The sequence below is a fragment of the Rhodanobacter sp. OR87 genome (genome assembly GCF_000473345.1).
GTDB lineage: Bacteria > Pseudomonadota > Gammaproteobacteria > Xanthomonadales > Rhodanobacteraceae > Rhodanobacter > Rhodanobacter denitrificans.
On record NZ_AXBJ01000001.1, the window covers coordinates 1 to 230,686 of the forward strand.

Annotated in this window: 195 protein-coding genes, 5 tRNA genes, 5 pseudogenes and 1 riboswitch (1 of these 206 cut by a window edge); of the genes and pseudogenes, 102 read left to right on the forward strand and 103 right to left on the reverse strand. The window is 64.4% G+C overall.

Features of this window, described 5'->3' with window-relative positions; genetic code table 11:
- The 3 genes from RHOOR87_RS18830 to radC all read left to right on the forward strand — a co-directional run.
- On the forward strand, positions 1-243 hold a 243-nt coding region (locus RHOOR87_RS18830; RefSeq protein ID WP_043795141.1), incomplete at its 5' end, for a transposase.
- Positions 244-383: 140 nt separating this feature from the next.
- Positions 384-1,202, forward strand: a complete 819-nt coding sequence (locus RHOOR87_RS0100010) for a DUF2971 domain-containing protein (RefSeq protein ID WP_027483871.1) — start codon at positions 384-386, stop codon at positions 1,200-1,202.
- Between the two features lie 335 nt (positions 1,203-1,537).
- A complete protein-coding gene (radC, locus tag RHOOR87_RS0100015) occupies positions 1,538-2,044 on the forward strand; it encodes a DNA repair protein RadC (RefSeq protein WP_027483872.1) in 507 nt (168 codons plus the stop codon).
- Between the two features lie 42 nt (positions 2,045-2,086).
- Here the strand turns inward: radC and RHOOR87_RS0100020 are convergent, their stop codons facing one another.
- Entirely contained in the window at positions 2,087-2,905 is an 819-nt protein-coding gene (locus RHOOR87_RS0100020; protein WP_027483873.1) for a hypothetical protein, read from the reverse strand.
- A 592-nt stretch (positions 2,906-3,497) separates the two neighbouring features.
- Here RHOOR87_RS0100020 and RHOOR87_RS0100025 point away from each other — a divergent pair.
- The 3 genes from RHOOR87_RS0100025 (at position 3,498) to RHOOR87_RS0100035 (ending at position 7,529) form a co-directional block, all read left to right on the forward strand.
- Positions 3,498-4,322 carry a DUF932 domain-containing protein gene (locus RHOOR87_RS0100025; RefSeq protein WP_027483874.1) on the forward strand — a complete coding sequence of 275 codons (825 nt, stop codon included), beginning with the start codon at positions 3,498-3,500 and terminating at the stop codon, positions 4,320-4,322.
- 78 nt (positions 4,323-4,400) lie between these two features.
- Positions 4,401-6,449, forward strand: coding sequence for a ParB/RepB/Spo0J family partition protein (locus RHOOR87_RS0100030; protein ID WP_027483875.1), 2,049 nt, complete (start codon positions 4,401-4,403; stop codon positions 6,447-6,449).
- A gap of 765 nt (positions 6,450-7,214) precedes the next feature.
- Complete coding sequence (locus RHOOR87_RS0100035; RefSeq protein WP_027483876.1) at positions 7,215-7,529, forward strand: DUF736 domain-containing protein; 315 nt, start codon at positions 7,215-7,217, stop codon at positions 7,527-7,529.
- 66 nt (positions 7,530-7,595) lie between these two features.
- Here the strand turns inward: RHOOR87_RS0100035 and RHOOR87_RS0100040 are convergent, their stop codons facing one another.
- On the reverse strand, positions 7,596-7,886 hold the full coding sequence (locus RHOOR87_RS0100040; protein WP_027483877.1) for a helix-turn-helix transcriptional regulator: 291 nt from the start codon (positions 7,884-7,886) through the stop codon (positions 7,596-7,598).
- Between the two features lie 296 nt (positions 7,887-8,182).
- Here RHOOR87_RS0100040 and RHOOR87_RS0100045 point away from each other — a divergent pair, with 296 nt between their 5' ends.
- From RHOOR87_RS0100045 to RHOOR87_RS0100085, 9 genes are all read left to right on the forward strand, one after another.
- Positions 8,183-8,533, forward strand: a complete 351-nt coding sequence (locus RHOOR87_RS0100045; protein ID WP_027483878.1) for a DUF2958 domain-containing protein — start codon at positions 8,183-8,185, stop codon at positions 8,531-8,533.
- Between the two features lie 343 nt (positions 8,534-8,876).
- A complete protein-coding gene (locus tag RHOOR87_RS0100050; RefSeq protein WP_027483879.1) occupies positions 8,877-9,632 on the forward strand; it encodes a DUF2285 domain-containing protein in 756 nt (251 codons plus the stop codon).
- A 125-nt stretch (positions 9,633-9,757) separates the two neighbouring features.
- Complete coding sequence (locus RHOOR87_RS0100055; protein WP_027483880.1) at positions 9,758-10,039, forward strand: helix-turn-helix domain-containing protein; 282 nt, start codon at positions 9,758-9,760, stop codon at positions 10,037-10,039.
- Complete coding sequence (locus RHOOR87_RS0100060; protein ID WP_196806964.1) at positions 10,039-10,902, forward strand: replication initiator protein A; 864 nt, start codon at positions 10,039-10,041, stop codon at positions 10,900-10,902. Before RHOOR87_RS0100055 ends, RHOOR87_RS0100060 begins: the two co-directional genes overlap by 1 nt.
- 253 nt (positions 10,903-11,155) lie before the next feature.
- On the forward strand, positions 11,156-11,794 hold the full coding sequence (gene parA / locus RHOOR87_RS0100065; protein WP_027483882.1) for a ParA family partition ATPase: 639 nt from the start codon (positions 11,156-11,158) through the stop codon (positions 11,792-11,794).
- Positions 11,791-12,042 carry a chromosome partitioning protein ParB gene (locus RHOOR87_RS0100070; RefSeq protein WP_196806961.1) on the forward strand — a complete coding sequence of 84 codons (252 nt, stop codon included), beginning with the start codon at positions 11,791-11,793 and terminating at the stop codon, positions 12,040-12,042. Before parA ends, RHOOR87_RS0100070 begins: the two co-directional genes overlap by 4 nt.
- Entirely contained in the window at positions 12,039-12,560 is a 522-nt protein-coding gene (locus RHOOR87_RS0100075) for a DUF2840 domain-containing protein (RefSeq protein WP_027483884.1), read from the forward strand. Before RHOOR87_RS0100070 ends, RHOOR87_RS0100075 begins: the two co-directional genes overlap by 4 nt.
- A complete protein-coding gene (locus tag RHOOR87_RS0100080) occupies positions 12,557-13,144 on the forward strand; it encodes a S26 family signal peptidase (protein ID WP_027483885.1) in 588 nt (195 codons plus the stop codon). Before RHOOR87_RS0100075 ends, RHOOR87_RS0100080 begins: the two co-directional genes overlap by 4 nt.
- 448 nt (positions 13,145-13,592) lie before the next feature.
- Positions 13,593-15,551 carry a relaxase/mobilization nuclease and DUF3363 domain-containing protein gene (locus tag RHOOR87_RS0100085; protein ID WP_027483886.1) on the forward strand — a complete coding sequence of 653 codons (1,959 nt, stop codon included), beginning with the start codon at positions 13,593-13,595 and terminating at the stop codon, positions 15,549-15,551.
- Between the two features lie 13 nt (positions 15,552-15,564).
- Here the strand turns inward: RHOOR87_RS0100085 and RHOOR87_RS0100090 are convergent, their stop codons facing one another.
- Complete coding sequence (locus RHOOR87_RS0100090) at positions 15,565-16,440, reverse strand: LysR family transcriptional regulator (RefSeq protein WP_027483887.1); 876 nt, start codon at positions 16,438-16,440, stop codon at positions 15,565-15,567.
- Positions 16,441-16,542: 102 nt separating this feature from the next.
- Here RHOOR87_RS0100090 and RHOOR87_RS0100095 point away from each other — a divergent pair, with 102 nt between their 5' ends.
- From RHOOR87_RS0100095 to RHOOR87_RS0100185, 19 genes are all read left to right on the forward strand, one after another.
- Positions 16,543-17,439 carry an SDR family NAD(P)-dependent oxidoreductase gene (locus RHOOR87_RS0100095; protein WP_027483888.1) on the forward strand — a complete coding sequence of 299 codons (897 nt, stop codon included), beginning with the start codon at positions 16,543-16,545 and terminating at the stop codon, positions 17,437-17,439.
- Positions 17,440-17,482: 43 nt separating this feature from the next.
- A complete protein-coding gene (locus RHOOR87_RS0100100) occupies positions 17,483-18,556 on the forward strand; it encodes an alkene reductase (protein WP_027483889.1) in 1,074 nt (357 codons plus the stop codon).
- Positions 18,557-18,566: 10 nt separating this feature from the next.
- A complete protein-coding gene (locus RHOOR87_RS0100105; protein WP_027483890.1) occupies positions 18,567-19,304 on the forward strand; it encodes a pirin family protein in 738 nt (245 codons plus the stop codon).
- A gap of 18 nt (positions 19,305-19,322) precedes the next feature.
- Positions 19,323-19,910 (forward strand): isochorismatase family protein, encoded by a 588-nt coding sequence (locus RHOOR87_RS0100110; protein WP_027483891.1) that lies wholly within the window; start codon positions 19,323-19,325, stop codon positions 19,908-19,910.
- 52 nt (positions 19,911-19,962) lie between these two features.
- Entirely contained in the window at positions 19,963-20,907 is a 945-nt protein-coding gene (locus tag RHOOR87_RS19650; RefSeq protein ID WP_081699970.1) for a LysR family transcriptional regulator, read from the forward strand.
- Positions 20,904-21,176, forward strand: coding sequence for an EexN family lipoprotein (locus RHOOR87_RS0100120; RefSeq protein WP_027483893.1), 273 nt, complete (start codon positions 20,904-20,906; stop codon positions 21,174-21,176). The genes RHOOR87_RS19650 and RHOOR87_RS0100120 overlap by 4 nt, the downstream gene beginning before the upstream one ends.
- Before the next feature lie 221 nt (positions 21,177-21,397).
- Entirely contained in the window at positions 21,398-23,398 is a 2,001-nt protein-coding gene (locus RHOOR87_RS0100125) for a conjugal transfer protein TraG (protein ID WP_027483894.1), read from the forward strand.
- A complete protein-coding gene (locus RHOOR87_RS0100130; RefSeq protein WP_027483895.1) occupies positions 23,395-23,859 on the forward strand; it encodes a ribbon-helix-helix protein, CopG family in 465 nt (154 codons plus the stop codon). Before RHOOR87_RS0100125 ends, RHOOR87_RS0100130 begins: the two co-directional genes overlap by 4 nt.
- A complete protein-coding gene (trbB, locus tag RHOOR87_RS0100135) occupies positions 23,856-24,884 on the forward strand; it encodes a P-type conjugative transfer ATPase TrbB (protein WP_027483896.1) in 1,029 nt (342 codons plus the stop codon). Before RHOOR87_RS0100130 ends, trbB begins: the two co-directional genes overlap by 4 nt.
- Complete coding sequence (locus tag RHOOR87_RS0100140; protein ID WP_027483897.1) at positions 24,881-25,261, forward strand: TrbC/VirB2 family protein; 381 nt, start codon at positions 24,881-24,883, stop codon at positions 25,259-25,261. Before trbB ends, RHOOR87_RS0100140 begins: the two co-directional genes overlap by 4 nt.
- Positions 25,258-25,527, forward strand: a complete 270-nt coding sequence (locus RHOOR87_RS0100145) for a VirB3 family type IV secretion system protein (RefSeq protein ID WP_027483898.1) — start codon at positions 25,258-25,260, stop codon at positions 25,525-25,527. Before RHOOR87_RS0100140 ends, RHOOR87_RS0100145 begins: the two co-directional genes overlap by 4 nt.
- A 22-nt stretch (positions 25,528-25,549) precedes the next feature.
- Positions 25,550-28,012: a conjugal transfer protein TrbE gene (gene trbE / locus RHOOR87_RS0100150; RefSeq protein ID WP_027483899.1), complete on the forward strand. Its 2,463-nt coding sequence runs from the start codon at positions 25,550-25,552 to the stop codon at positions 28,010-28,012.
- On the forward strand, positions 28,009-28,749 hold the full coding sequence (gene trbJ, locus RHOOR87_RS0100155; RefSeq protein WP_027483900.1) for a P-type conjugative transfer protein TrbJ: 741 nt from the start codon (positions 28,009-28,011) through the stop codon (positions 28,747-28,749). The genes trbE and trbJ overlap by 4 nt, the downstream gene beginning before the upstream one ends.
- An 11-nt stretch (positions 28,750-28,760) precedes the next feature.
- Positions 28,761-29,087, forward strand: a complete 327-nt coding sequence (locus tag RHOOR87_RS0100160; protein WP_027483901.1) for a hypothetical protein — start codon at positions 28,761-28,763, stop codon at positions 29,085-29,087.
- Positions 29,084-30,436, forward strand: coding sequence for a P-type conjugative transfer protein TrbL (gene trbL / locus RHOOR87_RS0100165; protein WP_027483902.1), 1,353 nt, complete (start codon positions 29,084-29,086; stop codon positions 30,434-30,436). The genes RHOOR87_RS0100160 and trbL overlap by 4 nt, the downstream gene beginning before the upstream one ends.
- Before the next feature lie 12 nt (positions 30,437-30,448).
- Complete coding sequence (trbF, locus tag RHOOR87_RS0100170; protein WP_027483903.1) at positions 30,449-31,153, forward strand: conjugal transfer protein TrbF; 705 nt, start codon at positions 30,449-30,451, stop codon at positions 31,151-31,153.
- Positions 31,150-32,154, forward strand: coding sequence for a P-type conjugative transfer protein TrbG (gene trbG / locus RHOOR87_RS0100175; RefSeq protein ID WP_027483904.1), 1,005 nt, complete (start codon positions 31,150-31,152; stop codon positions 32,152-32,154). The genes trbF and trbG overlap by 4 nt, the downstream gene beginning before the upstream one ends.
- Positions 32,155-32,156: 2 nt before the next feature.
- Positions 32,157-33,467, forward strand: a complete 1,311-nt coding sequence (locus RHOOR87_RS0100180) for a TrbI/VirB10 family protein (RefSeq protein ID WP_027483905.1) — start codon at positions 32,157-32,159, stop codon at positions 33,465-33,467.
- On the forward strand, positions 33,464-33,700 hold the full coding sequence (locus tag RHOOR87_RS0100185) for a DUF2274 domain-containing protein (protein ID WP_027483906.1): 237 nt from the start codon (positions 33,464-33,466) through the stop codon (positions 33,698-33,700). Before RHOOR87_RS0100180 ends, RHOOR87_RS0100185 begins: the two co-directional genes overlap by 4 nt.
- 139 nt (positions 33,701-33,839) lie before the next feature.
- Here RHOOR87_RS0100185 and RHOOR87_RS0100190 read toward each other — a convergent pair whose 3' ends face one another.
- From RHOOR87_RS0100190 to RHOOR87_RS0100200, 3 genes are read right to left on the reverse strand one after another with little or no spacing between them, the layout of a single operon-like run.
- The gene (locus RHOOR87_RS0100190) at positions 33,840-34,661 is read right to left on the reverse strand and encodes an abortive infection family protein (protein ID WP_027483907.1); all 822 of its coding nucleotides are present in this window, start codon (positions 34,659-34,661) and stop codon (positions 33,840-33,842) included.
- A 51-nt stretch (positions 34,662-34,712) separates the two neighbouring features.
- Positions 34,713-35,723 (reverse strand): nucleotidyl transferase AbiEii/AbiGii toxin family protein, encoded by a 1,011-nt coding sequence (locus RHOOR87_RS0100195; protein WP_027483908.1) that lies wholly within the window; start codon positions 35,721-35,723, stop codon positions 34,713-34,715.
- Positions 35,716-36,312: a DUF6088 family protein gene (locus RHOOR87_RS0100200; protein WP_027483909.1), complete on the reverse strand. Its 597-nt coding sequence runs from the start codon at positions 36,310-36,312 to the stop codon at positions 35,716-35,718. The genes RHOOR87_RS0100195 and RHOOR87_RS0100200 overlap by 8 nt, the downstream gene beginning before the upstream one ends.
- Before the next feature lie 167 nt (positions 36,313-36,479).
- On the opposite strand from RHOOR87_RS0100200, the gene RHOOR87_RS0100205 reads away from it, so the two are divergent.
- The 7 genes from RHOOR87_RS0100205 to tadA all read left to right on the forward strand — a co-directional run bounded on the left by RHOOR87_RS0100205 (position 36,480) and on the right by tadA (position 43,804).
- Complete coding sequence (locus RHOOR87_RS0100205; RefSeq protein WP_027483910.1) at positions 36,480-37,127, forward strand: hypothetical protein; 648 nt, start codon at positions 36,480-36,482, stop codon at positions 37,125-37,127.
- On the forward strand, positions 37,124-38,335 hold the full coding sequence (locus tag RHOOR87_RS0100210) for an XRE family transcriptional regulator (RefSeq protein WP_027483911.1): 1,212 nt from the start codon (positions 37,124-37,126) through the stop codon (positions 38,333-38,335). Before RHOOR87_RS0100205 ends, RHOOR87_RS0100210 begins: the two co-directional genes overlap by 4 nt.
- Positions 38,336-38,340: 5 nt before the next feature.
- The gene (locus tag RHOOR87_RS0100215; protein WP_027483912.1) at positions 38,341-39,642 is read left to right on the forward strand and encodes a DUF2130 domain-containing protein; all 1,302 of its coding nucleotides are present in this window, start codon (positions 38,341-38,343) and stop codon (positions 39,640-39,642) included.
- Entirely contained in the window at positions 39,639-40,886 is a 1,248-nt protein-coding gene (locus RHOOR87_RS0100220) for an SIR2 family protein (protein ID WP_027483913.1), read from the forward strand. Before RHOOR87_RS0100215 ends, RHOOR87_RS0100220 begins: the two co-directional genes overlap by 4 nt.
- A 43-nt stretch (positions 40,887-40,929) precedes the next feature.
- Positions 40,930-42,789, forward strand: coding sequence for an ATP-binding protein (locus RHOOR87_RS19655; RefSeq protein WP_196806962.1), 1,860 nt, complete (start codon positions 40,930-40,932; stop codon positions 42,787-42,789).
- 3 nt (positions 42,790-42,792) lie between these two features.
- Positions 42,793-43,005: a KTSC domain-containing protein gene (locus tag RHOOR87_RS19660; protein WP_081699971.1), complete on the forward strand. Its 213-nt coding sequence runs from the start codon at positions 42,793-42,795 to the stop codon at positions 43,003-43,005.
- A 310-nt stretch (positions 43,006-43,315) separates the two neighbouring features.
- Positions 43,316-43,804, forward strand: a complete 489-nt coding sequence (gene tadA / locus RHOOR87_RS0100225) for a tRNA adenosine(34) deaminase TadA (RefSeq protein ID WP_027483914.1) — start codon at positions 43,316-43,318, stop codon at positions 43,802-43,804.
- Between the two features lie 3 nt (positions 43,805-43,807).
- On the opposite strand, the gene RHOOR87_RS0100230 is transcribed toward tadA, so the two are convergent.
- The 11 genes and pseudogenes from RHOOR87_RS0100230 to RHOOR87_RS0100280 form a co-directional block, all read right to left on the reverse strand.
- Positions 43,808-44,347, reverse strand: a complete 540-nt coding sequence (locus RHOOR87_RS0100230) for a VOC family protein (protein ID WP_027483915.1) — start codon at positions 44,345-44,347, stop codon at positions 43,808-43,810.
- A gap of 469 nt (positions 44,348-44,816) precedes the next feature.
- On the reverse strand, positions 44,817-45,479 hold the full coding sequence (locus RHOOR87_RS0100235; protein ID WP_231381684.1) for a hypothetical protein: 663 nt from the start codon (positions 45,477-45,479) through the stop codon (positions 44,817-44,819).
- Between the two features lie 125 nt (positions 45,480-45,604).
- Complete coding sequence (locus RHOOR87_RS0100240) at positions 45,605-46,129, reverse strand: hypothetical protein (protein ID WP_027483917.1); 525 nt, start codon at positions 46,127-46,129, stop codon at positions 45,605-45,607.
- 127 nt (positions 46,130-46,256) lie between these two features.
- On the reverse strand, positions 46,257-49,217 hold the full coding sequence (locus tag RHOOR87_RS0100245; RefSeq protein WP_027483918.1) for a Tn3 family transposase: 2,961 nt from the start codon (positions 49,215-49,217) through the stop codon (positions 46,257-46,259).
- Between the two features lie 151 nt (positions 49,218-49,368).
- A complete protein-coding gene (locus tag RHOOR87_RS0100250) occupies positions 49,369-49,722 on the reverse strand; it encodes a copper-binding protein (protein WP_027483919.1) in 354 nt (117 codons plus the stop codon).
- Positions 49,719-51,785 (reverse strand): annotated as a pseudogene (locus RHOOR87_RS18835) (CusA/CzcA family heavy metal efflux RND transporter); the annotation flags it as partial. The pseudogene RHOOR87_RS18835 and the gene RHOOR87_RS0100250, both read right to left, overlap by 4 nt.
- A 122-nt stretch (positions 51,786-51,907) precedes the next feature.
- Positions 51,908-52,984 (reverse strand): IS5 family transposase, encoded by a 1,077-nt coding sequence (locus RHOOR87_RS0100260; RefSeq protein WP_027483920.1) that lies wholly within the window; start codon positions 52,982-52,984, stop codon positions 51,908-51,910.
- A 144-nt stretch (positions 52,985-53,128) separates the two neighbouring features.
- A complete protein-coding gene (locus tag RHOOR87_RS18840) occupies positions 53,129-53,326 on the reverse strand; it encodes a hypothetical protein (protein ID WP_043795149.1) in 198 nt (65 codons plus the stop codon).
- Entirely contained in the window at positions 53,323-54,699 is a 1,377-nt protein-coding gene (locus RHOOR87_RS0100270; RefSeq protein WP_027483921.1) for a divalent metal cation transporter, read from the reverse strand. Before RHOOR87_RS0100270 ends, RHOOR87_RS18840 begins: the two co-directional genes overlap by 4 nt.
- A gap of 31 nt (positions 54,700-54,730) precedes the next feature.
- The gene (locus RHOOR87_RS0100275) at positions 54,731-56,086 is read right to left on the reverse strand and encodes a carbohydrate porin (RefSeq protein ID WP_231381685.1); all 1,356 of its coding nucleotides are present in this window, start codon (positions 56,084-56,086) and stop codon (positions 54,731-54,733) included.
- Positions 56,087-56,710: 624 nt separating this feature from the next.
- A complete protein-coding gene (locus RHOOR87_RS0100280) occupies positions 56,711-57,832 on the reverse strand; it encodes a site-specific integrase (RefSeq protein WP_231381686.1) in 1,122 nt (373 codons plus the stop codon).
- A gap of 209 nt (positions 57,833-58,041) precedes the next feature.
- On the opposite strand from RHOOR87_RS0100280, the gene RHOOR87_RS0100285 reads away from it, so the two are divergent.
- Positions 58,042-59,025: a DNA-binding protein gene (locus tag RHOOR87_RS0100285; RefSeq protein WP_027483924.1), complete on the forward strand. Its 984-nt coding sequence runs from the start codon at positions 58,042-58,044 to the stop codon at positions 59,023-59,025.
- Between the two features lie 279 nt (positions 59,026-59,304).
- Here RHOOR87_RS0100285 and RHOOR87_RS0100290 read toward each other — a convergent pair whose 3' ends face one another.
- The 5 genes from RHOOR87_RS0100290 to RHOOR87_RS0100310 all read right to left on the reverse strand — a co-directional run bounded on the left by RHOOR87_RS0100290 (position 59,305) and on the right by RHOOR87_RS0100310 (position 62,896).
- Complete coding sequence (locus RHOOR87_RS0100290; RefSeq protein ID WP_027483925.1) at positions 59,305-59,637, reverse strand: cupredoxin domain-containing protein; 333 nt, start codon at positions 59,635-59,637, stop codon at positions 59,305-59,307.
- A 1,346-nt stretch (positions 59,638-60,983) separates the two neighbouring features.
- A complete protein-coding gene (locus RHOOR87_RS0100295; protein ID WP_027483926.1) occupies positions 60,984-61,799 on the reverse strand; it encodes a ThiF family adenylyltransferase in 816 nt (271 codons plus the stop codon).
- Positions 61,792-62,301, reverse strand: a complete 510-nt coding sequence (locus tag RHOOR87_RS20150) for a hypothetical protein (RefSeq protein ID WP_155950885.1) — start codon at positions 62,299-62,301, stop codon at positions 61,792-61,794. The genes RHOOR87_RS0100295 and RHOOR87_RS20150 overlap by 8 nt, the downstream gene beginning before the upstream one ends.
- A complete protein-coding gene (locus RHOOR87_RS0100305; RefSeq protein ID WP_043795151.1) occupies positions 62,298-62,630 on the reverse strand; it encodes a hypothetical protein in 333 nt (110 codons plus the stop codon). Before RHOOR87_RS0100305 ends, RHOOR87_RS20150 begins: the two co-directional genes overlap by 4 nt.
- Positions 62,627-62,896 (reverse strand): hypothetical protein, encoded by a 270-nt coding sequence (locus RHOOR87_RS0100310; protein ID WP_027483928.1) that lies wholly within the window; start codon positions 62,894-62,896, stop codon positions 62,627-62,629. The genes RHOOR87_RS0100305 and RHOOR87_RS0100310 overlap by 4 nt, the downstream gene beginning before the upstream one ends.
- Before the next feature lie 109 nt (positions 62,897-63,005).
- Here RHOOR87_RS0100310 and RHOOR87_RS0100315 point away from each other — a divergent pair, with 109 nt between their 5' ends.
- The 3 genes from RHOOR87_RS0100315 (at position 63,006) to RHOOR87_RS0100325 (ending at position 65,675) form a co-directional block, all read left to right on the forward strand.
- Positions 63,006-63,398, forward strand: a complete 393-nt coding sequence (locus tag RHOOR87_RS0100315; RefSeq protein ID WP_231381687.1) for a helix-turn-helix transcriptional regulator — start codon at positions 63,006-63,008, stop codon at positions 63,396-63,398.
- Positions 63,398-64,276, forward strand: a complete 879-nt coding sequence (locus RHOOR87_RS0100320; RefSeq protein ID WP_027483930.1) for an ImmA/IrrE family metallo-endopeptidase — start codon at positions 63,398-63,400, stop codon at positions 64,274-64,276. Before RHOOR87_RS0100315 ends, RHOOR87_RS0100320 begins: the two co-directional genes overlap by 1 nt.
- A 91-nt stretch (positions 64,277-64,367) precedes the next feature.
- A complete protein-coding gene (locus RHOOR87_RS0100325; RefSeq protein WP_155950886.1) occupies positions 64,368-65,675 on the forward strand; it encodes a hypothetical protein in 1,308 nt (435 codons plus the stop codon).
- A gap of 449 nt (positions 65,676-66,124) precedes the next feature.
- Here RHOOR87_RS0100325 and RHOOR87_RS20155 read toward each other — a convergent pair whose 3' ends face one another.
- Entirely contained in the window at positions 66,125-66,403 is a 279-nt protein-coding gene (locus RHOOR87_RS20155) for a hypothetical protein (protein WP_155950887.1), read from the reverse strand.
- Between the two features lie 45 nt (positions 66,404-66,448).
- Positions 66,449-67,195, reverse strand: coding sequence for a hypothetical protein (locus RHOOR87_RS20160; RefSeq protein WP_155950888.1), 747 nt, complete (start codon positions 67,193-67,195; stop codon positions 66,449-66,451).
- Positions 67,196-67,658: 463 nt separating this feature from the next.
- On the opposite strand from RHOOR87_RS20160, the gene RHOOR87_RS0100330 reads away from it, so the two are divergent.
- Entirely contained in the window at positions 67,659-69,023 is a 1,365-nt protein-coding gene (locus tag RHOOR87_RS0100330; protein ID WP_051357916.1) for a glycoside hydrolase family 27 protein, read from the forward strand.
- Positions 69,024-69,216: 193 nt separating this feature from the next.
- On the forward strand, positions 69,217-70,044 hold the full coding sequence (locus RHOOR87_RS18845) for a polysaccharide deacetylase family protein (RefSeq protein WP_051357909.1): 828 nt from the start codon (positions 69,217-69,219) through the stop codon (positions 70,042-70,044).
- Positions 70,045-70,145: 101 nt separating this feature from the next.
- On the opposite strand, the gene RHOOR87_RS0100340 is transcribed toward RHOOR87_RS18845, so the two are convergent.
- From RHOOR87_RS0100340 to xylB, 4 genes are all read right to left on the reverse strand, one after another.
- A complete protein-coding gene (locus RHOOR87_RS0100340) occupies positions 70,146-72,569 on the reverse strand; it encodes a TIM-barrel domain-containing protein (RefSeq protein ID WP_027483933.1) in 2,424 nt (807 codons plus the stop codon).
- Between the two features lie 240 nt (positions 72,570-72,809).
- On the reverse strand, positions 72,810-74,237 hold the full coding sequence (locus tag RHOOR87_RS0100345) for a sugar porter family MFS transporter (protein ID WP_043795155.1): 1,428 nt from the start codon (positions 74,235-74,237) through the stop codon (positions 72,810-72,812).
- A 49-nt stretch (positions 74,238-74,286) separates the two neighbouring features.
- Positions 74,287-75,627, reverse strand: a complete 1,341-nt coding sequence (xylA, locus tag RHOOR87_RS0100350; RefSeq protein ID WP_007508394.1) for a xylose isomerase — start codon at positions 75,625-75,627, stop codon at positions 74,287-74,289.
- A gap of 39 nt (positions 75,628-75,666) precedes the next feature.
- Entirely contained in the window at positions 75,667-77,166 is a 1,500-nt protein-coding gene (xylB, locus tag RHOOR87_RS0100355) for a xylulokinase (protein ID WP_027483935.1), read from the reverse strand.
- 305 nt (positions 77,167-77,471) lie between these two features.
- Here xylB and RHOOR87_RS18850 point away from each other — a divergent pair, with 305 nt between their 5' ends.
- The 3 genes from RHOOR87_RS18850 (at position 77,472) to RHOOR87_RS0100370 (ending at position 82,294) form a co-directional block, all read left to right on the forward strand.
- Complete coding sequence (locus RHOOR87_RS18850; protein WP_043795161.1) at positions 77,472-78,698, forward strand: XylR family transcriptional regulator; 1,227 nt, start codon at positions 77,472-77,474, stop codon at positions 78,696-78,698.
- A 285-nt stretch (positions 78,699-78,983) separates the two neighbouring features.
- The gene (locus RHOOR87_RS0100365; RefSeq protein WP_231381688.1) at positions 78,984-80,603 is read left to right on the forward strand and encodes an alpha-L-fucosidase; all 1,620 of its coding nucleotides are present in this window, start codon (positions 78,984-78,986) and stop codon (positions 80,601-80,603) included.
- 131 nt (positions 80,604-80,734) lie between these two features.
- Positions 80,735-82,294 (forward strand): family 43 glycosylhydrolase, encoded by a 1,560-nt coding sequence (locus RHOOR87_RS0100370; RefSeq protein ID WP_231381696.1) that lies wholly within the window; start codon positions 80,735-80,737, stop codon positions 82,292-82,294.
- A gap of 198 nt (positions 82,295-82,492) precedes the next feature.
- Here RHOOR87_RS0100370 and RHOOR87_RS0100375 read toward each other — a convergent pair whose 3' ends face one another.
- From RHOOR87_RS0100375 to lexA, 14 genes are all read right to left on the reverse strand, one after another.
- Complete coding sequence (locus RHOOR87_RS0100375; protein WP_007508404.1) at positions 82,493-83,704, reverse strand: SGNH/GDSL hydrolase family protein; 1,212 nt, start codon at positions 83,702-83,704, stop codon at positions 82,493-82,495.
- A gap of 62 nt (positions 83,705-83,766) precedes the next feature.
- A complete protein-coding gene (locus RHOOR87_RS0100380; RefSeq protein ID WP_231381689.1) occupies positions 83,767-86,205 on the reverse strand; it encodes a glycoside hydrolase family 31 protein in 2,439 nt (812 codons plus the stop codon).
- Positions 86,202-88,727: a glycoside hydrolase family 3 C-terminal domain-containing protein gene (locus tag RHOOR87_RS0100385; RefSeq protein WP_007508407.1), complete on the reverse strand. Its 2,526-nt coding sequence runs from the start codon at positions 88,725-88,727 to the stop codon at positions 86,202-86,204. The genes RHOOR87_RS0100380 and RHOOR87_RS0100385 overlap by 4 nt, the downstream gene beginning before the upstream one ends.
- Positions 88,728-88,738: 11 nt before the next feature.
- Positions 88,739-90,343, reverse strand: coding sequence for a DUF5597 domain-containing protein (locus RHOOR87_RS18855; RefSeq protein WP_007508409.1), 1,605 nt, complete (start codon positions 90,341-90,343; stop codon positions 88,739-88,741).
- Positions 90,340-92,574, reverse strand: coding sequence for a sialidase family protein (locus tag RHOOR87_RS0100395; RefSeq protein WP_007508411.1), 2,235 nt, complete (start codon positions 92,572-92,574; stop codon positions 90,340-90,342). Before RHOOR87_RS0100395 ends, RHOOR87_RS18855 begins: the two co-directional genes overlap by 4 nt.
- Positions 92,575-92,714: 140 nt before the next feature.
- Entirely contained in the window at positions 92,715-95,654 is a 2,940-nt protein-coding gene (locus tag RHOOR87_RS0100400; protein WP_231381690.1) for a TonB-dependent receptor, read from the reverse strand.
- Positions 95,655-96,354: 700 nt separating this feature from the next.
- Complete coding sequence (locus RHOOR87_RS0100405; RefSeq protein WP_027483939.1) at positions 96,355-97,941, reverse strand: hypothetical protein; 1,587 nt, start codon at positions 97,939-97,941, stop codon at positions 96,355-96,357.
- Positions 97,941-98,726 (reverse strand): hypothetical protein, encoded by a 786-nt coding sequence (locus RHOOR87_RS0100410; protein ID WP_155950889.1) that lies wholly within the window; start codon positions 98,724-98,726, stop codon positions 97,941-97,943. Before RHOOR87_RS0100410 ends, RHOOR87_RS0100405 begins: the two co-directional genes overlap by 1 nt.
- Before the next feature lie 127 nt (positions 98,727-98,853).
- A complete protein-coding gene (locus RHOOR87_RS0100415) occupies positions 98,854-100,077 on the reverse strand; it encodes a hypothetical protein (protein WP_157781443.1) in 1,224 nt (407 codons plus the stop codon).
- Between the two features lie 208 nt (positions 100,078-100,285).
- A complete protein-coding gene (locus tag RHOOR87_RS20580) occupies positions 100,286-101,749 on the reverse strand; it encodes a tetratricopeptide repeat protein (RefSeq protein ID WP_196806963.1) in 1,464 nt (487 codons plus the stop codon).
- A gap of 1,721 nt (positions 101,750-103,470) precedes the next feature.
- Positions 103,471-106,551, reverse strand: coding sequence for an error-prone DNA polymerase (locus tag RHOOR87_RS0100425; RefSeq protein WP_007508425.1), 3,081 nt, complete (start codon positions 106,549-106,551; stop codon positions 103,471-103,473).
- Positions 106,548-107,951, reverse strand: coding sequence for a DNA polymerase Y family protein (locus RHOOR87_RS0100430; RefSeq protein ID WP_027483940.1), 1,404 nt, complete (start codon positions 107,949-107,951; stop codon positions 106,548-106,550). Before RHOOR87_RS0100430 ends, RHOOR87_RS0100425 begins: the two co-directional genes overlap by 4 nt.
- A gap of 12 nt (positions 107,952-107,963) precedes the next feature.
- Positions 107,964-108,587, reverse strand: coding sequence for a translesion DNA synthesis-associated protein ImuA (gene imuA, locus RHOOR87_RS0100435; protein ID WP_007508429.1), 624 nt, complete (start codon positions 108,585-108,587; stop codon positions 107,964-107,966).
- Positions 108,587-109,207, reverse strand: a complete 621-nt coding sequence (gene lexA, locus RHOOR87_RS0100440) for a transcriptional repressor LexA (RefSeq protein WP_007508431.1) — start codon at positions 109,205-109,207, stop codon at positions 108,587-108,589. The genes imuA and lexA overlap by 1 nt, the downstream gene beginning before the upstream one ends.
- Positions 109,208-109,563: 356 nt before the next feature.
- Here lexA and msrB point away from each other — a divergent pair, with 356 nt between their 5' ends.
- Entirely contained in the window at positions 109,564-110,013 is a 450-nt protein-coding gene (gene msrB / locus RHOOR87_RS0100445; protein ID WP_007508433.1) for a peptide-methionine (R)-S-oxide reductase MsrB, read from the forward strand.
- The gene (gene msrA / locus RHOOR87_RS0100450) at positions 110,010-110,519 is read left to right on the forward strand and encodes a peptide-methionine (S)-S-oxide reductase MsrA (RefSeq protein WP_007508436.1); all 510 of its coding nucleotides are present in this window, start codon (positions 110,010-110,012) and stop codon (positions 110,517-110,519) included. Before msrB ends, msrA begins: the two co-directional genes overlap by 4 nt.
- Positions 110,520-110,527: 8 nt before the next feature.
- Here the strand turns inward: msrA and zipA are convergent, their stop codons facing one another.
- The 12 genes and pseudogenes from zipA to RHOOR87_RS0100510 form a co-directional block, all read right to left on the reverse strand.
- Positions 110,528-111,508, reverse strand: coding sequence for a cell division protein ZipA (gene zipA, locus RHOOR87_RS0100455; protein WP_007508438.1), 981 nt, complete (start codon positions 111,506-111,508; stop codon positions 110,528-110,530).
- Between the two features lie 11 nt (positions 111,509-111,519).
- Entirely contained in the window at positions 111,520-115,029 is a 3,510-nt protein-coding gene (smc, locus tag RHOOR87_RS0100460) for a chromosome segregation protein SMC (protein ID WP_027483941.1), read from the reverse strand.
- Positions 115,030-115,165: 136 nt separating this feature from the next.
- Positions 115,166-115,411 (reverse strand): BolA family protein, encoded by a 246-nt coding sequence (locus RHOOR87_RS0100465; protein WP_015447559.1) that lies wholly within the window; start codon positions 115,409-115,411, stop codon positions 115,166-115,168.
- Positions 115,412-115,419: 8 nt separating this feature from the next.
- A complete protein-coding gene (locus RHOOR87_RS0100470; protein WP_007508445.1) occupies positions 115,420-115,722 on the reverse strand; it encodes a YciI family protein in 303 nt (100 codons plus the stop codon).
- Between the two features lie 51 nt (positions 115,723-115,773).
- Positions 115,774-116,268 carry a hotdog domain-containing protein gene (locus RHOOR87_RS0100475; RefSeq protein ID WP_007508447.1) on the reverse strand — a complete coding sequence of 165 codons (495 nt, stop codon included), beginning with the start codon at positions 116,266-116,268 and terminating at the stop codon, positions 115,774-115,776.
- Entirely contained in the window at positions 116,265-117,797 is a 1,533-nt protein-coding gene (lysS, locus tag RHOOR87_RS0100480) for a lysine--tRNA ligase (RefSeq protein WP_027483942.1), read from the reverse strand. The genes RHOOR87_RS0100475 and lysS overlap by 4 nt, the downstream gene beginning before the upstream one ends.
- A 95-nt stretch (positions 117,798-117,892) precedes the next feature.
- A complete protein-coding gene (locus tag RHOOR87_RS0100485; RefSeq protein ID WP_015447556.1) occupies positions 117,893-118,219 on the reverse strand; it encodes a hypothetical protein in 327 nt (108 codons plus the stop codon).
- 41 nt (positions 118,220-118,260) lie between these two features.
- A protein-coding gene (prfB, locus tag RHOOR87_RS0100490; protein ID WP_099047132.1) for a peptide chain release factor 2 occupies positions 118,261-119,386 on the reverse strand; the annotation gives its coding sequence in 2 pieces (ribosomal slippage) (positions 118,261-119,310 and positions 119,312-119,386; 1,125 coding nt in all).
- A 100-nt stretch (positions 119,387-119,486) separates the two neighbouring features.
- Positions 119,487-121,154 (reverse strand): asparagine synthase B, encoded by a 1,668-nt coding sequence (asnB, locus tag RHOOR87_RS0100495; protein ID WP_027483944.1) that lies wholly within the window; start codon positions 121,152-121,154, stop codon positions 119,487-119,489.
- A 446-nt stretch (positions 121,155-121,600) separates the two neighbouring features.
- Complete coding sequence (locus RHOOR87_RS0100500; protein WP_007508457.1) at positions 121,601-121,966, reverse strand: STAS/SEC14 domain-containing protein; 366 nt, start codon at positions 121,964-121,966, stop codon at positions 121,601-121,603.
- Between the two features lie 67 nt (positions 121,967-122,033).
- Positions 122,034-122,891 (reverse strand): annotated as a pseudogene (locus RHOOR87_RS18865) (DHHA1 domain-containing protein); the annotation flags it as partial.
- Between the two features lie 107 nt (positions 122,892-122,998).
- Positions 122,999-124,870, reverse strand: coding sequence for a DUF262 domain-containing protein (locus RHOOR87_RS0100510; protein WP_007508461.1), 1,872 nt, complete (start codon positions 124,868-124,870; stop codon positions 122,999-123,001).
- 336 nt (positions 124,871-125,206) lie between these two features.
- Here RHOOR87_RS0100510 and RHOOR87_RS20670 point away from each other — a divergent pair, with 336 nt between their 5' ends.
- The 7 genes from RHOOR87_RS20670 to RHOOR87_RS0100545 all read left to right on the forward strand — a co-directional run bounded on the left by RHOOR87_RS20670 (position 125,207) and on the right by RHOOR87_RS0100545 (position 135,868).
- Positions 125,207-125,839, forward strand: a complete 633-nt coding sequence (locus tag RHOOR87_RS20670) for a CopG family transcriptional regulator (RefSeq protein WP_231381691.1) — start codon at positions 125,207-125,209, stop codon at positions 125,837-125,839.
- 74 nt (positions 125,840-125,913) lie between these two features.
- A complete protein-coding gene (locus RHOOR87_RS0100525) occupies positions 125,914-127,419 on the forward strand; it encodes a DNA cytosine methyltransferase (RefSeq protein ID WP_007508465.1) in 1,506 nt (501 codons plus the stop codon).
- Positions 127,385-129,052 (forward strand): hypothetical protein, encoded by a 1,668-nt coding sequence (locus tag RHOOR87_RS0100530; RefSeq protein ID WP_007508467.1) that lies wholly within the window; start codon positions 127,385-127,387, stop codon positions 129,050-129,052. Before RHOOR87_RS0100525 ends, RHOOR87_RS0100530 begins: the two co-directional genes overlap by 35 nt.
- 3 nt (positions 129,053-129,055) lie before the next feature.
- Positions 129,056-130,717, forward strand: coding sequence for a DUF2357 domain-containing protein (locus RHOOR87_RS0100535; RefSeq protein WP_027483945.1), 1,662 nt, complete (start codon positions 129,056-129,058; stop codon positions 130,715-130,717).
- On the forward strand, positions 130,718-131,224 hold the full coding sequence (locus tag RHOOR87_RS19665) for a very short patch repair endonuclease (protein ID WP_007508471.1): 507 nt from the start codon (positions 130,718-130,720) through the stop codon (positions 131,222-131,224). It abuts the gene before it with no gap.
- Complete coding sequence (locus tag RHOOR87_RS0100540; protein WP_007508473.1) at positions 131,221-133,386, forward strand: hypothetical protein; 2,166 nt, start codon at positions 131,221-131,223, stop codon at positions 133,384-133,386. The genes RHOOR87_RS19665 and RHOOR87_RS0100540 overlap by 4 nt, the downstream gene beginning before the upstream one ends.
- 283 nt (positions 133,387-133,669) lie before the next feature.
- Positions 133,670-135,868, forward strand: coding sequence for a Z1 domain-containing protein (locus RHOOR87_RS0100545; protein ID WP_043292126.1), 2,199 nt, complete (start codon positions 133,670-133,672; stop codon positions 135,866-135,868).
- 330 nt (positions 135,869-136,198) lie between these two features.
- Here RHOOR87_RS0100545 and umuD read toward each other — a convergent pair whose 3' ends face one another.
- Positions 136,199-136,774 carry a translesion error-prone DNA polymerase V autoproteolytic subunit gene (gene umuD, locus RHOOR87_RS0100550; RefSeq protein WP_007508477.1) on the reverse strand — a complete coding sequence of 192 codons (576 nt, stop codon included), beginning with the start codon at positions 136,772-136,774 and terminating at the stop codon, positions 136,199-136,201.
- 183 nt (positions 136,775-136,957) lie between these two features.
- Here umuD and RHOOR87_RS0100555 point away from each other — a divergent pair, with 183 nt between their 5' ends.
- Complete coding sequence (locus RHOOR87_RS0100555) at positions 136,958-137,173, forward strand: hypothetical protein (protein ID WP_007508478.1); 216 nt, start codon at positions 136,958-136,960, stop codon at positions 137,171-137,173.
- A 66-nt stretch (positions 137,174-137,239) separates the two neighbouring features.
- The gene (locus RHOOR87_RS0100560; protein ID WP_007508480.1) at positions 137,240-138,001 is read left to right on the forward strand and encodes a S1/P1 nuclease; all 762 of its coding nucleotides are present in this window, start codon (positions 137,240-137,242) and stop codon (positions 137,999-138,001) included.
- Positions 138,002-138,037: 36 nt separating this feature from the next.
- Here the strand turns inward: RHOOR87_RS0100560 and RHOOR87_RS0100565 are convergent, their stop codons facing one another.
- From RHOOR87_RS0100565 to RHOOR87_RS0100580, 4 genes are all read right to left on the reverse strand, one after another.
- A complete protein-coding gene (locus RHOOR87_RS0100565; RefSeq protein WP_157781445.1) occupies positions 138,038-138,286 on the reverse strand; it encodes a hypothetical protein in 249 nt (82 codons plus the stop codon).
- A 261-nt stretch (positions 138,287-138,547) separates the two neighbouring features.
- A complete protein-coding gene (locus RHOOR87_RS19555) occupies positions 138,548-139,081 on the reverse strand; it encodes a 2'-5' RNA ligase family protein (protein WP_007508484.1) in 534 nt (177 codons plus the stop codon).
- Positions 139,050-139,343: a hypothetical protein gene (locus tag RHOOR87_RS0100575; RefSeq protein ID WP_007508486.1), complete on the reverse strand. Its 294-nt coding sequence runs from the start codon at positions 139,341-139,343 to the stop codon at positions 139,050-139,052. The genes RHOOR87_RS19555 and RHOOR87_RS0100575 overlap by 32 nt, the downstream gene beginning before the upstream one ends.
- Before the next feature lie 37 nt (positions 139,344-139,380).
- A complete protein-coding gene (locus RHOOR87_RS0100580) occupies positions 139,381-140,349 on the reverse strand; it encodes an SOS response-associated peptidase family protein (RefSeq protein ID WP_007508488.1) in 969 nt (322 codons plus the stop codon).
- 163 nt (positions 140,350-140,512) lie between these two features.
- On the opposite strand from RHOOR87_RS0100580, the pseudogene RHOOR87_RS18875 reads away from it, so the two are divergent.
- Together RHOOR87_RS18875 and RHOOR87_RS18880 are read left to right on the forward strand one after the other, a co-directional pair.
- Positions 140,513-141,376, forward strand: a pseudogene (locus RHOOR87_RS18875) (DEAD/DEAH box helicase); the annotation flags it as partial.
- Positions 141,377-141,611: 235 nt separating this feature from the next.
- Positions 141,612-141,965, forward strand: coding sequence for a DNA-binding protein (locus RHOOR87_RS18880; protein ID WP_155950892.1), 354 nt, complete (start codon positions 141,612-141,614; stop codon positions 141,963-141,965).
- Between the two features lie 374 nt (positions 141,966-142,339).
- Here RHOOR87_RS18880 and RHOOR87_RS0100595 read toward each other — a convergent pair whose 3' ends face one another.
- Genes RHOOR87_RS0100595 through RHOOR87_RS0100605 form a run of 3 tightly spaced genes read right to left on the reverse strand, consistent with a single transcriptional unit; the run spans position 142,340 to position 147,827 of the window.
- A complete protein-coding gene (locus RHOOR87_RS0100595) occupies positions 142,340-145,387 on the reverse strand; it encodes an efflux RND transporter permease subunit (RefSeq protein WP_007508495.1) in 3,048 nt (1,015 codons plus the stop codon).
- Positions 145,384-146,460: an efflux RND transporter periplasmic adaptor subunit gene (locus RHOOR87_RS0100600; protein ID WP_027483948.1), complete on the reverse strand. Its 1,077-nt coding sequence runs from the start codon at positions 146,458-146,460 to the stop codon at positions 145,384-145,386. The genes RHOOR87_RS0100595 and RHOOR87_RS0100600 overlap by 4 nt, the downstream gene beginning before the upstream one ends.
- Positions 146,457-147,827, reverse strand: coding sequence for a TolC family protein (locus RHOOR87_RS0100605; RefSeq protein ID WP_007508499.1), 1,371 nt, complete (start codon positions 147,825-147,827; stop codon positions 146,457-146,459). Before RHOOR87_RS0100605 ends, RHOOR87_RS0100600 begins: the two co-directional genes overlap by 4 nt.
- Positions 147,828-148,014: 187 nt before the next feature.
- Here RHOOR87_RS0100605 and RHOOR87_RS0100610 point away from each other — a divergent pair, with 187 nt between their 5' ends.
- The 3 genes from RHOOR87_RS0100610 (at position 148,015) to RHOOR87_RS0100620 (ending at position 152,505) form a co-directional block, all read left to right on the forward strand.
- The gene (locus RHOOR87_RS0100610; RefSeq protein ID WP_007508500.1) at positions 148,015-148,680 is read left to right on the forward strand and encodes a response regulator transcription factor; all 666 of its coding nucleotides are present in this window, start codon (positions 148,015-148,017) and stop codon (positions 148,678-148,680) included.
- A gap of 10 nt (positions 148,681-148,690) precedes the next feature.
- On the forward strand, positions 148,691-150,142 hold the full coding sequence (locus RHOOR87_RS0100615) for an ATP-binding protein (RefSeq protein WP_027483949.1): 1,452 nt from the start codon (positions 148,691-148,693) through the stop codon (positions 150,140-150,142).
- A 212-nt stretch (positions 150,143-150,354) separates the two neighbouring features.
- Positions 150,355-152,505, forward strand: coding sequence for an LTA synthase family protein (locus tag RHOOR87_RS0100620; protein ID WP_007508505.1), 2,151 nt, complete (start codon positions 150,355-150,357; stop codon positions 152,503-152,505).
- On the opposite strand, the gene RHOOR87_RS0100625 is transcribed toward RHOOR87_RS0100620, so the two are convergent.
- Together RHOOR87_RS0100625 and RHOOR87_RS0100630 are read right to left on the reverse strand one after the other, a co-directional pair.
- Complete coding sequence (locus RHOOR87_RS0100625; RefSeq protein WP_007508508.1) at positions 152,493-153,116, reverse strand: phosphatase PAP2 family protein; 624 nt, start codon at positions 153,114-153,116, stop codon at positions 152,493-152,495. The genes RHOOR87_RS0100620 and RHOOR87_RS0100625 overlap by 13 nt on opposite strands.
- Positions 153,117-153,250: 134 nt before the next feature.
- Entirely contained in the window at positions 153,251-154,291 is a 1,041-nt protein-coding gene (locus tag RHOOR87_RS0100630) for a YncE family protein (protein WP_007508510.1), read from the reverse strand.
- 283 nt (positions 154,292-154,574) lie between these two features.
- On the opposite strand from RHOOR87_RS0100630, the gene RHOOR87_RS0100635 reads away from it, so the two are divergent.
- The 11 genes from RHOOR87_RS0100635 (at position 154,575) to RHOOR87_RS0100685 (ending at position 164,192) form a co-directional block, all read left to right on the forward strand.
- Positions 154,575-155,252 carry a response regulator gene (locus tag RHOOR87_RS0100635; protein ID WP_007508512.1) on the forward strand — a complete coding sequence of 226 codons (678 nt, stop codon included), beginning with the start codon at positions 154,575-154,577 and terminating at the stop codon, positions 155,250-155,252.
- Entirely contained in the window at positions 155,245-156,651 is a 1,407-nt protein-coding gene (locus RHOOR87_RS0100640; RefSeq protein ID WP_007508515.1) for a sensor histidine kinase, read from the forward strand. Before RHOOR87_RS0100635 ends, RHOOR87_RS0100640 begins: the two co-directional genes overlap by 8 nt.
- Positions 156,652-156,906: 255 nt before the next feature.
- Positions 156,907-158,124 carry a TolC family protein gene (locus tag RHOOR87_RS0100645; protein ID WP_007508517.1) on the forward strand — a complete coding sequence of 406 codons (1,218 nt, stop codon included), beginning with the start codon at positions 156,907-156,909 and terminating at the stop codon, positions 158,122-158,124.
- A complete protein-coding gene (locus RHOOR87_RS0100650) occupies positions 158,124-159,257 on the forward strand; it encodes an ABC transporter permease (RefSeq protein WP_007508519.1) in 1,134 nt (377 codons plus the stop codon). Before RHOOR87_RS0100645 ends, RHOOR87_RS0100650 begins: the two co-directional genes overlap by 1 nt.
- Positions 159,254-159,997: an ABC transporter ATP-binding protein gene (locus RHOOR87_RS0100655; protein WP_007508521.1), complete on the forward strand. Its 744-nt coding sequence runs from the start codon at positions 159,254-159,256 to the stop codon at positions 159,995-159,997. The genes RHOOR87_RS0100650 and RHOOR87_RS0100655 overlap by 4 nt, the downstream gene beginning before the upstream one ends.
- Positions 159,994-160,965, forward strand: coding sequence for an HlyD family efflux transporter periplasmic adaptor subunit (locus RHOOR87_RS0100660; protein WP_007508523.1), 972 nt, complete (start codon positions 159,994-159,996; stop codon positions 160,963-160,965). The genes RHOOR87_RS0100655 and RHOOR87_RS0100660 overlap by 4 nt, the downstream gene beginning before the upstream one ends.
- 4 nt (positions 160,966-160,969) lie before the next feature.
- Positions 160,970-161,803 (forward strand): alpha/beta fold hydrolase, encoded by an 834-nt coding sequence (locus tag RHOOR87_RS0100665; protein WP_007508524.1) that lies wholly within the window; start codon positions 160,970-160,972, stop codon positions 161,801-161,803.
- Between the two features lies 1 nt (position 161,804).
- Complete coding sequence (locus RHOOR87_RS0100670; protein WP_007508526.1) at positions 161,805-162,164, forward strand: EamA family transporter; 360 nt, start codon at positions 161,805-161,807, stop codon at positions 162,162-162,164.
- Complete coding sequence (locus RHOOR87_RS0100675) at positions 162,161-162,574, forward strand: EamA family transporter (RefSeq protein ID WP_007508527.1); 414 nt, start codon at positions 162,161-162,163, stop codon at positions 162,572-162,574. The genes RHOOR87_RS0100670 and RHOOR87_RS0100675 overlap by 4 nt, the downstream gene beginning before the upstream one ends.
- Positions 162,575-162,579: 5 nt before the next feature.
- On the forward strand, positions 162,580-163,788 hold the full coding sequence (locus RHOOR87_RS0100680; RefSeq protein WP_043292096.1) for a DegT/DnrJ/EryC1/StrS family aminotransferase: 1,209 nt from the start codon (positions 162,580-162,582) through the stop codon (positions 163,786-163,788).
- A gap of 107 nt (positions 163,789-163,895) precedes the next feature.
- Positions 163,896-164,192 carry a PepSY domain-containing protein gene (locus RHOOR87_RS0100685; RefSeq protein ID WP_007508529.1) on the forward strand — a complete coding sequence of 99 codons (297 nt, stop codon included), beginning with the start codon at positions 163,896-163,898 and terminating at the stop codon, positions 164,190-164,192.
- Positions 164,193-164,278: 86 nt separating this feature from the next.
- Here the strand turns inward: RHOOR87_RS0100685 and RHOOR87_RS0100690 are convergent, their stop codons facing one another.
- The 7 genes from RHOOR87_RS0100690 to RHOOR87_RS0100720 form a co-directional block, all read right to left on the reverse strand.
- A complete protein-coding gene (locus tag RHOOR87_RS0100690; RefSeq protein WP_007508530.1) occupies positions 164,279-165,172 on the reverse strand; it encodes an arginase family protein in 894 nt (297 codons plus the stop codon).
- Complete coding sequence (locus RHOOR87_RS0100695; protein ID WP_007508531.1) at positions 165,169-166,230, reverse strand: GNAT family N-acetyltransferase; 1,062 nt, start codon at positions 166,228-166,230, stop codon at positions 165,169-165,171. The genes RHOOR87_RS0100690 and RHOOR87_RS0100695 overlap by 4 nt, the downstream gene beginning before the upstream one ends.
- Before the next feature lie 16 nt (positions 166,231-166,246).
- A complete protein-coding gene (locus tag RHOOR87_RS0100700) occupies positions 166,247-167,464 on the reverse strand; it encodes a beta-ketoacyl-[acyl-carrier-protein] synthase family protein (RefSeq protein ID WP_100224874.1) in 1,218 nt (405 codons plus the stop codon).
- Positions 167,465-167,472: 8 nt separating this feature from the next.
- Positions 167,473-167,772: a phosphopantetheine-binding protein gene (locus RHOOR87_RS0100705; protein ID WP_050980801.1), complete on the reverse strand. Its 300-nt coding sequence runs from the start codon at positions 167,770-167,772 to the stop codon at positions 167,473-167,475.
- A gap of 89 nt (positions 167,773-167,861) precedes the next feature.
- Positions 167,862-169,265 (reverse strand): aminotransferase class III-fold pyridoxal phosphate-dependent enzyme, encoded by a 1,404-nt coding sequence (locus RHOOR87_RS0100710; protein WP_007508534.1) that lies wholly within the window; start codon positions 169,263-169,265, stop codon positions 167,862-167,864.
- Positions 169,266-169,281: 16 nt separating this feature from the next.
- Complete coding sequence (locus tag RHOOR87_RS0100715) at positions 169,282-169,989, reverse strand: MtnX-like HAD-IB family phosphatase (RefSeq protein ID WP_027483954.1); 708 nt, start codon at positions 169,987-169,989, stop codon at positions 169,282-169,284.
- Between the two features lie 95 nt (positions 169,990-170,084).
- On the reverse strand, positions 170,085-171,254 hold the full coding sequence (locus tag RHOOR87_RS0100720; RefSeq protein ID WP_007508536.1) for a glycosyltransferase family 9 protein: 1,170 nt from the start codon (positions 171,252-171,254) through the stop codon (positions 170,085-170,087).
- Between the two features lie 174 nt (positions 171,255-171,428).
- On the opposite strand from RHOOR87_RS0100720, the pseudogene RHOOR87_RS18885 reads away from it, so the two are divergent.
- The 3 genes and pseudogenes from RHOOR87_RS18885 (at position 171,429) to RHOOR87_RS0100745 (ending at position 174,290) form a co-directional block, all read left to right on the forward strand.
- A pseudogene (locus tag RHOOR87_RS18885) lies at positions 171,429-172,584 on the forward strand (IS3 family transposase).
- 111 nt (positions 172,585-172,695) lie between these two features.
- Entirely contained in the window at positions 172,696-173,106 is a 411-nt protein-coding gene (locus tag RHOOR87_RS0100735; protein ID WP_155950893.1) for a hypothetical protein, read from the forward strand.
- A 27-nt stretch (positions 173,107-173,133) separates the two neighbouring features.
- A protein-coding gene (locus tag RHOOR87_RS0100745) for an IS3 family transposase (protein ID WP_100224864.1) occupies positions 173,134-174,290 on the forward strand; the annotation gives its coding sequence in 2 pieces (ribosomal slippage) (positions 173,134-173,383 and positions 173,383-174,290; 1,158 coding nt in all).
- On the opposite strand, the gene RHOOR87_RS19670 is transcribed toward RHOOR87_RS0100745, so the two are convergent.
- On the reverse strand, positions 174,265-174,738 hold the full coding sequence (locus tag RHOOR87_RS19670) for an SseB family protein (protein ID WP_231381697.1): 474 nt from the start codon (positions 174,736-174,738) through the stop codon (positions 174,265-174,267). The two genes, RHOOR87_RS0100745 and RHOOR87_RS19670, sit on opposite strands and share 26 nt — an antisense overlap.
- Before the next feature lie 580 nt (positions 174,739-175,318).
- On the opposite strand from RHOOR87_RS19670, the gene RHOOR87_RS0100755 reads away from it, so the two are divergent.
- Positions 175,319-175,663, forward strand: coding sequence for a helix-turn-helix transcriptional regulator (locus RHOOR87_RS0100755; protein ID WP_007508544.1), 345 nt, complete (start codon positions 175,319-175,321; stop codon positions 175,661-175,663).
- A gap of 265 nt (positions 175,664-175,928) precedes the next feature.
- Entirely contained in the window at positions 175,929-179,747 is a 3,819-nt protein-coding gene (locus tag RHOOR87_RS20165; RefSeq protein ID WP_007508546.1) for a hypothetical protein, read from the forward strand.
- Positions 179,748-179,819: 72 nt separating this feature from the next.
- Here RHOOR87_RS20165 and RHOOR87_RS0100765 read toward each other — a convergent pair whose 3' ends face one another.
- The 7 genes and pseudogenes from RHOOR87_RS0100765 to RHOOR87_RS0100785 all read right to left on the reverse strand — a co-directional run bounded on the left by RHOOR87_RS0100765 (position 179,820) and on the right by RHOOR87_RS0100785 (position 191,527).
- Positions 179,820-181,448: a DHH family phosphoesterase gene (locus tag RHOOR87_RS0100765; protein ID WP_051357911.1), complete on the reverse strand. Its 1,629-nt coding sequence runs from the start codon at positions 181,446-181,448 to the stop codon at positions 179,820-179,822.
- A 730-nt stretch (positions 181,449-182,178) separates the two neighbouring features.
- Positions 182,179-184,311 carry a hypothetical protein gene (locus tag RHOOR87_RS20170; RefSeq protein WP_155950894.1) on the reverse strand — a complete coding sequence of 711 codons (2,133 nt, stop codon included), beginning with the start codon at positions 184,309-184,311 and terminating at the stop codon, positions 182,179-182,181.
- A 68-nt stretch (positions 184,312-184,379) separates the two neighbouring features.
- A complete protein-coding gene (locus RHOOR87_RS20175) occupies positions 184,380-186,218 on the reverse strand; it encodes a hypothetical protein (RefSeq protein WP_155950895.1) in 1,839 nt (612 codons plus the stop codon).
- Between the two features lie 13 nt (positions 186,219-186,231).
- The gene (locus RHOOR87_RS19675) at positions 186,232-187,542 is read right to left on the reverse strand and encodes a tyrosine-type recombinase/integrase (protein ID WP_155950896.1); all 1,311 of its coding nucleotides are present in this window, start codon (positions 187,540-187,542) and stop codon (positions 186,232-186,234) included.
- Between the two features lie 185 nt (positions 187,543-187,727).
- Positions 187,728-188,585 (reverse strand): annotated as a pseudogene (locus tag RHOOR87_RS0100775) (DHH family phosphoesterase); the annotation flags it as partial.
- Positions 188,582-189,502 carry a hypothetical protein gene (locus RHOOR87_RS0100780; RefSeq protein ID WP_007508552.1) on the reverse strand — a complete coding sequence of 307 codons (921 nt, stop codon included), beginning with the start codon at positions 189,500-189,502 and terminating at the stop codon, positions 188,582-188,584. The pseudogene RHOOR87_RS0100775 and the gene RHOOR87_RS0100780, both read right to left, overlap by 4 nt.
- A 3-nt stretch (positions 189,503-189,505) precedes the next feature.
- On the reverse strand, positions 189,506-191,527 hold the full coding sequence (locus RHOOR87_RS0100785; RefSeq protein WP_007508554.1) for an ATP-binding cassette domain-containing protein: 2,022 nt from the start codon (positions 191,525-191,527) through the stop codon (positions 189,506-189,508).
- A gap of 203 nt (positions 191,528-191,730) precedes the next feature.
- On the opposite strand from RHOOR87_RS0100785, the gene RHOOR87_RS0100790 reads away from it, so the two are divergent.
- From RHOOR87_RS0100790 to RHOOR87_RS0100810, 5 genes are all read left to right on the forward strand, one after another.
- Positions 191,731-192,096 (forward strand): hypothetical protein, encoded by a 366-nt coding sequence (locus RHOOR87_RS0100790; RefSeq protein WP_007508556.1) that lies wholly within the window; start codon positions 191,731-191,733, stop codon positions 192,094-192,096.
- Between the two features lie 106 nt (positions 192,097-192,202).
- Positions 192,203-193,237 (forward strand): agmatine deiminase family protein, encoded by a 1,035-nt coding sequence (locus RHOOR87_RS0100795; protein ID WP_007508558.1) that lies wholly within the window; start codon positions 192,203-192,205, stop codon positions 193,235-193,237.
- 59 nt (positions 193,238-193,296) lie between these two features.
- The gene (locus RHOOR87_RS0100800) at positions 193,297-194,187 is read left to right on the forward strand and encodes a carbon-nitrogen hydrolase (RefSeq protein WP_007508560.1); all 891 of its coding nucleotides are present in this window, start codon (positions 193,297-193,299) and stop codon (positions 194,185-194,187) included.
- Positions 194,188-194,308: 121 nt separating this feature from the next.
- A complete protein-coding gene (locus RHOOR87_RS0100805; RefSeq protein WP_007508562.1) occupies positions 194,309-195,544 on the forward strand; it encodes a TraB/GumN family protein in 1,236 nt (411 codons plus the stop codon).
- Between the two features lie 61 nt (positions 195,545-195,605).
- Positions 195,606-195,692: transfer RNA gene (locus RHOOR87_RS0100810), tRNA-Leu, on the forward strand.
- Positions 195,693-195,872: 180 nt separating this feature from the next.
- On the opposite strand, the gene RHOOR87_RS18890 is transcribed toward RHOOR87_RS0100810, so the two are convergent.
- From RHOOR87_RS18890 to RHOOR87_RS18895, 3 genes are all read right to left on the reverse strand, one after another.
- Entirely contained in the window at positions 195,873-196,508 is a 636-nt protein-coding gene (locus tag RHOOR87_RS18890) for a BRCT domain-containing protein (RefSeq protein WP_155950897.1), read from the reverse strand.
- 301 nt (positions 196,509-196,809) lie between these two features.
- Positions 196,810-197,238 carry a hypothetical protein gene (locus RHOOR87_RS20180; protein ID WP_155950898.1) on the reverse strand — a complete coding sequence of 143 codons (429 nt, stop codon included), beginning with the start codon at positions 197,236-197,238 and terminating at the stop codon, positions 196,810-196,812.
- A gap of 97 nt (positions 197,239-197,335) precedes the next feature.
- A complete protein-coding gene (locus tag RHOOR87_RS18895) occupies positions 197,336-197,551 on the reverse strand; it encodes a hypothetical protein (protein WP_051357913.1) in 216 nt (71 codons plus the stop codon).
- Between RHOOR87_RS18895 and RHOOR87_RS0100825 the strand changes: the two genes are divergently transcribed.
- Positions 197,550-198,182 (forward strand): PH domain-containing protein, encoded by a 633-nt coding sequence (locus RHOOR87_RS0100825; protein ID WP_231381692.1) that lies wholly within the window; start codon positions 197,550-197,552, stop codon positions 198,180-198,182. The two genes, RHOOR87_RS18895 and RHOOR87_RS0100825, sit on opposite strands and share 2 nt — an antisense overlap.
- A gap of 647 nt (positions 198,183-198,829) precedes the next feature.
- On the opposite strand, the gene RHOOR87_RS0100840 is transcribed toward RHOOR87_RS0100825, so the two are convergent.
- The 11 genes from RHOOR87_RS0100840 to RHOOR87_RS0100890 all read right to left on the reverse strand — a co-directional run bounded on the left by RHOOR87_RS0100840 (position 198,830) and on the right by RHOOR87_RS0100890 (position 207,752).
- Positions 198,830-199,210 carry an HU family DNA-binding protein gene (locus tag RHOOR87_RS0100840; protein ID WP_027483962.1) on the reverse strand — a complete coding sequence of 127 codons (381 nt, stop codon included), beginning with the start codon at positions 199,208-199,210 and terminating at the stop codon, positions 198,830-198,832.
- A 303-nt stretch (positions 199,211-199,513) separates the two neighbouring features.
- Positions 199,514-199,587 (reverse strand) — tRNA-Cys (locus RHOOR87_RS0100845).
- An 83-nt stretch (positions 199,588-199,670) separates the two neighbouring features.
- Positions 199,671-199,746, reverse strand: a tRNA-Gly gene (locus RHOOR87_RS0100850).
- A 129-nt stretch (positions 199,747-199,875) separates the two neighbouring features.
- Positions 199,876-199,951: transfer RNA gene (locus tag RHOOR87_RS0100855), tRNA-Gly, on the reverse strand.
- 66 nt (positions 199,952-200,017) lie between these two features.
- Complete coding sequence (gene pgsA / locus RHOOR87_RS0100860) at positions 200,018-200,620, reverse strand: CDP-diacylglycerol--glycerol-3-phosphate 3-phosphatidyltransferase (RefSeq protein ID WP_007508567.1); 603 nt, start codon at positions 200,618-200,620, stop codon at positions 200,018-200,020.
- Between the two features lie 72 nt (positions 200,621-200,692).
- Positions 200,693-202,519 (reverse strand): excinuclease ABC subunit UvrC, encoded by a 1,827-nt coding sequence (gene uvrC, locus RHOOR87_RS0100865; protein WP_027483963.1) that lies wholly within the window; start codon positions 202,517-202,519, stop codon positions 200,693-200,695.
- A 39-nt stretch (positions 202,520-202,558) separates the two neighbouring features.
- Positions 202,559-203,338, reverse strand: coding sequence for a 3-deoxy-manno-octulosonate cytidylyltransferase (gene kdsB / locus RHOOR87_RS0100870; protein WP_007508571.1), 780 nt, complete (start codon positions 203,336-203,338; stop codon positions 202,559-202,561).
- A gap of 25 nt (positions 203,339-203,363) precedes the next feature.
- Positions 203,364-204,674 (reverse strand): 3-phosphoshikimate 1-carboxyvinyltransferase, encoded by a 1,311-nt coding sequence (aroA, locus tag RHOOR87_RS0100875; RefSeq protein ID WP_027483964.1) that lies wholly within the window; start codon positions 204,672-204,674, stop codon positions 203,364-203,366.
- A complete protein-coding gene (pheA, locus tag RHOOR87_RS0100880; RefSeq protein WP_027483965.1) occupies positions 204,671-205,759 on the reverse strand; it encodes a prephenate dehydratase in 1,089 nt (362 codons plus the stop codon). Before pheA ends, aroA begins: the two co-directional genes overlap by 4 nt.
- A gap of 75 nt (positions 205,760-205,834) precedes the next feature.
- Entirely contained in the window at positions 205,835-206,923 is a 1,089-nt protein-coding gene (gene serC / locus RHOOR87_RS0100885) for a 3-phosphoserine/phosphohydroxythreonine transaminase (RefSeq protein ID WP_027483966.1), read from the reverse strand.
- A 67-nt stretch (positions 206,924-206,990) separates the two neighbouring features.
- Complete coding sequence (locus RHOOR87_RS0100890; RefSeq protein ID WP_015447511.1) at positions 206,991-207,752, reverse strand: FHA domain-containing protein; 762 nt, start codon at positions 207,750-207,752, stop codon at positions 206,991-206,993.
- Between the two features lie 156 nt (positions 207,753-207,908).
- On the opposite strand from RHOOR87_RS0100890, the gene RHOOR87_RS0100895 reads away from it, so the two are divergent.
- Both RHOOR87_RS0100895 and infA read left to right on the forward strand, forming a co-directional pair.
- Entirely contained in the window at positions 207,909-208,184 is a 276-nt protein-coding gene (locus RHOOR87_RS0100895) for a polyhydroxyalkanoic acid system family protein (RefSeq protein WP_007508581.1), read from the forward strand.
- 107 nt (positions 208,185-208,291) lie between these two features.
- The gene (infA, locus tag RHOOR87_RS0100900; protein WP_007508585.1) at positions 208,292-208,510 is read left to right on the forward strand and encodes a translation initiation factor IF-1; all 219 of its coding nucleotides are present in this window, start codon (positions 208,292-208,294) and stop codon (positions 208,508-208,510) included.
- 113 nt (positions 208,511-208,623) lie between these two features.
- Here infA and clpA read toward each other — a convergent pair whose 3' ends face one another.
- The gene (gene clpA / locus RHOOR87_RS0100905) at positions 208,624-210,894 is read right to left on the reverse strand and encodes an ATP-dependent Clp protease ATP-binding subunit ClpA (RefSeq protein WP_027483967.1); all 2,271 of its coding nucleotides are present in this window, start codon (positions 210,892-210,894) and stop codon (positions 208,624-208,626) included.
- A 66-nt stretch (positions 210,895-210,960) separates the two neighbouring features.
- Positions 210,961-211,287, reverse strand: coding sequence for an ATP-dependent Clp protease adapter ClpS (gene clpS, locus RHOOR87_RS0100910; RefSeq protein WP_027483968.1), 327 nt, complete (start codon positions 211,285-211,287; stop codon positions 210,961-210,963).
- A 117-nt stretch (positions 211,288-211,404) separates the two neighbouring features.
- Between clpS and RHOOR87_RS0100915 the strand changes: the two genes are divergently transcribed.
- Genes RHOOR87_RS0100915 through hflD form a run of 3 tightly spaced genes read left to right on the forward strand, consistent with a single transcriptional unit; the run spans position 211,405 to position 213,669 of the window.
- Positions 211,405-211,890 (forward strand): NUDIX hydrolase, encoded by a 486-nt coding sequence (locus RHOOR87_RS0100915; RefSeq protein ID WP_037115253.1) that lies wholly within the window; start codon positions 211,405-211,407, stop codon positions 211,888-211,890.
- Positions 211,887-213,035: a tRNA 2-thiouridine(34) synthase MnmA gene (mnmA, locus tag RHOOR87_RS0100920; protein WP_027483970.1), complete on the forward strand. Its 1,149-nt coding sequence runs from the start codon at positions 211,887-211,889 to the stop codon at positions 213,033-213,035. The genes RHOOR87_RS0100915 and mnmA overlap by 4 nt, the downstream gene beginning before the upstream one ends.
- Before the next feature lie 10 nt (positions 213,036-213,045).
- Entirely contained in the window at positions 213,046-213,669 is a 624-nt protein-coding gene (gene hflD / locus RHOOR87_RS0100925; RefSeq protein ID WP_007508597.1) for a high frequency lysogenization protein HflD, read from the forward strand.
- 145 nt (positions 213,670-213,814) lie between these two features.
- On the opposite strand, the gene RHOOR87_RS0100930 is transcribed toward hflD, so the two are convergent.
- On the reverse strand, positions 213,815-215,071 hold the full coding sequence (locus RHOOR87_RS0100930; RefSeq protein WP_007508599.1) for a porin: 1,257 nt from the start codon (positions 215,069-215,071) through the stop codon (positions 213,815-213,817).
- A 195-nt stretch (positions 215,072-215,266) separates the two neighbouring features.
- Here RHOOR87_RS0100930 and rnt point away from each other — a divergent pair, with 195 nt between their 5' ends.
- The 6 genes from rnt (at position 215,267) to phoU (ending at position 220,667) form a co-directional block, all read left to right on the forward strand.
- Positions 215,267-215,935, forward strand: coding sequence for a ribonuclease T (gene rnt, locus RHOOR87_RS0100935; protein ID WP_007508602.1), 669 nt, complete (start codon positions 215,267-215,269; stop codon positions 215,933-215,935).
- Positions 215,936-216,127: 192 nt separating this feature from the next.
- Positions 216,128-217,159, forward strand: a complete 1,032-nt coding sequence (gene pstS, locus RHOOR87_RS0100940) for a phosphate ABC transporter substrate-binding protein PstS (RefSeq protein WP_007508603.1) — start codon at positions 216,128-216,130, stop codon at positions 217,157-217,159.
- Between the two features lie 74 nt (positions 217,160-217,233).
- Positions 217,234-218,253, forward strand: coding sequence for a phosphate ABC transporter permease subunit PstC (gene pstC, locus RHOOR87_RS0100945; protein ID WP_007508604.1), 1,020 nt, complete (start codon positions 217,234-217,236; stop codon positions 218,251-218,253).
- Complete coding sequence (gene pstA, locus RHOOR87_RS0100950; RefSeq protein WP_007508606.1) at positions 218,253-219,119, forward strand: phosphate ABC transporter permease PstA; 867 nt, start codon at positions 218,253-218,255, stop codon at positions 219,117-219,119. Before pstC ends, pstA begins: the two co-directional genes overlap by 1 nt.
- On the forward strand, positions 219,112-219,927 hold the full coding sequence (gene pstB / locus RHOOR87_RS0100955) for a phosphate ABC transporter ATP-binding protein PstB (protein WP_007508609.1): 816 nt from the start codon (positions 219,112-219,114) through the stop codon (positions 219,925-219,927). Before pstA ends, pstB begins: the two co-directional genes overlap by 8 nt.
- Positions 219,928-219,944: 17 nt before the next feature.
- A complete protein-coding gene (gene phoU, locus RHOOR87_RS0100960; protein ID WP_007508611.1) occupies positions 219,945-220,667 on the forward strand; it encodes a phosphate signaling complex protein PhoU in 723 nt (240 codons plus the stop codon).
- 43 nt (positions 220,668-220,710) lie between these two features.
- Here phoU and sugE read toward each other — a convergent pair whose 3' ends face one another.
- The 4 genes from sugE to rnr all read right to left on the reverse strand — a co-directional run bounded on the left by sugE (position 220,711) and on the right by rnr (position 224,683).
- Entirely contained in the window at positions 220,711-221,028 is a 318-nt protein-coding gene (sugE, locus tag RHOOR87_RS0100965; RefSeq protein ID WP_007508613.1) for a quaternary ammonium compound efflux SMR transporter SugE, read from the reverse strand.
- A 78-nt stretch (positions 221,029-221,106) separates the two neighbouring features.
- Positions 221,107-221,376, reverse strand: a complete 270-nt coding sequence (locus RHOOR87_RS0100970) for a hypothetical protein (RefSeq protein ID WP_027483971.1) — start codon at positions 221,374-221,376, stop codon at positions 221,107-221,109.
- Positions 221,373-222,119 (reverse strand): 23S rRNA (guanosine(2251)-2'-O)-methyltransferase RlmB, encoded by a 747-nt coding sequence (gene rlmB, locus RHOOR87_RS0100975; protein ID WP_027483972.1) that lies wholly within the window; start codon positions 222,117-222,119, stop codon positions 221,373-221,375. Before rlmB ends, RHOOR87_RS0100970 begins: the two co-directional genes overlap by 4 nt.
- A complete protein-coding gene (gene rnr / locus RHOOR87_RS0100980; RefSeq protein WP_043795187.1) occupies positions 222,116-224,683 on the reverse strand; it encodes a ribonuclease R in 2,568 nt (855 codons plus the stop codon). Before rnr ends, rlmB begins: the two co-directional genes overlap by 4 nt.
- A gap of 258 nt (positions 224,684-224,941) precedes the next feature.
- Between rnr and RHOOR87_RS0100985 the strand changes: the two genes are divergently transcribed.
- Positions 224,942-225,028 (forward strand) — tRNA-Leu (locus RHOOR87_RS0100985).
- 128 nt (positions 225,029-225,156) lie between these two features.
- Here the strand turns inward: RHOOR87_RS0100985 and RHOOR87_RS0100990 are convergent.
- Positions 225,157-226,023, reverse strand: a complete 867-nt coding sequence (locus RHOOR87_RS0100990) for a LysR family transcriptional regulator (RefSeq protein ID WP_007508622.1) — start codon at positions 226,021-226,023, stop codon at positions 225,157-225,159.
- Positions 226,024-226,124: 101 nt separating this feature from the next.
- On the opposite strand from RHOOR87_RS0100990, the gene RHOOR87_RS0100995 reads away from it, so the two are divergent.
- Complete coding sequence (locus RHOOR87_RS0100995; RefSeq protein ID WP_007508624.1) at positions 226,125-226,913, forward strand: nuclear transport factor 2 family protein; 789 nt, start codon at positions 226,125-226,127, stop codon at positions 226,911-226,913.
- Positions 226,914-226,945: 32 nt separating this feature from the next.
- On the opposite strand, the gene RHOOR87_RS0101000 is transcribed toward RHOOR87_RS0100995, so the two are convergent.
- Positions 226,946-227,362: a VOC family protein gene (locus RHOOR87_RS0101000; protein WP_007508625.1), complete on the reverse strand. Its 417-nt coding sequence runs from the start codon at positions 227,360-227,362 to the stop codon at positions 226,946-226,948.
- Positions 227,363-227,578: 216 nt separating this feature from the next.
- A riboswitch (glycine riboswitch) is annotated at positions 227,579-227,679 on the forward strand.
- A 38-nt stretch (positions 227,680-227,717) separates the two neighbouring features.
- On the opposite strand from RHOOR87_RS0101000, the gene gcvP reads away from it, so the two are divergent.
- On the forward strand, positions 227,718-230,585 hold the full coding sequence (gene gcvP, locus RHOOR87_RS0101005) for an aminomethyl-transferring glycine dehydrogenase (protein ID WP_007508627.1): 2,868 nt from the start codon (positions 227,718-227,720) through the stop codon (positions 230,583-230,585).
- A gap of 72 nt (positions 230,586-230,657) precedes the next feature.
- Here gcvP and RHOOR87_RS0101010 read toward each other — a convergent pair whose 3' ends face one another.
- Positions 230,658-230,686 carry the end of a hypothetical protein gene (locus RHOOR87_RS0101010; protein ID WP_007508628.1) on the reverse strand. The gene runs 373 nt beyond the window's last position, so only the last 29 of its 402 coding nucleotides appear in the window; its start codon lies beyond the right edge, outside the window; it ends in the stop codon at positions 230,658-230,660.

Consider the following 230,686-nt stretch of genomic DNA (forward strand, 5'->3'; position numbering starts at 1 on the left):
ACCGAGGTCAAGGGAGCGCGCTGGGTGAACGTGGTGCTCGGCAACGTCAAACGAGCGATCAGCGGTTGCTACCACGCCATGCGCCAGGCCAAGTACGCGCGGCGCTATCTGGCCGAAGCCGCCTACCGCTTCAACCGCCGTTTCCGACTTGCCGAGCTGCTGCCGCGACTGGCGCGCGCCATGACCCTGTGCAAGCCTTGGCCAGAGACGAAATTGCGCGCCGTCGACAATTTTCATGGCTGAGCGTCGTCGCTAATCAGGTGGAGGCATGGTGAGGTTCAATACCTATCGGAACAACTTGTTGTAGCGTAGGAAAGCGAGCCACGGGCAAGTCATTGCTTGGGGAGCGTGTGGGACTACGCCCTGTCTCTGCAAAGGTAAATATGATTCTCTACAAGTACATGCCGAGTGATCGCTTCTTTCAAAACCTGAAATTGAGGTTTACTCCTGCTGAGGATTTGAATGATCCGCGTGAGCTGATCCCGGACATAAGGTTGAAGAATCCGAGCGAGTACGCCACAAACATCGTTCAAAGAAACTTGTCTTCAACGTATTTCAGGTTCTTGTTCGAGCATCCTGAAATAAGCACGGAGGAAGCGTGGCGGCGAATATCGACTGCTGCTCAACAATTCACAGATTCGTTTGACTACGCAGAAAAAACGCAAGAAATATTCAACTCGTTTATGCGAGTGACGAACCGCAATGTCGGTGTTCTTTCTCTGACTGAATCACCGGACAACGAGCTAATGTGGGCGCACTACGCCAATAGCTATGATGGCTTTGTTGTCGGGTTTGACAGCGAGGACGAGTTCTTCAGGCCCAAGCGGGGGGAGCCAAAGCTATGCGGCGAGCTGATGAATGTTATTTACAGCGACACTCGGCCGGTTGTCTATGTAGAGCCAGGGAAGATGGATATTCCGAAGGAAGTGTTTTTCACCAAGACGACCAAGTGGAGCTATGAACGAGAATGGAGAATGATTAAATACTTGGATATGGCGAATGAAATAAAAGATGTGCGCGGGAAAAAGATTCATCTGTTCGACGTGTCCCCGAGTGCGGTCAAGGAAGTGATCTTCGGTGAGAAGGTGTCGCAAGGCTCGCGGGATGCCGTGGAAGGGGTTTTGCGCGCCAAGGTTCCGCACGTGATTTTCAAGAAGGTGAGGTTCGATCAAGTACAGGGATTGCTTGTCGAAAATGTCTGATTGAAAGGAGACGTAAGTCAGCGTCCCGGCGTTCCGCCGTCGGGCTCGCGGGCTGCGCCCCGCGCTTCGTACCGAATCACGGCCATCCGGCTTTGGTCCCTGACGCCTCCGGCCCATACGGGCCTGCGCGCTCCGCTTGCCAAAAGGCGGTTGTGGGCAGCGGGCGGGGTGTGGGCGGTCTTGCTGTTCCCTTCACCGTATCACGGCGTTCTCGCGCTCAAGGACTGCGCGCCGTGCGCTTGCGGCCGATGGCCGTCTGGCGATCCCTGACCGCTTGCGCTGCGCCGTGCTCAGCACGGTTCCGGGCAATTCCGCCCGTCAACCGGAGCACAATCATGACGCACGTTTCTTTCTATTCCGAATCCTCGCTGCTGGTGCGCGATGCGCGCGGCCGTTATCTGCCGGCGACAGCCGAGCAGATTTTTGAGGCGGCGCGCCAGGCCATCGACAAGAAGATGCAGCGCGGTGCGGACTTCAGTTCACCGGCGGACGTCAAGGCGTATCTGCGCGCCAAGCTCGCGGGCCTTGACCATGAAGTCTTCGCGGTGCTGTTCCTGGATGCGCGCCATCGGCTGATCGAGTACGTGGAGATGTTCCGCGGCACGATCGACGGTGCTTCGGTGCATCCGCGCGAAGTGGTGAAGGAAGCGCTGCGGCTCAATGCGGCAGCCGTGATCTTCACGCATCCGCATCCGAGTGGGAATCCCGAGCCGAGCCAGGCGGACAAGCTGATTACGTGCCAGCTCCGGGAGGCGCTGGCACTGGTCGAGGTGCGCACGCTGGATCACATCATCATCGCTGCCAACAGTACGACGTCGTTTGCAGAACGTGGCTTGCTCTAGAGTCCAAGGGGGCTTTGGCCCCCTTTTTTGCTGCACCTGGTGTTACGCCTGCTCTGCGTCGCGTTTGCGCTGCTTCTGGCGATAACTCTTCATATATGCATCGTCCACCAGCTCATCGGGTCCAAGATCCAAGGCGCAGTTCGCCAGCGAGGCCAGCGTCCGGTCGGTGAGTTTGAAGTCTCGCGGCAGCTGGCCATAGTTCGCAGCGCTGTTCTCCTCGATCGAGGCGAACAGCGCCTTGAAGAAATCGGCTTTGGAAGGGCGTGACGCTTCGGTCGCTGCGGCCGTCAGCGGGTCGGTGGCCGACATGTCGGCCCCTTCGGCATTCGAGGCCAACTCCTGCACGAACTCGCTCAGCGATGGCCAGTATTTCATATCGAACTGGTAGCGCAACGCATCCAGCTTTTCTTTCAGATAGAAGCCGAACAGGTGGTTATGTCGGGATGCGGCTTCGATCACGTCGCCGACGTGACAGTGGGTTTCGCTGCTGAATCCGGAAGTGTCGTGCAGGTTGGAGCGTTGCTCCAGCAGTGCCGACAATTCGGTCGCCTTTTTCGCGATTTGCCGATTGACGTTGGCGAGGTCATCGCGCGCGGCGCGTGCTTCTTGCATCTTCGCCGGATTCCAGAAGGCCGCCGTGCTCAGAACCAGGCCGAGAAAGACTTTCAGTGCGAAAGGGTGCGTATTCAGCTTGTCGTACAGCTCCTGATAGGCATCCTTCAACTCGACACCACGCGAAAGCAGGCGGTCTGCGATGGCGTTTTCACTGGGCAGGATGCTGTGCGCGTTGTTGTATTGAATGCCTTCGCGGAGAAGGTTTTCGCAGATGTGCTGCGGATTCGTGGGCTGCGTTGAACTCATCGTTTAGTCCTTGATGTTTTAGACAATTCGCAGCGTATTCAACCCAGGCGGGTTTGTCGGTATCCGAGTCATCATCGCCGAATCGGCTTTCAGATACCTGCTCGATCGCGACTGATCCATGGCGTCCCCGGCCAGAAGGCCGGCTGCGCTCTTGTGCTGCGCATCGAGCTTCGCGGTGCGAGTCTCGCCCCCTCCGGGCTTCCATCGCTGACGCCTTCGGCCCGGCTCTCCGATCCGGGCCTGCGCGCTTGCGCTTGCGTGCGGTCGGCACACAGGGGTGGCCGTTGTCTTGTCCAGCCGTCTCCCCTGACTTCATCACCTTGTCCGCGACTGTAGCCCGCTCCCGTGTGCCGTCAAGGCGCGCAGGGCCGTGTCCTCGGCTGCGCCTGCGGGCCGCACCAACCCTGCGCTCGTTTCCTTGACGGCCCCCGTCCGCGCGCTCCTGGCCGTCGCGGGCGATGAACTCAGGAAAGACGGTGGCAACGAGGCCAACCGGGTTCCTCGTGCCGACCGCACCGGAAGTCCAAGGCGGGCTCCGAATCTTGGAATCCGGTGGGGTTTTCAACAGCCAACCCCTGTCAGGAGAAAGACCATGCAACTCGCTTCCCGTTTCGCTTCGCGTTCCCCGGTGCTGCGCTCCGAATATCCCTTGTCCGATGACCAGATTCGCGCCGTAGCCCCGTCCATCTTCGCGGACGCCCCACACGAAAGCCGCTCGCAGCGGTACAGCTATATCCCCACCGCGACCGTGCTGCAAGAACTGCGTGGCGAAGGTTTCGAGCCTTTCATGGTGTGCCAGACCCGCGTGCGCCACGACGACCGCCGTGACTACACCAAGCACATGATCCGGCTGCGTCACGCCAGCCAGATCAACGGCCGCGAAGCCAACGAAATCATCCTGCTCAATTCGCACGACGGCACGAGCAGCTATCAGATGCTCGCCGGCATGTTCCGCTTCGTGTGCCAGAACGGCCTCGTTTGCGGCGACACGGTGGCGGACGTGCGCGTACCCCACAAGGGCGACGTAGCCGGGCACGTCATCGAAGGCGCTTACGAAGTCCTGCACGGCTTCGACCGGGCGCAGGCATCCCGCGACGCCATGCAGTCCATCACGCTCGACAACAGCGAAGCCGAAGTATTCGCCCGCGCCGCGCTGGCCTTGAAGTACGACGAGGCCACGCCCGCGCCCATCACGGAATCGCAAATCCTGATGCCGCGCCGTCACGACGACAGCCGCCGCGACCTGTGGAGCGTGTTCAACCGCACGCAGGAAAACCTCGTCAAAGGCGGCTTGTCCGCCCGCGCCGCGAACGGTCGCCGCCAGACCACGCGCCCCGTGCAGGGCATCGACAACGGTATCCGCCTCAACCGCGCCTTGTGGCTGCTGGCCGATGGCCTGCGCCAGTTGAAAGCCTGAATCCCCACGCGGCAGGGGCACGCAGCAGCCCTTGCCGCTTCTCTCGCTGCTGCATCCCAACCGCTAGGAGTTATCACCATGAACGCCGTTACCCAAACCGAAGCCCGCGCTCTCGACATCGCTGCCCCGCTGGAAGTGGCTGACCCGACCAAGAACCTGATTCTGGTTCCGCTGTCGCAGTTGTTGCCGCGTCGCTCCACGCGCAACGCACGCACGACCTCGCGCCTGTCCATCCCCGAACTGGCCGCGAGTATTTCGCGTGTCGGCCTGCTGCAAAACCTTGTCGTGATTCTCGCTGCCGATGGCGAGCATTACGAAGTCGTCGCTGGCGATCGCCGCCTGACTGCCTTGAAGCTGCTGGCGAAGAAAAAGCGCATCGCCGCCGATCATGACGTGCCGTGCCTGCTGGTGGCCGACGCATCGGCCCGCACGGTGAGCCTCGCGGAAAACCTGCTGCGCGAGCAGATGCACCCCGCCGACCAGTTCGAGGCATTCGCCGCACTGGTCAAGGAGGGCCGACCCATCGAGGACATTGCCGCCGATTTCGGCGTGTCGCCGCTGGTGGTGCAACGCCGCTTGAAGCTCGCCAATGTCTCGCCGCGCCTGATGGCCGATTACCGGGGCGGCGGCGTGACGCTGGAACAGTTGACGGCCCTGACCATCACCGACGATCACGCCGCGCAGGAAGCGGCGTACTACAGCGCGCCGGAATGGCAGCGCGGCGCATCGGCGCTGCGCGAGCGCCTGACCGAACGCGAAATCGACGCCACCCACCCGCTGGTGCATTTCATCGGGCTGGACGCCTACACGGCGGCCGGTGGCGGCGTCCGCCGCGACCTGTTCGCCGACGATGACAGCGGCGTGTATCTGGACGACTTTGCACTGCTCGAAACGCTGGTGCGCGGCAAGCTGGATGCGCTGGCCGAGGACGTGCGCGCCGAGGGTTGGGCATGGGTGGAGGCCGTGCCGCACATGAGCCACGCCGACCGGCAGGCATTCCAGAACGCGCCGCACCAGCGTCGCGAACCGACCGCCCGCGAGGGCCGCCGCATCGCTTCGCTGCAAAACCGGCTCGACAAGATCGACGCCGAGCTGGAAGAAGTCTACGACACCGAGGACGAGGACAAGGCGGCCACTCTGGAACCGCGCCGCGAACAGGTGGCCGGGGAACTGCAGACCATCGAGGACGATTTACAGGGCTACGCTCCGGACGTGCGCGCCGTAGCCGGTGCCATCGTCACTATCGACCGCGACGGCGAGGTCGTGATTCATCGCGGGCTGCTGCGCGAAGCTGAAGCCAAGGCGCTGCGCACGCTGGAACGGTTGCGGCAGGGTTTCGCCGGAACCGAGGACACGAACGCCGACGAGGGCGGGGACGCCGAGGCGGTGACGGTCGCCGCCCGTCTGTCCGACCGGCTGGCGCAGCGGTTGAGCGTACACCGCACCGCTGCGCTGCAAATCGAAGTCGCACGGCATCCACACGTTGCGCTGGCCACGCTGGTGCATGGCATGGTGCAGACTGTTTTGCAGCCCGACACCTACGGCGACGGCTTGCCGCTCGGCGTGCGCGTGAACGTGCAAGACCGGCTCGAAGGTGTCGCCCCGGATTGGCCGGAGTCTCCCGCCGCCGTGGCGCTGCGCGACATGCAGCAGGTCGCGGGCGAGGCGTTGCCGCACGACAGCGCCGCACTGTTCGCCGCGCTGCTGGCGATGGAGCAAGACGCACTGGTGAAGCTGCTGGCCGTGTGCGTGGCCGCGACCGTGGACGTGGTGACGCCGCGTGCGACGCCGCGCCAGCCCGGCGCGGAACTGGCGCAGGCCGTGCGGCTGGACATGGTGGCGTGGTGGAGGCCGACCGCCGAGGGCTATTTCCGCCACGTTGCCAAGGCCGCGATTCTGGAAGCCGTGGGCGAGTTTGCGCCGGAGCACGCGACCCGACTGGCGAAGCTCAAGAAGGCCGACATTGCCAGCGAAGCCGAACGGCTGGCCGAGGGGACGGGCTGGATGCCCGCCGTATTCCGCACCGCACACGACACGGAGCCGGAAGGCGTGAAGGAGGCGGCGGACGAAGCGGAAACGCCCGATGTTGCCTCCAATGAAAAGGAAACCCGCGCGCTGGTCGCGTGATGAAGCATGGCCCCGGCGCAGTGCGTCGGGGCTTTCATCGCAAACCGGGCGCGGCAGGTCTGCCGCGCCCGGTTTGAACGTCCACGGCAAAAACCGCCTGGTCGCCGCCTTCGGGCAGGCGGCGACCAGGCGGCGCGCAAGTGTTTTGCGCGCGATACAGCCAGTCAGTGCCCGCCGGAGTGGGCAAGTTTTTTCGCGCCCCGCCACGAGGGGCGAGGCGCATGCGGCAACGACAGGAGCTACGCCCCGGCTTGCTGCGGCAGGTTGTGCAAATGCGTGCCGTCTTCGACGCTGGTGGTTCAGCGCAACCACGTCACGAAGGGCGGTTCACTGACGCCGCCCGGCCTTGCCTAATGGAACTTCCACGCCACGCCTCACGCACGTTGCCGCAAGCTGCGGCCGGGGGCGTTCTCGCCTGTCGTTGGGGTGTTGGCCCTGCCCGTATCAGGGGGCAAGCCGGTGAAGCCGTTACGCGGGGATGCCGAGTCGGCCAATCTCCTTTCGGAAAGTTCGTCCCATCGCGTCCTTGGCTTGTCGTGAATCCTGGCAGGGGCATGGCTGCGCCTCGGGCTTCATGGCGGCAACCTTGCGGCGAAAACAATTTCCCCTGCGCTGCGCGCATTCCTCGCGGGACAAATTCTTTTCGCCTCCAGGTCCTTCACTGCGTTGCGGCCGCTGCGCGATGCCGCCAGCCCGCCCCCCGCCTGACGGATCACAACAAGGACGCGATGGGCGCGACCTTGCCAACCCGAAAGGAGAATCATCATGGCTAACATCGGCACCTTCACCGCAGAGAAAGACGGCTTCACCGGCACGCTTCGCACCCTGACGCTCAACGTCAAGGTCAAGCTGGTTCCCAACGACAAGGGCGACAGCGAGAACGCCCCCGACTTCCGCCTTCAGGCGGCCGGCCACGACATCGGCGCAGCGTGGAAGAAAGTCAGCGAGGCCAAGCGGGAGTACCTGTCCGTGACCCTCGACGATCCTTCGTTCCCGGCAACGGTCTATGCCCGCCTGATCGAAGGCGAAGACGGCACGCACGACCTGATCTGGTCACGCAGCAAGCCGCAGGCGGCCTGACGGCCACCCACCGCGCCCCGCCCACTGCGGCGGGGCGCCGTGCTGTCAGAGACAGCACTGCAAAAGCTACGCGCCGGACGCCGCAAGCTGGCTTTCCGTCGTGCTCATCAGTGCAGCCGTGCTGCACTCCAAGGCGCTGGCAATCTTGAAGATGATCGCCAGCGTGGGCATGTGCTCGCCGCGCTCGATCTTTCCCAGGTGGGAACGCTCGATCCCCGCCTGGTTCGCCAGCAGTTCCTGGGCAATGCCGCGCTCCGTCCGCAATGCACGTACCGCCGCGCCGAACGCCTGGGCCAGTTCGGCATCGAAGGTGGTAGCGCCGGCCGGTCGGCCGGGCTGGACGGGTCGCTTCTGCATGGACAGAAGCGTCCGGTCGCGGGACAATTAAAACCACGTTATCTTTAACTCATTGGCAGCAATTTAGCCTGCTGCCGTGTTACTGAAATCCGCTTTGGCGGATTCCGACAGAACCGGAGAGCCGCTTCCGTGTCTTTCCTGATTTGCACCATTGCGCATCGGCGCTTCCGTGCATGGCCGGATGCGTCGGTTTGCGTATTCGTGCTTTCCCACGAATGCACGCATCCGCTTCGCCGGTTTCGTGCTTCGGCGGCAAAGCGGATTCGTGAATCGTCGGATGTGTGGGAATCGTCGCCATGACCCAGCCGCTCGTCACCGCCGAACAGCGCACGCAACTGCTCGCCATCGGCGAGGCGCGTGCAGCTGGTCAAGACATCGACCCGATGCCAGTGGTACGGCTGTTCACCCCGGACGCGCACGCGACCTGGCTGCTGGCCGCGCTTGATCCCGCCGACGGCAATACAGCCTGGGGGTTGATCGACCTTGGCATCGGCATGCCCGCGCTGGGCGTGGTGAAACTGTCGGATCTGGCCGCGATCGTCGGGCCGCTCGGGCGCCCCGTCCTGCGCGACCTGTATTTCCATGCGGTGCGGCCATTGTCCGGGTATGTACGGTTGGCACAACTCGACGGCTCGATCCCCGACTGATGGAGCCGAAAGGCCCGCCACAGCCATCCTTGCACTCTGTCTTTATGGGTCTGGCTCCATACCCGGCCTGTCTGAAACGCCGCTCTTGCGCGGGGCCATAGGCGGCCTGACCGAAACAGTCACGATGCGGAGCGCGGCTTGCGGCAGGGTGTTCCGTGCTGCGTGCGATTCGCGCACGCACAGCTGCCACGATTCGGACAGCACGTGCAAGATACCGGAGCCCATCGGACTTGACACGGCTGGTTACTTTACCTCGTGCCTGATGACGTCTTGAAGTAGTGCCGTAGTCCCTGCACAGCGACGACCGTGGCGATGTTCCTGCTCAACGAGGGGAGCGTGCATCATGGCCGATCGAAGCGCCGAGCCTTGGTATCCCACTGCCGCGTATCTCTACGTGCTGCACCTCGACGGCCCCGCGCTGGCCTGGGAGTACCTGCGCAGGAACCCCGACTATCGGCGCGACTGGCTGCGCCATCGCCGTCGACCCGAGGCGGCGCAAGCCTGGGGCCTGCGCCTGCTCGAAGACCCGGCATGGGATGCGCGCGACGCGCATCCCGCCTGGTTCCCCGATCACGACAGCGTGCTCCAGTTCTACCCGGACGCCGATCCGCCGCCGGGTGCCGCCGTCTTCGCGTTCTGGCGCATCCCCGGCCACAAATGCCTGATCCACGACGGCAAGCGCCTCGTGCTGCTGGTGCGCTGGCCCGGCGGCGGCATGCGGCTGGCGTTGGCACCGGGTCTTGCGGAGGGCATGGCCTACGTCCATGTCATCCGCGCTTGCGCCTCGGCCAGCACGCTCCAGCGCATGCTGACGGCCTGGCAGGCGCATCGGGCTGCCACCGGCGAAGCCGCGCCTGCGGCATCGGCCCGCAGCCGCCCCACACCCGCCGCACTGCTTGAACTGCACACCTTGCAGGCGCTCGACGCGACCCTGGCGGGTGCGTCCTTGCGCGAAACAGCAGCGGGACTGTTCGGCACCGATAGGGTCGCCGAAAACTGGTACGCCGACGGCGGCCTGCGCTCGCGCGTGCGCCGCCTGGTACGCCGGGGCCAGACGCTAATGCACGGCGGCTATCGCCGTCTCGCACAGCTCGACTGATCTGGGTAGGGTCGTTTTGCCTGCACTGCAAAACGACCCTCTGCGCACCGCGCCGCTTTTCCGAGACTGCCTCCATCCGGTCGCGTTGTGTGGTCGGGCGATTCTGATTGATGGAGGTTTATCCGATGCGTCCAGCTCCTTTGCGGCCCGCCGCCGCTACCGTCGCCACGCCCCCGCAACCCCAACGCTACCTCACCAACGACGAAGCTGCCGACTACCTGAGGCTATCGCCGCGCACGCTCGAAAAGCAGCGCGTGATCGGCAACGGGCCGAAGTTTCGCAAGTTCGGCCGCCGCGTCATGTACGCCGTGGCCGACCTCGATGCCTGGGCCGATCTGCGCAGCTACGAAACCACGTCCGATCCCGAATACGCCGAACATCACTCGGCCGACAGCCGTGCGCGCTGATCGGCGCTTCGTCGGTGGCCATCACCACGCCCAGACCATCGCAGGAGCGGGAACAGCTCGACCTGTTTCGCGCCTTGCCGGGCGATGGCATGGTGCCGCGCGACAGCCAGGATTTGATGGCCTTTCCGTTCTTCTCGCTAGCGAAATCGCGGCGCACGGCGCCGATCGACTTCCGCAGCGCGAACGTCACCATCCGCGTGGAAGGGACACAGGAGCATGGCATCGCCACGATCTGGGATGCGGACATCCTGATCTGGGCGGCCAGCCAGATCGTGGAAGCGCGCGATGCGGGCCTGCACCCGTCGCGCCTGATGCACGCCACGCCTTACGAGATTCTGCGCTTCATCGGGCGCGGGGTGTCGCTACGCGATTACCAGCGCCTCAAGGCTGCGCTCGACCGGCTGCAATCGACCACCGTGGCGACCTCCATCCGCGAGACGACCGGGCGGCGCCTGCATCGCTTCTCGTGGATCAACGAATGGAAGGAGTGGGCCGATGCCCACGGCACGCCGCTGGGCATCGAGCTGATCCTGCCGGACTGGTTCTATGCCGGCGTGCTCGACGCCGCCCTGGTGCTAACCATCGACCCGGCGTATTTCCGGCTGACTGGCGGCATCGAGCGGTGGCTGTACCGCCTGGTGCGCAAGCACGGCGGCAAGCAACCGCACGGCTGGCAATTCGACTTCCGGCACCTGCATCGCAAGTCGGGCAGCACGGCGAAGCCCTACGACTTTGCCTGCGATCTGCGCGCGCTGGTCGCGCGGCAGTCGCTGCCCGGCTACGTGCTCGGTATCAAGCGGATGCCGCAATCCGGCGCCGAGCTGCTGACCTTCCGGCCCGTGCCACTCACGGCACGGGGATAACTGCGGGAAAACGTGTGAACGGGCTCGTGCTATCAGGCGTGCCAGGACTCGTGCTATCAGGCGTGTCCCTATCGTGCTATCAGGCGTGCGAAATCGCCGGAAAGCCAATAACGGCGCTGGTTTCAGCCCCCTCTAACTTATCTAACTTAAAACCTCTAACTGATAGTAGAAGCGAGCCGTTTCGGTGGACAACCGCTAAACGGCACCACGCGCAAACGAGAAAGCCCGGCATTCCAACATGGAGGGCCGCGCCATGATCGTTGCGCTACTCAATCAGAAAGGCGGCGTCGGCAAAACCACGCTCGCCACGCACATCGCCGGCGAACTGGCGATGCGCGGGCAATCGGTCATCCTGCTCGATACCGACCCGCAAGGCTCGGCCCTGGACTGGACGCAACGTAGAAGCCAGCAGGGCTTGCCCCGGCTGTTCAGCACCGTGGGCCTGGCCCGCGAAACGCTGCACCAGGAAGCGCCAGAACTCGCCAGGCGGGCCGATCACGTCGTCATCGACGGCCCGCCGCGCATCGCCGCGCTGGCGCGCTCGGCGCTGCTGGCGGCCGAGCGCGTGCTGATCCCGGTGCAGCCCAGCCCCTACGATTTGTGGGCCTCTGCCGAGATGGTGGCGCTGATCCGCGAGGCGCAGGTCTTCCGGCCTGCGCTGCGCGCGGCCTTCGTTGTGAACCGGCGCGTCAGCACCACGATCATCGGCCGCGAGGCGCACAGCGCGCTCGCCGAGCAGCCGCTGCCAGCGCTGCGCTCGGAAGTGCATCAACGCATCGTGTTCGCCGACAGCGTGGCCGCTGGTCGGCTCGCACGCGAGACGGCGCCCGACAGTGCCGCCACGCGCGAGATCGCGGCGCTCACCGACGAGCTGCTGCGATGGCCGGCATGACAACCGCGCGCAGCAAACGCATCGGCATCGGCGCGCGACCGCCGGCGAACCCGCACGCCGAGGCGTGGGTTCGCCAGGGCGACGCCGAGACCTTGCATAAAGGCGACCTCTACACCGCACGCCTGACGCTCGACATCACGCCCGCGATGCGCGCTCGCATCAAGGTGTCGGCGTTTACGCAGGGCGTGACGGTCGCCGAACTGCTGCGCGCGTTGCTCGAACGCGAGTTTCCGGAGACGACCCCATGAACGCATCCATTTCGGTGGTCACGGCTGCGCCGCCACCGTTCGCTGGCCAGGCCGCTACTGCGCCGCTGACCCGCGTATCGCTCGCCTACATCGAGCAGCGCATCGACCTTTACCTGCGTTTCGGCGAACCGGTGCGCACCATTCGGCTCGATCGCTGGCGTCGTGTCGCGGTGTTCCTGCCGGGCACCATGTTCTGCCGCATCCGCTGGCAGGCCAACGACTACGGCACGATCCGCTGGCAGCTCATGGTGATGCAGGCTTGCACGCCGCTGGACGCGGCGCAGCGCATCCCTGGCGTGCTGCCCGGCGCGCGCCTGCTGCTGCACGCCGAGGGCGAACTTGCCGTGCGCGCCGTACTGCCGCAGATCGACGCGATCGAGGCCCTGGGCATCACGCCGGCTACGGTGTCGCCTGCGTACTGGCGCACGCTGGGCAACCGGCTCGCCGCGCGCCTGCCGCTGTCGGCGTACACCGCCGAGCGACATGCGGCCTGGCTCGCCGGGAGGGCACTGTCATGACGTGTGTTTTCACTTCCGCCGCCTCGCCGCGTCCTCGCTCGCGCTTGCGCGCTCGCCTCGTACTGGCGAGCCTTTCTGCCTACGGCCTCGCTGCGCTGGCCTGGGCATCCTTCGTGTCGCCACTGCCGCGCGTCATCTACAACCCGACCGACAGCGTGCCGGTCGGCTGGTATCGCGTCGATCCGTTCGACGGGCTGGCCGATCCACCGCACAACCCCGTGCAGGTGGACAGCATCGTGCTCGTTCCGCTCCCGGTCGAGGCCGCTACGCTGGCCGCACAGCGCGACTACCTGCCGCTGGGTATTCCGCTGCTCAAGCGTGTGGGCGCCATCGCGCCGCAGCAGGTGTGCGTCATCGGGCACAGCGTGCGCATCGACGGCGTGCCGGTGGTCGCCACGCTGCCCGCCGACCACCTGGGCCGGCCGCTGCCTGCGTGGCAGCAGTGCCGGCGCCTGCGGCCGGGCGAGCTGTTCCTGTTGAGCACGACCAATCCCGCATCGTTCGACAGCCGGTATTTCGGGCCGGTGGCTGCCTCCACCGTGATCGGCGTTGCGCATCCGCTCTGGCTGGAGACACACCGATGATGGCCGCGGATTCGCTGCGCTTTGTCGTGCCATCCGGCGGGTCGTTCCGCTGCGCGTCCGCGTGTCGTCGCGCGTGTCGTGCGGATGCCGAATTTGCGTCTTCGGCATCGCACGTCGCGCAGCCTCCAGCGATGCTTGCCGACGTGCAGGCGTCTTGCCTCGAACGCGCCAGGCCTGCGGCCGTGGTCGCGTTCGCCAGCGCGCTGGCTGCATGCAGCGCAGCGCCGCCGGGCCGCCGATGCCCGAAGCGACAGCGACAGGCAAAGGCGGAAGGCAAGATAAAAGGTCGCGGCACTTCGGCCCGCGAGAAACCAGTCTGCACATGGGGGTGGCGCGGCACGCGCTTGGGGGCAGCAGCGTGCCGCGAGAGTGCGCAATGCCGCATCGGCATTGGCGAGAGCGCGTGCTTCGCCCGCTGGACTGCGCCGGTCTTGGATGGAGCCGCACCATGAGTCAGCGCGACGATGACCGTTTCCGCGTCCGTCCCGATGCGCCGAAACAGCGCGGCGATGCCTACGTCAACAAGGTGCTGAGGCAGGCCAACAAGGCCGGCGCGAAGCTCGGTAAGACAACCGGCAAGGTCGGCCAGCGACCCGGGTCACGGTTGGGCCGCGGCCATGTGGCGGCGCGCTTTGCCGGTCAGGGACTTGGGGCGAACGCCCGGCGCGTGACGATCAAGGTCCGGTTGGTGAATCTGGCACAGGCCGGGCCGCGTTCGACCTCCGCACACCTGCGCTACATCGAGCGCGAGGGCGTCGATCGCCAGGGCGGGCCGGGCCATGCCTACGGCCCGACGACCGACGCGACAGACACCGCCGCCTTCGAGGAACGCGGGCGCGAGGATCGACACCAGTTCCGTTTCATCGTCTCGCCAGAGGATGCCGAACAGCTCGATGATCTGCGCACCTACACCCGGCACCTGATGGCGCGCATGGAGGCTGACCTGGGCACGCGCCTGGACTGGGTGGCCGTGGATCATTGGAATACGGACAACCCGCATACGCATATCGTCCTGCGCGGCAAGGACGACACCGGAAAAGACCTCATCATTTCCCGCGACTACATCGCCCAAGGGATGCGCCATCGGGCTGCTGAACTCGCGACCGGGTGGCTGGGGCCGCGCACCGAACTGGAGATCCAGCGCGCCATGCAGCGTGAAGTCGATCAAGAGCGGTGGACAGGTCTGGATCGCACCTTGCAGCGCGAGGCCGTGGGAGGTCTGGTGCGGACAGAGACGCTGGCCGAACCCCGATTGCAACGACAGCGGCAGATGCTGATCGGCCGCCTGCAACGCTTGCAGCGTATGGGCCTGGCGACCGAGCAGCGGCCCGGCACGTGGTTCATCCATTCCAATGCTGAAACCACACTGCGGGCGATGGGCGAGCGTGGCGACATCATCCGTACCATGCAGCGGGCCATGAGCGGCCGGCAACGCGAGCTGACCGTGTTCCAGCCCGGCGAAGATGGCCGCACCATCGTTGGCCGTGTCGTCGGCAAGGGGCTGGCCGACGAGCTGTACGACAAGGGCTATCTGATCGTCGATGGCACGGACGGCAAGGCGCACTACGTCGCGCTTCCGCCGCGGTCGGAGCTGGAACAGTACCCGATCGGCGCGGTGGTGGAAGTAAAGAGCGCGGCCGACGTGCGCGCCGCCGACCGGAACATCGCCGCGCTGGCGGCCGATGGCATCTACCGCACCGACCACCACCTTGCCGTCGCGCAAGGCCACACCACGCCCGACCGCGAACCGCGCGAGGTAGTGGCCGCGCACGTTCGTCGGCTCGAAGCCCTGCGTCGCGCCGGCATCGTGGAGCGCGCGGCCGAAGGCGTTTGGCGCGTCCCTGGCGATCTGGTCGAACGCGGCCGCCAGTACGACGTCCAGCGCTTGGACGATGGTGTGGCGGTGGGGCTGAAATCGCACCTGCCCATCGAGCGGCAGGCCCGCGTGATCGGCGCGACCTGGCTGGATCAGCAATTGATCGGTGGCGGCAAGGGGCTGGGCGACCAGGGCTTTGGTGCCGAGGTGAAAGACGCGCTGCGCCAGCGTTCCGACTTCCTGACCGAACAGGGGCTGGCCGAGCGGCGCGGCCAGCGCGTGATCTTGGCGCGTAACCTGTTGACGACGCTGCGTGGACGCGAGCTGGCAAAGGCCGCGCAAGACATAGCAGCCGAAACCGGCTTGGAACATCGGCCGGTGGCCGACGGACAGCGCGCGGCCGGCATTTACCGGCGTAGCGTCATGCTTGCCAGCGGGTGCTACGCGATGCTTGATGACGGCACGGGGTTCAGCCTGGTGCCGTGGAGGCCAGTGATCAAGCAGCGGTTGGGGCAACAGCTTGCCGCGACGGTGCGTGGGGGTGGAGTGTCATGGGAAATCGGGCGACAGCGTGGATTGGGTGTTGCTTAATCCAACGCGCTTCCTAGCGCCCAAGGCGTTCTCGTAGAAACTCGATGAAGCGTTGCGTCTTCGCCGGCAGCAGGCGGGTTTCCGTCATCGCATAGACCGGCTGTGGCGTGCCGTGCCATTGCGGCATGATGCGCCGCAGCTTCCCGCTCACCAGCTCATCGGCAACGATTTCTTCGGGCAACAGGATGATGCCCATGTCGAGCGATGCCAGACGGCGAATCATGCCGACGCTGTTGAGCGAGAAGCGCCCGCCGACCGAAATCGTGGCGGTTTTCTTGCCATCGTGCAGCGTCCACGTACCCGCCCGCAGGATGTTGAAGCACTCGTGCTGCTCCAGCTCGGCGGGCTTGCTCGGCTCCCCCGACCGATCAAGGTAGCCGGGCGAGGCATACAGGTACGGCGTGAGCGTAGCCAACATGCGTGCGATCAGTTGCGAGTTCTCAGATTCGCCCATGCGGATCGCCACGTCGAAGGGTTCGCTGACCAGATCGACCCTGCGCGGCGTCAGGTCGAAGTCGAAGGTGATGCCGGGATAGAGGCTGGCGAACTCGGCGATCAGCGGCGTCAAGTAGGTCACGGCGAAATCCACCGGCAGCGAGGCGCGTAGCACACCGCTGGGCTGGGCCAGCATCTCACCCAACTGTTCGTGCGCCAGCCGTGCCTCATCCACGATGCGCTTGCATCGCTCGAAGTAAATCTGCCCGGCCTCGGTCAGCTCGATCCTGCGGGTCGTGCGATGCAGTAGGCGCAGCCCGATCGACTTCTCCAGTTCGCTGATCCGCCGCGACAGCGTTGAGTTCGGGATGCCCAGTACGTCGGCCGCGCTGCGGAAGCCCTTGGCTTTGACGACTTCGACGAACAACGCCATGTCTTTGAGGTAATCATCCATTCCTATTGCTCCAGTATTGGATCAATGTTATCCAAAATACCATCTTTATCCAGATGTGGAAGCGAACGATGATGCCTTTAATCGAGAACCAAGGGCATCATCATGAAGTTGGACAAGCGCGTGGAATGGCATCGACCGGATGCGTTCGCACTAGACATCAAAGACAAGCAAATTGCCGTCGTTGGCGGCACTGGCGGCATTGGCCGCGCCGAGAGCCGACATCTGGCTTCGCTCGGCGCCAACGTCATCGTCGTCGGGCAGACCTTCCGCGATGCGGGAACGCCACGCATCAAGTTCATCCAGGCCGACTTGGGCCTGATGCGTGAAGCACAGCGAGTCGCCGAAGAACTGCCGGCTGAAACGCTGGACATGGTGATCTTCACCACCGGGATCTTCGCCGCGCCGCAACGCCAGGAAACGGCGGAAGGCATCGAGCGCGATCTGGCCGTCAGCTACTTGAACCGGCTGGTCATCTTGCGAGCCATCGCGCCTCGGCTCGGAACTCAACGCCCCAACGCTCGGATGAAGCCGCGCGTGTTCCTGGTGGGTTATCCCGGCAGCGGTCAGATCGGCACGCCGGACGACCTCAACGCTGAGCGGTCCTACAAGGCGATGCCTGCGCACATGAATACTGTGGCCGGTAACGAAATGCTGGTACTCGATGCAGCCAAGCGGTATCCACACGCCACGTTCTTCGGCCTGAATCCCGGCCTCATCAAGACCAACATCCGCGACAACTTCTTCGGCAAAGACACGTTGAAGTCGCGCGTGATGGAAACGCTGATCGGCTGGTTCACGCCTACCGCTGACACCTACGCCGAACGCATCACGCCGCTGCTGTTTGCCCGCGAACTCGAACGCAATAGCGGCGCGATGTTCAACAACAAGGGCCAAGCCATCCTGCCATCGAACGGGCTGACTGAACAACACATCCGCAAGTTCATGGCCGCGTCCGAGTCATTGGCGGCCCGGACAGGCATCCAGCGCGCGGCCCCGTAGAAGACGGCAACTCTTTCCAACCACCACGTTCGAGGATTCCAGCATGACCACCGTATTCGATTCCGTCCGCCTTGGCCGCTACACCTTACCAAACCGTCTGGTGATGGCGCCGATGACCCGCAGCCGTGCGCAGTTCGACGGCACGCCGGGCGAACTGGCTGCCACCTACTACGCGCAGCGTGCCAGCGTCGGACTGATCGTGACTGAAGGCACCCAGCCGTCCGACGATGGCCAGGGCTACCTGACCACGCCGGGCATTTACACCGATGCACATGTCGCCGGCTGGAAGAAGACCACCGACGCCGTGCATGCCAAGGGCGGCCATATCTTCATCCAGCTCATGCACGCTGGGCGCATGTCGCACCCGGACAACACGCCGCACCACCGCCAGGGCGTTGCGCCGTCGGCGATCGCCCCTGGCACCGGCATGTTCACCGCCACCGGCATGCAGGACATTCCTGCGCCGCGCGCGCTGAGCACCGAGGAAGTGCGCCAGACCGTCGCCGACTTCGCTTTCTCGGCCCGCCGCGCCGTTGAAGCGGGTGCCGATGGCGTCGAAATTCACGGCGCGAACGCCTATCTGATTCAGCAGTTCTTCGCGCCCAGCGCCAACATGCGCACCGACGAGTATGGAGGCTCCATCGAGAACCGCGCCCGCTTCGCCATCGAGATTGCGCAGGCCATTGCCAAGGAAATCGGTGCGGATCGCACCGCCATCCGCCTGTCGCCCGGCACGACGATGTGGGGCATCGACGAAGGCGAGGAAGGCTCCGACCTGTACCGCTATCTGGTCGCCGAACTGGACAAGGTGGGACTGGCCTATGTGCATGTGATGCACCAGGGCAACGAGCCCTTGCTGGCCGACATTCGCAAGCTCTGGAAGGGCACGCTGATCCTGAACCGTCCGAGTCGCCCGCGCGAGCAGATCGGTGCCGACGTGGCTTCGGGTCTGGCCAATCTGGAAGCCTACGGCGCGATGGTGCTGGCGAACCCGGATTTCGTCGAACGGATCAAGACGAAGGCGCCAATGAACGAGCCGCACCGCGAAGGTTTCTTCGGTGGCGCGGAGAAGTTCTACATCGACTATCCGACCCTGCGCGAAGCTCAGGGCGCTTGAGGCTATCTCCATGTTCGTCATTGCTCCGCTCCAGCGCGCCAACCACGGCAGCCACTTCCGGGCCTGTGGCCTGCGTGGCGTGGCCGCGCTGATTGACCCGTTCATCGGCGTCGATCACGCCTGGATGAGCGCGCCGACGTTTCCGCCACATCCCCATGCTGGCATGTCGGCCGTGTCCTATCTGTTCCTCGATTCGGAAACGGGAATCGACAACCGCGACAACATCGGCACCCGCAACCTGATCCGTCCTGGTGGCCTGCACTGGACGACGGCCGGCCGCGGCATCGTTCACGAAGAAGTCCCGGCCGAAACCGGCAAGACCGTCCACTCTTTGCAAATCTTCGTGGACCTGCCGCCGGAGCGGAGGAACGTCGAACCGTTCCCATTGATGTTGGAGCCGCAGGACGTGCCGGTCGTGCAGTTGCCGGGTGTCAAGGTTCGCGTGCCTATCGGGAGCTTCGCGGATATGCGATCCCCGCTGACACCGCCGACCAACGTGACGATGCTCGACATATCGCTGGAAGAAGGTGCCGAATTGGTCGTGCCTATCGAAGCAGGCCATGCCGCCTTCGTCATGCCGATCTTCGGCACGGCGAGTGTGGATGGTCAGGATTTCGACCACAACGACCTTCGGCTGCCGGTCTTCCCGGCGGAACAGGCTCCCCGGGCCATCATCCTTCAGGCCCCCCACGGCTGCGCCAAGGCCATGCTGTTTTCTGGCCGACCGCTGCATTCCACTGCAACCTGACCCCCAAGGAGTTTCACCATGCCTTACGAACGATTCACCGGCGAAAACGCTGCCATGCTGTTGATCGACCACCAGGTCGGCACGATGAGCTGGGCCAAATCCATACCCTTCGAGGAGTTGAAGCGCAATGCGCTGATGCTTGCCAAGACCGCGAAGATCCTCAAGATACCGGTCGTGTTGACGTCCAGCATGGAGGAGTACGCGCAAGGACCGCTGCTTTCCGAACTGGAAGCCATACTGCCGGACGAGTTCGCCGCCCGCGTCAAGCGCCTGGGCATCGTCAATGCGATGGAGGATGAGAACTTCGCCGCAGCAGTCAGGGCGACTGGCCGCAAGAAGCTCATCATCGCCGGCGTGACCAACGACGTTTGCACGGTCTATCCCGCCCTCAGCCTCGTGAGCGATGGCTACGAGGTGCAGGTGGTAGCCGATGCCGGCGCGTCGCCCAGCAAGTTCGGCGACGACATGGCCCTGCGCCGCATGGAGAAGAACGGTGCGACGCTGACCAGCACCAACCAGGTGATCGCAGAACTGGCCGGCAACTGGGCGACGCCGGAGGGCACGCAAATCGTGTCGGAAGTGGTCATGCCGGCCTTGCAAGGCTGATAAACGCGGAGCGTCAACCACATGGAACCGCCATTGAAACTGCGGAGGGGAAATGGAGCTACGACATCTCCGCTGTTTCATGGCGGTTGCAGAGGAACTTCATTTTGCTCGTGCGGCGGAGAAGCTGCATATTGAGCAGTCGCCGCTATCACGTGCGATAAAGGAATTAGAAGAGGATCTTGGCGCTCAGCTATTTGCCCGCACCACCCGCAGTACCCGTCTGACGCGCGCGGGCCGGATGTTCTTGGAACACGTGCCTCGCGTCTTCTCCTCCTTGCAGCAGGCTCGGGACAGCGTAAAGGCCGCTGCCAACGGCTTCCACGGCCAGTTGCGCATCGCTTTGTCTGATGGAGTCACGCCGACTTGCTTCTCTTCCCTCTTGGCACTTTGCCGACAGGAAGAGCCTGAGATCGAGATTCGCTTGACCGAGGTTCCCTTATCGCAGCAGATAAAGGGACTGCACGAAGATCTCTACGACGCGGGGTTTGCTCAATTGGATGAAGTTGGAGATGGACTTGTTGCTGAGCCAGTTTGGCACGATCCATTGGTGGTGGCGGTGCCCGCACGTCATCCGTTGCTCGCCTACAAGCGCGTACCTTTGGACGAGATATTGCGCTATCCCTTGGCCCTCAGCGATGCGCAGATATGCGAAGGACATGCTCGCCAAGTTGATCGCGCTTTGCGTCAATCGAGTCTGGAGCCACTGATCGCCGAACGAGTTGTGTCGTTCGATCTGATGATGACCCTAGTGTCGGCAGGTTTTGCGCTGGGACTAGCTGGCGCGTCGCAGATTGCCGCCAGCCGTGAGCCCAGTGTGGTTGCTCGTCCACTTGCCGGCCGTTCGCACGTTCTCACGACTTACCTGTTGCGCGTGGGCAGCGAGCCATCAGATACCCTGGCTCGTTTCATCGAACGAGTCTTTGCTATTGATCCACCAAGAGGAAAAACCTCTGCTGCACTAGAACGAACTGATCCGCCGGAGGAGATCGAACCATGAAGATCATCCCGCTTCTGCTTACTGCAACGCTGGTGGCTTGCGGCAAAACCGGGCAGACCGAAACGGGCAACCACTCTGTATCGACCGAAACGGTGGACACCCTCGCAGCCAATCCCGAACGGTTGAAGGAACTGCGCGAGCAGTGCAAGACGGATCGCGCGAAGCTGGGTGACGAACTCTGCAACCGCGTGGCTGAGGCGACGAACCGCCGTTTCTTCGGCAACGGCAGTACGCCTTATACGCCACCGAAGGACTCGCCGAAGTTTTGATCGTCAGTTCCGCATCACCAATTTCCTGTTTTTCGCTTTTCACGCCGCAATGCGCTCTCGCTTGCGGCGTTTTTCATGCGTTCGCTCCTGCGCGAATCCTTGTTTTTTTCTCGTTATTTCTGCCGATAACGGTCTTTGACCGACCCTTGATCTGACTCCGATCCTCCCGGGTGCGGCACGTGTGTGTGCCGTGATTCGCACAGGAGAAAGCGGAGGCCGACATGCAGAGTCAAGGCGTGCTGTTCGGGCAGATTGCCGTCGTTTTCGGCATCGTGATCGCCGGCGTGTGGGCAGCCACACAATGGACAGCCGCCGCTCTGGGCTATCAGCTACGCCTTGGCTCGCCTTGGTTCGACTTCTTCAACACGCCGGTCTATCACCCCTGGCGGCTGTTCGAGTGGTGGTTCTTCTACGACGGCTATGCGCCCCGCGTTTTCGACAAGGGCGGCGTGATCGCGGGCGGCAGTGGTCTCGTTGCTGTGCTTGTCGCCATCGCCATGTCGGTCTGGCGATCGCGGCAGACCAAGCGCGTCACGACCTACGGCTCGGCGCGCTGGGCCAACGCCGGCGACATTCACAAGGCCGGCCTCGATCAGCCGGCCGGCGTGTTTCTCGGTCTGCACGAATGGCAGTACCTGCGCCATGAAGGCCCGGAACACGTTCTGACGTTCGCTCCGACGCGCTCTGGCAAGGGCGTGGGCTTGGTCATTCCCACGCTCCTGAGCTGGCCTGCGTCGGCTGTCATCCACGACATCAAGGGCGAGAACTGGAGCATCACCGCGGGCTGGCGCTCGCGCTTCTCGCACTGCCTGCTGTTCAACCCGACCGATGCGAAGTCGGCCGCGTACAACCCGCTGCTGGAAGTGCGACGTGGCGCGCATGAAGTGCGCGACGTACAGAACATCGCCGACATCCTCGTCGATCCCGAAGGTGCGCTGGAGCGGCGCAACCACTGGGAGAAGACCAGTCACGCGCTGCTGGTCGGCGCCATCCTGCATGTGCTCTACGCAGGTGAGGACAAGACGCTGCGTGGCGTCGCCAATTTCCTGTCCGATCCCGCGTGCCCGTTCGAGCTGACGCTGCACCGGATGATGACAACGCGGCACCTGGGGAAGGTCCCGCATCCCGTCGTCGCTTCTGCCGCGCGCGAGGTGTTGAACAAGTCGGACAACGAACGCTCGGGCGTGCTGTCCACGGCCATGTCGTTTCTCGGCCTGTACCGCGATCCGACCGTGGCCGAAGTCACCTCGCGTTGCGACTGGCGTATCGCGGATCTCATTTCCGCCGAACATCCGATCTCGCTCTACCTCGTGGTGCCGCCATCGGACATCAGCCGCACCAAACCACTGGTGCGGCTGATTCTCAACCAGATCGGACGGCGGCTGACCGAATCGCTTGACGGCAGCGACGGCATCGCGCGTCGTCACAAGTTGCTCTTGATGCTCGACGAGTTTCCGGCACTCGGCCGGCTCGATTTTTTCGAGACGGCGTTGGCGTTCATGGCCGGCTACGGCATCCGCAGTTTCCTCATCGCGCAGTCGCTCAACCAGATCGACAAAGCCTACGGCCAGAACCATTCGATCCTGGACAACTGCCATGTGCGCGTGACGTTCGCCACGAACGACGAACGCACCGCCAAGCGCATTTCCGAAACACTGGGCACTGCGACCGAACTGCGCGCGCAGCGCAACTACGCCGGCCATCGACTTTCTCCCTGGCTCGGGCACCTGATGGTGTCGCGGCAGGAGACGGCGCGCCCGCTGCTCACACCCGGCGAAGTGATGCAGCTCCCGCCCGATGAGGCCGTGGTGATGGTGTCCAGTGTGGCGCCGATCAAGGCGAAGAAGCTGCGCTATTACGCCGACGCCAACTTCAAGCGGCGCGTGCAACCGCCGCCCGCGCTCGCGTCCGGCCCCTACGCCGATGCGCCACCGCTGCGGCCCGACGACTGGAGCGCACTGGCAATTCCTGTCGTACCGGCCACGCCTGCCGCCGAATCGGTCGAAGGCTTCGCGGCCAGCGCCGATGACGGCGGCCCGCGCCGGCAACCGGAGCTATCCAAAATCGCCGAATACCACTCGGAGCCGACACCGACCGCCAACGACCTGGTGTTGCTCGATGACGACGACCTGCCGCTGCCGCTTCCTCGCCAGTTCGATCCGGCCATGCAGCGCACGGCCCGGCTGGCCTCCCTCGACCCCGACGACGGACTCCAGCTATGAGCCAGTACCGCCTCAATCTGTTCATTTCGCCTGAACACGCCAAACGGCTCGACGAGCTGGCCGCGAAGAAAGGCGTATCCAAGTCGTCCATCGTCGCGGCGGCGCTGGCGTCGTGGCTTTCGCCCGACGCGGGCGACCAGCGTGAGGCGGCCATCGCCAAACGGCTGGATCGACTGTCGCGCCAGTTCGAGAAGCTGGAGCGCGACCAGAACATCGAGATCGAGACGTTGGCGCTGTTCGTGCGCTACTTCCTGACGGTCAGTACGCCGGTTCCCGAAGCGCATCAGGACGCGGCCCGCGCGCAGGGCAAGGCACGTTTCGAGCAGTTCGTCGAACAGCTCGGCCGCCACCTGATGCGCGGGCGCAGCCTGGTGCGCGACGTGGTGGAGGAACTGCATCCCGACACCGCGCGACTGGACGATGCGGCGGCGCTGGCCGAGGCCGAGGAGCGTGCGCCATGAGCGCCATGCCACAGTCCTTCGCCACCACCTCGCTCGATCGGCGTATTCGCATGCTGCGCACGGCGATGGGACCGCTGATCGCCGCCGCGCTCGAAGATCCGGACGTGGTGGAAATCATGCTCAACCCCGACCACACGCTTTGGGTCGATCGCCTGTCCTCGGGCCGCGCACCGCTGGGCGCGGAACTGTCCGAGGAGGACGGCGAACGCATCATCCGCCTGGTCGCCGCGCACGTCGGCGCGGAGGTACATCGCGGCCAACCGCTTCTGACCGCCGAGCTACCCGAGACGGGTGAGCGCTTCGAAGGCATCTTGCCGCCGGCAGCTCCCGGCCCGGCCTTCGCGCTGCGCAAGCGCGCCGTGGGCGTGATCCCGTTGGACCGCTACGTCACCGACGGAATGATGACCACTGAGCAGGCTGAGTTCCTGCGCCATGCGGTGCGCGAGCGCCAGAACATCCTGATCGCCGGCGGCACCAGTACCGGCAAGACGACACTGGCCAACGCGCTGCTTGCCGAAATCGCCGCCACCGGCGACCGCGTGCTCGTGCTCGAAGACACGGTGGAACTGCAATGCACCGCACGTGACCACGTGCCGCTGCGCACGCGCGCGGGCGTCGTGTCCATGACCGAGCTGGTGCGCGCCACGATGCGGTTGCGCCCCGATCGCGTGATTGTCGGCGAGGTGCGCGGCGGCGAGGCGCTCGATCTCATCAAGGTGTGGGGCACAGGCCATCCGGGCGGCATCGCCACCATCCACGCCGGCTCCGCCGTGGGCGCCTTGCTGCGTCTGGAGCAACTGATTCTCGAAGTCGCCGTAAACCCGCCGCGCGCACTGATCGCCGAGGCGGTCAACGTCGTGGTCCACATCGCCGGTCGCGGCCGTCGGCGTCGCATCGAAAGCATTGCCCACGTTGTCGGCTTCGACGGCATCGGCTACCGCCTTGCGGATGCGTTGGAAACACCCAACCCGCCCGCATCCGCCATCGCTTCCCCGTCCCCTGAACCTTCTGGAGAACTGCCATGACGCAGAGTGCTGCTGCTTTCCGTGTTTCCGTAAATCCGGTTCCGTGCCTTTCGCGCCTGCGTCGCCTGGCCGCTCCCGCGCGCCACGGGCTGCTGTCGGCCGCCGCGATGCTGCTGATGGCCGGCACCGCGAAGGCGAGTGGTTCCAACATGCCGTGGGAATCGCCGCTGCAATCCATTCTGGAGTCCATCCAGGGGCCGGTTGCCCGCATCGTCGCCGTCATCATCATCATTTCCACGGGGCTGGCGCTGGCCTTCGGTGACACCTCGGGCGGCTTTCGCAAGCTGATTCAGATCGTCTTTGGCCTGTCCATCGCGTTCGCCGCGTCCTCGTTCTTCCTGTCGTTCTTCAGCTTCTCCGGCGGGGCCGTCGTATGAACACGGCCGACACGCTACCGGGCTTCGAGGTGCCGCTGCACCGATCGCTGACCGAGCCGATCCTGCTGGGCGGTGCGCCGCGTACCGTGGCGATCGCTAACGGCACGCTGGCCGCCGCCGTGGGCCTGGGCCTGCAACTCTGGATTCCCGGCCTCGTGCTCTGGATCGTCGGCCATTCACTGGCGGTGTGGGGCGCGCGCGTCGATCCGCAGTTCATGCAGGTGTTCGCCAAGCACCTGCGGCACAAGCCGCTGCTGGACGTGTGAGGCGAATCATGGAGATGCAGCCATGCTGAACCTCGCCGAATATCGCCAACGTCCGGCGCTGCTCGCCGACTGGCTGCCGTGGGCAGGCCTCGTCGCGCTTGGCGTCGTGCTCAACAAGGACGGTAGTTTCCAGCGCACGGCGCGCTTTCGCGGGCCAGACCTGGACAGCGCCACGCAAGGCGAGCTGATCGCCACGTCCGCGCGCTTGAACAATGCGTTGCGCCGGCTCGGCGCCGGCTGGGCACTGTTCATCGAGGCCGAACGCCGACCCGCCGCGCACTATCCGCCATCGGATTTCCCCGAGCCGCTGTCCTGGCTCGTGGACGAGGAGCGGCGCGCAACCTTCGAGGAATCGGGCAACCACTTCGAGAGCGGCTATCACGTCACGTTCGCCTACCTGCCGCCGGAAGAATCCCGTGCCCGCGCGGCCAGGCTGCTCTACGAGAACACCGCGACCCGCGGCGTGGACTGCCGCGAACGGCTCGCCGCCTTCGCCACGGAAACCGACCGGGTGTTCGATCTGCTCGACGGTGTGATGCCGGAAATCGCCTGGCTCGACGACAGCGAAACGCTCACGTATCTGCACGCCACCATCTCGGCCCGGCGCTACGGCGTCGGCGTGCCCGAGGTGCCGTTCCATCTCGACGCGCTGCTGGCCGACGCGCCGCTCATCGGCGGCCTCGCGCCGATGCTGGGCGACCAGCATCTTCGCGTCGTGACCGTGCGGGGTTTTCCGACCTCGACCTGGCCGGGGATTCTGGACGATCTCAACCGGTTGGGCTTTGCCTATCGTTGGAGCACGCGCTTTCTCTGCATGGACAAGGCCGAGGCCGAGAAGGAACTCGGCCGCCTGCGCCGGCAATGGTTCGCCAAGCGCAAGAACGTCATCGCACTGCTGCGCGAAACGATCTTCCAGCAGGAATCGCCGCTGGTCGATACCGACGCGAGCAACAAGGCAGCCGATGCGGATGCCGCGATGCAGGAGCTGGGCAGCGATCAGGTCGCCTATGGCTACGTCACGGCCACCGTGACGGTGTTCGATGTCGACGCGGCCGTGGCCGACGAAAAGTTGCGCCAGGTGGAACGCGCCATCCAGGGGCGGGGTTTCGTCACCATCCCCGAAACACTCAATGCGGTGGAGGCGTGGCTGTCGTCGGTGCCGGGCAATGCCTATGCGAATGTGCGTCTGCCCATCGTCTCGACGCTGAACCTCGCGCACCTGATGCCGGTGTCGGCGGTCTGGGCCGGCCCGGAGAAGAACGCGCACCTGGACGGCCCGCCCTTGATCGTCACCCGTACCGAGGGCGCGACGCCGTTCCGACTCGTGACGCACATCGGCGACGTGGGCCATACCCTCGTCGTCGGGCCGACCGGCATGGGCAAGTCGGTGCTGCTCGCCACACTGGCGATGCAGTTTCGCCGCTATCCCGGCTCGCGCATCTTCGCGTTCGACATGGGCCGCTCGATGCGGGCGACGGCGCTGGGCCTGGGCGGCGAATACTACGACCTCGGCGCCGATGGCGCGATCGCCTTCCAGCCACTCGCGCGCATTGACCAGGACAGCTACCGCACCTGGGCCGCCGAATGGGTCGAAGGTCGCCTGTCGCACGAAGGCGTCACTGTCGGCCCCGACGAGAAGGTGGCCATCTGGTCGGCGCTGGGCAGCCTCGCCGGTGCGCCACTCGAACAGCGCACGCTCACCGGCTTATCGGTGCTGCTGCAATCGAACGCGCTGCGCCAGGCACTCGCGCCCTATGTGCTCGGCGGCGCGCACGGCAAGCTGCTCGATGCCGACCACGACCGGCTCGGTGCGGCCGACGTGCAGTGCTTCGAGATGGAAGAACTGATGCACAGCAAGGCGGCGGTGCTGGCCGTGCTGGGGTATCTCTTCGCGCGTTTCGACGAGCGTTTCGATGGCGCACCGACACTCTTGATCCTCGACGAATCGTGGCTCTTTCTCGATGACCTGGTGTTCGCCGCGCGCATCCGGCAATGGCTCAAGACGCTGCGCAAGAAGAACGTCAGCGTCATTTTCGCTACGCAGTCGCTCGCGGACATCAAGGACTCGAGCATTGCACCCGCGATCATCGAGAGCTGCGCCAGTCGCATCTTCCTGCCGAACCCGCAGGCGACCGAACCGCAGATTCGCACGATCTACGAAGGCTTCGGGCTGAACAGCCGCCAGATCGAGATCGTCGCCACCGCGCAGCCCAAGCGCGACTACTACTACCAATCCAGAGCTGGCAATCGCCTGTTCGACCTCGACCTGGGGCCGGTCACGCTCGCCTTCGCGGGCGCATCCACACCGCAAGACCAGCGAGACATTGACCGCGTGCTGGCGCAGACCGGCACACCCGGTTTCGCCGACGCGTGGCTGCGCCATCGCGGCCTCGATTGGGCGGCCGACCTGCTGCCCGACTTTCCAGGGCAGGCACCACCGGCCGCGTCCTTCCTCGCTTTCCCACCGTTGGAGACTTCGCCATGACGATCCGCCTTCGCTGCCTCTCGTTCGCCCTCGCTGTCGCCGGGTTGCTCGGCGTCGCCTCCACCGCACGGGCGCAGTGGGTCGTCATCGACCCGACCAACCTCGTGCAGAACACGATGACCGCGGCGCGCACGCTGGAGCAGATCAATAACCAGATTCGGCAGCTCCAGAACGAAGCGCAGTCGTTGATGAATCAGTCGCGCAACCTGGCGAGCCTGCCGTTCAACGTAGCGAGCCAGTTGCGCACGAACCTGGCAAATACCCAGCAGCTCATCGCGCAGGCACAGGGGCTGGCGTTCCAGGTGCAGGGGATGGACCAGCAGTTCGCGCAGTTGTACCCGCAGCAGTACGCCGCGACCGTGAGCGGCGACCAGATGGTCCAGGACGCGCACCAGCGCTGGCAGAACACGCTCAATGGCTTGCAAACCACGATGCAGATGCAGGCGCAGGTGTCGCAGAACATCACCGCCGATGCAGGTGTCATGTCCGACCTCGTGGGCCAGAGCCAGTCGGCCACCGGCGCCTTGCAGGCCATGCAGGCGACCAATCAGCTTCTGGCCTTGCAGGCGAAGCAGACCAGCGAGTCGCAGCAGCTCCAGCTCACGCAAGGCCGCGCGGCGGCGCTGGAACTGGCGCGGCAGGCCGCCACCGTCGAGCAGGGGCGCGTCATCACGCAGCGCTTCCTCGGCACCGGCACGCCGTACACGCCGCAGACCGTGAACTTCTACGGCAACTGAGGGAGGCGGTCATGACTCGCGCGCCTGCCTTATTTGCTGCTCACTTCGCTGTCGCCTGCCTGCTGACCGGGTGCGACCGGATGCAGGCGCTGTCGGTCGATGCGCTGGCCGCCGGTCCGGCGCGGCTGCACCGGCTGCTCGCGCAGTGCCGCCGTGGCGAACACGATGTCGCGTTCTGCGCGCGCGTCGATCAGGCCGACTTGCAGCGCTTCATGTCGGGCAGGACCGGGCCGGACGAATACCACACGCTGGACGAACTGCCTGCGGCCATCCCGCCCAGCTTCGACGGCCCCAGCTCCGGCGCGGGTTCCAATGTTTCGGCGGAGGCGCGGCGATGAACGACGTTTCCATCATCGACCACTTCCTCAACGTCTTCTCGACCTACATCGATTCCGGCTTTGGGCTGCTGCATGGCGAAGTCGCGTTTCTGACCGCGACGCTGGTGGCGATCGACATGACGCTCGCTGGCCTCACCTGGGCGCTGGGACACGCCGCCGGCCAGGGCGAAGACGTGATGGCCAAGCTCATCCGCAAGGTGCTCTACGTCGGTGCCTTCGCCTACATCATCGGCAACTTCAACTGGCTGGCGGGCATCGTCTTCCGCTCGTTCGCGGGCCTGGGCCTAACGGCCACTGGCTCGACCGTGAGCATGGATACGTTCCTGCAGCCGGGCCATCTCGCCAAGACCGGCATCGACGCCGGTATGCCGATCCTCAAACAGATCAACCAGATGGCCGGGTTCCCCGAGGTGTTCATCAACCTCACGCCCATCGTCGTGATGTTCCTCGCCTGGTTCACGGTCATCGTCTGCTTCTTCGTGCTCGCGGTGCAGCTTTTTATCACGCTGATCGAGTTCAAGCTGACCACGCTCGCCGGCTTCGTGCTGGTGCCGTTCGCGCTCTGGAACAAAACCGCGTTCCTCGCCGAAAAGGTGCTCGGCAACGTGGTGTCGGCGGGCATCAAGGTGCTGGTGCTCGCCGTCATCGTCGGCATCGGAACGGGTCTCTTTGCGCAGTTTCTGCCCATGCCTGCCGAGCCGTCCATCGACCACGCGCTGGTCGTGATGCTGGCCTCGCTCGCCATGCTCGCGCTGGGCATCTTCGGGCCGGGCATTGCGACGGGTCTGGTGTCCGGCGCGCCGCAGCTCGGTGCGGGCGCGATGGCGGGCGCTGCCGTGGGCGCCGTCGGTGCCGCAATTGGCGTGGGCGCGGCGGCTACTGGCGTCGGCGCCGCCGTCGTAGCCGGAGCGCGTATGGCGCCGGCGGCCGCAAGCGCCATCGGCAGCGGCGCGCGGGCGGCCACCGCGACGGCGGGCAGTGCGCGCTCGGCCTACCAGGCCGGTTCCGCCGCAGCCGGCGGCGGCCTCAAGGGCGCGGCGGCCGGCGTGGGCAATGTCGCCAAGAGCGGCGCGCAGGCCGCCGGGCAGAAGGTCGCTTCCGGCGCGCGGGCGTTCGGCGAACGCACCGCGTCGGCCTTCCGAGGCGAGAGCCGAGCCGAGGCCGATGCCAGCGCTCCGGAAGGCGGCGCATCGGGCGTCACGCCCGATGCCAAACAACCCGCCTGGGCCAAGCGCCTGCATCGACGCCAGCAGATCAGCCATGCCGCCACGACGGCCGCGCACACGCTGCGCGGTGGTGACGGTGGTGGCTCCGCACAAGGCCCGAGTCTGGGTGATTCCGATTCGTAAGGAGAACGACCTATGCGATTCAAGCGACCGCAGGTGCGCTACGCCAGTACGCCGCAGCCTGCCACCCCTTATCAGTCTGCGGCGCAGATCTGGGACGAGCGCATCGGCTCGGCCCGCGTGCAGGCGAAGAACTGGCGATGGATGGCCTTCGGCTGTTTGGTGCTCGCCGTGCTGATGGCCGGCGGCCTCGTCTGGCGCTCGGCGCAATCCATCGTCACGCCCTACGTGATCGAGGTCGATCACGCCGGCCAGGTGCGCACGGTCGGCGAAGCCACCACGCCTTACAGGCCGGCGGATGCACAGATCGCCTATCACCTGGCGCAGTTCATCACGCTGGTGCGTTCGCTCTCCGTCGACCCGGTCGTGGTGCGGCATAACTGGCTCGACGCCTACGACTACACCACCGACCGCGGTGCGGCTGTGCTCAACGACTACGCGCGCACACACGATCCGTTCGCGCGCGTGGGCAAGGAGTCGGTGACCGTGCAGATCACCAGCGTCACGCGCGCGAGCGACACGTCGTTCAATGTGCGCTGGATTGAACAGCACTTCGTCAATGACGCGCCCGCTAGCACCGAGCGCTGGAACGCCGTGATTTCCATTGTTCTGCAAACCCCACGCACCGAACAGCGCCTGCGCAAGAACCCGCTGGGCATCTACGTCAACGGCCTGTCGTGGAGCCGCGAACTGGATGTGTCCCAAGGAGCCAAGCCATGAAACTATCTTTCCGCGATCAATTTCATCGCAGCTATGCCGTCGTGTTGATGCTTGCGGCCCTGACGGGTTGCGCCACGCAGGGCAAGCCGCCACCGCGCATCTCGCTCGACGAGCCGATGGCCGCGCAGCCGCTGCCCGAACTGCCCAAGCCCATCGAAGTGGTGGAAGTGCCGAAGGTGTTGCCGATGCCGGGGCAGTTGAAGCCGCTGCCCGACGCGAGCGATGCCAAACCCGCGCCCGAACCCGCCGACGAAACCGTGCGTGTCACGCGCGCCAACGCCGAGGCGCGCATGGAACCCACGCGCGAGGGCTACGTCAATGCGATCCAGGTCTGGCCGTTCACCGACGGCGCGCTGTATCAGGTCTATGCCGCGCCCGGCCGCGTGACGGTCATTTCCTTGCAGCCGGGCGAGGAGCTGGTGACGGTCGCCGCCGGCGACACGGTGCGCTGGATCGTCGGCGACACGTCCAGCGGCACCGGCGATGCGCTGCGCGTGAACGTGTTGGTCAAGCCCATCCGCTCCGGCCTGAAAACCAATCTGGTCATCACCACCAGCCGCAGGACGTACCTGCTGGAACTGACTTCGACTGAGAAGGCATGGATGGCGTCGGTGTCCTGGGAGTACCCGAAAGACCAGATGCTCGCCTTGCAGCGCCAGGATCAGGCCGCGCAGGCGGCCGCACCCATCGATGCCGGGTTGTCGCTGGACAAGATCCATTTCCGCTACGCGATCAGCGGCAGTAATCCGCCGTGGAAGCCGCTGCGCGCCTTCGACGATGGCGAGAAGGTCTATATCCAGTTTCCCGCCGGCATCGCCCAGGGCGAGCTGCCGCCGCTCTTCGTCATCGGCCCGCAGGGCGACGGCCAGCTGGTGAACTACCGTTTCCGTTCGCCGTACTACATCGTGGATCGCCTCTTCGGCGCGGCCGAACTGCGGCTCGGCGGTGGCAAGGGCGACGTGGTGCGCATCGAGCGCACCGATGGCACGCGGGGGAACTGACCATGAGCCAGGACGACACCCCGGACGCCCCCATGCCTAACGCGGCTCCGAAGGTCGCACCGGAGAGCATGACGCTGCGCTCGCAGCCGCGTCCGGTGACACGACTGAACCGGCGCACGCTGGCGTTCCTGAGCGGCGGCTTGGGCGTGGCCGTGATCGGGGCCACCTTCTGGTCGTTGCAGCCTCATCGACACGCCGGCAACGCACCGACCGAGCTTTACAACGTCGATCGCGTGGCGCGCTCCGAAGAACTCGACCAGCTTCCGAAAGATTATTCCGGCTTGCCGCCCAAGCCGGCGGCCAGCGTGCCGACACTGGGGCCCCCGCTGCCGGGCGATCTGGGGCCGGCCATCGTCCAGTCGCAGCAGCCACCGCCGTTGCCCAATACATCGCCCGGGCAAGACTCGGCAGCCGCCGAGCGCGACGCACTGCGCAAGGAAGCCGAAGCCGCCGCCGGGTCATCGGTGTTCTTCCGTACCGGCAATCAGACGAGTAGTCAGCATGCCGCAGTTGCGCCTGCGGCATTGGCGGCCACTCCACCGACAAGCAGTCTGGCGGCCTTCGATCCGCAGGCCGCCGGCCCGGCCTCGACGGCAGCGCAGCCCAACGATCCGACGACCGTGCAGAACCGGCAGGGCCAGAAGGAAGCGTTCATGGCCAAGGGCGGCGATAACGCCACGAGCAACAGCGGCACCTTGCAGACACCGGCCTCGCCGTACACCGTGATGGCCGGCACCGTCATTCCGGCAGCACTGGTGACGGGCATCAATTCCGACTTGCCGGGATCGATCATTGCCGAGGTGACGCAGCCGGTGTACGACAGCGCGACCGGGCGGTATCTGCTGATTCCGCAAGGCTCGCGACTGATCGGACGCTACGACAGCCAGGTGGCGTTCGGGCAGCGGCGCATGCTGCTGGTCTGGTTGCGTCTGGTGCTGCCCGATGCCTCGTCGATCGCGCTCGACAAGCTGCCTGGTATCGACCCGGCGGGCTATGCGGGCCTGGAAGACGGCGTGGACTGGCACTGGGGCCGCATCCTGGCCGGCGCGGCCTTGTCCACGCTGCTCGGCGTCAGCTCCGAGATGGCGATGTCGAATCAGGGCAACCTCAATAACGGCAACACGGTGATTGCGCTGCGCGACAGCGCGCAGGACACGGCCAATCAGGTCGGCCAGGAAATCACGCGCCGTAACCTGAGCGTTCAGCCGACACTGACGGCGCGGCCGGGTCTCCCGGTAGAGGTGATGGTCAACAAGGACATGGTGCTGCGACCGTATCAGCCGCTGTTCTTCCAGCGGGGAAGTTCACGATGAGCACGACGCGTAAGCTGCGACTGGGGCCGCTGCCGAAAATGGAAAGTATCAAGCTCACCTTTGCGTGTCCGGTTGCGCTGAAGGCTGACCTCGACCGCTACGCCGCTCTGCACGCGCAGGCATACGGCGAAGCGGTCGATGCGACCACGCTGATTCCTCACATGCTGGAAGCCTTTATCGCGGGGGATCGCGAGTTCAGACGGGGCAGGGGAGTCAATGGGCGGTCGTCGTAGGTAGTTTACCGGAGCAATCGGCCCATGCGCGCCAGCATGTCGCAGCCAGTGAGGGACATATTTACTGCGCAGTAAATATGCCCGTCACACCGAATATGAGGCAGCAGTCTTGGCACGCTGTCCTCTCGCACCGCCGGTTCTAGAACGGCAAGTCGTCGTCGAATGCAGCGCCCGAACCCGCCGACATCATCGGTTTGGCCCTGGCTTCAAGCGATTTGATGAAACGCACCGAGCTAGCGACGTGGTTGAAGATGAGCAGGCTTTCCTCGTAGTTGAGGATCGGGTTGTCGTGCGCCAGGCTCTTGTTGTTGCGCACGTCGTTGAAGGCCTCCAGCACGGAGATGCTGGACTTCAGGATGCGTTCCGTCATCAGCGATTCAAGCAGTCCGGCATCGCGCAAGCGCTTCACATACTCGCCGAAGATGCTGTGCAATGCCTTGTCGCGATTGATCTCGACGCCGCGGTTCGCACACACCGTGCGCAGGTACTTCATGACGAAGGTGTGTAGACGGTCCAGCGCAGCTTCGGGCTGGTTCTTTTCGATCGCTTCGCGCACATGCTGCGCCACAGTCTCGAAATCGCGTTCGTCAGCCGTAGCCGTGAGGGCATCCAGCTCGGCCACCGGCGTGTCGTTCAACATCCGGGCGGCGATCTTCCAGCAGTCATCGGTGAGGTCGGTCAATCCGAGCTCATTGCCCAGGCAGTCTTCGGCTTGGCCGTACTGAATCAATGCCTGGATGACTTTGCCGACCAGGTGGTTGCCTTCGACAGTCCAGAATCCTCGTAGGCGGTTGGCCTTCGAGGTCCCGCGTTCGCGATAGACCGCAGCGTCGATGTCACGACGGGTGTGCTCTTCGAAAAACTCACTGAACGTCTGGTCCGTGAAGTCGAGTACATACCCACCGCTCATTCGGAACAGGCGCTCCAACTTGCGCCGTTCAATGGAAGAGACCTCAGCCATGGTGTTCCAGCCGTACGGTGATGGCATAGGGGGTGTCTGATCGTCTGCGCCTCATGCCGCATTCGCTTTTTGCTGGATGGCCTGGCATTTACGGAGCAGGGCGTCGAAGGATTCGACCTCGTCAAGGAATAGGCCGTCGTCGACCATGTGCTGGTAGTCCATTGCCAACTTGACCAAGGCATCGTCGTCGGGGACGAGGCATAGTCCGCCCGAAACGGCAGCGTGGTAGTCGATCAGTTCGCCGTCTGACTTTTTTTCCGCAAAGAAGATGCTCTTGTGATCGGCCACCGCATTCGCGAGCGCCCTGTCGGCGATCGCGGCGTCGGTGAAGCCGGCGGCATCCAAACGCGTGACATCGTGCCAGTGACGTGCAAACCGGTCGCCGCCGCGAAAGACACCTTGCGCGCAAAAGACGTGGATCGCAGTTGCCTTCTCCCAGAAGGTTCGCTCGGCACGCATGACCTTCGGCATCGCTTCTGGAAACTCCACGCCCTGCAGGTGCGCAGCGGCGTCACAACGGACCGGGCGCAGTTCGCAAGGCTCCCCGGTGGAGCGTGCGCCGAATTCGAGCATGACCGCAGGCGGCACATAGCCCGTTCCTGAGACCAGTGGCGTGTATTCGATGAACACCTTGTCGCCTTCGGCTCGTGCTTGGGCCGGCAGGCCATGCTGCTCTAGGTCCTGCTGGAGCCGGGGGATGACTTCGGCCGTCACCCACTCGGCCAGACGGGTACGAATCTCCTTACTCCATTTCTTTTCCTGGCTCCTGCTGGCGGGCAGCGGCGCGCCTGCCTTGCCGATCAGATCGCTGGCGATGGCGCGGATGTCGTAGGTGAGATCCACGTCCTCGGAGAAGCGCTGGATGACGCCGTAGGCCTTCGACAGCGAGGTGCCACCCTTGAATATGAGATGCGGCGCATAGGGCGCGGCGAACAGGTGGCGCAGGGACCACACCACCCAAACGTCCTTTTCGAGCAGGTGCGGCGGGCGGCCGGAAGCATCGGCAGCCTGGGCAAGGGCTTCCAGGCGTTCATCGACAGAGAGTTCGAAGAACTCAGCCATGCGACACCAGCGCGCTTACTTCCTGCGCCATCCATGTCGGCAGGCGGGCACGTGCCGATGCGACTTCTTTCATCTCGGCCGGCGGCAGTTTGGCGCGTAGCGTTCGCAGCGCTTCACCGGCTCTCTCTGGCCCCAGCCATACCAGCGCCCGCACGACATCGCCGGCAGCGCGGCCAGGAAAAATCAGCTGCCACACCGGCGCGTGCCTGAATTCGACGGTCTGGGCCCCCAGCTTCAAACGGCGGCTGGGGCCGGAGGTCAGATAGACGGATCGCACCGGCACTTGAGTGGTGAGGCCCAGCGCGTTCGCCGCCGCCGCACCATGCGACACGATGATTTCTCCGCGTTGGTGGGCCAGCCCTTCGACCATTTTGGAGGTCGACGGGGCGCGCGACCCGAAGCGGCTTTCCACCGGCAGGACATAGATGCCGCGGCCAGCGCGCAGCAGGGCACCGCGCTGCACGAGCCGGGACAGTACCTGGTCCACCGCCGCCCGGTTTCCCAGGTGCAGCAGTTCCTTGGCGACCAAGGGTGTGCCTTCCGGTAATCCGGCGGCGTGCTCCAGAACTTGTTTGGCGAGGGTTTGCATAACGGGGATCTCCTGACTGGTAGAAGTATAGGCGTATTTCTGACACTTTCAAAGGGCGCGAGCGTGGCTGCTTGTCATAGAGGCATCCAATGGCGTATATTTTCGCGCTAAACGAAACTTTTCCGTAGTAAAATACCGAAAAGCGAAATCAGACCTTGGAGTAGCGAATGACTCAACCGCCCGCAGACACAATTCCGGACCTCTTGCGGCGCAGCTTGCCGCGCGAACTGGTGATGGCCGTCGAAGAAGCTTTGAGCGTCGGTGCCCAACGCGCACACGCCGCGTCCAAAGGCATGGACGAGGGCCACTTGCCGCATGTGGTTGGTCAACTGCGGCATTTCCACATGAATGAGGCGTTTCACCGAGCCCTGGCGATGGGGGAGGCCTCGCCGACCGCTATTCGTGGTAACGGCATCGTTAGCGGCCGGGCAGGGGTTTTCACACTGGCCAGGTTCAACATTCCGGATGGCTTCTGGGTCAATGGCCGACGTAGCCACACGCGCCGCCAGATGTCATTTGCCAACAAGGCCATCGAGCCATTGGTACAACCGGAATTGTTCGACCAATACACCGCGCCCTCCGATGCCGTCGCGTTTTTCGTGGCGTGCTTCTCGGGCTCGCTGTATATCCAGCCAGACTCGCCTGTGTCGATCCAGATCGCGGTGCCTGACCGTGAGATGCGGGGCTGGCTGTTCAAGGAGCCGCTGGATGCGTTCCTGCGGCGGTACGAGCAAAAGCCTGCAGCGCAAGACGATTTGGCCAAGCCCCAGCTCAAGAAGATCAAGAAACAGGGCAACGATGGCAGCGCGTCATGAGCCGCGGTGGTATTCAAGGCTTTGAGAGTGAGCGCCTCAGTCAGATTCTTGCCGCGAGGCGTTTGAGCCAAGTGCAACTCGCCTCGCTGGTCGGCGTGTCACCCGCGACAGTCAGCAAGTGGCGATCGGGCAATCAGGCGCCCGAACGTGAAACTCTGGAGCGCCTTGCCGGCGTGGTCAACGTCACGCCCGAATGGTTCACGCGGGCGCCCTCCGCCAAGGTGTCGCTGCCCCTGTTTCGCAGCAACGCGTCCGCCCACGTGGCTGCACGTGCGATGCTGGAAGCGCGCATGGAGTGGGCGCAGGACGTCGCGCTTGCATTATCGGAGTTCGTGGACTATCCGGCGCTGAATTTGCCGACCCGGCAGTTCAAGGAGCCCGATGAGATCACGCCCGACGAGATTGAACTGGCGGCGAGCGAATGCCGCGATCTTTGGCGTATCGGCCGTACTGCCGTGCCGGACTTGGCGCTGGCCATTGAAGGCGCTGGGGTAGTCCTGATCCGCGAGGAAACTGGCATTTCGCAGATCGAGGGCCTGTCGGCATGGAGCGATGCGCTGGGACGCCCGCTGGTTTTGCTCTCGGCCGACAAGGATAACGGCTATCGAAGCCGTTTCGATTTAGCGCACGAGCTCGGTCACCTGATCCTGCATCGGTTCATTCCCCGACCGACCGAGCGCGATCGTCATAAACAACTGGAACAACAAGCCCACCGCTTTGCGGGCGCATTCCTGCTGCCGGCGGAAACGTTCGCGAGTGAGGTACGTACGCCGGTGACGCTGGACGATCTTCTCTTGCTCAAACGCAGATGGGGTGTTTCCGTCGCTGCGATCGTGATGCGTTTGCGTGCGTTGAAGATTCTCGATGAAGAGGCGGCGCAGTCACTTTTCAAACGACGATCCGCCCGTTGGGGCGCCAAGTCCGAACCGGGCGATGACGATAGGCCGCCAGAGCGGCCGCGCCTTCTACGTCGAACGATTGATCTTCTTGTTGAGGAGAACGTGATGCCCCTCGATTCAATCCCTCGGCATATCGGCTTGGCTGCCCATGACATCGAGATGCTGGCTGGTTTGTCTGAAGGGTACTTCCAGGGCAAACCCAAAGTGGTTCAGCTTGCTCGATTGCGTCCTGCCCCTGGCGGTTCAAGCGAGCCAGCTGCCGCGGTAGGCAACACCGTCTTGCCATTCAGATTGCCACCGAAGCGGTGAGGGCAATGACAGAGCCAACAATTACCTGTCCCAACTGCAAGATAGTCATCCCGCTCACAGAGTCGCTTGCGGCTCCGCTGATCGCAGCGACGCGTCGGCAATTCGACCAGCAAATCGCGCTGAAGGATGAGGAAATCGCTAGACGTGAGCAAGGCGTTCGCGAGAAGGAAAAGCAAATTGCGGATGCGAAACGCGACCTTGACGAACAGATCACGGAGCGGGTCGGCATTCAGCTCAAGTCCGAACGCGCCCAAATCGTTGCCGAGGAAAACAAGAAAGCGAAGCTTGCCAGCGCTGCCGAACTCGACGCCAAAGCGCGTGAGTTGACGGAGCTGCAGGAAGTTCTGAGGACACGGGACGAAAAACTCGCTGAGGCACAGAATGCCCAGGCTGAATTGCTGAAGAAGCAGCGCGAGCTTGATGATGCCCGCCGTGAGCTGGAACTGACGGTCGAAAAGCGCGTGCAGGACGGTTTGGGCGAGGTCAGGAATCTCGCCAAACGCGAGGTCGAAGAGGGGCTCAAACTAAAGATGATGGAAAAAGAGCAAACCATCAGCTCAATGCAGCAGAAAATCGAGGAACTCCTCAAGAAGGCCGAACAGGGTTCGCAACAACTGCAGGGCGAGGTACAGGAACTTGAGCTTGAAAATCTGCTGCGTGCCAAGTTTCCTCTTGACTCGATCGAACCCGTTGCCAAGGGTGAGTTCGGTGGCGATGTTCTGCAGCGCGTCGTCAGCCAAGCGGGGCATCAGAGTGGCGCAATCCTTTGGGAGTCAAAGCGTACCAAGAACTGGAGCGATGGGTGGTTGTCGAAGCTCCGCGACGACCAACGCACGGCGAAAGCCGAGGTATCAGTCCTCGTGAGCCAAGCCCTCCCCAAAGGAGTGGAGACGTTTGATGTGATTGACGGGGTTTGGGTCACCAGCCCGCGTGCGGCGTTGCCGGTCGCAACCATACTCCGCCATACGTTGCTGCAGATTAACGTCGCCAGGCAAATAGGTGAGGGGCAGCAGACCAAGACGGAAATGGTCTATCAGTACCTTACCGGCCCTAGATTCCGGCACCGCGTGGAAGCTATTGTTGAGGCATTCTCATCAATGAAGGACGACCTCGACAAGGAACGCAAGGCCATCACGAAGCAATGGGCTAAGCGCGATCAACAGATCGATCGCGTCATGGAATCGACGGTTGGAATGTATGGCGACCTGCAGGGGATCGCGGGAAAATCTCTGCAAGAGATCGACGGTCTAGGGCTATTGGCACTGGAATCTAACGCAACCAAGGCTACCGGAGATCTCGATTCATGACTTCCCAGTTTCATTGTCCGTACAGACAATCAACGCTGCTTCAACAGGCACTTGCTCCGGACAAGATGCGAATTGCGTTCCTTCTGGGTGCCGGCTGTCCAGTGTCCATTCGCATTCCGGATGGGACCGGCACGCGGCCCTTGATACCAGACATTCAGGGTCTCACTAAATTGGTTGGAGAAAAGCTAAGTGCTTCGACAGATCACGCTGCGAACTATGCGGTCCTGATGAAGCGATTTAGCGATGGCGGATCGCCAAGTAATCCGACGATTGAAGACATCCTTAGCCACATCCGAACTCTGCAGGATGTCGTTCGTAATGGCGCGATAGACGGCCTCGACAAGGCGATGCTTGCGGGACTCGATGCAGAAATCTGTAACATCACGACCGAGGTAGTCGGCGTTCCGCTGTCAACCTCGTTGACGCCATACCATCAGCTTGCAATGTGGATCGGCGGCATTCAGCGCACCCATCCAATCGAGGTCTTCACACCCAACTATGACCTTTTGGTCGAACAAGCCCTTGAGTCTCATAGGATTCCGTACTTTGACGGCTTTGTTGGATCGAAGCAGGCGTTCTTTGACCTAACGTCGATGGAAAGCGAAGCGCTTCCTCCGCGTTGGGCACGGCTTTGGAAAGTTCACGGATCAATCAACTGGTGGAGGAAGTCAGGAAGCTCCAGTACTGCCGCATCCGAGGTCGTGCGCACGAGTGCAAAGCGCGAAGGTACCGAGGACCGGCAAATGATTTACCCATCGCATCTGAAGTACGATCAGAGCCGGCGCATGCCCTATCTCGCGATGCTGGACCGGCTTCGCGAGTTCCTGGCGCGCGGGCAAGGGGTGTTGGTCACTTGCGGCTACTCGTTTGCTGATCAGCACTTGAACGAAGTCATTCTCCATGGCCTCAGGAGCAACCCGACAGCAGTCTGTTTTGGGCTACTGCACGGATCTCGCGCTGGGTACGCCGATGCGATCAGCAAGGCGCGTATGCACCCAAATCTAAGCCTTCTTGCGAAAGACGGTGCAGTTCTCGGAACCTCGGAGCGTGACTGGCGGACTGACGCCCAAGACGTTCATCCTCTTCACGGCTTAGCCGTTTCCGCCGAGCTCACGCCTTCGACACCGGGTGCTCCGGCAACTCCGTGCGAATTCCTTCTCGGTGACTTCAAGCACTTTGGCGCCTTTCTCGCGCAACAGTTGTCGTCGCCACTCGACGATGTTGGGGCCGCGAATGTTGCATGATCCAACGTTCATTGGCACTGTTCAAGATGTCCACGGTGCGAGCGTGACCGTTGAATTGAGTAGTGACACTGTGACCGGACTCGGTTTCTTCAACGGTGAAGGCTACCGGATAGGTCAGGTCGGAAGCTTCGTGCGCATTCCCCTTGGTTTTGTCGAACTTTACGGCGTGGTCTCCCACGTTGGCGCTGGCGCAGCCCCTGAGAGCGACGAAGAGCACAAGGCTTATGGGAATCGTTGGGTAAAGGTCCAGATGGTTGGCGAAGGTCAGCGTGGAGGTCGATTCGAGCGCGGAATATCGCAACATCCGACGATCGAAGACCGCGTCTACATCGTTACTGAAGCCAACTTGCTGGCCATCTACGGATCGGGCGACCCACAAGACTTCGTTTCGATTGGGCACTTGGCAAGCGCAGAGTCCATTCCATCGCTGGTCAATATCAATAAGCTTGTGACCCGTCACTCGGCCGTGGTGGGCACAACCGGTTCTGGCAAATCTACTACTGTGGCTGGGCTTCTCACGGCTCTTTCGGATAGTTCTCGATATCCATCGTCGCGAATTGTCGTTCTTGATATCCATGGTGAATACGGAAAGGCGCTCGCGGATCGAGCGTCCGTGTTTGTGGTCTCTGCCGATGCAGCCAAGAATCAAACGCCGCTTCACGTGCCATTTTGGGCGTTGAGCTTCGAGGAGCTTGTGACTCTGGCCTTTGGGAAACTCAGCGATGCGCAGCTCGGCGTTGTCGCTGATATGGTCGTGCAACTGAAGAAGGAGGGGTTGACAAGTCAGCCTCGCGACGGTGTCGATCCACTGCGCGTGACTGTTGATACACCGATCCCATTTTGCCTTCACAAGCTGTGGTTTGAACTCCACAAGCGAGAACACCACACACTCATTCCGCGGCCCGGTACGGCATCTGACGAAGTTGATCCGGCCTACGTCCTGGATGCCAACGGGCAACCTGTTCAGCTTGGTGATGCGATGTCAGTTACACCACCTCTTTATCGCACCATCAAGACGACAGGTCCGGCGCCGGAGCGCGTGCAGCAAAGCCGCGACATCATTGGCATTCGACAACAACTTGCGGGACTTGCATCAAAGCTGAGAGATCCGCGCTTGGCCTTCATCTTCAATCCTGGCGATTGGCTTCCGGACATAGACGGGAAAACCGTCAAAGACCTTGATGCAGTGTTGGAAGGGTGGATCGGTAGTCCTCGACCGATAACGATATTAGATTTGTCGGGGATACCGTCATCAATACTGAACGAACTCATCGGAGCATTACTGAGAGTTCTATATGACGCAGTGTTCTGGGCGCGGAATCTGCCCGAAGGCGGCAGAGAACGCCCGCTTTTGATCGTTCTGGAAGAGGCGCACGCCTATCTATCCAAAGACAATTCCGGATCGGCCGCACTCGCCGTGAGGCGGATCGCGAAGGAGGGCCGAAAGTACGGTGTTGGCATGATGATTGTAAGTCAACGGCCGTCCGAGATTGACTCCACGATTCTTTCCCAGTGTGGAACCATCTTTGCCATGCGCCTTTCGAATGATGCTGACAGAGGGCATATAACCAGCGCGGCCTCTGATAATTTGAAGGGGCTTTTTGACATGCTTCCGGTGCTGCGCACAGGTGAGGCTATTGTTGTCGGAGAGGCAGTAAGCTTGCCTGTTCGAACACTGGTGACACCACCTCCCATCGATCGGCGACCTGATAGTGTTGATCCTAGAGTTGTAGAGCGCGGCAATGAGAATGTTGGCTTCGATGGCCCGGGTGGTTGGGGTCAACGCCGTGACCCGAACGACTACAAGCCGATGGTCCGTCAGTGGCGCAGACAATCTCCTCACTACGAGCACGTGTCTCCCGCTGTTGATACTGCAGCACAACCAACCCCAAAGAAGGTGTGAATCATGGATTGGATTGAATCGCCAGAGTCTTCCAACGTCGCTCGTTTTGGTTACGACGGCCAAACAAGTGTGTTGAGCGTAGAGTTTAAGAATGGCAGCATTTATAACTATTTTGATGTGCCGGAGGTGATATTCGATGGAATGCGCCATGCGCCTTCAAAGGGTCAATATCTGGCTCAATCAATTAAAGGCACATACCGCTACGCGCGAGCATAGCCGAGCTGGCGCCCTCGCCTGAGGGTGCGCTGCCGGCCGTACAGAGGTAAGATCAGGGGCGATTGACAATGAAGTCGAAAGAGTTGTCGCCCCGCAAGTCGCTCCATCTCCCGTGCCAGCAAAAGCTGTGCGCTTCTGACGGTAAAAGCGACGGTAAAGCCTCATGTCGATCACAGCCAAATCCTTTAACCACGCGGACTTGCGAGTCTTGTTGATGATCGAGTGGGAGTAGGGAAATCAACCACTTGAACGCACCCGAGAAGGCCGGCAACTTGCCGGCTTTCTCATGTTCAAGCCACAATGCATTGAAATGACTGACGAAGTAATTGGAAGCTCAGGCGAATTCTCGGCCGCCGACGTGCAATACATGCAGCGCGCGTTGCAGTTGGCCAAGCACGCCCGCGATGCCGAGAACGAAGTACCGGTAGGCGCGGTGCTGGTGCAGGGCGGGAAAATCGTCGGGTTGGGCTGGAACCGCAACATCACCCTGCACGACCCGACCGCCCATGCCGAGATCATGGCCATGCGCGCCGCCGGCGAGAAGCTGGCCAACCACCGCCTGTCCGGCGCCACGCTGTACGTCACACTGGAGCCATGCTCGATGTGTGCGATGGCGATGATCCACGCTCGCCTCGGCCGCGTGGTCTACGCCGCCGCCGACCCGAAGACCGGCGCCGCCGGCAGCGTGTTCGACACCCTGCTGGATGCGCGCCACAACCATCGCATCGAAGTGGTTGGCGGCTTGCTGGCCGAGGAATCCGCCGGCATGTTGCGCGAGTTCTTCCGCGCCCGCCGTTGAGCCTCAATCGCCACCGAGTGGCATCTCGACCGCCGCCAGATGGCTGTCGACGGAACCCGCCGCCTTGCTGTCCAGCAGCTGCAGGCGCAAGCCCCAGGGCGACACGAAATCCAGTACCAGACGTCCGGTCAGCGGTCCGGAACTCAACCGGTGCGGCATTCCGCTCACGTCGACGCCTTCGTCGCGCAGCCATTGGTCAGCATGGACGACGTCATCCGTCACGAATCGCAAGGTGCGGCCAACCTGTTCCGGCGACGGCCGTGCGGGTGAAAGGGTGGCATCCCGCTCATCGAACAGTTCAATGATCGAACCCGCGTCGCAGGCCAGCAGAGTGGATTGCCGCGGGCTGTCGACCGCGCCCGCGGCCGGGTCGAGCGGGCGACAGTTCAGCACATCTCGGAAAAAAGCCACGGCCTGCTGCAAGTCCGGCACGCCGATCCTGGCGTAGTCGCCGCCGTACAGCGTGGCCGCACCAGCACCCGGCAGCGCCACGCTCATCATGCCGAGCACGAGAAACAGCCGCGAAAGTAGTGATTTGCCCATGATCCGACACCCGAATGCACTCGTGCACAGCGATATGGCGTCGGCCGTTCGCGGCAAAACGCTTGGTGGGTGATCAGTGAGTCTCCATGGACGAACGATCGACCGAAACAAGATCGTTCCCAGGCGGAAACGGTGCGATCCCGCCAAGGCCGTTGATCCGCGGCCCGGCGAGCCGGATCTTTCGAGGTGTACGCACGAACCGGCACGGATCGGGCCGATCAACTCACATCGCGAGGAACCCGGGAATGAAGACCAGCTTCAGCCGCCAGCCACTACATCCGCGACTCCGATTCGGTAACCCGAACGTCACGGGCCGCAGCGCCCCTGCCAGGCGCGCTGGCGCCGACATCGGCTTGCGCCCCGCGGATGGTTACGACTGGTTGCGCCGGATCAAGCCGATCCGGGCCGCTCAGCGGGCAGGGCAGTAGCCCACCTTGCCAGGGTTCACTTCACCGCCACCGCGGTGCGCTCAAAAGAACTCGTACTCGACCTGGGCCAGCACCGTGCGCCGCGGAGCGGCGGGATTGATGCCCAGAAGTAGTCCGACACGGTACTCGATGTTGCCATGCGTGCCCGGCACGTGCCACTCACCGGTGGCCACGGGACCGGCCTGGTAGGCATGGTCGTCCGGCCGGCCATACGCCTCGATGCCTGGCCGAAATGCGGACGTCAATGCATAGGTGCCCGCGTAGCTGTAGCGGAACTCGGTGCCATGCGACGCGCCGCTGCCGACATGGCGCTCCCAGATCAGGTTGACACGATGATCGAAGCGACCGGCCGCCTTCTCGAGCAGTGCGCCAAGCTCGAGTTCACCCGGACCACCGCCCCTGGGATGACCGTAGGAGGCAAGCAGGCCGATGTCGGCCCAATAACGGCCCGGCTCGGTGAACTGGAACGTGTTCTCGAATTCATAGCCCACCAGTTTCCCCCGGCCGCCGGGCTCTTTCTTGTACTCTGCCACGTAGAGTTCGGGTTTCCACCAACTGGTGACTGCGTGCGCGACGGAAAGCTCGGCCGCCCGCTCGCCGCCGATGTCCGCACGCCCGTCACTGAAACCGTAGCCGCGCAGCTCGATTTCGGTCTGGGTGGCTATCACATGCGGCGAGTAGACGATGAAATCGTCGGCATGCACGAGGCCGCTGCCTCCGAGCATGGCAAGGCCGAGGATTGTCGGAAAAATACGGCGGGAGAGGGATTGAGCCGAGATACGTGTAATTTTGATAACCAGAATCGAAATTCCACCATCGAGGCAACGAGTTAGCCGTTTTTCTTGGCCGCCGCGCGAGCCCGTAGGTCGGCGTGCGTCACCCGAGGCAATGCGATGAAGTCCCGTTCTGGCATGACCTCATAGTCCTCTTGGAACGGCAGGTATAGCTCGACGATCCACTCCCCTTCCTCCTGCCGCCCTGCGAAGGGATGGAGGATTTCCCCGTCCGGCCGACACCGGTCGAAGCGCAACACGCCCGAGTGTGGGTAAAGCTGGGCGTGCCGCGCCTCCAGCATGCGCGTCACGACCTCTGAGGGATAACCCGGGTGTGCCATCGTCTGGTGCTCTTTCAAAGAGGCTGACACTGCATCGACATTTGTCCGGTGGCAGCGCGCCATCTCGTGCTCATCGAACACGACTTCCCTGGCGATGTACGGCGGCCCCTGGTACCAGTTGGGGTCCTTCCGATCGAGCTGGATGGCCAAGATGGTCCGGGTGCCCACATCGGTGCACCGCCACCGGAACCCGGCGCTTGCCACGAATTCCAGACCAATATGAAAATCCGAGAGCTCCACGGTACCTCCTGCCATGCCACTGCCACGTCGCTTGAAGCATAGCGAGCACGGGTCTCGTGGGTTGAACGCCCCCTGGCCGAGATGGGCTGCGCGGAATCACCACCCTCGTGCCCATCGCCTGCGACACTCAAGCAGCCAGGGCCAGTTCGGCTTCGTAGGGCTCGGGCACGGCCTCGGCATCGATCAGGTAGTCTCCAAAGCGTTTGATATGGCTCGTCATGTAAGGGCTGAGCGCGGCCACATCTTCGGCAGTGATCTTCCAGCCTTCCCGCATGAGCGAACGGATGATGCGGGTTTGCTCCACGACGTTATGGAAGATCACGGCGTTGGCCACCAGGTCGTTGTACTTGACCGCCTTCTCCTGCTCCACCGGATCGTTGTCGGCGATGATGCCCTCCCCACCAAAGAAGAAGTATTTCGAGAATCCGTTATAGGCCTCGACCTTGTTGGTGGAGGCGGTGATCTGTTCGCGCAGGTCTTGGTCGGAAATGTACTGCAGCAGGAAGAGCGTGCGCACGGCCGAGCCCAAGGCGCGAAAAGCGTGGTAAAGCCGGTTCTTGCGGCTGTTGTTGCCCAAGCGCCGCAGCAAGGTCGAAGCGGCCACCTTGCCGGCTTTGATCGACAATACGACTCGCATCAGGTCTTTCCAATGCGTCTCGATCAGGTCCCAATCGACGCTGTCGCGGAACAGCGCATCGATGTGCTCGTAGGAGGCATCCGTATCGGGCCGGAAGAACCGGTAATCCTGCCAATTTCGGATGCGTGGCATCAGCTGGATGCCCAGCAAGTATGAGAGCCCGAAGACGGGAAGCGACTGCCCTTGGGTGTCGGCGTGCACGATATCCGGCTGGATGTCGGACGTGTTCTTGAGCAGGCCATCGATGATGTACACCGCTTCCCAGACCCCGCATGGGATGAAGTGGCTGAACAGCGCGACGTAGGTGTCGGAGACATGATGGTACGCAATGCCGCCGTAACCACCGTACCGGATGTGGTATGAGGCCAGGCTGTTCTGAATGTACATCTCGTACTTGGTGCCATCTGCCGCGGCACGCTTGCTGTCGCCCCAGTGCTTGGGCAATTGAAGGCCAGCGTAGCTATTGATGATGTCGCGGCATGCGGCGGCCAGTTTGTTCGCGTCGATGTGGCGACGATTGACGAACGACAGCATGTGCGCCGTGACAGCCCCACGGAAATGACGTGCCGCCTGATTGGGGCCCAGGTTGCATCCGTAGGTAAAAGCCGTCAGCACATAACGCTCGCGTGCCTGATCAATCTTCGGGTCCGACCCGGATAGCGGGCCGAAATGACGATGCCAGTTGGTCCAGTGCCCCACGTCACATAGCACATCGATGACGCTTCGCTCACGCAGGCGCTCATGAATGGCCGTTTCGAGGGCTTTGGCCTGGCTACTCATCTCTTTGGCCTTGCTGCGCTTGAGAACCGGCATGCCCTGGTCATCGATCACGACCTGGCCGTTGTCGACGTACTCCTGGTCTGTTTGCTCGGCGACCTGCATCAGGCGCGACTGCAGTGTGTTGACGAACGTGATCGGGTCAGCCGGCAGGCCAAACTCTGCGCAATAGGCGGCCACTTGGGGCTCGCACTCCTCCCAGCTCAATAGCTGCTCGCCTTGGTCGGCGTACTCCTCCGATCCCGGTACGGCCACATCACCGGACTTGAGTTCGTTCGCCAACGCGGAAAACACGCACACCTCGAAATGCCGACGGTGAATGCGCTCCTCGCCATCCTCGGTGCGCTGCGTCAGGGTCTTTCGCCACAAGTGTGTTGTGAAGGACAGATCCATCGGCCCGTCCAGCCAATCACCGCGCTGCCGTTCCTGCGCAAGGATCAACTCCAGGGCATCGATCAACGAACGATCTTCCGTCGTGCTTTTCAGATTGAGGATGCGCACCATGCGCAGCAGCGTGGGTCGGTGGCTCTTGTAGTACGGCCAGAGCAACGGCAAGTAATTGTCACCGCTGTGGGCGGCGATCGCGTTGCAGTCCTCCTGCAGCGTATCGATGCTGCCGCGCTGCCCGACCAGGCGCCGAATCTCACGACCGGCGGCTGTGTCGCTGCGTTGTTCGGCGAGTACGCGAATCACATCGGACATCGTTGCCACCAGCACCTCGGCCTTCTCCCGGTACTGGCTGCGCAGGCGATCGAGATGTTCCTTGCCGTGTACATGGATCTTGCTCATGCGTTTGATGAACATCGCCGCCAGATCGTCGCGCACCTGTACCCGTGCCCGGTGGATCAGGCAAAGCAGGACAGCATGTCGCTTGGCGAGGCGGAAATCTTTGAGTTCGGCGGCATCGAGTGCACGCGCCTCTGCCGCGAAATGCTTGCGCTTGAGTTCGGGTATCCCAACCAACGGCGCGTCCGTGTTCACAAGCGCGTCAAGCCGCTCCATGTGGTCGATCAGTTCCTGGAAGTGCCTCAAGGATGAGCGCTTGGGGAGGCGTTTGACCTCGTGCAGCGGCCTTTTGCCGGCTTTCCCAGCGGCTTGTAGCAATCCATCCAGGCGTGCCTTCTCGTCCGCCGTCAGGCGCTGAGCAATGGTTGCGAAGAGCTGGCCGTTGACCAGCGCACGGACACGTCGCGCCAGCCGATCAAGTGTACTGAAGGCTGGCAGACCGATGCGGTCGGTGACCAACTGCTCGATGCCCACATTAATCAGATCCGGCGGGTGATCCATGATGGCCGCGGCATCTCGCATGGCTCGGGCCGCCACATCGAGACCGCCTTCCTCGAACGGCCGGAAATCCAGGTGCTTCCGGATCAATGCGTGATAGCGATACAGCGTGACCGCGCTAGGCTGGGCAGGCTTCACCTGGATCCGAAACTTCAGGGACGCCCTGATATGTCTCAGTACGGCTGCGGGCACCTCATCCAGTGCCGGGAAATAGCGCAATCGCTGAAAGCTCTTCAGCAGGATGGCCAGGGTTAATCGACTGGACGGCTGTCGTGCATGCTTGACGATGAAGGCCGTCTCGGACTCGTCGACGGTGTACAGCGCGACGAGTTCGCGAACCACAGGATTACGTTTGAATTGCGGGTATGCAGTCCGATCAATCGAAGCCATGCCATGCCTCGGTACCGATGGAAAGGGGGCCACGCGCGGCAACAGCCCGCAGCCAGCGGCGACTCGCTGTTCGCGGGCTGAGCGCTCGTTCCGTCACGCTATAAAGGCCCGATCATAGACCAGGCCCATGTGGAGCCGCGGCATGGCCTGCTCAGGGCCGCAGCGGTGTGATCGCCGTCACCGTGCTGGCCATGCCGGCCGGGTGCAGGGTGAAGCGCACCGACTCGCCGACCTTCACCTTCTGCAGGAGGGGCGGCGGATCGGCCTTGAAGGTCATGATCATCGCCGGCCAGCCGATGGCGGTGATGGCCTGGTGCTGGAGGGTGATCGTGCCCTTGGCGGTGTCGATGGCCTTGACGATCCCCACGCCCTGCGCCAGGGTGGGTTTGGCCGGTTGCATCCCGGCCATGCCGGGCATGCTCGGATCCATCTGCTGGGCGAAGGCGGCGGTCGAGGCCAAGGCCAGCGCACCGGGAAAGGCCAGGGTAAAAACCTGCTTCTTCATGATTGGATCTCCTGAGGTGGGTGGAACGTCGGGGTGGCTGGTGCGGACTTGCGCAGTCGGTGCCGCATGAGCAGGCTGAATGCGGCTGGCAGGATGAGCATGGACAACAGAGGTGCGGTCACCATGCCGCCGATCATGGGGGCGGCGATGCGTTGCATGACTTCAGAGCCGGCGCCATGGCCCAGCAGGATCGGAAACAGACCCGCCAGGATTACGGCCACCGTCATCGCCTTGGGTCGTACGCGCTGAACCGCGCCTTCGCGGATGGCCGCGTCCAGCGCCTCGATACCCGCCTGCGGGTTGGCCGCGAGTTGCCGATCCCAGGCATGACGCAGGTAAAGCAGCATCACCACGCCAAACTCCGCGGCGACGCCGGCCAGGGCGATGAAGCCGATGACCGTCGCCACCGATACGGCTTGGCCCAGCAGCCAGACCAGCCATAGACCGCCGACCAGCGCCAGCGGCACACTCGCCATGATCAGGGCCGCCTCGACCGCGCGCCGGAACACGGCGTAGATCAGCACGAAGACGATGAGCAAGGCCACCGGCACCACCAGCCGGAGCCGCTGGGCGGCGCGGGCCAGGTACTGGAACTGGCCCGACCAGTCCAGCGTGACGCCGGCGGGCAGCGTGACCTGTTGCGCCACCGCGCGCTGGAGCCGGGCGACCACGCCACCGAGGTTGCTGCTATCGGTGTCGACGTAGACGTAGGTGGCCAGCTGGCCGTCTTCGCTCTTCAGCATCGACGGTCCCGCCGCGACCGTGATGTCGGCGATCTGGCCCAGCGTGAGCTGGGCGCCGTTGGCCACCACGATCGGCAGTTGCCGCAACGCCTGTACCGAGTCGCGGTCCACCCGCGGGTAGCGCACCACGATCGGAAAGCGCTCGCGCCCCTCGATGCTCTGGCCGATGGGATCGCCACCGACCACGGTGGCGATCAACTGCTGCACCTGATCCTGCGTCAGTCCGTAACGCGCCGCCGCGTCCCGATGGATGTGCACGTCGACGTAGCGGCCACTGGCCGGGCGCTCGGCGATCGCCGAGCGCACACCGGGCACGGTGCGTGCGACGGCCTCGATGCGATCGGCCACCGATTGCAGTGCCGCCAGATCGGTGCCCAGCACCTTGATGCCGATGGGACTCTTGATGCCGGTGGAGAGCATGTCGATGCGGTTGCGGATCGGCGGCACGAACAGGTTCGTCAGCCCCGGCACATGGACGGCCTGGTTCAGCGCGGCCTTGATCCTGGCCATCGTCATGCCGGGGCGCCACTGATCCTTCGGCTTGAAGGTGATCGTGGTCTCGAACATCTCCAGCGGCGCCGGGTCGGTGGCGGTGTCCGCGCGGCCCGCCTTGCCGAATACGTGGGCTACCTCGGGTACGGTCTTGATCATGCGATCCGTCAGCTGCAGCAGCTGCGATGCCTTGCCGGCCGACAGTCCCGGCAAGGCGGTGGGCATGTACAGGAGCGTCCCCTCGTCCATGGCGGGCATGAACTCGCTGCCTAGCCGGCTGAGCGGCACCAGCGCCGTGAGCAGCAGCAGGCCCGCCAACGCCAAGGTGGTCTTCGGCCAGCGCAGCACGGCATCGAGGATCGGCGCGTACAGCGCCGTGAGCCACCGGTTGAGCGGATTGGCCCGCTCCGCTCGGATGCGCCCGCGCACCAGGTAGCCCATCAGCACCGGCACCAGGGTGATGGCCAGGCCCGCCGCGGCCGCCATGGCGTAGGTCTTGGTGAACGCCAGCGGCTTGAAGAGCTTGCCTTCCTGACCCTGCAGCGCGAACACCGGTACGAACGACAGTGCGATCACCAGGAGACTGACGAACAGCGCCGGCCCCACTTCCACGGTGGCGTCGGCGATCAGCGACCAGCGGGCCTCGCCTCGCGGCTCCGCACCGTCGTGCCCGTCGCGCCAGTGCTCCAGGTGCTTGTGGGTGTTCTCGATCATCACGATCGCCGCGTCCACCATCGCGCCGATGGCGATGGCAATGCCGCCCAGCGACATCAGGTTCGCCGTGACGCCCTGCAGGTTCATCACGATGAACGCGGCCAGCACGCCTAGCAGGCTGTTGAGAAGCAGGGTTCCGCACTGCTTTTGATAGACACGATCTATGGCATGGCGGCCACTGCGATAGCGGTGGAGTGCGATTTTCCGCCCTGCGGGCGCACGTCTCCTGTCATCGCTCACGTTGGTGAAGGCTCCCACCATTCGCCGATGCCGCCGAGGCGGATCAGGTTATAGGCGGCAAACGTCCAGGTCACCCAGCCGCGCACCGCGGCGAGGCCGACCATCGGCAGCTTGCGCAGCCCGCCGATGGTCTTGATCCAGCCAAAGCCCTGTTCGATCCGTTTGCGTACCTTCTGGCTGATGCCGTAGCCGCGCGTGCTCGCCACCGCACGCGGCACGGCACTGCGTCGCCCATTGCCCGTGTTGCGTGCGATATGCGGCACGATCTCACGCGCCCTCAGGGCCGCAACGAAGTCCTGCGTGTCGTAGCCCTTGTCCGCACCCAGGGTGGCCCCTCGCCGGACGCCGGCCGCGGTGAGCAGGTCCAAAGCGCCGTCCCGCTCGCCGGTGCCACTGGCATGGCGGACGTCTACACCGATGATCAGGCCATGACGGTTCTCCATCAGGCTGTTGGCCAGGTAGCTCAGCTTCGCTTCCTTGCCTTGGCCCTTGCGGATCAGCCGGGCATCCGGATCGGTGGTGGACGCATGCGTCTCGTTGCTGCGCTTGTGCCCACGGAAGTCGTCGCCATTGCCCTCGTCGTCGTCCTTGGGCCGGAAGCTCTTGTGCGAAGCCCACGCCTCCAGCAGCGTGCCGTCCACCGAAAAGTGCTCGTCGCTGACCAGATCACGCAGCCGCGCCAGCAGCACGGTGTGCTCGAAGAAGTGCTGGGCGATCAACTCGTCGAACAGCCGTTGGCGGTTGAAGGAGAACGTCGAGTGGTCCCACACCGGATCGTCGATGTTCAGGCCGACGAACCAGCGGAACAGCAGGTTGTAGTTGAGCTGCTCCATCAGCAGCCGCTCGCTGCGCACGCTGTAAACCACCTGCAGCAGCGAGGCGCGCAGGATGCGTTCGGGCGGGATCGACGGGCGACCGCCTGCGGCGTAGCGCGCCGCCAGCAGTTCATCGAGCTCGCCCAGGATCGCGTCCACCAGAATCCGAAGCTTGCGGATCGGATGATCCGGCGGCACGCGATCCTCGACCGATACGTACGAAAACATGCCAAGCTGTTGGACGTCGGGGCTGCGCATCGGATCAAGCGGTCAGTGATTGAGAGCGTCTATGACCGCGGCGATGCGCGGAGGTTTCTCGACAGCCTGCTAGGGCATCATGAGTGATTGTCGGGCGGGGTCAACGAAGCGCGTGCCCGCGTCGTACTGGCATGCCGACCACTCTCAGGCGTGCACGCCGGCGGTGAACGCCCACAGCACAATGACGCACATCACCACCACGTAGATGCGCAACCCCCAGAACACCCACTGCTGCCACGGCGTCAGCTGCAAGCGATGCACCGGCGGCAGCTCGTCATGCCAGCCTTCCTCGGCCAGCAGCGCCTGCACCTGCTCGGGCGTGTACTCGTTAAGGTCTTTCATGGGTTGCCTCCAAAGATATGCGGAAATACGGTGACCAGGCCATACAGGACGTTGCAGGCGATCAGCCCGAGCATGATCGCGACTGACAGTGCGTTGCGCACCGGCCCGTTGGCATGCTCACCCATCAGCTCACGATCGTTGAGCAGCATCAGCAGGAACAGCATCGCCGCCGGCATGAACACCGTGGCGATCACCTGCACGCTGAGGTTGAGGAAGCCGATCGGCAGGTTCGGGAACAGCACCACGCCGGCTGCGACCACCGTGCCCATCACCGCCGGGGCATAAAAGCGCCATGCCTGGCCGGGTGACGCGTTGAGCGAGCGTGGTAGATCCAGCGCCTCGCCGATCGCCCAGCCGGTACTGGCGGTGATCACGATGGTGGCGATCAGCCCGGCTTCGATCAGGCCCAGCGCGAACAGCTTCATAGCCGTCTCGCCTAAGCGCTGCTGCAGCGCGGACAGCACTGCCTCGGTCGTAAGGTTCTTCGCATCGGGAAGTCCCGACAGCGCTACCGCGCCGAGCACGATCACCGCGATCGCCACCAGTACCATGCCGCCCACACCGAGCATCAGGTCGCGTCGGCTGGCCGGGATGTCCTTCGGTAGCAGACCCTTGTCGACCACGCAGGACTGCTGGAAGAAGAGCTGCCACGGCGCGATGCTGGTTCCGATGTTGGCTGACAGCAGGATCAGGAAGGTCGCCGACAGCACGCCGCCGGGCAGCACCCAGCCCGAGCCTGCGAACGCACGCGCCACAGCATCCCAATGCGGGTGTGCCATCAGCACCAGCGGCACGAACACCAGGTTGAGCGCGGCGATGAACAGCGCGATGCGCTCCCACGCCCAGTAGCGCAGGAACACCAGCGTCATCACCACGAAGCCCAGCGTCAGCGGCACGCTCAGCCCATACGGAATGCCGAACGCCTCGCCGCCGATGCGGATGCCCAGAAACTCGGTGACCAAGGTCAGGATGTTGGCTAGTACTAGGTCGACCAGCGAGAAGATGCCCCAGAACGGGCCGTAGCGCTTCCAGATCAGCTCGGCGTGGCCGCGCCGCGTCACAGCGCCCAGGCGGATGGTCATCTCCTGCACCACGTAGGCGACGAAGCCGAGCACTAACATCAGCGGCAGAAACAGGCCCAGCCCATAGGCTGCGCCGGTCTGCGCGTAGGTCAGCACGCCACCGGCGTCGTTGTCGCCCAGCATCACCAGCAGGCCGGGGCCGATCAGGGCGAAGGCCAGTACCAGCCGGTTCCACGGCGTGGCAGGGCGCCGGCGCAGTGTCGCCAGGTGCAGGCGGTCGCGGATACGCTGCTGCAGGCCTGCGCGGGCCGCGGCGCTGGCGTGTGGTACGGAGATATCTGGCACAGACATGGTCAGGCTTCCTGTGGGTATCGAAGAAGTATCAGAGGCTCAGGTGCAGGCGCAGGCCGACCACCCGCGCCGGGCCGCGCGCGCGGTTGTAGCCGGGGTTGGCGATCCACTGCAGGTCCGGGCTCAGCTGCAAGTAGTGACCGAGTTGTAGGCGGTAGTAGGCTTCGATCACCCGTTCGCGGCCGTAGTCCAACGCGCCGTCGCACAGCAGGAAGCCGCAGCCGCCTGCGGCGAGGTAGGCGCGATGCGCGCTGGCTAGGCCGTTGAGGTCGAACGCGATGCCGATACGGTCCTCGGAGCGGCGCCAGTGCGCGCCGGACAGCTGCGCCCCCGCGCTCAGCGCGCGCTCGGCCTCCGTGTAGGCGAACGACTGAGTGTGGCCGTCGTTCCAGCCCCAACGCGCGAACAGCCCGGTGTCGCCGTCGTCGGCCAGTGGCAGCTCGGCATTGATCACGTAGCCGTGCTTGCGGCGGCCGTAGCGACCGTCGGCGGCGATGTCCGGCGTAGCGCCACTGGCGGCGGCGAGCGCCAGCGCCTGCGCGTAGTTGCCCATCTTGGCGATGTTGCGGAAGGCCAGCAGGCGCAACGCGAAGCCGTCACTGCCGAACGGGTGCAGCGACAGCTGCACCTGCTCGGCACGGGCTCGGTCCAGTGGCCCGGCCAGCGCCTGACCGTTGGCCTGCAGCGGCATCTGGTACACGCCGTAACGCAACGTCCAGTGGTGCTGGACCCACGCGACGATGAAGCCGTCGGTGTAGCCGCGGGTATCGGCGGCATAGTCATAGGACGCCGCGTTGATGAAATCCCAGTTCATGAACTGGTGGCGGGTATCGTTGGCGTAGCGGTTTTTGTCGAAGTCATCGGCCAGCGCCAGCCGCCCCAGCTTGAGCTCGATCCGCTGGGTGGCCAGCGTGCCGGGAAGCTGATCCTGCGCCCGCGCCATCGGAGCGCTGTTGGTGCCCAAAGGCAGATTCCAATCGAGGTAGGCGCGCGCGATGTACGGCCGCTGCTTGCCGCCCGAGCCGGGACCTGCGCGCACCACATCTCCGTTGACGTAACCGGCCAGGCCGGTGCCCTTGTTGATGCCGCCACCGGTGAACAGCTCGCCATCCAGATAGAAGGCCAGATGCGCCGGCAGCCGCATGCCCAGATAGGCACCGAACGTGCGCGAGAGCGCTTGGTCACCGCCAGCCGGCAGGCTGAGCGGGCCGGTATAGGCGGAATGCATGCGGTCGAGCTTCTGCGCCACGTAGCTGACCTGAGCATCCAGCAACTGCGGCACGAATAGCGGTGGCGCGCTTCCGCTGTCGGCATGCGCGCGCGTGACCAGGGCGCCGAGGCCCAGTAGCAGAAGTACGAACAGTTTGGATGTAGGCAAACGCGTCATGCGATCGATCTTTGGCAAGAGCGCCAGCAGCGACGGCCGCGGGCGCCAGCGTGGGGGAAGGGAATGTCAGCGCGAGGTCAGCCAGCGGGCGCGCAGACGCGTCTCGCCGGGCAGACGCTGCCAGTGTTGGATGAGCAGCGGACGCGGGGGCACGCCCGCCGGGTGCAGCGGCGGACGAGCCGGCGCAGCGCGCGGTGCGCGCGAGGATGGCAGTAGAAGGGTAAGCAGGAGCATGGCTCGCCTCCAGTCCGCAGACCGGGGGGCGAGCGGGACGTCAGGAGTGCCCGCCCGCGACCGGTGCGCGGGATGTGTACACGTTGGGCTGAACCTCGGCAGCAACCGGCGCCGATGGCGCGATCACTGCGTTGGTACTCGGATAGATGTCCATGGGTCTCGGATGCAGCAAATAAATGCCCGCGGGCGATCCGCCGGGCGCGCGTACTCTAATTGCCCTTGACGTTGAAGTCAACGATATTTGTGTCACGGCGATGGAATCATTGCCCGGGAAGGGAAGATTTGGGTGATGCCGTTCGGCTAACGGCGCGGTCGATTGCAGCTGGCAGTCGTGTCAGAGAGCAAACTTCAATGCGCTCACCGGCATGCCAAAGCGATCGCCGGGGTCAGTCATGGCATCTCTCCGCGAAGCACCGAGGTCCCGATGCGTGTTTTCGTAGTACTGGCATGTCGTGCATCTTCTTCTGCATGAACATAGATCGACGTCGTGCCGATGGAGCTATGACGCAGGTTCTGCTGGATGTGGTGGATCGGAGTGCCATCCTCGGCCTGGTGCGTGGCGGCCGTATGCCGCAGCCAATGCGTCGAGGCGCGGCGCACTCGTGTGGCCTTGACCTCATCCTGCTGTTGCAGTGTCTCGGCTACGCGCCGGAAGGTGTCCTTGACGATCTGGTAGACCGCCGTGGGCGTCAGCGGGGACGATCGTCCGGCGATGCCAAGAATGGCCGGGATGTTGCCGTCGCCCGAAGGCAACGCGGGCAAGCCGTGGAAGCGCCGATAGCGTGCGAAGTCGTCCATGAGACCGTCGCTCAGGGGGACGGTGCCTTCGACGCCACCTTTCCCCACGGTGTGCAACCACCACCGCCCACGGATAGGTTGGAAATCGTTTTCGTTGGCGGCCGCGGCTTCGGCGGCTCGTAGTGCGGTTTCATAGAGGAAGCGAAGCACCCAGCGAGCGCGTTCGTAGCGTTGCCGTTCCCGCATGGAGTCCTGCGGCCAATCGTCGACGACGCGTAACACCTCTTCCCAGATGGCACGGTCCAAGTAGCGTTCGATCGTGCGTCGAGTGCCTCGGCGTGCCCGTTGTCGCTGCAGGACGAACGGACTGCCCGCGAGATAGCCGGCACGCACGAGGTAATTGAACAGTCCCGCAAGAATGCCCAAGGCCTGGCGACGGCTGCGCTCGGCCAACGGACCGACCAACAGTCGCCGATGCTCGCCGCGACGGGCGAGACCGGCGTCGCACCAAGTCGCAGGGGGCTGAGCAAGAAACGCCTCATAAGCGATCACATCCTCGCGGGTGAGACTCGACACCGGCTTGCCACGGATTTGCGTGGCCCAAAGCAGCAAGCGTTCGGCCTCTTTGCGATAGCTGCGGAAGGTATGCGGCGAGTCGTGATATTCCGCCAGCCACAGGCCGATCGCGGCCACGTCGTCGTTGGCGGCGATCTGCCGCGCCACGCTGGCAGAGGCGCGATTGGCGCCAGCGCATCCCGACAGGGTGGGCGGCAAGGCTTGGGGCAACGCTAGAAGGTTCGCTGCAGGCTCCGTCATGCTTTCCGATGTCTGACGCCATGGGAAACGTAGCGTACAGCCAAAAGACATTCGATTATGGAAGTTATCGTAAATTTCTTGATCTAATCGTTACATATATAACGTAATACTGTGATATACACAGAATTCATTTGACGAAATTGACCTTCCGAGCGACTGGAGCAGCCATGAGCCGTGTCAGTGATACCCGTCAACGGACCCGCGAAGCCGCCGCTGTCTTGGTCGCGGACGGTAAACGCCCCCACGAACTCACCGTCGACCTGATCTATGCCGCCATACAGCAAGGCAGCCGCACCACAATCAACGACGAGTTGAAGCTGTGGAAGGATGAGCAGGCCAAGGCCGATGCACTCGGCGCCGATCTCCCGCCGGCGATCGCCGATGCCATGCGCTCACTTTGGGTGGCGGCCGTGGAACAAGGGGAGCACGTCTTCAACGAACATCGCCAAGCGCTGGAGTCCGATCTGGAAACGCAGAAGCGTGCGCTCCATGACGTAGTTGTCGAACGAGACGCGGCGCAGGCAGCGGTTCACCAGCTGCAGCACGAGGTCAGTCAGCTTCGCGAGCAAGGCATCGAGGTGCGGCAGCAGCTCATCCAGGAAGCCGAGGCCAAGCGTGATGCCCTTGGCCAGGCTCAAGCGTTGCAGCACGAGGTGGCGGCCGTTCGTACCGACATAGCTCAGCAACTAGAGGCCGCACGGCAGGCCCACGGCCGATTGACCGCCGAATTCCAGGCGACCATTGCCGCCCGCGACGCTGCGTTTCAGGTGGAACGGGACAAAGCCAACGAGCGCGTGGAGGCCGCTCAAGCCCGCATGCTGCAAGAAACCGATGCCGCGCGGGAAGTACAGCGGCATGCAGAGCAGCAATTGGCCAAGCTGCGGCAACGTAGCGAAGACCAGCAGACCAGCCTCACGGAATTGCGACTGGACATGGCGCGTCTTCGCCGGGAATTGGCGGAGGGCGAAGCGCGCTTGGCGGCGGTGGCCACCATCACGGGCGAGCGCGATCAGCTTGCCTTGGAGCTGGCTGGCGCGCGGGGACAGGTCAGCGGCTTGAAGGCGGCACTTCAGTCAGCGGAAGCCCGCGCAGTGGCCGCAGAGAACCAGTTGACTGTGGCCCACAAACGCCGTCTATCCAAGCAAAAATGAGGACGGGACAGGAACAGGCAGGGAGTGCAAGGGAAAATAAGCTATCTCTATAATTTCAAAAGAGAATATGACTTCTACTTATCAAAATTACACGTATCTCGGCTCAACCCCGGAGAGATCGGTAAATGCGTAGTTTGCCTGCATGGAAAGTCCTGGGAAAACATCGGGTCGGGTAGCCGCCTGCCGCAGCAGCAACGGCGATACGCGACTGATTGAGAACAGGTGTGAAGGGATCCACGCCATGACGGCGGTGGGGGAGGCCGATCCGACGGCAGGCAGCTATTCCACGATCAGGCGCCCCTGGGCCGTGTCCTGGTGGAAGTCGCCAAAAAAGGCATAGGTACCGGCGCGCAAGGGGCCGACATAAACCGTGGCGCTGCCGTTGGGCAGCACCAGCTTCTCGCGACTGAAATCCGTGCTTTCGAATTCCTCGGGCGTCGGATCCTGGTTGTTCACCACAATGCGCACCTTGGTATTGGCCGGCATCCTGATCTCGCTTGGCTGATAGCGATGGTTCTTGATGACCAAGGTGTACTCCGGCAACTCGCCGGCCACTGCGTTTCCGGCAGCAGCCAGCAGGATGACCCCGGCCAGCATCAAAAAATACTTCATCTGCAAATTCCCGCGTGTTTGGTAAATGCTACTCATTGCTATTTGAGCCGTCAAGAAGCCAGGGGCGAGAGCCCAAGGCCAGCCGCACGACGAGCAGCGATTTGCGCCAGCCGTCTGGCGCGTGTGCGACGCCGGCTCCGAGCTGATGGACGGCAAGCTCCGCGATGGTCGCGCCGCTCTCCGGCATTCCATGCCCGCATGCATCCGCCCGGGCCGGGTATGGCGCGCCAGGCTGTCGGACGACCGATGCCGCTCCGGATGATGAAGCGATCCGGGCCCGCCGCCCGTTTCGCGGATCGACAGAACGCCGGCATCACGCCTACCGGGCTCCCCGTCCCCGAATCGGGGCTCCGGCGCGTAAAGTCCGATACTGGCCGGGATGCCTTCGCCAGCAAGGTCCCCAGCCCAGCCACAAGCAGACCTGCGCAGAGCGGCTTCCCCAAGGAGGCCGTCTGCGTAAGGCATAACGTGGAACAGGCGTGCCAAGCTCAATGCATGGGCACGCGATCGGTGCACGGGCAGACGCCGAGGAAGTCCGCGCACGCTGGGCGCGACAGCAAGCAGCGGTGGTGGAGCGTGCGGAAGCCCTCGGGGCTGATGTGCCAAACACGGCGATGCCGTAGGCATTTATTTGACATAATATACATTATGCGAAATTGCCAAGGGGCCAGCGCGGGCACGCAAGCCCCGCCGTCGCCGGGTCTGGCACATCTCCCCCTGTTCTCCGCAGAGAAACTTCTACTTCCTGGTCCGCGGCTGGTTCCGCTCCCCATCCCCACAGGCAAAGGAAATACGAACATGTGACTTCCGTAGCTAGGTTTGGCCACAAGCGGCAGATGGACTGTGCCAGTCCGGCATCTAGGTCTGCACCAATGTCACCAACCGCGCCATCAAATGCACCAGTGATTTGTGGACTCGGCAGCTAACTTCTGCGCAGCGAAGGCAGAGACTCTGTGCAGAGGCAGGTGGAGGTCAGCGGCTTTGCCGGCATTGCCGACGCCAGAACCACAAGCGGCTATTAGGTTCACACGAGCGAACGTGCCGCAATCCTAGGCGGAGCAGCAGCCTCGTTCTGATACCTACAAGTGAACCACGGCTCGTCAGGGTAAGGAAACATCCTGGCCTCGTTGTTCAAGTGGCCATTTTTTGCCGTTCGTCACGTGGCACACAGCTTGGGCTCGCACGTTCCGCATCAGCCTGAGAAGTTCGAGTACGCGCTAGTGATAACGATCACTGCCAAGTACCATCCCAATTTCTACGAGCGGATGCGTGATAAATACCGCCTAGAGCTTGAGACGTTGGCGCCGCGGACCGAACTGCTAGTACGCGTCTCAAATTTGATAGCACTAGATTGCTTCGCTCACACGCGACCAGTCCACATCGCCAAGGCTGGCAGTCAAGGGGTAATGCGGACAGGTGTAATGGATCAAGGGTGCCAAACGATGGCTCGGAAAGAGCTGGAAACGGTTGCCGTCGTACTCGGTGTACAGCGGTGGAGCATCGTCGGACCATGGCGAAATCATCTGTATAAAAGCGCCTACGGCTGTGCTGGCCAATACGCCGTTTGGCCAAACCACTTGCGGTCGACCGCCGACGGCACCATAACGACGGGCCTCTTCCCGCAGTCGCTCGTCGGTGATGAAGCCAAAGCAACGTAAACAGGGTCGGCCGGGCAGCGAGACTATGACTTGGCCGGCGATGTGATACGGAAGGTTTTCGCCGTGCACGTCCATGCCCACGTCGATATAGGGAATGAGGTAACGACGGCAAAAACGCTCAAGTTCGTCGCGGGGATGGTATCGATCGACGCAACTGAATACCGCGTGGCAGAGCTTCATGGCCTCAGAGGCCTTCTGCCAAGATACTGGATGCGCGGTCACCTCCGCTGCGGGGTTGATCGCGAGGATATGGCGCGCGATAACGTCGGTCTTCAGTCGCTCGCACTCGGCATCCTTGGCCGACAAACCGACCATGCGCCCTGTGTTGGTGCCATCCGCAGCATCCGGATCAAATAGCCGAAACCGTCCCACGCCAATGTGTGCCAATTGCTGAGCCACATGTGAGCCGCCGCCGCAGAGCCCGACGATCCCAACTTCGGTGTCAGCGGCAAGGCGGTCGAAATCTGAGCCGAGAAACTGCTGCCGCGAAAATCGGTCAGCCATGAATTCCTCCTAGGCGACGAACCTGTGGGCCAATGCAGGTGATGTCCCTGAGTTCAGAGCTTGAGCGCGTGGTCGGGCACCAAACCCGGCCCATGGCCAAATCGAAACTCAGCACGAGCGCGCCGTGCGGCATCGCCGGTGAAACTTTCCAAAAGTCCGGCACGCATCTCGCATTCTCGCGGGCATCCAAACGACTGAAGCCAGGGACCCCGCGATGTTCATGGCGATGGACATGGAAGACCGCGTCGCGACGCTGATAAGCGTGCTGCAGTGCCGCTCGAATCGCGGCCGGCCCTATCACAGCGCCTGCTTCATCGCTCGGTAAATAGTCCGTATCTGCGACGGGGCGGTATTCCTCCGCCAAGATGACTGTGCGGTCCGCCTGGATGCCCACGCGGCAGTGCAAGTGCCCAACCCGCTCGTAAGCGAAAGCATGCGGTCGCGATAGGTCGTGGTGTATCGCCTTGAGCAGGCGATCGGTGATCCGGAAGGCGTAGTTCATCGCAGCACCGCCAGATGGGCCAGCAAAATCTGCATTAGCGGTTGTGCGGAGCTGACGCCGTTCCAGGAAAACGTGTGCCAGGTACGCCCCAGGATGACATGTGCCGACCAGTTCGCACCTCGCTCCGTGATGGGATGCTCGAGGAAGAGCCGTGTGTCGTAGCCGCCGTACTTGTTCGGACACAAGAGAGCATCCATGGCGCGCCCCTGTTCGCCGACCTGGATAGGTTGCTTCGGAAGGAACACGTATGTCAGCCCGCCCTCGCTCAAAACGCGTGCCTCCGGGTTAACTTCCCGGAGGGCGCGCAACTGGTCGTCGGGCAAGCTCACGAGGAGCTCCCTTGGCGCACGTGGCTGACGAGAATTTCCCCTCCTTTGATATGGATGGAGCGCTCGTCATTGAGTGGCTTGAACTCGCCGTGCACGACCTCGTCGAGCTCGTAATCGAGCGGCACCCCGTACATCACCTTGAGCTCCTGAACCTTATAGCCCCCCTCCTGCAGCAGGCGTTCCTGGCCGTCCAGAGTGATGGCGACGAGGGTGCCGTCGTTCTGCTTGCCAGGCGGGTGCTCCTGATCTGCTGAGACGCTGTTCATGGCGTAAGCTCCTTGTAGGGGCGGCGAGTCCGCCGGGCATAAGCCGCCGCAGCCTTACAAAAAATTCGGTATAGCGAACTTATGGTCAGTTTCTGACCAAAATTCGCCCTTGTCAACCTATTTGTTCGGTATAGTGGTATATATCAGCCCATTGACGATAGCCACCATTCCTGATATGTCGACAAAAATCGGCGAAAAACTTCGAAGCCTGCGCAAGGCAACCCCTGGCATGACACTCGACAAGCTCGCGACCGCTGCGGGCATGAGCAAGAGCTATTTGTGGGAGCTCGAAAACCGTGACTCCCCTCGCCCATCGGCTGAGAAGCTCGCCGCCCTCGCCGCAGTCTTTGGCGTGCCGACTGACTACTTTTTCGTTGAGGACGTGACAGAACCGCAGGAGCAACACCTCGACAACGGTTTCTACCGCGACTACTTGCAGCTCGAACCACCAGACAAGGAACAGCTGCGTCGCATTCTGCGCACCTTCAAGAAAAACGAGTGATGGCAACCGATTGGACTCCATCAAGGGCCGCCTATCACTTGACCCACGTCCTAAATTCGTTCGCGGCAGCTCACGGAACTCCTCGGTTCCCGATCGATGTCGATAGTCTGGCTTTGGAAGCGGCGAGGCTGTTCCACTGGTCTGACGCCATCACGGAGATCCAGTCGGCCGATATTCGACATTTCGAAGGCGCCCTGTTCCCGGGACCTGAGCGTAAGAAGTGGCTTCTTCTGTATAACCATCGCATTGCTTCTTCGGGACGCATCCGCTTCACCAAGGCTCATGAGCTGGGTCACTACGTTCTACACCGCACTCTGCATGAATCGTTTTCCTGCACCGAGCAAGACATGCTCTCGTGGTCTGATGACATCAGGGGCATCGAGGCACAAGCGGACTTGTTCGCCTCTACTTTGCTGATGCCGCTTGATGACTTCCGCGTACAAATCACGCAGATTGTCGATTTCGATCTACTCGGACATTGCGCGGATCGGTATGGCACCTCCCTCACTGCTACTACGCTCAAGTGGCTCGACTCTACGGATGAGAACGCAGTGCTTGTGGTATCTCGCGACGGATTCATCCGATGGGCTCACTCGAGCAACCGCGCGATGGATGCAGGTGCTTTTTTTCGCAGTAGATCATCGCCTCCCCTTTCCCTGCCGGATCGATCCTTGGCTGCGGACGAGCGCATCGATCGTGAACGATATGGTGTCACGATCGATGCGAATATCTGGTTTCCAAATGCCGAGCCCGGAGAGATGCTCCGCGAGCTGAAAATCAGTGCTGATCAGTACGACTCGGTGATGACTCTGCTCGTCCTTCCACGTCACGCGCGCGTGTGGCCGCGGTGGAAGTCGGAAGACTGCGAAGAAATCTGACACGCAGGTGATTCCCTACCCCCGATAACACAGGCTTATCGCCCTGTCCCGAATGCTCTATGTCGGCGCGTCAACTTACGGAGCCTCTCTCATGAACCTGGGAAAATATGCTGAAGGCACATCGACAGTCATGAAGACGAAGCTTGGACTGTTCGCGTTGATTGGACTGATACCGTTGGTCGTTACCGCCCGACCAGCCGACGACACCACGATCTATGTCTACCATGAGAAAACGCTACGCGACGGAAAGTACGGCCCGATTGCCGCAGCGCAATTCAGCATCGGCGAACAATTAGCGCGTTGCAACCTGGGTAAGCTCAACGCGAGCGGCAAGTTCGGACCTGACAGCGCGGTCGCCATCCGCAAGCTAGCAGCTTGCGATGGTTTCACGAGTCATCTCGACGCCTCATCGCCTGCCCGCCAAGGTGCGCTGACCAGAGAGCTGTGGACCATCTTACTCCCGGATCGGCCGCCGCCGACGGTCGACGACCGTGCGCAGACCCTGGTGCTCACCTACGAAGACACAGACTACACCCAGCTTGAATGGAATTTCTGCCAGAACGTGCCTCTATGGTCACCGGCCCATCCTGCCCTCCCCTGCTACACCAACGACCCCCGCAGCTACGTCACCTGGGGTCCGCGGGGAGCCACCGCGGGCCATGGCCGCGAGGTGCAGTGGATCGTCGCACGTGTGGATCAGAGTCATCCCCAAGCCATCGACCAGGCCTTCGGCACACGCGCGAGCGACGTGCGCCGCCTGCTCAGGCTGGACGAAACATCAACGCGAGCCTATCTGTGCGCGGTGTTCGCCGACATAGGCGAGCGCGAGGCCTGGACTGAGGCATTCGCCAAATTCGGCGCCCTTCCAGTCGTGCGAGCAGCCTACCGCGTCCAATACTCCTCACTGGCTGGCGATGGCGCAAAGATGCGCGCGTTCTACGCGCTCTATCGCCAGATCGGTGTCGCGCCCACCGAAGTCGACTACGGCTTCTTCCTCGACCGGGCGACGCATGCCTCGATACCTGACAATATTGGCGAAGCAGCGCGACTCATCCACGCAAAGCTCGATGCCACGCATCAGGCATTGACGCCGGCTAATGTGCGCCATGCCATCTCAGGTTTGTTTCCTGCGACCAATCAGACCGAGGACCGGCTTGGCCGCGATGTAGCGTACTTCATCGACGACGTGGGCATTGCTGGATTGACGCCGCGCGAGCTTGCCGCATGGAAAGTTCGCGGCCGTCTGCGTGCTAGCGATGTGGGGCTGAGCGATGAGCGGCCAGCCCCTCCCCTGGAAACCTCGGCGAGCATCGAGTCACCGAGCTTCAGCGAACGTATGGATCCAGCCTCGACCTGCCCCGCTTCGGTGATGAACCCCAAGGCGCCACTGAGGCGTTGAAATGTTAAGGTGTGAGTGGTCGACAAAGGCGACACCAAAGCACGTCTGATGCCATCCGGGCACGCGGCATCCGTGACTGCCTCGCGCGGGTCCACTTTAGATTGTGCTGATCCTTCAATCGGCGCGTAAATGGCTAGTCATCGATGCCGAGCTCAAGCCAATCGTACTCTTACTCCGCTTTTCGGAACGAATCATCTCTGAATTCGTCATCTCCGATTTTGCTGGCGTCAAAATAATCATTTATTCGGCTGCTGGCTTTTCGGTATCTCCAGCCTTCTTCTCAGGCTTAGTGTGTTTAGTTCGGACGTGACCTTATTTGCATCCTCTTGGGCAGTAAGGTTTGCAATTTTTGCCTCGCAGTACTCAAGAAGCTGCTTTTGCGCCTTTTTGCTATCCTCTGTCCTGTTAGATGCAGTATTCGTCATCCCAGTTCCAGCGGAATCCAGAACTCAATAGCAGAGGTCTTTGACGTAGTCATAATTCATCGCATTTATTGCTAGGCTTGTTGCGGCAGCAACCACTGTTGAGGTAGCTGCCGCAGGAGCCGGTTCCGTCGGATTAGAGGCCGATGCACTGGCCTGCTGCAACGCTCTGACGGCGTTGCCATGCCAAAGAATTGTGGTAGCCACGAGGCCTTTATCAGCGTTGACCTGTGAGGTAGCGTTAGCGAGTATGGCCTTGGTGTCGCTCGTCGAATTGGCATCGTCCTCGGTTTGCGCTTTCTTCATTTTCGCCGTAACCGGCGTGATGGCGGCTAGCGAGAGTAAACATTTTCATGGATTATGTTTGCCATTCGATTTGTCGGCAGGAGACTGCGGCTGCCCCATTGTTGTGCCGCCTGGGGTCGGTTTTGTAACATTGAGATTCGAGTTTTCGAGTCCTTGTGCGATGCTCTTTTGGGTGGCATCCACGATTTTTTGATCGTTGTCGGCAGCTACCTTCGCGGCTGCCGAGATGGCCTGAAGGATGGCAGCGTCGGCCTTTGCAGCAGCTTGGCGGCATTCGTTCTCCATGATATTAGCTTCACGAATTTGTTCGAATCGTGTCCCGGCCGACCGAATATGCACCTCGCCCACCTGCATAGCATTCGCCACCGCAACTCGATCCTGCACAGTCACGGCGTAGGAATATTGTTCGTCGAGTTGCGCTTGTATGCCGTTTGCGGCACCGGACAGACCGGCCCAAGCTTTAACGCCCGAACCCTTGGAGATCGGCGCTGCGACTGCGCCTGCGAGTGAACCGACAATTGCTACGACAAATTGGGCAGTTTTGGAGTGAAAGCCCCGGCGCTCATAAAGATTCTGCGTCGCGGTGCATTGATCGAGCGCGCGACTGACGGCCCGCAACACATCATTGTCTTGGCAAGTAGATGTGCTGCACAAATATGGCTGCTGACTGTCGCTACCCAGAGCTTTGCTGCTCGAAGAATTCCCGCTCGGATTTGAACGTGCTCCAGCAAGAGAGCAGCTAGTACAGGTGATGACACACATTGCAGTGCTAAAGAGAATTGCGCTTCGCATCGAAGCCTCCCTAACCTTGATTCCGAACCTGCAAGGCAATTTCTTTTTTGCCATATAACATCAAATGCCCGCTAATTCAAGATAGTGGCGACGTCCCCCCGCTACTCAAAGCGGGGGGACGTCGCACCCACGGCGGCATCATCGCTGTACAAAAGCGCGGATGGAGGCTCGACGTGGGCGCCGGTTAACGGCGGCCCTGGCGCGGGCCTGCTGCCGTAACGCGGCTTGATTGGTCGAGACGGCAATCTGTACATCACCTACGGCAATGCCGTCAGCCCCAATGGCATGAAGGCTGGCCAAGTATGGAAATACAGCATCGGTTTGAATAGCTGGCAGAACATCAAGCGACTCATTGGAGCGTAGGCGCCAACGGTATCCCTGCTCTCGTCATCCGCATGAAAGCTGAGAATTCATCCCGACCTACCTCCAGCGAACATGCCGCTTGAAACGGAGAATGAACTGCATGACATGTTGGCTGAGAAGTGCACTGCTGTTGCCGATCCTGATCGCCGCTGTCGCTGCCGCCGGTGCCCAGGAAGTCGCCCCTGCGCCGCCGATGGGTTGGAATAGCTGGGATGCTTATGGCTTGACCATCGACGAATCCGAGTTTAAGGCCAACGTCACGGAACTGGCCAAACTGCACGGCTACGGCTGGACCTATGCCGTAATCGATGAAGGTTGGTACATGGGCGAACCGCTCGGCGACAGCTTGCGCCATCGCAACTACGCCATAGATGAGCACGGCCTGCTGGTGCCTTCCGCGAAGCGCTTTCCCTCCTCGGCCGACGGCCAGGGCTTCAAGGCCATCGCCGACTGGGTGCACGCACAAGGCCTGAAGTTCGGTATTCATATCGTGCGCGGCATCCACCGGCAGGCGCTGGAAGCGAATCTGCCGATTGCCGGCTCCCCTTTTCATGCGCAGGACGCAGCCGATACGGCCGACACCTGCCCGTGGGACGACGGCGACTACGGTGTGCGCGACAACGCGGCAGGCCAGGCCTATTACGATTCGATGCTGGCGCTGTACGCCCATTGGGGCGTGGATTTCCTCAAGGTCGACTGCATTGCCGATCACCCTTACCGCATCAGCGAGATCCGCCAGATCGCGGCGGCGATCAGGAAGACCGGGCGCCCCATCGTGCTCAGCCTGTCGCCCGGCCCGACCCAGCTTTCGCACGCCGCGGAGATCCGCCGGTACGGCCAGATGTGGCGCATCTCCAATGACGTGTGGGACGGCTGGACGTTCCTGCATGAGCAACCCGGCGATGACTTTCCCATGGGTGTCCGCAACATCTTCGATCGCCTGCCGCCATGGGCCGGGCAGGCCCGCGATGGCCGCTGGCCCGATGCCGACATGCTGCCGTTCGGCGAGCTCGCGCCGCATCCGGGATGGGGAGAGCCCCGTCATTCCCGCCTGACGCTGGACGAGGAGCGCACGCAGCTGACCCTGCTCGCCATCGCCCGCTCGCCCCTGATCCTCGGCGCCAATCTCACCCGGCTGGACGATGCCACGCGCGCGCTGATCACCAACAAGGACGTCATCGCGGTCGATCAGCACAGTCACGACAATCATCCGCTCGAACACCTGCCGGCCAGCTTCGGGCAGGTACGCGTGTGGATGGCATCCGGCGAGGCCGGCGAACGTTACCTGGCCGTGTTCAACCTGGACGACAAGCCGCTGAGCCTGCAAACGACCTGGCGTCAGCTGGGCCTGACTCCGGGCAAGCATGCCGCTCGCGAACTCTGGAGCGGCGATCGCCTGCCGGCCTCCGATCACCTGCCGATCCGGTTGCCGGCGCATGGGTGCGTGCTCTACTCGGTCGAATAGGGCTGGCAGCTGCTATCGGACCCGCGACGAGGCGCAGGCGGACCAGTTTGATTACCTCGAACGGTTACACAACCCAATCATCCAGCGAAGGCTCGATGCCTGAGATCAGGCCGTCAGGCTCTTAACCAAACCGTCCGTGGAAACGGGTGTGAAACCCCATAGCACAAACGGCGGAGTCATGTGGAGGACAGTGATGCGAATCGGATTGGTCTTGTTGGCAATCACCATGATGGCTACCCAGGCTCTGGCCGGATCCTGGCCAGACGGCAAGCGGGCGGCCGTGGTGCTGACCTATGACGATACGCTCCCCTCGCAACTCGACATCGCGATCCCGGCACTCGATCCCGCCGGCTTCAAAGGAACGTTTTTCCTGATCGGTAGCAAGATTACGCCAGAGCAGATTCCGCGCTGGCGGTCTGCCGCGGCCGAAGGCCACGAGCTCGGCAACCACACTATTCGCCATGCCTGTCCGCAGGCCAACTATCCGCCGGCGAAAAAGATCGACACCAGCGAAGCCTACGATGTCGGCACGATGCTGACCGAGATCCGCACGATGAACACGATGCTGACGGCGATCGACGGCAAGCTGCAGCACAGCTATGCCGCACCCTGTGGTCAGCACCTGGCCGGAGGTATCGATTATCTTCCTGCGCTGCGCGCCAGCGGGCTAGTGCGCTATACCCGCTCCGCAGACCCATCGGAGCGTCCTTTCGACCCGATGGATGTGCCAGCCCGCTTTTTCCCATCGAACGCAACCGGCGCCGATCTGATCGCAGCGGTCCAAGAAGCTGAACGAAAGGGTGGGATGATCGTGTTGGGCTTCCACGGTGTGGGCGGCGACTACCTCTCCGTGTCCGCGAAGGCCCATGCTCAGCTCCTTGCCTACCTCAAAACCCATTCCGAGGCGATTTGGGTAGCACCGTTCTCGACCGTAATGGATTACGCCACCAGCCATCCCGGGCCATTAGCGATCGGCGCGGCACGATCTCGAGTCCAGCCCCGGACAAACTCAGAGAGATAATGCATCACCGTGATCAAAGCCCTTGAGATCGTGCAAGAAGACGCGCGATCTCAAGGGGCCCGGAGTGCAGCTCGGATCTCGGCTATGCCATGGATGCCACGTCAGTTGCAAGGTATCGCAGGAGCGTCGCCTACGACGGAAACGACGGCCGAATCCGGCCCGCTCCATGCCGGCGCCCCCTCATGCCGCAGTCGATGGGCGGCATCGTTCCAAATCAGCCGGGTGACCGAGTATTTGCCCTGTTCGTAGTTGTAGGACGTCCCGTCGTCACGGAAAAGCGTGAAGCTGCCATCCGCTCCCGGGTACACCTTTACCGACTCGATCTTCTGCGTGTGCCGGACGCCGCCTTCGTCCGTACCCATCGGCACAATGCTCCCTGCTTTCACGAACAGCGGCAGCGTATCGATGGGTGCATCCACGTCGACCGTCTGCCCACCGTGCAGGCGCTGGTTCGTCCAGTAGTTGTACCAGTCACAGCCTGCCGGCAAATACACCGTCCGGTGGGTGGTGCCTTGCTCCGTGACCGGAGCGACCAGGAACGCTGGCCCGTACATGTACTCGTCGGGGATGTTCGCCACGTTCGGATCGTCCGGAAAATCCATGAACAGCGCACGCATGTACGGCGCACCCGTCCGATAGCTGCGATAGGCCACCGAATACGTGTACGGCAAGAGCCGATAGCGTAGCTTCAGGTATTTCGCCAGGATCGGTTCGGCCTGTTTGCCGTAGGACCATACCTCGTTGTGGTTTCTTTCCCCGTGCACACGCATCACCGGCTGAAAGGCGCCCCATTCGAACCAGCGCACGAACAGCTCGGGATAGTCTTCGTAGTTTCCGATCGTGTCGCGCGCGTCGGAGCCGTCGATCAAGGGTTTGTGCGCCGCGTGGTAGTCGGCGGGAATCAAGGGCGAAAAAAAGCCCGCGATGTCCGTGTCCCAGTACGGCAAACCCGTCGCGGTGAAATTGAGCCCCGCCGGAATGGATCGCTTGAGCCTGTCCCAGGTCGCGAAAATATCGCTGGACCAGAAGACCGTGCCATTGCGCTGCGCGCCGAGATAGGCCGCCCGGGCGAGAATCATCACCCTTCGGCTGTTGCCAAAATCGCGCCGGAATCCGTCGTACACCGAGGCGGTATGAAACAACGGATACACGTTGTAGAAGCGCCTGCCCGAGCCGATCCAGAACACGTCCTTTGCCGGGTCAATGTCCGGTTCCGTTTCATCGAGCCATAGATAGTCGAAGCCATACGGCTTGATGTAGCGATCGCGGATTTCCTGCCAGAACCACTTTGCCGCCGCCGGATTCGTGGTGTCGATATTCGGCCCGATGACCGCCTTGAAGCCGCCCGGATCCGGCACGCCATCTGGCGTATGCACCAGCCAGCCTTTGCTGACGAGCATGTCGTAGAACTGCGATCCCTTCGAGAAGTGCGGCCATACGCTCAGCAGTGTGTCCACGCCCATCGCATGCAGGTGCCGGTTCATTGCGGCGGGATCCGGCCAGCGTGTCGGGTCCAGGTCCAGGTTTCCCTGCCTGGTCATGTTGAGAAAATCGACCACCATCACGCCCAGCGGCAGGTGCTTCCGGTGGTACTCGTCGGCAACGGCCGGGATCTGTTTCTGTGTCGGGTAGATCGCCTTGCTCTGGATGTAGCCATAGACCCGCCGGGGCAGCAGGTGCGTCACGCCCGTCAGCCGTCGATAGCCTTCGTAAATCTCGTCGGCGCTGCTTCCCGCAATAACGAAATAGGAGACGCGATCGCCCACCTCCGATGACCAGACGTTCTGGCCATTGAAGCCGAGCCGTATGGTGGTCTTCGAAGGGTTGTCCCAGACCAGGCCGTAGCCGAGGCTCGACACCATGAAGGGAACGCAGACGCTCTCGCCGCCCAGCGCGGAATAGTCGTGCCAGCAATGGACCTCGTGATCGCGCAGGTCCATCCATCCCTTCTGCTGCTGTCCGAGCCCGTAGTAATGCTCGTTGGCGGGCGATTCGAACGTGGCGGCAACACGGAAGCTCTTTGTGCCTGCGTCCGCCTGCGTCGCCTCGGGCACCATTGTCCATGTGCGCATGCTCAACAGCGTCTTGCCTGCTGCGTCGGTGATCCGTAGCGCGTCGCTGAAGGTATGTGGATCTTTCCACCACCCGAAGTATTTTTCGCGCAGCCGGCGGTTCAGCGCGTCCAGGGGCATGCGCTGCGGGAGTTCGTCAGGCGCAAGCTCCCCGGGAGCCACCCGTACAACCATTTTCTCCGAACGGAACACGTCGCCGCCTGCTGCGTCGCGCGTATGCGTCCACCCTTGGGCGGAGGGTTCGGCCTCAAATCCGTATCCGGGCGGGTTCATCACGGCCGCCCGGTCGACGCTGAACGTTACCCGCAAGATGTTTGGCGCGTAGGGTTCGAGTGAAATGGTCCGCCCGTCCCGCTGCAGCACGAGCGGAGCGTTCTGCGCTGAGGCAGTAACCTTCAACGACGCGCTCAAGAGCAGCGCGCAAAGTCCGCACGAAAACAGTTTATGCATCATGCAATGTCGTGCCCCATCGTTCGGCCGATGCCGTTACGGAAGTCCGCCGTGCGCGAGTTTCCATCGTTTTGTTGTTCTGCCGGGAACCCATACAGGCGAGGTCCGGTTTACGACCGGATGTATCCGACCCAGAAGGCAGGGCTAACGCCAGCCGCCCAGGGTTGGAGGCAGCACCACCCTGGCCTTGCCGACTGGCTGCACCCCCCTATGTGGGGGCGGCGCGCTTCGAGCCAGCCTGCTTCACATTTGCTCCAGCTCCCTGCCCCGCGTCTCCCTGACGTAGCGAAGCACGAAGACCGTCGACAGCGCCGCGGCCACCGCATAGATGCCGTAGGTCGGCGCCAGTCCAATACCCACCAGCAGCAACGGGAAGGAAATGGTGATGGCGAAGTTGGCGATCCACTGCGCGGCGCCGGACACGGCCAGGCTGGAACCGCGGATCTGGTTCGGGAACATCTCGCCCAGCATCACCCACATCACCGGGCCCCACGACATGTTGAAGAACACCACGTAGACGTTGGCCGCCACCAGCGCGAGTGTGCCTATCGGCGGCGGCAACGCCAGCTTGCCCGCGGCATCGATGTGCGCCTGGGCGAACGCCCATACCACCAGCGCCAGTGACACCGTCATGCCCAGCGAGCCGATCCATAGCAGCGGCTTGCGGCCGATGCGGTCCACCAGACCCACGGTCACCAGGCAGGCGGCGATGCTCAGCGCGCCGGACACCACGTTGATCAGCAGCGCGTCGCTCTCGGAGAAGCCCACCGCCTGCCACAGCACGGCGCCGTAGTAGAACACCACGTTGATCCCCACCAGCTGCTGCAGCACGGCGAGCCCGATACCAACCCAGACGATCGGATGCATGCGGTGCGTGCTCTTGTCGATCAGGTCGGAAAGCTTGGGACGATGGCGGTCCTGCGCCAGCGAGCCGCCGATCTCGGCCAGTTTCGAGCGCGCGGTCGTCTCGCCGTAGAGGCGTACCAGCACCGCCTGCGCCTCCGCCTCGCACTTACGCATCACCAGGAAGCGCGGGCTCTCTGGGATGAAGGTCAGCGAAACCAGGAACAACGAGGAAGGCAGTACCTGCATCCAGAACATCCAGCGCCACGCATCCAGCCCCAGCCACAGCGCTTCGGTGGAGGCGCCCGCCGCCCTGGCCAGCAGGTAGTTGCTGAGAAAGGCACAGAACAGGCCACTGATGATCGCCACCTGCTGCATGGTGGCCAGGCGCCCGCGATAGCGCGCCGGAGCCACCTCGGCGATATACGCCGGCGCGATCACGCTGGCGGCGCCCACCGCGAAACCACCGGCCAGGCGCGCCGCGACGAAGAACACCACGCTGGGCGCGGCGCCGGCTCCCAACGCCGACAGCAGGAACAGGATCGCTGCGGCGATCAGCACCGTGCGCCGTCCCTGGTAGTCGGCCGCCCGTCCGGCGAAGAACGCGCCGATGGCGCAGCCCAGCAGCATCGAGGCCACCTCGAAACCGACGCCGGCCGCGGTCGAGTGGAAGGCCTGCTTCAGCCCGTCCACCGTGCCGTTGATCACGCCGCTGTCGAAGCCGAACAGGAAGCCGCCCAGGGTGGCCACGCAACTGATCTGCACGATCAGCCGCGTGTTTTCCGCCTGCTCCAGCGAGCCGCCGGTATCAAATGTCGCGCTGTGCATTTCCACGATTGGATCTCCCCTCGCCTGTCCCGTTGCAGCGCCGACTTGCCTACACCCGCACAAGGTACTGGTTGACGAGGTTCTCGTAGCGCTCCTGCTTGCCGCTGCGCTGCGTGGGCTCGCCACGCGCCATGGCATGCGCGCGCAGATCATCCAGGCTCAACTTGCCATCGGCAAACGCGCGGCCGGTGCCGGCTTCGAAGCTGGCGTAGCGTTCGGCACGCCAGTGCTCCAGCGGCGACTGCGTGAGCAGTGCGTGCGCCACCTCGAGGCCTCGGGCAAAGGCGTCCATGCCGCCGATGTGGGCCATGAAGAGATCTTCGGCATCGGTCGACTCGCGCCGCACCTTGGCATCGAAATTGAGGCCGCCCGGGGCCAGCCCGCCCTGGCGCAGCACCACCAGCATCGCCCCCACCGTGTCGTACAGGTCGCTGGGGAACTGGTCGGTATCCCAACCGTTCTGGGCGTTGCCGCGGTTGGCGTCGATGCTGCCGAGCAGGTCGTGGTCGGAGGCCACCTGCAGGTCGTGCTCGAAGGTATGGCCGGCCAGAGTCGCGTGGTTCGCCTCGATGTTGAGCTTGAAGTCCCGCTCCAGGCCGTGCTCCTTCAGGAAGCCGGCCACCGTCGAGGAATCGAAATCGTACTGGTGCTTCATCGGCTCCATCGGCTTGGGCTCGATCAGGAAGTTGCCCTTGAAGCCGATGCTGCGGCCGTAGTCGCGCGCCATCGTCAGGAAGCGCGCGAAGTGGTCGAGCTCGCGCTTCATCTGCGTGTTGTGCAGGGAGGCATAGCCTTCGCGGCCACCCCAGAACACGTAGTTGCCACCGCCCAGCTCCACCGTGGCTTCCAACGCGGCCCTGATCTGCACGCCGGCACGGGCGACCACGTCGAAGTCCGGATTGGTGGCCGCTCCGTTCATGTAGCGCGGGTGGCTGAACAGGTTGGCGGTGCCCCACAGCAGCTTCATGCCGGTGGCCTGCTGGCGCTCCCGGGCGAGCGCCACCATGTGCTTGAGGTTGCTTTCGTATACCGCCACGTCGTCGTCGTCGGGCGCCATGTCGATGTCGTGGAAGCAGTAGTACGGCACGCCCAGCTTGGTGAAGAACTCGAACGCCGCGTCCATCTTCGCCTCGGCGCGGGCCAGCGGCGCGCCAGCCGCATCCCACGGAAACGCACGGGTGCCGGGGCCGAACGGATCGTGTCCGGCGTTGCAGAAGGTGTGCCAGTAGCACACCGCGAAGCGCAGGTGTTCGGCCATGGTCTTGTCGCCGATCTTCCGGTTCGCGTCGTAGTGCTTGAACGCCAGCGGGTTGTCGGACGCGACGCCCTCGTAGGGGATGCGGCCGATGCCGCCGAAGTATTCGTGCTTGCCGACGAAGGGAGTGTTCATGGGGTGCGATTCCTGTGCATGTGCATTGCTTGAAACGGATCAGCCAGAGACCGCGTGGGCCTGCTGCAGAACGGTCAGTTGTTCGAGGAACTGCTGGTAGGGCTCGCGATACGACTGCACGCGCCCGGCGTCCGGCCGGGCAGCACGCGACTCGTCCAGCGCCACGTGTTCGCGCGCGATCCCCTCGATGCCTACGGCGTCGCCGGCGTGATGCCGCCACGCCCACAGGGCCTGCAGGGCGGCGCCGAAGGCGGCGCCCTCGGTCTGTGCGGGCATCTCCACCGGCAGGCCGAACACGTCGGCCACCATCTGTCGCCACGGCGCGCTGTTCGCCCCGCCACCGGTCAGCCGGATCGCCTGGAATGTCAGGCCGGCGCGGCACAGGGCGTCCAGGCCGTGGCGCAGCGCGTAGGTCGCGCCCTCCATCGCCGCGCGATAGACATGGGCGCGAGTGAAGTTGCCCAGGTTCATGCCGCGCAGGCTGGCGCGCGCCGAAGGCAGGTCGGGCGTGCGTTCGCCGTTGAAGAACGGCAGCATCGAGAGGCCATCGGCGCCGGGCGCCGTACCCTCGATCAGCCGGTCGCCCTCGCCCGCCTCGAGGCCGAAGGCCTCGGCGACGCCGCCGGTGGCCACCGTGCAGTTCATCGTGCAGATCAGCGGCAGGCCGCCACCAGTGGACGAGCAGAACGCGGCCCACACGCCGTCATCGTCGACCAGTGGGCGTTCGGTGCTTGCGAACAGCGTGCCCGATGTGCCCAGGCTCACACTGAGAATGCCGGGTGCCACGTTGCCGGTGCCGATCGCCGCCATCATGTTGTCGCCACCGCCGGCGGACACCCGCACCTCGTGCGACAGGCCCAGCGCGTCGGCGGTGGCCGGCGCGATCGGCGCGCTGAAGTGCGCATCGACCAGCGGTGGCAGGCAGGCGGACAGGTCGCGATCCGCGTCGGTGGCCGCGAGCATCGCGCTGGACCAGCGGCGCGTGCGCACATCCAGCCAGCCGGTGCCGGAGGCGTCGCCGCATTCCATCCAGCGTTCGCCGGTGAGCCAGAAATTGACGTAGTCGTGCGGCAGCAGGATGCTCGCCAGCCGGCGGTAGACGTCGGGACGGTGCTTGCGCGTCCACGGCAGCTTGGATGCGGTGTAGCCGGCCAGGATCGGATTGCCCGCCAGCGCAATGCACTGCCGGTAGCCGCCCGCTGCGGCCATGATCTCGTCGCACTCGCGCCAGCTGCTGGTGTCGCACCACAGCTTGGCCGGGGCGAGCACCTCGCCTGCCGCGTCCAGCGGAACGAAACCGTGCTGCTGGCCAGAAACCCCGATCGCCACGATGCGGGTGCGCACAGCGGCATCCAGATCGGCGAAACATTGCGCTGCCGCGGTGATCCACCATGCCGGGTGCTGCTCGCGGCTGCCGTCGTGCCCCTCGTCCAGCGCCAGCGTCCGCGCACGAACCGCGAGCGTGCGGCGATGCCCAGTGTCGTAGACGAGCAGCTTGACGCTCTGGGTACCGATGTCCAGGCCGGCGACGACGCTCATGACGCCTCCCGTCCCGGGGCGCCCACGCTTCCCGCGGGTGGCGCACTCATCTTCGCAACCTTCAAGACATCTCACCCTTTCATGAGTCCGGATACATGCCGGCAGGCATGCGCCGGCGCCGTCCAGGGCGGCGCGCAGGCCCGACCCCGGTTCGATGCTGCTTCCGGCACCCAAGGGCTGCAATTGCGAAATCCGTCATTGCGGCACGTCATTTTCCGTGCGGCATTGCCGCATGTGCCGCCAACCACCAACAGGTATCGTCGACGCCATCAAGTAGACGCTGTCTCGACAGATCGTGGTATCGCATGCCATCACCCCACCGCATCGCCCTGCTGTTCAATGCGAACAAGGTCTACGACCGCCACGTACTCACCGGCATCGGGCAGTACCTGACGTCCACGCGGGTCGAGTGGGACCTGTTCATGGAAGAGGATTTCCGCAGCCGAACGGTAGGCATTCACCACTGGCGCGGCGACGGCATCATTGCCGACTTCGACGACCCGGTGGTCGGCGAGACCCTCTGCGGCATGCCGCTACCGGTGGTCGCGGTCGGCGGTTCCTATGCCGATCCGGCGAACTACCCGGCCGGGATTCCCTACGTGGCCACGGACAATGCGCGCCTCGTGCGGCTCGCCTACGACCACCTCATCGACCAGGGCCTGCAGCGCTTCGCCTTCTATGGCCTGCCGCCCACGCCGGGCAACCGCTGGGCGATGGAACGCGAGCAGGCATTCCTCGACATGACCCGGGCCGATCGTCTCGAAGGCCTGGTGTTCCGCGGCTCGCCCACCAGCGCAGGCGGCTGGGGGGTCGCCCAGGAAGCGATCGCGGACTGGGTGCGGGCGCTGCCCAAGCCGATCGGCATCATCGCGGTCACCGATGCACGCGCGCGCCATCTGCTGCAGGCCTGCATCGTGGCCGACGTCCCGGTGCCAGCCGAGATCGCCGTGGTCGGCATCGACAACGACCCGATGGCGCAGCTGCTCAGCCGCATCCCGCTGACTTCGGTGATCCAGGGCGCCGAGGAAATGGGGCACACCGCCGCACGCCTGCTGCACCAGATGCTGCACGGTGGTCGCCCTGCCCAGCAGCGGATCATCGTTCCGCCCAAAGGCATCAACGTGCAGGCCAGCAGCCGGCACGTGCCGATGAACAATCCGCACGTCATGCGCGCACTGCATCACATCCGCCAGTACGCATGCCTGGGTATCAAGACCGACCAGGTCGCCGATTACGTGGGCGTGTCGCGCACCCTGCTGGAGGAGCACTTCAAGCGCGAGCTCAAGTTGACCGTCCACCAGGCGATCCTGCAGCACAAGCTGCAGACCGCGCAGCAGATGCTCGCCAATGCCGACGTGCCGCTGGCCGACGTGGCGGTGCGCAGCGGGTTCACCTCGCTGCAGTACATGTATGCGGTGTTCCGGCGCGAGCTCGGTTGCACGCCGCGCCAGTTTGCCGAGGCGGTCCAGGCCGGCGAAGACGTTCCCGGCGTCGCGGAACCGCTGACCGTGCCGAAACGCGCGTCGCTGTAGCGACACACTATCCCGGCACCGGGGACGTGGCGCATCGTTTCGCCTCGCGGTCCACGGCGGACCTTGTCCTGCTCGTTGCGACTCCCCTCACCCGCCGGATCGAGCCATGGCGTCGTCGTGGCGACGATTGCGAAATTACCCCCGGGCGCTAACGTTTCTTCGTATGCAAGCGCACAAGCCGCCATGCAGGCGTGGGCTTGCTGCTAGCGTGCACTGGCCATTTCGCCAGGAGCTCCCATGCCCTTGTTCCGGCATGCCATCTGCCCATACGAGCCTCGCGGTGCCGTGTTCACCGGATGCGCGCTGGCCGCGTACCTCCTGACCAGTCTGTCGGCGTGGGCCGCGCCGCCGCCGGGCCGTCCCGACGCCTCGACCGCCGGCGTACTCACCCCGGCGCAGATGGACCAGGCATGGCAGCGTGCCACCGCGCGCTACGCGCCTGAGCGACGTGCGCTGCTGGCCAGGGTCGCGCAAGGGGATGCGCTCGGTCCGTTCCGCCCGGACTGGATGTCGCTCGCGCACTACCGGGCGCCGGTCTGGTTCGGCGCCGCAAAGTTCGGCATCTTCATCCACTGGGGTGTGTATGCCGTGCCGGCGTACGCGAACGAGTGGTACCCGCGCAACATGTACGACGGCACGACGCGCGAACACGCCCACCAGGTGGACACCTACGGTTCGCTCGCGCAGCACGGCTACAAGGATTTCATTGCCGGGTTCCAGGCGCAGCACTGGGATCCAGCAGCCTGGGCAAAGCTGTTCAGGCAGGCCGGCGCGCGCTACGTCGTCGAGGTGGCCGAGCATTCGGACGGCTTCGCCATGTACGACTCCCGGCTGTCGCACTGGACCGCCGCGAAGATGGGACCGAAGCGCGACGTGGTGGCCGCGCTGGAGCAGGCCGTACGCGCCGAAGGCTTGCACTTCGGTCTCTCCTCGCATCGCGCCGAGCACTCCTGGTTTTTCGATCACGGTCGCGAACTCACCTCCGACGTGAACGATCCCGCATACGCCGATCTCTACGGCCCAGCGGTGCCGCATTTCATGCAGGATGGATACCAGGACCTCGGGCAGGATTGGACCCACGTTTCACCCGCCTACGTCGATGACTGGCTGGCGCGTACCACCGAACTGGAGGCGTACTACCAGCCCGACCTGATCTACCTCGACTGGTGGGTGGGCCATCCTGCGTTCCGCGACGCCCTGGCCAGGTTCGCTGCCTACTACTACAACCGCGGATCGCAGCGCGGCGGCGTGGTGCTTAACTACAAGCTGCATGCCATGCCCGCCGGCAGCGGTGTGCAGGACGTGGAGCGCGGCCAGCTCGGCGCCATCCAGCCGGTGCCCTGGCAGACCGATACCACGATCAGCAACAGCTCCTGGGGTTACGTGGAGCACGACACCTATCGCCCGGCCACGGCGATCATCCAGTTGCTGGCCCACGTGGTGAGCAAGAACGGCAACCTGCTGCTGGACATCGGCCCCAAGCCGGACGGCAGCATCGTGCCGCAGGAAAAGGCCGTGCTGCTGGACATCGGCCAGTGGCTGGCGACCAACGGCGCGGCGATCTACGGCAGCCACCCCTGGCGCGTGTTCGGCGAGGGTCCCACGGAAGCGGCCGCCGGCGCCTTCAAGGAAAAGCTGGTCACCACCTACACGGCCGCCGATTTCCGCTTCACCCGCAACGACGACACGGTGTACGCCATCGAACTGGCCTGGCCCGATGACGGCAGCGTCGTCATCCACAGCATCACGCCCGGCGACCGCGTGCAGGACGTGCGCCTGCTGGGTTCGACCGTGCCGGTGCGCTGGCAGAGCACCGCCCGGGGGCTGGTGCTCTACCCCGGCGCGCGGCCGGCCGGACCGGCCGCCTACGTCTTCGCCATCCGCACCGCCAAGGACACCCCATGAAGATGCCCACCGATCGCTTCGGCGCGACTGCCGGCGATCCAGCCACCACCCCCGTGACTGCGCCGAATCTTGCGCGGCGGAATCTGTTCAAGGCCGTGGCAGCCAGCGCGGCCGCGATCCCGCTGGCACGGATGGCCAAGGCCGGCCCTGCCCCGCAGTGTGCCGGGCGCGTGCCGCACTGGCGCCAGGGCACCGAAGGCCAGCGCATGGCAGATCTCGGCAACGGCAGCTACCTCAACCCGATCGTTGCCGGCGACCATCCCGATCCTGCCGTACTCCGGGACGGCGACGACTACTACATGACGTTCACCCCGTTCACCGCCTCGCCCGGGCTGGCGATCTGGCATTCGACTGACCTGGTCAACTGGACGCCGGTCGCCACCGCCCTGCACAAGCCGATGGGCAATATCTTCGCGGTCAACCTGTGCAAACACGGGGATCGCTACTACATCTACCTGCCGACCCAGCAAGCCGGCGGCGGCTGGTCGATCTTCGTGATCACCGCCGAGCACATCGCCGGCCCGTGGAGCGAGCCGGTCGACCTCGACATCCCCGGCTGCATCGACCCGGCGCACGTGGTCGGCGAGGATGGCAAGCGCTACCTGTTCGTCAATGGCATCCGCATGATCCGCCTGACCGATGACGGCATGGCCACCGACGGGCCACTGGTACATGCCTACACGCCCTGGCAGTACCCGCAGGACTGGGTGGTCGAGGACTTCGCGCCGGAAGGACCGAAGCTGCTGCGCCGCGACGGCTGGTTCTACCTGGTCAGCGCCGTCGGCGGCACGGCGGGTCCGCCCACCAGTCATATGGTCATCGTGGCGCGCTCGAAGTCGGTGCACGGCCCGTGGGAAAACTGCCCGCACAATCCCATCGTGCGCACGCAATCGGCGGCCGAGCCCTGGTGGTCACGCGGCCACGCGACCTTCGTCGATGGCCCGGCGGGCGACTGGTGGATGATCTATCACGGCTACGAGAACGGCTTCCGCACGCTCGGCCGCCAGACGCTGCTGGAACCGATGGCATGGACGGCAGATGGCTGGCCGGTGGCCACCGGCGGCAACCTGTCGCGGCCGCTGCGCAAGCCGGCGGGCGGGCGGGTCGGTCCATCCGGCTTCGCGCTGTCGGACGACTTCTCCACCGACCGGTTCGGCGTGCAATGGTCCTTCCACGATCCGCGCCCCACCGATATGCATCGCGTCGATCGCGACGGCCACGGCATGCTGCTAGTCGGTGCCGGCAGCTCGCCGGCTGACAGCTCCGCCATGGTCTGCAATGCAGGCGACCGCGCCTACGTGGTGGAACTCACACTGGAACCGTCCGGCGACGCGGAGGCGGGGCTGCTGCTGTTCTACAACCACAAGGCGTTCGTCGGCGTTGGCTTCACGCCGGACACGATCAAGACCTTCGAATACGCCCAGGAGCTTGCCTGGGCCCGTATCAAGCGGGAGAACCGGCGGGTGCGCGTGCGCCTGACCAACGACCACAACGTGGTGACCTTCGAGTACTCGCACGACGACGGACGCAGCTGGCAACTGCACACCCTGCGCATGGAAGTGTCGGGTATCCACCACAACGTGTTCGGCGATTTCCTGAGCCTGAAGCCGGGCATCTACGCCGCGGGCGAGGGAACGGTGCGGCTGATCGATTTCCGCTATCGCGCGATCAAGGGCAATCCGCTGGTGTGATGTCGCGGCAGCCGTGCGGGAATCACCGAAGGTGCGCGGCGTAATTCGTCGTCGCGCCAGCCGAGGATTGGCACTGGAGGTCGGTCGAGCACCGGGTCGGAACCCGAAAAAAGCGCAGGGGTAGCCCCGTTGACGGGGCTACCCCTGCGGGGCGCTCTCTCGGCAAGCGGCAAAAGCTCCCCGCCGGATGAGTCGCTCTCAGCGCTTGCCGGCGAACAGCTTCAGGTCCACCGCAGCGGCCATGACCCGATAGCCCGCGCTGCTCGGATGCAGATGGTCTCCGCTGTCGTAGGCCGGGAGCATCTTCCTGGGCGCCGCCGGGTCGCGGATCGCCTTGTCGAAATCCACCACGCCGTCGAAGGCGCCGGAATGGCGGATCCACGCGTTCACCTGCTCGCGCGTCTTTTCGCCCGCGGCGCTGTGGTACGGCCAGCCGTTCCCGCCGTATGGCGTCAGGGTGGCGCCGTAGATCTTCACGTGCCGGGCATGTGCCCGCGCGATCAGCTGCTTCATGCCATCGATCAACTGCTGCGCGTCGATCTTGTCCTTGGCGTCCCAAGCGTAGCCCGAGCCGCCAATGTCGTTGATGCCCTCGAGCAGGATCACCCAGCGCACGCCGGGCTGGTCCAGCGCATCGCGGTCGAAGCGCGCCAGTGCGCTGGGTCCGTAGCCGTCGTGCAGCACGCGGTTGCCGCCGATGCCGGCATCCGCCACGGCGATGGACGACAGCTGCGGGTCGGCCTGCAGGCGCGCGGCGAGGTAATCGGGCCAGCGCTGGTTCGCGTCCTGTTTGGAACCGACGCCGTCGGTAATGGAATCGCCGAGGGCGACGAGCGTGTGACGCGGGGCCGCGCCGGCCACCTCCACGTCGGTGAGGTAGAAGCGGCTGCCGCTGATTTCCTCGCGCGGAAAGTGCACGGCCCCGGTGGCATCGCCATGTTCGGTGATGTACGCGGTGGCCATCCCGGCGCTGTGGGCAGTGGCCGGATGGTAGTGCGTGTCGGCCGGCGCGTAGATGCTCACTGCCAGCTGCTGCAGCGGCTTCACCGTCATCTTCAGTGGATCGCTAAGCACGCTCTCGCCCTTGGCGATGGTGACGGTAGGCTTGCCGTCGAACAGCAGCACATGGTCACTGCCGGGTACCGTATCCGCCGCCCCCGCGCTCAGCGCCACGTGCACCGGGCCCAGCGTGACCGGCACGCTGCCAAGTAGATTGGAAAAGCGCACGCGCAACCCGGAACCGCCGATGCTGGTGCGCACGACCTGGCGCACCGTCTGGGCGTCCAGCACCGGGCCGACCGTGTCCGGCGGCGCCGACCACCCATCCACCCAGGCGCGTTGCGCACTGCCATCGGCCGCCATGGCACCGCTCGCCAGTGCTCCGATGGCTCCGGCGAATACCCACTTCATTGCCCGATGCTGCATCTCGTTCCTCCTGCCTTGTTCCTGCCGATTCACCGGCGTGTCGAGGGTCACTTCCCTGGGTTGCCCATCACCCGGGCCAGCCCGGCCACTTTCCGGTCGAACGCGGCATCGCCATCGGTGGCACTGAGGACGCCCGATGCATTGTTCCAATGCAGCCGGGTGGTCGTGCCCTGGCCCGCTTCGTAGCCGTACGAGGTACCGTCGTCGTTGTAGAGGGCGAAGTCGCTGTCGCTGCCCGGATAGACGCGGATCTCGGCGATGGCCTGCTTAGAAGCCGTCGACTGGATGTCCGAACCCAGCGGCACGATCGAGCCGGCACGAACGAAAACGGGGATCTGGTCGATCGGCGCCGCCACCTTGACCCAGCGCCCGCCGGCCAGCTTCTCGTTGGTCCAGAAGTTGTACCAGTCGCTGCCGGAGGGCAGATAGACGTCCTTTTCCGTCTGGCCCTGCGTGGTGACCGGCGCGACCAGGAAGGCCGGGCCGAACATGTATTGCGTGCCCAGGTCGGCGACGTTGGGGTCGTTGGGGAAATCCATCCACAGCGGCCGCATGAACGGCGCGCCGGTGTCGTAGGTGCTTTTCGCCTGGCTGTAGATGTAGGGAATCAGGCGGTAACGGAGCTTGTCGTAGCTCGCCATGATCACCTCGGCCTGATGGCCGAAGGCCCAGATTTCCGTGTGCTTGCGCATGCCATGCAGGCGCAGCGTGGGCAGGAAGGTGCCGTATTCGAACCAGCGCGTGAGCAGCTCCGGGTAATCGTTGTTCTGGCCCACCGTGTCGCGCGCATCGGAAGGGTCGAGCAGCGGTGCCCGGGTGGTGCTGGTCGTCTGTGGCAACCATTGCCAGCCGCCGATATCGTTGCCCCAGTAGGCGATACCCGAGGCGGTCATGTTGAGACCGGTGGGGATCTGGCGCTGCAGGGCTTCCCAGCTCGGGTCGATATCCGAGGACCAGAACAGCGCACCGGTCCGCTGCGACCCGAGGTAGGCCGCACGGGCGAGGATCAGCACGCGCTTGTCTGGCTTCCAGGCGCGCATGCCCTTCGCGACGCCTTCGACGTGCAGCAGCGGATATACGTTGTGGTAGTGGTAACCGGAGCCGATCGAGAAGAAGAAGCCGTCCGGCACGAGGTCCGGTTCAGTCTCGTCCAGCCACGGATAGTCGAAGCCGTGCGACAGGATGTTGTCGCGCACGTGGTCCCAGTACCACTTGCGTGCTGCCGGGTTGGTCGAATCGATCAGGGCGCCGGCGCGATCCGAACGGAATGGCAGCCCGTCGACCGTCTTGCCGTTCTTGTCCTTCAGGAAATAGCCCTTGGCGTCCAGTTCCTTGAAGTAGCGTCCGGCGCGTTCGAAGCGAGGCCAGACCGAAATGATCGACCTCATGCCCATGGCATGCAGTTGCCGGTTCATGCCGTCCGGATCGGGGAACTCCGCCGGGTTGATGTCCAGTTGGCCCATGTGGGTCCAGTAGAACCAGTCGATGACCATCACGTCGAGCGGGTAGCGCTTTTCGCGATAGGTGCGTGCCACGCGCAACACTTCGGCCTGGCTGTCGTAGCGCGCCTTGGACTGGATCAGGCCGAAGGCCGCCTTGGGTGGGATCGGTGTCTTGCCGGTCACCCGCGCATAGGCCGAATAGATCGCTTCCGGCGTGTTGCCGACGATCACGAAGAAGCTGACGCGCTCGCCGACTTTCGATTCGAAGCTGGTGTGGTTGCGGATGCCGGCGACGAAGTGCGTATCCGAGGGGTTGTCCCAGATGATGCCGTAGCCCTTCGAGGACACCATGAAGGGCACGCAGACCGTTTCGCCGCTCGGTGCGTCGTACCACTGCTTGCAGTCGATGACGCGGCCGCGCAGGTCGAGCAGGCCGAGGCTGCCCTGGTTCTGGCCCATGCCGTAATAGTGCTCGTCGGCAGGTGCCGCGAACATGGCGCCCACCTGGTAGGTGGCTTCGCCCGACACCTCGTGCGGCGACATGTTCCAGTCGGTCATGTCGACGATCGTTTCGCCCCTGGCGTTTTTCACCTGCAGGCGGATCGGCGCCAGGTCAGGCGCGAAATACCGGTCGGTGATCCCCGGCACGTGCGGCGGTGGTGGCCCGTTCACATGCAGCGTCAACGCCGGGGACGCGAAGGTGTCGCCACTCGCGTCGTGGGTCTGGTGGAACGCCGAGTTGTCGGCATGGGCGGTGATGATCCCGTAACCGGCCGGCTTCAGTACCTGGGCCTTGTCGGCGGCCATCGTGACGTGGACGACGTTCGGCGCATAGGCCTCGACGCTGACCCATGCACCCTGCCGGTCGAGCGTGGCCATCGGCGTGGCATCGGTGGCGGCAACCGCCGTGGCGCAGGATAGCAGCAGGCCCAGCCATGCGATCCGGGAAGCGCGCGCCACATCCCCCCGGCGCCGGACGAATAGCGTGGCTTCGGACGCGCCATCAGAATCCGGCGGTACCGGACGCAGTCGCATGCGGCTCATCGTGCTTTCTCCAGGGTCAGGTCGGCGGCCAGCGGCGTGTGGTTGGAAGCATCGCCGACGCGGATCACGAAGCGGCCCGGATCGACCTTCCAGTCGTTGTGGTCGGGGCTGTAGTAGGCGAACGCGCGCCGGTCAAGCGTAAGGGTGACGCGACGGCTCTGTCCCGGCGCCAGGTTTACCTTCTGGAATGCCTTGAGCTCGCGCTCCGGCCGCTCGATCGTGGCCGACGGATCGCTCACGTAGACCTGCGCCACCTCCGCGCCGGCGCGCGAACCAGTATTGTGCACCTCGAACGACACCTGCACCGTATCGCCGTCGTGGGCGCTGGCTGGCGTCACCTTGAGCCCGGAGAACGCGAAGCTCGTGTACGACAGGCCGTAGCCGAACGGGAACAGCGGTTGCGGCCTGTCGGGGTGGCTGGTGTACCAGCGGTAGCCGACGAACAGGCCTTCGCCGTAGCGCACCGTGGGATGCGTGCCCGGCAGATGCGCCGGCGCGTCGTAGTAGTCGTGGGTGGGATTGTCCTGCCAGCGGCGCTCGAAGCTGATCGGCAGCTTGCCTTCCGGCGAACGCGCGCCGAACAGCACCTCGGCCACCGCGCGGCCGCCCTGCTGCCCCGGATACCAGTTCTGCAGCAGCGCCGGCACCTGGTCCAGCCAGTGGGCCGTGGCATAGCCGCCGCCCGAGGTCACCGTCGCCACCGTCTTCGGATTTGCCTTGGCCACCGCTTCGATCAGCGCCTCCTGGCCCCAGGGCAACGCGAAGGTGCGGTCGAAGGCCTCGCTCTCCGAGGTCGGATCGAAGCCGACTGCCACCACCGCGGCATCGGCCATCGCCGCCATCTTAAGCGCCGCCGGCGAGATCAGCTCGTCGACCGGCACCACGCCCAGCCCCATCCGGCTGTAGTCCACGTCGGGCAGGTAGTCCAGCCGTACCGACACCGCCTGCCCCGCCTTGAGATCCACCGCGGCGAACAACGGCGCCTGGCCCTCGCGCTTGGGCTGTGCGATCACTGCCTTGCCGTCCACGTACAACGTATAGCTGTCGGCGCTCGCCGCCGCGGTGAGGAACAGGTAGCGCCCCGCGTGCGGCGCCACGTAGCGCCCGCTCCAGCGGATGCTGCGCCGCTGCACCGCCGGCGTGGTCCACAGCTCCGGCTTCCACTGGTCGACGCGGGCGTCCACCGCGGTCAACGCCGGCGTGCCGCGGAAGTCGGGATTGTCGAAAGTCTCGCGTTGCAGGCCGGGCTTGCCGCCAGCCGTGACAAAGCCGTCGCGCTTGAACACCGTGTCCGGCGATGGCAGGCCGCGGTCGTACAGCACGCGCACGTGCGGACCGACATGGTCGACGATGCCGGCGAGGATGCTTTCGCTGCGGAACGTGTCGATGTGTGAGCTGCCGCCGGCGGTGGCGTAGCCCGGGTAGGCATCGGGGCCGATCACTGCGATCGTCTTGATCGCGCCGGCATCGAGTGGGAGGACATGTCGATCGTTCTTGAGCAGCACCAGCGACTCGCGGGCCGAGTCCAGCGCCACTTGGTCGTTGGCGGCGCTGAACCGCGGCTGCGCCAGGTCGAGCTGGGGCCGGTCGAGGAAGCCGAAGCGCACGGCCGTGCGCAGGATGCGACGCACCTTGTCGTCGAGCTCGGCGCGGGACAGCGTGCCATCGCGAAGGCCGGCCAATACCAGCGCGGGCTGCATCTTGTCGGCGGCGGGCATCTCCAGGTCCAGGCCCGCCTTGAAGGCCTTGAGGCCGTCGTCCACCGCACCCCAGTCGGACATGAACAGGCCGTCGAAACCCCAGTCGTGCTTGAGGATGCCGCTGACCAGGCTCTTGTTCTCGGCGGTGTATTCGCCGTCGAGCTGGTTGTAGCTGCTCATCACCGCGCCGACGTGGCCCTGCTTCACCGCCATCTCGAAGGCGCGCAGGTAGATCTCGTGCAGCGGCCGTGGCGCGATGACCGAATCGATCTGGCGGCGGTCGTACTCGGAGTTGTTGGCGACGAAGTGCTTGATCGTGGCCACCACGCCCTGGCTCTGGACGCCGTCGATCAGGCCGACGGCGGTGCTGCCGGCAAGGTACGGATCCTCGCCGTAGTACTCCATGCCGCGACCGTTCATGGGCGCGCGGTAGATGTTCACACCCGGCCCGAGCAGGAAGCTGATGCCGCGGGCACGCGCATCGCGTCCCATTGCCGCACCGACGCGCTTGGCCAGCGCCGGGTCCCAGCTCGCGGCCAACGCGATGCCGCCGGCGTAGGCGTTGGAATTGCCGCCCACGCGCACGCCGTAGGGGCCGTCGGACATGCCCAGTGCCGGCAGGCCGATCGAGGGCACGGCACGAATGTCGAAGCCGTCGGAGCCGCCGATCAGCGCCACCTCCTGTTCCAGCGTGAGCTTGTGCGTCAGGCGGTCGACACGATGCTCGACCGCGGGTGAATCGGGCTGTGGCACGGCAGCCAGGGCCGGCGATGCCAGGCCGGCGAGCAGACATGCTGCGGCAAGGGGTTTCCAACGGATCATGTGGACATCCTTCAGTACGTGGCCAGCTTGACGCGCAGCCACTGCGGCGCACTGGTGAGGTTGAGACCGTAGTCGGTCTGGTCGCCGTTCCACACGCGCAGGAATTGCCATTGGCCGTCGACGTAGCGGCCCTCTTCCACGCGCTCGAACATCGCATGCCGGCCGGCGTTGCGACCCGATGGCTGGAAGCTCACCCGCGCGTGGTAACCGGCCACCAGGTAGTCGTCGCGGCCGAGCTGCACGATCAGCACGCCCCCCTGCGGGGTCGGGTTGCCCTTGGCCTCGGGCGTGCCGAACTGCGGCAGGCCATAGCCGACCTGCGCGGTCCAGTCGCCCAGGTCGATCTGCTGGGTATGCGTCTGCTCCGGCTCGGACACGCCCCATACCCTGCCCTCGGCGTTCGCCCCGGCGACTAGCGAGGCGATCGGACGAAGCAGCGCATAGTTCAGCGCGAACGGCTTCACGGTGTCCGCGTCGACCTTCTGTGCACCCAGCGGCCAATTGGAATAGCCGGTGTAATCCATACCGAACGGCGAGAAGCCGATGGCACCGTGCCCCAGTGCGGCGAACAGGTAGCGCGCATACGGCGCCGCGTTGCCCGTCTCGGCGATCAGCAGCGGGTTGTCGGCGCGGCGGTAGCGATCCAGCACGGCGGTGTACTTCGCGTACTCCGGCATGTAGATGTCCGGTGCGACCAGGTCCAGCGCCGGCGCAGCGGCACGCCAGATGGCGAGCACGTTGTCGGTGGGGCCACCGCTGGAATAGCCACCGGGCGGGCCGGGATGAAACGGGTCGCGCAGTGCGACGTTGGCGTACATCGGCAGGTCGTAGACGGCCTTGCCCGCGGCGGCCACCTGGTCGATGTAGTGGGCAATGGCCCAGGCGTAGGAGAACTCCGCCGCGTCCTTGCCGAACACCTCGGCCCAGCTGCCGGCGCGGTGACCGGTCTTCACCAATACGGACTCAGGCACCGGCGACTGCAGCAGCCGGTCGCCCGCAGATGAGTAATCGCGGTCGGTGCCGTAGGTGCCGGTTTCGTTCTCCACCTGCACCATCATCACGGTGTGCTGGTCGCCGTCGATCTGGCGCAGGTGCTTCATCAGGGCCACGAAGGCACTGCGGTCTGCGTCCAGCGTGGATTGGGCGAACGGCGACAGCGAGTTCAACGTGTCGCCGTCCTTCTTGCGCACGCGCGGGAAGCGCCGGTTGTCCAGCTTCACCCAGGCCGGTGCGTAGGCGGGGCCGTTGTTCTTCCAGGTGGCGAACCACAGCAGCACCAGCCGCAGCTTGTGCTCGCGCGCCTGCGCGACCAGGGTGTCGAGGAAGCTGAAGTCGAAATGCCCTTCGCTGGGCTCGATCTGCTCCCAGGCGATCGGCACCTGCACGGTGTTCACCTGCAGCGCGTCCATCGCCGGCCAGACCTTCGGCAGCATCGCCGGCCAGGCGCTGGAATTGTTCACCTGCGCACCCAGCATCAGGTAGGGCTGGCCGTCCACCAGCAACATGTGCCGGCCGTGCGTCGTGACCACGCGCGGCAGAGGCGTGGCAGCGGCGGGCTGCACGGCAAGGATGCCGAAAACGAGCGCGAACGCGCCGACGAAAGACCAGGGCCTCATGGTGCGGATTCCTCGGGGTCGCCAAACACGATGCCGCGCCCGCCAGTGGCCAGGTACACGCGGCCGAAGACGCGGGGATCGCCGGTGAGCACGTCGATGCGGCCGTACTGGTGGGCGTCGTCGTTGATGCGCTGCCAGTGCAGGCCGCCGTCGAGCGAGCGGAACAAGCCCTGCTGCCGGCCGTAGCGACCGGCCACGAACAGCACCGGCGAGTGCCCACCCGGCACCGCCTTGCCGAAGCCGAAGGCGTCGACACCAGTGATGCCGGGCAGCACCTGCTGCACGCGTCCCGTGTCGTCGCCGCTCATCAGCGACAGGTCGCGCGCCGCCAGGTAGAGCACGCCTGCCGCATCGGGCGCAGCCTGCAGTTGCAGGTGGTCGTGCCCTCGCGCAGCGGCGCCGAGTGCACCAGCCAGCGGCGCGAATGTCGCTCCACCGTCTCGGCTTGCGTACAGCGCACTGGTCCGCGGATCGAAGGCGTAGCAGCGGAGCGGATCGACGCGGTCACCCAGTACCCTCACATCGCCCGGCAGACCTTCCACGGCCTGCCAGTGGTGGCCGAAATCGTGGGTGAGGTAGACATGCTTCGCATGGCGCGGCGCCCACAGCACGGTCTCGCCGTCGGCCGACCACGCGATGCTGCCCGCGCCCTCACCTTCCGGCGGTTCGCTGGCGAAGGCCTGCCATTGCCGCCCACCGTCGGCCGACCAGGCCGCTCGCACCGCCGGCCCGAAAGGCTCGCGCAAATAACCGCTGCGCACGATCCGCCCGGGCCGTCGTCCCGCGTAGTCGATCGATTCGCTGTTGGCGTAGCGCGGCGGCGCCTGGAACTGCAGCGGAGCCACGGCCAGATCGTCGTGGCGATAGCCGTCCAGGTCGCCCAGCGCGCTGAGCAGGTGCGCGCCCTGCGGCGGGCTGATCAGGCCCAGCGGCACGGTTTCCTCCAGCCCGCGATCCGCGAACGTCCAATGCACCTCGCCACCCTGGTCGAGCCGCCCCATGTCGCGCGTGGACCACAGGCCGTAGCCGGTGACGAAGATCACGTGGTCGGGGTCGAAGGGATCGATCGCCACGGTGGTCATCCAGTGCGGCGCGTGCTCGACCGTCCAGGGCGCCTCGCTTCGGTCGAACACCGAATGCGCAAGCACTTGGGTCCAGTGCCCGCCGCGGTCGGTGCTGCGGAACAGCAGGTCGTGCGGGTTGTAGTGATGATGGGTGCTGGCAACCAGCACCGCCGGATCGGAAGGCGCCACCGCGACATCGCCCCAGCCGAAGCCCGCGGGCTCGCCGTGGCTGGGGATGGGCGTGATGTCGGTCCAGTGATCCGTGGCCGGCCGCCAGCGCCAGATGGCGCCGTCGTTCATGGTGTCCGGACCGGGCTCGTCACCGTAGCTCAGGTAATAGTTGCCGTCGCTGGCACGATGCATGTGACTGGGCCGCAGCCCCACCGGCTCACCCGGTACTGCACTCCAACTGCGGCCGCCGTCGGTGGAACGGAACAGGCTGGTCCGCCGGGTGGACACGCCGGCATAGATCACCGGCGTCGGCTGCCCGTGCCTGCCACTGGCCGGGTCGAACACCACGAACACGATGCCGATGGGCTGGGTGCGCCAGGCATTGCTCGCGCTGGCCGACGGGGAGGTGGCTACGGCGGGGAAGCCGGTCACCCGCGTCCAGTGCGCGCCATGGTCCGCGCTGCGCCAGAGCCCGGCATCTCGCGAACCGAGGAACAGCACGCGGCCGTCGTTGGGATCCACCGCCAGTCGCTCGCCATTGCCGCGCCCCAGCTCGTTGCCGCCGAGCTTGAACGGCAGGTCGACACGCTGGAAGCTGCGCCCCTGGTCGTGCGAGCGCAGGATCGCGGCGTCGCCGGATTGGGGGGTGGTGTACGTGCCCGCGGCAAGGTACAGCCACTGCGGGTCGGAGGGATCGACCGCGAGGCTGTCGATGCCGAACAGGTTCTGGTCCCTCGCCGGAATCCAGTCGGTCAGGGGCTGCCAGCGTCCGTGCTCCTGGTCCCAGCGATAGGCGCCACCGATATCGGTGCGCGCGTAATACACGCCGCGCACCGACGGGTGAAAGAGCAAGCCGGAGACATAGCCACCGCCACCGATGCGCACGTTGGTAAAGCGGTAGGGAATCGCGGTGGGCTGGCTGGCGTGGACACCCAACGAGAGGAAAAAGGCGCAGGCAATGACGCCGACCTTGTTGAACATGTCGAAGAAACCCATTCTCGGCCTAGCCACCATTTCCGGCCTGCGCACGGAACATGCCGGAGCATGGTGAGGTTTTCCGGCGCCCGGCGAAGCATCCGACGCTGGATGCCGGGTCCCATGCCCGAGCCCCCGTCGATGGCTCGGGCACTGCACGATCAGAACGACGCGCGCAGGGTCAACGCATAACGGGTGTCGTTCACGTACCACGACGTGGTGTGCTTGCCGGATGCGTTCTGATACATGACCGTGCGCTGCTCGGCGTTGTTGAGGTTGTTCATCTCCAGGCCGAGCTTCAGGTGATCGTTGAACGAGTAGAAGATCGAGCCGTCGAGCTGTCCGTAGGCATCGGCGAATACCGGCAGCTTCCACGGTATGTTGTTGTCGGTGCCGTTGTAGCCATTCGGGCCGATCGACAGCAGATACCGGCTGCGCCAGTTGTAGGCCAGCCGAACCTGCCATGGCCCGTGTTCGTAGAAGCCGGCGACGTTGAGCGAATCCCTCGACAGGCCGTCCGCTGGCAGGTTGCCGTATCCGGAGCCATCGGTATCCACCGGCACGGCAGTGGTGTCGTTCGGCACGTGGGTCCGGCTGCGGATGTAGGTGTAGTTCACCGACATGCCGAAGCCCTTGACCGGCAGAAAGTCGAAGAACTGGTTCCAGCCGATTTCCGCGCCGTCGATCGTCGCCTTGCCAATGTTCACCGGACGGGTGATCAGGTACTGGTAGTTGTTGCCGTCGACGCCCGGATAGGTGACGAAGCGCGACTCGTTGCGGAAATAGTCCCTGATGCCCTTGTGGAACAGGTTGATCCAGGCCATGCCGCCGCGGTCCTGGTCGAAGTACCACTCCAGTGACAGGTCGAACTGATCGGCCTTCATCGGCGTCAGGTATGGATTGCTGTTGGAACTGCCGGTCAGGGTCAGCTTGTCGATCGGCAAGGCCGTAGTGCCCGGTGGCGGCGTATAGCCCGATACCACCGCGGCATTGAGGATCTGGTAGGCCTGCATCTGGCTGAAGTCCGGCCGCGCGATCGCCTTGGAGAAGGCAAAGCGCGTGATCCAGTCCTGAGCGAACTCCCACTTCACGTTCAGGCTGGGCAGGACGTCGGTGTACTGGTTGCGGGCGTTGATGGGAACGGACTGGCCGGTGCCCAGATAGGGTGCCAGCGCCTGATTGGGGTACACCAGAAAGCCCTGGGCGGAGTTGCGGGTCTTCACCGCGCGCACGCCGACGTTGCCGGTCAGATTGGCCTCGTCGATTCCGAAGTCGAGCATGGCGTACGCCGCATAGGTCTTCTCATGCTGGAGGTTGGTGTGCGCGGCGTCGAGCAGCGTGGGCTGGTACGGATTGGCGTAGCAGCAGGAATAGAACGGAATGGCGGCGTTGTGGATGGCGGCGTAGGTGCCCGGGTAGCCCAGCGCGGTCGACAGCACCGGCGCATAGAACGCGCCCGGTGTGCCGGCGGAGCCCTTGTAGAAGTTCTTGAACGTGTCCAGGTGCACCAGGCTGCTGTTGACCGTGCCGTTGAGGTCCAGACCGGGCAATGCGCCGCCGGGCAGCGCCCAGCCCTGCATCCAAGTCTGGAACACGGGCATCCAGTTGTAGCCGGTGTCGATGTTGTCGGCGTAGCGGTTGGTCAGGCGCACGCCCGCCTTCACGCCCTGCACGAAGCCGCTGCTGAAGCGGTGGTCGATATCCGCGCGCCAGGCCAGCTCTTTCGCGTAGTTCTGGTTCTGGTGGTCCATTGTGAACCCCCAGTAGTAATTGGCGGGGCCCCTGGTAAAGCTGGTGTCCACGCCGATCCGCGGCGGGCTGCTGCCGTTCAGGGCCACGTCGATGTAGGGCACGTTGGTGCCCAGTGCCACGGTGGAATCCAGGCTTCTTGTGGTGGCCTTGACGAACTGCACCGAGCTCGAAAGATCGGTCTGGTCACCCAGCCGCCACTTCATGCCGGTGGAGAAGTCGGTGGTCTTGGAGTGGCTGTCCGAAGCACGGATGTCGGTGCCCATCGGCACGCCGCCAGGCTGGGTGAGACGACCGGACTGGAACACGCCGCCGTTGATCTGGCTCGGCTGGCTGGCGTCCACCACCACCTGAGTCGGGTCGTTACTGACGAAGATCGCGTCCTCGTCCCAGACCTCGTGGTACTTGCTCTGGAACGCGGTGGCGTAAAGGTCGAGGTCGTCGTTCGGACGCCACTGGAAGGCCAGGTAGTAGCCGTCACGCTTGCGGTTGTACTGCAGGGTGCGCCAGTCGGCACCGCGCGGCACCCAGATACCGGCGGCGTTCTTGAAGAACGGACGCACGAACAGACCGTCGGTGCGCGTCGTCAGGCGCGAATCGGCGACGTCGACGAGGAAGCCCATCTCGCCGAGGCTGGTGTTCCAGCGATTGCTGTAGAGCACCGAAGCGGACGGCTTGTACTTCTTGCTGAAGTCGCCGTAGTTCTCGCTGGCCGACGCGGCGATCTTCTGGCCCTGGAAGTCGAAGGGCATGAAGGTACGCAGGTTCACCGTGCCGCCCAGGCCGCCCTCGATCATCTCGGCCGTCTGGTTCTTGTAGACGTCGACGCCGGACATCAATTCCGACGGCACGTCCTGGAAGCTGAGCGCATGCCCGCCGTTGGCGGAGAAGATGTCGCGACCATTCAATTCGGAACGCACCTGGGTCAGGCCGCGCACCTGTACGCCATTGCCTTCGGCCGAGAAGTGCTCCGGATCGCCCTGCGAGAGGAAGTGGTCGATGGTGACGCCGGGAATGCGCGACAGGGTTTCCGTGACGCTGCGGTCCGGCAAGGCGCCGATGTCGGTGGCGGACAGCGAATCGACGAAGGTGTCGGCGTCGTATTTGATGTCCTGTGCCTTCTCGACCGAGGCCCGGATACCGGTCACCACGACGGCGGAAAGGTCTTTGGCCTGCTTGTCGTCGGCCTTCGCAGCCTTCTTCTTCGGCGACTTAGCATCGGTGGCGGACGCCGCGGATGTGGCCTGATCTTGCGCCTGTGCGGAGGCCGTCACGACAGCAGGCTGCGCGTGCAGCTCCAGCGATCCGCTGCACAGCAGCGCGAAGGCGATCGCCACCGACAACCGTGCCATCGGCATTCCGTTCGTCGAACGGCGACGCCCTGCATCAAACGTGAACTTGACCGGCATGATGAACCCTCCCCCCAAAGATATGATGTGGCCGACCTGTTCGAACGTCCGTCGGCTCTCCCGCAACTTGCGAGGCGTTCCCGGACCCTCCTCGTCCTGGGTGATGCCAGCGGGTAGTGATGCTGTCGCGACGTGCTTAATGCGTACAATTGCGAAATCAAAAGCCGCGGTTAACGTTTCTCCGTGTGCGCCTGCAGCAAGCTGCGTTGCCGGAACGGCTCCGCCAACGGAAATACGCGGAGACCGATGTTGCTGCTGCGCAAATCGTACGCATGCTTGGCCGATACGCATATTCGCCGAGGGCCCCGCTCTGAAGCGCTCCGCGGCAAATGCCACTGGATCACGCCGCCGTGATCAATCGAGAATCTGGCGCCCCGGCAGAAGCCATGCTATCGCGCACCGGTGGCGCACATTGCACCTGGTGCCAATCGCTCATCCGGACACATGGCATGGGTCAGACTCAAACGCCCCTCGGGCAACAGCATGCCTCGGGTTCTACCTTGTTCCACGAATGACTTGGCTATCCGTATCCCCGATAACCTTCTCTAATCGCCAGTCGAATGCGCCGGCAGCGACCTACTGTCTGAGAACAACGAACTGCCACCGCTGGACCGAATAAACTGCCTCTTGGCCGCCAAGGTAATCACTCCACGCCGAAGTTGAAGCCCTGAAGCACGTTTACGCGAACGTTCTCGAACACGGGCCAGGCGATGGGCTGCAAATGGATAGTTGACCGAACGGCCCACGCCACTAAGGGCCCGGCCCTCCCATCCGCTTGCGCGGCGGGATAAATCACCTTGGCGAACAGAGGTTCGGCAGTGATGCTGGTCGTAGGTAGAACACCAACCATGCCAAGCACACCACCGCAGAAGCTGACCAAGGCCCCCATCAGCACCCATGCGTTGCGGTATACCCATCCCGTGAGCATCATGCCAATCCACACAGCCAGCTTGAGGATGTGAACCAGCGCACCGGCCAAGGATAACGCCAGCGAAATCGGCGGCACGACGACGGCGCGATAGGCGGCCCGGCCTTCCCTCTCGTAAATTCCATGGTCGGCGAAGTCTTCCGCCGGCGCATTCAGGCGCTTCACGGTGTCGCTCACGCGGGTTTCGAGCATCGGCCCATAGATCTCGGCGTCGAAGTCGTCGCGCGAGTCCAGCAGACGCACGGTCATGTTGGCAGGCGTGCCCAGTGCCTGCTTCCAGGCCTTCTGGGTTTCGGGCCGAGCGACAAACTGCGCGAACGTCAAGTTGCGCGGCAGACGTATACCGTTGCCGATGTTGAGATTGGCACCCACACTGCTCTCCACCTTCTGCCGATACGCCTCATAGAATCCCTCCCTGTCCGATGGAACCCAGTCGTCGGCGACGTGCAGGCCCTGCTTTCGGACGAACTTTCGCACGTCACCCCAGCGGCGATTCGGGACAGTATCGGGCGTCCAGCTGTACCGGGCGAGCTTGGACACGTACCTGGCCCATTGCGCATCCACATTGCGGTCGATGTTGTTGAGTGCCAGGGTTCCTCTGTTCACTGCACTGACGTAGGCGTTGTAACGCCTTTCGATATCATGGCGACTCTGCACGTAGCCGCGCCAGGCCTTGTCGAACATACCTGTGTTGTCCCTCAGCTCCCGGCGGACAATGTCGGCCTTCTGATCCTTGATCCGCGCCTCAATATTCCTGATCGACGAAACGAGGAAGGGAAAGGTGGCCATGAAGGTCTTGACGTCCGGCTTCACCGGTTGAGAGACGTCGAGTTTCAGGCCATCCAGCTTGATTTCGCCGCTGATGAAGGCCTGCTGCAGGAGTTGCAGATTGACCGCTTCCGACCGCGCCTCCAGAGTGGAATGGTCGACCAGCTGATCCACGATGGCGACCTTCTCGAGGACGAACACGGCGGTCATCGTGACGGCAGTGAGGATTGCTATCGACATGACCAGTCGACGGATACCCCAGCTGTGCTTTTCGGCCTTGTGAAACCGCGACGGCCACAAGGCCAAGGCCAACGCGAAGCCCGAGAGGCAGCGTCCCCAACGCTCGATCGATTCGACGGCGGCAGGCGACACATTGCCGCCAACCACATCCAGCAGCCGAGCGTTGAAACCGAACTCGACCGCCAGATAGGTCAATGTCACGCAGAGCATGACGCCACCCCAAAGCTTGCGGCCTTCGCGGCGAACGAGATATCGGGTCAGAAAATTGCCGTCAACAGACGACGTGGCATCCATCACTCGTAGTCGCCCAGATTCACCGTGATCGGTTTCGCCGGCGTGCTCGCCCCGATGCCAGCTGCAGGCGTCCGACTTGTGGCGGATGGATCAGTGACCGGGATCGTCTTCAACAACCTGAGGGTGGGCGCTGGTGAGGCGATGTAGGCAGGCCTTGCCTTGCGGATTCCGGGTGCTTTGGCCTTGGCGGTGTTGTTCGCGGACCGGCCGTAGGATGACGGCAAGGTATCGACGAGCTTCGGCGGCGGCATCATGCCCGGCGGAATTGGCGCACCCGGGACCGAGCTCAGGAAGGCGTAATCGGGCGTGCCCTCCCAGATCGAGGGATTTATGTCGACGTTGTCGGCCTTTATGTACCAGTGGTGCAGACGCGGCCCGTACTGGATGGCAACGAAGTCGTTGCCACGCTGGAAGAACTTCAGGTCGCTGTGGCAGTCCGTGCGGGGCTTGAACGGGAGCACGCTGCGCGGTGTGACGATGAGCACCGTGTAGTCATGTGCGCACGAGGCTGAGGTCTTCTCGAAAATGGCAAAGCTCGCGCCTACGATCGACTTCACCTCATCGAACTGGACCAGACGGGTACCGGACGGGAAATTGAGTAGCTGGTAGGTGTCGAGGAATTTCAGCTGGAACAGCTGGCGCCCCTGCTGATCGCGCGTTTCGCGCAGCACCATCGGCCCCTTCGGCGTGTTGACGGTGGCCAACGTCCTGGCTCCGATGGCCTGCACATCCAGTGTCGGGTTGCCTGTCGGGTCGAGGGCGCAACCGGCAAGCAGGCCGAACATTCCGCCAGCCAGCACCCAGCGAGCGCGCCTCTTCACTTGCATCCACATAATCCGTATTCCCTGTTTAGGTTGATCGATTTACAACTTGCTGATGGTGCGGATCCAGTCACACAGGGTCCCACCGCCGTCACGACTGGCAAGCCGGCTGCCCGCCTGCCCGTAGCGAATCAGCCAGCTCTCGAATTCGGTGAGCCGATAGAAGGCTCCACGCATATCGGCTGACCGCTTCGAACTGGGCGTGCTTTGTGTTCTGTGCCGCGGCCTTGACGCCGCACAGGATCGGATGCGCTCTGCAATCCATGGATTGCTGCGGGGCACCTTGTGACACCGAGGCAACCAGCCGGTTGAGGCCGGCTTGCAAATTGGCGTCGAACGCCCGGTACGCAGCCGTGGCAAAGCTGACGCACACGGGCGAGACATACTGGCGCCCCATGACCTTCATCGATGTCAGGCCATCGTCGCCGCCGAGCGCGTGGGAGATGTGCGATACCGGATCAAGAACGGCCGGCCGCCCTCCCGTAGACGGGATGTAGGACGAGTAATAGCGAACATTGGCCACGGCACTGGCTTGATCGGCTCCGATATCTGCCAACTGGCGTGAATTGAGTGGCGCTGGATTGAAGCCCACGACCTGGCCTGCGCGCTGGTGAACGCCGGCATAAGTCGCGTACCCGCCGCCGAGGGAGTGCCCCGCAACCACCAGGCGCTCCGGCGCAGTTCCGGCTCGAGTGATGGCGGCCACAACTTGATCGGCGACCTCGAAATTCGCCGGGCGGCCCGTCTGCGCCTCGTCGCCGTGCTGCTCGGTCAACACGGCCAGCTTCCCCGACAGGAACGGAAAACTCGCCTGAAGATCTGCCAGCATGTCGGGGGACAGGCCAATGCTGAGATCCGTCGCTACGTCACTCGTGTTGTCTGTGCCGCGGAAGACGACGGCCCTCAAGCCCTGTGGCAGGTCATAGGTCTCGAAATAGACCCCATGCGCTTGCGCCATTGCTTCGAGCTCCGGCAATGGGACGCGCCGGATACCCTGCGTCGATAACCGCGCCTTGGTCGCCATCTGGTCTCTCAATTGGTCCAGACGTCGCTGCTGCGCCTCAAGTGCTCCCCGGACGGCACCCGGCCCGCCAGGCGGCACCAGAGATCCCGCCTTAAGCCGGTCCATGGTCTGTTTGACCAACCGGACGTGGGCATCATCCGCGTAGACCGCATATGAAAGGAGCGCCAGCACTGCATCGCGCTGCCGTACGGAGGCACTGTCCGGCAGTCGGGGCACAGCCGTCTCAAGAAGTACTACACCATCCTGACCGTTGGGTGCAGCCATCACCGGCATCACCAAGATGGCCAGCATCAGGGCGCAAGCGAGTGTGGCCTGACCGAGTCGGCGCAGGACGGAGTTATGCGTGGAGTCACTCCGGAGAGAACGGGGCTCCACGAGGTTCATAAGGCATGAACAGGCTGCATCACAACGGCTCGCCAAGACGGTTTCACCGCGTCGCGGGGCAGCAGCAGAGCGCGGCCCGCACCGAAGGAGCCGGGGCCTGCGGATCCACCGCCGATCAATGGCCACCCGGCCCTCCTTGCGCCAAGGCCTGTTTAGCGCGCGAGTCGCCGCGGGCTGCCGCCTTATTCCACCACTGCCTTGCGCGGTCCTTGTCCGTCGCAGACATGCCCTCGCCGCGCCAGTCCATCAACCCGAGGTTGTACATGTCGCTGGCGCGCCCCGTGTTGGCAGCCTCCGTAAACCAGTGGCGCGCCTGCCCGGCATCCTTGGGAATCTGCGAGCCCATGATGTACATGAGCCCTAGGATGTGCATGGCCTCGCCGCTGCCTTTCGAAGCAGCCTTCTTCAGCATCGTGACGCCTTTGGTCACGGCGACCGGCGACTGTCCCTCCATTGTCGTCAGTTGCCCGGCGAGCAGCAGGGCGTCGTTGTCTTCAGGCGATGCGTTGACCGCCTTCAGTGCCCAGTCAGTCGCGGCCAAGCGATCGTTCTCCGAAGCGGGTGCGGGTTCCCTCGTGGATTTCTCCCAGAGGGACCGGGCACGCGACAGGTAGTCCTGCGCGTTGCCTGGGCTCGCGGCTTCCCGCGACGGGGCGTCGCCAGCCAGCGGAATTGCAAAGATTGGGGCGGTGGGCGCGTTCCTATCGAGGGTGTACTGATGGGCGGCACCGGTGGCCGCCAGCGCCAGTACCGCCAGTGAAGGCAATAGGTGCAGCCAAAGCCCTTTGCGGTGGTGCTTTGCCTTGCGAACGTGCTCCACGGCCTTCTTCGCCTTCGGCCGGTCACCAAGGGCGCTTGTGAAAACACGTACTGACTGGAAGCGCAGAATGCCCAGGGACATCGGCAAGGTGCAGATGCCCGGAAGCACGGCCCAGTATGGATGCTTCAATCCCCAAGCTGCCAAGCCCAGCAGGCCGCAAGTCAACGGCGCCTGCCACCAGGTGCGCATAGCGACGCCGTCGTAGATCCGCTTCAACGCCGACAGCAATGCATTCTTCAGCTTTTCCGCGTAGTCCGCTGAAACAAGCGTATGCAATTCATCGAGCGGCTGACTGTCGAGAACCGCATCGACCAGTGCGGTGTTGATCTCGGAATTCACCACATCGCGCAAGGGTGTGGTGAGGTTTTCCTTGCACTGCTTGGAGTGCCCGCTGGTATCGGCTAACACCAGAGCCGACCTCAGCGCCTCCAGATCCCCATTCAGGAGATCACGGAGGATGTGGTTCAGATCCAGCCACTGGCGATTCACGCCATAGGTGACCACGTGGTACGTCTTCTCTCTGCAGGCTGCGTCGAGATGGCGAATATCCAATTCGCCGCGATAGCCCGCGACCACCAAGCCGGACATTCCATCTTCCTTGCGATGGAGTTTGTTGAGGGTGAGCCCCCTCGACTCGCGGACGATGTCGTGGAGCTTCTCTTCCTTCCGGATATCGTCTGCCCGAGGGTCGACCGGGGAGAACCACCCCTGGCCATATTCCACGGTGTGGTAGACCTCCACCCAGGCGGCCGTACCCACCTGCCCCGACCCCTCACAGGGATTGCAGGTGAGGTCTCCTGCGCCCGCACAGGTTCGGCAAGTGATGGTGCCAGTCGCATGACAAGTGGCGCAGCGAATCTTGCCTTGGCCGGCACAGTGGCTGCAGTCGACTCGGCCACAGGTGCAGCTGCAACTCACTCGCTCTTCCACCCAGCGGGACTTGCTTTGGTACTCATAGCGGTCGACTACCCACACCTGCTCGGTGTAGTACTCCGTTCTTCCACGAATGACGTAGGACGTCCCGTAGCACTGCGGACACGTGACCTTTCCGGTGCAGGAGCACCAGTGGCAATTCGTCTGACCGCCTCCCCCGCAGCTGTAACACCTCTCCGTGCAGTTCCCCGAGCACGTGTGGCAGGTGACGCACCCCCGGCCATGGCAGGGAATGCACCGATGCAATTCAACGTGGATTGCTTCAGCAGGCAGCCAAATGCCTTCATGCAACTCGTCGTAGGCGGTCGATGCGTCCTGGAGCTTCTTGTAGAGCAAGTCCAGGCCAAGTGTCAGTCGAGCGCCACTGTCGGATTCCGCGTCGGTCATCACGCGCGTGGAAGACCGGGTCTCGTAGGCAGTCGGTTGGCTGCGACCCGTGACCTCCACGCACCGAACCAGCGCCTCGAGCCTGTGCATGGCATCTACGCACATACCCTGGGGCACGCAGGATTCAGCGACGCCTTGGACATCCGACGCGTCAAAGCGCGTGCGGTCACGCACCAGGCGCTGGAGTTTGGCGAGTGCCGACCCATCATCGTCAACCATTGGCTCGGCTGAAGCGTCGATATCGATATCCGGCGACTTGTGTGACGCACCTTGCGGGGCATCCAGGCAGGCGTCACGATTGCCATCCGCGGCAAGGGGCTCGTCTGTCGTTGCTTCAGCCTCTGAAACAGGCTCGACAGGAACATTCACGGGATCGGCTTCCTTGGTATCAATGTCAGTGGTGAACCGAACTTGCGGATCGCCTGGCACGACTCATGGGAACATGCGGGCCATTGTCGGCATCCATTCGCCACCGACAAGAACGCGCAGCTGTTTAGGCCGCTATCGGCACAGCGCATACAAACTTGAATTTCAGGGGACTTGGTTGCCTGACGCCACGACAGGGGGCCCGCCTCGCCGTGACGAACGGATGGACCACAACGGGACCCAGTGGTCGCCTCGTTGGATTCCAGTTTTTTCCGGCGCTATTCAGCTGAGCCTTACTCCAGCTCGACACCACGAACATTCATCCTCCTAGCCCCAGGCCGTTCCCTTGCCAACGATGCACGCATCGCGTCATTCCCTCGAACCCGCGCGTTGCACGCAGGTGTTTGTAGAAGTAACGCAGGACCGGACTTTACGTCAACAGGCAAGTTTTCGCGACCGTAACTCGCTTCCTCTACTGCCCGTACACTTGCTGCAGGCAGTTTCATTGGCCAAGCCTAGTTGCCCGGTTCACTACCAAGGTGAGCAGCAAGAAAACGTCCGAATCGTCAGGCCCACGGTGAACCTCGACCAGATAGCCAGCTCGCACGGAGGGTTCACGCTCGTATAGACTGAGGGGTGCCAGCACCAAGGCATCCGTTGGCACGGATGACATGGACCAGCCCCATCGCACGCGCCTCGCGGCGCGGATCCGGGACGTTTTCACGCGCGGTCGTTCTGGCCATTCGCGCCGGGTATGCGCAAGCCGGGTCAACGACGGGGGAGCCGCGACGAACTCAGTGGAAGTCCCGCGAGCGCGCATCCAGCGTGCCCAGCAGCGGGGTGAGGTCCTGCAGCCGGTGTGCGACCAGGTGACGGACGCCCTCGACGTTCTCCCACTGCCCTTCCACTGCCAGCAACCGCGCCTGCAGCAGCGCACGGCGCTGGGTTTCGGCCACCTGCCGCCACACGATGACGTTGATCAGGCCGTGCTCGTCCTCCAGCGTCACGAAGATGATGCCGCTGGCGGTTTGCGGTTGCTGTCGCGACGTCACCAGCCCGGCCACACGCACGTGGCTGTGGTGCGGCTGCCGACGCAGGACCTTGCCGTCGATGCAGCGCGCCGCGTCCAGGCGGGCGCGGATCTGTCGCAGCGGATGCACGCCCAGGCTGAGGCCGACCCGCGCATAATCCGCCAGCGTGTCCTCGGCCTGCGTCGGCAGCGGCAGGGTCACGGTCCGCTCGGCCGGACTGGTGTTGCCGAACAGCGGCAGTTGCGCCTCGACGCCGGCCACCGTCCAGCGTGCGCGATGGCGATGGCCGGCCAGCCCGCGCAAGGCTGCCGCATCGGCCAGCAGCTCCTGGTGACGGCGATCGAGGCCGGATCGCACGCACAGGTCGGTGACGTCGGCGAACGGCTGCTGCCGGCGCGCGGCCATCAGGCGAAGCGCTGCCGCTTCGGAACACCCACGAACCATGCGCAGGCCCAGCCGGATCGCGCGCGCCTCGGCATGGCCGCGCGGGTCCGGTTCCAGCGTGCAGTCCCAGTCACTGAAACGCACATCCACCGGGCGCACCGCGACGCAATGACGCCGCACGTCCTGCACGATCTGGCTCGGTCCGTAGAAGCCCATCGGCTGCGCATTGAGCAGCGCGCAGGCGAACGCCGCGGGGTAATGACATTTCAGCCAGCACGAGGCGTAGACCAGGTTGGCGAAACTGGCCGCGTGCGATTCGGGGAAACCGTAGGAACCAAAGCCCTTGATCTGCTCGAAGATGCGCGCGGCGAATGCCGCCGTGTAGCCGTTCCTCAGCATGCCCTGCACCAGTTTCTCGCGATGCGGCTCCAGCCCACCGTGACGCTTCCATGCGGCCATCGAACGACGCAGCTGGTCGGCCTCGCCATCGGTGAAGTCGGCGGCCACCATGGCCAGCTTCATCACCTGTTCCTGAAACAGCGGCACGCCGAGCGTGCGTTCCAGCACATCCCTGAATGCCGGCGACGGATAGTCGACCGGCTCCTCGCCGTTCCGGCGGCGCAGGTACGGGTGCACCATGTCGCCCTGGATCGGGCCCGGCCGCACGATCGCCACCTGGATCACCAGGTCGTAGAAATTCGCTGGCCGATGCCGCGGCAGCATCGCCATCTGCGCGCGGCTTTCGATCTGGAAGACGCCGACGGTATCGGCGCGCCGGATCATTGCATAGGTCGCCGCGTCATCCGGCTCGATCGTCGCGATGATCCTGGTCACGCCATACGCGCTTTCCAGCAACGCGAAGCACTTGCGCAGGCAGGTCAGCATGCCCAGCGCCAGGCAATCGATCTTCAGCATGCGCATGCAGTCGAGGTCGTCCTTGTCCCACTGGATCACCGTGCGCCCTGGCATCGCCGCGTTTTCCACCGGTACCATCTCGCTCAGCGGGGCATCGGAGATCACGAAGCCGCCGACATGTTGCGACAGGTGCCGCGGCATGCCGAGCAGCTCTCCGGTGAGCTTCAGCACGCGGCGGATGAGCGGGCTGTCCGGATCGAAGCCCTGTTCGCGCAACCGTTCGTCAGCCTTGCTGTCGCCCCAGCCGCGCGCAAACACGTCGCTGAGCCGGCCGACCTGGTCCGGCGGCAGGCCCAGCGCCCAGGCCACGTCGCGCACAGCGCTGCGGCCGCGGTAGCAGATCACGGTGGCGGCCAGCGCGGCGCGCTCGCGGCCGTACTTGCGGTAGACGTACTGGATGACTTCCTCGCGCCGCTCGTGCTCGAAATCGACGTCGATGTCGGGCGGCTCGTCGCGGTCCTCGCTGATGAAGCGCGCCACCAGCAGGTGGTTGACCTCCGGGTCCACCTCGGTCACGCCCAGCGCGAAACACACCGCGGAATTGGCCGCCGAGCCGCGGCCCTGGCAGAGGATGCCCTGGCCGCGCGCGAAGCGGACGATGTCGTGTACGGTAAGGAAGAAGGCCTCGTACTGCTTCGACGCGATCAGCGCCAGTTCTTCCTTCACCAGCCGGCGCACCTTGTCGCTGGCACCCTGCGGCCAGCGCCAGCGCAGGCCCTCCTCCGCCAGCTGGCGCAGCCAGCTCGTCGGCGTGTGGCCTGGTGGCACCAGTTCCGTCGGGTAACGATAGGCAAGTTCGTCCAACTGGAAGGTGCAGCGTTCGGCGATGCGCACGCTTTCCTGCAACAGGGCTTCGGGATAGATCCCGGCCAGCACGTCGCATCGGCGCAGGTGCCGTTCGCCATTGCGGAAGATCAGCGCCCCGGCCTCGGCGACCGGCACGCGATGGCGGATCGCGGTGAGCGTGTGCTGCAGGGCCAGGCGCCGGCGCACGTGCATGTGCACGTCGCCGCTGGCCACCAGCGGAAGGCCCACGGCACGGCCAAGCGCCTGCAGTTCGCGCAGGCGCGCGGCATCGTCGGGGCCGCGGTGCAGTTCCACCGCCAGCCATGCGCGATCGCCGAACGTCTCGCGCAACCAGCGGCCGTGGGCGATGTCCGGTTGCGGCGCCGGCATCCACAAGGCCAGCGTGCCCGGCAACCCGCCATGCAGGTCCGCGCAGGCAAGCCGGTACCTGCCCTTTTCCGAGGCCCGGCGCCCGCGCGTAATCAGCCGGCAGAGCCCGGCATAGCCCTGCCGATTCCCGCAGAGCAGCACCAGCTTCGGGCCATCCGCGAGCTGGAACTCGGCGCCCACGATCAACTTCAGGCCGGTTTCGTTCGAGGCCTGGTACGCGCGCACGATGCCGGCGAGCGAACACTCGTCGGTGATTGCCAGGGCGCGGTAGCCGCAGGCCCTGGCGCGCTCGAACAGCTCGGCCGCGCTCGAGGCGCCGCGGCCGAAGGAGAAATCGGACAGGCAATGCAGTTCGGCGTAGTCGTTCATGCGAACCAGCCCTGCAGCATCCAGCCGTCCTGCTCGCCGGGCGGGCAAAATGTCCACGCCCGCTGGCCGAGCGAGGTCTCGACCACGTAATAGTCGCGGCAGGCTTCGGCACCATCCCACCAGCCGGTTTCCAGCCGCTCGGGGCCGGCGAGGATGCGTGGCGGCGGGCCACGCAGGGGAACCGGATGCGCCAGCAGCCAGGTGGGTCGCGGCGACGGCTCGTCGTGGCCGTGGTCGCCTTCGGCCACGGCCTGGGCGCGTTCGGGGCGCGGGTCGGTGGTGCCGCCCAGCCGGTAGACCGCCCGCTCGCCCAGCCGCGCGCGCAGGCGCTCGTGCAGTTGCCCGAGCGGCAGCGCATTCGCCGGCCGCTCGTCGAACAGGTCACGCCCGGCGGGCACGAACGCCGGCAGCTCGCGCGCGAGCAGGCGCAGCGCCAGCACCGGCGCGGGAAGCACGACGTGTTCCAGCCGGCCCCGTGCGAACTCGAACAGCAGCGCGCCATCACGCTCCGGCGCCAGCAGCCCCACCGGCACATCGGTACAGCGCCCTTCGCGATGTTCCAGGCGCAGCAGGAAACGCTGCACGCCTCCATCGCGGCCGGCGAGATAGGCGGCCAGGTCATCGACCATGCGCCGCAGCGGAAAGACCAGCGCGGACCGGTTCTCCACCTCATGCAGCAATTCGATGCGCAGGTCGAAGACGTCCGGCGGGCGATACGACTCCAGGCCGGGCGGGCGCTCGCCGGTCAGGCGTTCCAGCGCCGCCGGCAGCTCCGCGCCGAAGCGCCGGCGCAGGCCATCCCGCGGTAACGCCAGCAACTGGCCCAGGCGGCGAATACCCATGCCCGGCAGCACGGCGATGGCCGCCGCTGGCAGGCCGCTAGCGGCCAGGGGCACTCCCTGCAGGGCGCGGCGCAGCGCGTCGGCGCCCTGCACCGCCTGGCCATCGGCCACCGTGGCCAGCACCTGCGCGGCATGGGGCGTCGGCGCCGCGGCCAGCCGATGGCGGAACCCCAGTGCGGTGAAATCCGCCCGCAGCATCGCCTCCAGCCGTGGCCACGGCCCGAACAGGCCCATGCTGCGGCTGACCTCCAGCACGATCGCATGCGGCAGCAGGCTGACCTCGGAGCTGTAGCGATAGGCCACGGCAGCCAGGAACCGGTGCCAGCGGTCCGCCGATTCGCGCTCGTACGCCATCGCCTCGAACTGGGACAGCAGTGCCTGGGCGGCGCTCAGTCGCTGCCCGACATGCAGGCCTGCGGCATGGGCAGGTTCATTGGCCGCAACGATCGTGCGGGCGTTGGCCGGCCCGTCGACGAGCACCAACGGACCCGTCACGGGATGGCGTCGCAGGATCCCGTCCATGGCCAGATGCGGCAGGTTGATGCAGGCCCAGAGCATGTCCGGCCACCATCAACCGGCAAGACGCGCCAGCGAAACGGGCCGGGTGGGCACGGCCCCGCCGCGGCATTTGCGCACCCATAACTGCGGCCGCGGCAAGGCTTCCAGTTCCAGCCGCAGCGCGGCCGGTGATGCGTTGGAAAGATGGGAGCGGTCGCGGAACACGAAGGCGAGCGCCTGCCCGCTGGTCGCCGCCACCTGCAGCCGGCGCAAGGCGCGATCGTCGGCCCGCCGCGGCCACGCCAGCACCGCGGCGCAGCTTCCCGAGCGCAGGCATTGCTCGGTGGCCCAGAGCACGTCCTTTTCGACGGCATCGATGATGTCCACCCGGCGCATGTCGACGCCCTGCTGCCGCCAGCCGGCGACGCATGGCGCATATGGCGGCGATACGATCACCACGTTGCGCCGGCTTCGGGTCAATCGCGCCAGCGTGGGCAGCACCAGGCGGAGTTCGCCCACGCCATCGACGGGCAGCAGGATCTCCGACAGCGACGCATCGGGCCAGCCGCCTTCAGGCAGCAGGGCATTGAGTGCGCGCCACCCGGTGGGCTGGTTGCCGGCCGGAACCCCGGCAGCGTGCCCCCGCCAAACCTGACGCGCATCGAGCAAGGCGGAAAGGGGAACCACGGCGTTCATCAACTGCCCCGCAGCAAGCCGGCGAACAGGCCTTCGATCGCGAAATCCTCGGTGGGATCCACGTCGATCGGACGAAAGCCCGGACTGTTGGGCAGCAGGCGCACCATGTCGCCTTTCCAGTACAGCCGCTTGATCGTGAAACGGTCCCCGCCCACGCGCGCGGCCACCACCTGGCCGTGGCGGGCCACCGGCGTGGCGTGCACCGCCACCAGGTCGCCGTCGAAAATGCCCTCCCCGCGCATCGAATCGCCGACCACTTTCACCAGGTAGTCCGGGCGCAGTCGGAACAGCGCGCGCGAAACACGCAGGCGGCGATCAACCCGCACCTCCGAAAACAGCGGTTCGCCGGCCGCGATGCGACCGATCAGCGGCAGCTCCAGCGTGTCCGCATCCATCGGATCGGGCTCGCGCACCAGCCGGATACCGCGGGCGCGATGGGGTTCGAGGGTCAGCCGGCCTTTCGCTTCAAGGGAACGCACGTGCTTGAGCACCGCGCTGACGCTGTCGATGCCCAATGCCTCGCCAATTTCCTCGAGAGTGGGCGACTGTCCATCGCGCTCGATCCGCGCACGGATGAAGGCAAGAACGTTCGACTGGCGCTGGGTGATCTGGATGGTCATGGTCCGCATAGTTTCACCTAAACAGGTGAAAATCGAGAGTAAAAGAAAAACCACGCGTAGCACCCCGATGGATCAACGGCTTGGCGAAGCAATCGCATCCAGTTTCGAAGGTGAGGCGGACTCCAGCGTCACCCGTCGCCATCTCAAGGAATGAGAGGGCGGCCCGCTGCCCTGCCCGCCCCTCGCGCGTATGCGCATGCGACAGCCAACCTGCGGCACGCACCTGTTCCGCGAAGCCCGGGATCGCAGGAGAATCAGACGTGCCCTCTTCTTCCGGCGTTTCCCCCGGCTGCCTTGATAAGCGTGCAGGAACAGCCATCTTCCACCTGTATCCGAATCACGACAGGAGGCTCCGCATGCCCCGTTACACCAGGAACCCCGAGGTGTTGTCGCGGCTCAGCACCGAACAGTACCGGGTCACCCAGCAGAGCGGCACGGAGCGTCCCGGCACCGGCGAATACCTGCACAACCAGGAGCCGGGCATCTACGTCGATGTCGTGTCGGGCGAGCCGCTGTTCGCCTCGACCGACAAGTTCGAATCGGGCTGCGGCTGGCCCAGCTTCACCCGGCCGATCGAGCCGGCCCACGTCCACGAACGGCGCGACGCCTCGCACGGCATGATCCGCACCGAAGTGCGCTCGGTGCACGGCGACAGCCACCTCGGCCACGTCTTCCCCGACGGCCCGGTCGATCGCGGCGGCTTGCGCTACTGCATCAACTCGGCCTCGCTGCGCTTCGTCCACCGCGACGACATGGCAGCCGAAGGCTATGGCGACTACCTGGACCAGGTAGAGGACGTGCGATGAGTACCGAACGCGCCATCCTGGCCGGCGGCTGTTTCTGGGGCATGCAGGACCTGATCCGCCGCCAGGACGGCGTCGTCTCGACCCGGGTCGGCTACAGCGGCGGCGACGTGCCGAATGCAACTTATCGCAACCATGGCAGCCACGCCGAGGCGATCGAGATCGTGTTCGATCCAGCGCGTATCGGCTATCGCGCGCTGCTGGAATTCTTCTTCCAGATCCACGATCCGTCCACGCCGAACCGGCAGGGCAACGACCGCGGCAGTTCCTATCGCTCGGCGATCTTCTACACGTCCGAGGAGCAGAGGCGGATCGCCGAGGACACCATTGCCGACGTGGACGCCTCGGGCCTGTGGCCCGACAAGGTGGTGACGGAAGTGGCGCCGGCCGGCGATTTCTGGGAAGCCGAGCCGGAGCACCAGGACTACCTGGAACGCTATCCCGACGGCTACACCTGCCACTTCATCCGGCCGGGCTGGAAACTGCCCCGCCGCCAGAAGGCCGGCTGACCGGGGCATCAGCGCCCGAAGATGATTTCCTTGCCTTCGTGGTCGCGATCCCAGCCGCGCAACTGATCGCGGATGTGGGCGATGCGCTGGCGGCCGAGCGCATTGCGCTCCTCGTCCAGCACCTGGCCGTCCAGCAGTTCGGCCAACCGTTGCGCCGTGGGCAGCATGGCATCCCACGCGTCCAGCGCAGGCAGCGGTGCCGGCAGGGTCATGAAGAAGCTCACCCCGGGCGTGCGCAAGGCATCCAGCCGTGCCAAGTCGAAATTGCCGGGCTTGAGCATGTTGGCGACACTGAAGATCGGCCCCAGCTCGCGCTTACCGTCGACCAGGCGGTGGTAGATGCCCATGTCGCCGAATTCCAGGCCGGCTTTCTCGGCAGCGACGACGAGGTCCGGCCCGTGGAAACGCCCGCCGTCGCGGGCCACCACGAACAAGGTGACGATGCGCTCCACCGGCAGCTGGGGTGGGCGGCGGCCAAGGTCGGAGCGCGGCGGTATTCCGGAGGCTGGCGTGGCCACGGACGCCGTCGCCGGCGCGGGAGCTTCCTCTGCGGCGGGCGAGAGGTCCGCCGCGACTACCGGCTCGCCGGAACTGGGTGCGCGCAGAGCATCGATGATCGAGGCGACATGGTCGGCCAGCTTGGGTTGCTGCCTGGGCCTGCCCCTCGGTGCCGCGGCGGGTAGCGGAGCCTTGGCGCGCTCGCCGGACAGGGTGGCGCCCAGCCGTTCGAGTTCCTCGCGCAGCCCCACCTCGAGTTCGCCCTGCTGCGGCCGCGCATCGCCGATGAACGGTTCACCCGCAACCGGCTCGCTGCCCGGTTCGCCCAGGGTAGGTTCGCGGCGCTCGCCAGCGTGCGGGTCCATCACTGTCCTGCGCCTGCCCTGTTCCTTCTTCGGCTGACCGAACAGCCAGATCAGCGCCAGCACGATCACCCCGACGATCAGCATCGGGACGCCGACGGCAGGGTTCCAGGCAAAGGCAATCGTCATCATCGGTTCCTTCAGGCAGCTCCCGCCAGTTTAGCCGCTTCGGCCAGGTCCACCTGCACCAGCCGCGACACGCCGGGCTCGCGCATGGTCACGCCGCACAGCTGGGTGGCCGCTTCCATCGTCGCCTTGTTGTGGCTGATGAAGATGAACTGCACCTTCTCGCTCATCTCGCGCACCATGCTGGAGAAGCGTCCCACGTTCGCCTCGTCCAGCGGCGCGTCCACCTCGTCGAGCAGGCAGAACGGCGCCGGATTGAGGCTGAAGATCGCGAACACCAGCGACACCGCGGTCAGCGCCTTCTCGCCGCCGGACAGCAGGGTGATGTTGGATACGCGCTTGCCCGGCGGCCGCGCCATGATCGACACGCCGGTATTGAGCAGGTCGTCGCCGGTCAGTTCCAGGTAGGCATGGCCGCCGCCGAACAGGCGCGGGAACAGTTCCTGCACGCCGGCGTTGACCTTGTCGAAGGTTTCCTTGAAGCGCTGGCGGGTCTCGCGGTCGATCTTCTTGATCGCGCCTTCCAGCGTCTCCATCGCACTGACCAGATCGGCCAGCTGGTTGTCCAGGTAGGTCTTGCGTTCGCTCTGCTCGGCATGTTCCTGGATCGCGGCGAGGTTCACCGGCTCCAGCCGCGCAATCTTCTGGCCGATGTCGCCGAGCTGCGCGCGCCACTGGCTGGCGTCGATGTCCTCGGCCAGTTCGGCCAGCAGGGTTTCCAGCGCCAGGCCGGACGCGCCGATCGCCTCGGCCAGCTGCTCGGCGCGCAGCTGCAGCGCCTGCGCGGCGAGGCGCTTCTCGGACAGGCCCTCGCGCAGGCTGGCCAGGCCCTGCTCCGCCAGATGCCGCTGCTGCTCCAGCTTGCGGAATTCGACGTCGCAGTCTTCCAGCGCGCGGCGCGCCTCGACCAGTTGCTTGTCGACCAGCAGGCGCTGGTCCAGGTAAGCCTGCCGTTCGGCTTCGAGTTCGGCGATCGGGTCGGAGCCGGCGGCGAGCTGTTCGGTGATCTCGTTGCGGCGCGCCCCGATCTGGCGCAACTGGGCGTCCATGCGGCCCAGCGCCTGCTCCAGCGAGCTCAGCGAGGATCGCTTCGACTCCAGCGCCAGCGCCAGCGCATGCGACTGCTCGGCCGCCTCGCGCGCGTTCATGCGCGCCTCTTCGCGCGCCTCGAGCAGCGCCCGCCGCTCGTTTTCCAGTTCGCGGCGCTGGTCTTCCAGGTCGCCCATCAGGCCGACCGACTCGTCCAGCCGCGCACGCGCCTCGCGGGTCTGGCTCTGCAATTCGTCGAGCTGGGCAGCCAGACCGTCCAGTTCGCCGCTGACCTTTTCGGCGCGGGCGCGGGCGGTTTCCAGCTTGCCGCGATGACTCTGCAGCTGACCGGCCAGTTCCGACTGGCGGCGATGCGCGTTGTACAGCTCGCGCTGCGCGTCGTCGCGTGCGCGCTCGGCCTCGAACTTGCTGGTACGCAGCGTGTCGAGCCGTTCGCCGGATTCCTCCAATTGCGCTTCCAGCGTGGCAACCTGCTCGATGAGCAGGCGCAGTTCGCGCTCGCGCGCCAGCACACCGACCTGGCTGCCCTGCGCACGCCGCACCCGTGCCCAGCCCGAGCCCAGCCATTCGCCGCCGCGGGTGATCACCGACTGGTACGGCGCCAGCGCGGACAGCGAGGTCACGCGCTGGTGCGCCTCGCCCAGCGATTCGGCGGTGAGCACGTGGCCGAGGATCGCCAGCGCAGCGGCGGGCCCGCGCACGTGGGCAGCCAGTGTGCCGGCGGTGTTGGCGCCGCCGTCGGCGGCGTCGAGCAGCGCAACGTCGGCGTTCTCCAGCGCTTTGAATTCGGCGGCCAGCGCATGCGCGCCGTCGACCAGCACGCTGTCAAGGAAGCCGCTCAGCGCAGTTTCCACCGCCGTTTCCCAGCCAGCCTCGACCTGCAGCGATTCACCCAGGCGACGCGAGCGGTCCAACCCCAGCCGCGCCAGCCAGCCGCTGGCGGCGCTTTCTTCCTGGCCCAGCGCGGCGTGCTGCAACGCCTCCAGCGAGGCGTGCCGGCCGCGTGCCGCCTGCAGCTGCTGGCGCGCCTCGTTCAGCGCCGACTGCACCTGGCGTTCTTCCTCCAGCACCTTCTCGTGACCAGACTTGTGCTGGTCGAGCAGGTTGCCCAGGGTTTCCACGCGTTCGCACTGGGTCTCGTGCTCGTCGATCAATTGTTGGCCGGCGGCGTCCAGCGCGGCCACGTCAGTGGCCTTCTGCTCGGCTTCCAGCGCTTCGCGCCGGCGCGACAGGTCGATCGCCTGGCGGTCGAGATAATTGAGCTTGGTGCGTTCCACCTCGGCCGCGCGGTTGGATTCGCCGGCGTTGCGGGTATGGCTGTCCCAGCGCTGCTGCCAGTCGGCCAGCTTCGCCTCGGTGCTGCGCTGGGCCTCGGCGGTGTCGTCCTGCAACTGCTGCAGGGCTTCCAGCTTCGGCTCGCCTTCGGCCAGCGCCAGGCGCAGTGCCTCGACCTGCTCGCGGTCGCCATCGATGTGCGCAGCCAGCTCGGCATGCTCGCGTTCGGCGTCGCCGTGCGCGCGCTGCAGGCGCTCGGCGGTCTCCTTGTTGTAGCGGACCTGCTGCTCGACCCGGGCGATCTCGGCGCCGACCTTGTACACCTCGGCCTGCACCGCGTTCAGGTGCTCGCTGGCGTCGGTATGGCGCTCGCGCACGCTTTCCAGCTGCGCCTCAATCTGGCGCTGGCCGGCCAGCTGCTTCTCGATCTCGATCTCGGCGGCGGAAAGCACTTCGCCTTCGCCGTCGTGCTGGCTCTTCAGGCCGCGGTATTCCAGCGCGCGCAGCTCGGCCTCCTTGCGCGTCTGTTCTTCCTTCAGCGCCTTCCAGCGCTCGGCGGCGCGGGCCTGGCGGTTGAGGTGTTCGAGCTGCTTGTCCACCTCGTCGCGCACGTCGCGCACGCGGTCGAGGTTTTCGCGGGTGGCCTTGATGCGGCTCTCGGTTTCCTTGCGGCGTTCCTTGTACTTGGAGATGCCGGCGGCCTCTTCCAGGTGCGTGCGCAGTTCTTCCGGGTGCGCCTCGATGATCTGGCTGATCATGCCCTGCTCGATGATCGAGTAGCTGCGCGGGCCGAGGCCGGTGCCGAGGAACAGGTCGGTGATGTCGCGTCGGCGGCAGCGCGCGCCGTTGAGGAAATAGGCGGACTGGCCGTCGCGGGTAACCTGGCGCTTCACCGAGATCTCGGCGTACTGGCCGTATTCGCCCTGGATCGAACCGTCGGCGTTGTCGAAGATCAGCTCGACCGTGGCCTGCCCCACCGGCTTGCGGGTGTTGGAGCCGGAGAAGATCACGTCGGTCAGCGAATCGCCGCGCAGGCGGCTGGCCGCACTCTCGCCCATCACCCAGCGGATCGCGTCGATGATGTTGGATTTGCCGCAACCGTTCGGGCCGACCACGCCGATCATGTTGCTCGGCAGGTGCAGGGTGGTCGGGTCCACGAAGGACTTGAAACCGGCGAGTTTGATCGTGGTCAGGCGCATGCGGTCATCAATGGGTCATCGGTAGTGCCCGCACAGTCCGGGCGACAAGTCACTGTGCCAAACGCGGGACGGCGCTGCAATGCGTTTCCGCATGAAGTAATAGCTGAAGGATTCAATATAACTTATTGTTTGAAAGCTATTTGTTTTTTGCGTCGATTGACAGTGCGTGGATTCCGTTATCCATCAGCCCGTCCAGCGCCGCATAAACCAGGCGATGGCGGCGGATCGGCAACAGCCCGGCGAACGCGGGGCTGACGATGCGCACGTGGAAATGGCCCCTGCCCTCGCCGGCATGCCCGGCATGCAGGTGGCCTTCGTCGACGATTTCCAGCTCGGTCGGCGCCAGGGCCTGGGTCAGGCGCTGGCGGATTTGTTCGATCATCGCCTCGCTCACACCGGCAAGGCCTTGCGGAACGGCTTGATCTGCACCTCGGCATAGACGCCAGCCGCCACATAGGGGTCGGCATCGGCCCAGGCGCGGGCCTCGGCCAGCGACGGGAACTCGGCCAGGATCAGGCTGCCGCTGAAGCCGGCCGGGCCCGGATCTTCGGACTCGATCGCCGGGAACGCGCCGGCCACGAACAGCCGCCCCTCGTCCAGCAGCGCCTGCAAGCGCGCGATATGCGCCGGACGCACGCCCTTGCGCTTCTCCAGCGAGTCGGCAACGTCCGTTCCGAGGATGGCAAACCACATGATGCAGGCTCCGGGCTTCGGCGAAACCGCAAGTTTAACCCACGCCGCCGCTCAGGCGTTCCGCGCGGCCGCAGCCAGCTGCGCCGTGTCGACGCGCACGAAGACCGAATCGCCCAGCGCGGTCATCACCTCGCCGGCGTAAACCTCGCACAGCACGCGGGTCTTGCGCCCGACCTCGCCCTCGACGCGTGCCTTCAGCGTCAACGGCACGTCCATCGGCGTGGGTTTGAGGAACCTGATGCCGAGGCTGCCGGTGACGCAGTCGATGCGCGGCTTGCTGTCCGGCGCGCGATGCTCGGCACGGTAGTGGTAGGCCATCGCGGTCCAATTGGAATGGCAGTCCACCAGCATCGCGATCAGGCCACCGTAGACCAGCCCCGGCCACCCGTGGAAATCGGCGCCCGGCAAATGGGTGCTCACCACGTGCACGCCGTCCTCGTGCCAGTGGCTCTTGATGTGCAGGCCATGCGGATGGGCGCTGCCGCAGCCGTAGCAAACGCCGTCGGGTGCGGCCAGGTCCTGCAGCGCGGGCGTGTCGACACTCACGCCTCCGGCCGCATGTACGGAAACAGCAGCACGTCGCGGATCGAGGACGAGCCGGTCAGCAGCATCACCAGCCGGTCGATGCCGATGCCGAGCCCGCCAGTGGGCGGCAGGCCCACTTCCAGTGCGCGGATGTAGTCGGCGTCGAAATGCATCGCCTCGTCGTCGCCGGCGTCCTTGGCGTCGACCTGGGCCTGGAAGCGCGCGGCCTGGTCCTCCGGGTCATTCAACTCGGAGAAACCATTGGCGATCTCCTTGCCGCCGACGAACAACTCGAAGCGGTCGGTGATGCCCTTGTCGGTGTCGCTCTCGCGCGCCAGCGGCGACACCTCCACCGGATGGTCGGTGATGAAGGTGGGCTGGATCAGGGTGTGTTCGACGGTCTTCTCGAAGATTTCCAGCAACAGCTTGCCCCAGCCGTAGCCGGGCTTAACCTGCACGCCCAGGCGCCTGGCATGCGCGGCCATCGCCTCGCGGTCGCGCAGTTCCTCGCGCCGGATCCCGGGGTTGTGTTCCAGCACGGCGTCTTCCATGCGCCAGCGGCGGAACGCCGGGCCGACGTCGATCGCGGCGCCGTCCCATTCCAGCTGCGTGGTGCCCAGCACGGCCTGCGCGGTGTCGCGGATCACCGCCTCGGTGAGGTCCATGATCTCGTGGTAGGTCGCGTAGGCCTGGTACAGCTCCAGCATGGTGAATTCGGGGTTGTGCCGGGTCGACACGCCCTCGTTGCGGAAGTTGCGGTTGATCTCGTAGACGCGGTCGAAGCCGCCCACGACCAGGCGCTTGAGATAAAGCTCCGGCGCCACGCGCAGGTACAGGTCCAGATCCAGCGCGTTGTGATGGGTGACGAACGGCTTGGCCGTGGCACCACCGGGAATCACGTGCATCATCGGCGTCTCCACTTCCATGAAGCGGCGCGACGGCGCTTCCAGCCACTGGCGCATGAAGCCGATGATCTTCGAGCGCAGCATGAAGGTGCGCCGCGCCTCCTCGGTGACGATCAGGTCGACGTAACGCTGGCGATAGCGCTGCTCCACGTCGGCCAGGCCATGGAACTTGTCTGGCAGCGGGCGCAGGCTCTTGGTCAGCAGGCGCAGTTGGTCGACCCGGACGGAAAGCTCGCCGGTCTTGGTGCGCATCAGCACGCCTTCGGCGCCCACGATGTCGCCCACGTCCCAGCCCTTGAACGCCTCGTAGGTTTCGCCCAGCGTGCCCTGGTGGATGAACAGCTGGATGCGCCCGCTGAAATCCTGCAGCTGCACGAAGCTGACCTTGCCCTGCACGCGCTTGAGCACGATGCGCCCGGCCATCTTCACCCGGCGCACGGCAGCCTCGACCGCCTCGGCCGTGTGCACGTCCTTGTCGGCGAACTCGGCCTGCAAATCACCGGCGAAGCTGTCGACCTTGAAGTCGTTCGGGAACGCAATGCCTTGCCCGCGCAGCGCCTTCAGTTTCTCGCGACGCTCGGCAACGAGTCGATTGACGTCCGGCTTGTTCTCGTCGACGGGCTGGGTATCGGTCGCTTCGCTCATGGATGGTTCCGTGGCTGCCGGCGTGCGCCGGGCAGCGAATGTCTCGTGGATGTGCCAGTGATGGGTCGGGGAAAAAGCGGCGTGCCCGCAGGTACTCAACCGTCCTTGCCAAACACCTGCTTCACCGCGTGCTTGGTGGCGTCCCAGCCCTCGCGTGCGCCATGACCGACGGCGATGCCGGCCTTCTTCGCGCCGTGGCCGATGCCGGTGCCGGCCTCCTTCGCGCCATGCCCGATCTTCTTGGCGACATGCTTGGTGGCGTGGCCGACATCCCGGGCGCCATCGGCGACGCCGTGGCCGACCGCCTTGGCATCCTGCTTGATGCCCTGGCCGGCACTGCCTTGCTGCGACTGCGCTGCCGCGCCGAACGCCGCCAGCGCGGCAAAGGTGATCAGGATCGCGCAGATCTTCTGGCTGTTCATGCGGGCACCTCGTCAGTGGGCGGAGCGGAAGGAATCAGGCGTTACGCATCGGCGCGCTTGGCACCGGCTTCGAGGCCGGATTTCAGGCTCGCCTCGATGAACTCGTCGAGGTCGCCGTCCAGCACCTTCTGGGTGTCCGAACGCTCGATGCCGGTGCGCAGATCCTTGATGCGGCTCTGGTCGAGCACGTAGTTGCGGATCTGGCTGCCCCAGCCGATGTCGGACTTGGTCGCTTCCAGCGCATCCTTCTCGGCATTGCGCTTCTGGATCTCCAGTTCGTACAGCTTGGCGGCCAGCATCTTCATCGCGGTGTCGCGGTTCTGGTGCTGGCTGCGGCCGGTCTGGCAGGCCACCACGGTGTTGGTCGGGATATGCGTGATGCGCACCGCCGACTCGGTCTTGTTGACGTGCTGGCCGCCGGCACCGGACGAACGGTAGACGTCGGTACGCAGGTCGGCCGGGTTAATCTCGATGTCGATGTCGTCGTCGACTTCCGGCGAGACGAATACCGAAGTGAAGCTGGTATGCCGGCGGTTGTCCGAATCGAACGGGCTCTTGCGCACCAGCCGGTGCACGCCGATCTCGGTCTTCAGCCAACCGTAGGCGTAGTCGCCTTCCACGCGGAACGTGGCGGACTTGATGCCGGCCACGTCGCCGCCGCTGACCTCCATCAACTCGGTCTTCCAGCCGCGCGATTCGCACCAGCGCAGGTACATGCGCAGCAGCATCTCGGCCCAGTCCTGCGCCTCGGTGCCGCCGGCGCCGGCCTGGATGTCGACGAACGCGTTCATCGCGTCCATCTTGCCGGAGAACATTCGCTGGAACTCCAGCTTGCCGACCTGTGCCTCGAGCTTGGCCAGGTCGTCGGTCACCGATCGCGCAGTGTCGTCGTCGCCGTCGGCGATCGCCATCTCCAGCAGGTCGCCGGCGTCATTCAGCCCGGCAGTCAGCGTGTCGATGCCGTGGACGATGGTGTGCAGGCGGGCACGCTCGCGGCCCAGTTCCTGCGCGCGTGCCGGGTCGTCCCACACGGTGGGGCTTTCCAGTTCACGGGTTACTTCTTCCAGACGCTCGCTTTTCGCAGCGTAGTCAAAGATACCCCCTAAGCGACTCGACCCGGCCACGAAGGTCGGCGATCTGCGCATGGATGGGATTGGTCTCGATCATGTCGGTATCAGGGTTGGATGCAAGCGCTCTAGGATAACAGACGCCCCCGTGCGGACGCACCGCCGCGCCAGCAGCGACACGACTGATCATGGTGTCTGGTTCAGGCCAGCGCCTGCTGATGCACGCCCTTGACCGCCCGCCCCGACGGATCGGCCGCATTCGCGAACGCCGGATCCCACGCCAGCGCCGCCGGCGAGGAACAGGCGATCGACTTGCCGCCGGGCACGGTCGCGGCGCAGGCCTCGCCGGGGAAGTGCTGCTCGAAGATGCGCCGGTAGAAGTACGCCTCCTTGGTCGCCGGCGTGTTGAACGGGTAGCGCGCCGCCGCCGCGGCGAACTCGCGATCGCTGACCGCCTGCTCCGCGTGCGCCTTCAACCCGTCGATCCAGCCGTAGCCCACGCCATCGCTGAACTGCTCTTTTTGCCGCCACAGGATCGCATCCGGCAGCGCGCCGTCGAACGCCTCGCGCAGCACCGCCTTCTCGATGCGACCCTGCCCGGCCATCTTGTGCGCGGCGTCCAAGCCCATTGCCACGTCGATGAACTCCAGGTCGAGGAACGGCACGCGTGCCTCCACGCCCCAGGCCATCATCGCCTTGTTCGCGCGCAGGCAGTCGTAGCTGTGCAGCGCGTCGAGCTTGCGCACGGTCTCCTCGTGGAAGGCCTCGGCCGACGGCGCCTTGTGGAAGTACAGGTAGCCGCCGAAGATCTCGTCCGAGCCCTCGCCGGACAGCACCATCTTCACGCCCATCGCCTTGATCCGCCGCGCCAGCAGGTACATCGGCGTGGCGGCGCGGATGGTGGTGACGTCGTAGGTCTCGATGTGGCGGATCACTTCGGGCAAGGCATCCAGGCCCTCCCAGAACGTGTAGACGAAGCCGTGGTGCACGGTGCCCAGCGCGTCGGCGGCGACCTGCGCCGCGGCCAGGTCGGGCGAGCCGTCCAGCCCGATCGCGAACGAATGCAGGCGCGGCCACCAGGCCTCGCTGCGGTCGTCGTCCTCGACCCGCTCGCGCGCGAACTGCGCGGCGCAGGCGGCGACCAGCGACGAATCCAGCCCGCCGGAAAGCAGTACCCCATACGGCACGTCGGTCATCAGCTGGCGATGCACGGCCTGCTCGAACGCCTTGCGCAAGGCCGGAGCAGACACGTCATGGCCACGCGTGGCGGCGTAGTCGCGCCATGGCCTGGCGTAGTAGCTGCGCAGCCCGCCGCTGGCGCTGTCGTAGACGTGGCCGGGCGGGAACGGCGCCAGGTCGGCGCATACGCCGACCAGCGCCTTCATCTCCGACGCCACGCACAGGCGGCCTTGGGCGTCGTGGCCCCAGTACAGCGGGCAGACGCCGATCGGATCGCGCGCGACCAGGTAGCGCTGCGCCTCGCCGTCCCACAGCGCGAAGGCGAAGATGCCGTTGAGCCTGCCCACGAAGTCGCTGCCCTGCTCGCGATACAGCGCGTTGATCACCTCGCAGTCCGAGCCGGTGGTGAAGTCGTAGTCGCTGGCCGTGCGCAGTTCGCGGTGGTTGTAGATCTCGCCGTTCACCGCCAGCGCCAGCGCGCCGTCGCGCGAACGCAGCGGCTGCGCGCCGCTGGCCGGGTCGACGATGGCCAGGCGCTCGTGCACCAGGATCACCCCGGCGTCGACGAACACCCCGCTCCAATCCGGCCCGCGATGGCGCTGGCGCTGCGACAGTTCCAGCGCCTGCCGGCGCAGCGCCGCCAGGTCGTCGCCCGGCTGCAGGTCGAACATTCCGAAAATCGAGCACATGGTGGGGGTTCCTCGGTTGCTTGTAGTGGATGCCGCTCTTCTTGAAAGTCGGCCACGGATGGCCGGGTTTGCCTTTGCGCGGATGGGCACGCGCACGAAAAAAAGAGGCCCGCACTGGGCGGGCCTCTTTCGCGTATTCCATGGAAACTTGCAGCTACGCGCGGGCCCGCCAATGGTTGGCGTTATTGTTCGCGCGATTATTGTTGTTGCCGGCCAGCACTAAGCCCCGCGCGGAAGGCGCGGTGAGGTTCAGACGGCTGGCGGCGGCGGGGTGCATGGGCCAACTTGAGCAGATTCGCCGGCGCTTGGCAAGCGCGGGTACGGTCAAGTCGCCGTAGGAGCCCGCCCGCGGGCGATGCTTTTGGGCTTGGGCTCAAGATTCGGGATTCGGGATTCGCAAAAAGCCAGAGCATCGCCCGCGGGCGGGCTCCTACCACAGGGCGAGATCAGGGAGCCGTGATCCAGCGGGTGGCTTCCTCGATGTCCGCACCGTGGAACAAGCGAAACTGGGCCGGGATGGCAAAGCTGAACGCCATCGCGGTACCGCGCAGCCAGACCACGTCGGTGACCAGTGCGACGCGGTCCCAGCCGCTGAAATGGCGCAGGCCCAGCTTGGCGTCATCCCACATCGCGCCCGGGTCGAAGCCGGTGAAGTCATCGGCGGTGACATACAGCAGGCGCAGCTTGCGATTGAGCGCGAACGCCGCCTCGACGTCCGGCACGACGATGTTCTCGTAATCTTCCGCCGTCACCTGGCCATGGGCGCGAAAACCCAGCGTACCGGGCGGCAGTCCTTCGATCAGTGCGATCACGGGCGTTCTCCATGAGCGGGGCGAACGCCAGTCTGGATCGGACCGCGTGAAAAACGCGCAAGCGGCATCAGGCCGGTTCGATGTGCCGCAGCAGCAGTCGTGGCATCTCGCGCCCCTGCCAGTCGTTGATGGTCAGCTCGTAGACCGCGCGCAGCCGCGATGGCGGTGGCTGGCCGTGATACGCGTTGAACATCACCGCATCATGCAGGGCGCCGTCGCGCGGGTCGCGCAATTGCAGGCGCAGGTGACTCTCGCCCATCAGCTTCCAGCCGGCGCAATCGAACAGGTTGTCGAACAGCGGTTCGGGGAAGGCCTGGCCCCACGGCCCCGCGGCGCGCAGCTGTCGGGCCAGCCCCAGCGTGGCGGCGCCGGGCGGCAGCTCGCCGTCGGTGTAGAGCACCACCTGCAGGCGCTCGGGCTCGATCAGCTCGCGCGCGATCGCATCGAAGGCGGCGGCGAAGCGCGGGTAGTCGGCGCTCCTGAGGCTCAGCCCCGCGGCCATCGCGTGGCCGCCGAAGCGTTCGATCAAGCCGGGCTGGCGCGCGTCGATCGCGGCCAGCGCGTCGCGGATGTGGAAACCAGGGATCGAGCGCGCCGAGCCACGCAGGTTTTCGGTGTCGTCCTCACCGGCTGGCGCGAAGGCGATTACCGGGCGGTGCAAGCGCTCCTTCAGCTTGGAGGCGACCAGCCCAACCACGCCGGCATGCCACGACGGCTCGAACAGCGCCACGCCGACGGCGTCGACATGACCCAGGCCAGCCACCATCACCTCGGCCTCGGCCACCATCGAGGCCTGCAGCTCACGCCGCTCGCGGTTGATCGCGTCGAGCTGCTCGGCATGGCGGCGCGCCTGCGCCACGTCGTCGGTGAGCAGGCATTCCACGCCCAGGCGCATGTCTTCCAGCCGCCCCGCCGCGTTCATGCGCGATATGTAAGGTTGATCTGATCACAAAAATTGTAGGGATAAGGGGAGGTCTGATCAACGATCAAACCTCAGGCAGAGTTCAAGCGCATGGTGAAACCAGAGTTTCCTTAGCGTGGATACAGTTGCGTTGCTGCCTCAGCCATTCGTCTGGCGCGAGCGGCAATGGCCTCTTCATCCCACGTTTCGTGCGTCATCAAGTCACCGTTCAAGCTCAAAACGGTATTGGCGATCAGCAGGCTCTTCTTGATGGGAAAAGCCTTATTCTGAGCTTCGCGGTTGACCGACAGATTGAGCAGAGTAAGGTTGCCCAGCGTCGGAATAACCTTGGTGCGCCTACGAATTGCCTGATAATGCTCCGACAAAATGCCACCCGCCAGTTCCTGCTGCTCTGCCGCCTGGCTCTCAGCGAACGTCGCTTTGGACGCATCCGGTAGGGCCCAATGCTCATACCAGGACCTTGGCAGGATGTGGTCGATATCCAAGTTGGATAGATTCGGAACCATGGGCTCTTCCGTTCGTTTTGTCATACGCAACCAGCCCTCAAGCTCGGTCAGCAGCATGCGACATCGGGCTGGATCAAGGTTGCCGTAATACGTGGGCGCTGTCTGGATGGCGTGGGTGAACTCGGCATCATCTGGCCAGCGCGCAGCGGGGCTGCTGGGCGACGAGGCCAGCAGTTTCTTCAGCGCTTGCCGCGTCATATCGCCCTTGATCCATTGCCGCAAGACCGACATGAACCAGTTGTTGTAGTTCTTTGGCGTCAAACCGCAGACGGCACGTCGAACGATGTAGGACACGACGTCGTCGAACATCGCTGTCTTCTCGCTGTCAGGCATGTCTGCCGTAGAAATGCGCAAAGCCAACGGATGAGTCGTCGTGGTGTCGAACGGCTGAAGGCGCCGCCCAAACCTGGCCACGGGCAAATCACCCTTCCCTTCGATCAGCTGCAGGTAGTGCTTGCCATAGGCGTCCAGCATCGCCAACTGCTGGGTGGTTGAAAGTCCCTGGGCAAAGTTCTTGAAATCGACATACAGGCGGGCGAGGTCGCCCTCTTGCCCCGTCTGCGCGCGGATAGTTGCGAAGATCAGCCATTCCAGCCGGGGCTTGGTGATCCTTCCTCGCCGTTCTCCTATTTTCCACCTGTCCTGCTCGAACTGCTTCCACTTTTCTTCATACAGCGCAGCCGAATCTTCCTGGCTGCTGTCCACGGTCATAAATAAATGGTTGCGTATCAGGTCGGTCGCGTGAAGCTCCGCACCCCGACCATTCAAGGTCTCGAAGATGACTTGAGCGTCATCCCCCTTCTCCAACTGAATCAAAACCACTTTCAGATCTGCCAACACGGCCATGATTAAGGCCTCGACAGCATTGACACCGCCATTGGCCTCAATCCAGGTCTTCGACCATTCGGCGAAGTTCCAGATAGCGTTTAGCGCCGCTGGATGGATAATACCGATCCGCCGGAACGTACCAGCTTGGGTGAAGTGGGCAGGATACCGTGCTTGTAGAGTGCTCAGCTTGTCGGCGGTCATGGCCGACACGAACGCTTTCTGGTCCGAGAAGGTCGGCCAAACCTTGAACACCTCCACCTCGGCATTGGCCATAGTGGTGGGATTGGGATTGTCTAACACTGCGGCCAAGTACGAGTCGTACTCGGTGATCCCCGCCTCGCGGGTGGCCAGCCTAATACCCGCCAGAACATACTGCAGCGTGGTCAAGCGTTGCTGGCCATCGATGATGTGGAGGGTGTCGACTCCTCGTAGCCCCACCTTGTCTTGGGGCTCCACTACGATGGCGCCCAGAAAGTGCGGCGCAGGCTCGGTGTTAGCCAGGCGCTCCTCGGCCTTGTCCTTGATGTCCGCCCAAAGCAGAGGCCATTGCTTCTCTAAGGTCCAGACATAAGCCCGCTGATAGAACGGCACCTTGTACTGCTTCCGATCCTGGAACACCTGCTGGATCGTCCAAGTCTCCGACTTCATTCCTCGCTCCGATTCCCACCGCTGATGACCCATTATGCCCTCCGAGTGGCGTTACCTCTGGATGGGTTGGGTCGCACGACTCGAAACATATTGGCGCAGTGTCAGCACGGACGGCTTAGCCCAGAAGCACCACATCCCCGTATTCAACGGGGATCAACTTTCTTACCGGGAATGCCTCGGGTTGGGGCGACTTGGTTCCGAAGATCGACCGCGCCAGCGAGATCGAGCCGAATCGGACTGTGCTCAACCATAGGGCCAGGGTCTGGATGATGACCCAGGCCACCGAGAACACCGGGATCCATCCTCGTATCTGTCCGCCAACGCGATGGACAGGAAATGATGGCTGCCAAACCAGTACACCCCGAGGTATGGCGGAAGGAGTTCAGGTTCGATCGCAACGCCGACGCCCGCGTCCGAAGCATGACCATCGTCGATACCGCTACGCATGAAGCGGAGGTACTGAGTTCGCGCGAACCATCCGTCACGGGCGTAACTCACTTGCTGAATCGCTTGGCGATCGTTCGCGCCGAGCAAGCTGAACCAAACACCGACATCAAAATTATTCAACGTCGCCTCCGCGGTCGAAGGGGCGTTGAGCGGCCTTCAGGCGCCCCACATGCGATGCAGCTACGGTCGACTCGGCCCCTGAAGCCCTCCCCGGTACCCGCAGCGGGCAAGAACTCCAGGACGTTCGAACTTGAGGTTGGGCAAGGCGTACCGCCCGCCAGAGTGGTGCATGGTGATGTAGACTGGTGCACCTCTCGGCTTTGGGCGAATTCTATGCCAGTCACAGCCAAACGATCCCCAACGGTCAGGGAAGCCACGCGCGCGTCGGTCACCTTCCCGCCCGATCTCTATGCCGAGCTTGAGCGCATCGCCGAAGAGAAAAAAGTGTCTGTTGCCTGGGTCGTCCGCGACGCCGTCGAGAAGTATGTCGAGGCGCGGTACCCGCTTTTTCCCCGCCAATAATGAAGGCGGCACTATGCAGAACCTGAAGAATCCCCGCCCATGACCAGCAAGCCAGCACGAGCAGGTGTCGCCCTGTGAGCAAGACCGCACGCTCCATTCGCCAGAAGATCGCCCGCCTGCAGGCGGGCGGCAAGCCACGTGTACTAGACCTGTTCGCCGGCTGCGGCGGGATTTCCCTCGGGTTCTCAGCTGCCGGTTTCGATATCGCAGGTGCCGTTGAGTTCGATCCGGAAGCAGCGGCCTCCCATGGCCACAACTTCCACGGTGGTGATGCGGCGCACTCGCACGCCCGTGACATCACGAAAACCAGCCCGGATCAGCTTGCGAGGGACCTGCAGGCGGGCCCGACATCCGAGGCCTTCGATGTGCTTGTCGGCGGCCCGCCATGCCAAGCCTTCGCCCGCGTCGGTCGACCCAAGCTGCGCGAAGTGGACAACCACGCCGAGGCCTTCAAGCACGACCCGCGAGCTCAGCTCTACATCGACTACCTTCGCTATGTCGAAGCCTTCGCGCCGCTGGCTGTTCTCGTCGAGAACGTGCCCGATGTGCTGAACCACGGCGGCCAGAACATCGCCGAAGAGATCGCCGAAGTACTGGAAAACAAGGGCTACATCTGCCGTTATACCCTGCTCAACGCGGCCTTCTACGGTGTGCCACAGATGCGCGAGCGCATGATCCTGATCGCGTACCGGCGCGAGATTGCCGATGTCGTCACGTTCCCAGATCCGACGCACTTCATCCACCTTCCGCCGGGCTATGAAGGCACGCGATCGGTCGCTCTCAAGTTCCTGGACAGCGAGATCGCCGACGACGCGCACCACTACATTCATGCGTCTAAGGCGGATAGCTCGCTGCCGCCTGCCGTAACGGCCGAGGACGCACTCGATGACTTGCCGGCCATCGACGCACGCAAGCTGCTCAAGAGCGGTACTCTGCGGCGAGGCGCGCGACGCTTCGACGATCCGGTGCCCTATGGCAAGCCACCGCACACGACCTATGCAAGGCTGATGCGAACTTGGCCGGGCTTCGAAGCTCCGCCGGCACTGACGGATCATGTCATCCGCTATCTGCCGCGCGACTATCCCCTGTTCGCGCGCATGAATCCGGGTGACCAGTATCCGCAGGCGTATGAGCACGCGATGAAAATGTTCGAGCAGCACTTGGCACAACTCGCCAAGCAGGGCGCCAGAGTCAGGCCCGGATCGAAGCAGTACGAAGAGATCAAGGCCACGATCGTGCCGCCCTACGACGTGGGCAAATTTCCGAATAAGTGGCGCAAGATGTGGCGCGACCAGCCGGCGCGCACGCTCATGGCACACCTCGGCAAGGATAGCTACAGCCATATTCACTACGACAGCAGGCAAGCCCGAACGATTTCCGTGCGCGAGGCCGCGCGCCTTCATTCGTTCCCGGATGGCTTCGTCTTCTGCGGGACAATGAATCCGGCCTTCCGGCAGATCGGGAACGCCGTCCCGCCGCTGCTGGCCAAGGCGATCGCGACGCACATGATGAAGACGCTCAAGCAATCGGAATGGGAGAAGACGGATGAGCCTCGCCGAGCGGCAGCAGCAGTTTCTTAAGGAAGTTCAAAAGCACTTCCGGGCAACGAAAGCTACCCGCACCAATAAGCTGTTTGGGGTCTCCAACAGTGCGAAGATCGTCGACGGCGGTGTTCAGATCGGTGTCGCCAATCTGAACAGTGCAAAGGATGACGCGGATGCCTTCATCATCGCGACGGTGATGAAGTTTCCGCCAGAGGACGAGGTGTACTTTGCTGTGCTGGTTCGTAGGGACAAGGACAAGTTCTTGGCGCGTCTCGCAGAAATGAAGAGGCTGGGCGCTGCGGCAAAAGCAGGGACCGGCAATGGAGACGACGAAGACGACGGTGAGGACGACGGTTATGAGGGCGCCACGTCTTTCAAGTACAGCAACCGGAACAACCTTGTTCCGGTGTACTTAGCTGAAGATGGGTTGCTGTGGATGCGCAACTCTGGATTTTGGAACAGTCTGGATTTCGAGCGAGCAGATTTCGGACCAGCCCTAGAGCCTGATGAGATCGTTGTCGCCCTTCATCCACCAACTGCGTCTGCGCGCCGTAGTTTGCTGGCGCGCGAGTTCATCGGCTGGCTTGGCACTTTGGCTGGTCGCGAAAAGATTCACGAGCTGCCGGTTTGGACCGACACGGCCACGCTCAGCCCTGAAATGCGCCGCATGCCGGCGAGCATTTCGGTCGCCGACATTGAAGCGGCCGTGAAGGCCCTTGGGGGGCATTACCCGAACGGCGAAGTGCGACGTTTTCACGCCGCGCTGAACTTTCTGCCGCACAAACACTTCGTGATTCTGTCGGGTCTATCAGGCACGGGCAAGACGCAGCTAGCACTCAAGTACGCGAGGGCCGTGCACGGCCTGACCTCGAACGCAGCCGACGATCCACTGATCTTCGAATGCCCTGTGCGACCGGAATGGACCGATCCGACCGGGCTGACCGGCTATTTCGACGTGCTCACAAATCGCTACGTCGTGCCGCCCTTTCTAGAGGCGGTGCTGGTCGCGACAGCGCACCGCGAATCGCCGGTCTTCGTTATCCTCGACGAAATGAACCTCGCGCGCGTCGAATACTACTTGTCCGACGTGCTGTCCTGCATGGAAACCGAGGGCCGGCTGCAGCTGCATTCCAACAGCGTACCGCTGGAAGGCACAACGGGCGCGAGCATCCGAGCAGAGCTACCGCTACCAGCAAATCTATTTATCATCGGTACGATCAACGTCGACGAAACGACAAACCCGGTCAGTGACAAGGTGCTCGACCGCGCATCGGTGATCGACATGTCCACAGTCGATGTGCCCGGCTTTCTGGGCTCGCTCGAAGCCCGCTTCCCTGAGCTGAGGGATGCACGAGCCGCCTCCGAGTCGAAGCTTGCCGAAGTCCATGACCTCATGCAGCGGCATGGACTGGGCTTCGGCTATCGGCTCATTGAAGAGTTTGTCCGCTATCACGCGTTTGATGCCGCGCATCTAAATAGTGTCGCGGCCGATGTCACCGACCAGTTGCTCGTGCAAAAGGTGCTGGTGAAACTGCGCGGCGCCGAGCGCCATCGCCCACTGCTAACGGGCCTCGACAAGGCGTGTGAGGGCCTACCGCGTGCTCAGTCCTTTGTCCGGAAGATGCTGGTCGACCTCGACGAGTTCGGTTCCTTCCAGGCGATGCGGTGACCCGTGCCAGCGCTCTACATCCAGGCGGAAGGTGGCGGGCCGGCATGGCAAGTTTGGCCTGAGCCGGATGCGTTGCCGCCCGGCGCGGTACGGGAAGGGACCTCCTACCTCTTTGAGCTGCGTGACAGCGAAGACGCCCTTGCCGCTGATCTACTGATCGACGAAACGCCGGTCGAGGCGCTGCGGTCGCGTGAGCCCCGCAATGCGCGCTGGCGTTGGCAACCGGGTTTCCATGCCGGCATGGTTGAGGCCTTGCTGCGTGTACCGGGCTTAGGGACACGCCGTTTCGAAATTACGACCGATCCCGATCTGCGTAAACTCACACGCGACGACTTTGACGCGATGGTGCGCGAAGTTCTCGAAGACACTTTCGCCCTGTTCTCGTTGAGCGCGTTTCGCAAGGGGATCGCGCGGCAGCCAAGCAACCGCCCGCCGCCGCTAGCCCGCCTGGAGTTCTTACGGTCTCGAGCCGATGCAATCGTCGCTACGGTCGAAGCGATTGCCCGAGCCCCGCGTCACTATCTGCGAGCCGAGGACAATACAGTGCCGGTGCACCGAGCCAGGCGCGCGACCGGCCAGGAGATCATCAAGTCATTCCGGTCAGGAGTGATACTCACAGAGACGGTCAGCCCCTCGCGGCTACCAGCTGCATTGAAGGGGCACCTGCCGGCGCGCATCACGCTGCGACAGCGGCGCAACAGCGTAGACATCCCGGAGCACCGTCAGATCAAGGCCTGTCTACAGTCGTGGGCTGCATGGCTCGGCGGCGTTGCTGAGCTACTGGCAAAAACAGGCGCCGTCGACGATTCAGAGGTCGTCACTACAGCCGGCAGTTGGGCAGTGCGGGCCCGGCATATCGCACGACGGCTGAATAATATTGCCGTGGAGGGTTTCATGTCTGAGGTTGGTGAGGGGCCCGCGCTACTTCGCATGTCCTCATTGTTTCGAAATGCCCCGCTCTATCAGCGCTTCTATCGGCTCTGGCGGGACATGAACCTCGGGCTGGCTGCACTATTCGGCGACTTCTTGCAGATGCCACTGGCTCGGACCTTTGAGTTATATGAGCTATGGTGCTTCCTGCGGCTACTACGCGCCGCCGCCGAGGAGTACGGAGCCACTGGCATGGACCTCAGCAGCCTATTCCTTGGTGAGGCTGATGGTGGTGTGACGATCGCGACCGGCTCAATCACAGTTCCAATCGGCTGCGAGCGAGTGTTGTGCTTTCAGCGGCAGTACCGCGAGTACTGGATCGATGATAGCCACGAGGGCAGTTTCAGCCGGACGATGGTTCCCGACGTAGTACTGGCAGGCAAGGGCTTGGATGGACCAGAGCGGTATGTAATCGTGCTCGATGCAAAATACCGCATCAATGATGGGCTCAACGATGCACTGAACTCGATCCACACCTATCGTGACGCGCTGGTACAGGACATGGGGAGCGGCCAGATCGAAGGTATCGTGACCGCCGCTTATTTGCTGACCCCCCATATTCCGACAGGCCTGCAGTCTGACTTCAAAACAACACCAATACCGGGCCGGCTATTTCATCCAGAGTACCGACAGAAGTTTCGTTTCGGCGCAGTGACGCTGCGGCCAGGAATGTCGGGAGAGGCGTTAAGAACCTGCCTGCGCACGATCGTTGGAGATGCGGGTACAGGGGCGTAAATGGCGGACGTGCTCACGCTCGAACAGCGCCAGCTCAATATGAGCCGCATCAAGGGCAAGAACACTAAGCCTGAGATGCTGATCCGCCGCGGCTTACACGCCCGGGGGCTTCGTTACCGTCTGCATGACCGATCACTCCCGGGTCGACCGGATATCGTTTTTCGAAAGTACAACACAGCGGTATTCATACACGGATGCTTCTGGCACGCACACGGTTGCATCATGTCGAAGCTTCCGGCTACCCGCCAGGATTTTTGGGAGGCTAAGTTGTCCGCAAACGCTGCACGCGACCACAAAGCGGTGCAGGAACTCCAGTCGAATGGCTGGCGTGTGCTCAACATTTGGGAATGCGCACTGCGCGGACCTCAGCGTTGGACGGAAGACGCCCTGCTTGATCGCGTTGCCCACTTTATTCAGCACTCAGACTTGCCCTTGCTAGACATTGTAGCGCAGCAGTCCAGCGCAGTAACGGACGCCGGGACTTCTAATGGAGGTAATCGGACATGAAAGCGGTGGGCATTGACCTGGAAAACTGCTACGGGATCAAGAGACTGCAGGCCAATTTCGACTTTTCCAAGGCCAACGCGTGTGCTGTGTATGCGCCGAATGGCTCTATGAAGTCTTCACTCGCACAGACTTTTCAGGATGTGGCGGACGGCGCCGCTTCCAAGGACCGCATTTTCCCTGCACGCGTGTGCAGACGCGAAATCAAAGACGAAGCAGGTGTAGACCTGACCATGGAAAGCGTACTCGTCGTCCGTCCCTACGATGAGGTTCTTGGGCATTCCGTGAAGACTTCCACACTGCTTGTCAATCCTACGTTACGCAAAGAATATGAAGCCCTTCATGCCGATATTGACGCGGCAAAGGAAGCCCTACTGAAAGCTCTTAAGGAGCAATCCGGTTCCAAAAAGAACATTGAAAAGGAGTTGTCGACAGCTTTCACACCACGAGACGACCAGTTCTATGTTGCGCTGAACCGCATCAAAGACGAAGTCGCTGCGATGCCAGCCGCCCCACTCGCAACAGTTTCATACGACCTGATTTTCGACGACAAGGTGCTTGCCCTTCTCGGCACAGAAGAAGCGAAGACTGCCATTCAGGATTACATTAAGAAGTATAACGAACTGTTGGCTGCATCGACCTACTTCAAGAGGGGGACATTCAACTACTACAACGCAGCGACCGTCGCAAAGCAGCTTGCTGAAAATGGGTTCTTTGATGCGAAGCACTCCGTCACCTTGAACGCCAATACCAAGTTAGAGATAACTAGCCAGCAGGAACTCGAAGAGCTGATCGCGAAAGAAAAGGATGCGATCTCCAATGACAAAGAACTGAAGAAGAGGTTTGCGAAGCTCGACAAACTCATCCAGAAGAACATCACGGTCCGAGACTTCGAAGCGTACCTGCAGAACCATGAAGAGTTGCTGGTCCGACTTGGCAACATACCAGCCTTTAAGGAGGACGTCTGGAAGTCCTACCTGAAGGCGCGCATCGAGGCCTTTCAGGATTTGTTGAACAAGTACCAAGCAGCGCAGGCCAGACGCAAGGAGATCGAGGGGCAGGCTGCAAAAGAGCGTACGCAATGGGAAGAGGTTATCGAAATCTTCAACAACCGCTTTTTCGTACCGTTCAAGCTGGAGGCGACTAACCGACTCGCAGTGATCCTCGGTCAGGAACCGATGCTCAGTCTAAGCTTTACGTTCGAGGATGCCGGCGACAAGGCGGCCGTTGATCGCGATGCACTCATGCAGGCACTTAGTACGGGCGAAAAGAAGGCCTTCTACGTGCTAAACATTCTCTTCGAGATCGAAGTACGGAAGAAGGCAAAACAGGAAACGCTCATCATCGTCGATGACATAGCGGACTCGTTCGACTACAAGAACAAGTACGCAATCATACAGTACTTAATGGACATTGCCGAAGATCGAAACTTCAAGCAGATAATCCTCACCCACAACTTCGATTTCTATCGGACAATTCAGAGTCGGTTTGTCCGTTACTCAGACTGTTTCATGGCATCGAAGACCGCAACAGGTTTGGTGCTAGAGCGGGCTGCTGGCATCCAGAACGTTTTCGTCAAAGACTGGAAGCCAAACTTCGCCACAGATCCGAGGAAAAAACTTGCCTGCATTCCCTTTATGCGCAATCTGATTGAGTACACAAGAGACGCCGCCGACCCCGATTTTGTCAAGCTAACGTCGCTGCTGCATTGGAAGGTCGACTCCGATCAAATCGCGATTTCCGACCTTGATCTGATCTTCAACAGACTGTTCGGTCAGACCGTTGCTTCGAGCGATGGAGCAGAGCCTGTCATGAGCCTCATCGCGCACGAGGCCAGCGAATGCCTAAAGGCTGCCGAGGGGATCAACTTTGAAAACAAGATCGTGCTCGCCATGTCGATCCGACTTGCAGCCGAGCGCTTCATGGTGAGGCGCATCAACGATCCCGTCTTCGTCGCGAGTATCGACGCGAATCAAACGCCAAGGCTTCTCAAGAAGTTTCGGGAACGGTTCGGCGCAGAGCTGACGGCGATCAAAGTCCTTCAGCGTGTGGCTCTCATGACCCCGGAGAACATTCACCTGAACTCGTTTATGTACGAGCCTATTCTAGACATGTCTGATAGACATCTTCGGACGCTTTATACGGAGGTAATCGCGCTAGTTTGATGGACCCTAGCTTGCGCGTGCGATGCGCACATGAGAACCGGAGTGCGCTGCAAGAGCCGTTGACTTAACTCCCTACCCGCTGCGTTCGGGCGGCGAATCTCCTGACCTGATGAAACCGCTCGTTTAGCAAAGTATCCTGATGGGCGACCAGGGGAGCTAAGAGCAAGGACGCCGATCATCGGGTCTGACGCTACGGCCTGGAGATCGGTCCGAACGTGCACTTTCGGACGACTTCCCCTCGGCATAAGCCATGCCAATATCGGATATGGAGCCCGAGCACGCCATGACGAACGATCTCCAGACGACCTACCCATTCTATCAGCAATACAAAGATGCAAATCAGACCTTCAGCCAGGACACATTCCGCTGTGCGGAAGAGACAGTCGCTGCGCTACTGACAACAGCCACCACATCTGACCGCCCCGGCATGCTGCTCGGTAAGGTCCAAAGCGGCAAGACGCGCACCTTCATCAGCGTGCTCGCCCTGGCGTTCGACAACGGCTTCGATATCGCCATCGTCCTCAGTAAGAACTCCAAAGCCCTGATCCAGCAAACCTACAAGCGCCTGCGCAGCGAGTTCGCAGCGTTCATCGACGACGGTGAGGTCGACATCTACGACATTATGACTGCACCCAAGGCGTTCGGTAACTTCGAGCTCGACTCGAGGCTGATCTTCGTAGCCAAGAAGCAGGACGATAACCTGCGTCGCCTGATCGAGCTGTTCCAAAAGCACCCCAAGATGGCCTCCAAGCGCGTCATCATCGTGGACGACGAGGCCGACAGCGCTTCTATCGGCTACTCGAAGAAGGGAGATGTAAAGAAAGCCAACAAGATTGCTACTCAGATTAGCGAGTTGCGGTCCGTCATTCCCAATGTGTCCTTCCTCCAGGTCACCGCGACCCCGTACTCGCTCTACCTCCAGCCCACGGAAGTAGAGGTGGACAATGTGCTGGAGTTCAAGCCCATGCGGCCGGCCTTCACCAAGCTGGTGCCAGTTCCGTCGGATTACGTGGGTGGCGACACCTACTTCGGCGAGCCAACCCGCAGTGCGAACGAAACGCTAGAAAGCCTGATCCACTACCGGGTTGATCACCGCGAATTCGAGCGACTTAAGAAGCCCGATGCGCGCGCGTTCAAGTTGGAGAACGCGTTGGCCGCCAAGCAGATTGAGGGCTATCGCATGGCGCTGGTTACCTTCCTCGTCGGAGGCTGCATCCAGCGTATCAACGGGATCAATGCCGGTAAAAGGCCGAAGAAGCTGCGCTACTCCTTCCTGCTGCACTCCGAGGCCGGAAAGGACGCGCACGACTGGCAGGAACGATTGACCCTGGCGCTGATAGCTCAGCTGAAGCAAGCGGCAGAGAATGGCCTGTCCCTGCTGAGGGACTTGATTCAAGGAGCTTACGACGATCTGTCTCGCTCGCTGAGGCTGGACGGGAAACCAGTTCCTGCTTTCGCGGCGGCGTTTGCAGCTGTCGTCGAAGCATTGACCGACGACCACATCACCGTTCTCAAGGTCAACTCCGAAGAAAACGTGTCCGACATGCTTGACGACACCGGCCAGCTCAAGCTCCGCAGTCCACTCAACATCTTCCTCGGCGGACAGGTGCTGGATCGTGGCGTCACGCTCGCTAACTTGATTGGCTTCTATTACGGTCGCCGACCGGACAAGTTCCAGCAGGACACCGTGCTTCAGCACTCGCGTATGTATGGCTATCGGCGGGACGATCTGGCGGTGACCCGGTTCTATACCTCGATGCCCATTCGCTCGGCTATGCAGTTGATGGAGGAGTTCGATGCCTCCCTACGCGCGGCCATCGAGGCCGGCGGTGACAAGGCCGTCCAATTCATTCGTAAGGCGCAGAACGGCCGCATCGTGCCCTGCAGCCCCAACAAGATCCTGGTTTCCACCACGCAAACCCTTCGACCGCATAAACGTTTGCTTCCGATAGGCTTCCAGACCGGCTTCCGCACTGGTGCCGCGGGCATCGGCAGGGCCATTGAACAGCTCGATGCTAAGGTTCAAACGCTCGTCGGTTTTGATGCCGATCAACCCGTTCTGGTCCCCGTGGCGACTGCGCACGAATTGCTGCGCCTGATCGAGCCAACCTTACGCTTCGAGGACGAAGACGACGCTTCGCCGTTTGATTGGGAGGCAGCGTATGCCGCACTCGCGCACCTCAGCGCGCAACACCCGGATCCAGCAAAGCGAGGCTTGGTTTGGCTGTGGGCGGCGAAAGATCGCAACTCTGCTCGTCTCGCCGGAGCCAGTTCCCACGCCAAATACATTGAAACCCCGGATTCAGAGAAAACCGAAGGCCAGCTTGCGAAGCAGTACGCGGTAAATCACCCGATCCTGTTCTTGCTTCGCCAAGAGGGCAAGGGGGAGAAGGGATGGCGAGACACGCCGTTCTACTGGCCTGTAATCCGCGCTCAAGCCAATACTCCCACAGCAATATTCGCTACCGACATCATCGATTAGCCACAGCGGCGGTCGCCCGTGGCTTCCTGCATTGAGAATCCCGCGACGAGCTGGGGGCCGAAGTTCGGATTGGGAAGCCCACGGCGCGGTGGCTCGGTGCGTCATGTCGTAGATGACGCACCGGTCCCCCTTGGATGAGATCGACGATCTATACATGTTCATTAAAGATGATCGGTCCCATGGAGATGTGGAGATCGTCAACGATCTGCCGATCGCGCGACGACACAACCACCGCCGCTGGAGAGCACGACGGTGGGAACACAGGGAAGCATGGGGTCGTACAACCGCCTATAGAGACATTGACGTCCACGATTGCGAAGCGAGTGGCCATCAGATGAGCTTGCGTAAGGCGTACCGAACCACGCCCCAGATCTCGAATTCGTCGCCTTCGGCGATGACGCGATCCTCGTAGTGAGGATTCTCGGCTTTCAGGTAGGGGCGCCCGTTCGCCATGTAGCGCAAGCGTTTGCAGGTTGCCTTGCCTTGGTACACGGCGATGACGATGGAGCCATTACGCGGCTCAAGGGCGCGATCGACGACCAGCTCGTCGCCGTCATGGATGCCCGCGCCGGTCATCGAGTGGCCCTTGGTGCGGACCAGGTAGGTCGCCTCGCGGTGATGCGGATCGATCACCACTGTGTTGAGGTCGATCGGGCCCTCTTCGTAGTCCTCCGCAGGGGACGCAAAGCCACACGGCACCTCGGTAAAGTGGCGGAGCAGCCAGCGGCTGGCCTCGGCGACGGTGCCGAGGTGCTCGATGCCCTCGGCGTCCTCCTTGCGCAGACGTTCGATCAAACTAAGCACCACGGGCACGTGGGGTTCGGGGACGCGGATACGCTGCGAGGGCGCGCCGGGCCGGCCGGCACCGGGGCGGATGCCCCCGCGGTTGTTGCTGGACGTGCTCATGCTAATTTGATTTCTGGGACAGAATTCAAAGCTACCATGCAGTCTGGCTCACAACGCGAGATTGGCCACCTAGCCCGCGCCGTACCTTGAATCTGGGGTCTTGACGTCCTCGAGGCCGGCTTGCCTCTCACCGGCACCACCGATCAAGTGATCACCGTTCCAGCCGCATGGGAGAATGCGCTAATGACCATGCCCACCGACGCCTTCCGCCGTTTTCAGGCCGAACTGGCGGCCCTTGATGCGAGCCGCCCTTCCAAGACGCCCATGGAACTCGCAAAGGAAGAGTTTCTCGCCCTCAGGAAGCGCTACGGCCTGACAGTCGCGGACGTCGTGACCTTCTTTCCGGAAGAGGAGGGGATCGCCTACCTGCAGCAACTCATTGCAGCCCGTACGCGCTAGACCTGCGCGGCCCCAAATGCGCTGCCTGGCGCCGAGGTCCTGTCGACCAGCCGCTACCATGGCGTGATGAATACACGCCTCCTGTTGGCTCTCGCCCTCCTCCTGCCTGCCACCCAACTTTACGCATGGGGTCGCGACGGCCATGCCGTCGTCGCCCGGATTGCTGCCGATCACCTGACGCCCGCCGCCCACGCGGAAATCCAGCGACTGCTCAGCTTGGAGCCAAGCGCCACGTTGGAATCCATCGCCTCCTGGGCCGACGAGCACCGCAACCCCGCCACGGGCAAGTGGCACTACGTCAATTTTCCTCGCGGTTCGGACTTTCACTACACGCCCGAGCAATGTCCCGGCGGCGACCAGTGCCTGGTTGCTGCGCTGAAACGTCAGGAGCTGGTGCTGGGCAACCGCCATGCCTCAGACGAGGATCGGGCAAAGGCACTGCGCTATGTGGTCCACCTGGTGGGTGACGCCCACCAGCCGTTACATGCTGGCTACGGCGACGACAAGGGCGGCAATACGTATCAGGTGCGTTGGCAGGGACGCGGATCGAACCTGCACCACATTTGGGACACGGGGCTGATCGAGACGTTCGGGCTGGCAACGACCGATTTGGCGCGCCGAGTTGAGATGGACGTACCCCATGCGCCGACCGGTGGCGACGTCGAGGATTGGGTTCACGAGAGCGGAGCACTGGTTGGCTCGCCGGGCTTTTACCCGTCCCGCAAGGTCGGCGTCGAATACGTGCGTGTGTGGCGCCCGGTGGTCGAGCAGCGCTTGGGACAGGCCGGATTGCGCTTGGCCACCATCCTCAACCGCCTCTTGGGCTAAGGGCTGACGGCAACTCGCTGCCTCCCACCCCAAGCTTTAGGCCGCGGCCGTCGCTTCCCTGATCTGACGCGGATACTGCGCCAACAGCAACGTCTTCTCGGGAATGACCAACTCGACGGTGACCGCCAACCCCGTGCGTTCGTGAAGCTCGCGGCCTAGCTGTCGCCCACGTTTGATGGCCTTGCCCAAGGTGAGCCCTTCGGCGACACCGGACTTACCTTCACGCACGCGCCAGCCCACAGCGCTCTCTTCGACGGAAAAGACAAACCGCATGGTCATGCTCAAGAAAAGGAAGGAACCCCGGTCATCGGTCCGCGCCTGGACATCCCATCGTCGGCTCGCGCCTGACTCCCTGTCGCCTTGGACCTGACTCGCGGGGCAGCCATAGCTTGTTGCGTGTTGCATTGGCCGCCTATCAGGCGCCCGCTCCCCGTTTTGTAGGGCAACACCGATACTTCTTCCGCGCACTGCCTAGTAGCACACCGTCTCTCGATCGCAAGGCCCGATGGCATGAAGGTGCATGGTCCCTGGCGGGGCCAGGTTCCCTCAACCAAGGCGAGGCTGGCCGAGCGGCAAGTCCAGTTGTACCTGCCATGGGCCGCCACCTGTTCGCTCTAGCAGCACGACCGCCTTGCAGGTTGCGTGAATCGCACCACCACCGCTGCCGGCCAGAGCTGCGCCAAGCGCTTCCATGACCTCTGTGCGGTCTTTCCGTACTTGGCGTGCAACCGACAGATGCGGCGCATACCGCAGGAACGGATCCCCCGGCAGTCGCCGCTCGAACGCCTGATCCACCGCGGAACGCAAGGCGGCAAACGGTGACACCGGTTCCGGGTCGAGGAAGATTGTCGACGGGAAAGTGGAAACGCGCGCAAGCGTGTAGTGGAAGCTGGGCACCGAGGAGACCGCGTCCGTCAACATCTCTCGATCGCGCGTACTCAGCGCCCTGAGCGGGAGAAACGGGTAGCGAAGGGTGATGTGCGCGCCGAGTCCGCGCTGCGCTGCAGGGTCCCAGCGCTCGCGCAAATGCCCGACTACAGCGTCGGCTTCAGGCGTCAGTACCGCCAGGAACGCCGCCATGCACGTGCACCTCCCGGTAGGCCGACAGCGCGGCGGCCTCATCGAACTCGCCGGGACCGTAGAAGCCCGCCACATCGCAAAACTCGGCAAAGGCCTGTTCGCACGCCTTGCAGCCGCACTCACCGGCGCAGCGGCTCGGGCACCCATTTGTGCAGGTGCAGGGCAACTCTCGGTCCGGAGCAGCCTCAATCTGCTCCGGGTCGGGGAAATACCCGTGCGTGTGCGGATAGCGGCGGCGGCCTTCGGCGGTGGGCTCGTTCATGGATCAATTTTACGCCGTCTACCCAAGCGCGGGCAGGCTAAGCCGCGAGCCGGTGCTGGTAGTACGGCCGCGCTCGGTCATCCAGGATGGCGTACAGCGCCTCGCGCGGCGCCACTGCCGGATTCAGCCAGGCATCCACGTGTTCGGGCTTGATGGGGACGATGCAGCGGTCGTGGCCAGCGGCCGCGACTTCAGGCGGTGGCTCGTCTGTGATGGCGGCAAAGGTGAAGAGATCGGAGCCGTTGTCCGCCCCCTTGGACACGTTCCACAGGCAGGCCACCAGCATGTCCTGAGGCGGCTGGGGGTCGAAGGCGAGTACTGCGTTCTCCTCCTTTTCGCCCGGCGCCAACTCTCTGCCCTCCAGCCGGTGGCGAGCCACGTTCTCATAGAAGCGGGTGATCACCAGGATGCCGTGGCGGTAGCCGAAGAGCTGGCCCCAGGATTCCTCCAACTTGTCGCGCCTGGCGTTGTAGGTGCCGGGATATTTGCGCTCCACAGCGGCACTCCAGCCGGGCATGCGGCACTGGTAGCGCATGGGCACCACGAACCTCTGCCCATCGCGCTCAATCAGCACCGGCGCATACGAGCCTGGGTAGATACGGGCATCGTCGTCGACCAGCTCGCGCCGGTTGAGTGAGGCGAGGTTGGCCTCTGTCGCCGCGATCTTGTTGGTCGCGATGCGTTTGTCCTCAGCCGCCTTCTTGGTCGGCTTTGGGCCAGCCAGTACCGTCTCTGCCTTGGAAAGGCGCTCCCGCTGGGCCGCCAAATCCTCCCGATAGCGCTGCTCCAACTCGCGATCCCCTTCGGCCACCAGCTTGGCTAGCTCAAACCCGGCTTCGCTATCAGGATGCCGGAAGCTCTCGCGCAAGGCCTTCGGGATCTTGGTCCACGTGCCATCCCGGCGGCGTTCCCAGAAGAGTTCGGTAAAGCGCTGCAGACTGATCGTGGCGCCAAAGTGGCGCACGTAGCGGACGTAGTCGGCCTTGATCTGGGCGGAGTAACACATGGCGAAGGCTCCGGCGCGGGAGAACCAGCATACCGACCGCATGTCGAAGGCGCGCGGACAATGGCACCTCCTCTGAGCTTCATGCACCCGAGAGCCTGACAGTCTCACCTGGCGAGACGCCCTGCCGATGTACTGCCGCCAAAGAACACAGGCGGCTCCTCCATTGAACGCTCTTCCAGACCGATACCAGGCCTCTGACGATCTGGTACTACGCGGCCCCAGTGACGGCCGTGCGCTCGCCCAGCGCCTTTCCAAGCGGTATGCCGAACGCATTACCGGTGCCTTCGTTGTGCCCGGCCGCGAGGGCTCGTTCGCGCCCTTGCCCGCGGGTCTTCCGTCGGCGCTTGCCCAGGCGCTGCGATCGCGCGGCATCGAGGCGCTTTACAGCCATCAGGCCGAGGCCTGGGCTGCGGCGCAGCGCGGCGACCAGGTGGCAATCGTGACCCCGACGGCCTCCGGCAAGTCGCTCTGCTACACCCTGCCGGTCATCAGTGCCGCCAAGCAGCAAGGCGCCAAGGCGCTGTACCTGTTTCCGACCAAGGCGCTGGCGCAGGACCAGGTCGCCGAGCTGCTGGAGCTCAACAAGGCGGGCGAGCTTGGGGTCAAGGCGTTCACCTTTGACGGCGATACGCCGGGCGATGCCCGGCAGGCGATCCGCCTGCACGGCGACATCGTGGTGAGCAATCCCGACATGCTGCACCAGGCGATCCTGCCGCATCACACCAAGTGGGCGCAGTTCTTCGAGAACCTGCGCTACGTGGTGATCGATGAGGTGCATACCTATCGCGGCGTGTTCGGCTCGCACGTGGCTAACGTGATCCGGCGGCTCAAACGCGTTTGTGCGTTCTACGGCGTCACTCCGCAGTTCATCCTGTGCTCGGCGACCATCGGCAACCCCAGGGAGCACGCCGAGGCGCTGATCGAGCACCCGGTCACCGCCATCACGGAAAGCGGAGCGCCCTCGGGCGACAAGCACGTGTTGTTATGGAATCCGCCGGTGGTCAACCCGGATCTCGGTTCTAAAGCCTTACTCAATTGCTGCACTCCACATGACTTAACTGCACAGCCACCGAACATAAGTGCAGCTGCACCAGTGGTTCCCTGCACCCGGATTGCAGGTGTCTGCCGGCAGATCTGTACGGCTCGCATTAGCGCAATGTCTCGCGCAGCGTTGGACGGGCCGGACAACGGGGCTGCAACGAGGCGCTGAGCAAAACCTGGTGCACAATAACCCAACAGGCTTGGACCCAACGGTGATCGCCTTGACCGACTGCACCCTACCAGGCAAGCCTGGCGACGATCTCTTATCCCCGAGAGATGTCACCAAACTGCTGAACTTCTCTCTGGAGGAGCTGGCTATCGCAATTGGAGTTTCCTACGAGACCCTCATTGAGCGCCCGCAGTCCTCACAAGTCCAGACGTTCCTATGCAATACCGTGCGTGTCCTGAATGCTGCCAGGGGTATCTCCTGTGATGCTGAGCTGCCCGCCGCGTGGCTGCTCGATGAGCCGCTGGCCGCGTTCAAGTACAAAACCGCATTCGAGTTGATCCAGGCAGGTCGGACCGAGGACGTCCTGCGGTACCTCAACTCCTTTTCCGGGGGCTTCGTCGGTTAGCCCTGCTTCCGTCTCCCTGCCTCGTTGTGCCGCGTGGTGTTGCTGCCGCGTTGACTCCTCGCCACACAAGTTCCAGTCGTACCTTCAGCGCTTCATGGCCTCATGGGTGCTTGCGTGGTTGCCAGGCTAAGGGGTGGGTGATATGTCCCGCCGCGCGGTATAGCGGCCGTGGTAGCTGCCAAACAAGAACCGCATAGGTGGGGCCGTCAAGGGTCTCACTTCGGCTTCTTGGTCCGCGCACTCTTCGACGCCCCGGGCGATCGCGAAGTTCGCTTCGTCTTGCTGATGAGACTGGCCTTCGCGAGCGACGTTTCGAGTGCCGCGACTTGCCCCGACAGACGCGCGACTTCCTTCTCAGCCTGGCGCTCATTGTCTCAATGCTTGCGCCGCCAAGGCCGCTTGAGCCGTGCGTAAAGCACCGGCATCACCAGCAGCACCAGCGGGACCTGCACCAGCATGCCCGAGATGATCGCGATCGCCAGCGGTTGCTGCATCTGCGAGCCCTGGCCAATCGCCAGTGCCAGTGGCAGCAGGGTCAGGATCGCGGCCAGCGTGGACATCAGGATCGGCCGGGTGCGGTGCTGGCCGGCCTGGTGCAAGGCATCGTGCAGCGGCGCGTCGTCCGGGATGTCCTGCAGCTCGGAGAAGTAGAATATCGCCACCTCGGTAACGATGCCGACGATCATGGTCATGCCCATCATCGCCGAAATATTGAGTTCGATACCGGTCAGCCACAGGCCCAGGAACACCGCCGGGATCGCCAGCAATGGCATCGCCAGGATCGCCAACGCGACGCGGAAGCTTTCGTACAGGAACAACAAGAGCGTGAACACCAGCGCGATCGCCGCCACCATCACGATGGTCAGCCCGCGGAACGCTTCCTGCTGCTGCTGGTAGAGGCCACCGAGCTGATAGAACATGCCCTTGGGCAGCACGCCCGGCTTGGCCAGCACATTCTTTACGTCGGCTATCGCCGAGCCGAGGCTCCGACCACTGATGCGTCCGGTCACGGCAACCATGCGCTTCAAGTTGTCGCGGGTGATCTGCGGCTGGCCCTGCACCTGCTTGAGCGTCGCCACGCGCGACAGCGGGAACAGGTGACCATCTGGCGCACGGATCTGCAATGAAGCGACCTGCTCCAGCCGCTGGTGTGCGCTAAGCGGCAGACGCACACGCACGCCCACGACCTTGCTGCCGACCGGCAACCGCGCCACGACGCTGCCATCGATCGCCGCCCCGACCTGGTCGACCACGCCGGCTGGATCGAGTCCCTCCAGCGCGGCCTTGACCGGATCGACCTGTACCATCAGCGCGTCACCGGCCGGGTTGATGCCATCGCGCACGCCCACGACACCGTTGATCTTGCCGATCGCGTCGGCGACTTTGCGGGCGGTCGCGTCCAGCTGTTCGGTGTCATCGCTGTACAGCTGCACCTCGATCGGTTGGGGCACGGCAACCAGGTCGCCGATGAGGTCCTCCATCAGCTGCGACAGCTCGATGTCCAGCCCGGGCACCTTCTGTTCGACCTGCGTACGCACCTGTTCCATCACCTGTTCGGTGTCCGGACGCGAGCCGTTCTTGAGGCGCACGAAAAAATCGCCCTGGTTGGCTTCGGTCAGGCCACCGCCCAGTTGCAGGCCGGTGCGGCGCGAGTAGGTGTCCACGTAGGGATTGGCGCGGATGATGGTTTCGACCTGGTTTAGCAGCCGGTCGGTCTCTTCCAGGGAGGTGCCAGGCTTGGACAGGTAGTCGAGGATGAAACCACCCTCGTCGATGCTGGGCATGAAGCCGGTGCCGACGCGCGTGTACGCCAGGCCGCCGAGCACCACCAGCGGCACCACCAGCAGCAAGGCCAGCAGCGGGCGCTTGATCCAGCTTTCGAGGGTGCGCTCGTAGCGCTGCATCATGCCGCGGGTGAAACGCCCAGGCGGGTGCTCGGTGCGGTGACGCTCGTCGAGGAAGCGCTCGGCCAGCAACGGTACCGCCACCCAGGTCAGCAGGTAGGAAATGATTAGCGCGCTGGCCATGGTCAGCGACAGCGCCTTGAAGAAGGCGCCGGTGACACCGGAGAGGAAGGCTAGCGGCAGGAAGATCACCACGGTCGCCGCACTGGAGCCGCTGAGCGGCCGGGTGAACTCGTTGGCCGCGCCGGCGACGCGCTCGTGCACCGCGCCCTCCCCTTCATTAAGGCGGCGCATGATGTGCTCGATCATCACGATCACGTCGTCGATGATCAGCCCGACGGCGGCCGCCATGCCGCCGAGCGTCATCATGTTGAAACTCATGCCGAGCACCGACAGCAGCAGCACGGTGATCGCCAGCACTGCGGGCACCACGATCAGGGCGACCGCGATCACCCGCGTGTTGCGCAGGAACACGAACAGCACGAGCCCGGCCAGCACGATGCCGATCAGGATGGCGTCGCGCACGCTGGCGGCGGCGCCGGTGACCAGTTGGGTCTGGTCGTACCAGTTGGCGACGCGCACCCCGGCGGGCATCTGCGGCGCGTAGTCAGACAGGCGCTGCTTGACCTGCTTGGCGATCTGTACGCTGTTGCCGTCGGGCTGCTGGTAGACCTGCAGCAGCACGGCGTTCTGGCCATCGGCGTTGACGCGAATCCACTGCGGCACATGGTCCAGGCTGACGGTGGCGACATCGCCCAGACGCACCACGCCGCGCGCGTCGGCGCGCAGCACGATGCCACGCAGCGCCGCGACCGTGCGTGGCTGGTTGTCGGCCAGCAGCAGGAACAGCTTGTAGTGGTCCGAAACCCGTCCCATCGCCTGGATCGTGGCCGCATGGCCGACCGCGGTCGCCACATCGGCCACGCTCAAGTGCGTCGCGCGCAGGCGTGCTGGATCGACGTCGGCATGGAATTCGGCCACCTCGCCGCCCTGCACGTTCACCTGCGCCACGCCGGTGATGCCGCTGAGCAACGGGCGCAGCTGGTACTCGGCCAGGTCGTGCAATGCACTGGGCGAGAGCGTGTGCGAGCGCAGGCTGTAGGCGAGCACGGGGAAGGTGGTCGGATCCATGCGCCGGGTGGAGAGCTGGGTGCCGGCAGGCAGCTGCGGCAGGACCTGGCCGGCCGCGCCATTGACCTCCTGCAGCGCGGCGGCCATGTCCCAGCCCCAGTCGAAGGTGATCGCGATGTCAGCGCTGCCCCGGCTGGTGGTCGAGCGCACGTCACGCACGCCGCGTACGCGACGGATCGCCTCTTCCACCGGGCGGGTCACTTCGACCGCCATCTGGTCGGCGGGACGGTCGCCCGCGTCGACCGTCACCTGCACGCGCGGGAACGCCACGTTCGGAAACAGCGCCACCGGCATGCGCAGCGCGCTGGCCAGGCCGCCGAGGGTCAGCATGAGGGCGAGGAACAACAGCGAGCGGCGGTGCCGCTGCATCCACAGCGAGACGTTCACTTCGCGCGACCCTCGGCCGGGGCCATGTGCACGGCGTCACCGTCATTCAATTCGTAGACGCCCTGCACGATCACCTGGCTGCTCGCTTCCAGCGCGCCCTGCACGCCAACGACCTCACCCTCCGGATGGCGCAACGTGACCGCGACGCGGCGCGCCTTGCCATGCTCGACGACGAACAGGTAATCACCCTTCTCGTCATGCAGCACAGCGGCGCGTGGCACCGCCCATGCTCGGTAGTCGGCCGTCTGGATGACCGCGGACAGCGCCGTGCCAGCGATCGGCGTGGCGCTGGCGGCCGGAACCTCGGCCAGCACCGGCAGGAGACGGCTGGTGGGGTCGATCGCCTTGCCCACCATGCTCAGGTGTGCGGGCATGTCGTGCCCTTCCGAGAACACCTCGCGCAATTGCACGGGCAGGCCCACGCGCAGTTTCGCGGCGTCCTGAGGCTGCACGCCCAGGCGGGCCAGCAACGCGTTGGTCGGGGTGAAGGCAAGCAGCGGCGCATTGGCGGCAAAGCGTTCGCCGACTTGCACCTGGAGGGTGGTCACCACGCCGTCGAGCGGCGCCTTGACCTCCTCGCGCGTGTTCGCGCCGCCCAGGGCACGCTGGGCTTCGAGTGCCGCCCTCGCGTCGGCCAGCGCCTTGCGCGTGCCGGCCAGTTGCGACTGGGTGGCAAGCCGGTCTGCGGCCAGTTGCTCAATTCGCTTGAGGTCGCCTGCCGCCGTGCGCGCGGCGTTCTGCGCCTGCACGAAGGCGCTGCGCGTGGCCGGGTCGGGCGTGACCGTGAGCAGCGTCGTTCCGCGCTTGACTGCCTGCCCGGGGGCAACGGCCAACGCGGTGACCTGTCCGGCGTGCGCGAGGTTGATGGTGACCGGATGCAGCGGGTCCACCGAGCCCCAGGCCTCCACCGTGTCGTGGAACACCTGTTGCCGCGGCATCGTGGTGGTGACCGCGACGGTCTGATCCGCGCCGCCGGAGGCGTTATCGCCCCCGCCTGATCCTCCTCCGCAGGCGGCGAGCAGCAAGCCGGGGGCGAGCAATGCCAGGCGTGAAAGAAAACGGAAGCGGTTCATGGCTGGCTCGCCTGTGCAGCGGTAGGAATGGGAATGTCCGTGTTGCCCAGCAGTGCCTCCAGCGCAATCGCCTGCTTTTCGCGCTCCTGCTCGACCGCTAGCAGGTCGAGGTCGGCGGTCAGTGCGTTGCTGCGGATGGCAAGGTAGGTGGGCCAATCGAGCAGGTTGGCGTGCCATGCCCGTTCGGCCGATGCGCGGGCCTGATCCAGCGCCCTGGCATGACGGCGCAGGCCTGCTTGCTGGTTGGCGAGTGTCTGCAGATCCGCCTGCAGGCGCCACGCGTCGCTGCGGGCGCTGAGCAGGCGCGCGGCGTACTCGTCACGAAGCTGCTGGCGGGTCGCCGTTTCGATGGCGATATTGCCCCGGTTGCGGTCGAACAGCGGCAGCGTGATGCCGAGGGAGAACCCTCGAGTGGTGATATTGCTGGTATCGCGGGCCTGGTTGAAGCCCAGCACGAGCGCGGGAAACTGGGCGAGGATCGCGCCGCGAAGTTTCGCCTCCTGCGCCTGGTAACCGGCCTGCAGCGCCAGCAGATCGGGCCGCCGGTGCGGCAGATCCGCCAGTGCGCCATCCATCTGCGCGTCGGTCGGCTGCGGCGCGTAGGGCGACCCCGACAGCGGCAAGGGCGCGCGGGGTGCAAGGCCGATGAGGCGGCGCAGTTCCGCCTCGGCCTGGTGCAGCGCCAGCGCGTTGGCCGCCGACCGTTGCTCGACATCCGAGACGGCATTGAGCCCGGCGCTCGCCGCATCGTAGGTCAGGTTGCCCGCCTGCAAAGCCTTGCGAACATAGGCGCTGACCGGTGCCAGCGCCGCCCGCTCGGCATCCAGCCGCACCGCTTGCGCGCGCAGGTTCAGCACCTGTCCGAACAGCAGGCGCGCCTGCGCCACCGCCTGCCATTCATCCCAGAACAGCTCCAGGCTCACCTGGCTTGCCTGGCTGCGCGCCGCCGACACGCGCGAGGAGCGGGTCAGCCAAGCACCCAGGTCTTCGCTCAGTCCCAGGTTGTAGGCGCTGGTCAGGCCCGGTCCGGAGTGCACGGGAAAATCCTTCCCGACGCTCAGCTGCGGGTCGGGCAGCAAGCCTGCAGCGAACGACTGCGCCCGCGCGACGCCAAGCTGGTCCCGCTTGAGTTTCAACGCCGGACTGTTGGCCACCGCCAGCGTGGCGGTCTCGGTGACGTCCAGGCCATCGGTCGGATCGAAGCGGTGGGGGCTGCCTGCCGGGAATCGCAAGCCCTCGGCCGGCACGGCCAGATCGGCAACGCTATCGGCACCCCTGACGTCGGCGAGCGGCAGGGGGCGGTAGGTTGCGCAACTGGCCAGCAGCGGAGGTGCGGCAATCAGAAGGGCGATGCGAAGACGGCGCATGCGTGCGGTAGATGGGCTATCGTTTGGCGCCATTCGGACGGCCCACCCAGGGTGTGGTTTTCGCATGGATTCGAGTGTAGGCGACGCTGGCTTAGCTGGCTCTTACGGCGAGTTGGGCCGATCATCGTGGACTGGCCACTTCGCACCAATGACCAGACCCGCCCTGCTTTGACACGTGGATGCGCACATGAAGCTGTTGCTGGTTGAAGACTCCCAACGCCTCCGGCAAATGTTGCAACAAGGACTGCGCGGTGAAGGATTCACGGTGGATGCCGCTGCCGATGGCATGGAGGCACGCAGCTTCCTGGGCACGTACGAATACGAGTTGGTGGTGCTCGATTTGATGCTGCCCCGCCTCGATGGAATCGGCGTACTGCGCGGCATGGCAACATCCGGACGGCGCCCTCGCGTGCTTGTGCTCTCGGCACGCGACCAGGTCGGCGACCGGGTCGAGGCCCTGAATGCCGGCGCCGATGATTATCTGATGAAGCCCTTCGCATTCGATGAACTGCTCGCACGGCTTCATGCGCTCTCGCGCCGTCCCAACCAGGCGCAACCGCTCGTGCTCAGTCATGGCGCGCTTGCGCTGGATCCCCGCGCGCACAGTGCGAGCGTGGATGGCGAACCGTTGAACCTTACGCCAAGGGAGCTTGCGCTGCTTGGGCTGCTGCTACGCCACCGTGGCCGGGCCTTCACCCGATCCGAGATCCTGGACTGGATCTCGGGTAGCGAAAGCGAGGTGTCCGACCGCAGCGTGGAGGTGCTGGTGTTCGGCCTGCGGCGCAAGCTCGACGCCGCGGGCGTGGGCGGGCTGATCGAAACGCGCCGTGGCGCGGGGTACCTGATCGCATGACGGCAAAGCCATGAAACCCCTTTCCTTGACCGCCCGCATCACCTCCCTTCTGGTCATCACCAGCCTCCTGGTGTTGGGTGGCGGCGCACGTTTCATGGACTGGCGGATCGACCACGACCTGGAGCTGCGCTTCCGGCAGAACCTGCTGACCCAGGCCGTTGCGCTGGGTTCCATGATGGAGCTGGAGGAAAACGGCATTACCACCGAAGCAGGCGAGGCCATCTCGAAGGGAACGCTGATCAACGACGGCCAGACCTACTACGACCTCCGCTGCGAAGGCCATTCGCCCCTGCAAAGCCGCCAGCGACCGCCCGTGACGCCAACGACCTGGCCAGCCTCGACCGCCGAGCAACCCACCTTCTTCGACATGCGGGCAAGCGGTCGCCATATCGGGGCAGTACAACTGACGCTGTCCATTGAACCGTCGCGCGAGCCCGATGAGCCTGCAGTGCAGGCAGGAGAGGGGCAATCGGCACAATGCCAGTTGCTGTTCGAGCAAGACCGCGCCGCCGTCGATGCCATGCTGGTGGGTGTCGATTGGGTCCTTACGCTCGGGCCGCTGCTCGCCATCGGCATTGCGTTGATCGTGGTGCCGGTCAGCGTGCGACGAGGCTTGCGGCCCATGGCTGCGCTGGTCGAACGCATGGGCGATATCAGCCCGAATGCCCCGGGGCAGCGCCTCGTCGTGAGCGGTGTACGCGAACTCGATCCACTGGTCAGCCGATTCAACGACGTGCTTGCCCGCATGGACGAAGGCCTCGCCAGGGAGCGCCAGTTCGCCAGTGGCCTGGCGCACGAAACCCGCACCCGACTGGCAGAGCTGCGTGCGTTGGCGGAAATTGAATTGCGCTATCCCAGCGGACGAACCCGCGAAGACGTGCTTACCGAAGTCGGGCACATCGGAGCGGAGCTCGAAGCCACGGTGACGGCTCTGTTGCTGCTCAGTCGTTTGCAGGCAGGAGTGGATCGTCCGCAGTACCAGTGGCTGCCGTTGGCGCCTTGGGTCGAGCATCAGGTTCAGCGACACGCCGGGGCCCATCAACCCATCGTGAGGCTGCAAGACGAAACCTCCGGACCGCTGGCACTGCGAACAGACCCTGCGTTGCTCGAAGTCGTGGCAGGCAATCTGTTGACCAACGCCTGTGCCTATGCGCCGGTTGGCGACCTGGTGCGGGTGGTTTTGCATGACTCCATGTTGATGGTGGACAACGATGCACCCGAACTGGAGCCGGAGGACGTCGCCAGGCTGGCCGAACGCTTTTGGCGCAAGCACCCGCCGAGTGCCGGCCATGCCGGCCTGGGCCTGGCATTGGCGCGTGCCGCTGCCGATGCCCTGGGGCTGACACTGGCCTTTGAGCTCAACGAGGGCCGGCTTTGCGCGAGCGTTTCCTGGCCTCTTGATCTCGTGGGCGGCCACAGCGCTACGGAACCGGGTGAAAAATGGATGCGGCCAGGCACTTGAAGTGTCGACATCAGGCTATCCCGAGGTGCGGCACCCTTGCTTAAGTGGCAGCTAAGAGAGCCATGTAAGGATGGCCGTTTTAACAGTCGACGCCCCCGGCGCCTGCAGCTCGCACCTGATTACTAGCCGGCAGGCCAGCGGCTCATGGATGGAGCCTGCAGTGGGCCTGCAATCGTGGGCCGCGCCGGTCCATCTTTACAGCGGAGAACCCCATGTTTCGTCTTCCCGGTTGGTCGCCCAAGCTGAAGCAGCGCTTCCGGCCGCTGTGGTGGCTGGCGCTTACCTATCTGGTGATGGGTGCGGCCACCCGCATCGTGCTGTTGGCGATGACCGGCAGCGGTGTGCCACTCGATCCGCTGTTGTGGCTGTATGCGTTCGGCGTCGGCGCGTGCTATGACCTGATCACGCTGCTCTACGTGGCGTGGCCGCTGATGTTGTTCCTGTGGATCGTGCCGACCGACCGGGCCTTGATCCGCACCCCGCTGCGTTGGGCCTTCTGGCTGCTGGCGCTGGTAATCGCCTACGGGCTGTGCTGGGTGGTGCTGCATGCGCTGTGGCGGGTGAGCGCCTCGGACATCCGGCCACTGGCGCTGGTGTTCATCTATCTGCTGCCGTTGCCGGCACTGGCCTACAACGGCCGCAGCGGCCGCATCGCACTGGCCGTGCTGTACCTGGCGACCATCTTCGGCCTGCTGTTCGTGGCCGCGTCGGAGTTGGTGTTCTGGGACGAATTCGGCGTGCGCTTCAACTTCATTGCGGTGGATTACCTGGTCTACACCACCGAGGTGATTGGCAACATCCGCGAGTCCTATCCCGTAGGCCTGTGGATGACGCTGATTGGCGTGCTGGCGCTTGCCATTCTGTGGTTGAACCGGCGCGGCCTGCGCGCCCGCGATGCTGGAAGCCGCTTTGCCGGCCGTGGCGCCGTGGCCGGCATCTGGCTGGTGCTCACGGTGCTTTCGGTGGCGGGCATCAACGCCACGCTCAAGGACCGCACGGGCAACAACTTCGTCAACGAGCTTGCCGGCAACGGCATTTACCAGTTCTTCGCCGCCTTCCGCAGCAGCCACCTGGACTATGCGCACTTCTATCGCACGCTGCCTGAGCGGGACGCCTTCGCGCGCGTGCGTGCCGGCCTGCTCACGCCGGAGGCGAGCTACATCAGCAACGATCCCCACGACCTCACCCGCGCGATCCGCAACCCCGGTCCCGAAAAGCACCTGAACGTGGTGCTGATCAGCGTGGAGAGCCTGTCGGCCGATTTCCTCACGACCCTGGGCGCCAGCCACGGCGAGATCACCCCGTACCTGGACGGACTGGCCAAGGACAGCCTGTTCTTCGACAACGTCTATGCCAACGGTACCCGTACCGTGCGCGGACTCGAGGCGTTGTCGCTGTCGATCCCGCCGACGCCCGGCGATTCGGTGATCAAGATGAAGCACAACGAGAACCTATTCTCGCTGGCAGATATTTTCAACGACCGCGGCTACGTGTCGGAGTTCGTCTACGGTGGCTACGGCTACTTCGACAACATGAATTACTTCTTCGACCACAACGGCTACATCGCAGTCGACCGCAAGGACATTCCGAAGGACGCCACCATCCACCACGAGAACGTGTGGGGCGTCGCCGACGAGGACCTCTACACGCTGGCGCTGGGCCAGATGGACAAGATCCACCGTGAAGGCAAGCCGTTCTTCCTGCACGTCATGACCACGTCCAACCATCGCCCGTTCACCTTCCCGGCGGACCGGGTGAATTTCCCGCAAGGCTCGCGCGAAGGTGCGGTGGCGTATACGGACTGGTCGATCGCCGACTTCATCCGGCGAGCCCGCGCCAAGCCGTACTTCGACGACACGGTGTTCGTCATCACCGCCGACCACGATGCCTCCAGTTCGGGCAAGGTCAGCATCCCGGTCAACCGTTATCACATCCCGCTTTGGATCTATTCGCCAAAGCACATCACGCCACGGCGGGTAGGCCGCTTCATGAGCCAGATCGACATCCCGCCCACGCTGCTCGGGTTGCTCAACTTCAGTTATCGCAGCCGGTTCTTCGGATACGACATCTTCCAGTTGCAGCCCGGACGTGAGCGCGCGTTCCCTGCGACCTACGAAAAGCTCGGCTACCTGCGCGGCGGCCTGCTGACCATCCTCGAACCGCAGAAGAAGGTCGAGCAGTTCCGGCCGGACTTCGTGACCGGCGACGCGGCCCCCGTGAAGGCAGGCAGCCCGGGCGATATCGATGACGCGACTGCCTACTACCAGGTCGCCGCAGAGCTCTTCAAACAGGGCAAGCTCGTGCGCCGTCCACAGGACAGCCAACGCCCGGAGGCGCTACCGGCCGATGCTCACTTGAAGTGATGGACAAAGCCGACCTGGAAGCCGCCAGGTAGCCAGCTGAGGATCAGCGGCGAATCGCGGTGGGCGGACCAGATCCCGACGCCCACCCCGAGCGCCGCACCCACCAGCACGTCGCTTTGCCAATGTCCCCGCACCTTCATGCGTGCGACCGCGTCATAGGCGGGAAGCAAGGCAAGCGCATAAACGGCCGGGTGCTCATCGCCATAGTTCACGATGAAGGGCGTCACCGCGGCAGAGATGGCCGCCACCTCGCCGCTGGGGAAACTCTGCGCATGGGTGCCGGCGAAGAACTTGTTGGGATCGTCCGTCTGTGAAGGCCGCTCGCGCTGGAAGGTGTACTTCATCGCCTGTGCACCCAGGCCTGCGACCACCATCGCGTCGGCGGAACGCCAGAAGGTGTCGCCCAGCTTGTCCTGGTCACCCAGCGCCAGGGCGCCACCGGCGACGGTCAGGATGGTTCCATACATCAGGGCATTCTGGTCGCCACGCTTCCAGATGCCGCTGTTGTCGTAATGCAGGCGGTGATCGATGCCCAGAGGTCCGCCGGAAGCGATCGCGCTGCCGGAAAAACCGAGGGCGAGCAGGATCACCCACGCACGCAAGATAGCCATGGCAACGCCCTTTCACGGCGCAACGGCGCCAGACCACGCGACGCTAGGGCCGCGGCCTTTGGTCTGACTTAGCTGGGCCTTTCGCCAGGCTTTCTCGGCAGCGGCGGCGCGCCCTTCCGGCGCGCACTACCGATTCACGGCTTGCCGACGGTGAGCAGACTGAAGCTTCCCGGCACGACCGTGCGCCGCATGCCCGCCTGGCTTTCCTTCGCCCACGTCGCCGCGGAGAGATAAAGACGCCCATGCAACGGATCGAGGGCAAGCGTTCTTGCGCTGACCTGGGTGGGAATGGTCGCGACCACGGAATAATGGCCCGGATCGTCTTCGTGTACGGCAGTGATGGTGCCGCTTTGACCGTTGGAGCTGTACGCCACCGCCGTATCCGGGTCGAATGCCACCGCATCCGGGCCCTCCCCGATGGGCACCGTCGCGACGACCTTCCCGCTATCGGTGGATACGATCGCCATCGTGCGGTTCTCGCATACGGCAAACAGCCGGTGGTGCTTGCGGTCGATGGCCAGTCCGCTGGGCGACGTGCACGGCGACAGGTTCCATACGGCCGTCACCTTGTCATGCAGCGAATCCAGCCGAACCAGCTCGGACTTGTCCTCGATGTTGGCGAACACGTGGCCCGCCTCGTCGCTGACCGCGAACTCCGGCTTGCCCGGCAAGGGAATCGTCGCCTTCACGATAGGGCCAGAGGGGTCGATCACGCTGGCCGAATGCCCCTTTCCGTTGAAGGTGAAAACATGGTGCGAGGCGGGGTCATAGAGGATCGCATCCGGATTGGCGCCGGTGCCTTTCACCGTGGCCAGCGTCTTCAGCGAAGCCAGGTCGAAGACGGTGACGGAATCGGCGCGGCCATTGCTCGTGAAGCCACGGCCTCGCTCCGGGTCGATCGCGATGCCGTGGGCGCCCGGCGTGCCTTCGATCGTACCCAGCAGCTTATGCCTGTCCACATCGACGACGAGCACCCTGTCCTGGTGGCTCACGTACAAGTGCCGGTGGGCAGCATCGAAAGTGAGGTAGTCCCAGCCGCCGTCGCCGGGCATCGGCATGCGTGAAAGCACGCGATACGGCTGGGACGGTGCGGTGGCGGAATGCGCCGCAGGCAGGGAAAGCGGAAGCAGGACCAAGGCGGCGGACGCCAGGGTGCCGAGGGACGCGCGATGCATTCGATTCTCCCGCAGGGTGGTGCGGCAGCTTGCAAGGCGTTGCTTACGCAGCGCTTAGGACCTGGAGGCGGCCGCCGCATCCATAAGCCGCTGCTAAGCGTGGCAGCGCAGCATGCATGCATCTCCCGAGACGTGCCTTGTGAAGGCGGCCTCGCCGAGGCCTGCCTTGCCAAGGCAGTCATGTGCAACCGGCCAGCGAGACTGCGTCGATGTTTGAACTCTCCCGAAGGGCGCGCCCGGGATTACCCCGCGCGATGTCCCTGCCGCTTCGATGGAACCGGTCATGCGCGTGCTGATCGTCGAGGACGATGCGTCGATCGCCGCTGGCGTCGCCGCTGCGTTGCGGCACGAGGGCCATGCCGTGGACGTGGTGGGCGACGGCAGCCTGGCCGAGGCTGCGCTGCAGGACACCGCCTACGATCTGCTGGTGCTGGATCTGGGACTACCGCGGCTTGACGGGGCGGAACTGTTGTTTCGCGTCCGCCGCCGGGGCGGTGAAATCCCCGTGCTTGTCGTTACCGCGCGGGAAGGCCTGCGCGAACGCGTCCGGGTACTCGACCTGGGAGCCGACGACTACCTGGCCAAGCCGTTCGCGCTGGATGAATTCAAGGCACGGGTGCGCGCGCTGCTGCGCCGTGCAACGAGCAGGGGCGCACCCGAACTCAGGCTGGGGCTGCTGCGCGTGGATCTCTCCGGACGCCGCGCCTGGATCGGCGAACAGGACCTGGACCTCACCGCCCGCGAATTCGGTGTGCTGGCGGCACTCGTGACCCGGGCCGGACGATTGACCAGTCGGGTCCAGCTGATCGAATCCCTTTGTGGCTGGGACCAGGAGTTGACCGACAACGGCCTGGACATCGCCGTGTACCGCCTGCGGCGCAAACTGCGCGGGTGCGGCACCGGCGTACGCACCGTCAGGGGGCTTGGCTACTTGCTCGAAGAGGAAAAGGCCGGTGGCTGAGCAAGTGCTGGACGCGCCGCGACAGACGCAGCCCAGCCTGCGCCGTCGCCTGCTGGCCTTCCTGCTGATTCCGGTGGGGGTATTGCTGCTGCTCGATGCGCTGCTTACCTACGGCGTGGCGCTGGCCTATTCCAACCGGATCCATGACCGGGACCTCAGCAGTGACGCCGAGTCGCTCGCCGAGTTGTTGCAGGACAACCGGCTCGACGGCGCTCTCTCGCCGCAGGCCCGGTTCCTGCTGGAATACGATCCGGATGGACGCAGCTTCTTCAGCGTGCGCAGCAGTCTGCATGGCCTGTTGGAGCAGAACGCATCGTTCCCGCAAGTGGCGGCACCCAAGGCGGGAAATGCACCGGTGCTGTTCGACTCCCGGCTGGGCCCGCACTCCCTGCGCGCTGCGATCATAAGCATCCACCCCCAGGCCAATCCTGCCGACACGCTGACGATCAGCGTGGCCGAGACACTGCAGGACCGCCACCGCCGCGCACGTGAGATCCTGCTGCTGGCCGTGCCCTTGCAGAGCCTGCTGATCGTGGCGGTCCTGTCGCTGGTCTGGTTCGGCGTCAACTATGGCCTGCGCGTGCTGCAGCCGCTCACCGAGCGACTTGCGGCCCGCGAACACGACCTCACGCCGATCGGCGAGGCCGACGTGCCGATGGAAATCCTGCCCCTCACCCGGACCATCGATGGCCTCTTCGCGCGCCTGAGGGGAACGCTGGAATTGCACGAGCGCTTCATCGCCGATGCCGCGCACCAGTTGCGCACGCCGCTCGCGGGCTTGATCCTCCATGTCGAAGGGGCGGTGCAGGACGACGACCCCGAAAGACTGCGCGATGCGCTCGGCCATATCCGCCAGCTGACCCTGCGCACCGCGCGCACCTGCGCACAGCTGCTGGCGTTGACGCGCGCGCAATCGCCACTCACCCTCCCGGCGACGCACCTGCCCGTGGACCTCGCCCGATTGGTGCCTGAAACAGTGGGCCTGCGCGTCAGCGAGGCGCTGGCCGCGGAAGTCGATCTTGGCTACGAAGGAACGCCGGGGCCGCTGCGGGTCGATGGCGATCCGTCGAGCCTGCAGGAACTGCTCGACAACCTGATTGACAATGCGCTGCGCTATGCCGGTCGGGGCAGCCATGTCACGGTGGGACTGGTGCCACTGCCGGGCGATGGCGTGCGTCTTCGCGTCGAAGACGATGGCCCGGGCGTTCCCGATGCACTGCTTGCTCGCCTTGGCGAACGCTTTTTCCGCGCGCCGGACGCCACCGACATGGGTACGGGCCTGGGGCTTGCCATCGTGGAGCGCATCGCCGAGTGGCATGGCGCGCGAGTGAGCTACCACAACCGCACGCCGCACGGATTGCAGGTCGATGTGCAATTTCCACCTGCGATGATGGTCTGAGGCCGACTCATGCCCCTTCGGCCATCCACCATGCCATACGCTTCCCACCTGCGAACCCGGCGGTCGCGGATCGGGCACCCCCTGCGCCGATGGGCACTTGGCGCCCTGCTGGCGACCCTGGCCGGCTGCAGCACCCTGCCCCTGCCCGAGCTGCATCCGCCTGTACCCACGCACTGGCGCCAGGCACCGCCATCGGCAACGCCCGCAGCACCTACGGACCTGCGGGGGTGGTGGCGGGCCTTCCACGACGCCTCATTGAACGCCCTGATCGACCGGGCCCTGGCCGACAACCTGGATGTCGCCCAGGCCATGGAGCGCCTGGAAGCGGCCCGCGCCCTGCATCGCACCGCAGGCGCGCAGTTCCTGCCCCAACTGCGCGCGAAGACCGAAGACGTGCCCGATCCCGACGCGAGCGCTTCGTTCTTCGTGGCGGGTTTCGATGCGCTGTGGGAGCTGAATCTTTTCGGACGTGGCACGGCCGAACGGCGCATGGCGCGCGGCGATCTCGACTCCGCGGCATCCGATCTGCGCGCAGCACGGGTGTCGCTGGTCGCCGAAGTCACCCGTGACTGGCTCGACCTGCGCGCTGCCCAACAGCAGGAGCAATGGCTGACCCGGATCCGCGACATGCGTCGCCAGCAATACCTCATGCTCCAGACGCGCCAGCGCCTGCGGCTGGCCGGCGCGCAGGATGTCGACCGTGCCCGGGCCGCGCTCGCCCAGGCGGACGCGGCCCTGGTCGAACCGCGCGACGCGATCGATGCCAGCGCCCAGCAACTGGCGACCCTGCTCGGCCAGGCCGAACCGGACCCCGCGTGGTTCAAGGCCGCGCCGATGCCCACGCTCGGCGCCTGGCGCCTGCACAGCCTGCCGGCGGACCTGCTGCGCTCACGTCCGGAAATCCTGCATGCCCAGGCCGAGGTCCTGCGCACCGCCGGCGAGGCCGGGCTGGCGCGCGCCAACCGGTACCCCAGCCTGGCCCTCGGCGGCTCGCTGATCTGGTCGACCAGCCTGCAGGCGCATCGGCCCACGGACGACAATGCGGTGGCCTCGATCGGTCCGGTCATCAACATTCCGCTGTTCGACTGGGGCATGCGGGCGGCCCAGGCGCACGCCAAGGAACACGAGCTCAAGGCAAGCGTGCTGGCCTACCGGCAGACGGTGTTGCAGGGCGTTGCCGAGGTCGAGACGGCGCTCGGGCGGTTGCGCCGCCAGGCGGAGTACGAACGCCATTGCACCGAGGCCGCGGCGGCACTCGGTCACGCGGACGACGTCATGGCGCGCCGCGCCGCGTTGAAGCTGGCCGGACCGATGGACCAGGCCGAGAGCGCCATTGCAAGCGACCAGGCGGCACTGGCACAGGTCCAGGCACGCGCCAGCCATGGACTGGCGTTCGTGGCGCTGTTCAAGGCGCTGGGCGGTGCACCGCTGCCCGCGGGCGATCCGTCCGAACGGACGCAGGAGCGCGACTGATGGTCGCCCTGGCCCGCAAGACGCTGGTGCACGAATGGCGGCGCTTCCTGCCGGCGATTCTCGCGGTCGGCTTCGCCGGCCTGCTGCAGCTGCTGCAGGCGGCGCTGGTGCTGGGCATCTTTGGCAGCGCCAGCGTCTACATCACCGGCTCGGCGGCCGACCTGTGGATTGGCTATCCGGGGACCCAGAGCGTCAACCTGGGGCGGGCCATCGACCCCAACGTCGAGGCTCGCGTTCTGATGGATCCTGCGGTCGCGAAGGTCGAGCCGTTCATCTGGCTGGACGCGGACTGGCGCGGCCACGCCGACACCGGCGGCGAGTCGGTGTTCGTCTCGGGCATTGACCCGCAGTCCGCTGGGCTGATGTTCGCCCACGCCTTGCCGCCTGCCCTGCGCGCACGCCTGGAGGAGCCGGACGCGGTCATCGTGGACCGCGCCGATATCGACAAGCTTGGCGTCGCCATCGGCGGCACCGCCGCCATCAACGGGCACACGGTACGCGTGGTTGGCGTCAGCAGCGGCCTGCGTGCGCTGGGCGGAGTCAACGTGGTCAGCTCGCTGGCCACCGCCCGCGAGCTCGATACCGATCCGGCCGATGGCGGCCGGCCGACCTATTGGGTGGCGAGCCTGCGCGATCCGGCACAGGCCGGCGCGGTGGCCGCGCGGCTGCGCGGCGACGGCGCGTTCGGCCCCTACGAGGTGTGGACAGCGCAGGGGTTCGCGCGCCGCTCGGTGCTGTACTGGATGCTCGATACCGGTGCAGGTGCGGGCGTGCTGTTCCTGGCCGGGATCGTGTTCCTGGTCGGCGCCGTGATCACCAGCCAGACGCTGGTGGCCGCGGTCGCCGGCTCGGTGCGCGAATACGCCACGCTCAACGCGCTCGGCGTGGGCGTGGGCGCGCTTCGCTGGGTGGTACTCGAACAGGCCTTCTGGGTCGGCGCGCTCGGACTGCTGGGCGCCACCGTGCTCGGCGCGGTCTTGCTCGCCCTTGCACGAGGACAGGACGTACCGGTGGTGCTGGATATCCCGGTGACGCTGGCCTGTGTCGTGCTCGCGATGGGCCTGGCAGGCGTATCCGGCCTGGCGGCCATCCGCAGTTTGCGCCGGGCCGATCCGGCGAGTTTGCTGCGATGAATGCCAGCGCGCACCCGTCGGTGGTGACGTTGCGGGCGGAGAATGTCGCCAAGGCCTTCGTTTCCGGCCGCGTGCGTACGCAAGTGCTCGATGGGCTCTCCTTGTCGATCGAGGCAGGCGAGCTGACCCTGATCTCCGGACCTTCCGGCTGCGGCAAGAGCACCCTGCTGGCGATACTCAGCGGCCTGCAGAACGTCGACGCAGGCCGGGTGCTTGCGCTCGATAGCGAGCTCGGACAACTCGATCGGGGTCAGCTGGAAGGTTTCCGGCTACGTCACACCGGTTTCGTGTTCCAGGGGTTCAACCTCTTTCCCGCGCTGAACGCGCGCGAGCAGGTGGAGTTGCCCTTGCATTACCTGGGATTGTCGCGGGAGCGGGCGCGCGCGCGCGCCGTGCACTCGCTGGAGGAAGTTGGCCTGGCCCGCCGCATGGGCCTGAAGCCGGCGGAACTGTCCGGCGGCGAGAAGCAGCGCGTCGCGATCGCCCGGGCGCTCGCCAAGCGACCCCAATTGCTGTTTGCCGACGAACCCACCAGTGCACTGGATGCGGCCAGCGGCCAGACCATCATCGACATCCTCCATCGTATCGCCCGTACCCACGGCACCACCGTGCTGTGCGTAAGCCACGACCCCCGCCTCATCGGCCATGCCGATCGCGTCCTTGCCATGGAAGACGGTCGCATCCTGAGCGACCGGCGCGTGTCCGCCTCCCCTGCGCCCCACCTAGGAACCCCATCATGATGTCGCTTTCCAGCACCCGTCGGCTCCGGTTGATCGTGCTGCCGGTGGCATGGCTGCTGACGCCATGGCTGCTGGTCGCATGCAGCCGTCACGCCGATCCGGTCGCGACGCCCCCCGCCCCCGCATACGCTGCGGTGGCACGGGGGCGCATCGATGTGGAGGGCGGACTGTTGCGGTTGGGTGCGCCGGGTGACGGCAGGCTGGTGGAAATCGATGCCCACGAGGGCGAGCAGGTCCGCCGCGGTCAGGTCCTGGCCGTACTGGAAACCGAGCCCGCCCGCATTGCCCTCGCGTCGGCACAGGCCGAACTGGACCAGGCCCGCGCCCAGCTTGCGCTGGTCGAGGCCAGGCTTGCCGGCGCGAAGCAGCATGCCCATCGGCTCGCCGCCGCCGCCCGTGCGGGCGCGGGCGACGGCCAGAGTGCGGATGATGCGCAGGGCGCAGCCGTCGAACTGGCTGCGCAACGGACTGCGATGCGCGCCAGCGTGGCGCTGGCGGAACAGAAACGTGCGGCAGCCCGCTTCGAACTGGCGCAGCGCACGCTGAAGGCGCCGATCGATGCGGACGTGGTCCGCGTAACCGCCCAGGCCGGCGCCAGCGTGTCCATGCAGCCCGGCGCGCTGTTCGTGTTGCTGCCGCGCACGCCGCGCATTGTTCGCGCCGACCTGAGCGAGGCCTACGCCGGCAAGGTGACCGTTGGCATGCCCGCCCTGGTGAGAGTCGAAGGCCAGAGCGACGCCGCCGCGTGGCCGGCCCACGTATTGCGCACGGGATCGATCGTCGGTCCTTCTTCGTTGGAGGACGATCCACAGCTCCGGGCCAATTCGCGCACGGTCGAATGCGTGCTTGTGCTGGACACCGCACCCCCGCCGCGCGTGGGCCAGCGCGTCCTGGTGCAATTCGGCAGCCGGTCGAAAGCTCCGGGAAACCGGCCGCTGCCAGGCTCGACGTCTTCCGTTGCGGAGTGATGGCGTGATACGGCAAACCGATTTCTTTCTCGAAGGCGACCGCCGTGGCGTGCTGCTGATCCACGGGCTGACCGGCACGCCGATGGAGATGCGCCTGCTCGGCAAGGGCCTCAACAGCGCCGGTTTCACCGTGCACGGCATGCAACTGGCCGGCCACTGCGGCGATACCGACGACCTGCTGTCGACCGGTTGGCGCGACTGGTACGCCAGCGTGGAGCAGGCCGCCGACGCCATGTTGGCCAGGGTCGACCAGTTGTTCGTCGGCGGCCTGTCGATGGGCGCGCTGCTGGCCCTGAAGCTGGCCGCCGACCGGCCCTCCCGGGTGGCCGGCGTGGGCGTGTACGGCGCCACGTTCCGCTATGACGGCTGGAGCATCCCGTGGACGGCGCGGCTGTCCTTCCTGCTGCCGCTGGTCAAGAAACTGGGACTGGGCCGCTCGCGCGTGTTCCTGGAACAGCCGCCCTATGGATTGCGTGACGAGCGGCTGCGCAGACAGATCAGTGCGGCGATGCATTCGGGCGACAGCACCATCGCAGGCCTGCTTGGCAACCCGTGGCACGCGCTGGCCGATCTGCACCAGCTGTCCGTGCAGGTACGCCGCCAGCTGCCGCAGGTGACCTCGCCGTGCCTGGTGGCGCATGCCAGCGAGGACGACGTGGCCAGCGTGCGGAATGCCGAACTGGTGGTGCGCAGCGTGAGCGCGCCGGCCGAACTGCTGCTGCTCAGGAACAGCTACCACATGATCACCATCGACAAGGAGCGGCGCACCTTGATCGAACGATCGGCCCGCTTCTTCGACACGGTCGCCGCCGGTCAACCGTTGCGCTCGGCCGCCTGACATGCCGCCACCGATCCTCGCCCTGTGGCTGGCGAACGTGCTGGTGGATACCACCGGCCAACTCGCCTTCAAGGCGGCGGCAGGTGCCCCCGAGGCAGGTGATGGCCTGGCACGCTGGCGGCACATGGCCAGCCGGCCGTGGCTGTGGCTGGGCGTGGGCTGCTACGTCGTCGAGTTCCTGCTGTGGATCGCCTTCCTGTCGCTGGTGCCGCTGTCCAAGGGCGTGCTGCTGGGCTCGATCAACATCGTGGCGATCATGCTTGCCGGGCGCTGGCTGTTCGGCGAAAAGCTGACCCGCCTGCGCGTGGCAGGAATCCTGCTGGTGAGCCTGGGCGTGGCGATCGTGGGAGCGGGTGGATGAGGCGCTTCTATGTGGCCGGCTTCCTGCTGCTGATGGCGTTCGACACCTTGGCGCAGGTGTCGTTCAAGTTCGCCGGAACGCACGCGCTGCCAGTGAGCGCCAGCCTGGCCTGGCTGCTGCGGGTTTTCGGCCAGCCGTGGGTGTATGGCGCGGTGATCGGGTATCTGGGGGCGTTCTTTACCTGGATGAGCCTGCTCAAGCACGCGCCGATCGGGCCTGCGTTCGCCGCGTCGCATCTGGAAGTGGTGAGCGTGATGTTGCTGTCGGTGTGGCTGTTCCACGAGCCGCTCAGCCTGTCCCGCGTGCTTGGCGCCGTGGCGATCGTCGCCGGCATCGTCTGCTTGGGCCTGGCCGAGTCGGATAGCGCGCCTGGCGTTCCGGCAACAGGCCGGATTGCCGGACCGAGGTGAGCACATTGCCACCGGCACGCTGGCATGAAATCCCCCCGACCGCCGGTCTGCCGCTGCACCTGCGCGACCTGATCCCGCGGCGTGCGGATCTGGCCGAACGGATAACCGCCCAACTGGGCACGCCACGGCTGCAGCTGGAGTGTTCGGGCACCGCCGCCCTGCTGCTCGCCCTTCGCGTGCTCAAGGCACGTGCGCGCGAGCGCACGGTGGTGGTACTGCCGGCCTACACCTGTCCGCTGGTCGCCATGGCGGTGCACGCCGCCGGCCTGTCCATGCGCCTGTGCGACCTGCGCCCGGGCCACTACGACATGGATCCGCACGCGCTTGCGCGGGCCTGCCGGGAGGACACACTGGCCGTCGTGCCGACGCACCTGGCCGGCCGCGTGGCCGACGTCGACGCTGCGCTGGCGGCCGCCCGCACGGCAGGCGCCTACGTGATCGAGGATGCTGCGCAGGCATTGGGCGCACGCGACCGCGGCGCGAGCGTGGGCCTGCGTGGCGACCTGGGATTCTTCAGCCTGGCTGCCGGCAAGGGCTTGTCGATCTATGAGGGTGGCCTGCTTGTCAGCCGCGACCCGGACCTGCGCGAAGAACTGCAGTATGCGCATGAGAACGTGCCGGAGAAGCCGGGCTGGGAGCTTCGCCGATGCGTGGGGCTGCTGGGCTTGGCCCTGTTGTATCGACCACGCGGATTGAGCGTAGCGTATGGGATGCCGTTGCGTGCCGCACTCAAGCGCGGTGATGCGGAGGCGGCCGTGGGTGACCGGTTTCCACTGTCCCTACCGTTCCACCGTGTGGGCGTTTGGCGTAGCGCGGTCGGCGCGCACGCTTCGAGACGTCTTCCGGGCTTTCTCGCCTCGCTTGCCACCCAGGCCCGCGCGCGACTTCCCCGCCTGCGCGGCATCGACGGTATCGAAGTGTTTGAAGATGCCGCTGGTGCGCAAGGGACGTGGCCTTTTTTCCTGGTACGCCTGCGCGACCCGCGGCATCGGGATGCCGTACTGGCGCGCCTGTGGCGTGCTGGCGTCGGCGTCAGCCAGTTGTTCGTGCATGCACTGCCCGACTATGCCTACCTCGCCGACCGGGTGCCGCAGGCGCCGATGCCCCGCGCACGCGCCTTCGCGCAAAGCACCCTGACCGTCAGCAACAGTCCCTGGCTGGACGATGCAACCTTCGAGCAGATCGCGCAAACCATCGAACGCACCGCCCGCTGAACCGATGATGCCGCGAAAGCCCGGGATAAGCGCGAGGTAAGTCCCATGCCCGATTCTGTCGATGCCCGGATGCACCGGGGCACGCTTCCACAACTCAGGAGAACGTCATGCGCAAGTGGATCCTCATCGCCTCCTCGCTCGCACTCAGCACCGCCGCCTTGGCCGCTACGCCCAACCAGGGCAAGCACGCCATGCACGCGCAGATCACCAAAACCGAGGCTCGCGCCATCGCCCTCAAGACCTTCCCGGGCACCATTGCGAAGGAAGAACTGGAAAAGGAAAAAGGTGGCAGTGGCCTGCGCTATTCGTTCGACATCGTGGCCAAAGGAGTGACGCATGAAGTGGGCGTGGATGCGAAGGACGGGCACATCCTCGAAAACTCGATCGACAACGACAAGGATTGACGGGCTCGATCGAACGAGGCGGGCCGATTTTTGACATCAGCGGAAAGTGGCACCGCCGGCACGAACCTTTGCAACCCGACCGGCCGCTATCGCCCCGGCTTCTGGCTCGCGCCGGGACAACGGTCGATGGCGGCCAGCAGGTGCTCGTTGAGCACGTGTTGCTGGCCTTGCCATCGGGCGAGCTCCCGCTCATCGATGGTCGGCTGCGCATCCATCGCCGAGAGCCGCCGCTTCCACCAGCTGCGGTAGCGGTACGCCGAGATCTCACCGGTGATATCGCTGCCGACCAGCCCGCCGCGCAGGCTGCCGATAAGCTCGACGGCGTGCTGCAGCCGCAGGCTGCCCTGGTCCCAGTTGGTGCGGGCGACGTCCTGGGCGAACACGTCCTTGTCGATCGACAGATAGGTTGGCTGCGGCGCCGTGCGCTGTTGCTCACCGAAGGTGGCGACCAGATCGTCGGCGCTGTCGAACCCGCGCATGGCGTGCGCCAGGCCCGCACGCTGCGCCCAGCCGACATCCACGCCGACGCTCCAGTAGCTCACGCGTCCCTGCCGCAGGGGTGACAGATAGTTCGCCCAGGCGTGTCGCCGGTCGATATCCGTCGAGCTGATACCGAGCACGTGGACGTGGCTGACCTGGGGCAACAAGGCGACCCGCCGCACCCACGAGCCGCAGTGCACGCCGAACGCATAGCGCATGTTGTCCGGGTGGTTGTCCAGCACCACGACCTGGAACCGCCGCTGCGTTCGGGCGACGCGGGCGATCAGCGGCCAGCTCAGGTGGTGGAAATCGCCGCTGCCCAGCATCACCGTGCCGCACGTGGATGGCAGCACCTCGTCCAGTCCCTGGCTGAAACGACGCAGCGCGGCTAGGGAGCAACCGAACCGCAACGTCTCCTGCCAGTGTTCGAGAGGAACCACCAGCCGATCGGCCAGGGGGCCGACCGAATGGTCCATGTCCAGCACGACCGGCCGTGTCATGCATCGGCCTTGGCGGCACTCGCCGGTTCGCTTTCGAAACGATGTGCCATGCGGCGCAATAGCACACGCAGCACTGGGTTGCGCACGTAGACCGCATGGCGCGTGCTGGTGAACCGCGCGCCCAGCTGGCCCTTGATCACCGGATCGGTCCAGCCGGCCACGTAATGGCTCAAGCCGCGCGACCTGGCATAGGCAAGATTGTGCATCCAGCTCACGACATAGAGGTTGTGCTTGCGTGCCTGCGGATAGGCAAAGCCCACGTACTTGTCGACCAGCTTGCCGCCGAACTCGTAACAGAGATTCCAGCCGATCAGCTCCCCCGCATGGCGGTAGCAGAACACCACGCCACCGCCGTCGGCCGATTGCAGCACACCACGGAAAAACGCTTCGCTCAGCAGGTCGAAGTGGATCTCGCTTTGCGCATGCACGGCGCGGTAGAGCGCGTAGAAGCTGGCCAGGCACTCGGGATCCTCGAAGCATGGCGCACCGGTAGGAACCAGGTCGATATCGAGGCCGGCGCGGGCCTTGAGCTTGCGGCGGATGTCCTTGCGCCGCGCGGCCGAGCGGCGCGCCAGGTAGTCGTCCTCCGAGGCGAAGTCGATTGGCACCCAGGCCAGCGGCAGGCCTTCGAGCACCACGAAGCCGAGCGACTCGCAGGCGCTGGCAAAGGCATTCGCATGCGCGTTTGCCGCGCCGTCGAGCAAGGGTGAATCGTGGGCGATGTCCTTGACAATGAACAGGGCACCTTCGCGGCCATGGCGCCGCTTCAGTTCCCGCGCCAGTTCCGCCGGCGGCAGCTGCGCCGGCAGCGGGGTGTACTCGGTCACTGTGCAGCCGGCAAAACGCGTGCGCCAGCGCAACCATCGCCCCCACATGCGATACAGCGGCAAGGCGGTGATGCGCCGTCGCAGCCCCTCGTCCGCGGTGGTCAGCAGATCGAACGGCGCACGGAAGGTGGGCATGCTGCCCGGTGCATGCTCCGTGGCAAAGTCCACGGGTGGATGCGCAAGGAACTGCTCCAGCAGCACGTCCGGTTCGAGTTGGCACAGATAGGGCATGGCTTGGGACCGTCGGTCAGGCCTGCCTGACCGCCAGCACGGCGTTGAGCCCGCCGAACGCGAACGAGTTGCTGAGCGCGACGCGCACGGCCATCTGGCGCGGCACATTGGGCACGTAGTCGAGATCGCAAGCCGGGTCGGCGCGTTCGAAGTTGGCCGTTGGCGGCACCACGCCTTCGCGCAAGGCGCCCAGCACCGCAACCAGTTCCAGCGCGCCGGAAGCACCGAGCGCGTGGCCGTGCATCGACTTGGTCGATGAGATCGCCAGGCGCTCGGCGTGCGCAGCAAAGCTGAGCCGGATGGCGCGGGTTTCAGTCGGATCGTTGGCCGGGGTGCCGGTGCCATGGGCGTTGATGTAGTCGACGTCTTCGGGTGCCAAGCCGGCATCGGCCAGCGCCCGGTCCATGGCCGCGGAACTGCCGCGCGCATCGGGCGCGACGATGTCTGCCGCGTCGGCACTCATGCCCACGCCGGCCAGCTCGCCCAGCAGTGTGGCGCCGCGAGCGCGTGCATGATCCATGGACTCCAGTACGAAGATGCCGGCACCCTCCCCCAGCACCAGGCCGCGGCGGGTGGCGCTGAACGGTCGGCAGGTGTCGTCGGCCAGCACCCGCATGGCCTCCCACGCCCGCAGCGCGCCATAGCTCAGGCAGGCCTCGGTGCCGCCGGTAACCACCACGTCCGCCTGGCCGCAACGGATCAATTGCGCCGCCTGGGCGATGGCGTGGTTGGTCGAGGCGCAGGCGCTGGAGACGGCGAAAGCCGGGCCGCGCAAGCCATGCTCGATGCTGATCTGGCTGGCCGGTGCGTTGATCATCAGACGCACGATGGTCAGCGGATGCAACCGCTGCGCATTCTCCCCATACAGCCGCTTGCTCTGCTCGTCCTGGGTAATCTCGCCACCGACGCCCGTGCCGACCACGACCCCGGTGCGAAGCCCAAGGTCCGCCGCGCGGAAATCCAGGCCGGACTGGCTGATGGCCTCGCGCGCCGCGATCATCGCCAGCTGCGTCGTGCGGTCGAGCATCGGCAGCACGCGTTCATCGAAGTGCGCCGAAGGATCGAAATCCTCCGGCACCTGGGCCGCCACGCGCACGCGCAGGCGCGACGCTTCGGGATGACGCAGTGCGGCGATGCCGCTGCGGCCTTCACGCAAGGCCGCCCACAGGGGCGTGGCGCCTACGCCGAAGACGCTGACCGCACCCATGCCGGTGATGGCCACGCGACGGGACATCGGCAGGTTCACGCGGCGCCTTCCGAGGACGGCGTTTTGGCGGACAGAGCGGCCTGTACGGCGTTGATGAGATGCTGGACGGTATCGCTGTTGAGGTCGGTTCCGCTGTCGGGAAAGGTGATGTCGAACGCCTCTTCGATGTCGAAGATCATTTCGATGGCCTCCAGCGATTCGACGCCAAGATCCTTGAGCGGCGATGCAGGCGTCACCATGGCCGGATCGACTTTGGCCTGCTTGGCGATCATGCCGATAACCCTTGCGCCGACATCGCCATCGGAGGGGATATTCGGGGAAACTTCGGTATTCATGCGAATCCTCCTGCGGGCCTTGCATGGTGGGTCGTATCAACGTCCGGCAACGATGGCTCCGCCATGCGGGGGCCGCTTATTGCTGCGGCTTATAGTCGCTTGGCCTTGGTCAGCAGTTGATCGAGCAACGCGATCGCCAGGTCGATTTCCTCGTGCGTGATGTCCAGCGAGGGCGCGAGCGTGATCACGTTCTTGTACCAGCCGCCCACGTCGAGCACGAGGCCGGTCTTCCTGCCGTTGTGTTCGAGATCGCCGGCCAGGCCGATGTCGACCATGCGGTCGAGCAGCGCCTTGTTCGGCGTGAAGCCATCCTCGGTGCAGATCTCCGCGCGCAGCGCCAGGCCGAGACCGTCGACGTCGCCGATTTCCTTGTGGCGCTTCTGCAGGTCGCGCAGGCCGTCGAGGAAGTGCGCGCCCTTGGCCGGCACGCTGGTTTCGTAGTCGAGCTCGTAGCCCATCCGGATCACCTCCAGGCCTAGCGAGGTGCCCAGCGGATTGGAGTTGAACGTCGAATGCGTGGAGCCGGGCGGAAACACGGTGGGATTGATCAGCTCCTCGCGCGCCCACAGGCCGGACAGCGGATTGAGCCCGTTGGTCAGCGCCTTGCCAAACACCAGCACGTCCGGCGTCACGCCGAAATGCTCGATCGACCACAGCTTGCCGGTGCGCCAGAAACCCATCTGGATCTCGTCGACGACCAGCAGGATGCCGTACTGGTCGAGCACCTTCTTCAGGTCGCGAAAGAAGTTCGCCGGCGGGATCACGTAGCCGCCAGTGCCCTGGATCGGCTCGACGTAGAAGGCGGCGTATTCGGCCTGGTTGACCTTCGGATCCCACACGCCGTTGTATTCGGTCTCGAACAGGCGCGCGAACTGGCGCACGCAGGCGTCCGAATACTCTTCCGGCGTCATGCCCTTGGGGCGGCGGAACGGATACGGAAATGGAATGAACATGGCACGCTCGCCGAAGTGGCCGAAGCGGCGGCGGTAGCGGTAGCTGGAAGTGATCGACGAGGCGCCCAGCGTGCGCCCGTGGTAGCCGCCCTCGAAGGCGAACATCAGGCTCTTGCCGTTGCGCGCGTTGCGCACGATCTTCAGGGAATCCTCGATCGCCTGCGCACCGCCGACGTTGAAATGCACACGGCCCTTGCGGCCAAACTTGCCCTCGACGTCCAGCGCGATGGTCTTGGCCAGCTCGATGCGGCTCTGGTGCAAATACTGGCTGGCCACCTGCGGCAGCAGGTCGACCTGGCGCTTGAGCGTGTCGTTCAACCGCGGATTGCCGTAGCCGAAGTTGACCGCCGAGTACCACATCTGCAGGTCAAGGAATGGCACGTCCGCGCTGTCGTACATCCAGCTGCCCTCGCAGCGGCGGAAGATCTTCGGTGGGTCGACGTAGTGAACGGTGTCGCCGAAGGAGCTGTACTGCGCTTCGTCGGCGAGCAGTTGCGCGTCGTCGATCACCAGGGCGGTGTGCTTGTCGAATGCGTTCATGGGTTTCCAGGGGACGTCAGGCGGGTGCGCCCGCGGGGACGGGCAAGGTGTGGTGGCTGGCCAGGTTGCCCTCGAGCAGCGCAGGCAGCATTTCCAGCGCATCCTCGAAGCCGGTGATGGGCACGTACGGGATGCCGGCGGCGCGGCAGTGTTCGACCAGGCGGTGCTTGGCGAACACGAAATCGACGCGGTCGGCGGCACAGAAGTCGGACGCGCCGTCGCCGATCAACAGCGTCCTGTGCGCGCCGTCGACGCGGGCCTGCTCGACGCGGGCGCATTTGCACGTCCCGCTGCGGCAACCGGCGGCCTGGAAGGGTGAGCTCAGCTGCCATCGCTGTGGCGGTACGCCAGGCGCCAGATGGTTGGCTGCCACCGGCAGGCCATCGAGGCCATGCCGCCGAAGGATGCGTTCGATCGCGTAATCCAGGCCGTCGCTGACGATGCCGATGGGCACACCCAACGCACGCGCTTCGGCCACGAAATGCGCAAAGGCGTGATCGATCCGGATGCCGTCGAGGTGTTCATCCAGGTCGCCCTGGCTCATGTCCAGCAGCCCCACCTGCCCGCTCATGCAGACACGCGAGCCGATCTGGCCCGCACGCCAGGCTTCTTCCAGTTGCTCCCAGCCAGGGCGTCCATAACGGTCAAGCAGGGAGTCGATGACATCCTCGACCGAAACAGTGCCGTCGAAATCGCAAAGAATGGTCCATCGGGTCGGGCTCATCGGATCTCACGTCTTTTGCTTCGTGAGGCAGGTTAGTCACCCGAGCTTTCCTGCTCCTTTCTCTTGCCTGGGCCATTCAGGCACGGGGATGCCGGTCAAGGGTCGACGCGGCTTTCCGCTGCGCACGCGGCCCGACTGGAACGGGCGCTCGCAAACCATGCGGCCGCCTTGGATGCGACTCCGGCGACATCCATCTCGCGCGTCCGCACGAAGCCATGGTGCTCTCCATACGGCGCGTATTTGCCAGGGTCGGTTGTGGAGAAAAGGCCCAGGGTCGGTGTACCGCTTGCTGCCGCTAGGTGCATCACGCCGCAGTCGGCGCTGATGAACCCATCGAGACCAGCGATCAGCGCTCCGAGGCGACGAATATTCTGCGTGTAGAAGGAAGGGAAACGTCCGGCGAGATCCGAGCGGCCATGGGCCGCCACCAGATCCACGAGCTGCACCCCGGGTGCCAGGCGCTCGAAAGTCGGGATGAACTCATTCCACCACGCCTGGCCAAAGCGTTTGGCTCCTGTCGCATTAGTAAAAATGCCGACCAGGCCGTGCCCAGTGCCGCAGGGGCTACCACGTAAGCGTGCCAGTACGGCGGACGCTTCTGTCCTTTCATGCAGCGAGAGACCCATGTCGAGAGGCGGATAGCCAGGACTGGTCGTCCCGGCATACGCCGTGCGCAGCAGGAAGACACCACGATGTGCAAGATGCTGAGGCCAAACCCGTCTATGCCATGCCGAAAAGGGGTTCGCCAGCCGATCGGGGAAGCCAATCTTGAAACGCGCCTTTGCCAGCGCCAGCACCAACCGCCCCGATTGGGAGCCATCGCACGGGTCAATCGCAAGATCATAGCGTTCCGATCTCAAATCGCGCAGCAGACCTGCGCTGGCCACGGGGTGGCGTGCGATCCGCCGGGAGAGAACGAATAGCCGATGAACGGAAAAGCGCGGCGAATAAAGGCTCGCGGCAGCTTCGGAGCCGACGAGGTCGATCTGTGCTCCCGGATACAGTGCCTCGATTTCCGCGATCAGGGGGCTGATCAGCACCGTGTTGCCGAGTCGGTGATTCGGACGACAAACCAGCACGCGGTGGATGCCGTGCGTCGGTAGTCCTCCTGGGTCGCAAAGCTGATTCTCCAGCCGTCCGAACGTCGAGGCGAACGCCTTGGCGACAAAGGCGCGGCGCGGCCGATCGCCCAGACGGGGGCGGGGGATCTCATGGAGCGCCTCTGTCAGGGCGGCAGCAGGCGCACGATCTAGCGTGATGGTCATGCGAGCGAAGGTTATAGTTGCCACCTTATGATCACCTTAGCGGTGATCGATGGTGTCCTGCCGTTAGGAGTCTGCATTCGAATGCAGTGGGCTACCCAGGATGAGATCAGAGTGGACTGCTGCCGGTTTCACGGACACCGAGTTTAGGTGTGATGATGAAGCCGGAGGTGGTCCATGGCGACAAGGCGGACATTCAGTAGCGAGTTCAAGCGCGAGGCCGTACGACTGGTCAGAGAGCGTGGCGTAGCGGTAGCCCAGGCGGCACGCGACCTGGATCTGCACGAGAACGTGTTGCGCAAGTGGGTACGGGAGCTGGCGGGTGATCCGCAGCATGCGTTTCCCGGGCAGGGGCAGATGAAGCCCGAGCAGGCGGAGATTGCCCGCCTAAAGAAGGAGGTGGCCAAGCTCAGGATGGAGCGCGACATCCTGAAAAAAGCCGCGGCCTATTTCGCCAAGGAGTCGACATGAAGTTCGGCTTCGTGGCGAAGCACCGAGGGGCCTGGCCGGTAGGGATGATGTGCGGGGCGCTCGGTGTCTCCCGCAGCGGGTTCTACGCATGGCTGGCGCGCCCGCGCAGCCGCCGCAGCTTGAGCGACGAGATGGTGGGCCAGCAGATCCGCCAGAGTTTTCTCGATAGCGACCGCACCTATGGCGCCCGCCGGGTTTGGCGTGATGTGCTGGAGGCGGGTCATCCATGTGGCCTGCACCGAATCGAGCGTCTGATGCGCGCCCAAGCCTTGCGGGCGCGGCCACGACGCCGAGGGCTGCCGGTCGACCGGGGCGAACGATCTGGCGCGGCTCCTGCGCCCAATCTGCTCGATCGCCAGTTCGAGGCGGCCTCACCCAACCAGAAGTGGGTGGCCGACTTCACCATCTGTGGACGGCCGAAGGCTGGCTCTACATCGCGGTGGTGCTGGACCTCTACTCGCGACGTGCCGTGGGCTGGTCGATGCAGGCGCAGATGACCACGCAGCTGGTGACCGATGCGCTGATGATGGCGATCTGGCGTCGAGGCCAGCCCGATGCTCTCTTGCATCACTCCGACCAGGGCAGCCAATACACCAGCGATCAGTTCCAGCGCTTGCTCGGCGAACTGGGCATCACCTGCAGCATGAGCAGGTCGGGCAACTGCTGGGACAACTCGGCGATGGAAAGCTTTTTCAAGACGCTCAAGACCGAACGCACCGACCGGAAGGTCTATCGCAACCGTGCTGAAGCGAAGGCTGACGTGTTCGATTACATCGAGCGCTTTTACAACCCCCGGCGACGACACTCGACGCTGGGTTACATCAGCCCCATGCAGTTCGAGCAGCAGAGCCAGTTAGCTTAGGATGATGTCTACGGAACCGGCAGCAGTCCAGACAGGCACGCTTTTATTCATCGTGAGCTATCGACGTTTCCACCGTTACGCCAAAGCCCGTTTGAGGCGGCCGAGTTGTCCTTGGCCGAAGCTGCCTGCCTGTTGGCCTTGCTACGCGCGAGTGACATGAATCACTCGACTTGGACCTTGGCGCCATTCGATGCGAGCTCGATCCCCTTTGAGCCCACCTATCGCTTCAGGTCGGCGTTGTTCGGTCTAGCGCGAAAGGGCGTCATTCGCATCGCCGACGGCACGCCGGAAAACGCCTTTGTAGTGAAGGACGGAAGCCTCAGCTACCACCTTGGGCGTGTGCACTGGAAGGTTTCACCGCACACGCTCGCGCTCCAGCGGGACATCCGGGACCTGGCTCGGAACGATTGGCCGGATGACTGGAAGGCGCACGCTGAAACGCTATCGAGAGATCTCGCGGCGGAAGAGTGTGTCGCCTACATGGAACGGGTTCTACCCCGATTCTGCGGACACTTTCACTAAGGCTCATACTGGGCCAAAGGAGTGTCCATGTCGAAGCGCAAGCGTTACAGCCCCGAGTACAAGCGGGAGCTCGTCGAGCTGGTCCGGCGATCGAAGTCGAGTTGCCGCCAGATCGCCCTGGAGGTCGGGGTCAACCCCAACATGCTCACCCGTTGGGTGCGCGAGGCGGAGAGCGAGGGGGGCAAGGCGTTCCCCGGCGGCGGCACGCCTCGCGACGAGGAGCTGGCTCGCCTCAAGCGCGAGCTAGCACGAGTCACGAAGGAACGAGATTTTTTAAAAGACGCGGCAGCGTACTTCGCGAAGCAATCACCGAACGGTACGCGGTGATTGAGCGCTGCCGCAGCGACTATCCCGTCGGGATGATGTGCCGCTGCCTGGAAGTTTCAACCAGTGGTTTCTACGCCTGGGCCGGGCGCAAGCCGGGGCCACGGGCACAGGCGAATGCGCGCCTGCTGGAGCGCATTCGGGAGATCCATGAGGACAGCAAGGGCGTGATCGGCGCCCCTCGCATGCACGAGGACCTCGGCGACGAGGGCGAGCACGTCAGCCTCAACCGGGTGGCGCGGTTGATGGCCGGCGAGGGTCTGCAAGGTTGGCCACGACGCAGGAAGCGCCGGTTCGGCGGCAAGCCGGGCTCTCGCCCGGTCGGCGTCATCAACCGGCTCGAACGCGACTTCAATGCAAATGAACCGGAAACCAAGTGGGTCACCGATATCACCGAGGTCGTGACCCAGGAAGGCAAGCTTTATGTGTGCGTGGTGGTCGATCTTTACAGCAAGCTCGTGGTCGGCTGGTCGATGCACCACCGCCAGGATCGCCACATGGTCGTGCGGGCGGTCCAGATGGCCGTGTGGCAGCGGGAGGGAAGTTCGGAGCTCATCCTGCACTCCGATCGGGGTGGCCAGTTCATCAGCGGTACGTACCAGAAGTTCCTGGGCGGCAACGCTCTGGTCTGCAGCATGAGCGACGTCGGACACTGCGCCGACAACGCGGCGTGCGAAGGCTTTTTCGGTGTGCTCAAACGCGAGCGGGTGTACCGACGCAGCTACCGGACGAGGAACGAGGCGCGTGCTGACCTGTTCGATTACCTCGAGCGGTTCCACAACCCGCGCATGCGTCGTAGAGTCGCCAGGCGGGACCGGGAGTTTTCAGCCTTAATCAAACCGTCCGTGGAAACGGGGTAGAACCCGCCCGCACTGTTGGCTCGCGCGCGAAGAGCCTTTGGAGCGCCAGCACCAAGGCGTCCGTGGGAACGGAAGGTGGGCAGAGCCCGACTTGCTCCGCTTGCGTTATGGTTTCGTGGGTGTAATGGCCCAAAGAGCGACCCTCCAACACCGCGCTAACCTCAGGTGGATACAAGGCCACATGATCTCTGTTGGGATTGAGCAGTAACGTAGCGCCCCGCGTTAGCTCGAGCAGACGACGGCCGGTCATCGCGACAATGCCTACCGTCCTTGCAGCAGCCTCTTCCGCTTGCTCGCAGTCACTGAAGAATGGCAGGACCGTCTGCCCGTTGTCCGGCCGAACAAATTGGATGAACCGGACGCGATCAGGCGGACCTGGCTCAGCGGGGACATGCGCGTAAACAGTCAGCTCCAGAAGCGCTTTGAAGACTGCGTCTTGCGCTGCCATCACCTTCGCTGAGTCTGCTCCAGGCGCCCTCGCCGCCTCCAGCAACGCATCAAACGCACTCTTGGTCACGATTGTCACTCGTGATGCTCCCTTGGCTAAACAGCACCGGCCAGGCACGAAAGCACAGCCGCGACCTTCATCGTCCCCGGCCGCCCCCCCGAATGCCCTCGACGCTTCTGCCGTAACGTCTCGGCGAAACGATCGATGAACTCCGCCATTGGGCCGCGAAAACGCAGCGCCTCGGAGGGCAAGGCGATACCTAGCTCTCGAGCAATGCTGGTGGCGTACCTGAGCTGCGCATCGGTTGGGGGCTTAAGGTCGGTGTCCAGGCACTCAGCCAAGCTTTCCGCGAAACACGAGGCAAGGCGCTCCTGAAACCCCTCGATCCCGCCTGTGTTTGCTGCGCGATCGTATTGAAGTACCCAAGCCGCTCGCACGCAGTCGTTGAGCGGGATAGAAATGCCGCTGTCGTCGTCAAGTACGAGCCGCATGCGTGATGAACGCCTAGGTTGAAAGGGCTGCTTGCACGCAATCCTACGAAACTCGTAGTATCCGGCGCAAGGCAAAGTCACGAACCTCCTTGGTATTTTCCGATGGGGCTTGTGACGTGTCGCGACGGACCGACATCCGGCTGGTCTTCCAGAGACGCCTCAAGGAGGCACGCCTGACAAGCCAGCTTTCGCAGAAGGATCTTGGCATCCATGCAGGACTGGACCAGTTCGTGGCTAGTGCACGCATCAACCGATATGAGCTTGGTGTCCACGAGCCGGACATGGCCACAATTGAGCGGCTGGCCGCAGCCTTGTCAGTGCCCACTGCCTACCTCTTTGCCGAGGACGAGCGGTTAGCGCGCCTGATCCTCGCTTTCGAAAAGATGCCCCTCGCCGAGAAGGACCGCCTGCTCAAAGCGGTGGAATCCCGGTAGCGCAGGGCACGGCACCCAAAACGCTCAGCAGCTCATAAGTAACGGACATGCTTGTCGTCCCGCCGTTCCGGCAGGTTCACATCACAAGCTACGAACTCTGCTGCGCAGACTTCGCTTTAACACCAATCCCGGACGATGCGGGAGTGGTCATCAACCGCCGCGGCAAAAAAAATCTTCAAGACGGTCGTAAGGTTGCCTCGACAAAGCTTGCGAGTGTTATGTAGGGTGCTGGGCGATTCCCATCCTAATGGCCACGTGATACCCGATGAACATAGCGATCGTCGCACCTAGAAAATTTGACTTCCAAGATCTGGTTTGCGTAGAACGATTGTTGACCTTTCATAGCCATTGTGATGTCACGTTCTGGGTAGAGAAGGAAGGCGGAGAAGACGCAGAGATGCGATTGGGAGGGGCCGCGCCAAAAGCGATCGAACTCCAAATAAAGGGCTCATCGTCGCGAGTAACGCTAGAAGACCTAGCTAGCTGGCTCACTCACTTCCCAAGCCTTAAAGACGAGAACTGCTTGTTAGAGAGGCTTCTTGGCAACGACGATCTGTTTGTGCACTTCATAGTTAGTGGTCGCTGCAATGACGATTCGGCGGAATACCTTGCGTCCGATATCTGGGCAAGCGCGTACCAGGAACTAAAGAGCCTGCCACGGAAGGCAGCCATAAAGCTTATCAACACAATAAGTGATTCGGAAGCGAACGCCTCCAAAAAGGACTCCGATCTCGAGTGTCGCAGAAGGGCCCACTTGCAACAGCTTCTTAAAGGTCTACGTCCTCAGCAAGCCACAAAGGCTCTGAGGCGGGTTGTGATCACAGATCAAGCAACCGAAGAAACGGTACGTGATCGTTGCGAGCGCATGCTGCGATCAGTCTTCTCCGTCCCTGGCGACGAAATCGATTCTTCCATTAACGTGCTGCGCGATGTGGTTAAGCTGGCCAAGAACGAGGCCTCGGACGCGTTTGAATCGTTCCGCGGCGCCATAGAGAAGATCAAGCCTGAACCAATTCGCCCCCCCAAGTACGTTTCAAGGGGTTGCGAGACGCAGTGGTTGGACCAGCTCTCCAAGCATTCAGTGCTCCTGTTATCTGGCACGCCAAGATCGGGAAAGACGTTTACAGCGCGCTGGCTGACGGCCGAGCTTGGCATGCAGGGGTATGCGATCAGACACACCTCCAGTGTGGAGGCCGCTGAACGTTTTCTACTTGATTTTGCGGCAGGCCACAGGGTGGTATTACTCGATGACCCCCTTGGCGGCGCACATCCCGCCGCCGACCCTCATAGAGAGCTACATAGAATCCGGTCATTGATACCGAAGCTAGGTCCCGGGCGGAAGCTCATTATCGCGCAGGCGCAAGAAATCCTTTTCGAGGTTTTGCGCGTCGACTCTCTCAACAACATCACGTTGGCAGGCAGGCGTTGGATCGACTGCACAGGCTCGACCGGCCAGTTTCTCGCAAAAATCTGGGACGAGGTCGCTGCTAGCTTCGACGTGCCTGTCGACCTCTCCAAAATGGTGTATTCCGCCCTGGAAAGTGAGCAGCTAGTCCTAGAGCCGGGCTGCCTAGCGCATTTGGCCGCTAGCGTCGATCGTATAGTCGGACCGCTCGACTTGCCAACGGTAGAGCGTCTGGCTAGGCAAACAGCGTCGGAACTGGGGCAAGCTTGGAGAGAAGAAGGCGTCGCGACGATTGCGGCGTGCCTAGCGGTGTGCACTCAACCAGATGTAACTGTCTCTCAAACAGAGTTGGCCTATGTTCTCGGACAAGGCGGCTCACGTCTTCCTGGTCTCATTGTGTCGCCCGGCTTCTCGCTCACGCTCGGACCACTGAGTGACTCTAGTAAGAATGCAGAGGTTCATTACCAAAGCATCGCCGCGCTGGACGGGGATGACGTTGAAAAGCTTGATAAGCTCGAACTAAGAAGAATCATTGCCTGGGGTGGAAGCTCGTCACTGAATTTCACGCACCCATTCTACCGGTCCGCAGCAGAAATTTTGCTGGATGACGCGACTCGCTCCTCGAAAGAACAGGTTTTAAAATTCATAGAGAGGGGCTTGTTTTGTCTGAGCGCCGCAACTTCACGCTCCACCGCCCGTAGCCTCCATTGGATCTTGCTTCAATTTCGAACCGACAGCGGAAGGGAAGCCATTGCTGAGCAAGCGATCGCCGGCTTATCTTCAATTTATCCATCAACTCGCGATCTCTGCTTCGAATTTCTAGTCACTAACTTGCACAAATGGAAGTCAGATCAGTCAGAGCAATTCCAGAGCTGGATTTGGAAGGTAACGGCCTACTCGGAACTTCACGTAACGTGGAGGAACGGGGAAGCCGTCATAGTTCCCGACGTCAGCCCAGATACTCTGCTTTCTGACATTTTACGTACAACAGAAGATAGTGATGCGACAAGCGATGCAAAAGAACTGAACACGCTCAACGGTGTAGGCATTAGCCCAGAGCGTGCGTGGAAGGCCCTCGACTTGTTCACGCGGGAGCCTCACGAACTCGCGCGTGCGGCAATGGGTCGCTTGCTCAGCTATGACGAAGCTCTAATACGTGCAAAGGCTGTAGCCTGCTGGTTAGACGTGCCAAGAGAGGATGACAGCGAAATCCTCGATAGGGTCTTCGGTGAGCGACACCCTTCGATTGCACACACAACGCTAGTCGGTGTAATTGAGAGTTGGCAGGATTGTTCTGAGGCTCGGCAACGGATGCTATTGGAAGGCTTGCAGAGGCAGGCACGGACGCCTGTAATGGCCGCGGGAATGATTGAGCGGCTTCTCGTTTTCAATAGGGGTGCAGCCAAGACAGGGGGGGAGCCCTGGGTAATATGGGGCGAGATTCTCCCGCTTGTTCTGGATGCCCTGCCCCTCGAATATGCTTTTAGCGAGCCCAGACTATTCGAGGTTGCTGAGCGCGCAATAGGAAACATTTCCAGTGCCGCGTATGTACGTCTTTGCGAGCGTTGGATCGCAGGGATTGAGCGCTTGGCATCGAAGAAGTTGCTTAGCGATTTTCGACTTGGCGTAACCCAACTTCTGATTTGTGCCACGGAGTCGGAACCTTCCTTACGCGGCGACCTTGTCAGGCGGCTGATCATGTTGCCTGGCACGGCCTCTCGACTTAGGGTCGCGGCCGACCTTGTCGATCACTGGAGCAAGCTATCCCGGGAGGAAAAGGAAGTATTAATAGAACAGATCACGGAGGATAAGGTAGATGCGAAATGGCTAAGGGCTGCGGTACTAACGCGAAAGCACGTTGCCGAGGAAATTCAATCTGCGGTCCTTGGGCGCGATCTAAGATTGCAACATGGGGCGGAAAAGGTGCTGGAATATATGGACGCAGAGCTCTTGTCCGCGTGCATATGCATCTACGTTGGCCGACCACAACCCTTGTGGTATCTCGGTACCCATCATTCCGGGGCGTCTGTGTGGCGCGATGTCGTCGCAAAGGTTGCGCTAGACCCAGGTCAGCCTATGTTTGATGCGGCCTGGGAGGACCTTACATATTCCGAAAATGGCCGAGCCGTGGCCGAAGTCGTCGTGAGGCTGGACCCAGTGCACGCGGCCAGCGTTCTCGATGTGCTTCTTGATATTAAGCTGGCAACTAATGGTGGATTCATTCCGGAGGCTTGGGCTGCCCTGCTCAAGTTAGCGCCGGACGAGGAAGTTAGATCGGCGTGGATTAGCAAAATGGCTGCCATTGCACCCAACGTCTTGCAGTCGATCGCGGAAGCTCGGAACTGGCTGCGAGGCAGCGATCTCAAAGAATTTTTAGAGCACTTCGAGCCAGATCTGCTCCTCCATACCGTATTAGATCACCTGACTGCTGAGACTGTTACGGAGCCGGACGTAGCCGCTGCCGCTACGATTTTAGTTGCCGAGATGCTTCGTCGCGCTGGAGTTTCCTTTGAAGGTTCGTACTCCCGATCAGCTGCTGTCTTCAAAAAGCTCGGTTTGGGAGATGCGAGCTTTTTTGATGAGGCAGAGGAGTTACGCCAGCGCTGTCTTTCCAAGCGAAGGGATGGGAAGATGAGAACGGAAAGCTGGCGCCCTTCGCCTTGGCTGGGTTCATTGTAGAGTTTGTTGGTAGCGCCATGTGGAAAAGCCCGCGCTAGCGATGCCACCACACCCTCTTCTGGCCGATTGCCCTCAGTCCAGCCCAGACTTCTCTCGACGGACCGCAATGACGCCTTCTACCGCCTTGATCTGGAGTTGCAGCCGGCTCATACCTCGATAAACGTTAGTTTCGACCACGTAAGCCGCACGCAGGCTCTGCCCAACCGCCACAGGCAAGGGCGCATCCGCGTCCTTCGCGCCAAACCATATGGCGTCAACGAACCGCTGCCCACGACTTAGCGTGAGTTTGATATGCGTACCGTCGCCGATCCCACGCACGGTATGGATACACCATTCGCCAAAGAACACTGGCGGCTCGAAACCTCGGCCGAAGGGCTCGAGTGCACGAATCTGTTCCACGGTCTCCATCGTGGGCCAATCCAAATCTCCGTCGACCAGGACCTGAGGGCTTGGCGCGTTTTCGTAGCAGTTGCGAACGCATTCATCCCATGCATCGACGAGACGAGGCACTTGATCCCTTCTCACACGCAATCCACCAGCACCGGCATGACCACCGCCACTGATGAGCAGACCTGGGTATTTTGCCTGGATGGTGGACAATGTGTTACGCACGTGCACGCGCTCGGTGCTTCGGATCGATCCAGTAACGAACTCAGGAGTGCCTGGAGCGGGCGAAAGACAAATAGTAGGGCGACCGAATCGCTCGACCATCCTGGTCGCCGAAATACCATGAACTCCGGCATGGCCCTCCTCGCCCAACCATAGGCACAATCCGTAGCGCCCCTGGGCAACGGCCTGTTGAGCCTCGCGAGTAGCGATTTGCGTATTGGCTCGCTCCACCGAACGGCGCTCGCGATTGTTACTGTCCAGTTCGAGCGCGATTTCATAGGCGAACTTCTCATCGCTTGCAGTTAGGAACTCCACGCTCAACATGGCATCGCCCAAGCGCCCTCGAGCGTTGATACGGGTCGCCACTTGAAACGCAATATCGCTGACCGTCCACTCTCCCTGCTTCTCGAGGACGCGACGCATGGCTCGCCAGCATGGCCTCGGCTGGCCATTCATCAGCTGGAGCCCTCTTTGGATGATCACACGATTGTTATGGGACAATCCGAGCGATACTGCATCCGCAATTGTCCCAACCGCGCACAAATCGAGAAAATCGGACACGCGCGTTGCCGTGACGCCTAGGAGGCCACGAGCGATCAACTGATCACGCACCGCAGCCATTACCAACAGCGCTGTATGACAGCCCGCAATTGCCTGGTCAGGGAATTGGCTATCGCGACGGACGGGGTTTACCACCGCATGCGCTGAAGGAGGTGGCCCCTCTTCTGGCACACCGTGGTGATCCGTGACCACGACACAATGACCAGCCTCTCGCAGGCGCGCGATTCGCGCCTCGTCCGCGCTCCCTTGGTCCGCAGTGATAACGCAAGTCCGTGGTCCCAGCTCCGGCAAGATGCGCTCGAGGAACGCATGGGTGACCCCATAGCCCTCTCTCATGCGATGTGAGATGAAGCCCGAGATCTGCTCCAGGGGGACACCCCATGCGAGCAGACTGAGCCGGATAATGGCGTGCGAGGTAGCTCCATCGGCGTCATGATCCGTAACGATAGCGATCGGCCGCCGCTGAACCACGGCATCTGCAATACAATCCGCCGCCCGTTCGATGTCCGGTAGCGCGTCCGGCGTATCCAAGTCCGAGACGCGCGGTCGAACAATGCTCGCTAATGGGCGACCACCAGCTGGCAGCCGCCCGGCAAGCAACCGCGCCTGCAAGGGGCTGAACCCTTCGGCTAGCGCTGCAGCCTCAACTTCTGGGGCTCGTGCGCGCTGCACGAACCGTACGCTCGTAGTGCTCTCGCTCATAGATAGGTTCGCATAGATCGAAATATCCGTTCGAGGGAATCAAAGGTCTGTTTTGGCGTTAGGCCTGCGTATGGGCACGACCTTCTCGGTCGCAGCGGTCACGCGCTCCTCGCAAAATTGCCCAGCGACCTCAGCCGAACTGGCGCGATTTCCCGCCCGACGATCAGCTGCGGCAACACGGCGTTCAGCCTCTCTCACCACTCGATTCATCCTTAAAGCCATAGCCGCCATCGAATCGCGGGCAAGCTTCACCGTACGACGGAGCTCTGCGTTCTCTTGTCTGAGGCGACGATTGATTTCAGCCAGAGACGTTGGCTCGCTTCGTGGTGGTGCCTTCGCATCTAGGATGGCTCTACGCACCGCCGGATACGCGCATCCCTCATGGCTGATGAGCGTACGGGAGTGCCCAGCTTCCTGAGCAACCACTGCAACGGATATTCTGAGTATTCCTCGCTTGGCACGCTTAGCAAGCTGAGGATCGTTCGGCGCGCCTGACTTGAGACGCTCCAAGGCGTCGAAAAACGATAGCTCCACGGAATTCCGTGCGGGCCGGACGTTCTTAGATCTGTGCATTTAGGGCTCCCAAGTCTGGGACAACCGCTCCGATCGCCCGAAGTACTGCTTCGCTTTGACGGACACGCAGCTCCGCGACCGCGCGTGCACCACCAATAGCAAAGCCACTCTCAAGCCATCGAGCGTTCTCAGTGAATCTTCTAGCCCAGAACGACTCGTTCTCCGCATCAACCGCGTATACCGGGCATCCCAGACAGGCATCTGGTGTTCGAAAGGCGAAATTTGGCTGACCGTTTGACCAGTGTTCGGAACCGCCGAGCTGGTGGCAACGCGATTTAACTGGCGCTAGCTTGATGAAGCATTTGCCATGCCTTGAGAACCAGATCCGAAGATCCTCCGCTATGACCCATCGTTTAATCGCGTCCAGCCCTTCACGCCGGTTACCGCTGCCGACGAGCTGCGCAAGCTCCGCACGATAGTCATCTACCAGCTTCGCCAGCCGCCCAGCCGCTGGCCGATGGCCGCGCGCAAGCTCGTAGAACACGAGCGCCGTTTGCTCCTGACGTACGCTGTCCATGACCTCGAGCAAGGTCGGGTCGTTTCCGAGATATCCCTCTTCAGTCATGGCTAAGGAAAGATGATGAAATTGCTGTGCGACCGCAGGCGTCATGCGTGCATCGGTCCGGAATACATATTGAGCAAACGTTTTTCGCCAAGAATGCGTCTTAAGGCAGGCGCCAGCAGACTCCCGAAAAGGAACCAAATTCTGATCAGCCCGATTTCGATCCGGCAGGCAGCTCAAGTCGACGTTGTTTCCGATAAATTGACGCTGCAATTTACGTAGCATCGCCCCTATTGGCCGCCCCACGTGGACGCCATCTCGGGGGTATCCCCTTGGCGCAGTAAAGCAAAGAATAAGCGAGTTTTGTAAGTTAGGATTCAGCGCCCTTGTACGTAACGGTTCAAATAACTTTTCCAGAATCCATACCGCTTGAGCCGTCGCGGGAACTTCTCTTGAACCGCTTGGACGAGAGCCAATGAGCCATTCAACTTCGCGTGGGCCCCGTTGCATCTTGGATAGAAGCCCACGCAGAAAAAAATGTTCGTTGAGACCAGTCTTACTGCCCCTTACTTCAACAATGCTTCCAGACTGGCTAGAAGCACCGGCACTCAGGCCACAAATTTCGTTGATGCGTAGGCCTGCCTCGCTCTGAATTACTATTACACACGCCGCACAAAGGTCCTCCAAGAGCGTGCGAAAGATTTGGTGCGATCCAAGACTGTTGATCCGCCACTGGCCTCCGAAGATGCTTTTACGTTGACAAGGAGTAATGGGTTCTCGCCAAGGGCATGCCGTTGCGGGATCGGCAGAGAACCAGAAGTCTTCAATTGCCGACTTGGCCTTCCCTACGCGCATCGCCTCACACAAGTGACCTGCGCTAGCGTAAGCGTCTAAATACGCCAACTGGAGCGCCAGAATATCCTGAGATCGCTCTATCACCCATCGATGTGCCTCCCTCATAACTGGAAGTGCCACCTCATCAGGCACTGGTAAAATCCAGCCCTCCGCCTTCGTTGCAAGCTCATTAGCCAGCGAGCGCGGGGATCGTCCTGAAAAGGGCTTCTCTGGAAGCACATCACTCCCGAACCGAAGCATCACTTCACGCTGTGTCCAGAGATGCGCCCAGATTTGGAGTCGCGGACGGAGCATCCCCGTCGTAAGCTCATCGTCAGACTCCGTGCTTGCGTTCTCTTCGTCGGCGCCACTTTCGAGGTTAGCAGTCGCCGCCTCGTCCGAGAGAAGACCTCGGTACTCGTCTTGCAAATCGCACAGAAATTCCTCACTAGCGACCGATGTGAGCTCGGACAGCTTGTGATAGTCATTGTTGAACATCCAGGTCACGAGCACCTTAATGCCAGTCGAGACTTTTCTTATGGAACCCGCAGTCAAGGCTAGGCCGCCGGTACGCTCCGACATTAGTGACCAAACAAACCGCTTCAAGGTGTTCCTCAAATCCTCGAAAACAGGATCGGTGAACAGCACTCCCTCGACAATTTGAAACTGCCAATCAAGCGTGCCAGCAGCGTCGGGCTGGCCGGGGGTGAGCGCATCAAGCATCCAAAGGTTGTCGCCGAAACGGGACTGTTTAGAGATCCACGCGCTAGCAGGATCAGGCATGTACAGAACGCTTCGCCCAATCTCGCTGGCTGCTATGGAAGCGGTGTCAAGCTTGCTTGAGAGAGAACTCATTCGGGAGTAGGCAACAATGGCAATACAAGCCTTCGTGCGGCATCCATCACCGCTACATCGAAGCGCGGAAGCCAGTACTCGACCAATCGCCTTTCAATGGGACCCATTCGCTCCAACCATCCTTGTGGATCGAGGGTACCCTTGGCTCGACGGATAGCATCCAGCAAACTCAAAGCCAACGCACACGCCTCAGGTGAGGCAACGTCGATGTGCCCCAAAGGACAAACGGGGCAATAGGCGTAGGCGATGCAAAGCTTCCCATGAGGCGAGTATGGTGACTGGTACGGATCAAAGCACCGCCATCCTGGGGTTGCCGCGCCTTCGTCACCCCCTTTCCCTGCATCACGCACATCAATTTTTCCGCCTGATTCCACCCATCTGATTCGTTCGCTCATGATCTCGCCCAGACGCTCTTCGTTACGCTTGCGTTGAGCACTACTCGTATAATGAGAATTCGTAGTGTCAGGATGACGATGGTCACCAAGCGCCTGTGCCGCGCGAATGTCGCCATTTTGCATCGTTCGTCCCAAATCCAGCATCGTCGGCCTGATCTGCTTCAAAGAGAATGGCTGCAGATTGTGGTCTCGGCAGAATCGTCGCAGTAGGGCGCCAAAACCATTGCCATTCGACGAGTGAACGTCGAAGAAGCTCACGATAGGCTTAACCGCCTTGGGTACATAAATAAACAACCTGTTCGCGCCCTTGTGCGGCGCCAACGGTCGGATCCGGCTCGTCCAGCCCTTTACGAAGTCGTAGATCGACGCTGGATTATCCCAACTATCATCTACTGGGGCAGATGGCCGCTGCCGTCGGCGCGCGCGCCCTTTTGTTGGCCTAGCGAAGAACCTCGGCTCCCCAAATCGATCCTCCACGTAATAGTCATCTAGCTCACTACCCAGAAGCGTTTCGGGGTTTAAACGCGTATGGAATGCGAGCATGACAGCGAATGGCACCAACTGCCGCGGCCCCGGCACAAATGCGGTTCGAAGATCAACAACACCGCCAAAGCGTGTTTTTACAGCAGTAAGCAGATAAGTGTTGTTTTTTTCGAGTTCGGGATAGCACGGAATCCGCTCCGGAAGCATCTCGGCAAAAGCAGCCAGGGCCACGTCGCGCGTCCGATAATCTCCCGAGCTCGTAGCTGATTTCGGAACAAAGAACCTCGCTGCTGTAGCAAGTTCGAGATCCGCTTCTACTCGGCTGCGAATTGCCGTAATCTCGTCGAGGCACGCCTTGTAAATATCGGCAAGCTCTTCATCGTTAAGTATTTCCGTGGGCTTTTTCAGCCGCTTCGCACCAATCCACTGATGTGAGGGAACATGAAAGCCCGTCCGTAGTTGCGCGTTCCATTTCGGCAACTTCTTAAGGATATCGATGGTGTTCCTTAATGCATGCAGGTAACCGTTGCGTGTACCATGACTCCACCGAGCTGTTTTTTCCCCGGGTGCCGCTTGCTCCAGCCAGTGAACGTAGCCTTTGATTAAAGGTAAGTCGAGTTCCGACAAGGACACATCTTCACGACCTTGGTCAGCAAGGTAGCGAAAAAAGCCGAGGCGAAGCCACTTACAAAACGAGTGGCGCGAGTCGACACTATCTGGCGTGAGCTTAGAGAGAAGCGCATAAGCAAAAGGTTTTGCCAAATTGGGGGCTTTGAGGAGATACGAAACGTCCACCTTCTCTTCGCCCGTTGGTGCTGGAAAGATCAGGTCTAAGGTTTCTACACCGCCGGTAATACCATGCGCAACGCGTGCCGGCCGAAAAAGACTTACATCACTACTACTCACCTCCGATATGCGGTTCTCGTTATGGCGAGGCGCAGAATCGAAACGGGTCAAATTTCCTTTCGATCTAAGGCCCATGGATACTTCTCAAATACCGATAGACCTCATCGTTGGTTCTGATTCGAAAAATATCTACGATCCGCAGATAGGTGTCCCTTGTGGTCTGGAGATGTCTATGACCAAGCCTTGCCTGGATGATCTTCCAAGGCTCTGGATTCCCGCACGCGATCTCCGCTTGATAGAGGAAAACGGCAAACGTGTGCCGCAGATCATGGAACGTATGAGCTGGCATTAGGGTAATGAATCGCGTGCTCGTTAGGGGTTCAATACGTTCAACCCTCCGCAGTAAACCCACCGTCTCGACAGCTTGGCGAAAGGCTCCGGAAAGCGTATATGCCTGTATCGGGCGGCCGGCATGGTTTCGAGACGCGGCACCGTTTACAAAAAGAGCCGCTGGCGCTTTCTTCAAGCCAAAGCGCCTTCCGACAGCAATTGCCTCGGCGCGTTCGCCATCGATATATGTGATCAATTCGTCAACCAAATGCTTGGGAAAAAGTACCTTGCGCTTTCGTAGGCCTTTTGTTCGCGTAATTTCGACGGCAGCCGTGGAGGCTTCACGCACCCTAGAAGAAAGCTCGAGAATTTGGTGGACGACAAGCCCGGACACTTCATCAACTCGCATCCCAGTCCATAAACTGACTTCACAGGCAAGCCGATCTCGAGACCAACCTTGGAGACCATCCCTGTTTTGACTTGGCAAGGGGCCGAGCGCAGCCGCGATATCACGCCACTCAGTTGGACTCAGGGGACAAACCCTTTCATCAGAGTCGATATTCCGCCGTGGCGCCAAAGTGTCGATCTCACGATATGCCATGGCTCCAGCGTGGGCCAATGCGTTCTCGTCGATCGGACGGCAGATCGCTTTTAACTTCTTTGGGCTAACCGGTTCGCCCAGGAAGTAGCCGTTGTTGATAGCCCAGCTGTAAAACGCTCCCACTGCCTTCACGCGGCGACCAATGGTTTTCGGGTCATACGCTTTTTTCTGGCGGAAGCTCACTGCCGCTAACAATCCGTCTCGATAGTTGGAGAGGTCGTCGGACGAAACCTGGTCCCATTCGGTTTTCGTGTGAGTAAGAAAGCGCCACCAATCACACAGGTCGTAAGCAGCTGCTTCTACGGTCGAGGGCCTCCACATGCCCCGCTTTGGTGGATATGTGCTGCACAACCAAAGAAGAATTGGCTCGATTGGAGTGCTCAGCTCGTCATCGACAACGTAGCTATAGCCTTCTGGAAGAGAATCTCTAACAAGATCAGGGCGTTCCGGCGGCCCCTGCGATACGGCCACAGTGATCATAGAAGCTTGTTTTTTCTGCCCCAAGTGTGATCACTCTGTCACACCGGTCTTCGGAAAGACAAGGTGCCAGCGGTCCTCCTGACCACTCCAGCAGCTTCCACATATTGAGAGTTGACCGAGCAGATGAGCTAGTAGAGCCGGAGCGCTTTAGGAGCTAACTGATTGAATGTTATAGACGGACTTGTCTGATCACTTCAGCCTGACATAAACCGCGGCCCCACAGCAAACGCCAGGTCGGTGGAACACAGCGTGGCCAGGCTGCGCTTGCCGGCCTCGACCAGCGCGGCGATGCCGGCGCAACCGCGGCCGCTGCGCATGCGCTGCAGGCCGGCCTCGACCAGCACGCGGTTGTTGAAATCCAGCGGCACCAGGTCGGCCACGGTGCCCAGCGCCACCAGGTCGAGCAAGCCGGAAAGGTCGGGTTCCGCGCCGGCGAAGACGCCGCGTTCGCGCATCCTCCCACGCAGCGCCAGCAGGAGATAGAACACCACGCCGACACCGGCCAGAGCCTTGCTCGGAAAGCCGTCGCCGGGCAGGTTCGGATTGACCATCGCGTCGCAGGCGGGCAACTGCTCACCAGGCAGGTGGTGGTCGGTGACGATCACCCGGATGCCGCGCGCCTTGGCTGCGGCCACACCGGCGACGCTGGCCACACCGTTGTCGACGGTGACGATCAGCTGCGGCGTCGGCTGCAGCGAGGCGACGAAGGCGGGACTCAGACCGTAGCCGTGCGCAAAGCGATTGGGGATCGCGTAATCCACGCGCCTGGCACCGAGCAGGCGCAGGCCGCGCACCGCCACCGCAGCGCCGGTGGCGCCGTCGCAGTCGTAATCGCCGGCGATCAGGATGGTCCAGTCGTCGCGGATCGCCTCGACCAGCAGATCGACGGCCGGCGCCATGCCGCCCAGCAATTGTGGTGACAGCATCCGCGCCAGCCGGTGTTCGACCTGGCCAGGCTCCAGTACGCCGCGCGCGGCGTAGATCTGCTGCAGCACCGGGTGCACCGCATCCGCCCAGCCATGCGGTGCGCCCCTGCCCTCACGTCGGCGCAGCTGCAGTACGATCAACGCCCCGCCCCACGCCAGAGGCGCCAGCGGTGGCGAGGCTTGTGCAGCCAGCGTTCGCCGCTGGCGAAATGCAGCACGACGGACTGGCGTTCGAGCAGCGGCAGCAGCGCCGGCCACCAGCGCGAGGCGATTTCCTGCGCCGGCAGGTCCTGCAGGTCGATCAGCCAGCCGGTCCCGCCGCCGGCGATCGTCTCGGCCGCGCGCGACTGCTGGGCAATGCCGGCACGGGCGGCCAACGCGCGCAACAGCAGATCGTCGCTGACCACCTCCGCCAGTTCGCTGGTCGACGGTGACGGCAGATGTCCACCACCCCACAGCCACAGGCTGTTGACCGGCGACTGCCCGTGCGCCTGCCGCCGGGCATTCAGCGGATGCTGGTGCAACAGCACCTGGACGTCGTTGAGCAGGACGCGCCAGCGGCGCCCTTGCGCGCCCTGTGGCAGATGCTGCGCCAGGTCCTCGCCCAGCGCCTGCTCAGGCGCGGCGAAATCCGGCAGCGGCAGGTCGGGCGGCAGGCGCAGATGCCAATGGTCCGGCGTGGAAATGTCCAGCTGCATGCCCGCTTCCTCGAACACGGGTCGCAGTGGCGCGGCCAGCATCTGCGCCTCGTCCATGCCCAGGCCCATGCGGCCGCAGGCGAGCAGGCGCACGCCGTTCATGTCCGGCTGTACCCAGGCCGGATCGGCCGACAGCCAGGCATCGCCGCCCGCGTCGCCGGCAAGGAATTCGCGAGTGATTGCCGCGGCGGGCAGGCCCGCGTCGACGCCCGCGAAATGCTCGCCGAGGCCGCCCAGGTAGCCAATGCCGCCGTCCGCCAGGCGATCGGCACGGGGCAGCCATGCGCGCAGCGGATGGCCCGGCTCGACGTGGGCGAGTGCGGGCAGCCACAGTTGCAACGATCGCTCCGGCAGGGACATTTCTCAGGCCTCCAGTTGTTCGACCAGCGCCAGCCACTCGGTTTCCAGCGCCTCCTTCTCATGGCGCAACTCGGTCTGGCGCTGGCCGAGGCGCATCATTTCGCTGGTCGGGCCGTTGTAGGTGGCGGGATCGGCCAGCCCGGCCTCCAGCGCTGCCAGTTCGGTGTCGATGCCGGCAGTACGCGTCTCGATCTTCTTCACCCGCTGGCGCGCGGCCTTCTCGTTCTCGCGCTGGGCGGCGGCCTGGCGGCGACGCTGCTCGGGCGAAACTTCCGCCATCTTGGCCACCACCGGCTTGGCCGTCTTCTTGCTTGCGGTGCTGCGCGTCTTCAGCCAGCGCGCGTAGTCGTCCAGGTCGCCGTCGAACGGCGCCACCTCGCCGTCGGCGACGCGCCAGAAGCTGTCGCAGACCATGCCGAGCAGATGGCGATCGTGCGAGACCAGCACCAGCGCGCCGTCGAAGTCGGCCAGCGCATCGGCCAGCGCCTCGCGCATGTCCAGGTCGAGGTGGTTGGTCGGCTCGTCGAGCAGCAGCAGGTTCGGCTTGTCCCAGGCGATCAGTGCCAGCGCCAGACGTGCGCGCTCGCCGCCGGAGAAACCGTCCACCGACTCGAACGCGCGGTCGCCAGCGAAATCCCAGGTGCCGAGAAAGTCGCGCATCACCTGGGTTGCCACGCCCGGCGCCTTGTCCAGCAGATGGTCGAGCGGGCTCGACCCTTCGCGCAGGCTTTCTACCGTGTGCTGGGCGAAGTAGCCGATCTTCAGGTCCTTGTGCACCTTGCGCTCGCCGCCGAACGGTTCCAGCTCGCCGACCAGGGTTTTCACCAGGGTGGACTTGCCGGCACCGTTGGGGCCAAGCAGGCCGATCCGCTCGCCCGCCTCAATGGAGAATCGCACGTCCGACAGGACGACGTTGACCGCCTCTCCCCTCCGGGGAGAGGCATGAGGTGAGGGGCTGGGGCTCGCGCTGGGGTCCATCGAAGCGCGCTCCGACCCATCTTCACCTCGGCCGTGTCCCCTCACCCCAACCCTCTCCCCGGCGGGGAGAGGGAGCAATTCGTAGCCGGCGGTGATGTCCTCCAGCTGCAGCATCGAATCGGGCAGCCGCCCCGGCGCCGCAAACTGGAAGCTGAAGGGCCGCTCGGCGCGCACCGCTTCGGTGCCGGCCAGCTTTTCCAGCCGCTTCATGCGCGACTGCGCCTGCTTGGCCTTGGTCGCCTTGGCCTTGAAACGGTCGATGAAGGACTGCAGGTGCGCGCGCTCGGCCTGCTCGCGCTCGTGCGAGATCTGCTGCTGGCGCAACTGCTCGGCACGCAGGCGCTCGAACGCGCTGTAGTTGCCGGTGTAGAGCTTGGCCTTGCCGTCGTTGAGGTGCAGCGTGTGGGTGATCACGCCGTCGAGGAATTCGCGGTCGTGCGAGATGATCAGCAAGGTGCCCTGGTAGCGGCGCAACCATTCCTCCAGCCACAGCACGGCGTCGAGGTCGAGGTGGTTGGTCGGCTCATCCAGCAGCAGCAGGTCGGACGGGCACATCAGCGCACGCGCCAGGTTCAGCCGTCCGCGCCAGCCGCCGGAAAATTCCTGCACCGCGCGCTCGTGCGTTTCCGGCGGAAAGCCCAGGCCGTGCAGCAGGCGGCCGGCGCGGGCGCGGCCGTCGTAGCCGTTCAGTTCCTCGATGCGGTGATGCGCCTTCGCCATCGCCTCCATGTCGCCGCGCTCGCCGGCCTCGGCCTCGTCGCGGATCGCGGCGGCCAGCTCCTCGTCGCCACCCAGCACGTAGTCGATCGCCGCATCCGGCAAGGCCGGGGTTTCCTGCGCTACCGAAGCGAGGCGCAGCTTGCCCGACATCTCCAGCTCGCCGACATCGCCCTCCAGCGTGCCCTGCAGTGCGGCGAACAGGCTGGATTTGCCGCAGCCGTTGCGGCCGATCACGCCCAGCCGCCAGCCGCCCTGGATCACCAGGTCGATGTCGGAGAGCAGCAGCCGGCTGCCGCGGCGCAGGGCGAAATGTCGGAAGGAAATCATCAAAAACCTGGATCGGGACCGGGCAGGCGGTCGCCTGCAGCCGCCCATGATAGCGGTGATGGCGCTATTCTCGACGCGTCGACCGGTGTCGCCGCGCGCAGGCGAATGCCGAACCCATCGCAATCGGCGGCCACCGGCATGGCGCCGTACTGGCGCTTCTGCTACAACGACGCCGCATACAGCCTTGTCTGGAGAGGGGAGCCATGGTCAAGTTCACGAGCAGTTTGCCGATCGTCATCATGCTGGCCGCTGCCGCCGGTCTGGCCGTATCGCAGCCGGCCAGCGCGGCGCAGTCGCGCGAACACGGCAACAGCCTGCTGATCCACCGCGTGCAGCAGGAAAAGGACATGAACCTGCCCCGCCGCGGGCTGAGCATGGCGCAGGTCGAGAAGACCTGGGGTGCGCCGCAGCGCAAGCTCTCGCCGCGCGGCGGCGACAGCAAGAAGCACCCGCAGATCAACCGCTGGGAATACGCGAACTTCATCGTATATTTCGAGCACAGCCACGTGATCCACGCGGTGCTCAACACGCCGGCCGGCAACAACACCAACCCGGCAGACGTCAACTGAACTGATTGGCCGAACGACGCGGCCCGTGGCGACACGGGCCGCGTTTTCATGTGCGCGGTTCCCGCGTCGTACAATGCGCGGCCCTTCCCCGCGCGAGACAGCCAGCATGACCGACCACTCCCTGCGCCTGCCGGCGGAATGGGAACCGCAGGCCGCGGTGCTGATCGCCTGGCCGCACGCCGGCACCGACTGGGCCGAACGGCTGGCCGCGGTGGAAACCACCTATGTAGCGCTGGCCGCCGCGGTGACCCGCTTCCAGCCGCTGATCGTGGTGGCCGCGGATGCCGCGCTGCGCGCCCATGTGCAGGCGCAGCTGCGCGGCGCCGGCGTGGACCTGTCGAGAGTCCGCTTCGTCGAGCTGCCCTACGACGACACCTGGCTGCGCGATTCCGGCCCGATCACCCTCGTCGACGGTGTCGGCGGCTTCCAGCTCACCGACTTCCGCTTCACCGGCTGGGGCGGCAAGTTCGGTGCCGAGCAGGACGACGCCCTGGTCGCCGGGCTGGCGCAGGCCGGCGTGTTCGGCCAGGCCGCGCACAAGCGCATCGACTGGGCGCTGGAGGGCGGCGGCATCGAGAGCGACGGTGCCGGCAGCATCCTCACCACCTGGCGCTGCCTGGTGCAGCGCCACCCCGAACAGTCGCGCGAGGAAATGAGCGCGATCCTACGCGGCAGCCTGCACGCCGATCGCGTGCTGTGGCTGGATCACGGCTACCTCGAAGGCGACGACACCGACGCCCACATCGACACCCTCGCGCGCTTCGCGCCGGGCGACCGCATCGTGTTCCAGGCCTGCGACGACACGGCCGATCACCACCACGACGAACTCCAGCGCATGGGCGAGGAACTGGCCGCGCTGCGCACCACGGACGGTCGTCCGTACCGGCTGCGTCCGCTGCCGTGGGCACAGCCCATCCTCGACGAAGGCCGCCGGCTCGCCGCCTCCTACGCGAACTATCTGATCGTCAACGGCGCCGTGCTGGTACCGGCCTACGGCGACAGCGCCGACGCCGAGGCTGCGCGCATCGTCGGCGAGGCGCACCCCGGCCGGGTCGTGGTGCAGGTGCCGTGCCGCCCCCTGATCTGGCAGAACGGCAGCCTGCACTGCATCACCATGCAGCTGCCCGCCGGGATCGCCTGAGCCGCATCGGCTAAACTGTGCGGTCTGTTCCGCCTGGCGATGTGCCGAGGATTGACCCGATGATGCGCAAGAGTCTCAAGGTCGCGCTGCTGCAGGAAACCGACCGCGGCAGCCGCGACGCCAACCTCGATACGATCGAAGCCGGCCTGCATGAAGCCGCCGCGGCCGGCGCCGAACTGGTGCTGCTGCAGGAACTGCACAACGGCCCGTACTTCTGCCAGCACGAGTCGGTGGACCTGTTCGATCTCGCCGAAAGCATTCCCGGCCCGTCCACCGAGCGCATCGGCCGACTGGCCGAGGCGCTCGGGCTGGTGGTGGTCGCCTCGCTGTTCGAGCGCCGCGCCGCCGGGCTGTACCACAACACCGCGGTGGTGTTCGACCGCTCGGCGGCGATCGCCGGCGTCTACCGCAAGATGCACATCCCGGACGATCCGGCGTTCTACGAAAAGTTCTACTTCACCCCGGGCGACCTCGGCTTCGAGCCGATCGACACCTCGGTCGGCCGCCTCGGCGTGCTGGTGTGCTGGGACCAGTGGTACCCGGAAGCGGCGCGCCTGATGGCGCTGGCCGGCGCCGAACTGCTGCTCTACCCCACCGCGATCGGCTGGGACCCGAACGACGCGCAGGCCGAGAAGGACCGCCAGCGCGACGCCTGGATCATCGTGCAGCGCGGCCACGCCGTGGCCAACGGCCTGCCGCTGCTGTCGTGCAACCGCACCGGCTTCGAGACCGACCCGTCGGGTACCGGTGCCGGCATCCAGTTCTGGGGCTCCAGCTTCGTCGCCGGGCCGCAGGGCGAGTTGCTGGCCCAAGCCGGCACCGGTGCGCGCGAACTGCTGTTGGCCGAGGTCGACCTGGCGCGCAGCGAACAGGTGCGGCGGATCTGGCCATTCCTGCGCGATCGCCGCATCGACGCCTATGCCGACCTGCTCAGGCGCTTTCGGGATTAATGCGATCATCCCTGATCGCGAAGATCACACGGGCGGCCTTCCCTGGCCGCACTCTTCACTTGCTTCGCGCGGGATGCGTCCCCATGCATGGATCTCTACCCACCACCGGCCTGCAGAACGCATGAGCGCCCCCGAAACCGAAGTCACCGCGCTGCCCGCCGCCCTGCACGGCCAGCCGATCGAGCGCGTGCAACGCGACGGCGTGGAATACGTAGTGCTGGGCACGGCGCACGTCTCGCGCAGCAGCATGGAGGCGGTCGAGGCCTTGCTGGATCACGAGCACTTCGACGCGGTAGCGGTAGAGCTGTGCGACAGCCGCGCGCAGAGCATGCGCGACCCGGAAGCGTTCAAGCAGATGGACCTGTTCAAGGTGATCCGCCAGGGCAAGGCCGGCATGGTCGCGGCCAGCCTGGTGCTGTCCACGTTCCAGAAGCGCCTGGCCGACCAGTCCGGCATCCAGCCCGGCGCCGAGATGAAGGCCGCGATGGACGGCGCCGAGCGGCGCGGATTGCCACTGTGGCTAATCGACCGCGAAGTCGGCACCACGCTCAAGCGCGCCTGGCGCAGCGTGGGTTTCTGGCAGCGCTTCGGCCTGCTCGGCGGCCTGCTGGCCAGCGTGTTCGAGCGCGAGGAGATCGAACAGGGCGAGATCGAGAAACTGAAGCAGGGCGACCTGCTGGAAAGCGCGTTCAGCGAGTTCGCCAGCAGCTCGAAGCCGCTCTACGACAGCTTGATCGGCGAGCGCGACGCGTTCATGGCCGCGCGCCTGCGCGAGGAAGCCGCACGCCCGACCACCTCGGATCACCGCCGCGTGCTGGTGGTGATCGGTGCCGGCCATCTCAAGGGCCTCTGCAACCTGCTGCGCGAGCAGCAGGACGACCCCGCCGCCAAGGTCGCCGAGCTTGCCGTCTTGCCGTCCAAGGCGCGCTGGCCGAAGTGGGTGGCCGCCGGGCTGGTGCTGCTGGTGTTTGCCGCGATCGCCTGGGCGTTCCACCGCAACGCCTCGCTGGGCACGCAGGCGCTGCTGGCTTGGGTGCTGTTCACCGGCGGCTTCGCCGCGCTCGGCGCGCTGGTCGCCGGCGCGCACCCGTTCAGCATCACTGCCGCGTTCATCGCCGCGCCGATCAAGCCGTTCCGCCCCGGCATCCCCGCCGGCGGCATCAGCGCGATGGCCGAAGCCTGGGCGCGCCGCCCGCGGGTGGTCGACTTCGACACCCTGCGCGACGACATCGTGCACTGGAGCGGCTGGTGGAAGAACCGCGTGGCGCGCACCCTGCTCAACTTCTTCCTGGTCAGCGTGGGCACGATCGTCGGCGAATACAGCGCCGGCATCCACATCTTCAAGAGCCTGTTCTGACCCGGCCGCAGACGCGTCGCGTGCTACGATGCGCCCGCCCGCGCAGCACCGCGGACGCCACGCCCGGATGGCGAAACTGGTAGACGCAAGGGACTTAAAATCCCTCACCCTCACGGGTATCCCGGTTCGATCCCGGGTCCGGGCACCATTCAAGATCAATAACTCGCGTCGATTTTTAGCAAGGCGCCAACTAGTCCCCTCGCCTCACGTTTTCACTGGTGCCCGCTCGGTGCCCGTTTTCGACAAAGCACCCGCCGCCAGATAAATAAGGACGCCACCAGCGAAGGTGGCCTTTTCGTTGTACGGACGCCGGTACGGAAAACGCGCATCAAACACGAAGCGAGGCAGCCCAATGACGCTCTGGCACGATGGAGATCATCGCACCGGCCTGGCGCAGCTCCACGGCCTGCTGAATCTTCCGTCCGTAGGATGAGTGCAGCCAGTCGCGCGAACTAACCTCCCCCACGACGACGTAGTCCGTATTCCCACTCACAACCGAGCGGACAGCCCCACCGCGTGACTCGATTGCGTAGCAGACGGCGCGCCGCTTGCCGTAGGTAAAGACTCCCGTGACCACGAACACGCTCGCCGCGTAGAGGATGGTCGGGCACGGGTTGTCGAATGGGAGTTCGGTGCTAAGGCTGTTTGAGCCGGTCGGGGCGGCTATCTCCCCGCCTACGGTGGCAGAAAGCGCTTCCAGCAAGTCGCGCTGCTCGTCCAGGTCTAAGACGCCATCCTCAAGCGCATCCCGCACGCGCGGGTAAAGGGCGTTGAACGGGAAGGTATCTTGAAACTCGCGGTGCCGGTCTAGCCAGCCAAGCAGGAAGGTACCTTCCGACTGATTGACCTCACCATCAGCCAAAATGCCCCGGCAAATACCTATTAACTCGTCAACGGAACGGTCGTGACGCCAGCCACGCGTGAAGGCGGCCGCAGGGGCCGCGCCTGTGTCGTGCTTGAACATATCCCCTTCTCCCTTAGCGCCTGCCGCGCCGCACCCCTGTAGCGGCGGAACCTCACCCCGGCAGAAACGTACACCCGTACGCTGCCAGATCGCCAGCTTCGTGGGAGCGTCATGGATTGCCCGGTCGTCAGATCGCGCCTGACTCCTGTTGCGTCGGCGCTGCCTGACGCTCATCGGTGGATGGCCGGACTGGCGGGCTGTGCGAAATGCACGGCGGCCAATGCACGCTCTATCGGCTTTCGGCGCTAGGCGGTGTGGCCCGGGAGCTCGACCCCAATCGCCGCCAATGCGCCACTCTCGACTATTGGACGAGCGGTGTCACCGTAACAGTGCCGTCTGTCGATAGCGCGAGTCGAAAGAAAAGATTGTCACCAGCAGTGACGATGATCTCGGACGCGCGCTCACCACGGGCCTGTATTTTCATGCCGCACAGAGCGGCGCCCACAGAGTGCGCACCGATGATTGACCGACCTGCGGGAAGATAAAGCCGCACCTTCTCGGAAGGATTGAGTTTTGCGGCCAATGTGCCGTTGACGAATACCCCGGCATAGCACCCGCCGCCAAGGAAGCCGGCATCACGCACAATAGTCACGGCTCCGCCGCCATCGACAGGTGTTTGCAGCGCAATGGCTCGATCAGCGGGAACAAAGTGCGCGTCACCGGGCCGAACCTGCTTTGTGGCGCACCCTACCAGCATCAGCGCCGCAAACCCTGCAATGATCCATTTCATGGCGTTCCCCCTGTTGAGTCGGGTCAGTTTGCCACTTTTATTGCGGCACGTCGGTTTCGTGCCATCGGTCAAAGTGGAATGTTGCTCTTTGATTCGATCAGTGCTTGCGCTGGCTGAAAAATTCGTCATCGGGATCGTCTTCCGCGTCGGCGTGAAACACCTTGCTCTCGTCCACAGGCGTTGCGCCCAGCTTGGACAGCAGGCCAGACAGCACGCTGGACGCCTGCACGCCTAACTCACCCTCGTCCATGCACGCTGCCGGCTTGCACACCAGGCGCAGCAGCGCCCTATGCCCCGCGTGCAACCGCGGCATGGGGCCGCTGCACTCGTTCCAGAACGCTACTCTCGCCAAGCAAGGCGCGCATGCCCTCGACCATGCTCGCCGCAAAATCGATCATGTCGCGACCACGAAGCGCAACCTTCGCATACTCGCTGGCGGTGCTAAATTCAGTAGTGGAAGCAAATCGATGCTCCCGATCCACTACAGGGGAAACAACATGGGAAGTTACGTTGATAGCTCGCTCATGCCGGGCGAGTCGGTCGTCCACCGCGCCAAGCTCAGCCTTTGGCCTTACTTTTTCGCCATCGTCATCGGCATACTCGGCATTTTCGCTTTCGGGCTTGGCCTGCTGATCCTGCTTGGGCTTTGGATCAAATTCGCCTCGACGGAGCTGGCCGTGACGAACAAGCGAATCATGGTGAAGGTGGGTTTCATCAGCCGCCAGACGATTGAGTTGAACCTAGGCAAGCTCGAATCCATCCAGGTGCACCAGAGCATTTTCGGTCGAATCTTCGGCTACGGCACCATCATCATTTCCGGCGCGGGCAACCCACAGGCTCCGGTGAAGAGCATCCAAGATCCGATGGCATTCCGGCGAGCTGCGCTCGCCGCTCAGGAACAAGGCACGGCGGTCGTAACACCGCAGGTGGCCGCGACGCCGTAACTGCCCGCATGCATCGCGGGCGTAGTTTGAAAAGACCCGCGATTCGAGCTGCAAATGCCCCGCACCGGACATGACCGGTTGCGGGGCATCTCGTTTCGGGCGTCGGGTTCGTGCCGGCGCCCACGGGTTACCGACCGAGTTGCCTCACCACGCACCCGCCATGGCATAGCCTTGGTTCATTTCGAAGTCAGTGTTCCGGCTCTGCTCGCTACTCGCCCTGGTGCCCTTCGGCATGTTGTCGAAGCCCACCTTCACGCGGACCTCGCTGTTCTGCGGCTGGGCCGCGGCGGCGGCGGACTGACCCACCGACGCGGTACCAAGCGTGGAGGCGGCCCGCCGGCTGGGCAGCGGCGGCGGCAATGCCGTCGATGCCGATCTTTCGCCGCAGCCACGCCGGCAAATAACTGGTGATGGCGGCCACCGTGTCGCGGATCACCTGAGGCCAATGTTCCAGTTGCCGAGCCAGCCCATGAGGCTCTCGATGCACTTCCGGATCAGCGCCACCGGGTTGTATTGCTCCCAGGCGTTGACCATGCCACAAGCGTCCAGGACGCCAGCGCGGTGCCGTGTCTTCGCACCGCCCACAAAAAAAGTGCGGCGGGATCGCCCGCCGCACTTTCGACTTCGGAACTACAGGAACGGGCCGATCAGGCCGCCGCGTCCTTCAGCTTCTTCAGCGGGCGGATCTTGATCTTGACCGACGCCGGCTTGGCCGCGAACCACTGCTCTTCCTTGGTGAACGGGTTGATGCCCTTGCGCTTCGGCTTGGCCGGCACGCTCACCGCGGTGATCTTCAGCAGGCCCGGCAGCTGGAACGAGCCGGCGCCCTTCTTGTGCACCGAACCGGCTACCGCGCCTTCCAGCGCTGCCAGCACAGCACGCACGTCCTTGGCCACCACACCGCTGGCTTCCGCGATGTGCGCCACCAGGCTGGACTTGTTCAGGACTTCCTTGATCGGCTTGGGTGCGGCGGGTGCGGCCTTGGATGCCGGCTTGCTCTTTGCAGCTGCTTTCTGCGTCTTTGCCATGGGTTTCCCCTCGTGGATATGTGGTGGTTGGTTCGTATGCCTCGCGGCACGCTGAATGTAGGGGAATTCAGCGGTGGCGCCAACGGGTCGAACGGCAAAAACCGCAAAAAAAACGCTGCAACGACACCATCGGCAGCTTGATCGCCTGTCGTAGGCGCAAAACGGCCATGCAACCGCGGCAAGCAAACTCGCACCGCGCTGCCCGGCGCGGCATGGGAAGGCGAAGACCCGGCATTCGGAACGGCACAAAAAAACCCGCCGGGGGGCGGGTTTCCTGCGGCTGTCCGGCAGCCGGTTGCGCAATGGAGGCCAAGGTCGGAATCGAACCGGCGTACGCGGATTTGCAGTCCGCTGCATGACCACTCTGCCACCTGGCCATTGCTTGGTGCATCGCAACCGTGATGATCGCAGGTTGCCTCTAAAAAACAAAACCCCGGTAGGCCGAGGTCTGCTTGAAAACTGGAGCGGGAAACGAGACTCGAACTCGCGACCCCGACCTTGGCAAGGTCGTGCTCTACCAACTGAGCTATTCCCGCATCGGAGCCGCGAATCATAGCAGAACGAAGTCGCTTGTGAATAGCCTCGCCCCCTGGTTTTCGGCATGACCGGCGCGAGAGGCACCCATACGACAAAGCCCCGGACAGGCCGGGGCTTTGTCTGCAAACTGGAGCGGGAAACGAGACTCGAACTCGCGACCCCGACCTTGGCAAGGTCGTGCTCTACCAACTGAGCTATTCCCGCATCGGAGCCGCGCATTCTAATACGTGAATGCGGATCGTCAAGTCCGCGTCGCCCGGCTCGGTTCCCTCACTCGGCCGCGCGCTTGCTCGACGCACCGTCGGCGCTGAGGCTCGGCCACGCGGCGCGCAGGTAATGCAGGCCGGACCAGATCGTCAGCACGCCGGCGATCACCAGCAGCGCCTCGCCGATGTGGTACAGCCGCAACGCCTCCGCGGCTTTCTCGTGCTGCACGATCAGCACCACCAGCGCGACCATCTGCATCACCGTCTTCAGCTTGCCGATGAAGGCGACCTTGACGGTGGCGCGCATGCCGATCTCGGCCATCCACTCGCGCAGCGCCGACACGCTGATCTCGCGCCCGACGATCACCGCCGCGGTCACCGCCATCAGCACGCCCGGCCAGCCGCCGCGATGCGACTCGACCAGCAGGAACAAGGTCACCGCCACCATCAGCTTGTCGGCCACCGGGTCGAGGAACGCGCCGAAGGCGGAGGTGAGATTCATCCGCCGCGCCAGGTAGCCGTCGAGCCAGTCGGTGACCGCCGCCAGCACGAACACGACCGCCGCCGTGATGTTGTGCCCCGCGAACGGCAGGTAGAACACCACCACCATGACCGGCAACAGCGCAACGCGGAAGAGGGTCAGCCAGGTCGGCAGGTTGATGTGCATGATTCGTCCCGATGATTGGTTGCAGTTTCGCATGACCGCGCGCCACTGCCGAGTGAAGGCGCGCGCCGATGTTCAGCCATGCAGGCTGGCGTAGATGCGCTCGGCCAAACCGCGGTCGATTCCTTTCACCTGCATCAGTTCCTCGACGCCGGCGCGCTCCAGTCCCTGCATGCCGCCGAACGCCTTCAGCAAGGCGGTACGCCGGCGTGCGCCGATACCCGGCACGTCTTCCAGCACGCTGTGCTCGCGCGCCTTCTCGCGCCGCTTGCGATGGCCGCTGATGGCGAAGCGGTGGGCCTCGTCACGCACCGCCGCGACCAGGTGCAGCGCGGGCGACGATGACCCCGGATGCAGCTCACGGCCGGAGTCGGCAAGTACCAGCGTTTCCTCGCCAGCGCGTCGGCCCGGTCCCTTCGCCACGCCGACCACCTCGATGCCGTCGACGCCAAGTTCCTTCAGCACCTCCAGTGCCTGCGCCACCTGCCCGCCGCCGCCGTCGATCAGCAGCACGTCCGGACGCGCACCCTCGCCTTCGGCCAGCTTGCGAAAGCGCCGGGTCAGCGCCTGGTGCATCGCCGCGTAATCGTCACCGGGCGTGATACCGGTGATGTTGAAGCGGCGGTAGTGCGATTTTTCCGGCCCTTCCGGACCGAACACCACGCACGAGGCCACGGTCAGCTCGCCCAGCGTGTGGCTGATGTCGAAACATTCGATGCGGCGCGGCGACTCGTCCAGCCCCAGCACCTTCTGCAGGTCGTCGAAGCGCGTGCCGAGGGTCTGTCGACTGGCCAGCCGTGCGGTCAACGAGGCCTGCGCATTGCGCTCGGCCATCTGCAGGAACTGCGCACGCTCGCCGCGCACGCTGGACTTCAACTCGACCGCGCGGCCGGCGTACTGGCCGAGCAGTTCGGCGAGGATGGCCTGGTCGGCCAGCGCCTCGCCCAGGATCAGCTCGCGTGGCACCGGTCGGTCCAGGTAGTACTGCGCAATGAACTGCGCCAGTACGTCGGCCGGCTCGGCATCCAGCGGCAGGCGCGGGAAGAAGTCGCGCGTCCCCAGGCTGATGCCATTGCGGAAGAACAGCACGCTGACGCAGGCCATGCCCGCCTCGATGCGGCAGGCGATCACGTCCATGTCGGCGCTGGCACCCTGCACGTGATTCTGCGCCTGCAGCTGGCGCAGCGCAGCCACCTGGTCGCGCAGTTTCGCCGCACGCTCGAACTGCAGCGCCTTGCTGGCCTGCTCCATCGCCTCGGCCAGCTCGTCAATCACCGCATTGCTGCGCCCCTCCAGGAACATCTCGGCGTGGCGCACGTCGTTGCGGTAGTCCTCCACGCTGATCAGCCCCACGCACGGCGCGCTGCAGCGGCCGATCTGGTACAGCAGGCAGGGGCGCGTGCGGTTGCGGAAATAGCTGTCCTCGCATTGGCGCACCTTGAACAATTTCTGCATCAGGTTGAGGCTTTCGCGCACCGCGTAGACGCTGGGGTACGGCCCGAAGTAGCGTCCCGGCAGGTTCTTCGCGCCGCGATGGAAGGCCAGCCGCGGGTAATCCTCGCCGGTGGAAAGGTAGATGTACGGGTAGCTCTTGTCGTCGCGCAGCAGGATGTTGTAGCGCGGCTTGAGCGACTTGATCAGCTGCGACTCCAGCAGCAGCGCCTCGCCCTCGGTGCGCGTCACGGTGATCTCGACGCGAGCGATCTGCGCCACCATCGCGGCGATGCGCGGCTCCATCCGCGGCTTCAGGAAATAGCTGCCGACGCGCTTTTTGAGGTTGCCCGCCTTGCCCACGTAGAGCAGTTCGCCGGCCGCGTCGAAATGGCGGTAGACGCCAGGCGAAGTGGTGAGCGTGCGGACGAAGGCCTTGCCGTCGAAGGGGAGCGGTTGCGCGGACTGCATGGGCTCATTCTAGCGGCGATGAGCCCATCACATGGAGGCTCAACGCTGCGCGCGCAACCACTGTTCGGCACGTTCCAGGTCGGCCTCGGTGTCGATGCCTGGCGGAAACGGCTGCGGAGTCAGCCGCACCGCGATCGCGTGACCATGCTCCAGCACGCGCAGCTGTTCCAGCGATTCAGTCTGCTCCAGCGGCGTGCGCGGCAGGCGACTGTAACGATCCAGGAAGCCGGCGCGGTAGGCGTAGATGCCGATGTGGCGCAGGAACGGCGAACCGGACGGCAGTGCGTGGCGGTCGATGGCGAACGCGTCGCGCGCCCACGGCAACGGCGCGCGGCTGAAGTACAGCGCGCGGCCATTGGCGGCGCGCACCAGCTTCACCACGTTCGGGTCGAACAGTTCCTCGGCATCGATGATCGGCGTGGCCAGGGTCGCCATCGGCGCGTCGTCGCCGGCCAGCGCCTGTGCCACCGCGCGGATGCCGGCGGCCGGCGCGAACGGCTCGTCGCCCTGCAGGTTCACCACGATGCTGTCGTCGGCCCAGCCGTAGTGGCTGGCGCACTCGGCCAGCCGGTCGCTGCCCGAGGCGTGGTCGCTGCGGGTCATGCAGATGTCCACGCCCTCCTGGCCGGCCAGCGCATCGGCGATGCGCCGGTCGTCCACCGCCACCACCACCTGGCGGGCGCCGGCCTGCAGGGCACGCTGCGCCACCCGCACCACCATCGGCACGCCGTCGATCGCGCGCAGCGGCTTGGCCGGCAGCCGGGTCGAGCCGTAGCGGGCGGGAATCGCGACGATGAACGGGGGCACGGCGTTGGACATGGTGGTTCCGGTCGGTGGAATGAGGTCAGGTCATGGCCTGCAAGGCGAAGCCGCAGTCGTTGGCCAGTTCCAGGAAGCCGGGGAACGAGGTGGCGACATGGCCGCAGTCGTCGATCCGCACTGGCCCGGCGGCGACCAGCCCGGCCACCGCGAAACTCATCGCGATGCGATGGTCGAGATGGCTTGCCACCGTGCCGCCGCCCAACCGGCCGCCGTGGATGATCGCGCCGTCCGGGGTTTCCTCGATCGCCACGCCGAGCGTGCGCAGGCCGGCAGCCATCGTGGCGATCCGGTCGGACTCCTTCACCCGCAGTTCGGCCGCGCCGCGGATCACCGTCGTGCCGACCGCCACCGCGGCGGCGACGAACAGCGCGGGGAACTCGTCGATCATGTCCGGCACCAGCGCCTCGGGCAGTTCGACGCCGTGCAGCGGCGCGTGACGCACCACGAGATCGCCCACCGGCTCGCCGCCGGCTTCACGTTCGTTTTCGATCGTGATGTCCGCGCCCATCAGGCGCAGCGCCTGCAGCAGACCGGTGCGGCGCGGATTGAGGCCCACCGCCGGCAGGCGCAGTTGCGAACCCGGCACGATGCTGGCGGCGACCAGGAAGAACGCCGCCGAGGAAAAATCGGCCGGTACCTCGACGTCGGTGGCACGCAGCGCATGGCCGCCGGAGAGTTTCGCCCGGCCCGGCGCGAACGCGATCGGCCAGCCGAACGCGGCCAGCATGCGCTCGGTGTAGTCGCGGGTCGGATGCGGCTCGATGATCTCGGTGTCGCCGGCAGCGTACAGGCCGGCCAGCAGCAGCGCGGACTTCACCTGCGCACTGGCCACCGGCAGCTCGTAGCGGATGCCCTGCAACGGCTGGCCGCCATGCACGTACAGCGGCGGCAGGCCGTCCCGGGTGTCGATGCGCGCGCCCATCAGCGCCAGCGGATCGGTCACCCGGCGCATCGGCCGCTTCGACAGTGAGGCGTCACCGACCAGCGTGCTGTCGAACGCCTGCCCGGCCAGCAGGCCGGCCAGCAGGCGCATACCGGTGCCGGCGTTGCCGCAGTCCAGCGCCTGCGCCGTGCCGCGCAGGCCGTGCAGGCCCGTGCCGTGCACCACGCGCTCGCCGGGCGACGGCGTGTCGATGCGCACGCCGAGCTGCGCCAGCACGGCGGCGGTGGCGCGGGTGTCCTCGCCTTCGAGGAAGCCGCGGATGCGCGAGTCGCCTTCGGCGATCGCCGCCAGCATCAGCGCGCGGTGCGAGACCGACTTGTCGCCGGGCACGCGCACGCTGCCGAGCAGCGGGCCGCTGGCCCGGCTGCTCCAGTCCAGGCGGCCGCTCAAGGCAACGCCACCGGGTAGGAACCGAGCACGCGGATGGTCGCCGCCGAAGCGCCGATGTCCTGCACTGCGGCCTGCAGCGCGGCGTCGTCGATGTGGCCGGAGACGTCGATGAAGAACGCGTATTGCCACTTGCCGGTATGCGCCGGCCGCGACTCGATCCGGTTCAGGCTGATGCCGTGCCTGGCGAACGGGCTGAGCACGTCGTACAGCGCACCGGGCTTGTCGTTGACCGTGATCAGCAGCGAGGTGCGGTCGTTGCCCGAAGGCGGGAACAGCGAGCGGCCGATCACCAGGAAGCGCGTGGTGTTGTCGGCGCGATCCTCGATGCCCTGCGCCACCGTCTTCAGCCGATAGACCTTGCCTGCGCTTTCGCCGGCGATCGCCGCCACATCGTCGGCATGCAGCGCCAGCCGCGCCGCCTCGGCATTGCTCGACACCGCGATGCACTCGACCTCGGACAGGTTGATGCGCAACCAGGTCTTGCACTGCTGCAGCGACTGCGCGTGGGCGTAGATGCGGCGCACGTCTTCCAGCCTGCCACTGCGCGAGTGCAGGCACTGGTGCACGCGCAGCTCGATCTCGCCGCAGATGGTGGCTTCGGAGGTGAGGAACATGTCCAGGGTGACCTGGATCATGCCCTGGCCGGAGTTTTCCACCGGCACCACGCCGAAATCGGCATGCCCGGCGGCGACCTCCTGGAACACTTCCTCGATGCTGCCCAGCGGCAGGCCGTAGGCGGCATGGCCGAAGTGCTTGCGCACGGCCTGTTCGCTGAAGGTGCCTTCCGGGCCGAGGAAGCCGATCTTCAATGGGTCTTCCTGCGCCAGGCAGGAGGACATGATCTCGCGGAACAGCCGCACCATCTCGACGTCGGACAGCGGCCCCTGGTTGCGGTCCACCACCATGCGCAGCACGTGGGCCTCGCGTTCGGGGCGGTAATAGTCGATCGCCGAAAGCCCCTCGCCCTTCACCTTCGCCACCGTGCGCGCATGATTGGCGCGTTCGGAAATCAGTTGCTGGATCTGCCGGTCGATGCTGTCGATGCGTTCGCGCATCTCGCTCAACGGGGTCTTCGGGTCGGTCATGCGTTCAGCCGCCTGGATGGATGGAAGTCCAAATGATGAAGCGGCATCTTGCCTGAAAATTCCGCTTTGGTGCGCTCAGCCATGACGCTGCGCAAAGTCGCGCATGAACGCCACCAGCGCCTGGACCGCCTCCGGCGGCACCGCGTTGTACAGTGAAGCGCGCATGCCACCGAGCGCCTTGTGGCCCTTCAGCGCGAGCAGTCCGGCGGCCTCGGACTCCTGCAGGAAGGCGGCGTCCAGCGCACCGTCGTGCAGGGTGAAGCGCACGTTCATGCGCGAGCGCGCGGACGGCTCGATCGGGTTGCGATAGTAGCCGCCGGAGCCGTCGATGGCCTGGTACAGCAGCTCGGCCTTGAGCCGGTTGCGCTCGGCCATCGTACCCAGCCCGCCCTGCGCCTTGAGCCACTGGAAGGTCAAGCCGGCCACGTACCAGCCCCAGGTGTTCGGCGTGTTGAGCATCGAGTCGGCGGCGGCGTGTTCGGCATAGCGGAAGATCCGCGCCATCGGCCGGCCCGCCCGCTGCAGCAGGTCGCGGCGGATGATCAACACGACCAGGCCGGACGGACCGATGTTCTTCTGCGCACCGGCGTAGATCAGCCCGAAGCGGCTCACGTCCAGCGGTTCGGACAGGATGTTCGAGGACAGGTCCGCCACCAGCGGTACCGTGCCGCCGACGTCGGGGATGGCGTGGAACTCGACGCCGTGAATCGTCTCGTTCGGCGTGTAGTGGACGTAGGCGGCGTGCGGATCGAGCCGCCAGCTGTCGAGTGGCGGCAGCCGCAGGTAGCCGTCCGCCTCGCTGCTGGCGGCCACGTTCACCCGCACGTAGGATCCGGCCTCGCTGGCCGCCTTCGCGCTCCAGTGCCCGCTGACGACGTAGTCGGCGCTGTCGCCCGCGCCGGCGAGGTTCATCGGGATCTGCGCGAAGTGCTGGGTGGCGCCGCCCTGCAGGAACAGCACGGCGTAGTCGGCCAGTATGCCCATCAACTCGCGCAGGTCGGCCTCGGCCTGGGCGGCCATCGCGATGAAACGCTTGCCGCGGTGGGATTGCTCCATCACCGAGGCGCCGCTGCCGTTCCAGTCCAGCATCTCGCGCTGGGCGCGTTCGAGTACCGCCAGCGGCAGCGCCGCCGGGCCGGCGCTGAAATTCCAGACTCTGCTCACGTGCGCCTGCGTCCTGTCGAGGATGTTCCGCGCATTATGGCGCGGCGCAGCATGAAGCCGTCAACTGTCAGAAGCGAATCAGCAGGACCAGCGCGATGCCCAGCGCCAGCACGGCAGCGGTGACGATCAGCCACCACACTTCCCCGCTCGGCCCGGCCGACTCTTCCGGCAGCTGCGGCGGCAATGCTTCAGCCATCACGATCTCCGGCTCCATGCCCGGCCCGTCGACCACGAAGCGGTGCATCGCCACGCCGATCTGGTCGCCGGGCTGCAGCGCCAGCTTCTGCACCATCACGCCGTTGACCCTGAGCGGGTGGCGCTCGCACGAGCGGGTGGTCTCCAGCCACAGCTGGCCGCCCTCCCAGGAGATCCGCAGCGCCACGACGCCACCTTGCGGCAACTCCAGCGGGCAGTCGCCGTGCGGTCCGAACGTGAGGCTGTGCCGCAATGGCAGTACCCGGCCCGACAGCGGGCCGGCCACGGCACGCAGGGCCACCGTGCAGCAGTCCTGCTCGGGCACGTCCAGCGGCGGGCGCCGGGCGGGATCTTCATCGTCACGCAACAGCAGGCGGCAGTCGCCCACGCTGACCACATCGCCGGCGCGCAGCAAGGCGCGTTCGCGCACTGGCCGCGCGTTGACGTAGATGCGGTCGGCCGACGGCAGCACCTGCAGCACCCAGCCGCGACGATCCTGCTGGATACGCAGATGCTGCGGCGCCGCCTGGCTGGCTGCCAGCACGAGGTCGTTGTCGGGCGCGCTACCGATGCGCAACTGCATCTGCGCCCAATGAAAATCCTCACGAGCCGCATGGGGGAATTCGATACGCATGGATCAACCGGTCGATGGACCGCGGAACTCTAGCATGCACCTGCATGGCATCAGGAATCCGCCCCCTGCCTCCAGGGCGCCTGGTCCCGCCATCGGCCGGGTGACTTGCCGCGGCGGAACAGGCTCTAAGATGGTGCCTTTAGCCAGGAAGCCGCGATGCCCAAGATCGATATCCGCCGCCCGCACCAGCTGCCAATTGCCGAAGCCCGTGCCGTAGTCGACCAGGTGGCCACACGGATGCGCGAGAAATTCGGCATGAATGGACGCTGGCAAGGCGACACCCTGCTGTTTTCCCGGCCCGGCGTCAGCGGTTCGATCGCCGTGGGCGGCGACGCGATCCAGGTCAAGGCCGAGCTGGGGCTGCTGCTGGCGCCGCTGAAGGGCATGATCGAACAGGAGATCCGGCGCAAGCTGGACGAGCATTTCGCCTGATCTGCCTCGATCCTGGCCGACGTTGATGATTCTTTAACCATGCACTCATCCGTGGCATAATCGATGGCTTACGCAGCCATGACGGCTGTGCGTGAACCCCGGAACACATGGCCAAAGACGACGTCATCGAAATGGAAGGCACGGTCCAGGAGACCCTGCCGAATACCATGTTTCGTGTGCAACTGGAGAACGGGCACGTGATCATCGCCCACATCTCCGGCCGCATGCGCAAGCACTACATCCGCATCCTTACCGGCGACAAGGTCAAGATCGAAATGACCCCGTACGACCTGAGCAAGGGCCGCATCACGTACCGCATGAAGTAATCGCGGTGGCGTTGCAGGTTGCCGCGCCCGCGGGACGGCGGCACCGGACATGACAAAGGCGGCGCCATGCGCCGCCTTTGCTTTGGCCCCGCATCCGGCTTACCCGGCCACGCCTACCCGACCACGGCCGGCAGCTTCTCGGCCGCCTTGCAGTCGACCTTCAGTTCGCCGTCCGCCACGCTCAGGCGAACCACGCCACCTTCGGCCAGCTTGCCGAACAGCAACTCGTCGGCCAGCGCACGCTTCACCTTTTCCTGGATCACCCGCGCCATCGGGCGCGCGCCCATCTGCGGGTCGAAACCATGCTCGGCCAGCCAGCGGCGGGCATCGGCGTCCACGTCCAGGCTTACCCGCTTGTCGGTCAGCTGGCTTTCCAGCTCGATCAGGAACTTGTCCACCACGCGCAGGATGTGCTCGAAGTCGAGCGCGGCGAACTGGATGATCGCATCCAGCCGGTTGCGGAACTCCGGCGTGAAGATGCGGCGGATCACTTCCATCGCATCCGACTCGTGCTTCTGCTCGACGAAGCCCATGCTGCGCCGCGCCGCGATCGCCGCGCCCGCGTTGGTGGTCATCACCACCACCACGTTCTTGAAGTTCGCCTCGCGGCCGTTGGTGTCGGTCAGCACGCCGCGGTCCATCACCTGCAGCAGGATGTTGAACACGTCCGGGTGCGCCTTCTCGATCTCGTCCAGCAGCAGCACCGCGTGCGGATGCTTGGTCACCGCCTCGGTCAGCAGGCCACCCTGGTCGAAGCCGACGTAGCCCGGAGGCGCACCGACCAGCCGCGACACCGAATGCCCTTCCATGTACTCGGACATGTCGAAGCGGATCATCTCGATGCCGAGCTGCATCGCCAGCTGCTTGGTCACCTCGGTCTTGCCCACGCCGGTCGGGCCGGCGAGCAGGAAGCAGCCGATCGGCTTGGAGGGATCGGCCAGGCCCGAACGGGCCATCTTGATCGATGCGGCCAGCGCCTCGATCGCCGGGTCCTGGCCGAACACCACCATCTTCAGGTTGCGCTCGAGGTTGCGCAGCACGTCGCGATCCGAAGCCGACACCTGCTTGGCCGGGATCCGCGCCATCTTCGCCACGATGTACTCGACCTCACTCACGTCGACCGTACCGGTACGCTGGTCTTCCGGCAGCAACCGCTGGCGCGCGCCGGCCTCGTCGATCACGTCGATCGCCTTGTCCGGCAGCAGCCGGTCGGGGATGTGCTTGACCGACAGGTCCACCGCCGCCTTCAGCGCCTCGTTGGTGTACGCCACGTGGTGATGCTCCTCGAAGCGCGAGCGCAGGCCCTTGAGGATCTCGATGCTATCGGCCACGGTCGGCTCGACCACGTCGATCTTCTGGAAGCGGCGCGCCAGCGCGCGGTCCTTCTCGAACACGCCGCGGTATTCCTGGAACGTGGTCGAACCGATGCAGCGCAGCTCGCCGGAGGCCAGCATCGGCTTGATCAGGTTGGAGGCGTCCATGGTGCCGCCCGAGGCCGAGCCGGCACCGATGATGGTGTGGATCTCGTCGATGAACAGGATCGCGCCGGGCTGCTTCTTCAGCTGCGCGATCACGCCCTTCAGGCGCTTCTCGAAGTCACCGCGGTACTTGGTACCGGCGACCAGTGCACCCAGGTCGAGCGACCAGATCGTGGCGTCCTCCAGCACCTCGGGCACCTCGCCGTCGACGATGCGCTTGGCCAGGCCCTCGGCCAGCGCGGTCTTGCCCACGCCGGCCTCGCCCACGTACAGCGGGCTGTTCTTGCGCCGGCGGCACAGCACCTGGATGGTGCGCTCGATCTCGTCGGTGCGGCCGATCAGCGGGTCGATCTTGCCTTCCAGCGCCAGCTCGTTGAGGTTGCTGGCGAACTCGTGCAGCGGGTTGCCCTTCGGCTCGCCGCCCTCCTCGCCCTCGCGCTCGCCACCGGACACGCCCGCGGCCGGCTCGTCGCCGATCTTGGCGATGCCGTGCGAGATGTAGTTGACCACGTCGAGCCGGGTGATCTCCTGCTGGTGCATGAAATACACCGCGTGTGAATCCTTCTCGCCGAAGATCGCCACCAGCACGTTCGCACCGGTGACCTCCTTCCGGCCGGAGGATTGCACGTGATACACCGCGCGCTGCAGCACGCGCTGGAAGCCCAGCGTGGGCTGCGTGTCGCGCTCGTCGCCGGACGGCAGCACCGGCACGGTCTCGTTGATGATGCGTTCCAGGTCGGCCGACAGCCGCGGCAGGTCCGCGCCGCAGGCGCGCAAGGCACCGAGCGCCGACTGGTTTTCGGTCAGCGCCAGCAGCAGGTGCTCCACCGTCATGAATTCATGGCGCTGCTCGCGGGCCCGCTTGTAGCAATGGCCGATGGTGACTTCCAGATCCTTGCTGAACATTCGGATCGTCTCCGCTTTGCGTGGTGAGCGGCCTTCAGCGCCGCAACGAGCACAAAATGGGGTCGCTCAAAGCTTTTCCATAGTGCACAGCAACGGGTGCTGATGGGAACGTGAATATTCGTTGACGTGGGTTACCTTGGTTTCGGCCACTTCGCGGGTAAATACACCACACACGCCGCGTCCGCGCGTGTGGACGTGCAGCATCACCTGCACCGCCTGCTCCTGATCCAGGTTGAAGAAGGTACGCAGCACCTCGACCACGAAGTCCATCGGGGTGAAGTCGTCGTTCAGCAGCAGCACCTGGAACAGCGGGGGGCGCGCCACCTCGGGCTTCGCGGTTTCCAGCGCCAGACCGCGGCCGCTGTCGTGCTCATGTTCGGGTTCGTGGGCCATGGTTGCTTGGGTGTGATCTCTGGTTCGAAGTATACGCCGCGGTGCCGATGCCGCCCCTGCGGCGGTGCGACAACGGAGGTGATGGCACAATGGCCGCTTTTCCAGTCCCCGCCCACCATGGCTGATTCCAGCACCCCCGCCGAGATCTGGCGCCCGCACGTCACCGTCGCCTGCGTGGTGGCCGACGGCGAGCGCTACCTGATGGTCGAGGAAGCGGTTCATGGCCAGCTGGCCTGGAACCAGCCGGCCGGCCACCTGGAAGACGGCGAAACTTTTGCCGATGCAGCCCTGCGCGAGACGCTGGAGGAAACCGGCTGGACGGTCGAGCTGCAGCACCTGATCGGCGTGCACCAGTGGCGCAGCACCGAGCACGGCGACGCCGTGATCCGCTTCAGCTTCGCCGCCCGCGCAGTGAGCCACGACCCGCAGCGTCCGCTGGACGCCGATATTCGCCGCGCCACATGGCTGACCCGCGCCGAAATCGCCGCGCTGGGCGAGCGCCTGCGCAGCCCGATGATCCTGCACAGCATCGACCTGTGGCTGGCTGGCCGGCGGCTGCCGCTGGATGCCCTGGGTCATCTGCCGGAAGGCGGCGCGCCATGAAGGTGATGCTGGGCATCTCCGGCGGCGTCGACTCCTCGGTCGCCGCGCTGCTGCTGCAGCAGGCCGGCTACGAGGTCGAAGGCCTGTTCATGCAGAACTGGGAGGAGGACGACCGCGCTGGCCCCTGCACCGCCGACGCCGACCGCAAGGATGCCGTGGCCGTATGCGGCCGGCTCGGCATCCCGTTCCACGCGCGCAACTTCGCCGCCGAATACTGGGACGGCGTGTTCGCGCATTTCCTCGCCGAATACCGCGCCGGGCGCACGCCGAACCCCGACGTGCTGTGCAACCGCGAGATCAAATTCAAGACCTTCCTCGACGAGGCCCGCACGCTCGGCGCCGAGAAGATCGCCACCGGCCACTACGCCCGCATCGACTGCAAGGACGGCCACTACCGGCTGCTGCGCGCGGTGGACGCGGCCAAGGACCAGAGCTACTTCCTGCACGCGCTGGGCCAGCAGCAACTGGCCGCCACGCTGTTCCCGCTGGGCGGGATCGAGAAGTCGCGCGTGCGCGAGATCGCCCGTGCGGCGACGCTGCCGACCCACGCGAAGAAGGACTCCACCGGCATCTGCTTCATCGGCGAGCGCGATTTCCGCGGCTTCCTGGCGCAGTACATCCCGGCTTGCCCGGGCGAGATGCGCACCCCCGACGGCGAGCTGATCGGCGAACACCAGGGCGCGATGTACTACACCCTGGGCCAGCGCAACGGACTGGGCATCGGCGGCCGCCACGGGGCCAGCGGCGAAGCCTGGTACGTGGTCGGCAAGGACGTGACGGCCAACGTGCTGTACGTCGCCCAGGGCGGCGAGAACCACTGGCTGTACTCGCGCCGGCTGCGCTCGGAGCCGCCCAGCTGGATCGCCGGCGCCGCGCCCGCCACCCGCTTCCGCTGCACCGCGCGCACCCGCTATCGCCAGGCCGACCAGGCCTGCGCGGTCGTCGTGACCGACGACGGACTTGAGGTACGCTTCGACGAACCCCAGCGCGCTGTCACTCCCGGGCAGTCGGTGGTCCTCTACGATGGCGAGGTCTGCCTCGGCGGCGCGGTGATCGCCGCCACCGACGCGCCTTACGGCGGCCTGCTGCCCGCATCCACCCCCTTCCCCATGTCCCCCGCAGGAGAACCGCAAGCTCGTGTTTGAAACTTTTTCCATGACCGAAGAACGCGTGCTCGCCCTCGCCGGCCTGTTCCAGGCCTGCGCGCTCGCCCAGCAGCTGGCCAACGAGGGGCGCTGCGACGAGGCCGCGATGGAAGCCAGCGTGGCCAGCGTATTCCGCATCGACGCACCTTCGGTGGTCGGCGTGTACGGCAACATCTCGAACGTGCGACTGGGCCTGCGCACCCTGATCGGACAGCTGGACGAAAGCACTCCGGACATGTCAGTGACGCGCATGACGGTGACCGTGATGCGGCTGGAGCGCAGCCTGTCGGCGCGCGCGGATCTGCTGGAGAAACTGCAGCAAGGGATCGTCGCCGCACAGCGGCAGGTCGAGCATTTCGGGCAGGGCTCCAGCCAGGTCAGCAGCCGGCTGGCCGAAGTCTATGCGTCCACCCTGTCGATCCTGAAGCCGCGCGTGATGGTCAGCGGCAACCCGCAGCAGTTGCAGCAAACCGCTGTGGTGGAAAAGGTGCGCACCAACCTGCTCGCCGCGGTGCGCTCGGCAGTGCTGTGGCGGCAACTCGGCGGGCGCCAGTGGCAGCTGCTGCTGTACCGGCGCCAATGCAGCATGCTGGCCCGCGGCCTGCTGACCGGGGCCACGCTGGACAACCGCTGACGACAGCCTTTCCGCTCCACGAAAAAGCAAACGGCGGGCTGATGCCCGCCGTTTTCCTTCCCTGGGTGGAACTCCCTTGCGATAGACCGTCCGTCACTCAACCCGTGCAGGCAGCATGCCGCCCGCACATGTCACCGGCATGGCATCAGAATGACACTTCGCCGAACACGCCGATCTCGTTGGTCTTGGTGTTCTGCACGTGCGGCGGCACCGGAGTGGCAACCGACTTGTCGGCTTTCTCGTGCTTCCACACACCGGCCAGCTTGAAGCCCTTGGTCACCTGGAATTCGACGCCAGCGTTGTAGTAGACATCCTTGTTGGCGCTGTCCAGCGTCTTGCTGAGCTTGGCGTTGTCGTAGCGGGCAAACAGGTTCACGCCATCGGCCACGGCCACGCTGCCCCAGAGCGAGTAGCCATCGGCTTTGTCTGTCGTCGTGGTGAGTACGTTGTTCCAGTTCTTCGCCGTGAAGTACTCGGCGCCGAGGCGGAACGCATCGCTGGCATAGGCCAGCATGAAATCGCCACGCTGGGCGGTATTCGGTGCGTTGATGTTCTCGGTCTCCTGGCCGCGATGGCCGCTGTAGCCACCCACCGCCACGATCATGTTGTCGAACGGCACGAAGCCAACGCGGCCCTCGAAATCCACGCCCTTGCTGCGGCCCGGGTTCTTGTAGCCGTTGCCGTTGACGACCGAGACCGCGTAGTTGAGCGACTTGCTGGCGCCGATGTCGCCGCCCAGGTGCAGGCCCCAGTCGGCCGAGTTGCCGTACTTCAGGCGGTCGGTCAGGGTGTTCTCGACGTAGCGGAAGCCGTAGTACTTCTCGGCAAACGGGATCCACGGCATGTCGGCCGAACCGATGCGGAACACCGCGGCCTGGTCGAACTTGCCCTGTACATAGGCTTTCTTGACGAACAGATTGGTCTGACCGTCGTTGCTGACATAGTTGAAATCGGTGGTCAGGTTGGCCGACCAGATATCGTTGAACTTGTGGTCGACGCCGAGGTAGAAGCGCTTCACATCCAGACCGAAGCCGGACTTGTCGCTCTTGCCCTTGTCGCTGTTCTTGTCGTCGATGCTGGTGAAGTCGAAGAACATCTTGCCCGACAGCGTGGTGTTGTTGATCGCCTTCTCCAGCGCGGCCAGCTTCTTGTCGCCGGTCGCCGTCACATTGGTGGCCTTCTCCACCGCCTGGCCGGTGCTGACGTTAATCTCGGACTGGGCGTCGGTGCGCTGTTCCAGTTCGTCCACCTTGGCCTGCAGCGCGGCCAGTTGCGCCTTCAGCTGCTCGACTTCGCTGCTGCTGGCCGGGGCCGTCCTGCTCTGCGCCGGTGCCGCGGCAGCGGCAACGCTGGTCAGGCCAAGGCCGGCGGCAATCGCCACCACAATCAATTTGGAACGCATGTGATTCTCCGCAAGTGGGTGGAAAGCATCTCGATCGCCCCGTCGATCCGATGGCTGGCTAGCGATTGGTTAACAATTCTGCCGGGGGATTTTTACGGTTGGGTGCAGATTTGATGACACATTGAAGACAACGCCACGGCGCCGCCGGAAAGTGTCGCATCCCGCGCCGCATGGCGCGGCTGATATGCTTCGCCGATGGATATTCTCAGCAGCAGCAACAGCACCGCACCGCGTATGGCCGAGCGGTTTCGCGGCTTCCTGCCGGTGGTGGTCGACGTGGAAACCGGCGGCTTCGATGCCGAGCACGACGCCCTGCTGGAGATCGCCGCGGTGCCGCTGGCCATGGACGAAGGCGGCTACCTGCAGCTGCAGCCCACCGTCTCCACGCACGTGGAGCCGTTCCCCGGCGCCAACCTTGACCCGCGTTCGCTGGAGATCACCGGCATCGACCCGGACAACCCGCTGCGCGGCGCGCTGGCCGAGCGCCAGGCGCTGGACCACATCTTTCACGTGGTGCGCGAAGCGGTGCGCCGGACCGGCTGCCAGCGGGCGATCCTGGTCGGCCACAACGCCGCGTTCGACCTGGGCTTCCTGAACCAGGCGGTGCGTCGCTGCGGCCACAAGCGCAACCCGTTCCACCCGTTCAGCTGCTTCGATACGGTCAGCCTCGGCGGGCTCGCCTACGGCCAGACCGTGCTGAGCAAGGCGGTGCTGGCCGCCGGCCACGCCTTCGACAGCCGCGAGGCACATTCGGCGGTGTACGACGCCGAGCGCACCGCCGAACTGTTCTGCAGCGTGATCAACCGCTGGCGTCAGCTGGAGCTGTTCGAGCAGGCCCACAGCGGGCTCGTCGACGCGGCCTGAGCGCTGCCTCGAGGCGGCAGCGCCCGCCGGCTTCCGCATCCGGACGCGACCGGGCGGCAGCCCGGCCCGCCCGGCACGACGCAGCCATGTGACAGTTTGTCATACGCCTGCAACATTCATTTCATCCAATGGCAACACGAAAAGCCTGAAATGGCGAGGTCGCATCCGACTTCCCTCCAAGGAGCTACCGTGTTGACCATCAACAAATCCCCGCTTCGCTTCGCCGCCGTCGCCACGCTTGCCGTGGCCTCGACCTTCGGTGCAGCCGCGCACGCCACCGACATCACCGGCGCCGGCTCCAGTTTCGTCTACCCGGTCATGTCCAAGTGGTCGGCGGCGTACGCCGAGAAAACCGGCAACCACCTGAACTACCAGTCGGTCGGCTCCGGTGCCGGCATCGCGCAGATCAAGGAGGGCACCATCGACTTCGGCGCCTCCGACGCGCCGATGAAGGCCGAGGACCTGCAGAAGTTCGGCCTGGGTCAGTTCCCGGTCGTGGTCGGCGGCATCGTGCCGGTGGTCAACATCACCGGCGTGCGGGCGGACCAGATCAAGCTGGACGGCGCCACCCTCGCCGACATCTTCCTGGGCAAGATCACCAACTGGAACGACCCGAAGATCGCCGCGCTGAACGCCGGCCTCAGCCTGCCGGCCGGCAAGATCACCGTCGTGCATCGCTCGGACGGTTCGGGCACCTCGTTCAACTTCACCAACTACCTGTCCAAGGTCAACCCGGAATGGGCCAGCAAGGTGAAGTTCGGCACCGCCGTGGAATGGCCGACCGGCGTGGGCGGCAAGGGCAACGAGGGCGTCTCGCAGTACGTGCGCCAGATCAAGGGCTCGATCGGCTACGTCGAATACGCCTACGCGGTGAAGAACAAGCTCGCCTGGATCGACCTGAAGAATGCCAGCGGCAACTTCATGAAGCCGACCGCCGATGCCTTCGCCGCCGCCGCCGCCACGGCCGACTGGGCCAGCGCCAAGGACTTCAACCTGATCATGACCAACGCGCCGGGCGAGCAGGCGTGGCCGATCACCGCCACCACCTGGGTGATCATGTACAAGTCGCCGAAGAACGCCGGCAACAGCAAGGTCGCCTTCGACTTCTTCAAGACCGCGCTGGAGCACGGCCAGCAAGCCGCCATCGAACTGGATTACGTGCCGCTGCCGGCCTCGCTGGTCAGCCAGATCGAAGCGTACTGGGCGTCCGAGTTCAAGCATTGATGCAGTAAAAGGAAATCCCCCGCCGATCCTGTCGGCGGGGGATTTCGAGTTTCCACCCGCACCACGGGATCCTCATGCCAGCGACCGACACGGCCCTCCCGGCCAGCGACATCCTGGAACAGCGCAGCCGCCGCGACGCGCGCCACGAGCGTCTGTTCCGCTGGCTGCTGAAGGGTTGCGCGCTGATCGTGCTGGCCTCCCTGCTGGGCGCCGCCGGGGCCACGCTGTGGGGCGGCCGCGACGCCTTCGGCACGTTCGGCTGGCACTTCCTGGTCAGCGCGGAGTGGGACCCCGGCAACGACGTCTACGGCGCCATGGTGCCGGTCTACGGCACGGTGATCACCTCGTTCATCGCCCTGCTGATTGCGGTGCCGATCAGCTTCGGCATCGCCGTCTATCTTTCCGAAGTCGCGCCGGCCTGGTTGCGCACGCCGGTCGCCTCGGCGATCGAACTGCTGGCCGGCATCCCCTCGATCATCTACGGCATGTGGGGCTTGTTCATCTTCGCCCCGCTCTTCGCCGATCACATCAAGCCGTGGCTGACCAGCAACCTCGGCAACAAGCCCGACGACGGCAAGCTGTCGTGGGTGGCCGAACACGTGCCGTTCGTCGGCAAGCTGTTCGGCAGCGACTACCCGTTCGGCGCCAGCATCCTGGTCGCCGGCATCGTGCTGGCGATCATGATCATCCCGTTCATCTCCTCGGTGATGCGCGAGGTGTTCCAGACCGTGCCGACCCGGCTGAAGGAGTCGGCCTATGCGCTGGGCTCCAGCACCTGGGAGGTGTCGTGGGACATCGTGCTGCCGTATACCCGCTCGGCGGTGATCGGCGGCATCTTCCTCGGCCTCGGCCGCGCGCTGGGCGAAACCATGGCGGTGACCTTCGTGCTGGGCAACGCGATGCACCTGTCGGCCTCGCTGCTCGATCCCGGCGCCTCGATCGCCTCGACCATCGCGAACCAGTTCAGCGAGGCGGTCGGCCTGCAGAAATCCGCGCTGATGGCACTGGCCTTCCTGCTGTTCGTGGTCACCTTCATCGTGCTGCTGATCGCGCGGCTGATGCTGCGCCGGCTGGCCAGCAAGGAGGGCCGCTGATGAGCGCGCTGTACCTGCGCCGGCGCCTCACCAACGCACTGGCGATGACGCTGAGCATGCTGGCCACCCTGGTCGGCCTGGCCTTTCTGGCCTGGATCCTGTGGGAGACCCTGCGCCAGGGCATCGGTGCGCTGGACCTGAAGCTGTTCACCAAGGTCACCGCCTACGGCGAGGACGGCGGCCTGCTGAACTCGATGGTCGGCAGCCTGATCATCAACTTCATCGGCATCGGCATCGCCACCCCGATCGGCGTGCTGGCCGGCACCTGGCTGGCCGAATACGCCGACCGCACGCGGCTGGGCGAATCGATCCGCTTCCTCAACGACATCCTGCTGTCGGCGCCGTCGATCGTGATGGGCCTTTTCGTCTACACCATCATCGTGCTGCCGAGTACCGCCCTCACCCACGGTTCGACCACGTTCTCCGGTTTCGCCGGCGGCGTGGCGCTGGCGCTGATCGCGCTGCCGGTGATCGTGCGCACCACCGACGAAATGCTGCGGCTGGTGCCGTCCACGCTGCGCGAGGCGGCGCTGTCGCTGGGCGTGCCGCAGTGGAAGCTGACCCTGCAGATCCTGATCCGCGCCGCGCGCTCTGGCATCATCACCGGCGTGCTGCTCGCGCTGGCGCGGATCAGCGGCGAGACCGCGCCGCTGCTGTTCACCGCGTTCGGCAACAACTACATGGCGTTCAACCCGATGGACAAGATGTCCAGCCTGCCGCAGATCATCTACCAGTACGCCAACGACCCGGGCGACGCGATGCATGCCCTGGCCTGGGCCGGCGCATTCGTGGTCACCATGTTCGTACTGCTGCTCAGCCTGGCCTCGCGCCTGATCCTTTCCCGCAACAAGGTGTCCCATGACTGATTCCGCGCTCGCCACGAACCCGACGCCGGGGGCGGCAGCAGCGGCGGTAGCCGTCGCGCCCAAGCTCGTCGTGCGCGACCTGCATTTCTACTACGACGGCTTCCAGGCGCTGAAAGGCATCAGCATGGACATCCCGGAAAAGCAGGTCACCGCGATCATCGGTCCGTCCGGCTGCGGCAAGTCGACCCTCTTGCGCATCTTCAACCGCATCTATGCGATCTACCCGAAGCTGGAGGCGAAAGGCTCGATCGAACTGGACGGCGACAACATTCTGGATCCCGGCTATTCGCTGAACCGCCTGCGCAGCAAGGTCGGCATGGTGTTCCAGAAGCCGGTACCGTTCCCGATGACGATCTTCGAGAACGTCGCCTACGGCATCCGCCACCACGAGAAGCTGTCGAAGGCGGACATGGAAGGCCGCGTGGAGCAGGCCCTGCGCAGCGCCGCGCTGTGGGACGAGGTGAAGGACAAGCTCAGGCAGAACGCGCTCGGCCTGTCTGGCGGCCAGCAGCAGCGCCTGTGCATCGCCCGCGCGATCGCGCTGCGGCCGGAAGTGCTGCTGCTGGACGAACCGACCTCGGCGCTCGACCCGATCGCCACCAGTCGCATCGAGCAATTGGTGGAAGAGCTGAAAAGCCAGTTCACCATCGTCATCGTTACCCACAACATGCAGCAGGCGGCGCGCGTCTCCGACCTCACCGCCTTCATGTACCTGGGCGAGCTGATCGAGTTCGACCAGACCGAAAGGATCTTCACCAAGCCGGGCAAGAAGCAGACCGAGGATTACATCACCGGGCGCTTCGGCTGATCACACAGGACCCCACCATGAACACCGGCACCGACCACATCATCAAGAGTTACGACAGCGAGCTGGCCCGGCTCACCGGCGAGATCGTGCGCATGGGCGAGCTGTCGGTGACGCAGCTGGAAGCGGCCATCGACGTGCTCGAACGCCGCGACGAGCGCGCCGCCCAGCGCGTGGTCGGCAACGACGACGCGATCGACCAGCTGGAGCAGGAAATCGGCCACGACGTGGTGCGCCTGCTGGCGCTGCGCGCGCCGATGGCCAGCGACCTGCGCAACGTGTATGCCGCGCTGCGCATCGCCTCGGACATCGAGCGCATCGGCGACTATGCCGCCAACGTGGCGAAACGCTCGATCCCGCTGTCGATGGTGGCGCCGGTGGCGCCGGTCGGCGGCCTGCACCAGCTGGCCACGCTCGCCGCCGGCGAAGTGCGCGAGGTGCTGGCGGCCTACCGCGACCGCGACGCCGAGCGCGCCTACCAGGTGTGGAAGGACGACGTGGTACTGGACGAAGCCTATACCGGCTACTTCCGCCAGCTGCTCACCTACATGATGGAAGACCCGCGCAACATCACGCCGTGCACCCACCTCTTGTTCATGGCCAAGAACATCGAGCGCATCGGCGACCACGCCACCAACATCGCCGAGAACGTGTGGTTCCAGGTCACCGGCGAGCCGCTGGACAAGCAGCGCAGCAAACGCGACCTCACCTCCAGTCCGGAAACCACCAAGCTCGGCGAATGACCCGCCCGGCCGACACGGAAACCTGTCGGCTGGGGGCCGGCGCCTAGGCGGCGGTGAGCTTGAGGCCGACGATGCCTGTCAGGATCAGCGCCACGCACAGCAGCCGTGGCCAGGTGGCCGGATCGCCGAACAGCACGATGCCCAGCGCCACCGCACCGACCGCGCCGATGCCGGTCCAGATCGCATACGCGGTGCCGATCGGCAGCGTTTTCACCGCCAGCGCCAGCAACACGATGCTGACCGCCATCGCCGCCAGCGTGCCGGCGCTGGGCCACAGCCGGGTAAAACCTTCGGTGTACTTGAGGCCGATGGCCCAGACCACTTCGAACAAGCCGGCCAGCAGCAGATAGATCCACGCCATGATGACGCTCCCCGGTGTACTGCAGGGCCGTCCCCGCGATGGAAAAGTGCGCGGGGTCGTCCCCGCGCCGGCGAGCAGTTACGACCGCTCGCGCGTCTCGCGGCGACGCTGGATGCCGCGCACGATGCCATAGCCGCCGATCAGCAGCCAGGCCACCTGCATGATGAACGCCGCCAAGTTGAAATTGCCGAAGCCCAGCGACAGCATCACGCCGATCGCACCCAGCACGTTCATCAGCTGATAGACCAGCCCGCTGCCTTGCAGCTTGCGCTCCTGCAACAGGAAGAACGCCAGCAGCACCAGCGCCACGCCGAGGTAACCGGCCCAGTCGTACCAGAAGAAGCTCATCGCTTCGCGCTCCGCTGGCGCAAGGCCTCGAACAGCACCACGCCGGTGGCGACCGAGACGTTGAGGCTTTCCATCGTGCCCGGCATCGGGATCTTCGCCACGAAATCGCACAGCTCGCGGGTGAGCCGGCGGATGCCCTCGCCTTCGCTGCCCAGCACCAGCGCCACCGGTCCGTTGAAGTCGATGCCGTAGACGGTGGTGTCGGTATCGCCGGCCAGGCCGGTGATCCACACGCCGGCATCCTTCAGCTCGCGCAGCGTGCGCGCCAGGTTGGTCACCGCGATCAGCGGCACCCGGTCGGCGCCGCCGGCCGAGGCGCGGCGCACCACCGGAGTCAGCCCGACCGCACGGTCCTTCGGCACGATCACCGCGGTGACTTTCGCCGCCGCCGCGCTGCGCAGGCAGGCGCCGAGGTTGTGCGGATCGGTGACGCCGTCGAGCACCAGCACCAGGGTGTCGCTGCCGTCGCGCTCCAGCAGAGCCGCCAGGTCGCTCTCATGCGCCGCCGGCGCCGCCTCGAAACGCGCCACCACGCCCTGGTGTCGCGCCTCCCCGGCCAGCTTGTCCAGCTCGTCGCGCGGGCGATGCTGCACCGGAATCTTCAGTTTCTTCGCGCGCTCCGCCAGATCCAGCACGCGGGCGTTGCGCTGGCCGTGCTCGACCAGCACTTCGCGCACGCGTTCGGCGTCGTTGCTCAACGCACCTTCGACCGGGTTGATCCCGACGATCCAGCTCTCGCTCATGGCTTGCCTTTCGGTTTCGGTTTGCGGCCGCCGTGTTTCTTCGGCGCCGGCGACGCCGCCGCCGGGGCCGGTCCGCGCCTGGCCGAGCCCTCCTTGCGCGGGCGGCGGTCGGACGACGGCTCGACCCTGCGAGCCTGATGCTGGCCGCCGGCATGCTGGCGCGCTGCCGCCGGCTGTGCGCGCGGCGGAGGATTATCGCTCACCGCCGCCTTGCGCGGGGCCGGCGCCGGTGCGGCGACCTCGGCCTCCTTGCGGCCGAATGCGCGGCCGATCGCCTTGGCGGCGCGGCCGAACATGCCCGGCGCCTTGCTCGTGGCGGCAGCCTTCTTCGGCAGCGAATACCGTTCGCCCGCGGCGGCATAGTCATACGCCTTGCCGCTGCCGGTCGGCGCCGGGGCCGGCGTGCGCGGCGAGACCAGCCGGAAGTCGATCTTGCGATCCTCCAGGCTGGCGCGCAGCACCTGGATGCGCACGTGGTCGCCGAGGCGGAACTGCGCGCCGGTGCGCTCGCCCTTGAGCAGTTTGCGGGTGGCGTCGAAGTGGTAGTAGTCGTTCATCAGCTGGCTGATGTGCACCAGACCGGACACCTTCGACTCGTCCAGCTCCACGAACAGGCCGAACGAGGTGACGCCGGTGACCACGCCGTCGAACTCGCTGCCGATGTGCTTTTCCATCCACGCGCACTTGAAGCGCTCGTCCACGTCACGCTCGGCTTCCTCGGCACGGCGCTCGCGCTGCGAGCAGTGGACCGCCATCGCCGCCATCTCGGCGGGCGTGTAAGCGTAGTCGGCGGGCTTGCGGCCGGTCAGCGCGTGGCGGATCGCGCGATGCACCAGCAAGTCCGGATAGCGGCGAATCGGCGAAGTGAAATGCGCGTATGCCTGCAGCGACAGGCCGAAGTGGCCGCGGTTGTCCGGCTGGTAGGCGGCCATGCTCTGCGAGCGCAGCAGCACGCTCTGGATCAGTTCGCGCTCGGGGCGGTCGCGCACCAGCGCCAGGAGCTCGGCGAAATCCGCCGGCGTCACCTCGTCCACCGGCGGCATGCGCAGCTTGAACTCGCGCAGGAACTGCTGCAGGTCCTCGTACTTCTCCGCCGGCGGCGGCTCGTGCGCGCGGAACAGCGCGGGAATTTTCTTCTTCTCCAGGAACAGCGCCGCCTGCACGTTGGCGGCGATCATGCATTCCTCGATCAGCTTGTGCGCGTCGTTGCGCTCGGTGGCGCCCATCGACTCGACACCGCCGGTCTGGTCGAGGCGGAACTTCACCTCCGGCGTCTCGAAGTCGATCGCGCCGCGGCGCCTGCGCTGGCCGGCCATCGCCTTGTACAGCGCGTGCAGGTGCTCCAGCTGCGGCAGCACGTCGGCCACCTCGTGGCGCGCATCCTGCTCGCGCAGGCCCACCGCCTGCCACACCTTGTCGTAGGTCAGCCGCGCATGCGACAGCATCACCGCGTCGTAGAACCTCGACTTGACGACGCTGCCTTCGGCGTCGACCTGCATGTCGCAGACCATGCACAGCCGCTCGACCTTCGGGTTCAGCGAGCAGATGCCGTTGGACAGCGTCTCCGGCAGCATGGGCACCACGAAGCCGGGGAAATAGGTCGAGGTGCTGCGCTCGAACGCCTCGCGATCCAGCGCGTTGCCGACCTGCACGTAATGCGAGACGTCGGCGATCGCCACGATCAGACGCCAGCCGCCGCCACGCCTGGGCTCGGCATACACCGCGTCGTCGAAGTCGCGCGCGTCGGCGCCGTCGATCGTCACCAGCGGCAGCTTGCGCAGGTCGGTGCGGCCCTCGCGCTCGGCGGCGGTCACCGTCGATTCCACCTGCGCCGCGTCGCGCAGCACCTCGGCCGGCCAGTCGTGCGGCAGGTCGTGGCTGGCGATCGCCATCTCCACCACCAGCGACGGCTGCAGGCGTTCGCCCAGCACCGCGCGGATCTCGCCGATCGGACCGCGCTGCAGGGTCGGCGGGTCGGTGATTTCGGCCACCACGATCTGGCCGGAACGCGCGCCCAGCTCGCGGCCGGGCTTGATCATCACGTCCTGGTTCAGGCGGCGGTCGTCGGGCGTCACCAGGGTCACGCCGTCGTCGATCACCACCCGGCCCACCAGCCGCGGCGACCGGCGCTGCAACACTTCGGCGATCGCGCCCTGCCGGCGTCCGCGGCGATCGATGCCGACCACGCTGGCCAGCACGCGGTCGCCGTGCATCACCGCGCGCATCTGCTGCGGCGACAGGTACAGGTCGTCGCCGCCCTCGTCCGGGCGCAGGAAGCCGTAGCCCTCGGCATTGGCCAGCACCACGCCGGCGATCAGGTCGAGTTTCTGGGTCGGCGCGTAGCCGCCGCGCCGGCCCAGCAGCAGCTGGCCGTCGCGCACCATCGCGGCAAGCCGCTTGCGCAGCGCCTCGAGGTCGGTTTCATCATGGATATCGAGCGCCTCGGCGATGCGCGCCTCGGTCAGCAGTTCGCCGCGTTCTTCAAGCAGGGCGAGGATCGCCTCGCGGCTGGGAATCGGGCGCGCATAACGCTGCGCCTCGCGATCGGCATGGGGATCGCGCACGGCGCCTGCGGCAGCCTTGTTGCGCTTGTCGGGTGCAGCGGCGGCTCGCGGCGCCCGCTTGGCGGGCTTCTTTGCGGAACGCGAGTCCTGGGAATTGCCGGAATGGGGGGGAGTTTTTCTGGTCACTCAAGGTCCTTGTGATGTTTGCGCCGCGGAGAATGCCACGTCGCAGTGAATGGATGTGAAAAAGTGTTGACAAGCCGCCGGCAGATGCCTAAATTACGCGGCTCACGCAGCTCACCGAGCGACGTGACACCTGCCCAGGTGGCGGAATTGGTAGACGCACTAGCTTCAGGTGCTAGCGGGGGCAACTCCGTGGAGGTTCGAGTCCTCTCCTGGGCACCAATTGTAAACGAAGGCCGCCTCTCCAGGCGGCTTTCGTCTTTTCAGGGTTCAGGAAAAGATGAAAACAACGCGTCGATCTTCTCGACGCCAGTCGATGATCGGCGCGCTACTTGCGCACGCAAGCACGTTTAGTCCGCGCGGGTCGCCTCGCGGACGCGGCGTATCAACCTGGTCACGTGCGGATCGGGCTTGCCTGAGGCGCTCCATACCGCATACACGTCGTTGGGACATTTTCTGACGGTCTGCCGAGTCTCGATATCCTTGACGTGCGTAGGGCCGAGACAGGAGCTGGGCACGATCGCCACCCCATGGCCGGCTGCGACCCAGCGTACTACCTCCTCTATCTCTTCCATGTGCGCCACGCTGCGATAAGGCGGCGGCGGCTGATCGAGGCAACGCTGATACCAGCGGGCGATGAGGTAGTCGCATTCCTCATAGGTCACGAACGCACTTTCGTCCCACGGTGCCGGCGTGCGCGAGCGGACATGGCCCCGCGCGCGGATCATCACGTATTCCTCGCGATGGACTACCCGATAGGCAAGCCCGGCCATGACCGGCTTGAAATGGACGAAGCCCAGGTTCACCGCGCCTCCCAGCAGGCGATGAAAGACGTCGATGGCCACAGGAAAACTGAGCTCGACTTGCACGCCCCCAGCGGCGAGCGCCAGCAGATGTGGCACCAGGATGTTGCGCCCGAACACGCTGACCGCCGCGATACGCAACCGCGGTGCGTCCGGCTGTGCCTGCTGGAGTTCGGCCCGCAGCTGACGGTACTCGGAGAAATGCCTGTCGCAGAAATCGCGCATGCGCCGCCCGGCCAGCGTCAGCACCAGGCGTCGGCCCTGGCGCTCAAACAGGGCAACCCCGAGCGACTGCTCCAACTGTCCCAGCTGATAACTCAGCGTGGATTGACTGAGATGCAACGCCATCGCGGCGGCCGACATGGTCTGCGCCTGGCAAATGGCGTGGAATACCCGCAGATAGCGGTCGTCCATCGCTGCCTCCAATCGAATTTTTCGAAATCAATGTAACAAATATTGAATTGGACCCGATGCCGTGGGGATCGCATGCTTTTGCCACCCACTGGAGAACGCCCATGTTCAAGCTGCTCGGCCTCCTGGCTATGACCTTGATCCAGCCCCTCGATGCCACAGTCACCGACCACTCCCATATCCGGGCGATGGCCACCACGTATGTGCAGGCGCTGGAAAGCGCCCGGCCGGAATCGCTGAAGCAGGTCTTCCACGGCTCGGCGAACCTGTTCTGGGTGGACGCCAACGGACGGCTGCAATCACTGACCCAGCCGGAATGGCGCCACGCCATCGAGCAGCAGGGAGCGCAGCACGCCTTCTCGAGCGCCATCGAAGACCTGCAGGTGGATCACGATGTGGCCATGGTCAAGCTGCGCAGCGACCTCCCTGACCGTGTCTTCACCGACTACCTGCTGCTCTTGCACGCGGAAGGTCGTTGGCGCGTCGTCAACAAGACTTTTTCGATCGCCATGAAGGGCGACCATCCGCCGGCCATTTCAGCGGACGACCTCGCCGAGATCCGCACCGTACTGCAACGCAAGATCGACGCTAGCGTCGACAGCGACGGCGGACTGTTGACCATCACCCATCATCCGCGTGCGGTCTATTACACCCTGGTCGACGGGCAGATGAGCGCCGACTCCATCGCCGAAGCCATTGGCCGCTACGAGGCACGACGCCCAACCCACCCCAGGGGGCCGAACTGGCGCATCGTGTCGGTGGACCAGGCTGGCACCGCGGCGATGGCGAAACTTGATGCCACGCTGGGCGAGGCGCGCTACGTCGATTTCATCAGTTTGCTGAAGATCGATGGACGCTGGCAGATCATTAGTGCGGTCTGGGCCGATGGCTGAGGCGGGAGGTGGCGGGAATCAGGCGCCCGGCGTCACTGCGCAGCCGACGCTGCCGGCCCCTTCAACTCAACCATGTTGCCCTGCGGGTCGTACAGGTAGATCGACGGGCCCTCGCCTTTCGCGCCGTAGCGCGAGCCCAGCTCGCCGATGCGCACGCCATGTGCCTTCAGGTGCGCCAGAATCGCTGCCTCGTCGTAGTCCTCCACGCGCAGGCACAGGTGATCCATGTTGTGGCCTTCCCTGCTCGGCGCGGCGCCGCCGTGGCGGCCGAGCTTGCCGTCGATGGCCACCAGGTCGATCAGCGAGGTACCGGCACGCAGCTGCACCAGGCCGATCTCGTCCTGCCGGCGTTCTTCATGACAGCCGAGCACATCGCAGTAGAAGCGTTGCATGGCTGCGACGTCGATGGCACGCAGCACCACGTGGTCGATTTCACCGATACGGATCATGGGGCGCGGGCAGGTTGGGGGTGGGTACCCGAGCATAGCGCGGGCCGGCGACCGAGGCTCCCTGAACCCTGCCCCGCGGGCTGCAACACGCCCCGGATCCCCCTGTATAATCGCCGCGGTAAACGCATGGTGGGAGAAGCGGGCGGCCCTTGACCGGGCACGTGCCGCTGCCGAAGACGCAACGCCCGTAATCGCTCAGGCTCCCATACCATCATGTGCGAACACTCTGGAGAGACCGGTTGAATCCGGCGCCGAAGGGGCACGAAGCGCAGCCATCGCGCTTCCAAACTCTCAGGCAAAAGGACAGAGGGGCGCCCCACGTGCGGCACGGCACGTTGTCTTCGGATGCCCAGTCATGAGCCACAACCCCACTCCTTCCCTGCGCGACCTCGAACACCACGGCGCGTTCATCGAGCGCCACATCGGTCCGGACGACGCCGAGATCGCGCAGATGCTGCGCGTGATCGGCCACGATTCGCTGGAGTCGATGACCGACGCGATCGTCCCCGGCACGATCAAGTCCGCCGCCCCGCTGGCGTTGCCGGAGGCGATCACCGAAGAGGACGCGCTGGCAAAAATCCGCGCGATTGCGGACAAGAACAAAGTGTTCCGCAGCTTCATCGGCCAGGGCTACTACGGCACCCACACGCCGAACGTCATCCTGCGCAACATCCTGGAAAACCCGGCCTGGTACACCGCCTACACGCCGTACCAGGCGGAGATCTCGCAGGGCCGCATGGAGGCGCTGATCAACTTCCAGACCATGTGCGCCGACCTCACCGGGATGGAGATCGCCAACGCCTCGCTGCTGGACGAAGCCACCGCCGCGGCCGAGGCGATGACCCTGGCCAAGCGCTCGTGCAAGTCGAAGTCGAACGTGTTCTTCGTGTCCAGCGGCGTGCACCCGCAGACGCTGGAAGTGGTGCGCACGCGCGCCGAGCCGCTGGGTATCGAACTGGTGGTCGGCGCGGACAGCGATGCGGCGGGCACCCAGGCGTTCGGCGTGCTGCTGCAGTACCCGGACACCTTCGGCAGCATCAACGATTACCAGGCGATCGCCGATGCCGTGCACGCACGCGGCGGCCTGGTCGCGGTGGCCACCGACCTGCTCGCGCTAACCCTGATCGCCGCACCCGGCGAATGGGGCGCGGACATCGTGGTGGGCAACTCGCAGCGCTTCGGCGTGCCGTTCGGCTTCGGCGGCCCGCACGCCGCCTTCATGGCCTGCCGCGACGCGTACAAACGCTCGATGCCGGGCCGCCTGATCGGCGTGTCGATCGACACCGAAGGCAAGGCTGCCTACCGCCTCACCCTGCAGACGCGCGAGCAGCACATCCGCCGCGAGAAGGCCACCTCCAACATCTGCACCGCGCAGGTGCTGCTGGCGGTGATGGCGAGCATGTACGCGGTCTACCACGGCCCCAGCGGGCTCACCCGCATCGCGCGCCGCACGCATCGCCTGGCCGCGATCCTGACCGTCGCACTGCGTCGGGCCGGCGTGAAGGTGGGCGGCGATTTCTTCGACACGCTGCACGTCACCGGTATCGATGCCGCCACGGTCCATGCCAAGGCCCACGCGGCCGGCATCAACCTGCGCGAACTGGGCGCCGACAGCCTCGGCATCAGCCTGGACGAGACCACCACCCGCGCCGACGTCGTCGCACTGGCGGGCTTGTTCGGTGCCGAGCTCGACATCGACGCGCTCGATGCCGAAGTCCACGACGCGCTGCCACGCACGCTGCTGCGCAAGAGCGCCTTCCTCACCCACCCGGTGTTCAACACGCACCACAGCGAGCACGAACTGCTGCGCTACATGCGCGCGCTGGCCGACAAGGACCTGGCGATGGATCGCACGATGATCCCGCTGGGCAGCTGCACCATGAAGCTCAATGCCACCGCCGAGATGATCCCGATCACCTGGCCGGAATTCGCCAACATCCATCCGCTGGCGCCGGCCACGCAGGCGCAGGGCTACAAGGAACTGATCGACGGCCTGGAAGCGATGCTGGTCGAATGTACCGGCTACGACGCGGTGAGCCTGCAGCCGAACTCCGGCGCGCAGGGCGAGTACGCCGGCCTGCTGGCGATCCGCGCGTATCACCGCTCGCGCGGCGACGCGCACCGCGACATCTGCCTGATCCCCGAATCCGCCCACGGCACCAACCCGGCCTCCGCCCACCTGTGCGGCATGACGGTGGTGGTGACCAAGTGCGACGCCAACGGCAACGTCGACGTCGAGGACATCCGTCGCGCCGCCGAGAAATATTCGGATCGTCTCGCCGCGCTGATGATCACCTACCCGTCCACGCATGGCGTGTTCGAGGAAGACATCGTGGCGATCTGCGAGATCGTGCACGCGCACGGCGGCCAGGTGTACACCGACGGCGCCAACATGAACGCACTGGTCGGCGTGGCCAAGCCCGGCAAGTGGGGCTCGGACGTGTCGCACCTGAACCTGCACAAGACCTTCTGCATCCCGCACGGCGGCGGCGGCCCCGGTGTCGGCCCGTGCGCGGTGAAGTCGCACCTTGCCCCGTTCCTGCCGAAGAAGCTCGGCGAGGGCCGCGCCGCAGGCATGGTCAGCGCCGCCACGTTCGGCAGCGCCAGCATCCTGCCGATCAGCTGGATGTACATCGCCATGATGGGCCAGCAGGGCCTGCGCAAGGCCACCCAGGTCGCCTTGCTCAACGCCAACTACATCGCCAAGCGGCTGGCGGCGCACTACCCCACGCTGTACACCGGCCGCAACGGGCTAGTGGCGCACGAGTGCATCCTCGACCTGCGCCCGCTCAAGGACGCCACCGGCATCGGCGCCGAGGACGTGGCCAAACGGCTGATCGACTTCGGCTTCCACGCACCGACGCTGAGCTTCCCGGTGTCCGGCACCTTGATGGTGGAACCGACCGAAAGCGAGTCGCAAGTCGAGCTGGACCGCTTCATCGACGCGATGATCCAGATCCACGACGAGATCCGTGCGATCGAGGAAGGCAAGCTGGACCGCGAGGACAACCCGCTGAAGAACGCCCCGCACACCGCCACCATGGTCAGCGCCAGCGAGTGGACCCACGCCTACCCGCGCGAACTGGCCGCCTTCCCGCTGGCCAGCCTGAAGCTGCAGAAGTACTGGCCGCCGGTGGCCCGCGTCGACAACGTTTACGGCGACAAGCACATCCAGTGCGCGTGCATCCCGGTGGATGCGTACAAGGAAGAAGCCGAGGCATAGCCATCCGCGCTTCGGCGCGGCACGAAAAGGCCCCGCCTGCGGGGCCTTTTCGTTTTCCGCGGCGCGCCGGCGTCAGTCGCCCGCCGACATGCTCATCTCGA

Excerpts from the sequence above, each read along its gene's own strand:
- RHOOR87_RS0100010 (WP_027483871.1), top strand. The coding sequence starts at position 384 with ATGATTCTCTACAAGTACATGCCGAGTGATCGCTTCTTTCAAAACCTG.
- radC (WP_027483872.1), top strand. The coding sequence starts at position 1,538 with ATGACGCACGTTTCTTTCTATTCCGAATCCTCGCTGCTGGTGCGCGAT.
- RHOOR87_RS0100020 (WP_027483873.1), bottom strand. The coding sequence starts at position 2,905 with ATGAGTTCAACGCAGCCCACGAATCCGCAGCACATCTGCGAAAACCTT.
- RHOOR87_RS0100025 (WP_027483874.1), top strand. The coding sequence starts at position 3,498 with ATGCAACTCGCTTCCCGTTTCGCTTCGCGTTCCCCGGTGCTGCGCTCC.
- RHOOR87_RS0100030 (WP_027483875.1), top strand. The coding sequence starts at position 4,401 with ATGAACGCCGTTACCCAAACCGAAGCCCGCGCTCTCGACATCGCTGCC.
- RHOOR87_RS0100035 (WP_027483876.1), top strand. The coding sequence starts at position 7,215 with ATGGCTAACATCGGCACCTTCACCGCAGAGAAAGACGGCTTCACCGGC.
- RHOOR87_RS0100040 (WP_027483877.1), bottom strand. The coding sequence starts at position 7,886 with ATGCAGAAGCGACCCGTCCAGCCCGGCCGACCGGCCGGCGCTACCACC.
- RHOOR87_RS0100045 (WP_027483878.1), top strand. The coding sequence starts at position 8,183 with ATGACCCAGCCGCTCGTCACCGCCGAACAGCGCACGCAACTGCTCGCC.
- RHOOR87_RS0100050 (WP_027483879.1), top strand. The coding sequence starts at position 8,877 with ATGGCCGATCGAAGCGCCGAGCCTTGGTATCCCACTGCCGCGTATCTC.
- RHOOR87_RS0100055 (WP_027483880.1), top strand. The coding sequence starts at position 9,758 with ATGCGTCCAGCTCCTTTGCGGCCCGCCGCCGCTACCGTCGCCACGCCC.
- parA (WP_027483882.1), top strand. The coding sequence starts at position 11,156 with ATGATCGTTGCGCTACTCAATCAGAAAGGCGGCGTCGGCAAAACCACG.
- RHOOR87_RS0100070 (WP_196806961.1), top strand. The coding sequence starts at position 11,791 with ATGACAACCGCGCGCAGCAAACGCATCGGCATCGGCGCGCGACCGCCG.
- RHOOR87_RS0100075 (WP_027483884.1), top strand. The coding sequence starts at position 12,039 with ATGAACGCATCCATTTCGGTGGTCACGGCTGCGCCGCCACCGTTCGCT.
- RHOOR87_RS0100080 (WP_027483885.1), top strand. The coding sequence starts at position 12,557 with ATGACGTGTGTTTTCACTTCCGCCGCCTCGCCGCGTCCTCGCTCGCGC.
- RHOOR87_RS0100085 (WP_027483886.1), top strand. The coding sequence starts at position 13,593 with ATGAGTCAGCGCGACGATGACCGTTTCCGCGTCCGTCCCGATGCGCCG.
- RHOOR87_RS0100090 (WP_027483887.1), bottom strand. The coding sequence starts at position 16,440 with ATGGATGATTACCTCAAAGACATGGCGTTGTTCGTCGAAGTCGTCAAA.
- RHOOR87_RS0100095 (WP_027483888.1), top strand. The coding sequence starts at position 16,543 with ATGAAGTTGGACAAGCGCGTGGAATGGCATCGACCGGATGCGTTCGCA.
- RHOOR87_RS0100100 (WP_027483889.1), top strand. The coding sequence starts at position 17,483 with ATGACCACCGTATTCGATTCCGTCCGCCTTGGCCGCTACACCTTACCA.
- RHOOR87_RS0100105 (WP_027483890.1), top strand. The coding sequence starts at position 18,567 with ATGTTCGTCATTGCTCCGCTCCAGCGCGCCAACCACGGCAGCCACTTC.
- RHOOR87_RS0100110 (WP_027483891.1), top strand. The coding sequence starts at position 19,323 with ATGCCTTACGAACGATTCACCGGCGAAAACGCTGCCATGCTGTTGATC.
- RHOOR87_RS19650 (WP_081699970.1), top strand. The coding sequence starts at position 19,963 with ATGGAGCTACGACATCTCCGCTGTTTCATGGCGGTTGCAGAGGAACTT.
- RHOOR87_RS0100120 (WP_027483893.1), top strand. The coding sequence starts at position 20,904 with ATGAAGATCATCCCGCTTCTGCTTACTGCAACGCTGGTGGCTTGCGGC.
- RHOOR87_RS0100125 (WP_027483894.1), top strand. The coding sequence starts at position 21,398 with ATGCAGAGTCAAGGCGTGCTGTTCGGGCAGATTGCCGTCGTTTTCGGC.
- RHOOR87_RS0100130 (WP_027483895.1), top strand. The coding sequence starts at position 23,395 with ATGAGCCAGTACCGCCTCAATCTGTTCATTTCGCCTGAACACGCCAAA.
- trbB (WP_027483896.1), top strand. The coding sequence starts at position 23,856 with ATGAGCGCCATGCCACAGTCCTTCGCCACCACCTCGCTCGATCGGCGT.
- RHOOR87_RS0100140 (WP_027483897.1), top strand. The coding sequence starts at position 24,881 with ATGACGCAGAGTGCTGCTGCTTTCCGTGTTTCCGTAAATCCGGTTCCG.
- RHOOR87_RS0100145 (WP_027483898.1), top strand. The coding sequence starts at position 25,258 with ATGAACACGGCCGACACGCTACCGGGCTTCGAGGTGCCGCTGCACCGA.
- trbE (WP_027483899.1), top strand. The coding sequence starts at position 25,550 with ATGCTGAACCTCGCCGAATATCGCCAACGTCCGGCGCTGCTCGCCGAC.
- trbJ (WP_027483900.1), top strand. The coding sequence starts at position 28,009 with ATGACGATCCGCCTTCGCTGCCTCTCGTTCGCCCTCGCTGTCGCCGGG.
- RHOOR87_RS0100160 (WP_027483901.1), top strand. The coding sequence starts at position 28,761 with ATGACTCGCGCGCCTGCCTTATTTGCTGCTCACTTCGCTGTCGCCTGC.
- trbL (WP_027483902.1), top strand. The coding sequence starts at position 29,084 with ATGAACGACGTTTCCATCATCGACCACTTCCTCAACGTCTTCTCGACC.
- trbF (WP_027483903.1), top strand. The coding sequence starts at position 30,449 with ATGCGATTCAAGCGACCGCAGGTGCGCTACGCCAGTACGCCGCAGCCT.
- trbG (WP_027483904.1), top strand. The coding sequence starts at position 31,150 with ATGAAACTATCTTTCCGCGATCAATTTCATCGCAGCTATGCCGTCGTG.
- RHOOR87_RS0100180 (WP_027483905.1), top strand. The coding sequence starts at position 32,157 with ATGAGCCAGGACGACACCCCGGACGCCCCCATGCCTAACGCGGCTCCG.
- RHOOR87_RS0100185 (WP_027483906.1), top strand. The coding sequence starts at position 33,464 with ATGAGCACGACGCGTAAGCTGCGACTGGGGCCGCTGCCGAAAATGGAA.
- RHOOR87_RS0100190 (WP_027483907.1), bottom strand. The coding sequence starts at position 34,661 with ATGGCTGAGGTCTCTTCCATTGAACGGCGCAAGTTGGAGCGCCTGTTC.
- RHOOR87_RS0100195 (WP_027483908.1), bottom strand. The coding sequence starts at position 35,723 with ATGGCTGAGTTCTTCGAACTCTCTGTCGATGAACGCCTGGAAGCCCTT.
- RHOOR87_RS0100200 (WP_027483909.1), bottom strand. The coding sequence starts at position 36,312 with ATGCAAACCCTCGCCAAACAAGTTCTGGAGCACGCCGCCGGATTACCG.
- RHOOR87_RS0100205 (WP_027483910.1), top strand. The coding sequence starts at position 36,480 with ATGACTCAACCGCCCGCAGACACAATTCCGGACCTCTTGCGGCGCAGC.
- RHOOR87_RS0100210 (WP_027483911.1), top strand. The coding sequence starts at position 37,124 with ATGAGCCGCGGTGGTATTCAAGGCTTTGAGAGTGAGCGCCTCAGTCAG.
- RHOOR87_RS0100215 (WP_027483912.1), top strand. The coding sequence starts at position 38,341 with ATGACAGAGCCAACAATTACCTGTCCCAACTGCAAGATAGTCATCCCG.
- RHOOR87_RS0100220 (WP_027483913.1), top strand. The coding sequence starts at position 39,639 with ATGACTTCCCAGTTTCATTGTCCGTACAGACAATCAACGCTGCTTCAA.
- RHOOR87_RS19660 (WP_081699971.1), top strand. The coding sequence starts at position 42,793 with ATGGATTGGATTGAATCGCCAGAGTCTTCCAACGTCGCTCGTTTTGGT.
- tadA (WP_027483914.1), top strand. The coding sequence starts at position 43,316 with ATGACTGACGAAGTAATTGGAAGCTCAGGCGAATTCTCGGCCGCCGAC.
- RHOOR87_RS0100230 (WP_027483915.1), bottom strand. The coding sequence starts at position 44,347 with ATGGGCAAATCACTACTTTCGCGGCTGTTTCTCGTGCTCGGCATGATG.
- RHOOR87_RS0100245 (WP_027483918.1), bottom strand. The coding sequence starts at position 49,217 with ATGGCTTCGATTGATCGGACTGCATACCCGCAATTCAAACGTAATCCT.
- RHOOR87_RS0100250 (WP_027483919.1), bottom strand. The coding sequence starts at position 49,722 with ATGAAGAAGCAGGTTTTTACCCTGGCCTTTCCCGGTGCGCTGGCCTTG.
- RHOOR87_RS0100260 (WP_027483920.1), bottom strand. The coding sequence starts at position 52,984 with ATGCGCAGCCCCGACGTCCAACAGCTTGGCATGTTTTCGTACGTATCG.
- RHOOR87_RS18840 (WP_043795149.1), bottom strand. The coding sequence starts at position 53,326 with ATGAAAGACCTTAACGAGTACACGCCCGAGCAGGTGCAGGCGCTGCTG.
- RHOOR87_RS0100270 (WP_027483921.1), bottom strand. The coding sequence starts at position 54,699 with ATGTCTGTGCCAGATATCTCCGTACCACACGCCAGCGCCGCGGCCCGC.
- RHOOR87_RS0100275 (WP_231381685.1), bottom strand. The coding sequence starts at position 56,086 with ATGACGCGTTTGCCTACATCCAAACTGTTCGTACTTCTGCTACTGGGC.
- RHOOR87_RS0100285 (WP_027483924.1), top strand. The coding sequence starts at position 58,042 with ATGAGCCGTGTCAGTGATACCCGTCAACGGACCCGCGAAGCCGCCGCT.
- RHOOR87_RS0100290 (WP_027483925.1), bottom strand. The coding sequence starts at position 59,637 with ATGAAGTATTTTTTGATGCTGGCCGGGGTCATCCTGCTGGCTGCTGCC.
- RHOOR87_RS0100295 (WP_027483926.1), bottom strand. The coding sequence starts at position 61,799 with ATGGCTGACCGATTTTCGCGGCAGCAGTTTCTCGGCTCAGATTTCGAC.
- RHOOR87_RS20150 (WP_155950885.1), bottom strand. The coding sequence starts at position 62,301 with ATGAACTACGCCTTCCGGATCACCGATCGCCTGCTCAAGGCGATACAC.
- RHOOR87_RS0100310 (WP_027483928.1), bottom strand. The coding sequence starts at position 62,896 with ATGAACAGCGTCTCAGCAGATCAGGAGCACCCGCCTGGCAAGCAGAAC.
- RHOOR87_RS0100320 (WP_027483930.1), top strand. The coding sequence starts at position 63,398 with ATGGCAACCGATTGGACTCCATCAAGGGCCGCCTATCACTTGACCCAC.
- RHOOR87_RS0100325 (WP_155950886.1), top strand. The coding sequence starts at position 64,368 with ATGAACCTGGGAAAATATGCTGAAGGCACATCGACAGTCATGAAGACG.
- RHOOR87_RS20155 (WP_155950887.1), bottom strand. The coding sequence starts at position 66,403 with ATGAAGAAAGCGCAAACCGAGGACGATGCCAATTCGACGAGCGACACC.
- RHOOR87_RS20160 (WP_155950888.1), bottom strand. The coding sequence starts at position 67,195 with ATGCGAAGCGCAATTCTCTTTAGCACTGCAATGTGTGTCATCACCTGT.
- RHOOR87_RS0100330 (WP_051357916.1), top strand. The coding sequence starts at position 67,659 with ATGACATGTTGGCTGAGAAGTGCACTGCTGTTGCCGATCCTGATCGCC.
- RHOOR87_RS18845 (WP_051357909.1), top strand. The coding sequence starts at position 69,217 with ATGCGAATCGGATTGGTCTTGTTGGCAATCACCATGATGGCTACCCAG.
- RHOOR87_RS0100340 (WP_027483933.1), bottom strand. The coding sequence starts at position 72,569 with ATGATGCATAAACTGTTTTCGTGCGGACTTTGCGCGCTGCTCTTGAGC.
- RHOOR87_RS0100345 (WP_043795155.1), bottom strand. The coding sequence starts at position 74,237 with ATGCACAGCGCGACATTTGATACCGGCGGCTCGCTGGAGCAGGCGGAA.
- xylA (WP_007508394.1), bottom strand. The coding sequence starts at position 75,627 with ATGAACACTCCCTTCGTCGGCAAGCACGAATACTTCGGCGGCATCGGC.
- xylB (WP_027483935.1), bottom strand. The coding sequence starts at position 77,166 with ATGAGCGTCGTCGCCGGCCTGGACATCGGTACCCAGAGCGTCAAGCTG.
- RHOOR87_RS18850 (WP_043795161.1), top strand. The coding sequence starts at position 77,472 with ATGCCATCACCCCACCGCATCGCCCTGCTGTTCAATGCGAACAAGGTC.
- RHOOR87_RS0100370 (WP_231381696.1), top strand. The coding sequence starts at position 80,735 with ATGGCCAAGGCCGGCCCTGCCCCGCAGTGTGCCGGGCGCGTGCCGCAC.
- RHOOR87_RS0100375 (WP_007508404.1), bottom strand. The coding sequence starts at position 83,704 with ATGAAGTGGGTATTCGCCGGAGCCATCGGAGCACTGGCGAGCGGTGCC.
- RHOOR87_RS0100380 (WP_231381689.1), bottom strand. The coding sequence starts at position 86,205 with ATGAGCCGCATGCGACTGCGTCCGGTACCGCCGGATTCTGATGGCGCG.
- RHOOR87_RS0100385 (WP_007508407.1), bottom strand. The coding sequence starts at position 88,727 with ATGATCCGTTGGAAACCCCTTGCCGCAGCATGTCTGCTCGCCGGCCTG.
- RHOOR87_RS18855 (WP_007508409.1), bottom strand. The coding sequence starts at position 90,343 with ATGAGGCCCTGGTCTTTCGTCGGCGCGTTCGCGCTCGTTTTCGGCATC.
- RHOOR87_RS0100395 (WP_007508411.1), bottom strand. The coding sequence starts at position 92,574 with ATGGGTTTCTTCGACATGTTCAACAAGGTCGGCGTCATTGCCTGCGCC.
- RHOOR87_RS0100400 (WP_231381690.1), bottom strand. The coding sequence starts at position 95,654 with ATGGCACGGTTGTCGGTGGCGATCGCCTTCGCGCTGCTGTGCAGCGGA.
- RHOOR87_RS0100405 (WP_027483939.1), bottom strand. The coding sequence starts at position 97,941 with ATGGATGCCACGTCGTCTGTTGACGGCAATTTTCTGACCCGATATCTC.
- RHOOR87_RS0100410 (WP_155950889.1), bottom strand. The coding sequence starts at position 98,726 with ATGTTCGGCCTGCTTGCCGGTTGCGCCCTCGACCCGACAGGCAACCCG.
- RHOOR87_RS0100415 (WP_157781443.1), bottom strand. The coding sequence starts at position 100,077 with ATGCTGGCCATCTTGGTGATGCCGGTGATGGCTGCACCCAACGGTCAG.
- RHOOR87_RS0100425 (WP_007508425.1), bottom strand. The coding sequence starts at position 106,551 with ATGAACGACTACGCCGAACTGCATTGCCTGTCCGATTTCTCCTTCGGC.
- RHOOR87_RS0100430 (WP_027483940.1), bottom strand. The coding sequence starts at position 107,951 with ATGCTCTGGGCCTGCATCAACCTGCCGCATCTGGCCATGGACGGGATC.
- imuA (WP_007508429.1), bottom strand. The coding sequence starts at position 108,587 with ATGAACGCCGTGGTTCCCCTTTCCGCCTTGCTCGATGCGCGTCAGGTT.
- lexA (WP_007508431.1), bottom strand. The coding sequence starts at position 109,207 with ATGACCATCCAGATCACCCAGCGCCAGTCGAACGTTCTTGCCTTCATC.
- msrB (WP_007508433.1), top strand. The coding sequence starts at position 109,564 with ATGCCCCGTTACACCAGGAACCCCGAGGTGTTGTCGCGGCTCAGCACC.
- msrA (WP_007508436.1), top strand. The coding sequence starts at position 110,010 with ATGAGTACCGAACGCGCCATCCTGGCCGGCGGCTGTTTCTGGGGCATG.
- zipA (WP_007508438.1), bottom strand. The coding sequence starts at position 111,508 with ATGACGATTGCCTTTGCCTGGAACCCTGCCGTCGGCGTCCCGATGCTG.
- smc (WP_027483941.1), bottom strand. The coding sequence starts at position 115,029 with ATGCGCCTGACCACGATCAAACTCGCCGGTTTCAAGTCCTTCGTGGAC.
- RHOOR87_RS0100465 (WP_015447559.1), bottom strand. The coding sequence starts at position 115,411 with ATGATCGAACAAATCCGCCAGCGCCTGACCCAGGCCCTGGCGCCGACC.
- RHOOR87_RS0100470 (WP_007508445.1), bottom strand. The coding sequence starts at position 115,722 with ATGTGGTTTGCCATCCTCGGAACGGACGTTGCCGACTCGCTGGAGAAG.
- lysS (WP_027483942.1), bottom strand. The coding sequence starts at position 117,797 with ATGAGCGAAGCGACCGATACCCAGCCCGTCGACGAGAACAAGCCGGAC.
- RHOOR87_RS0100485 (WP_015447556.1), bottom strand. The coding sequence starts at position 118,219 with ATGAACAGCCAGAAGATCTGCGCGATCCTGATCACCTTTGCCGCGCTG.
- asnB (WP_027483944.1), bottom strand. The coding sequence starts at position 121,154 with ATGTGCTCGATTTTCGGAATGTTCGACCTGCAGCCGGGCGACGACCTG.
- RHOOR87_RS0100510 (WP_007508461.1), bottom strand. The coding sequence starts at position 124,870 with ATGAAGTCGGAGACTTGGACGATCCAGCAGGTGTTCCAGGATCGGAAG.
- RHOOR87_RS20670 (WP_231381691.1), top strand. The coding sequence starts at position 125,207 with ATGATGGCTGCCAAACCAGTACACCCCGAGGTATGGCGGAAGGAGTTC.
- RHOOR87_RS0100530 (WP_007508467.1), top strand. The coding sequence starts at position 127,385 with ATGAGCCTCGCCGAGCGGCAGCAGCAGTTTCTTAAGGAAGTTCAAAAG.
- RHOOR87_RS19665 (WP_007508471.1), top strand. The coding sequence starts at position 130,718 with ATGGCGGACGTGCTCACGCTCGAACAGCGCCAGCTCAATATGAGCCGC.
- RHOOR87_RS0100540 (WP_007508473.1), top strand. The coding sequence starts at position 131,221 with ATGAAAGCGGTGGGCATTGACCTGGAAAACTGCTACGGGATCAAGAGA.
- RHOOR87_RS0100545 (WP_043292126.1), top strand. The coding sequence starts at position 133,670 with ATGACGAACGATCTCCAGACGACCTACCCATTCTATCAGCAATACAAA.
- umuD (WP_007508477.1), bottom strand. The coding sequence starts at position 136,774 with ATGAGCACGTCCAGCAACAACCGCGGGGGCATCCGCCCCGGTGCCGGC.
- RHOOR87_RS0100555 (WP_007508478.1), top strand. The coding sequence starts at position 136,958 with ATGACCATGCCCACCGACGCCTTCCGCCGTTTTCAGGCCGAACTGGCG.
- RHOOR87_RS0100560 (WP_007508480.1), top strand. The coding sequence starts at position 137,240 with ATGAATACACGCCTCCTGTTGGCTCTCGCCCTCCTCCTGCCTGCCACC.
- RHOOR87_RS19555 (WP_007508484.1), bottom strand. The coding sequence starts at position 139,081 with ATGGCGGCGTTCCTGGCGGTACTGACGCCTGAAGCCGACGCTGTAGTC.
- RHOOR87_RS0100575 (WP_007508486.1), bottom strand. The coding sequence starts at position 139,343 with ATGAACGAGCCCACCGCCGAAGGCCGCCGCCGCTATCCGCACACGCAC.
- RHOOR87_RS0100580 (WP_007508488.1), bottom strand. The coding sequence starts at position 140,349 with ATGTGTTACTCCGCCCAGATCAAGGCCGACTACGTCCGCTACGTGCGC.
- RHOOR87_RS0100600 (WP_027483948.1), bottom strand. The coding sequence starts at position 146,460 with ATGAACCGCTTCCGTTTTCTTTCACGCCTGGCATTGCTCGCCCCCGGC.
- RHOOR87_RS0100605 (WP_007508499.1), bottom strand. The coding sequence starts at position 147,827 with ATGCGCCGTCTTCGCATCGCCCTTCTGATTGCCGCACCTCCGCTGCTG.
- RHOOR87_RS0100610 (WP_007508500.1), top strand. The coding sequence starts at position 148,015 with ATGAAGCTGTTGCTGGTTGAAGACTCCCAACGCCTCCGGCAAATGTTG.
- RHOOR87_RS0100615 (WP_027483949.1), top strand. The coding sequence starts at position 148,691 with ATGAAACCCCTTTCCTTGACCGCCCGCATCACCTCCCTTCTGGTCATC.
- RHOOR87_RS0100620 (WP_007508505.1), top strand. The coding sequence starts at position 150,355 with ATGTTTCGTCTTCCCGGTTGGTCGCCCAAGCTGAAGCAGCGCTTCCGG.
- RHOOR87_RS0100625 (WP_007508508.1), bottom strand. The coding sequence starts at position 153,116 with ATGGCTATCTTGCGTGCGTGGGTGATCCTGCTCGCCCTCGGTTTTTCC.
- RHOOR87_RS0100630 (WP_007508510.1), bottom strand. The coding sequence starts at position 154,291 with ATGCATCGCGCGTCCCTCGGCACCCTGGCGTCCGCCGCCTTGGTCCTG.
- RHOOR87_RS0100635 (WP_007508512.1), top strand. The coding sequence starts at position 154,575 with ATGCGCGTGCTGATCGTCGAGGACGATGCGTCGATCGCCGCTGGCGTC.
- RHOOR87_RS0100650 (WP_007508519.1), top strand. The coding sequence starts at position 158,124 with ATGGTCGCCCTGGCCCGCAAGACGCTGGTGCACGAATGGCGGCGCTTC.
- RHOOR87_RS0100655 (WP_007508521.1), top strand. The coding sequence starts at position 159,254 with ATGAATGCCAGCGCGCACCCGTCGGTGGTGACGTTGCGGGCGGAGAAT.
- RHOOR87_RS0100660 (WP_007508523.1), top strand. The coding sequence starts at position 159,994 with ATGATGTCGCTTTCCAGCACCCGTCGGCTCCGGTTGATCGTGCTGCCG.
- RHOOR87_RS0100670 (WP_007508526.1), top strand. The coding sequence starts at position 161,805 with ATGCCGCCACCGATCCTCGCCCTGTGGCTGGCGAACGTGCTGGTGGAT.
- RHOOR87_RS0100675 (WP_007508527.1), top strand. The coding sequence starts at position 162,161 with ATGAGGCGCTTCTATGTGGCCGGCTTCCTGCTGCTGATGGCGTTCGAC.
- RHOOR87_RS0100685 (WP_007508529.1), top strand. The coding sequence starts at position 163,896 with ATGCGCAAGTGGATCCTCATCGCCTCCTCGCTCGCACTCAGCACCGCC.
- RHOOR87_RS0100690 (WP_007508530.1), bottom strand. The coding sequence starts at position 165,172 with ATGACACGGCCGGTCGTGCTGGACATGGACCATTCGGTCGGCCCCCTG.
- RHOOR87_RS0100695 (WP_007508531.1), bottom strand. The coding sequence starts at position 166,230 with ATGCCCTATCTGTGCCAACTCGAACCGGACGTGCTGCTGGAGCAGTTC.
- RHOOR87_RS0100700 (WP_100224874.1), bottom strand. The coding sequence starts at position 167,464 with ATGTCCCGTCGCGTGGCCATCACCGGCATGGGTGCGGTCAGCGTCTTC.
- RHOOR87_RS0100705 (WP_050980801.1), bottom strand. The coding sequence starts at position 167,772 with ATGAATACCGAAGTTTCCCCGAATATCCCCTCCGATGGCGATGTCGGC.
- RHOOR87_RS0100710 (WP_007508534.1), bottom strand. The coding sequence starts at position 169,265 with ATGAACGCATTCGACAAGCACACCGCCCTGGTGATCGACGACGCGCAA.
- RHOOR87_RS0100715 (WP_027483954.1), bottom strand. The coding sequence starts at position 169,989 with ATGAGCCCGACCCGATGGACCATTCTTTGCGATTTCGACGGCACTGTT.
- RHOOR87_RS0100720 (WP_007508536.1), bottom strand. The coding sequence starts at position 171,254 with ATGACCATCACGCTAGATCGTGCGCCTGCTGCCGCCCTGACAGAGGCG.
- RHOOR87_RS19670 (WP_231381697.1), bottom strand. The coding sequence starts at position 174,738 with ATGGCAGCGCAAGACGCAGTCTTCAAAGCGCTTCTGGAGCTGACTGTT.
- RHOOR87_RS20165 (WP_007508546.1), top strand. The coding sequence starts at position 175,929 with ATGAACATAGCGATCGTCGCACCTAGAAAATTTGACTTCCAAGATCTG.
- RHOOR87_RS20170 (WP_155950894.1), bottom strand. The coding sequence starts at position 184,311 with ATGCCTGATCCTGCTAGCGCGTGGATCTCTAAACAGTCCCGTTTCGGC.
- RHOOR87_RS0100780 (WP_007508552.1), bottom strand. The coding sequence starts at position 189,502 with ATGTCCCTGCCGGAGCGATCGTTGCAACTGTGGCTGCCCGCACTCGCC.
- RHOOR87_RS0100785 (WP_007508554.1), bottom strand. The coding sequence starts at position 191,527 with ATGATTTCCTTCCGACATTTCGCCCTGCGCCGCGGCAGCCGGCTGCTG.
- RHOOR87_RS0100790 (WP_007508556.1), top strand. The coding sequence starts at position 191,731 with ATGGTCAAGTTCACGAGCAGTTTGCCGATCGTCATCATGCTGGCCGCT.
- RHOOR87_RS0100795 (WP_007508558.1), top strand. The coding sequence starts at position 192,203 with ATGACCGACCACTCCCTGCGCCTGCCGGCGGAATGGGAACCGCAGGCC.
- RHOOR87_RS0100800 (WP_007508560.1), top strand. The coding sequence starts at position 193,297 with ATGATGCGCAAGAGTCTCAAGGTCGCGCTGCTGCAGGAAACCGACCGC.
- RHOOR87_RS0100805 (WP_007508562.1), top strand. The coding sequence starts at position 194,309 with ATGAGCGCCCCCGAAACCGAAGTCACCGCGCTGCCCGCCGCCCTGCAC.
- RHOOR87_RS18890 (WP_155950897.1), bottom strand. The coding sequence starts at position 196,508 with ATGTTCAAGCACGACACAGGCGCGGCCCCTGCGGCCGCCTTCACGCGT.
- RHOOR87_RS20180 (WP_155950898.1), bottom strand. The coding sequence starts at position 197,238 with ATGAAATGGATCATTGCAGGGTTTGCGGCGCTGATGCTGGTAGGGTGC.
- RHOOR87_RS0100825 (WP_231381692.1), top strand. The coding sequence starts at position 197,550 with ATGGGGCCGCTGCACTCGTTCCAGAACGCTACTCTCGCCAAGCAAGGC.
- RHOOR87_RS18895 (WP_051357913.1), bottom strand. The coding sequence starts at position 197,551 with ATGCCGCGGTTGCACGCGGGGCATAGGGCGCTGCTGCGCCTGGTGTGC.
- RHOOR87_RS0100840 (WP_027483962.1), bottom strand. The coding sequence starts at position 199,210 with ATGGCAAAGACGCAGAAAGCAGCTGCAAAGAGCAAGCCGGCATCCAAG.
- pgsA (WP_007508567.1), bottom strand. The coding sequence starts at position 200,620 with ATGCACATCAACCTGCCGACCTGGCTGACCCTCTTCCGCGTTGCGCTG.
- uvrC (WP_027483963.1), bottom strand. The coding sequence starts at position 202,519 with ATGCAGTCCGCGCAACCGCTCCCCTTCGACGGCAAGGCCTTCGTCCGC.
- kdsB (WP_007508571.1), bottom strand. The coding sequence starts at position 203,338 with ATGTCCAACGCCGTGCCCCCGTTCATCGTCGCGATTCCCGCCCGCTAC.
- pheA (WP_027483965.1), bottom strand. The coding sequence starts at position 205,759 with ATGACCGACCCGAAGACCCCGTTGAGCGAGATGCGCGAACGCATCGAC.
- RHOOR87_RS0100890 (WP_015447511.1), bottom strand. The coding sequence starts at position 207,752 with ATGCGTATCGAATTCCCCCATGCGGCTCGTGAGGATTTTCATTGGGCG.
- RHOOR87_RS0100895 (WP_007508581.1), top strand. The coding sequence starts at position 207,909 with ATGCCCAAGATCGATATCCGCCGCCCGCACCAGCTGCCAATTGCCGAA.
- infA (WP_007508585.1), top strand. The coding sequence starts at position 208,292 with ATGGCCAAAGACGACGTCATCGAAATGGAAGGCACGGTCCAGGAGACC.
- clpA (WP_027483967.1), bottom strand. The coding sequence starts at position 210,894 with ATGTTCAGCAAGGATCTGGAAGTCACCATCGGCCATTGCTACAAGCGG.
- clpS (WP_027483968.1), bottom strand. The coding sequence starts at position 211,287 with ATGGCCCACGAACCCGAACATGAGCACGACAGCGGCCGCGGTCTGGCG.
- RHOOR87_RS0100915 (WP_037115253.1), top strand. The coding sequence starts at position 211,405 with ATGGCTGATTCCAGCACCCCCGCCGAGATCTGGCGCCCGCACGTCACC.
- mnmA (WP_027483970.1), top strand. The coding sequence starts at position 211,887 with ATGAAGGTGATGCTGGGCATCTCCGGCGGCGTCGACTCCTCGGTCGCC.
- hflD (WP_007508597.1), top strand. The coding sequence starts at position 213,046 with ATGACCGAAGAACGCGTGCTCGCCCTCGCCGGCCTGTTCCAGGCCTGC.
- RHOOR87_RS0100930 (WP_007508599.1), bottom strand. The coding sequence starts at position 215,071 with ATGCGTTCCAAATTGATTGTGGTGGCGATTGCCGCCGGCCTTGGCCTG.
- rnt (WP_007508602.1), top strand. The coding sequence starts at position 215,267 with ATGGATATTCTCAGCAGCAGCAACAGCACCGCACCGCGTATGGCCGAG.
- pstC (WP_007508604.1), top strand. The coding sequence starts at position 217,234 with ATGCCAGCGACCGACACGGCCCTCCCGGCCAGCGACATCCTGGAACAG.
- pstA (WP_007508606.1), top strand. The coding sequence starts at position 218,253 with ATGAGCGCGCTGTACCTGCGCCGGCGCCTCACCAACGCACTGGCGATG.
- pstB (WP_007508609.1), top strand. The coding sequence starts at position 219,112 with ATGACTGATTCCGCGCTCGCCACGAACCCGACGCCGGGGGCGGCAGCA.
- phoU (WP_007508611.1), top strand. The coding sequence starts at position 219,945 with ATGAACACCGGCACCGACCACATCATCAAGAGTTACGACAGCGAGCTG.
- sugE (WP_007508613.1), bottom strand. The coding sequence starts at position 221,028 with ATGGCGTGGATCTATCTGCTGCTGGCCGGCTTGTTCGAAGTGGTCTGG.
- RHOOR87_RS0100970 (WP_027483971.1), bottom strand. The coding sequence starts at position 221,376 with ATGAGCTTCTTCTGGTACGACTGGGCCGGTTACCTCGGCGTGGCGCTG.
- rlmB (WP_027483972.1), bottom strand. The coding sequence starts at position 222,119 with ATGAGCGAGAGCTGGATCGTCGGGATCAACCCGGTCGAAGGTGCGTTG.
- RHOOR87_RS0100990 (WP_007508622.1), bottom strand. The coding sequence starts at position 226,023 with ATGGACGACCGCTATCTGCGGGTATTCCACGCCATTTGCCAGGCGCAG.
- RHOOR87_RS0100995 (WP_007508624.1), top strand. The coding sequence starts at position 226,125 with ATGTTCAAGCTGCTCGGCCTCCTGGCTATGACCTTGATCCAGCCCCTC.
- RHOOR87_RS0101000 (WP_007508625.1), bottom strand. The coding sequence starts at position 227,362 with ATGATCCGTATCGGTGAAATCGACCACGTGGTGCTGCGTGCCATCGAC.
- gcvP (WP_007508627.1), top strand. The coding sequence starts at position 227,718 with ATGAGCCACAACCCCACTCCTTCCCTGCGCGACCTCGAACACCACGGC.